Source organism: Streptomyces sp. NPDC027189 (genome assembly GCF_055566975.1).
Genome location: NZ_JBVHRI010000018.1, coordinates 1 through 193,012 on the forward strand (window position 1 = coordinate 1; position 193,012 = coordinate 193,012).

Genomic DNA, 193,012 nt, shown 5'->3' on the forward strand with positions numbered 1-193,012 from the left:
GGGGGTCCGGGGGCGGCAGCCCCCAGGGACGATGGGGGTCCCCCCGCTCGAGCGAAGCCGAGAGTGGGGGAGGGCAGGGGCGGAGGGGGCGAGAAACCCTGCGCCCCTGCCGTCACCGACCGACCCCCGGACGCTTGCGGCGCCGCAGCCCCGCCCCGTACAGCAGCCGCACCACCTCGCGACTGCTGACCTGCACCGCACCCGCCCGCACGGCATCCTCGTACCGGTGCGCGGGAATGTCGTAGTGGTCCCGCTCGAACGCACGCCGCGGCGCACCCAACTCCGCGGCGAACACGTGCAGTTCGTCGTACGAGACATCGCTGATCAGGTGGGACCACATGTGGCCGTGCCCCGGCCAGGTGGGCGGATCGATATAGACGGTCACGAGGACGGGATCCCGCCCGTCGCTGAGCCGAGGGAGCCCACCGAGGCGACCTTCACGCCCACCTTGTGGCACACCCAGTGCGGGTCGGGCCCCAACTCGGGCTCGACGTCGAGGGCATGCGGGTCACCGGAGCCGCAGACGGGGCACAGCGGCCACCGGCCGTACCGCTCCAGCAACGCGTCCTGCACGTCCTGGGCGACCAGCCCGGCGACGTAGTCCGCACCCTCCGGCCACTGCTCGACCCACCAGCGGCGCTGCACCACCGACTCCTCCACCAGCGAGACGACGTCCGCCTCGGCCACCTCACCGGCGACGAGATCGGCGAGGACGAGGGCGCGAGCCGCGTGCAACGCCTGCTCCAGGGGGCTGATGGGGTCCATGCACCCATTGTGCGCACCCTTGACCGTATGCCCCAACGGAAAATATCTTTCAGATGTGACCCATGACGTGAAGGAAATTTTCGCGGGAGAGGCGCCGCCCGCCCCCGCCGCCCTCGCGGCCAAGGTGCGGACGCTCGCCCCGTCGATGACCCGCTCCATGCAGCGGGTCGCCGAGGCCGTCGCCGGCGACCCGGCCGGCTGCGCGGCCCTCACGGTCACCGGCCTCGCCGAGCTCACCGGCACCAGCGAGGCGACGGTCGTCCGTACCGCCCGTCTGCTCGGCTACCCCGGCTACCGGGATCTGCGCCTGGCGCTCGCCGGACTGGCCGCCCAGCAGCAGTCGGGGCGCGCGCCCGCCGTCACCGCCGACATCGCGGTCGACGACCCCATCGCAGACGTCGTCGCGAAACTCGCGTACGACGAGCAGCAGACCCTCGCCGACACCGCCGCCGGGCTCGACACCGTCCAGCTCGGCGCGGCGGTCGCCGCGATCGCCGCGGCCCGCCGCATCGACATCTACGGCGTCGGCGCGTCCGGCCTGGTCGCCCAGGACCTCCTCCAGAAGCTCATGCGCATCGGGCTCATAGCCCACGCGCACAGCGACCCGCACCTCGCCGTCACCAACGCGGTGCAATTGCGCGCCAAGGACGTGGCGATAGCCATCACCCACTCCGGTTCGACCGGCGACGTCATCGAACCGCTCCGGGTCGCCTTCGAGCACGGGGCGACGACGGTGGCGATCACCGGCCGCCCCGGCGGTCCCGTCACGCAGTACGCGGACCACATCCTCACCACGTCGACGGCCCGCGAGAGCGAGCTGCGCCCGGCGGCGATGTCGTCGCGCACGAGCCAGCTGCTGGTGGTGGACTGTCTGTTCGTGGGGGTGGCCCAGCGGACGTACGAGACGGCGGCGCCGGCGCTGTCCGCCTCGTACGAGGCCCTGGCGCACCGCCACACGCCGCGCGGCGGGGGACACCGCTAGCCCGCCGAGCACCCACCGGACCATCTCTTCCCTTCCGCTTCCCCTCTGTTTCTCTTCTCCAACGGGGCCCTGCTTCTCGCAGCACAGGAAAGTCGTCGTACCGCACGGAAAAGAGCCGTCCTCCATGACCTCAACCGCCGACGCCTCCTCCAACTACCGTGGCCTGAGGGCCGAGTTGGAGTCGCTGACCACCGAGGCGTTCCGCCCCGAACTCGCCGAGATCGACCAGCTGGCCACCCTGGAGATCGCGAAGATCATGAACGGCGAGGACGCGACCGTGCCGACGGCCGTCGCGGCGCAGCTCCCGCTCGTCGCCGCCGCCATCGACGACATCGCGGACCGCATGTCCCGCGGCGGCCGCCTCATCTACGCGGGCGCGGGCACCGCGGGCCGCCTCGGCGTCCTGGACGCCTCCGAGTGCCCGCCCACCTTCAACACCGACCCGTCCGAGGTCGTGGGCCTGATCGCGGGCGGCCCGACCGCCATGATCACCTCGATCGAGGGTGCCGAGGACTCCAAGGAGCTGGCCGCGCAGGACCTCTCCGGACTGGGGCTGACCCCCGACGACACGGTCGTCGGCGTCTCCGCCTCCGGCCGCACCCCGTACGCCGTCGGCGCCGTCGAACACGCCCGCGCGCGAGGCGCGTTGACGATCGGTCTGTCCTGCAACGCGGACAGCGCGCTCGCCGCTGCCGCGGACCACGGCATCGAGGTCGTGGTGGGCCCCGAGCTCCTGACCGGCTCCACACGCCTGAAGGCGGGCACGGCCCAGAAACTCGTCCTCAACATGCTCTCGACGATCACCATGATCCGCCTCGGCAAGACGTACGGGAACCTGATGGTCGACGTCCGCGCCTCGAACGAGAAGCTGCGGGCCCGCTCCCGCCGCATCGTCGCCCTCGCCACCGGCGCCTCGGACGAGGAAATCGAACGGGCCCTGGCCGCCACGGACGGCGAGGTGAAGAACGCGATCCTGACCATCCTGGGCGGCGTGGACGGCCCCACGGCGGCCCACCTCCTGGACGAGAGCAAGGGCCACCTGCGAGCGGCACTGGCGGCAGCACGCTGAGGCGCACATGGCTGTAGGCAACGTCCCAGCTGTGGGCAGTCGTTCCGCTGGGGCGGAACGGGTGGGCACAGCGACACCCTGCAAGCGCCGGCAAGCGCACCCAACCCCCGAGCAACCAGGACCAACGCACAGTGAACCCCTCCCCCCACACCACCGCCGCCGCGATCCTCCCCCTGGTCGGCGGCCCCGCGAACGTCACCTCCGTGGCCCACTGCATGACCCGCCTACGCCTGGGCCTCCGGGACCGGACCGAGGTCCAGGAGGACGCCCTCAGAGCACTCCCCGCCGTACTCGGCATTGTCGCCGACGACGACACGTTCCAGATCGTCCTGGGCCCGGGCACGGTCGCCCGAGTGACCCCGGAGTTCGAGGCGTTGCTGGCGACCACCGCCGACCAACTGGCGGCCAAGGGCGCCGAACTGAAGGCAACCCAGCGACAACGCAACACCACCCCCCTCAAACTCCTCCTCCGCCGTATCGCGAACATCTTCGTCCCGCTGATCCCCGCCCTGATCGGCTGCGGCGTCATCGCGGGCCTGAACGGGCTGCTGATCAACCTGGGTTGGCTGGCGACCATCACCCCGGCCCTCGCCGCCATCGCCTCCGGCTTCATGGCCCTGATCGCCGTCTTCGTCGGCTACAACACGGCGAAGGAGTTCGGCGGCACCCCGATCCTGGGCGGCGCGGTGGCGGCGGTGATCGTGTACGCGGGCGTCGCCAAGGTGACGGCGTTCGGCATGACGCTCGCTCCCGGCCAGGGCGGCGTCCTGGGCGCACTGGCGGCCGCGCTCCTGGGGACGTACGTCGAGAAGTGGTGCCGCAGCTGGGTCCCGGAGACGCTGGACGTCCTGGTCACCCCCACCCTCACCGTGCTCCTCACCGGCCTGGTGACGCTCTACGCCCTGATGTACACGGCGGGCGAGCTCTCCACGGGCATCGGCACAGCGGCGAACTGGCTCCTGGAGAACACCGGCGCCTTCGCGGGCCTGATCCTGGGCGGCCTGTTCCTCCCCCTCGTCATGCTCGGCCTGCACCAGGCCCTGATCCCCATCCACACCACCCTCATCGAGCAGCAGGGCTACACCGTCCTCCTCCCCGTCCTGGCGATGGCGGGCGCGGGCCAGGTCGGCGCGGCCGCCGCGGTGTATGTCCGCCTCCGCCACGACCACTCCATCCGTACGACGATCAGGTCGGCACTCCCCGCGGGCCTCCTCGGTGTCGGCGAACCCCTGATCTACGGCGTCTCGCTCCCCCTTGGCCGCCCCTTCATCACGGCGTGCGCGGGAGGAGCGGCGGGCGGCGCCTTCGTGGGCCTCTTCTCGATGCTCGGCGACAAGGTCGGCTCGACAGCCATCGGCCCGTCGGGCTGGGCCCTGTTCCCCCTGCTCTCCGGCAACCGGGGCCTGGCCCTGACGGCCGCGATCTACGCGGGCGGACTGCTCACGGGATACGTGGTCGGCTTCGCGGCGACGTACTTCTTCGGTCTCACCGGCCTCACCGACCGCTCCGGCCCTACCGGCCCTGCCGGGTTGTCAGTGGCGCGTGCAAAGGTGGAGCCATGAACCACGCACAGCTGACCGCCCTGGGGCGAGCCCTGCGTCTGCTCGGTGAGCACGGTGACGCGCTGACCGCCGACACCCCCGACGCAAAGCTGCACGAGGTCAAGGCGGACCTGAAGCGGGCGCTGGACCTGCTCGACGAGACGGTGACGACGGCGGCGCCCACGACCCGCTGCGCCGAGCACCCGAACGGGCCGGTCGACGAGGGCGCCGCCGACCTCTGCCTGCTCTGCGAGACCCGCCGCCGCGCCGCCCGCCGCTCCGAGGTCAACGACGCCTACTCGCACGGCGGCCGCGCCACCGGCCCGGACGAGACCCCCGAGCGCACCATGTCCCGTTACGGCGTCCGCGGCGACCGTCCCCAGCCCCAGCAGCGCTGGCTCCCGGAAGTCTGGAACGGCCAGGCGTGGCAGCTCTGCGGCACCCCCCGCCGCGACCGCCACGAGGCCGAGCGTTACCTCGCCGCCGAGCGCCGCACCCCCCGCCCCGGCATGGCCTACCGCTTGGTCCACGAGTTCACCGACTACGAGGTCCTGCGCATCTGGGGCACCCCGGTGAGGATCGACATCGAACCGATGGGCAATCTGTAGCCGAAGCCCCCAGGTGGGCGGGAAGGATGGATTGGCGGATGTGGGCCACGCTCACGCGCCGAATCCCAGCCTCCGCCGCTCGGGTTGGCCCGCATCCGCCAGTCCGTCCCTCCCCCACCGACCTCACGGGAGCCGGCCCTCCCGGTTGAGGCGCCGCACCCGCCCGCGTAGCACCTCCGCCGGTGGCGCCTCGCCCACCGCCTCCGGTGGACAGTCCCACGCAACGCCCGCCGCCACGGGCCGCAGCTGTACGTAGCCGCCCTCGCGCCCCATGACCTGGCCGACCCGCCCGTCCCGTACGTCGACCACGTACTCCCCGGTCATGACTCGCCGCCGCCCAGCCTTCGCAGCACGGCGGTCAGCTTCTGCGCCGTGCCCACGTTGCAGCGGCCCAGCGCGACCAGGGCGGACATAGCCAGGTACGGACTCGGCAAGGAACGGCCGGGCGGTCGCCGTCGCACCCACGCGCGACGGCGACCGCCCTGAGTCCATCGAGGGTTTACGCCTTCGCCCCGGAGACCTCAGCGGCATCCTCGGTCTGCTCGTCGCCCGGCCCCGCGGGCGCCGCGTCCGCCCCGGCCGCACGCCGGCCCGGCAGGAAGGACGCGAGGACGAAGGCGAGGATCGCCGCACCGGCACCGATGGCCATGACCACCTTGAAGCCGTTCTCGGAGGGCAGGGCGGTGCTGCCGAACGTGGTGGTCATCTGGGCGAGGATGACGCCGGCGAGGGCGCTGGCGAAAGACGTGCCGATGGACCGCATCAGGGTGTTGAGGCTGTTGGCGGCGCCCGTCTCGGAGGCGGGCACCGCACCCATGATCAGGGCGGGCATCGCACCGTAGGCGAAACCGACACCGGCGCCGATGACGCAGGAGACCAGGACGAGGTGCCAGACCTCGGACATCAGCAGGATGTTGAGGCCGTAGCCGGCGGCGACGATGACGGCGCCCAACATGAGGGTGATCTTGGGCCCCTTGGTCTTGGTGATGGCGGCGGAGAGGGGCGCCATGGCCATCATGACCAGACCCTGCGGGGCCATGACCAGACCGACGGTCATCATCGACTTGCCCAGGCCGTACCCGGTGGCCTCGGGCAGCTGGAGCAGCTGCGGCAGAACCAGGGACATGGCGAACATCGAGAAGCCGAAGGCGATCGAGGCGAGGTTGGTGAACAGCACCTGGCGGCGAGCGGTGGTGCGCAGGTCGACCAGCGGCTGGCTGGTGCGCAGCTCGTAGACGCCCCAGGCCAGCAGGACGACGACGGCCACCGCGAACAGGCCGAGGGTGGTGCCGCTGGTCCAGCCCCAGTCGCTGCCCTTGGAGACGGCCAGCAGCAGGGAGACCAGGCCGACCGCCATACCGGCGGAGCCGATCAGGTCGAAGCGGCCGCCGGTGCGCACCGTGGACTCGGGCACGATCGTCAGGACGAGCGCGACCGCGACGACGCCGAGGGCGGCCGAGGTCCAGAACAGGATGTGCCAGTCGAAGTTGTCGGCGATGAAGGCGGCGGCGGGCAGGCCGAGCGCGCCGCCGACACCGAGGGAGGCGCTCATCAGGGCGGTGGACCCTGCGAGGCGTTCGGCGGGCAGGACGTCCCGCATGATGCTGATGCCGAGCGGGACGACGGCGGCGGCCAGGCCCTGGAGGGTGCGGCCGATGATCATCGGGACGAGGGAGTCGCTGAGCGCGCAGACAACCGAGCCGGACACCAGCAGCACGAGGCTGACCAGCAGCAGGCGGCGCTTGCCGAACATGTCGCCGAGGCGCCCGGCGACCGGGGTGGCCACGGCGGCGGCGAGCAGCGTGGCGGTGACCGCCCAGGCGGTGTTCGACGCCGAGGCGTCGAGGTACTTCGGCAGCTCCGGGACGATCGGGATCACCAGGGTCTGCATCAGCGAGACGACGATTCCGGCGAGGGCCAGGACCGCGACCACGGCGTTCGACCTCGGCGGAGCGGAGCTCCCCGCCTCGGGGGATCGGGCGAGTGCGTCGGACATGGCGGGGCCTCCGGGCGACGGCAAGATTGCTTGACTTACTCAAACTTAATCACGATTGATTGACTTAAGCAAGAGAAGTGTTCGAAGCGGGGGGCGCGCCGTGTGTTTTCTCGCCCCCGCCGCCCCTGCCCGTCCCGTACCTGGGAGCTGCGCCCCCAGACCCCCTAAAAGATTGCGCAGTTCCCCGCGCCCCTGACGGGCCGCGGGGAACTGCGCTGCAACCGCCCGCCGGGTAGGGGCGGCGGGGGCTGAGAACTCTTCCAGCTCAGCTGAGGGTCTTCAGAGCCGCCGCGTCGTATGCCGCCAGGTCCGCGAATCGTCCGTCGAGGACCTTCGCCGCCCACTCCGGGTCCTGAAGCAGCGCGCGGCCCACGGCGACGAGGTCGAACTCGTCGCGCTCCAGGCGGTCCAGCAGGTCGTCGATGCCCCTGACCGAGGAGCCCTCTCCCTGGAAGGCCTTGAGGAACTCACCGTCCAGGCCGACCGAGCCGACGGTGATGGCGGGCTTGCCGGTGATCTTCTTCGTCCAGCCGGCCAGGTTCAGGTCGGAGTCGTCGAACTCCGGGAGCCAGTAGCGGCGGGTGGAGGCGTGGAAGGCGTCCACTCCGGCGGCGGCGAGCGGCGTCAGGATCGCCTCCAGCTCCTCCGGGGTCTCGGCGAGCCGGGCGTCGTACGCCTGCTGCTTCCACTGCGAGTAACGGAAGAGGACGGGGAAGTCCGGCGAGACCGCCGCGCGCACTGCGGCCACGATCTCCGCCGCGAACTTCGTACGGGCCACCGAGTCGCCGCCGTACGCGTCCGTGCGGCGGTTGGTGCCCTCCCACAGGAACTGGTCGATGAGGTAGCCGTGGGCGCCGTGCAGCTCTACGCCGTCGAAGCCGATGCGCTCGGCGTCGGCCGCGGCCGACGCGAAGGCGCCGACCACGTCGTCCAGGTCGGTCTGCGTCATGGCCTTGCCGGTGACGTCGGCACCCTCGGAGCCGATGCCGGAGGGGCCGACCGCCGGGGCGTCCGCGAACGGCGGCTCACCCTGATTGCGCACCATGCCGATGTGCCACAGCTGCGGCACGATCGTGCCACCCGCCGCGTGCACGGCGTCGGCGACCTTCGTCCAGCCCGCCAGCTGCTCCTCACCGTGGAAACGCGGGACGCGGTCGCTCTGCCCGGCCGAATCGTGGCCCACGTACGTGCCCTCGGTGACGATGAGACCCACGCCCGCGGCGGCACGGCGGGCGTAGTACCCGACGACGTCCTCCCCCGGTACGCCGCCCGGCGAGAACTGCCGGGTCATCGGGGCCATCACGATGCGGTTCGGGACGGTCAGGCCGTTCAGGGAGACGGGGCGGGACAGGATCTCGGCTGCGCGCGAGGCGGCGGTGGCAGTCACGAAGGGGGCTCCTCGGAGAGGTCGATCAGTGTCGAGCAGTTAAGGGATTCCGGGCGGTATGTGCACATGCATCGACCGCCCGTGAACGACAACTGCCCCACCCGCCACGACATTCCGCCGCCCCACGGCCCATTCCTGTGATCCCGCACACGCGCGACTGGAGCACCCCGGATCCACCCGACGGCAGCACCCCGGAATCGCCTGATGGCAGCACCCCGAAAACGCCCGAGGGCGGCACCCCCTGGGAGTGGGGGTACCGCCCTCGGAACGTAAGGACAGTGATCAACCAGAGGTCGATCAGAAGTCCATGTCACCGCCCGGCATGCCGCCCGGAGCGGCCGCGCCGGCCTTCTCGGGCTTGTCGGCGATGACGGCCTCGGTGGTGAGGAACAGCGCGGCGATGGAGGCGGCGTTCTGCAGGGCAGAGCGCGTGACCTTCGCCGGGTCGATGATGCCCTCGGCGATCATGTCGACGTACTCGCCGGTCGCGGCGTTCAGACCGTGACCGATGGGAAGGTTGCGCACCTTCTCGACGACGACACCACCCTCGAGACCACCGTTGACGGCGATCTGCTTGAGCGGGGCCTCCAGGGCGAGCTTCACGGCGTTGGCGCCGGTCGCCTCGTCACCCTCGAGCTCCAGCTTCTCGAAGACCGCGGAGGCCTGGATGAGGGCCACGCCACCACCGGCGACGATGCCCTCCTCGACGGCCGCCTTCGCGTTGCGAACGGCGTCCTCGATGCGGTGCTTGCGCTCCTTGAGCTCGACCTCGGTGGCGGCACCGGCCTTGATGACGGCCACGCCGCCGGCCAGCTTCGCCAGGCGCTCCTGGAGCTTCTCGCGGTCGTAGTCCGAGTCCGAGTTCTCGATCTCGGCACGGATCTGGTTGACCCGGCCGGCGACCTGGTCGGCGGAGCCGGCGCCGTCGACGATCGTGGTCTCGTCCTTGGTGATGACGACCTTGCGGGCGCGGCCCAGCAGGTCCAGACCCGCGTTCTCCAGCTTGAGGCCGACCTCCTCGGAGATGACCTCGCCGCCCGTGAGGATGGCGATGTCGCCGAGCATGGCCTTGCGGCGGTCACCGAAGCCCGGGGCCTTGACGGCGACGGACTTGAAGGTGCCACGGATCTTGTTGACGACCAGGGTCGACAGGGCCTCGCCCTCGACGTCCTCGGCGATGATCAGCAGCGGCTTGCCGGACTGCATGACCTTCTCGAGGAGCGGCAGCAGGTCCTTGACGTTGCTGATCTTCGAGTTGGCGATCAGGATGTACGGGTCGTCGAGGACGGCCTCCATACGCTCCATGTCGGTGGCGAAGTACGCCGAGATGTAGCCCTTGTCGAAGCGCATACCCTCGGTGAGCTCCAGCTCCAGACCGAAGGTCTGGGACTCCTCGACGGTGATGACGCCTTCCTTGCCGACCTTGTCCATGGCCTCGGCGATGAGCTCGCCGATCTGGGTGTCGGCGGCGGAGATGGAGGCCGTGGAAGCGATCTGCTCCTTGGTCTCGACATCCTTGGCCTGCTCGAGCAGGGCACCGGAGACGGCCTCGACGGCCTTCTCGATACCGCGCTTGAGGGCCATCGGGTTGGCACCGGCGGCCACGTTGCGCAGGCCCTCGCGGACCAGCGCCTGGGCGAGAACGGTCGCCGTGGTCGTACCGTCACCGGCGACGTCGTCCGTCTTCTTGGCGACTTCCTTGACCAGCTCGGCGCCGATCTTCTCGTACGGGTCCTCGAGCTCGATCTCCTTGGCGATGGAAACACCATCGTTGGTGATCGTGGGGGCGCCCCACTTCTTCTCGAGGACGACGTTCCGGCCCTTGGGGCCAAGGGTGACCTTGACGGCGTCGGCGAGCTGGTTCATCCCGCGCTCGAGACCGCGCCGTGCCTCCTCGTCGAACGCGATGATCTTGGCCATGTGAAGTGGTCCTCCCGGACGGGGTGGATTGCTCCGGATCGCGCCCGCGCCCGCGACGGACGGCCTGCAAACCCTGTGGTTCCTTGCCCCACAGGCCTGCGGGCCTCGCCGGCCCGATCCAAGTTCTGTCACTCTCACTCGGAGAGTGCTAACGCCAATGATTAGCACTCGGCCCCTGCGAGTGCAAGCGCCTCTCACTAACGGGAGCGGGCCCGGCGGCGCGAACGGGGGCGGGTCCGGGAACGCACGAGGGGCCCGCGTCCCTGATGGGATGCGGGCCCCTCGGCGTGAGTGCGTCGGTGGCCGTTCGCGCCGGGATCAGACGGCGAGCTTGACCATGTCCGCCTGCGGACCCTTCTGGCCCTGCGAGATCTCGAACTCCACTCGCTGACCCTCTTCAAGGGTGCGGTAGCCGTCCATCTGAATCGCGCTGTAGTGCACGAAGACGTCCGCACCACCGTCGACCGCGATGAAGCCGTACCCCTTCTCCGCGTTGAACCACTTGACGGTGCCCTGAGCCATGCCTAACTCCCCTATTACTGGCCCTTGCACAGATCCACACTTCGCGGATCCGGGTCAGACCTCACCCCCCAACGGTTGGGGGTGTGCGCCGGAACGCGTCGACCGCGGCTGAATGTATCTGTCCAACTGCCGTCTGCAACAGGTCAATCGGACGAGAATTCTGGGCACGGCCGATCGGTAATATGCGGAGAATTCGAGAAGATTCAGGGCAAGTCGGGCCCCGTAAATGCCATAAACGGCTCAAAAAGGCGGGGCACTTTGGCTACTTCTTGTCGGGTCTCGCGCAGATACTCATATGCGTCCGGCATGAAAGGCGAAGCAGGTTCCCCAACTCTACCGCGCTCAACCATGCAGAATTGCCCCCTCCGTTTCTCTCACGGAGGGGGCAATTCGATGAACTCTTAGTGATGAGCGTTACCTACGGTAACAATCTCACCCTGGGTGACGGTTCAGCCGCCCGCGACGGCCGGGATGATCGACACGCCCGCACCGTCCGGCGTCGCCGTCTCCAGACCCTGCTCGAACCGCACGTCGTCGTCGTTGACGTAGACGTTGACGAAGCGGCGCAGCTTGCCCTGGTCGTCCAGAACGCGCGCGGCGATACCCGTGTGGTTCTTCTCCAGGTCGGCGATGACCTCGGCGAGGGTCCCACCCTCGGCCGTCACCTCGGCCTGGCCGCCGGTGTAGGTGCGCAGGATGGTGGGGATGCGGACGTTGACGCTCATGATGCGAGGCCAGCCTCTCGGAAGGAGTCCAGGTTCGGGCGGATGGTCGCGGTCAGGCCTGTGCCGGCCACCGCGTCCAGGGTCTTGAGGCCGTCGCCGGTGTTGAGGACGACCGTGGTCAGGGTCGGGTCGAGGAGGCCGTTCTCGATCAGCTTCTTCGTGACGCCGAGGGTCACACCGCCCGCCGTCTCGGCGAAGATGCCCTCGGTCCGCGCAAGGAGCTTGATCGCATCGACGACCTGCTCGTCGTTGACATCCTCCACCGCACCGCCCGTGCGGCGCGCGATGTCGAGGACGTACGGACCGTCGGCCGGGTTGCCGATGGCGAGCGACTTGGCGATGGTGTTCGGCTTCTGCGGCCGTACGACGTCGTGCCCGGCCTTGTAGGCGACGGACACCGGCGAGCAGCCCTCGGCCTGGGCGCCGAAGATCTTGTACGGCTTGTCCTCGACGAGGCCGAGCTTGATCAGCTCCTGCAGCCCCTTGTCGATCTTCGTGAGCTGGGAGCCGGAGGCGATCGGGACGACCAGCTGGTCGGGCAGTCGCCAGCCGAGCTGCTCACAGATCTCGTACGCCAGGGTCTTGGAGCCCTCCGCGTAGTACGGCCGCAGGTTGACGTTGACGAAGCCCCAGCCCTCGCCGGCCGGGTCGCCGATCAGCTCGGAGCAGAAGCGGTTCACGTCGTCGTAGTTGCCCTCGATGCCGACGAGCTCGCCGCCGTAGATCGCGGCCATCACGACCTTGCCCTGCTCCAGGTCGTGCGGGATGAACACGCAGGAGCGGAAGCCGGCACGGGCGGCGGCGGCGCCGACCGCGCCGGCGAGGTTGCCGGTGGAGGAGCAGGAGAGGGTGGTGAAGTTGAAGGCGCGCGCGGCCTCGATGGCCTGGGCTACGACGCGGTCCTTGAAGGAGTGCGTCGGGTTGCCGGAGTCGTCCTTGACGAAGAGCTTGCCGGCGTCGACACCGAGCTCGCGCGCCAGGTTGTCGGCCTTGACGAGCTTGGTCCAGCCGGGGTTGATGTTCGGCTTCTCGGCGACGTCCGCGGGGACGGGCAGGAGGGGCGCGTAGCGCCAGATGTTCGCGGGGCCCGCTTCGATACGCTTGCGGAGTTCCTCGGTGTCGTAGGCCGAGAAGTCGTACGCGATCTCCAGCGGGCCGAAACACTCCTCGCAGGCGAAGACCGGGCCGAGCGGGACGCGGTGCCCGCACTCGCGGCAGGAAAGCGCGGCGGCGGGGCCGAGATCAACGGCGTCTACGGTGTTGGTGGTGCTTGCAACAGTCTGCGCAGCCATGGAGGCGAGGCCCTTTCTCCTCATCTTCCTCACGACGCACTTCGCCGTGAGACGGATTTGGCACCTTCCCTAGCCGGGAGCCTCGCCACGTCAACGTGACAAGACCGGCTGGAGGGTTGCCGGGGCTTCAACGGGCCGTATCCCTCTGCCCCTCTGGATGAGCGGTATTCGGTTGTTGAACTATTGATCACCATGCGCGCCGACGATCTACGCAATGCGATGGTCATCCGCGTTGTTCAAGACTGTAACCGAAGGCCAGGACAGTTGAGATAGTCGTCCGAACCGCGAGATGGATCACACCGTGAGACAACGGGTGATCAGACAGTGAGGAGCCGCAGACTGTGCTGAAGGAAGTCGAGCGCTGGCTGAGCACACGCTCCTGGTCCGTGACCGATCGCCCGCTCCACCAGCTCATGGCCGCCAAACGCACCACAGGGTCGACGGTCAGTGTCGTGCTGCCCGCGCTCAACGAGGAGGAGACCGTCGGCGAGATCGTCGCGGTCATCCGCCACGATCTGATGGAGCAGGTGCCTCTCGTCGACGAGATCGTCGTCGTCGACTCGGGCTCGACGGACCGCACCTCCGAGGTCGCCGCCGCCGCGGGCGCGCGAGTCGTGCACCGGGACGAGATCCTGCCGCGCATCCCGGCCGTGCCCGGCAAGGGCGAGGTCCTGTGGCGGTCGCTCCTCGTGACGGGCGGGGACATCGTCTGCTTCATCGACGCGGACCTCAAGGAGTTCTCGTCCGACTTCGTCTCCGGGATCGTGGGCCCACTGCTCACCGAACCGGGCGTGGACCTGGTCAAGGCGATGTACGACCGTCCCCTGGGTCAGGCCGCGGGCCAGGGCGGCCGCGTCACCGAGCTGATGGCCCGCCCCCTGCTGAACATGCACTGGCCGCAGCTCGCGGGCTTCGTCCAGCCGCTCGGCGGCGAGTACGCGGCCCGCCGTTCCCTGCTCGAACAGCTGCCGTTCCCCGTCGGATACGGCGTCGAGCTGGGCATGCTCGTCGACGCCCTGCACCTGGTGGGCCTGGACGCCCTCGCCCAGGTCGACGTGGGCGTCCGCAAGCACCGTCACCAGGACGGACAGGCGCTGGGCCGCATGGCCGCGGCGATCTACCGCACGGCCCAGCTGCGCCTGGCCCGCGGCCACATGATCCGCCCGTCGCTCACGCAGTTCGAGCGGGGGGAGGACGGTTTCGAGCCGCGCACCCACTCCGTTGACACGGAGGAACGCCCTCCTATGGTGGAAATCTCCGAGTACCAGAAACGGAAGGCCGCGTAGAGCGCGCCCCCAAGGGGCGCGGGGAACTGCGCGACCAGCCCCCACCGGCCTGCGGATGACGAACGGCACCGCATTGCATACAGCCGAGGGGAACGTTTGAGCGTTTCGGTGCCGGGCTAGGTTTCGAGGCATGGCTTCAACGCGTGGCATGGCTTCAACGCACGGTGCCCACCGGATCCTGGTCGCCTCCAACCGCGGCCCGGTCACCTACGAAGTGCGCGAGGACGGTTCGCTGCACGCCAAGCGCGGTGGCGGCGGGCTGGTCTCGGGCCTGTCCGCGATCGGGCCGGACGCGGGCGCCCTGTGGGTGTGCTCGGCGCTCGGCGACGGGGACCGCGAGGCGGTGCGGCGCGGGGTCGGCGAGGACGGCGTACGCATGCTGGACATCGACGCCGAGGTGCACGCCGCCGCGTACAACGGCATCGCGAACTCCGTGTTGTGGTTCGTCCACCACATGCTGTACCAGACGCCGCTGGAGCCGGTCTTCGACGCGGAGTTCCGGCGCCAGTGGGCGTCGTACGAGGCGTACAACCGCGCGTTCGCCGAGGCGCTGGCCGACGAGGCGGCCCGGGGTGCCGTGGTGGTCGTACAGGACTACCACCTGACCCTCGTGCCCGGGATGCTGCGTGAGCTGCGCCCCGACCTGCGGATCGGGCACTTCTCGCACACACCGTGGGCGCCGGTGGACTACTTCCGGATGCTGCCGGACGACATCGCCGAGCAGGTGCTGCGCGGGATGCTGGGCGCGGACCGGCTCGGCTTCCTCACCAGGCGCTGGGCGGACGCGTTCACCGCGTGCGCCGCCGACCTCGTCGGCGGGCTCGGTGACACCCGGGTCGGTGTGCACGGGCTCGGCGCGGACGCGGACTTCCTGCGGCGACGCTCGCACGAGGCGGACGTCGAGGAGCGGATGGCCACCCTGCGGGAGCAGATCGGCGACGGCCGCAAAACAATCGTGCGGGTCGACCGGACCGAGCTGTCGAAGAACATCGTGCGCGGACTGCTGGCGTACCGCCGGCTCCTCGACGACCACCCGGCGTGGCACGAACGCGTCGTGCACGTCGCCTTCGCGTACCCGTCCCGGCAGGACCTCGCCGTGTACCGCGACTACACGGCGGAGGTGCAGCGTCTCGCCGAGGAGATCAACTCGCAGTACGGGACGGCCGGTTGGACTCCGGTCCTGCTGCACGTCAAGGACGACTTCGCCCGCTCCCTGGCCGCGTACCGGCTCGCCGACGTGGCCCTCGTCAACCCCATCCGGGACGGCATGAACCTCGTCGCCAAGGAGGTGCCGGTCGTCTCCGACGAGGGGTGCGTGCTGGTGCTGTCGCGGGAGGCGGGGGCGTACGAGGAGCTGGGCGAGGATGCGATTTCTGTGAATCCGTACGACGTGATCGGTACCGCCCGCGCGTTGCACGAGGCGTTGTCCATGTCCCTCGGCGAGCGGGCCGAGCGTACGAAGCGGTTGGCTGCCGCGGCCACGGCTTTGCCGCCGGCCCAGTGGTTCCTTGAGCAGTTGCACGAGCTGGACGCCTGATTGCAAGGCTCCCGGCGTTGGTGGCTGTGCCCACCCGCTCCGGCCCCGCGGAACGACTGCCCACAGTGACAACGGCTGCGGCGGTCGCGGAGTCCAACAGTGGGCTCCGTTTGTCCGTGGGCCCCCTATGCGTCCCCTGGCTACCTTCCGCGCATGGCTCTCTGGCGTACGCGCATACTCACGGTGATCGCGGTGGCGGCTCCGCTGCCCACTGGCGTGGCCCTCGCGAAGACCTCTCCGGGCCGACGTACTACCTGGACTGCGGGCGGGGTGACGACGACGGGTCCAAGACCTCGGTGGGCGGGGCCTGGCCATCGCTCGCCAGGGCGAGTGCCCATGTCCCCGTCTCGGACACGGTCAGCACCTACTCCGACAACCTCTGCTGGCACACCTCGCAGGACCGGGACACCGCGGCGGTGCACGCCGATCCGCTGTTCGTGTCCGCGGACCCGGCCGGCCCCTACGGCGTACGGCTGCGGCCCGGTTCGCCGGCGCGCGGTACGGCGTCGGTGACCGGGGGCGGACCGGACTACTTCGGGAACCCGCTCTCCGTCCCCTCCAACATCGGTGCCGATCAGTCCAGTTGAGCCGCGAGCGCGGACAGCAGTCGTACGACGCCGGGCGGGCCGTCCACCACCAGGTCGGCCCGGTCGGCGAGTTCGGCGACCTCGGAGCTGCCACTGCAGACGAGGAGCCCGGGGATGCCGTCGGAGCGGAGCTTGTCGACGGCGGCGAAGGCGGGCAGGTCGCCCAGGTCGTCACCGGCGTACAGCACGGCTTCGGCACCGATCTCGCGGACGTACTCCAGTAGGGCGACGCCCTTGTCCGTGCCCGGCGGGCGCAGCTCCAGGACCATGCGGCCCGGCTCGACGATCAGGCCGTGCCGGGTGGCCAGGTCGGTGAGGGGCTCGCACAGGGCTTCGAAGGCGGCCTGCGGGTCGCTGGCGCGGCGGGTGTGGACGGCGACGGCGCGGCCCTTCTCCTCGATCCACGTGCCCTGCCAGGCCCCGATCCCGTCGAGGACCCCGGGCAGCTCGGCGCGGACGGCGGCGACGCCGGGGTGCGGGGCGGGGGCGTTGACCGTGCCGCTCACGGCGTCCCAGCGTTCCGCGCCGTAGTGGCCGAGGACGACCAGGTGCTCCAGGCCCGGTACGCCCGCGAAGCCGCCGTGCCGGACCGCGACGCCGGCCGGGCGGCCGGTGATCACGGCTACGGAGGCGACCTTCGGGGCGAGGGCTGCGAGGGCGGGGACCGCGTCGGGGTGGGCGCGGGCCTGTTCGGGGTCGGGGACGATCGGTGCGAGGGTTCCGTCGAAGTCGAGCGCGATCACGGCCCGGGTGGGCCGGGCGAGGATGGCGTCGAGGCCGTCGCGTCCGGCGGGGGTCACTGGCGTCGGCAAGGAGTCCGTGGACTCCGGGGATTCCGGATGGCTGCCCATACGCCGACCCTATCCGCGCGGGGCCGGGCGCACCCACGGCTCATCGCGTCACGTGTAGCTGCCCACCAGGATGCGGGTGGGGCGCCCCCACGGCACCCCCGTCACCGCTCCCCCCGACGCCCCTCCCTGACCCGCCGGAGGCGGTTGACCGTGACGGGGTCGTGGGCGAGGGCGCGTGGATCGTCGAGGAGGGCGTTGAGGAGTTGGTAGTAGCGCACCGGGGGCAGGCCCAGCTGCTCCCGTATCGCCCGCTCCTTGGCCCCGGGGCCCGGAAAGCCGCGGCGCTCCATCGCGAGGATGCCCTGTTCCCGCGGCGTGAGGTCCTCCATGGACAGCACGGTATCCCCCGGCACTGACAGCGCTACGCCGCGCTGTCCTCCGTCGTCGCCGTGGTCTGGAGCTTGCTCAGGACCCCGGTCGGGCTCCCGCTCGAACTCACGGCCTGGGCGATCTGATTCTTGACGTCGGCGCTGATCCCGGCCCAGGAGGTCTTGCCGACGGGGTAGAGCACGGAGGAGGGGAGCTGGTCGAGGAACGGGCCGAGGTCCTGGTCGTTCTTGTCGGCGGCCATGGCCTCGGACGCCGACGCGGTGACCGGCAGCAGGTTGTACTCGTGGGAGAAGGCGAGCACGTTCTTGTCGTCGTAGACGAAGTTGAGGAAGTCGCCGATCTGCTTGCCGTGGCCGTTCTTCTTGAAGGCCATCATCCAGTCGGCGACACCCATCGTGGCCTTGGCCCTGCCGTCGATGCCGGGCATCGGCACCATGCCGAACTTCACGCCCTTCTTGGCGGCCATCTGCATCAGCGTGGGGTGCCCGACGAGCATCCCGACCTCGCCGCGGGTGAACGCGGAGAACGCGGCGGCGCGGTTCAGCTTCGCGGGCGCGACGGGCCCGGTGAGCCCCTTGCCGACCAGTTCGTCCTTGAGCCACGTGAACGTCTTGACGTTCTGCGGCGAGTCGATGGAGTACGTGCCGACGTCGTCGGTGTAGCCGCCGCCCCCGCTCAGCAGCCACTGCATCGTCTCGGCCTGCGCCTCCTCCGGCCCGAGCGGCAGCGCGTACGGGAACTTGACGCCCTTGGACCTGAGCGCCTTGGCGTCGGCCGCGAGCTCGCTCCAAGTCTGCGGCGGGGCGATCCCGGCCTGCGAGAACAGCGTCTTGTTGTAGAAGAGCAGCCGCGTGGAGGAGGCGAACGGCATGCCGTACTGCGTCCGGTCCATCTGCCCCGCGTCCGTGAGCTGCGGGACGAAGTTGGCCTGCACGGGTATGGAGAGCAGGTCGTCGACCTTGTAGAGCTCGCCCTTCGCGGCGTGGTCGGCGTACGCGCCGATCTGCGCCATGTCGGGGGCGTCGCCCGCCGCGACCATCTCCTTGACCTTGCGGTCGACGTCGGTCCAGGAGTAGACGCTGACCTCGACCTCGACCCCCGGGTGGTCGGCCTCGTACTCCTTGGCCAGCTTGTCCCAGTACTTCTGGGAGCTGTTGGCCTTGGAGTCGCCGTAGTCGGCGGCCACCAGCTTGAGGGTCACCTCCGAGGAACCGCCCGAACTGCCGCAGCCCGCGAGGGTCGCCGTCATGCCCAAGGCCGAGGCCACCGCGATCAGTCCTGTCCTACGCCGCTGCACTGCGTCTTTCTCCCAACCCCTGGCAAGTCTCCGGCCGGCCTCCGGCCGGGCCCTGGCCCTCTTTGCTTCTGCGTCCGTTGCATCTGTCTCGGAATGCGGATACAAGGTCTACACCACGTGAGTGGACTAGACCTCTCCTGGGGTAAGGGGCGACACTGTCCCACGTGAGACATGTCATCGCCCTCGATGTGGGCGGCACCGGGATGAAAGCCGCCCTCGTGGGGGCAGACGGCGAGCTGCTCCATCAGGCCCGCCGGGCGACCGGCCGGGAACGCGGTCCGGACGCCGTCGTCGAGACGATCCTCGGCTTCGCCGCCGAGCTGCGCGGATACGGCGAGCAGCGCTTCGGCGAGCCCGCGTCCGCCGCCGGAGTCGCCGTCCCCGGCATCGTCGACGCCGCGCAGGGCATCGCCGTGTACTCGGCCAACCTCGGCTGGCGGGACGTCCCGCTGCGCCGGCTGCTCGGCGACCGGCTGGGCGGCGTCCCCGTCGCACTCGGCCACGACGTCCGCACGGGCGGGCTCGCCGAGGGCCGCATCGGCGCGGGGCACGGCGCGGACCGTTTCCTGTTCGTCCCGCTCGGTACCGGTATCGCGGGCGCCATCGGTATCGACGGCGGCGTCGAGGAGGGCGCGCACGGCTTCGCGGGCGAGATCGGCCACATCGTCGTACGCCCCGGAGGGACCCCGTGTCCGTGCGGGCAGCGCGGCTGTCTGGAGCGGTTCGCCTCCGCGGCGGCGGTCAGCCAGGCCTGGGCCGAGGCGTCCGGCGATCCGGAGGCGGACGCGGCGGACTGCGCCAAGGCCGTGGAGTCCGGGGATCCGCGAGCGGCAGCCGTCTGGCAGGAGGCCGTCGACGCGCTCGCCGACGGGCTCGTCACCGCGCTCACCCTGCTGGACCCGCGCACCCTGATCATCGGTGGCGGTCTGGCCGAGGCGGGAGAAACCTTGTTCACACCGCTGCGGGCCGCCGTCGAGCGGCGCGTCACCTTCCAGAAGCTGCCGTCCATCGTCCCGGCGGCCCTCGGAGACACGGCCGGCTGCCTGGGCGCGGGCCTGCTGGCCTGGGATCTACTCGAAACCGACATCACCGACCGCTCGGAGGTAACCACCTGATGGCCCCTAGCAAGGTTCTCGCCGGCGCCCGGGTGGTCCTGCCCACCGGGATCGTGGACGGCGGCCGCGTGATCGTCGACGGCGCGCGGATCGCTGGAAGCGCCCCCATGGAGACGGAGACGGTCGATCTGTCGGGCCACTGGCTGGTGCCCGGCTTCGTCGACATGCACAACCACGGCGGCGGAGGCGCGTCCTTCACCTCCGGGACCGTCGAGGAGGTCCTCCAGGGCGTCCACACGCACCGGCTGCACGGCACCACGACGGTCGTCGCCTCGACCGTCACCGGCGACATGCACGGTCTGGCCGAGCGTGCCGGACTGCTGTCCGAGCTGGCCGAGCAGGGCGACATCGCGGGCATCCACTTCGAGGGCCCGTTCATCTCGCCGTGCCGCAAGGGCGCGCACTCCGAGGAACTGCTGCGCGACCCGGACCCGGCGGAGGTCCGCAAGCTGATCGACGCGGGGCGCGGCCGGGCCAAGATGGTCACCCTCGCCACCGAACTGCCGGGCGGCATCGACTCCGTACGCCTGCTGGCCGAGCACGGGGTGATCGCGGCGATCGGGCACACCGACGCGACGTACGAGCAGACGCAGGAGGCCATCGACGCGGGCGCGACCGTGGCGACGCACCTGTTCAACGCGATGCCCGCGCTCGGCCATCGCACCCCCGGCCCCATCGCCGCCCTCCTGGAGGACGAACGGATCACGGTCGAGCTGATCAACGACGGGACGCATCTGCACCCGGCCTCCCTGAAGCTGGCGTTCCATCACGCGGGCGCGGACCGGGTCGCGTTCATCACGGACGCGATGGACGCGGCGGGCTTCGGTGACGGCCGCTACATGCTCGGCCCGCTGGAGGTCGAGGTCGCGGACGGCGTCGCCCGCCTGGTGGAGGGCGGTTCGATCGCGGGCTCGACGCTCACGCTCGACCGTGCCTTCCAGCGCGCGGTGACGATCGACCGGCTGCCGGTCGAGGGCGTCGTGGCGGCCCTGTCCGCCAACCCCGCGCGGCTGCTCGGCGTGTACGACAAGGTGGGCTCGCTGGAGCCGGGCAAGGACGCCGACCTGGTGGTCCTCGACGCCGGCTTCGGGCTCAAGGGCGTGATGCGCAAGGGCGAATGGGTGGTCGATCCCCAACTGGGGTGATTGGTCCCTCGGCAGCGCACGGCGAATGGCTACCGGCGTACAACAATTGACTGTTCAAGCACGGCGGTTGGTCCGCGGGACTGGGCCGACCGCCGTTGTCTTTGGCATGATCGAGCCTCCGGAACAACCGGTAAGCGCATACGCGGCGTCTACTTCATGATTCTCTTCGGGGGAGGTCGGCCCAGGTGATCCTCACGGTCACGCTGAACACCGCTCTCGACATCACCTACCGCATACGGTCCCTGCGGCCGCACACCTCGCACCGGGTGACCGAGGTGACCGAACGGCCGGGCGGCAAGGGCCTGAACGTGGCCCGGGTGCTCGCCGCCCTCGGCCACGAGGTGACGGTCACGGGCTTCACGGGCGGGGCCACCGGCCGCGCGGTGCAGGAGCAACTCACGTGCGCACCGGGCGTGGTGGACGCGCTGGTCCCGGTGACGGGCTCGACGCGCCGCACGATAGCGGTGGTCGACACCACGACGGGTGACACGACTCAACTCAACGAACCCGGCCCGGAGATCACTCCGGCCGAGTGGGCGGCCTTCCAGGAGGCCTACGAGGTGCTACTGCGCTCCGCCTCGGCCGTGGCCCTGTGCGGCAGCCTGCCGCCGGGGGTGCCGGTGGGCGCGTACGCGGGGCTCGTCCGCACGGCCCGCGCGGCGGCCGTCCCTGTCCTCCTGGACACCAGCGGCGAACCGCTGCGCCGTGGGGTCGCGGCCCGCCCCGACATCGTCAAGCCGAACGCCGACGAGCTCGCCGAACTCACCGGATCCCACGACCCGTTGCAGGCCACCCGGGACGCCCGCAGGCGCGGCGCCCACACCGTCGTGGCCTCCCTGGGCCCCGAGGGCCTCCTCGCCGCCAACGCGGACGGCCGCTGGCGTGCCACCCCGCCACGCCGTGTGCACGGCAACCCGACGGGTGCGGGCGACTCGGCGGTCGCGGGCCTGCTGTCGGGCCTGGTCGAGCACCTGCCGTGGCCGGACCGCCTCGCCAGGGCCGTCGCCCTGTCCACGGCGACCGTACTGACCCCCACAGCAGGCGAGTTCGACCGCTCGGCGTACGAGACCCTGCTGGACCAGATAGCGGTGACGGGGGACGCTACGGCGGCGTGAGAAGAGAAAAGGCCGCGGCGAATCGCACCGTCAGCCCTTCTGGAGCCACACCTGGTCGAGGAAGGCGTTGCACTGGTTTCCCTGGCCGCAGGAGATCTCCAGAACATTGGTGCCCTTGGTCAACGTCACAGGGGCCCAAGTGGACTGCCAGCCCTTCTCCCAGTCGCCCTCAGGCGAGCCGATGAAGTTCTTCATCCCCAGAGGCTGCGTGTTGGCCTTGCCGTTGACCGTCAGCGTCGCGTTGGCATCCACACCGGGGATGTCGTAACGCACGTACAGCCGGTAGGAACCGGCCTTCTCGATGCCATTGACGGTCCACGTGACCTTGGCGCCGACCTGGTTGAGGCCCGTCACATAGATTCCACCGTCGGCCTTCGCGCCCTTGACGTCGGATGCCGTCGTAACGCCGGTGCCCAGGTTCAGCGCCTTCGCGTCGATCTTCGGCAACTCCACGGCGGCACCGGCGCTCTGGGACGCCGACCGGCTCGGCTCCGCGCTCTGCGAGGTGGACGGGGTCGAGCCCGCCTCGTTGCCCGACTTGTTGTCGTCCGAGTCGCCGCCGAGCATCGCCACGCCGATGCCGATCACGACCGCCGCGACCACGGCGATCGCGCCGATGAGGAGGCCCTTGGTGTTGGGGCCGCGGCCGCGCCCGCCGCCGTCGCCGGGCAGCGGCTGTCGGGTGGTGGGTGCGCCGCCCATCGTCTCGGGGGCGGCGTAGTGCGCGTTCGGCTGGCCGTAGCCGGGCTGCTGGCCGTACGCCTGCTGCTGCGGGACCTGGCCGTACTGCGCGGTCGGGGCCTGCTGACCGTACTGCGCGGTCGGGGCCTGCTGGCCGCCGTACTGACGCTCACCGACCGCCCGCACCCGGTTGACCGAGCCGGGGTAGCCGTAGCCGCCGCCTCCACTGGGCGGGGTGGCTCCGTTGGCCTGACCATCGGCGTAGAGATAGCCGAACGGGTCCTCGTCCTCGGGCGTGCTCGCGCCGTTGTTGCCGGGCGTCATCCCTTGGTCTCCTCAACAGGTGCGGTTCAAGTGCGGTACACGGATGAAAGGCGAGCCTACCCGCTCCAGCGGGACCAAACGGGTGGCCTTCACCTCATCAACCCACTGACCTGCTCTTTATCCCGCACGCCTGTGCGCTTTGGGACGAGACCGTTTCTCGACGTACATCCGTTCGTCAGCGGATTTCAACACCTCGTCCGCCGTCATGCCGCAGTGTGCCCATCCGATGCCGAAGCTGGCGCCCACGCGGACCGCCCGTCCGTCGACCCGGATGGGCGGAATGATCGCGTTCCGCAGCCGTACGGCGAGGTCCTGGGCGTCCGCGCGGCCGAGCCCGTCGGCGAGCACCACGAACTCGTCACCGCCGAGCCTGGCCACCGTGTCGCCGTCCCGGACGCCGCTGGTGAGCCGCCTGGCCACCTCGATGAGGACCGCGTCACCCGCGTTGTGCCCGAACCGGTCGTTGATCGACTTGAAGCCGTCGAGGTCGCAGAAGAGCACCGCGAGCCCCTTGGTGCCGTCGTCCGTCTCACCCTCGGGCGCGACCGTGTGCACATGGTGGTCGAAGGCGTCGTACGCCTCGGAGTCGGACCGGAAGTCGAAACCGTGGCCGTTGCCGTCGTACGCGGGATGCGCGTTCCCCTCGTACGCCGCGCCCGGCAGCTCCGCGTACTGCCCGTGCCCGTACGCCGCGTCCAGCGAGGCGACCGCGCCGGGCGGCAGGGACTGCGGGCGCTGACAGAGGCGGGCGCTGAGCCGGGAGCGCAGCTCGGCCGAGTTCGGCAGGCCGGTGAGCGCGTCGTGCGAAGCGCGGTGGGCGAGCTGCAGCTCGCGGCGCTTGCGCTCCTCGATGTCCTCGACGTGGGTGAGCAGGAAGCGGGGGCCGTCGGCGGCGTCCGCGACGACGGAGTTGCGCAGGTGGACCCAGACGTACGTGCCGTCGCGGCGGCCCAGCCGCAGCTCGGCCCGCCCGCCCTCGGCGGACGTTCTCAGCAGGGTGCCGATGTCCTCGGGGTGCACGAGGTCGGAGAAGGAGTAACGGCGCATCGCGGAGGCGGGGCGGCCCAGCAGACGGCACAGGGCGTCGTTCGTCCGCAGGATCCGGCCGTGCTGGTCGCCGCCCATCTCGGCGATCGCCATGCCGGACGGGGCGTACTCGAAGGCCTGGCGGAAGCTCTCCTCGCTGGCGCGAAGGGCCTGCTGCTCGCGCTCCAGGCGGACCAGGGCGCGCTGCATGTTCGCGCGTAGACGCGCGTTGCTGATCGCGATGGCGGCCTGGAAGGCGTACATCTGGAGCGCCTCGCGGCCCCACGCGCCCGGCCGCCGGCCGTTGCGCGGCCGGTCCACGGACAGGACGCCGATCAGCTCACCGCAGGCGGCGCCGGAGACACCCGGGGTGTACATGGGAGCGAAGAGACGGTCGGAGGGGTGCCACTCGTCCTCGAAGCGGGGCGCGGGGCCGTCGGTGTACCACTGCGGAACGTCGTCCTCGTCGAGGACCCAGCCCTCGGTGTGCGGTATGAACCTGAGGTCGCCCCAGGCCTCGCCCATGTTCAGCCGGCGGTCCCAGGAGGTGCGGGAGCCGACGCGGCCGGTGATCAGGGCCTCGGCGGCGGAGTTGCCGGCGAACGCGGCGACCACGAGGTCGCCGTCCGGGCGTACGAGGTTGACACACGCCAGCTCGTAGCCGAGGCCGGTGACCACGCCGTCGGCGACGGTCTGCAGCGTGTCGGCCAGGCTGCGGGCGGTGTTCATGTCCGCCATCACCTGATGCAGCTGCCGCAGGGTCGCAAGACGGACGTAGGGCTCCGACTCGGTCTCCATTCGCCCTCCCCTCGAGACCTCGCAGCAACTCCAGGGTTCTCTCGGCGTACTAGGTGCTCTTCGGTGGGTGCTCTTCGATGCTCTTCCGCGTACTGCTTGGTAGCTTCGTGCTTGGCGCCTCCGCCACTGAATCACAGCGCGCTGCCCACTCGGTACACAGGGTCAACAATTTATGGCCCCTGTGACTCAAGTCACAGATGAACGTGAACAATTGAGTGGGGTTTCTGCATTTTCCTCAGGCGTTAACTGAACGCATAGCGGGGACCTGTGCAGGGGCTGTGACTGATTGTGTCCGTCGTTGGTCCTAGGACCAGGTTCGGGCCGAGGTCCGATGTGACGGCCCGAGGGCGGAGACTAGCGTCTTGGCGTGCTGAAGACTCCCCCTGCCGCTCCGCCCTCCCCATCCGTGCATGCTGAGGGGGTGAGCAACGACGAGTTCCGCGACGCCATGTCCCGGCTGGCCGCGGGTGTGGTCCTGGTGACCGCGCGCGAGGACGCGCTGGACCTGGACGGCCCCGACGGCGAGGACGTCGGCATGACCGCGACGGCGTTCATGTCCGTCTCCCTGGACCCGCCCCTCGTCCTGGTCAGCCTGCGCGAGGGCTCCCGCATGGACGACCTGCTCGCCGAACAGCCCCTGTGGGCCGTCTCCGTGCTCTCCGAGAGCCAGCGCCACATCGCCGGCCGCTTCGCCATGAAGGGCCGCATCAGCGACCGGCTGCTCTTCGAGGACATCCCGTACGTCCGCGGCGAGATCGCCGGGGCGCCTCTGGTGGGCGGCGCCCTGGCGACCCTGGAGTGCCGCACGGAGCAGCGGGTGGCCGCCGGCGACCACACGCTCGTCATCGGCCGCGTGCTGACCGCTCGGGTGCCGAGCGCGGACGGCGGACCGCTGACCTACTTCAAGGGCCGGTACCGGCAGTTGGGATAGCGGCTCCTAACCCTCCAGGAGCGTCAGGTCCAGCCCGGCCAGCCGCTCCGGGTCGTTGAGGATGTCGATCACGGCGATCCTGCCGTGTACGACCGTGAATGCGAGGACGCCTACCGGGCGTCCCTCGGCGACCACCACGACACCCGCGGCGCCGTTGACGAGGGCGGGCCGCGCGACACGCGCGAGGTGGGCGAAGCTGCTCGCCCCCGAGGCCACGGCGATCGCCCCGGCCGTCACGCCGCCCTCAGAGCGCGCCACCACATCCGGATCGAGCACCGCCACGAGCGCGTCGAAGTCGCCCTCGCGGGCCGCCGCCAGGAACGCGTCGACGACCTCCCGCTGCTGGGCGAGGTCGGGATCCGGCGCGGGCGCCCCGCCCTGGACCCGGCGCCGGGCCCGGCTGGCGAGCTGACGGGACGCCGCCGGCGTACGGCCCACGATGGGCGCGATCTCCTCGAACGGCACGGCGAACAGGTCGTGCAGCACGAAGGCGAGCCGCTCGGCGGGCGTCAGCGTCTCCAGTACGACGAGCAGCGCGAGGCCCACCGAGTCGGCGAGCAGCGCCTCCTGCTCCGGGTCGATGCCGTCGGCGGGACTGATGACGGGATCCGGCATCCGGGCGACGACATCACCGGGCTCCGCCACGGGCTCCTCGCCGCGCGTCCTGCGCGAGCGCAGCATGTCCAGGCAGACCCGCCCCACGACGGTCGTCAGCCAGCCGCCGAGGTTGTCGACCCGGCTCGCATCGGTCCGGCTGAGCTTGAGCCAGGCCTCCTGCACGGCATCATCGGCCTCGGTGAGCGATCCGAGCATGCGATAGGCGACGGCGCGCAGATGACTCCGGTGCGACTCGAACCGCTCGGCGAGGAATTCGGCCTCACTCCTGCCGGGCGCACCCGGCATATCCGGCGCGCCCGGGAATTCGCTGTCGCTCATGTCGGTCACATCTCCTCGTCACGATCCGTCCCGTCAGTTCTTTGACGGATCGCGTGGAAGGGATGTGACAGACCCTAGCCCCAGTCGCGCCCGGAGCGGCCGCGCTTGGTGTCGGAGCGCTGCTTCTTCTCGCGCAGTCGGCGTTCGTTGATCCCGCGCGGGATGCGGGTGGGCCGGCGGGGCTTGGGCGGCGGGGCGGTGGCCTCGGCGAGCAGGGAGGCGAGCCGTACGGCCGCGGTCTCCCGGTTGCGCCACTGGGAGCGGTGCTCGGAGGCCTTGACGCTGATGACGCCGTCGACGAGGCGCCCCGCGAGCTTGGCGAGGGCGCGCTCCTTCCAGACGGGCGGCAGCGCCTCGGTCTTCGCGAGGTCGAACCGCAGCTCGACCTGCGAGTCGCTGGTGTTGACGTGCTGTCCGCCGGGCCCGCTGGACCGCGAGAAACGCCACATGAGCTCGGCCTCGGGAAGGGAGACGGAGCCGCGGATGACGTAAGGACCGGACATGGGTCCATGGTCGCGTGCGTGACGGGCCCACGTCACCTCGTTTTCAAGGCCGTACGGGAGTCTCGTCCTTGGTTCCGGCCTCGGACTCGCTGGTTCCGGTCTCGGACTCGCTGGTTCCGGCCTCGGACTCGCTCCCGCTCTCGGTGAAGAAAGTCCGTCGGTAAAGAAAGTAAAGACACCTGGAACCTCGGCACCCCTCTCGGCGTTCATAGGGGTACCGGTAGCTTCGTCCCCAGTACGAAGCCCGTACGCAACGAGGGAAGGACTCCCAATGGCTGTAAGCCTGTCCAAGGGTGGCAACGTCTCGCTCACCAAGGAGGCTCCGGGCCTGACCGCCGTCACCGTGGGCCTCGGCTGGGACGTCCGCTCCACCACGGGCACCGACTTCGACCTCGACGCCTCGGCCATCGCGGTCAACCAGCAGGGCAAGGTCTACTCGGACGCCCACTTCGTCTTCTTCAACAACAAGCAGACCCCGGACCAGACCATCGTCCACACCGGCGACAACCGCACGGGCGAGGGCGCGGGCGACGACGAGGCGATCAACGTCAACCTGGCGGGCCTCCCCGCCGACGTCGACAAGATCGTCTTCCCGGTCTCCATCTACGACGCCGAGACCCGCTCGCAGAACTTCGGCCAGGTCCGCAACGCCTACATCCGCATCGTCAACCAGGCCGGCGGCGCCGAGATCGCCCGCTACGACCTCTCCGAGGACGCGGCGACCGAGACGGCCATGGTCTTCGGCGAGCTCTACCGCAACGGCGCGGAGTGGAAGTTCCGCGCGGTCGGCCAGGGCTACGCCTCGGGCCTGGTCGGCATCGCCCAGGACTTCGGCGTGAGCGTCTGACGTTCACCCGCGGCACGCCGCACACACGACGTCCGCCTGTCCGGGGAAGGTCTCCCGGCCAGGCGGACGTGGCGTTTACGCACTTGGCACTACGGCCGCGGCGCACGTGGCAGCACCGCCGCATCAGGTCCGGCCTGCCTGCCGATCCGGTTCGGGCTCCTGAGCGGGCGAGCGGCGGCTAGCCTGCCCGGCGTGATCCTCGAAGCCCTCACCGCCGACCACGACATCCCGGCACCCCTCCTCGCCGAACTCACCGCGCTCTACGCCTCCCACCGCGACTTCCACGCCCTGAGCGGGGACTTCCCGGACCCCGACGACATCCGTCCGGAGCAGGTCGCGGCCGCACTCGCCGAGGAGTTGGCGAACCCGGACGTGGAAGTGCTGCTCGCACGCAGCGAGGGGCGGCTCGTCGGGACCGTGATCACCCTCGCGCGGCATCCCGACCCTGATGATCCCGACCCGTGGATCGGGTTGCTCCTGGTGGACGCGGGCGAACAACGCAAGGGGTACGGCCGGGAGTTGGTGGCGAGCGTCGAGAGGCGGTTCCGCGGCGCGGGGCGGGACGCCGTCCGGCTCGCCGTACTCGACAACAATCCCCAGGCCCTCGCCTTCTGGACGACCCTCGGATACGAGGCCGTCGACCACCGCAAGGACCGCCGACTCGGCCGACCCTGCGCGGTGTTGCGCAAGGCGCTGCGTACTCCGCGGCGGGCCGCGCGCATCGCCGTGCTCGACCCCGACGGTGCGGTCTTCCTGTTCCGGTACGACAACGAAGAGGTCGGCGCCCACTGGGCCATGCCCGGCGGCGGGCTCGAAGAGGGGGAGAGTCCGCGGGAGGGCGCCCTGCGGGAGCTGCGCGAGGAGACCGGGTGGGACGACCTGGAACCGGGCCCTCTGCTGTGCACCTGGGAGCACGACTTCACGCGGGCCGGAGTTCCCGTGCGCCAGCACGAGCACATCTACGTGGCGTGCGGACCCCGTCGTGAGCCGGCCGGCGACCATCTCGCCGCGGCGCACGCCGAGGACGAGATTCTGAACTGGCGCTGGTGGACCCGGCAGGAGCTGGCCGACACTACGGACGCTCTCTGGCCGCCCAGGCTTCCCCAATTGCTGGCCGGGATGGAGGGTGAGCCGTTGCGTGGATGACCTTGGCGGGCGCCCGGACTCGGGGCGCCCGTCGGGGTCGGTTCGACGGTCGTCGCCGACCGGACGCGACGCGTTCCCCCATATGCGCGGCCATGCCCATGCGCCCGCATACCGAATACTCCACTCCATCTTCCGGACACGAATACGTAAAGGGTTGACTGCCCTCTGTCAAAGAAGGCCTCACAGGTGCCACTCTCTCCCCCGTGCCACCCCCCTCACGGCACGTGACGGTCCGTCACACCCCGACGGGCGTCACACCTCCCCAAGGAGACCGAGTGAGACACCAATCCCGCGCCTCCCGCAAGACCGCCCTCCGCGCCGCCGCCCTCGCCGCGTCGGCCGCGATGGTCGTGCTCGCCGTGCAGAACGGATCCGCCACCGCGGCCGGGAAGCAGGCCACGCAGGGTGCGGCACCCGTCGCCCTCAGCACATCCGCCCGCGCCGAAGCCCTCAAGTCGGCCCAGGCGGACGCCGGTTCGACCGCCGAGAAGCTCGGCCTCGGCGCGAAGGAGCAGCTCGTCGTCCGGGACGTGGTGAAGGACGCGAACGGGACCGTCCACACCCGTTACGAACGGACGTACGCCGGACTTCCCGTCCTGGGCGGCGACCTCGTCACGCACACCACGGAGAGCGGAACGCTCAAGAGCGTCAGCAAGGCCACCAAGGCCCGTATATCCGTGGCGTCCACCGACGCCAAGATATCCGCGGCCACCGCGAAGAAGTCCGCCCTGAGCGCCGCCGCTTCGGAGAAGAGCACCTCCGCTACCACGCGCAAGGTCGTCTGGGCCGTGAGCAGCACGCCGGTCCTCGCGTACGAGTCCGTCGTCAAGGGTCTGCAGCACGACGGCACGCCCAGCGAGCTGCACGTCATCACCGACGCCGCCACCGGCAAGAAGGTGTACGGCTACGAGGCCATCGACACCGGCACGGGCACCAGCGAGTACAGCGGCACCGTCGCCCTCGGCACCACCGCCTCCTCCTCCGGCGGCTACGACCTGATCGACGGCGGCCGCGGCGGCCACAAGACGTACGACCTCAACGGCGGTACGTCCGGCACCGGCACCCTCTTCCACGACGCGGACGACAGCTGGGGCGACGGCACGCCGGCCAACCGCCAGACCGCGGCCGTCGACGCCGCCTACGGTGCCGCCGTGACCTGGGACTTCTACAAGTCCGCGTTCAACCGCAACGGCATCGCCGGTGACGGCAAGGCCGCCTACTCCCGCGTCCACTACGGCAACGCCTACGTCAACGCCTTCTGGTCCGACAGCTGCTTCTGCATGACGTACGGCGATGGGTCCGGCAACACCCACCCGCTCACCTCGCTCGACGTGGCCGGGCACGAGATGAGCCACGGTCTGACCGCTGCCACCGCCGGGCTGAAGTACTCGCGCGAGTCCGGCGGCCTCAACGAGGCGACCTCCGACATCTTCGGCACCTCGGTCGAGTTCTTCGCGGCGAACACCTCCGATGTCGGCGACTACCTCATCGGCGAGAAGATCGACATCAACGGCGACGGCACCCCGCTGCGCTACATGGACAAGCCCAGCAAGGACGGTGGCTCCGCCGACTACTGGTCCCGCACGGTCGGCCGCCTCGACGTGCACTACTCCTCGGGCGTCGCCAACCACTTCTTCTACCTGCTCAGCGAGGGCAGCGGAGCGAAGACCATCAACGGGGTCAGCTACAACTCCCCGACCTACAACGGCTCCACGGTCACCGGCATCGGCCGCACCAAGGCGTACCAGATCTGGTACAAGGCCCTGACCACGTACTTCACGTCCTCGACGGACTACGCCGCCGCACGAATCGGCACCCTCAAGGCGGCCGGCGACCTGTACGGCGCGAGCAGCGCGGAGTACGCGGCGGTGGCCTCGGCCTGGACCGCGGTCAACGTGAACTAGCTGCCGAAGACGACCAGTCGGGCCACCCCGTCCTCCTCAGGGGTGGTCCGGCTTCCCCTCCCCGTACAGCCAGTCCTTCCAGATCTCGCTGAAATCCTTGTCCGGCGCCATCTTCTCGACGTACGCGGTGAAGTCGTCGGTGTCCGCGTTGCCGTGGCGGTGGCCGGCTGCCCAGCCCTGGATGATGTCGTAGAACGTGTCGTCGCCGACGGTCTGGCGGATCTTGTGGAGGACCATCGCGCCGCGGTCGTAGACGGGGTTGTCCAAGACGCTCGCGGGGCCGGAGGGCTTGGCGGGCGGGAAGGCCCAGACGGACTCGCTTTCCTCCGCGTCCTCGTAGTAGTCGCCCTTGTAGAGGGAGTGGAAGATCTCGTCGGCCGTGTCGCCGCCGTGGTCCTCCTGCCACAGCCACGCCGCGTAGGTGGCGAAGCCCTCGTTGAGCCACAAGTCCCGTGTGGTCTTGGGGCTGACGGAATCGCCGTACCACTGGTGGGCCAGTTCGTGGACGAGGAGCTCGGTCCCGGGGGCGCCCGGGAAGACGGGGCGGGTCTGGGTCTCCAGGGCGTAGTCCGCGTCTTCCGGGCGGTCGACGATGGCGCCCGTCGAGGAGAAGGGATACGGACCGAAGTTGTACTCCGCCCACTCCATGATGTCGGGGATGCGCGCGAGCACCTTCTTGCTCGCCTCGACCTGTGTCGGATCGACGGCGACGTACACGGGCAGGCCGTTCTTCGTCGTCGAGCGCGTGATCCTGAACGTGCCGATCGCGACCGTGGCGAGATAGCTCGCCATCGGCTCGGCGGCGTGCCAGGCGAAGGTCGTACGGCCGTTCTTGGTCGTTTTGCTCTTCAACTCACCATTGGAGACGGCCTGCAGGACCTCCGGGACCGTGATCTTGATGTCGTACGACGCCTTGTCGGAGGGATGGTGGTTGCCGGGGAACCACGCCATCGAGCCGGCGGGCTCCCCGAGGGCGAGGGAGCCCTCGGCCGTGTGCAGCCAGCCCTCCCGCGAGCCGTCCGCGTCGGTGATCGTCTCGGGGTCGCCCGAGTAGCGGACCGTCGCACGGAACGTCTCCCCCTTGTCGAGGTCGTCGTGCGGGCGCACGGTCAGCTCCTGTCCGGCGCGATTCCAGCGGGCGACCTTGCCCTCGACGGTGACGCCGTCGACGTCCAGCCCCTTGAGGTCGAGGTTGAACGCGCTGAGGTTCTGGGTGGCCCTGGCCGTGATCTCCGCCGTGCCGACGAGATGCCGCGCCTTGGGGTCGTAGGAGAGCGTCAGTCCGTAGTGGCTGACGTCATAGCCACCGTTGCCCATCTTCGGGAAGTACGGGTCGCGGACACCGGACGCGCCGGGCTTCCCGTGCACTCCGCCTCCACTGCACCCGGTCAGGGCGACGACGAGCGCCAGGGCAAAGGGGGCGGCGACGGGAGATCGGGGCACACTTGTCATCCTATGAGGGACGCCGCCCTCCGGCGCCCTGGCACCGTCGCTCCGTGGCCGGCGGAGCCGCCCAGTCGGCCGTGACACCATCACTTACGTGCTCGACATCGGCTACGCCCTCTCCAACCGCTTCCCCGACCCCCCGCAGACCGACTACCGCCGCGCGGACGTCCACGCACTGCGGCACGACCTGTTCTGCGGAGACGTCTACCTCGCCGACACCAAGGCGGACCGGGAGCTGTCCACAGCCTGGGGATGGGTGCCGGTGCTCGACTTCGCGTGGGCGCTGTGCGACATCGTGGAGCAGCTCGACCAGGACCCGCGCGGCAGCCGGGCCTCCCGGCCGCAGCACGCGGAGCTGGACTTCACCGAGTCGACCGACCGCATGCTCTTCGAGCGCCGCTTCGGATGGGTGGACATCGAGGCCGACTGGATGCCGGGCGACGAGGAACCGCTGACCTTCTCCCACTCCGAACTCCGCCGCGAGGCCCGCGACTTCCTGCACGACCTGATCGCCGACCTCACCGACCTGCACGACGACCTCGCCGAGAACCCGGCGATCTGGACCCTCCAGGCCCGCTTCCCGCGGGTTGGCTGACCCCACCCCGCACGCCGACGCGTCGTCTCGGTCCGGTCCGGTCCGGCCCGCAAGAAAACACCCGGGCTACAGGAAGTTGGCCGCGACCTCCGCGAAGACCCGTCGGCCGGCCGCCGGAAATCGGCCTCGCTGACTCCCCTACGGGGCACGGCCGCCGCACGGACCGCACACCACGAGGAACACGCTACGACCAGCACACCGACCCCGGCTTCTTCAATCCGGACCGATCCATCCGCGAGCTGCTGCCGCGCCGATCGCCCCGGACCGACCAGCGCGGTCGATCACCCCTGACGATCAGCGCGGTCGATCACCCTGGCCGGTCAGTCCTGGTCGACCCCCACCACCCGCACCCCCATCTCCGCCGCCAGCACCGGCGCCAGATCCATCAGCTGGACCGGACTGATCACCGCCCCCGCCAGCCGGCCCACCCCCCGCGCGATGTCCAGCACCGCCGCCGCGCGCAGGTCCACGTCCGTGAGGGTCGCCGAGGTGAGGTCCGCGCCCTTGAGGACGCAGTCCACGAACTCGACGCGCTCCAGCCGGGCGCCCCCGAAGTCCGGCTCGACCAGGACGCATCCCTCGAAGACGACGTCCTTGAGGTGGGCCTTGCGCAGGTTCAGGTAGTCGATCTTGCCGCCGCGGATCAGGACGCGCTCGAGCACGGATCCGTGCAGTTGCACTCCGCCGAGGCGGGCGTCGATCAGTTCCACGTCGCGCAGGGTCGACTCGGCGAGATCGGTGCCCACGCCCCGTATCCCCGTCAGCACCGAGTCCAGCACGCGCGCGTGATGCAGCGACGTCTCGTCCAGCGCGCAGTCCGTCAGCGCGCAGTCCATGAAGCGGGCGCCCCAGCCGTCCTGCCCGACGAAGTCCAGCTCCCGGAACTCCAGCCCGTCGTAGTCCCCGTCCGGCTCCAACTCCCCGCCGCCGTACGGCTCCAGCGCCGGCAGCCGCACCTCAGGCCGCCGTGCCGCCTTCACCCCGGTCCCGGACGCCTTCGCTCCCGAACCGCCGCTCCCACCCGCCGCTCTCCTCGCCATGCCCCCATACTGCACGCCGCCACTGACAATCCCCCCGACCTGCGAAGACGCCGCCCATGTCACATTCCGGGGCCCTCGACCAGTCGTATTCAGCAAGACGCCCGCACAGCAGGGAGAGGCCCACCATGCAGCACATCACCGTCATCGGCGGCGGCTTCGCCGGACTCACCGCAGCCATCACCGCCGCCGAGGCCGGTGCCGAGGTCACCGTGTACGAGGCGCACCACACGCTCGGTGGCCGGGCCCGCACCGCCGAGGGCCCGTACCGGACGAACGAAGGCCCCCACGCCCTCTACCGCGGCGGCCCGCACTGGACCTGGCTCAAGCAGCGGGACCTGATCGGGCCGCTCGCCCCGATCCCGCCCTTGGAAGCCGCCCGGCTGCGGCTGCACCACAAGGGCGCCCTGCGCCGCACCCCGCCCTTCGCGATGCTCAAGCTGCTGCGCCGCTCCTCCCAACAGGCGCCGGTGGACGTCGACTTCATGACGTGGGCGACCAAACAGGCCGGGGAGGAAGGCGCTCGGGCCGCCGCGCACTACTCCGCCGTCGCCCTCTTCCACCACGACCCCGGTGCGCTCTCCGCCGCATTCGTCCAGGAACGGCTGCGCCGGGCCACCAAGCTGCCCCCGGAGGCGCACTACCCGAGGGGCGGCTGGGCGAGCGTCATCGACCGGATGGCCGCCCGGGCATGGAATCTCGGCGTGCGCATGGAGACCCTGGCCCGTGTGGACACCGTGCCCGTGGATCAGGGGCCCGTCATCATCGCCACCTCCCTCGCCTCCGCCCGCCGCCTCCTCAAGGACGACTCGCTGACCTGGACCAGCGGGCGGACCGCCCTCGTCGATCTGGCCGTACGCACCCGCCGCGGTGACGCGTTCGCCGTCTCCGACCTGGACTCGCCCGGCTGGATCGAACGGTTCACGGCCCAGGACCGCACGCTCGCCCCGGCCGGGGAGCAGCTCATCCAGGGCCAGATACCGATCGCCCCGCACGAGTCCGGGAGGGACGGCATCGCCCGTGCCGAGCACCTGCTCGACCTCGCCTTCGCGGGCTGGCGCGAGCGCGTCATCTGGCGGCGGGAGGCCGTCGCCAACGGCCGTACCGGCGCGGTCGACCTGCCCGGCACAAGCTGGCGGGACCGGCCGTCCATCGACCGGGGCGACGGCGTCTACCTGGCGGGAGACCAGGTCGCCGCCCCCGGGGTCCTCTCGGAGGTCTCCTTCAACAGCGCCCTCGAAGCCGTCGCGCTGGCCTTCAGGATCCGGGAACGCCTTGACCTCAAGCATGCTTGAGGTTGAACGCTGGGTTTCTCAGAACGATTGGGGAACCCACCATGCACGCCATCCGCCTGCACGCCTTCGGCCCGGCCGAGAACCTCACCCACGAGAAGGCCGAGGACCCCGAGCCGGGCCCCGGCCAGGTCCGTATCGCCGTGGCCGCGGCGGGCGTCCACCTCCTGGACGCGGCCCTGCGCGAGGGCATGCGGGGCCCGGCCCCCGAGCCCACGCCACTGCCGACGATCCCCGGCCGCGAGGTCGCGGGAACCGTCGAGTCCCTCGGGGAGGGCGTCGCCGGTCTCTGGCTCGGCAAGCGCGTCGTCGCCCACCTCGGCTTCGCACCCGGGGGCTACGCCGAGCTGGCCGTGACCGACGTCGACCGCCTCCACGAGATCCCCGCGAACCTGGACTTCGCCCAGGCCGTCGCCATGATCGGAACAGGTCGTACGGCCATGGGGATCCTGCAGTTCGCCGAGCTCGGCCCCGATTCGGTGGCCGTCGTCCCCGCCGCCGCGGGCGGCATCGGCACCCTCCTCGTGCAGTACGCGAAGCACGCGGGCGCCACCGTGATCGGCCTGGCGGGCGGCCCGGAGAAGGTGGCCCGGGTGCGCGAGAACGGCGCCGACCTTGCCGTCGACTACAAGGACCCCACCTGGCCGGAGCAGGTCCGCGCCCGGCTGGACCCGCGCACGGCGACGGTCGTCTTCGACGGCGTCGGCGGCGAGGTCGCCCGCGCCGCCGTCGGCCTCCTCGGGCCCGGCGGCAAGCACATCGTCTTCGGCTGGTCCGGCGAGGGCATCCAGGGCGGGGAGCCGCTGGTCGTCGAGGGCGTGACGGAACAGGTGCTCGGCCCGGTGATGCTGCGGAAGGCGGGCGGCCCCAACCCCGTACGAACCCTGGAACTGCGCGCCCTCGCCGAGGCGGCCGCCGGTCGCCTCAGCCCCGCCGTGACGCGCTTCCCGCTCGCCGAGGCGGCCGCCGCCCACCGGGCGCTGGAAACCCGGGGCACGATCGGAAAGGTGGTGCTGGAGCCGTGAGCGACGGCCATACGACAAGAGATGCGATACATCCCGTTTCATGGTCTTCTGGCCGAGTGAGCGTCACCCGAACAGGTGAATCCAAGGCTCCCGCAGGCGCCGATCCCCACCGCTGGTGGGGCCTGGTGATCATCGCACTCGCCCAGCTGATGGTCGTCCTGGACGCGACGATCGTGAACATCGCGCTCCCCTCCGCCCAGCATGACCTGGGCATCTCCGACGGCAACCGGCAGTGGGTCATCACGGCGTACACGCTGGCCTTCGGTGGTCTTCTACTGCTCGGCGGGCGGATCGCCGACCTCGTCGGCCGCAAGCGCACCTTCGTCTTCGGGCTCATCGGGTTCGCCGTCGCCTCCGCGATCGGCGGGGCGGCCACCAGCCCCGGCATGCTCTTCGGCGCCCGCGCGCTGCAGGGCGCCTTCGCCGCCGTACTGGCCCCCTCCGCGCTGTCGCTGCTGACCACCACCTTCACCGACCCGAAGGAGCGCGGGAAGGCCTTCGGCGTCTACGGCGCCCTCGCGGGCAGCGGTTCCGCGATCGGCCTCATCGCGGGCGGGCTGCTGACGGAGTACCTGAACTGGCGCTGGTGTCTGTACGTCAACATCCCCATCGCGATCATCGCGGTCTTCGGCGCGTTCGCGCTGCTGCGCGACCGCCCGGGCAACAAGGGCGCCCGGCTCGACATACCCGGTGTGGTGCTGGGCTGCGGCGGCCTGGTCGCGCTCGTCTACGGCTTCAGCGAGGCGGAGCCGCGCGGCTGGACGGACCCGCTGGTGCTGCTCCTGTTCGCGGTCGGCGCCGTCCTGCTGACCGCCTTCGTCCTCTGGCAGAGGAAGGCCCCGAGCCCGCTGCTCCCCCTGCACATCGTCAAGGACCGCAACCGCGCCGGCTGCTTCCTGACGATGGCCCTCGCCGTCATCGGTCTGTTCGGCATGTTCCTGTTCCTGACCTACTACCTGCAGGTCGTCCTCGGCTACTCGCCGGTGAAGACCGGTTTGGCCTTCCTGCCGCTGACGGCCGCGATCATCGTCGGTTCCACGCAGATCTCGGCCCGGCTGCTGCAGCACGTGGCGCCGCGCATGCTGATGGTCCCCGGCATGATCCTCGCGGCCGGCAGCATGCTGATCTTCACCCAGCTGAGGGTCGACTCCGACTACACGGGTCGGCTGCTGCCCGGACTGATCCTGATGGGCCTCGGCATGGGCCTGACATTCATGCCGGTCTTCGCCACCGCGACCGCCGGGGTCGCCCCGCAGGACTCGGGCGTGACCTCGGCGACGGTCAACACCTCCCAGCAGGTGGGCGGTTCGATCGGTACGGCTCTGCTGAACACCATCGCCACCACCAGCGGCGCGGCGTACATCGCCGCCCACCTCCACGACCCCGCCCAGCAGGCCCTGGTCACCAAGGAGGGCATCGTGCACGGCTACACCGTCGCCATCTGGTGGGCCGTCGGCATCATGCTCCTGGCCGCCCTGGTCGCGGGCCTGATGGTCACGGCGAAGCCCCCGAAGCGCGCGCCCGCGGGCGCGCCCGTGCCCGAGTCGGTGGCCTGAACCGGGCTCGCGTACGGCAGCGGGGCGAGGCCCGGTCCGGCCCCGCCCCGCTGTCCTACGCGTCAGGGGATCAGCGCAGTCGCCGTACGTCGATCGCCCAGATACCGCGCCCGTGCGTGGCCGCGTACAGCCGCCCGTCGGGTCCGGTCCGCAGCTGGAGCACGGCCGTCGTGGGCAGGTTGTCCCCGGCGACCTTCCAGCCGGAGGAGCGGGAGGTCCGCACCAGCACGCCGAGGTCCGTACCGACCGCGACGACGCCGCCCTTCAGCAGGGCCACCGAGTTGGCGGGCACGTCGGGCAGGTTCCCGGAGACGTCCTTCCAGGTCACCCCGCCGTCCCTTGTCTCGAACAGATGCCCGACGCCTGCGCCCGGACCCTCGGTCCACTTGCGCGAGAAGCCGTTGACGGCGAGCAGCACGTGGCCGGAGTCGGCCGGATCGATGGCGAGGCCGGAAAGGTAGCGGTTGGGGACCGTGCCGTCGACCGGGAGGGTCAGCTGGTGCCAGCCCGTGCCGTCGGCGTTGCCCACCGCGATGCCCCGGGTGAAGCCCGCGTTGTTGCAGGGGCCGCACCAGGCGGCGTACACCTTGCCCCCGGAGGAGGCGACGGCGGTGGCCGTGTGGCCCTCACCGAGGTCGTACGCGCCGAACCACTCTCCGCCGCTGCGGATCGCGTACCCGTGGGTATTGATCCAGACGTGGCGACCACCCGCGACCCAGGTGTTCTTGTCCTTGATGTCCGCGTTCAGCGGGGCGATGAAGCGGGCCTCACCGGTGGCGTTGTCGGGCGGGGCCACGGAGTACGAGGTCGCCTTCGACGGGTCGGCGACCCAGCTCCCGTCGTTCACCGCGCAGTTGTTGGTGACCGAGACCGCCAGGTAGACGTACTCCGCGGCGATGTTGCACCCGTTGTCCGGGTCGGCGATCGTGTCGCCGCCGTCACCGCCGAAGTTGGAGCCCATCACACGGTCGCCGGGCCGCAGGATCGACTGCCCGTTGTCCTGCAGGCCGCCGGTGACGGCGAGGCCGCGGGAGTCGGTCCCCACGCCCACCGAGTAGTACTGCAGCGTGTCCATCGTGCCGTCGTTCAGGGACTTCCAGTCGGTGGCGTGGCCCGAGGCGTCGGCGCTTCCCTTGACGGGTCGCTTGTAGACACCACCGTCGTCGCCCACGACCACGTAGGGTGCACCCCCATCGCTGCCGATCGCGACCGAGTGCTGGTCGGGATGGGTGGTCGCCGGGCAGTCACCGCTCTGTTTCGCCGGGTCGATGGACCAGCAGGCGAAGCCGAAGTTCCAGTACGGCCCGGGCACGCTCCAGCTCGCCCCGCCGTCCTTGGTCTCGAAGACCTCCTCCAGGCCCGCGTACACATGGTCGGGGTCCTTGGGGTCGACCTGGAGGAACTGGTCGTACCAGGCCTGGATCCCGGGCTGGTATCCGTCACCGGTGAGCGCGGAGCCCGAGTCCCGCAGCTGCTCGTATCCGGCGATCCTCGTCCAGGGCCCGGTCGGTGAACCGGACTTGGAGACGAAGACGCCCTCCAGTCCGCTGTCCGGGTTCTCGGCGGTCATCTCGGGCGACTGGTCGATGGCGTAGTACCGCGACCCGTCCGCGCTGCGCGCGAAGGTCACATTGCCGACGTCCTCGCTGTTGGTCGGCAGATCCCCCAGGCCGGTCAGCCGCTCCCAGCCCCGGCTCCCCTTCGCGTAGAAGCCGTTGTACGTGTCGCCGCCGCGCCAGCCGACGGCCAGCACGACCTTGCTCGGATTCTTCGGGTCGATGGCGATGTCGCTGGTGATGTTCTTGTACGCGGCCGACGGGTCGGACGCCTTCGTGCCACCCGGCAGATAGTCCGGGTTGGGCGCGAACTCCAGCTTCCAGGCGCCCTTCAGGGACTTGGTGGAGTGGCTCCACACCCCGCGCGTGGTGGCGGCCCACACCTTGTCGCCGCCGAACCGCAGCGCGTTGATGGACGTGGACTCCAGTTCGTCCCCGCCGACCCGGTCACGCGGGCCGAAGCTGCCCTTGCGCGGATCGTCGAGGACGTAGACGCCGGTCCCGAGGAAGGAGGTCGCGCTGGTGTTGGCCTCGCCGGTCGCGTACCAGAGACGGCCGCGCGGATCGAGCTGCAGATCGCCGGTGGACAGGGCGGGCAGCCGGTCGGAGATGTTCTTCCAGTGGCCGCCCCCACGGCTCGACCGGAAGACACCGCCGTTGGCGGCACCCGCGTACACATACCCGTGGCTGTCGGCCGCGAGCCCGGTCACCCGTCCGGTGACCTTGCCCGCGCCGCCACTGGAGTTGGAGTTGATGTCGCGGTAGCGCGAGTCGTCGGCGTCGTACGGCAGCCGGGTCACATCGCTCCAACTGCCGCCCGTGTGCGGCAGATCGGAGAGCTCGTCGAACGCCGCTCCGTATGCGCCCGGCGCCACGATCCCCGGCGAGGTCCGCGCCTCCGCGTACTGGTCGGCCTGCTCGGCGATGTTGCCCGACTCGTCCTCGTCCTCGTCCCCCGGGTCCTCCGCGAACGCCGACAGGCCCTTCTGCTGGTTCAGAAGGGCCTGTCGCTGTAGCGCTCGCACACCGAAGGGGTCGGTATCACCGCCCGACGCCGCCTGGGCCTGCGTAACCGTCAGACCCAGAGCGGCGGTCGCGGCGAAGACCGCCCACACCCGTCTCCTTCTTCGGAAGCCGTTGGCTGCCATGAAAGTGCCCTCCCCTGAGGAAGCCGTGGCGTACATGACACAAGCTGCCAAACAGCTTTAGGGGGAAGGGAGTTATGAGAGAGCTGTGGGACGGCAATCAGAGAGCAAAGTTTCCTCAGTGCCGCCCGGCCACCCGGTCCGCCACTTGAGCCAGGCGCGACGACTGGGCGCTGTGCGTGGTCAGTTCGCGGCGGTCGGCCGTGCGGTAGGTGGCGTACATGCCGTGGACGCCGATCCAGCGGAAGGGCTCCGGCTCCCACTTGCGGACCTTGTGGTTGACCCACGGAAGCCCGGTCAGGTCGGTCGCGCCCGCCTGCCCGGAGTCCTGCTGGACGAGGTCCCGCAGCGTGCGCGCGGCGAGGTTGGTGGTGGCGACGCCCGAGCCGACGTAACCGCCCGCCCAGCCGAGGCCCGTCGCGCGGTCCAGGGTCACCGTGGCGCACCAGTCGCGCGGGACGCCGAGGACGCCCGACCAGGCGTGCGCCACCCGTACGCCCGCCAGGGACGGGAAGAAGCGGACGAGAATCTCGTGCAGCGCCTCGATGGTCGCCTGCTGCGTACGGCCGTCGTTGTCGGTGCGCGAACCGAAGCGGTACGGGACGCCGCGGCCGCCGAGCGCGATCCGGTCGTCGGCGGTGCGCTGTGCGTACATGTACGCGTGCGCCATGTCGCCGAGCGTTTCACGGCCCTCCCAGCCGATCGACTCCCACTGCTCCGCCGACAGGGGCTCCGTCGCGATCATCGACGAGTTCATGGGCAGCCAGGTGCGCTTCTGGCCCTTCAGGGAGGCCGTGAAACCTTCCGTGCAGCGCAGCACGTACGGCGCGCGAACCGTGCCGTACGGCGTGACCGCGTGCTTCGGGCGGATCTCCGTGACCGGCGTCTGCTCGTGGATGGTGACGCCGAGCGCCTCGACGGCCGCCGCGAGCCCCTTGACCAGCTTCACCGGGTGCAGCCGCGCGCCGTGCGGCGTCCAGGTCGAGCCCACCGCGTCCGCGACCCGGATCCGCTCGGCGGTCTCCCGGGCGCCGTACAGCTCGCGGTCCTTCTCGCCGAACGACAGCTCGTGCGCGTGGAAGGCCTTGAGCCGGGCCAACTGGGCCGGTGTGTACGCAACTTCGAGGACACCGCCCTGATGGATGTCGGCGTCGATGCCCTCCTCGGCGGCGGCCCTGACGACCTCGTCCACCGTCTCGTTCATCGCCTGCTGAAGGCGCGCGGCCGCCTCGTGGCCGTGCAGCGTCGCGTACCGGTCGCGGCCCGCGATGCCGTTGTAGAGCCAGCCGCCGTTGCGCCCCGAGGCGCCGTAACCGCAGAACTTCTGCTCCAGGACGGTGATGCGGAGGAACGGGGCCGCCTTCTTCAGGTAGTACGCGGTCCACAGTCCCGTGTAGCCGCCGCCCACGACGACGACGTCGGCGGACGTGTCGCCGGGCAGCGGCTCCCGCGTCTCGGGGAGGCCGTCGTCCGCGTACCAGAAGGAGATGCCGCCGTTCACGACATTGCTTGCCGAGCTGCTCATGGCCGGGACGTTAACCCCTGAGAGCGGCCACTGTCTCCTTCGGATTCCGTGCTTTTCCGCGGCCCCTGACCAGCGGATAGCAGGCCAGACCGATCAGCACCGAGATGAAATGTCCGAGATCGGTGAAGGTGCGACCGGTCGCGAGCGGCACCCCGTAGACGACGAGGACGACCACCAGACAGGGATACCGCCAAGGCGAGGCGATCCGGTACGTGAGCACCGCGATCACCCCCGCCAGCGCGTAACTCACCCCGATGTCCAGCGTGTTGACCGCCGAGTGCGGCACCACCCCGTGCCGGATGGCCAGCAACAGCGCCCCCTCACTGATGAGCGAGGCCAGTACGTGCGCGGCCACGCACACCAGCAGCCAGCGCGCGGTGCCCAGCCAGCGCTCCGCCGGGGCGTGGAAGACGATGTACAGGACGGCGTACGGCACCCAGTGCCCGCCGTCGATCCACATGGCGCTGGCGATCAGCACCCGCACCGGGTTGTTCCACAGTCCGTGGATGTTGGTCGAGCGCTGCCGCAGGAACTGCTCCTCGAACTCCGGCGACATCTGGTGCACGGCCACCGTGGTGACGAAGAGGATCGCCAGCCAGACGTAGGTACCGGGGGCGCTGCACACGTACCTCCACACCCTGTGGAGGCCCCCGTCAATTCGCATGAGCCGATTCACCCACGCCGCTAGGGTCCCATATGTGATCGACATTCCGGATGAGTTGGCCGCCTCTCAGCTCACATTCAACGGAGAGGCCGGTCGCGCGTTCATCACCGCGCTCCCGCAGCGGGCAGCGGACTTCCTCGACCGCTGGGAGCTGCGCCCCGACGGCCCCTCCATGCACGGTGTGACGGCCCTGGTCCTTCCCGTGCGCCGCCCCGACGGCACTCCGGCCGTCCTCAAGCTCCAGCTCCTCGACGAGGAGAGCGAGGGCGAGCCGGTCGCCCTGCGCGTCTGGGACGGCGACGGAGCGGTACGGCTCCTCGAACACGACGCGGCCACCGGCACCATGCTCCTGGAACGCCTCGACCCGGCCCGCATGCTGTCGCACGAGCCCGACACGCGCGAGGCCGTCCTGGTCATCGCCCGTCTGCTGGCCCACCTCACCTCCGTACCGGCACCGGCGGGCATGCGGCGGCTCGGCGACATCGCGCGGGCGATGCTGGAGCAGCTGCCGTGGGCGCTGGAGCGGGTTCCGGACCCGGTCGCGCGCCGCCTCCTCACCGACTGCGCGGCCGCCGTACGCGAGGTCGTCGCCGAATCCGGCGACCGGCTGCTGCACTGGGACCTCCACTACGAGAACGTCCTCGCCTCCGACCGCGCCCCGTGGCTCGCCATCGACCCGAAGCCACTGGCCGGCGACCCCGGCTTCGACCTGTGCCCCGCCCTCGACAACCGCTTCGACGCGGACGAGATCCGCTGGCGCTTCGACGCGATGACGGACGTGATGGGACTGGACCGGCAACGGGCCCGGGCCTGGACTCTCGCCCGCGTCCTGCAGAACTCCCTCTGGGAGATCGAGGACGGCCGCCCCCTGGGGGCGCAGCAGCTGGAGATCGCCCGCCGACTCCGCGACGACCGCGGCCGGACACGGAATTCGCCCTGAAGCTAGCCTCGCCCCATGATTCGCACCGCGACCCCCGCCGACATCCCCGTCATCCACGCCCTGGTCCGTGAACTGGCCGAGTACGAGAAGGTCCTGGAGGAGGCGAGGGCGACACCGGAGCAGCTGCGCGAGGCGCTCTTCGGCGAGCGCCCGGCGGCGTACGCGCACATAGCGGTGGACGACACGACGGGCGAGCCGGTCGGCTTCGCCCTGTGGTTCCTGAACTTCTCGACATGGCGCGGTGTCCACGGCATCTACCTGGAAGACCTGTACGTACGCCCCGGGGCCCGCGGAGCCGGCCACGGCAAGGCGCTGCTGACGGAGCTGGCGCGGATCTGCGTGGAGCACGGATACCAGCGCCTGGAGTGGTCCGTCCTGAACTGGAACCGCCCGTCGATCGACTTCTACGAGTCGCTGGGCGCCCGTCCGCAGGACGAGTGGACGGTGTACCGGCTGACGGACGGGGCGCTGCGGGCGCTGGGCGATGACGGGCGCCGTCCGGGTTCGTGAGCAGCTGGAGCCCCGCGCGCTTTCGAGCTGCTGGAGCCCCGGTCCTCTTGAGCTGTTGGAGCCCCCTGTCGGATTCGAACCGACGACCTTCGCTTTACAAGTTCGACCAACTGATCGGCCTGCCTGGGTGCCAAGCCCATGGCATGGCCCGGTGCGTGCCCGGGGAGCCGCTGACGACCGCTCCAATCTGCTGACGTTGCCGTCAGAGTCTGCCGTCAGGACCTCTTCGTCCCGAATTCTCGGCTGGGTGGTCATTGAGGACTGATGGGCTAGTCAGCCGCCATCGACGGCTTTTGAGGGTCGGCTGCGGTTGCGGTGTTCTTGAAGCAGGTCATCCCGGCGATGGAGACGCGTCCGGAGCCCCGGCCTCGTACCCGGACCACTGGCGTCTGGCCGACCCGGCCCCAGGCTTTTGCCCGTGGCGGCCTCAGCGACCGACTGGCCTCGTCCTCGCAGACGATCCAGGCCCCGCGGACCGCCGCGGTGCTTTTACCCGCGGCCGCACCTCCTTCTTCCACAACTCGACCGCCTCATCGTCCCGCTCGATCGCCCTACGGGCCGGCTGCTGCCACGACCAGCCATGACGCTTCAGCAGCCGGGGACCATCGCGGAGGCGAAATCCCCCGTCCCATACATGGAGATCTGGGCCGACCGCAACCATCGGAGGCCGATGCCTGCCTGGACACGCTTGCTTGGCAGCCCCGGGTCTCGGCACCGGGCTGTCCCCGGCTGGGTTGACGACCGGCGACGACCCGAGCCGTGACGACCCGCGCCAGCCGACGTGCACGGCGCCCTCACGGCCACGTTCCGGCGGCGTCGGGGTGCTCGCCTGCGCGGGTCAGAGGGCGTGGAGGGAGGGTTCGGGTGGGCCGGAGAGGCGGTGGAGGCGGGCGTAGGCGGGGCTGCGGGCGAGGAGCTCGTCGTGGGTGCCGGTGTCGGTGACCCGGCCGTCCTCCAGGAGGACGATGCGGGTGGCGCTGCGGACGGTGAGCAGGTTGTGGGAGATGAGGATCGTCGTCCGGCCGGCCATCAGTTGGTGCAGCGGCCCCAGCACCCGGTGGCCGGACTCGGCGTCCAGGCCGGTGGTGGGTTCGTCCAGGATGAGGACGGGCGCGTCCCGGACCATCGCGCGGGCGATCGCCAGTCGCTGCCGCTGCCCGCCGGAGAGCAGTTGCCCGCGTTGGCCGACCACCGTGTCGTAGCCGTTCGGAAGGCCCGTAATGAACTCGTGGGCGTTGGCGGCCCGGGCCGCCGCGACGATCTCCGCCTCGCTGGCCCCCTGCCGGCCGTAGGCGATGTTCTCCCGGACGGTGCCGTGGATGACCAGGGTGTCCTGGAGGAGGACCGCGATGTTCTCGCGCAGCTCGCGCAGCGCCAGGCCCCCCAGGTCGTGCCCGTCCAGGCGGACGGTCCCGTACTCGGGGTCGTAGAAGCGCAGCAGTAGCTTGATGATGGTGGACTTGCCGGCGCCGCTCGCACCGACTAGGGCCACCGTCTCGCCCGGTCCGGCGCGGAAGGTGACACCGGAGAGTGCCCGCCCGGGCGCCCCCGGGTAGCGGAACCACACCTCGTTGAACTCGACGGCGCCACGGGCGTGGGCCAGCCGCCGCGGTGCGGGCGGGTCGGTCACCTGAGGCTGCTGGTCGAATAGTTCGATGATCCGCTCGGCGGCGGCCGAGGCCGAGAAGAAGGCGTTGCTGAGCCCGGACGCGCCGCGGATCGGGCTGTACAGCTGGCCGAGCAGGGTGAGGAAGACCATCAGCCCGCCCAGGGTGAGCCGGCCCTGGGACAGCTCCCAGATGCCCATGCCCAGGACGATCAGTCCGCCGAGCAGTTCCAGCAGGTCGACGATCGGCTCGAACAGCCCGCGGATCCGGGTCGAGGCCAGGACCGCCCGGAACCGTCCCAGGTTCTCCCGGCGGAAGCGCTCCTGTTCCCACTCCTGCCGGTTGTACGCCTGGACCAGCATCACGTTGCCCAGGGTCTCCTCGCTGAGAGCGCTGATCGAGCCGCTGAGCCGCCGCCGCTCCCGCGAGGCCGCCTTGATCGGCCGGGAGAACCGCCGGGCGGTGAACCAGAACAGCGGTGTCACCACCAGGGCGACCAGGGTGAGGTCCCAGCGCAGATAGAACAGGAGGGCGAGGAAGATCGCGAGTCGGGCTAGCTGCGAGACCGCGGTGACGATGCCGGAGAGCAGGAAGGTCTCGACCGCCTCCACGTCACCGGTGAGCCGCGAGAGCACGTCGCCCAGCCGTCTCCGTTCGAAGAAGCCGTGGGACAGGCCCTGGAGATGTCGGAACAGATCGGAGCGCAGATTCAGCAGGAACTGTTCACTGACCCAGGTCGAGGCGTAGTCGTCGGCGAACCCGAGCAGGCCGCTGAAGAGGGTCAGGCCGATATAGGCCAGCGCGATCGGGAAGAACGGCTGGAGTCTGTGCGGGAGCAGCACGTCGTCGATGACGATCTTGAAGAGCCAGACCTCCGCGGCGGAGACCGCCGGGGCGATCACGACGAAGAACAGCAGCAGGATCAGCCAGCGGCGTCGGCCTCGGGTGTAGGGCCAGAACCGCCGGAAGATCTGCCGTAGTGGGACGGGCGGGGCGGCGGCGACCAGCGCCGCGTCCCCGTCGGGGTTCTCATCGACAGTCAGTAGTCGCCGGAGTGCGGACGACACGGTGTGGGCCCTGCCTCATTGTGATGGCCGGGCGATTCGGCCCGGCCCTCAAAGAGTGATGAAGGCAGTCAGCGGCCTTCACGGCCGTAGCCTTCACGGCCTTCACGGCCGTAGTCGTTGCCGTAGCCTTCACGGCCTTCACGGCCGTAGTCGTTGCCGTGGCCTTCACGGCCTTCACGGCCGTTGTCGTTATGGCCGCCGTGGTCGTCCCTACGACGGTTGTGTCCGAACGCGCCTTCCAGGCGCCTGAAGATGTTCATGATTTGACCCTTCTCGTTCCCCTCGTCCCATCCTCCCACCGTTCGTGTATCCCATCTACGTTGTACGGAGTGGAATAGAAGGATTTCTTATCTAATTCCGATATAAAACAAGTACAGAAATGACAAAATACTATTAAAATGTGCCACGCTGCACTCCGAGGCCAGCCACCCATCAGCCGTGTAAACAACCCTGCGGGTCATTACACCTAGCGCGCCGCCGGGCCGGGCCGCCGCTGGCGAAGACAGGGCGGCGACCCCGCCGACAAGCCGGCCCGCGCCCGCCGTGCGCGGGCCTTGATGAGGCGGAGAAAGTTCAGACGGTGCTGAGAGCGACGGCTTTCAAGAGCGTCGTCATATCCGTGTCCCCACCCCATGTGACCTGCTTAAACGCCGTCCTGGTCGTTCTCGGCCGACTTGCTGGCCCACACATGGCCCATGAGGTCGGCCCAACGGGCATGACAGCAGTCACCCGGAGGACATGGACCATGCGTCGGGAGATTTACAGCGGGCTGGCTACACGCCCCCTGCCCAGCCAATCCGCGCGCCGCAGTTCCCTCTGCGGGGAGTACCCGTTTCTCAATGTCCGTCTCATGACCGGTTATTGGGCGGCTCATGGAGCCGGTGCGGGTTCGGAGACGGAGCGAGTGCAGGCGGAGTTGGCCGATGGAGGAGACGCGCCCGAAGGTCGGCTCGGGTGGCTGACGGCGCGTGGACACCAACGGCCACATACTGCCCACGTTTAGCGGGTGTTTACAGGATATCCGTACCTTTCCCGCACGGTGCATGACCACACCGAAAGGGGAAACATGAAGGTAAAGAAGCTGTCTGCAGCCCTCTTGGCCGCAGCTGCGCTGGCCTCCACGACAGCAGCTGCTCCAAGCAACGCGTCAACCCCCGTGGAAACGGAAGAGCAATTTCCGGTTCCCACCGCCGTCGAAGAGTCGGTCGGCAATCTCTCGGAGGGAACCTTGATTCACTGGACGGAGGGCTACGCAAGCGCTCCGTTGGACGCCTCTGTGCCGGAGAACTGGGACCGCGCCCGGTTCATCAACAAGTCCGCAGACGCGTCTGCGGCCGCTGCCGCGGCGGGTTTCTCCTGCACACTCTGGGTGGGAGACACACTCCTGTACGGAGTAAGGGGAAGACTGCAAGCCGGCACCGAGCAGACCTGCGAGGGCGCCTTTGCCAGACAGTGGACCAAGGGGAAATTCCAACGCAGCAGTTGGTCGGGCTGGAGAGACAGATCGGACGAAGCAACCTCGCAGAAGACGGCCAGACCGACACAGGACATCACCTGGACCATCCCCTGTGACGGCAGAGGCACCTACGACTACAGGCTCACCGCCGTGCCCTATGCCACCTCGTCCGAGGACGGGCGCACGGTAAGCGGGCCTCGGCTCTATGGTCACAAGGGGCGGTACGACTGCGGTACATGACGTGCCGTCCGCTTCCCTTGATGGAGCCGAGGAGCGATCGATGCGCATACGCGGTTGGAATGATCTCAGTAACGCCCAAGGCGGCTTCACCTACCGGCCTGAACTCTATCCATGGTGGCTGCGCCTTTGGCTGTGCGTTCCACTCCTCGACCGTTTCGGATTCCCTCTCGTAGTGCGCCTGCACGAGCGCGCGGCAGAGAAGCCCCGAGCGGGTGGCGGAGTCAGCGGTAGCTTCTCCTACCGGCCTGACGAACGAAAAGGCACGTTGGACTGACCGTGCAGGCCCTGCTCACCCGGAGATCGCAAACCCTCAGGGTTGAGCAGGGCTGGCACCACGAAGGCATGTCGAGTGAAGCGGGGTGTGCGTACATCGTGCTCATCCCGGCTGATGAGTGGTACAAGCCGGAGGTCAGGGACGCACTGATACGGGTTTCGCCTCGTCAGCCGCCTGGTCATGAGAGTGATCGCGGCCCAGGTGATCAAGCACTCGGAGTGCTGGACGAGCCGTTCGTAGTCCCGGGCCTTTTAGACGATGTCCTACGTGGTGAGGCGGATGAAGCGCTTGTAGCAGCAGATGGCGGCGGCGAGTCCGAGGAAAGCCAGGTAGTTGCGGGGATGGCGCTCATATCGAGGACTGAGTCGGCGGTAGCCGGACAGCCAGGACATGGTCCGCTCGATCACCCACCTTCGACGCCCTAATCGTTGGCTGGACTCGATGCCTTTGCGGGCGATGCGGACCCCGATGCGCTTGCCACGTAACCATCTGCGCAGGTCGGGCCTGTCGTAGGCCTTATCCGCGTGCAGGCGCTGCGGCTTGAAGTAGCGGCCGTTGTGGGGGTCGTGTCTCGTTTGGTGACCCTCGATCACGGGCTTCAGGCCTTCGCTGTCGTGGACGTTGGCAGCGGAGACGCCGACGAGTAGGGGCAGTCCGTTCGCGTCCGACAGGACGTGCATCTTGGAACCCGGCTTGCCCCGGTCCACGGGGCTCGGACCTGTGTGTTCGCCCCCTTTTTAGCGCGCACATGCGCGGAGTCGAGGACGACGCGGGAGACGTCGATCAGGCCGGCGTCGTCCAACTGGTGCAGGACCGCCTCGTGCAGACGGCCCCACACGCCGGCTCTCGACCAGATCATGAACCGACGGTGCGCGGTGGACTTCGATATCCCGAAGCACGGAGGCAGGGCCCGCCAGGCGCAGCCGCTGACTAGCACGTAGATGATCGCTGCGAACAGCGTCTCGTCAGGCGTATTCGCAGTTCCGCCACCCTGTGGCCGTACCCGGTCCTCCGGAATCAACGGCCGAGCGATCTCCCACAAGCCGTCCGGAACAATCCAACTCCACGTACCCCGCCCCATACACAGCCCAACGAGCGATCACCACGTAGGACATCGTCTTAGACGTCGTTTCTTTTGGTGTGATCGCTCGTTGAGCAGTGCATGACGGACCTGGTTGAGCGGTTGGTGCCGGATGAGTTGTGGGTGCTGTTCCGGAGGGTGGTCCCGCCGACGGAGGTGAAGCGCCCCCAGGGCGGAGGCCGGCGGCGGGCAGGTGACCGCGAGACGCTGGCGGCGATCATCTTCGTGGCCACCTCGGGCTGCACCTGGCGGCAGCTGCCGCCGGTGTTCGGGCCAGCCTGGCCCACGGTCTACCGGCGCTTCGCCCGGTGGAGCCGGGCCAGGGTCTGGGCCCGCCTCCACCGGGTCATCCTCGACGAACTCGGCGCCCGAGGACAGCTGGACTGGTCGCGGTGCGCGATCGACTCCGTCAGTGTCCGGGCGACAAAAGGGGGCCCCTGACCGGACCGAATCCGACCGACCGCGGCAAGAGCGGATCGAAAATCCACCTGATCACGGACCGGAACGGGCTGCCCCTGTCACTGGGCATCTCCGGCGCCAACATGCACGACAGTCTTGGCCTGGAACCGCTCGTACGCGGCATCCCGCCCATCCGCTCCCGACGCGGCCCGCGCCGCCGGCGTCCGGCCAAGCTCCACGCTGACAAGGGATACGACTACGACCACCTGCGCCGATGGCTACGCAAGCGCGGAATCCGCCTGGCGGATCGGATCGCGGTGATCGGCGGCGTGGACACCCACACCGACGTCCACCAGGCCGCAGTGATCGACTGCACGGGCCGGCACCTGGCCACCGCGTCGTTCCCCACGACGCCGGACGGCTACCGCCTGCTGCTGGCGTGGCTGCGTGCGCATGGCGAGCTGCAAGCGGTCGGGGTCGAGGGCACGGGAGCCTTCGGGGCTTCGCTGGCCCGGTTCCTGCGAGACAGCCGCGTCAGCGTGGTCGACGTGGACAGGCCTGACCGCTGCGCCCGCCGAGCCGGAGGCGGACACACGCGTGCGCGGGTCACTCCAGATATCCGAGCTCGTTGTCGGGTCGGCAGTGCGGGCAAGCATCCACGCCCTCGACGAGCGCCCGCACTGCCTGGTCCCGCTTCACTCCCTTGCTGCGTTTGCCTGCCATGTGGCAGCCGCCAACATGCACGTAGACGGCAGCTCGCCCCGTGAGCCCCTGCTCGATGAGCCAGTCCGGCTCGGGTGGGCGTGCATCGATGCCGCGCCGCCGTTCCTGCTCGCGGCGTTCCTCGTCTGCGATCCACCGCCGTGTGCGTTCGAGGTCGCCGTGCTGGACGCGTTCGAGAAAGCGCAGCAGACGAGGCGGGCCGGCAGATCGTCGTTCACGTGTTCGATTCTACGTTGGCAGGCTGGAGCACACCGAGTTTCCTCAGGCCCGCTCCGCCTCTTCCGGCACAAGTCGGCTTGTGAAGCCCGCGTCACGCAACCGCTCGAAGGCCGCCGCTACGTCGTGGGGGATCTGTTGCTCGATCATGAATCCCTGCCGGGGGTATACCAGGAGCCGCTGTTGGGCTCCAACCAGCATGTCAATGACGAGATTGGCGTCCTGGATCGAGTCGACGTAATCCGAAAGCGTCATCGGCGTGGACGCGCTCACCCACTCCACCTCAGGCCAGAGTTTCCGCGCTGTCGCGTAGGCCCGCCGTTCCTCGTACGGCTTGCTGACCAGTAGGACCGACGAGATGGGAACGTGCCGCTCTTCGAGCAAGGCGCGAGAGAAGCGGATGTTCTCGCCCGTATTCCGGGCCTTCGGCTCAACGAGGATGGCGTCCGCGGGGACCCCCAGCTCCACCGCGCGATCCCGATAGTGCTCGGCCTCGCCACGGGGCATCCGCTCACGCGTCGTTCGGCTGGTGGCCCCCGTGAAGACGATGAGTGGCGCCATGCCACGGTGGTACAGGTCTGCGGTGGTGTCAGCCACCCCCAGGTCGTGACTGCCGAGGCCAATCGCCACGGAGCATGGGCGCGGCTCGTGCCCCATCTGCTGGAAGTCCCAGAGCCGCTGAGCGTCGGCCCATGCCTGCGTCGAGATCACTTGCTCTCGCCCTCCGTGTTCGCCGAGTCGGGCACCTTGAAGTCGTAGGCCCACGCGAAGCGCGTAGCCGCATGGACCCCGATGGCGAACTCCACCACAGTGCCGTCCGCCGTATACGTGGTGCGGTGCAGCTCCACTACCCATTCACCTGGTGAGAGCTGGAGGAGCTGAGTCTCTTCCGTGGTGGGAACGCGTGCGAAGAGCTCTTCCTTCATGTGGTCGATTTCGTATCCGGCGTCGTACAGGACACGGAAGCCGCCACCGCGTCCAGCAGGCCCCGGAGTCGGATCGACGATGCGCGTGCCTTCGACGTGCTCGGGCCGGTAGTAGCTGGTCAGCGTATGGGTTGGCTGCGAGCCTTCCTTGACCAGGCGGGCACGTGCGTACACCTCTGCGCCGGCGGGAAGTCCGTGAGCTTCGGCCACGAGTGCCGACGCTTTCACGCGACTGACACTCTGGGTCTGCTCGTTCCTGCGGTACGCGCGACCCGACGCCACGCGGTCCGCGATGAACGCGACTTCGTCACCGTCGCGCCACTTGGCCTTGTCGTACCGCGCGATACCCAGCCGCTTCAGCGGAGCCTGCTGCCGTACGGCGGTGCCGTGGCCACGGGATGAGACCACTAGCCCCTCAGCTTCCAGCGCCTTGTAGGCCGCATGGACCGTGGACTTCGAGCCTTCACCCGCGTCCACCAGGTCCCGAATGTGCGGAAGCTGCTGGCCTGGGACGTACTCGCCGTTCCTGATCCGCTCCGCAAGGCGGTCCGCCAGTTCCCGCCACTTGGGTGCCACGGAGAACTCCTCTCGACGCGTCCCAGTGAAGCACAGTCCCAGGACTGTTGACAGTCCTAGGACTGCGGGTGCATTGTCTTCTCAGGCCGCTCGCAGTCCTAGGACAGCGAGCCGGAAGGGCCTTCTTTGGGCTGCTTCAAGCCGTGCATCACCAGGAGCCCCGCGATGGACGGGGGGAGGGCACCGGACAGTCGTCTGCCTCACGGCAGGCGATCCCTTGGCAGTCCGGATGGCAGACCGAAAGGTCAGGTCTCTGCCTGCAACGGGGCCCTAGCGGGCTGTTCCTTGATCCGGCAGTCGCGTCCCCGAAAGAGACCGCACATCCACCGCAGCTCGCTGCGGCCGGTTGCCTCCCTCGCCCGTCCAGCCCTCGCGGCTGTACGGGCGGGGCTGAGGGGAGCCGGGGCCGGCGCGTCCGGCCAGGCCCGCAACCTACGACGTCAGGGAGTCCGCATGTTCGGCAAGCAGTCGCAGCAGTCGCCCGACTTGACCTCACCCGAAGCCGTCCAGCGCGGCCAGGAGATCTACGACCGCATGGTGGCCGGCGAATGCGCCGACGTGGTGGCGGAGTTGGACGCCGCCTACGGCACCACCAACGAGAGCAACAACTGACTCACACCCACACCAACGGCGCGCCCCCGGAGCGGCTACTCCGGGGGCGCTGTCGGGCCGTCCCAGTTGAAGGAGAAAACGACCCATGAAGTGCATCGTTGCTGGTCATGTGGCTGTTACGCCGACTGAGTTCGCGGAGTTGGCCTTCGGTATCGATCTGGAGTTGTTCACCGGCCCGGGCCGGGAGTCGGACCTTGAGCGGGCGGCGCGGCTGGATGTGGCGCGGGAAGTGCTCGCGGAGCTCCGCGAGAGCGACCCGGAGGCCGCCGCCTACGCCGAGTCTCTACTGCGTTCGAGCCCGCTGAGGCAGCAGCCGGCCGCACGGCGCTCGCGCCGCGCGGCGAAGCGGCAGGGAATGCGCTGCACGGCCCGGACGGCGGTGGCTGCATGAGCGAGGCCCTGGCGTTCGATGAACTGGCGGTGCCGTTGCGGGCGTTGCGCTTGCTGGCCATGGACTTCGGGCATCTGGTGGCGCCGAACGTGCAGGTGTCCACGGTCTACCCGAACCAGCTGGAGCTTTCGTTCCACAACGGCCTGGCCGACTTCGAGGCGTGGCGAGAAGCGCTCGGGGCCAGCCCGGACAACGTGGTCTATCGCGAGCAGAACGGCGGACGCACGGGCGTGCTGAAGACGTCGTCCAACTACGCGGGCGCCGTGCTGAAACTGACCGGCTACGGCGACCTCGGCACTCCTGCTCCCTCGGGGGGTGCGGGATGAGACGCCGGGAGTCACGGCCGGCCGCGCAGATTGCTGCGCTGCAGGCGCTTCAGTCGGGCCTGACCAGGGTTCTGGTCACGGTCGCAGTGGTAGCGCTGGCGTTCACCGCAACGAACGTGACCCTGTTCGCCATCGATCACCACATCTCACCGTGGATCGCATGGCTACTGGACCCCATGGTGGCAGTCGCGTTGGGTGCGGTGCTGATCGTGGACGGGCGGCTGTCCGAGCACGGCGTCCACCCCTCGGGGTGGGCGAGCGCCCTGCGCTGGTTCGCCGGTCTGGGTACCTGGCTGATGAACTGCTGGGCCTCCCTGTGGCCGGACGGAGCCGCGTTCGGCATGCCGCGGCAGGTAGATCCGGCCGGGCTTGTCCTGCACTCGATTCCGCCTGTCCTGCTGATCGTCCTCGCCGAGGCGATCACCCACTACCGGCGCGCGATCCTCGAACGGATCGCCGTTCTACGCGACCAGGTGGACACCCCCCGAACCGAGGTGAACACCCCCGCACCCACCCCCGCGTCCACACCGTCCACCGCGCCGACCACGCCCGTCGTGGAGCGTGCGGTTCCGGCTCGGTCGTCGCTGGTCATCTGTGGTGCACAGCAGGTGTTCACCCTGGCTGTCCCGGCCCGTCCGGTCTCGGCTGGCGAGGGGGAGCGCGTGGCGGAGCGGCTGTCCACTGATCAGGCTCTGAACGTCATCCGCACGTGCTGGGTGATGGGCGAGTCCATCCGGACGGCCGCCCGGAAGTCCACCCGTTCACCCTCCTACGTCCAGACCGTCTATGCCCGGCTCACCGCGAGCGCTCAGGAGCCCGACCGGCTGGCGCTGACTAGCGGGGGCGAGCACTGATGCCGCACTCCTACGGCGCGTGCTTCGACCCGACCGGCGCCCGCTACGGAATCCCTACCTTCCCCTGGCGCTACGCCCCGGACGGCTACGCCACCCGCCGCCAACTCCGCGCCCGCGGCTTACGTCCTGGAGGTCAGCCGGTCGCGGCGCAGATGCTGCTCCCGCGCTACCGGCGCGGCCCGCTGGTCGCCTACCTCTACCTGATCGACCTGGCCAAGCCCGTTAGGCCGATGACGTCCCGCAGGTGCGGAGCGCTCGCGTTGGCGATGCTCGCTCGCCGCACCTGCCCGAAGTGCCGCGTGATCTACAGCTACTGCCTGCCGACCTCGCTCGGCATGTGCGTGCTGTGCGCGCACCCCGACGAACAGCGCGCCGCTTAACCCCTGTTGGCAGGCCCAGCCGGCAACTTCCTACGGCCCCGGCCGGGCCCTACTCCACTGAAGGAGTGCTCACAGCATGACCGAACTCAGCACCGAACCGGTAGCCGCAGAGGCTGCCCCCACCGCACCACCGCCCCCGACGACCGCGCCGCAGACCAGCAAGGCGCAGGACGTGAAGGAGGTCGACCACACGCCCGGTGGCTGGCCGGTCGTGCCGCTCGCCCTGTCCGGTGCGAACGGCACCGTGGGCGCTGTCGCCGCCGCATCCCTGGCGGGCGGACCGATCGCCGCCATGGTGGCCGCGACCGGCGCCGTTGTCCTCGGAACCGTCGCCGCCACCCGCTCCCGCACCCCCAACAAGCGTCGCGACACCCGACGCGCTGCCGCCCGCAGCGCCGGACGTGCCGCAGCCCGCAGCGCGGGGCTGCACCGCGGCGGCGCGAGCAGGACCGGGTCCGGGGGCCGCGGACACGGCTCCCGTTCCAGCCGCGCAAGTGGCACCGGGTCCGGCCGGGTGCCGGGCCAGCACCGCCGTGGCGCCGGCACTGCCGCACGTCACGGCAGCACCGCGAGCGGGACGCTAAACAAGCCCGGCCACGGGGCGCACAAGAGCAACGCGGGGAAGGCTGCGGGCCGCGTCGGGCAGGTCCGAGCGCTGCGCGGTGCCCAGCAGGCCGCGGCCGGCTCCCGGGCCGGGCAGCGGGCGCAGACCACCGCGGCCCGCCGCGCCGTCGCTGACGCTCGCCGCAACGCCAAGTACGCCGGTAGCGGTGCGGGCTTGACCAGCCGTGCCGGGCGTAAGGGCGGTGTGGCGGGGCGGATGCTCGGGGGTGCCGCTCGCAAGGCCCGTGCGGCACGGGATGCAGCGATCGCCAAGAACCGTGCACGTCGCGACCGCAAGGCCAGCGCCACGGTCGACGCCAAGCGCGGCGCCGTCCGTAAGGCACCCGCCCGAAAGGCTGCCCGGCAGGCGTTGCGCAGGTCCGCGGCCCGCTTCCAGGGCCGGCGTCTACTCGCCGCGCTGCTCGCCCTCCCGGTAGGGCTGCTTGGCTTCCTGACCAGCCCGATCGGCCGGAAGTTCAACCTGCCGTGGCTGATCCATCCCGGGCGGCGCCTGTACCGGCGCATCGTCGGGGCCGCCCGCGAGCAGCGCAACCTCCGCGATGACGCGATCCGCGAGGACCTCAGCGAACGGGAGGCCGCCGCGGACGCGGAAGCCGCCACGGACGGCAGCGACGGCATCGCCGACGACGTGCAGCGGCCCCCGCATCAGGTTCCGACCAGCACGAACGTCCCTGTCAGTGAAGGAGAGAACGTGTCCGGCTTCCGGTTCGAAGAGGCCGCTTCCGAGATGGAGCAGGCCGCCAACTCCTACGACCCCGAGAACGCCATGGAGATCCTCGCCATGGTCGAAGGCCTTCCGGCCGCGCTGACCAGCGTGGCGAACGTGATGAAGATCCTCGCCGAGCGCTCCGACTCCGAGTTCCCGCTGGAGAAGGAGGTCGCGGACGGCTTCAACGACATCTTCGGCGCCCTGATGAGCGCCGTCGCGGTCGCCGAGGACATGGGCCCGCTGTTTAGGCAGGTCCACGCGCAGGACATCGCCCGGCACGAGGACCCCCGCAACGGCCCGCAGGCTGAGAAGGGTTGGAACGTCTGAGATGAGCAGCACCGCCACCGCCAAACAGCAGAGCAGTGGCCCGGTGCTGGACTGGAGCGCCGGTCACGGACCCGTGACCGGCGCCCTGTCCGCCACCACCGGAGCCTTCGCCCTCGCCACCACCGGCGCCGCCACCGCCATGCCCCCCGGCTGGGCCCTGGCCGTCGGCGCCGCGGGCGCCCTCGGTCACACCATCGCCGGCATCCGCGTCCGCAACGCCGGCCGCACCCTCGCCACCCGCGCCGCGTCCTGGCTCGTCGGCGCCGGATGGACCACCTGGGCCATGACCCACGGCCCGCTCACCTGGGCCGCCCTCGGCTCGCTCGCCACCATCGGCGTCGGCATCGGCGCCGCCGCCCGCTCCGCCGCCCTCTACGAAGAGGCCTGCGAGGAAGAGGCAATCGCCGCGGAGCAGCGGGAGATTGCCCGGGAGCTCTCCGCGGAGCGGCGGGCGATCGCCGCGGAGTGGATCGAGCGGATCCAACGGATCTGCCACATCACCGTGCGCGTGCTTGGGGTCGAGAAGTGGGAGACCGGCGCCGGCTACTCCCTGGATCTCGAACCCGAGGGCGGGATCACGTACGACCGGATCGCTCAATACTCCGTGGCGCTGTCCGCGGATGCCAAGCTGCCACATGGCTGCACCGCCACCGCGGGCCCTGGCATTCATCAGGGCCGGACGATCCTGGACGTGACCACGGTCAACGTCCTCCAGGACGAGTGCCCCTACCCGAACGACTACGGGCCGCTCTCCGTCCTTACCGGGATTCCGTGGGGGGTGCGGACGAATGGCGAAGTGGTCTCCGCTTACCTGCGCGAGCAGTGCGCGCTGGTCGTCGGGCCGACGGGTTCGGGCAAGACGAACATGCTGCACGACATCCTCGCCGGATTCGCCCGAGCCGAGGACCTCCTCACGTGGGTGATCGACCTCAACGCCGGATCGGCCGGACTCCCTTGGGCGCTGCCCGCGCTGAACGGGGAGCTGGAGCGGGAGGACGGCAAGCCTGTTCGGCCCGGTATCGACTGGCTCGCCGGCACGCATGAGGAAGCCCTCACGATGCTCGACACCGCGCTCGCCGTCGGCCTGCACCGCAAGAAGGCCTACCAGGACGTCCTGGCAAAGGCGAACACGGACCTGCTCCCGGTCAGCGCGAAGATCCCGCAGATCATGCTGGTCATCGATGAGGGTGCGGAGATCCTGGTCAGCACAGACCGGCAGATGAAGGAGCTCGCAAAGAAGATCCTGGAAGTCATCCGCATGCTGCGCGCCATGGGCATCCGCACCGTGCTGACCGCCCTCGGAGCGACCGGCAGCGTGCTCGGCAACCTGATGATCCGCCGCGAGGGAAAGGTGCGCGTCGCCCTCACGGGTGGCGAGACGGAGGGCATGGACCTGGGGAAGATGTTCCCCGGCCGCCGCGGGCTCCGCGTGGACCAAGCCCCGTACCAGGGCGCGGGGTTCATGGGCACCCCAGAGTCGCCGGCCGCGCTGTTCAAGGCGTGGCGCATTCTCCCGAACCAGATCCGGGAGATCACCGCCGCGACCTCCGAGCGGCACCCGCGGCTGGACGACGTGTCCGCCAAGGCTGCCGGACCCGCGTACGCGCGGCGTTGGGACGCCGAGCGCACCGCGTGGATGCGTGACCTCACCCCCGACGCCGGCGCGGGCATCGAGTCGTCCGCAGCAGCCGGGGCGGGGCTGAACCTGTCCGCGCTGCGCAGCGAGACACCCGAGCCGTCATCACACGAGGACGAGATGCTGCGGCGCTTCCGGGCAGAGATTGACGCACAGTTCGGCACCGCACCCGAGCCGGCCGCGACGGATGCGGAGGCCTCGGCGCCGGGCGGGTTGAACCTGTCCGCCCTCAACCGCGAGCAGGAGCAGGACAGCCCGGCGCAGCGGGCCGCGCTCGCCCTGCTCCTCGCTTCCGGGACGGAGGGAACTGGAGCGTCCGCGATCGCCCGAGCGCTCACCGACGAGTACGGCACCACCCGTCAGACGGTCGTTCGGTGGCTTCAGGAATGGTCGAAGGACGGCACCGCGGTCCGCGTCGGGGAGGGCACCAAAGCCCGCTACGTCCACCGCGACAACGCCCCCGGAACTTCCTCCGAGGGCTGACCTTGTCGCTTGTCGCCCCCACTCAAAGAGAGGCCGTGCGCCGGGTCCGTGGGGCCCGGAAACGGCTTGTGACCTGGGAGGCGACAAGCGACAAGACAAGCGACAAGACAAGACAAGCGACAAGCCCCACGACAAGAGAGACGACAAGCAACGCGACAAGCAAACCCACCCACCGCACGGGCCCGCGCCACCTTCGGCGCGGGCCCGCGGCACACCCAAAGGGAGCCCCGCCATGGGCCACAACGACCCGCCCGGAATCATCGCCCCGCACATACCCGCAGACGCCTGGAACCGCGCGCAGGCGACCGGTCAGCCCGTCGTCATCGTCGCCGCGGCGACGAACGAGAACGCCATCACGCTGCGCCGGATCGTCGTCCCGTTCGCGATCGCCGGGGCCGCCGTGCTCGGCGGCTGGGGACTGGTCGCCGCGCTGTGCTTCCTCCTCGACTTCGCCGCGCACACCGCAACCGTCATCGCCGGCGCCGCAGGCCCCATCGGGGTCGGTGGCGTCACCCTCAAGCTCGCCCGCAACAAGGGCGCCTAGCTACGCCAAGGGCGGCCCCCTCGTCTCGCCAAAGTCGCGGGGCCGCCCTTGTCCACCCGATCCCTACAGACCTGTGGAGGTCTTCCAGCATGACCCATCCCACCGACAGCAGGCGAGACTTACTCGCCACTGCCCTGTCGGCCGCTGAGCGCGGCTGGCACGTCTTCCCCCTCCGCCCCGGCACGAAGCGGCCCGCGCTGCACGGAGAAGCCGCCTGCACCCGGGCCAGGGCGTGCGTGGACGGACACCGCAAGTGGGAGCAGCGCGCCACCACCGACCCGGACCGCATCCGCGGCACGTGGGAGCGGGCGCCGTTCAACGTCGGTATCGCCACCGGCCCCTCCGGGCTCCTGGTGGTGGATCTCGACCTGCCGAAGGACAACAGCAATGGGGACGCGCCTAGCGGCACGGCGACCTTTGAAGCGCTCTGCGAGCGCACCGGGCAGCCCGTCCCTACCACCCACCGCGTGCGGACCGCGAGCGGCGGAGGGCACCTGTACTTCGCCGCCCCGGCCGGCATCCGGCTGACCAACACCGCGGGCAGTCTCGCCCCGCTGGTCGACACCCGCGGCTGGGGCGGATACGTCGTCGGCACCGGCAGCACCACACCGGCCGGCCCGTACACCCTCACGGACGACACGGCCCCTGCTGAGCTGCCCGCATGGCTTGTGCGCCTGCTGGAGGAGCCCGCGCCCCGGCCGGTCACACCGTTCGCCTGGCCGACGCTCAGCGGCAGCCGCGCGGCCACCGCCGCTCTGGAGCGGGAATGCCAGGTGGTGGTGGCGGCGCCGGAAGGGGCGGGCAACATCACGCTCAACCGGTGCGCCTTCAAGGTGGGGCGCTTCGTCGCGTGGGGCGACATCGCCCGGCACGTAGTGGAAGAAGCCTTCCAAGGGGCCGGAGAGGCTCGGAGACTCACCGCTGCCGAGTGCCGCGCCACGATCCGCAGCGCCCTGGACAGCTCCATCCGCAAAGCCCGGCCCCGGGATGCGGCATGAGCACCCCACCCCATCCCCCCTTGGAAGGCCAACCGGCAGCCACGACCGACCCGCAGGACGCCGAACAGAGCACGCCTGATCCGGCCGTGGGCGAGCCGAAGGGCGTCGCCGAAGGCGTCCCCACTGCTGTTCGCCCCGACCCGCCAAGCCGCGACGGACGGTATCCGATCGCGTGGTTGCAGATCTGCGCTCCGCGCGGCGCCGTCCCCACCGCCACGTCGAAGTGCCTGTGCGGGCGGGATCGCAGCGCCGTGGGCCGCTCCCGGGTGCTGGCCCTGATCAGCGACCACGAAACCCACCGCGGCACCTGCCCGCTCCGCACTCCCCAGGAAGGGAGGACCGCCGCATGACCAGCAACCAGGTTCCCGGCCCGTCCATCGACGGAGCCGCGGTGCTCAACGAGGTGGAAGCCTTCCACCGCCGCTTCAACGTCTTCCCCCGCGAAGCCGCCTACGTCGCCGTGACCTTGTGGGACGCGCACGCGCACCTGATCGAGTGCTTCGAGACCACGCCGCGGATCGCGTTCCTGTCCCCGGAGCCCGGATCGGGCAAGTCGCGGGCGCTGGAGATTGTGGAACTCCTGACCCCCCGCCCGATGACGACGGTGTCCGCTTCCGCGAATGCCCTGTATCGGCTGGTCGACTCGTCAGCCGGCTTGCCCACGGTTCTGTTCGATGAGGTGGACACCATCTTCGGCCCCAAAGCGGGAGCCGATGAGGCACTGCGCGGCTTCCTGAACGCCGGCTACCGGCGCAGCGGGGGCGCCCTGCGGTGCGTTGGGGACGGCTCGAACCAGAACGCGCAGATCTTCGGTTCCTACTGCGCGGTCGCCATGGCCGGGCTCGGCTCCCTGCCCGACACCGTTCTCACGCGCTCGGTCATCGTCCGCATGCGCAAGCGCGCCCCGAACGAGAAGGTGGAGCCCTACCGGCAGCGCACCCACGAGAAGCAAGGCCACACCCTGCGGGATCGGCTCGCCAAGTGGGCCGACACCGTGCGCGAGCGGGTGGCGAACGCGTGGCCCGAGATGCCCGAGGGCGTCACCGACCGGCCCGCGGACGTGTGGGAGCCCCTGCTCGCCGTCGCGGACGCGGCCGGGGGCGACTGGCCGGCACGGGCCCGGGCCGCCTGTGTGGAACTGATCAGCGCAGCCCACGACAACGACGAATCCTCGATCGGCATCAGGCTGTTGACCGATCTCCGCGACAAGGTGTTCTGCGGCGCGGACCGCATGCCCACCGCCGCGATCATCGAATGCCTGCTCCGCATGGACGACGGACCGTGGGGCGATTTGGACGACAAGCCGATCAACTCCCGTACGTTGGGACGGCTGTTGGGGCAGTACGTCACCCACGCCAACAAGCCCATCAAGTCGCGCGGCATTCGCACCCCCTCCGGGTTCCCCAAGGGCTACTACTCGGAGGACCTCGCGGACGCGTGGGTGCGCTACTGCCCTCCGCCCCCTGGAGAATCCGCCACGTCCGCCACGTCCGCCACACCGCAGGTCAGCGGGGGTGAATCCATGGCGGATAGCGCCACAGCCATCCGCCACACGTCCGCGGAAACCGCCACACAGCCCGTCTTCGCCGGCTGACCAAACCGGCTCTTCCGGTGCCGCCACACCTGCCGGGTGTGGCGGCACCTATCCGCCACAAAACCGCTATCCGCCACATGATCAAGGCTCTGACCTGCGATGTGGCGGCGTGGCGGACGTGGCGGATTACCCAGAAGGAAGCCAACAGCCCCGTTTGGGAGGCCGCAGTGAGTTCCGCCCTGCCCACCACTCACCAAGCGCTCACGGTTCCCGAGGTGATGGAGGCACTGAGTCTCAGTCGCTTCAAGGTCTATGACCTCATCCGCTCTCGCCAGCTCAAGAGCATCAAGATCGGCCGTTGCCGCCGCGTGCCGGCCGACGCACTCCGCGCCTTTATCGATGACCAGTTGGAGGAAGCTGCCTGATGGCACGCAAGAGGAATCCGAACGGCGCCGGCAGCATCTGGCAGCGCAAGGATGGCCGGTACGAAGCCCGTGTGTACGTCCCGCAACCGGACGGCACCCGCAAGCGCAAAACCGTGTATGGCGCCACCTGGGAGGAGTGCGACGAGAAGCGCCAAGAACTGGTCCGACGCGACCGCCAGGGAATCCCCACGCCCTCCAGGTCCGCGAAGCTCTCCGAGTGGCTGCCGTACTGGCTGGAGGAGCACATCAAGCCCCACCGGAAGCGCACCACTTACGTGAAGTACGAGATGCACGTGCGGCTCTACCTCGTGCCCCTACTGGGCAGTCGCCGGCTGGAGTCGCTGACGACCGCGAACGTGCGACAGATGATCTCAAAGGTCACCGCGCAGGCGTCGACAGCAACCGCGAAGGAAGCGCACCGCGTGCTGCGCACGGCTCTCGCGGCCGCCTGTCGTGAGGAGCTCATCAGCCGCAACGTCGTGCAGTTGGTCCCCGCCCCCCGAGTCGAGTCGCGCGAGCTTCAACCCTGGTCGCTGGACGAGACCCTGACGTTCCTGGAAGCCGCGCGGACCGACCCGCTCTATGTGGCGTTCGTCCTGGCGGTCGCACTCGGGTTGCGGCGCGGGGAGATCCTCGGGTTGCAATGGAAGGACGTGGACCTTGACCGGCGCGTCCTCACGGTGCGCACCACACTGAACCGCGGCGGCAAGGAGCTGTACCTCGACACGACGAAGAACCGGCGAGCACGGGTGATCCCGATTCCTCTGATGTGCGTCGCGCCGCTCCGGTGGCAGCGTCTTAGGAAAACGGACCGGCGAGCGGCTGCCGGCGTGGATTGGCACGACAGTGATCACGTGTTCACCACTCGCAGTGGTCGGCCGATCGAGCCGCGGAACCTGTACCGGTCGTTCCTCCGCATCTCGTCGTCCGCGGGGCTGCCTCGGGTCCGCCTGCACGACACCCGCCACGGCTGCGCGTCGCTGCTGTTCGCGGCCGGCGTCGCGCCCCGCACCGTGATGGAGATCCTGGGGCACTCGCAGATCTCGGTGACGATGAACGTCTACACCCACGTGAGCGACAGCGACCGGCGGGAGGCCATGGGCCACATGGATCGTCTGCTCAAACGGCGCCGTTAGGCGGGACTGCCGTCAAGAACTACCGTCAACGCCCCCGTGATCCATGATCGCGGGGGCGTTGTCCCTGGTAGGGATTGAGCCCCCTGTCGGATTCGAACCGACGACCTTCGCTTTACAAGAGCGGCGCTCTGACCAGCTGAGCTAAGGAGGCGTGCACGCGTGCGTGCCTGGCGTGCACGCATGCACGCCCGTGCAGTGTACCCAGGTCCCAGCCGTGTCCTGTCGAAAATTTCCGCGAAGTTCACAGGGCCACAGGTACTGACAGACCGAGTGAACGCCAGGTACCGTCCTGACCCAGTTCACCCTTGTGGACTACACCACCACCTTTACAACGGATCGTCCGGCACGTTCCTGCCGGTGAAGGGGGCCCATCACCATGGCCACTGTCTCGTTCAACAAGGCGACCCGCATCTACCCGGGTGGCGACAAGCCCGCCGTCGATCAGCTCGAGCTCGACGTCGCGGACGGCGAGTTCCTCGTCCTCGTCGGTCCCTCCGGCTGCGGAAAGTCCACCTCCCTGCGCATGCTCGCGGGTCTCGAGGACGTCAACGCCGGCTCGATCCACATCGGTGACCGCGACGTCACGCACCTGCCGCCCAAGGACCGGGACATCGCCATGGTGTTCCAGAACTACGCGCTCTACCCGCACATGACGGTCGCCGACAACATGGGCTTCGCGCTCAAGATCGCCGGTGTCCCGAAGGCCGAGATCCGCCAGAAGGTCGAGGACGCGGCGAAGATCCTCGACCTCACCGAGTACCTCGGCCGCAAGCCGAAGGCCCTCTCCGGCGGTCAGCGCCAGCGTGTCGCCATGGGCCGCGCCATCGTGCGTGAGCCCCAGGTCTTCCTCATGGACGAGCCGCTGTCGAACCTCGACGCCAAGCTCCGCGTCTCGACCCGTACGCAGATCGCCTCGCTGCAGCGCCGCCTCGGCATCACCACCGTGTACGTCACCCACGACCAGGTCGAGGCCATGACCATGGGCGACCGTGTGGCCGTACTCAAGGACGGTCTGCTCCAGCAGGTCGACTCGCCGCGCAACATGTACGACCGCCCGGCGAACCTGTTCGTGGCCGGCTTCATCGGCTCCCCCGCGATGAACCTCGTCGAGGTCCCGATCACCGACGGCGGCGTGAAGTTCGGCAACAGCGTCGTCCCGGTCAACCGTGAGGCACTCAAGGCCGCCGCCGACAAGGGCGACCGCACGGTCACCGTCGGCGTCCGCCCCGAGCACTTCGACATCGTCGAGCACAACGGCGAGGCGGCCAAGTCGCTGTCGAAGGACACCGAGGACGCTCCGGCCGGCCTCGCCGTCTCGGTGAACGTCGTCGAGGAGCTCGGCGCCGACGGCTACGTCTACGGCAGCGCCAAGGTCGGCGACGACCTCAAGGACCTCGTCGTCCGCGTCAGCGGCCGCGCGGTGCCGGAGAAGGGCGCCACGCTGCACGTCGTGCCGCGTCCGGGCGAGACCCACGTGTTCTCGACCTCGACGGGCGAGCGCCTCTCCGACTGACGCGCCTGATACCCCCGCCGCGCCTGACGCGCCTGATCCGACCAAGGCGGCATCAACACCCCGAGGTCGCTCCAACGCCCCGTAGGGGTGGAATTCACCCAAGTTGATGAAGAGGGCCCCGCAGCCAGCTGCAGGGCCCTCTTCGTTGTCGACAAATACCCCGGCAGACCGGTCATTTCGATACGTGTGCGTCAACGCACTACCCAAAAAACGCCGCTTCCTTATCCCCCGAACCGGTGACTAAATGTCGCCAAATCATCACCCCGCGCTACCCTCACTCGCGTGAAGCACTCCACCACTAACCAACGGACCCGGCGTGGCCGTGGCCCCGCCCGCCGGATCGGCCGCACCCTCGCCCTCGTTCTGCCTGTCGTCCTGGTGCTCTCCGGGACCCTCGCGGTCACCCGAGTCAACTGGTCGGGGAATCCCTCGAACTCGGTGCTCACCGCGTCCGAAGCCATGTCGTCAGACGTCTCCACGCGAGCCGTCACCCGCGCCCCGCAGGACGTCCTGCGCGACAAGCTTCTGCTGGAGCTCCAGGAGAAGAACCCGGGCGTCGCGCTCACCCACCTCCAGGAGGCGGTGAACGAGCGCCCGTCGCTCGCGAAGCACTGCATCGCCATCGCCCGCGCCCTGGGCCGCGCCGCGGTCCGCGCGTACGGCCCGACGCGCGCCCAGTCCTTCGCCCGCCCCGTCTGCGACACGTCCTTCGCCTCGGGGGTCGCGGCCACACACTTCTGACCCACGCACTTCCGGGCCGCTTGCCTCCGACCGCCATGAAGCGGCCGATTCGGGACCGCCAGGTAACGGCTGATCAAGGAACGGTTGTCGCCAGAAGCCGCGAGCGGGGCGCCACGTACAGTTCGGTCATGACCGATCCGAACGCCGCGTCGCGCCCCGTTCAAGCCGTTGTCCTGGCCGGCGGCCAGGGCTCCCGGCTGCGCCCCTACACCGACGACCGGCCCAAGCCGATGGTCGAGATCCCCGGCACCGGCACCCCGATCATCGGCCACCAGCTGACCTGGCTCGCCGAAGAGGGCGTGACCGATGTCGTCGTGTCCTGCGGCCACCTCGCCGAGGTCCTCCAGAAGTGGCTGGAGTCGGCCGACCTGCCCGTCAACGTCACGACGGTCGTCGAGTCGGAGCCCCTCGGCCGCGGCGGCGGCCTCAAGTACGCCGCCGCGCACCTCCCCCACCCCGACCAGCCGTGGTACGCGACGAACGGCGACATCTGGACCCGTTTCTCGCTGCGCGACATGGCGGACTTCCACACCGAGCGCGACGCGGCCGCGACCCTCGCCCTCGCCCGCCCCCGCATCCCGTGGGGCGCCGTCAAGACGGACGGCTTCGGCCGCGTGACGGACTTCATCGAGTCCCCGCCCACCACGTACGAGATCAACGCGGGCGTCTACGTCTTCTCGGCCGAGTTCGCGGACATGCTCCCCGAGCGCGGCGACCACGAGCGCACCACGTTCCCCCGGCTGGCCCGCGAACGCCGCCTGGCCGGCTTCCCGATCCCCCAGGGCGCGTACTGGCGCGCCATCGACACGGCCAAGGACCTGCGGGAAGCGGCGAAGGAGCTCGCGGCGCTGAGGCGTTAGACACCCTTCCGGTACGTCGAAAGACACCGTTCCGGTATGTCGAAAGACATCGTTCCGGTACGTCGAAGGGGTCCCGCACGTCGGCCGTGCGGGACCCCTTCGTCGTCTTCGTCGTCGTATCAGCCGGTGGGCTGCTTCAGGATGCCGCCCACCGGCCCGCCTACCCCAACAGGCCACCCACCAGCCCCGGCTGCCCGGAGGAGCCGCCGCTGCCGGAGCCGCCCCCCGTCGAGCCGCCCGTGGAGCCACCGCTCGACGTGCCGCCGCTGGACGTCGGGCCCGCGCTGGTGCTCGGGGCCTGGTTCACCGGTGCGGACTGCTGGGGCGGGGCCTGGCCGCTGCCCGCAGTCTGGCTGGGCCCGCTGCTGACCGAGCCGGTCTCGTGGACCGCGCCCGGCGTGGTGGCCGCGCCCGACGGGGACGAGGAGCTGCCCTGGGTGGGCGCCTCGGAGGCCGACGGGGTGACCTTGTGGTGGCGCTTGCCGGGCGTCTCGGGGAGCGGGGAGCCGGGCAGTTCGTTGCGCGGGGCCTCGCCGGGGCCCGGTACGACGACCCGGTCGGCGTCGCGGACGGCGCCGCCGAGGAGCGAGCCGATGAGCAGCGTGAGGCCCACGACGACGGCCGAGACGAGCGCGCCGCGGCGCAGCACCCGCTGCCGCAGCTCCCAGATGTCGGCACGCGGCCCGAGCCTGCGCCACGCCTCGCCGGCCAGTCGTCCGTCCACGGAGTACACGGGGGCGCCCGCGATGATCAGCGGGGACCAGGCGGCGAGGTAGATGATGTCCGGCGCGTCGTAGGCGGGCACCGTCTTCCAGCTGACGGTGACGATGAGCGCCGCCGACAGCATCGCGCCCACGACGGCGGCGACCCGCTGCCACAGACCGAGCACCGTGAGGACGCCCACGATGACCTGGAAGAAGGCGATGACGAGCCCGGCGCCGACGGGGTGCTGGAGCGCGAACTGCCGCAGCGGCTCGGCGACTTCCCAGGGGTGCAGCGTGTTGAGCCACTTCACCATGGAGCCGCGCTTGCCGCCGTCGAAGTAGACGGGGTCGCAGAGCTTGCCCATGCCGGCGTAGATGGAGATGAACCCGAGGAAGACGCGCAGCGGGAGGAGCACGACCCCGAGGTTCATGCGACGGCCGGGGTAATAGGCATGCCGGACGGGATCCGCGCCGTGGCGCCTGCCGCGCGCCTCGCCGTCCTCGTCCTCGCCCTCCTCGAAGGCCTCCTCCCCGAACGCCTCCTCCTCGAAGGCCTCCTCCCCGAACGCCTCCTCCTCGAACTCCCCTCCCATATAGGTCGGTTCGTCGTAGGCGCTGCCCACCGTGCGCATACGCGGCAGCAGTCGGGGCTCGCCGGTTTCGGGGGAGTGGGTGCGCTGGCTGCCGACGAGGGGCGTCTCGACCGTGTCGACGGTCAGGTCCGCGTCGTAGCCATAGTGCTCGTCGATGCGCGGAATGACCTGGGTCGCGCCGGCGTCGCCCGCCGGGTCGACCGCGCCGTGGCGCAGGCTTGTACTCCGTACGGCCTGCAGCAGCCGGTGGGCGCCCGTGTCGTCCGGCGCGGACTTCCCACTCCAGACGACGGGCGCGCGGCGGCGGGCCCCGGTGGCCGAACCGGCCGCGCCCGCTCTGCCCGCCGTACCGACGGCGGCGATCCGCGCGGTGTCGTCGGTGGAGCTCAAGTGCCGTGCGTGACGCGAGGATTGGTTCCGCGGGGCGGCGCCTAGCTGCACGCGGAAGCTCGCATGATTGACGATGACCTGCGCCGGATCGCTCGGCACCTTCACCATGCTCAGCGCGGGAGCGTCGTCGAATCCCGACGAGCGGTCCCCCGTGGGTGTGCGGGGTGTTCTGGTGTCCACACTCATCTAACCGAGTGACGTGTGTTTAGGACACTGCTTTGACCGCGCCGATCTGTCCGGACCGCGTCAAGGTCATCACGGTCGTCCGGATTGCCCCACGCGGGCGACTTCGCGCACATCCGTTCAGCCGCGCCGAGCCCACCCGGCACGGCTGCTCAGACGCCTCAGGCGCGGCGGCGCGATGCCTCGTACAGCACAACTCCCGCCGCCACACCGGCGTTCAGCGACTCCGCGCCACCCGGCATCGGAATCCGCACGCGGAAGTCACAGGTCTCACCGACGAGCCGCGACAGGCCCTTGCCCTCGCTGCCGACGACGATGACGACGGGGCCACCCAGGGCCTCCAGCTCGCCGAGCTCGACCTCACCGTCCGCGGCGAGGCCGACCACCATGAGGCCCGCCTTCTTGTACGCCTCGAGGGCCCGCGTCAGGTTGGCGGCCCGGGCGACGGGCGTACGGGCCGCGGTGCCGGCGGACGTCTTCCAGGCGCCGGCGGTCATGCCGGCCGCGCGCCGCTCGGGCACGACGACACCGTGCCCGCCGAAGGCGGAGACGGACCGGACCACGGCACCGAGGTTGCGCGGGTCGGTCACACCGTCGAGGGCGACGATCAGCGGGTCCTTGCCCTCGTCGTACGCGGCGGCGGCGAGGTCCTCCGGGTGCGCGTACTCGTACGGCGGGACCTGGAGGACGAGGCCCTGGTGGTTGAGGCCGTTGGTCATACGGTCGAGCTCGGGGCGCGGCGCCTCCATGAGGTGGATGCCACCACGCTCACCGGCGAGCTGAAGGGCTTCCCGTACCCGCTCGTCGTTGTCGATGAACTGCTGGACGTAGAGCGTGACGGCGGGCACGCCCTCGCGCAGCGCCTCGACGACGGGGTTGCGCCCGACGACCATCTCGGACGTGCCCTTGCCACCGCGGCCGCGCGGCGCGGGACGGCGCGCGGTCTGCTTGGCCTTGGCGGTGGCGATGCGGTTCTTCTTGTGCCCCTTGCGCATCTCGGCGGGCGGGGTCGGGCCCTTGCCTTCCAGGCCCCGGCGTCGCTGGCCGCCACTGCCGACCTGCGCGCCCTTCTTGCCGGACATGCGGCGGTTGTTAGCGGCCATGACCTACCTGTCTGTGTGAAGCGTGCGTACGTACGTATTTCGAGTGTCGTATATGAGTGTGCCGCCCGGAGAGCCGGGCGGCACAATCGATCAAGAAACGCTCAGCGCGGCCCGAGCGTCCAGCGCGGCCCCTGCGGGCCGTCCTCGATCACCAGACCGGACTGGTTGAGCTGGTCCCGGATGGCGTCGGCGGTCGCCCAGTCCTTACGGCTGCGCGCCGCCTCACGCTGCTGGAGCACAAGACGTACGAGGGTGTCGACGACGCCGTGCAGATCCTCGCCCCGGTCGCCCTCACCGGCCCAGTGCGGGTCGAGCGGGTCGAGCCCGAGGACGCCGAGCATGGCCCGTACCTCGGCGAGGCGGGCGACGGCGGCTTCCTTGTCGTCGGCGGCGAGGGCGGAGTTCCCCTGCCGCACGGTCGTGTGCACGATGGCGAGCGCCTGCGGCACGCCCAGGTCGTCGTCCATCGCCTCGGCGAAGGCGGGCGGCACCTCGGCGGCGGGCTCGACGGCTCCCCCGGCCTTCTCCACCACCCGCTGCACGAAGCCCTCGATCCGCGCGAACGCCGACTCGGCCTCGCGCAGCGCCTCTTCGCTGTACTCGATCATCGAGCGGTAGTGCGGGGTGCCGAGGTAGTAACGCAGCACGATCGGCCGCCACGTCTTGACCATCTCGCTCACGAGCACGGAGTTGCCCAGGGACTTGGACATCTTCTCGCCGCTCATGGTGACCCAGGCGTTGTGCACCCAGTACTTGGCGAACTCGTCGCCGAAGGCCTTGGCCTGCGCGATCTCGTTCTCGTGGTGCGGGAAGATCAGATCGATTCCGCCGCCGTGGATGTCGAAGGCGGAGCCCAGGTACTTGTGCGCCATGGCGGAGCACTCCAGGTGCCAGCCGGGGCGCCCGCGTCCCCACGGCGTCTCCCAGCTCGGCTCCCCCGGCTTGGCGGCCTTCCACATCGCGAAGTCGCGCGAGTCCCGCTTGCCGGTCTCGCCCTCGCCGGACGGCTGGAGCAGGTTGTCCAGCTCCTGGTTGGACAGCCGGAGGTACTCGGGGAAGGACCGCACGTCGAAGTAGACGTTCCCGTCGGCCTCGTACGCGTGACCGCGCTCGATGAGGCCGCGCATCATCTCGATCATCTCGGTGATGTGCCCGGTGGCGCGCGGCTCGTAGGTCGGCGGGAGGCACCCGAGCGCGTCGTAACCGTCGTTGAACGCCCGCTCGTTCTCGTACCCGATCGCCCACCAAGGGCGGCGCTGGTCGGCCGACTTGGTGATGATCTTGTCGTCGATGTCCGTGACGTTCCTGATGAACGTCACGTCATAGCCGCGGTACTCGAACCAGCGGCGCATGATGTCGAAGTTGAGGCCCGAGCGGATGTGCCCGATGTGCGGTGCGGCCTGCACGGTGGCGCCACACAGGTAGATCGAGACACAACCCGGCACGAGCGGGGTGAAGTCACGGATCTGCCGGGCGCTGGTGTCGTACAGGCGAATAGTCACCACTCCAGGGTAGTGGCCCCTGGGCAGTGCCCTGCGACCCTCCGCCCCAAGGGGCACGTATTCGTGACATACGGGGGCCACGGCTGACGTCGGACGCGTGTTGGGCGGCTGGTGGGGGGCTGCCGCCGCCCGAACCCGCGCTCAGCTCGCCCGTACCACCAGCGCCGTAGCCACCGCCATCAGTCCCTCGTCCCGCCCGGGGAAACCAAGACCGTCCGTCGTGGCGCCGGAGACCGACACCGGCGCCCCCACCGCGTCCGACAGAATCTTCTGCGCCTCGTCCCGCCGCTTCCCGATCTTCGGACGCGGCCCGACGACCTGCACGGCGACATTGCCGATGACGAACCCCGCCGCCCGCACGATCCGCGCGGCCTCCGTCAGCAGCGTGACGCCCGAGGCACCGGACCACTCGGGCCGCCCGGTCCCGAAGTGGGCGCCGAGGTCACCGAGCCCGGCAGCGGAGAACAGCGCGTTGCACGCGGCATGCGCGACGACATCCGCGTCGGAGTGCCCCGCGAGCCCGGGCCCCTCCCCCTCCCACAGCAACCCGGCGCACCACAGCTCCCGCCCGTCCTCGAAGGCGTGAATGTCGGTACCGATGCCGACCTGCGGCAGCGCAGGCGCATCGGGGCGCTCAGAACCCATCGTTCAGCCTCCGCCGCGCCAGAACCGCCTCCGCGAGTACGAGATCAAGCGGCCGCGTCACCTTGAACGCCTCCTCGTGCCCGGGCACCACGACCACCGGCAGCCCCAGCTGCTCGACCATGCTCGCGTCGTCGGTCACGTTGTCGGTGACGGTCTCGTGGGCGCGTACGAGCGTCTCGCGGTCGAACCCCTGCGGCGTCTGCACGGCGCGCAGCCGCGACCGCTCGGGCGTGGCCACGACGCGCTCCGGCGCACCGGCGACGGCCGAGGGCTCGACCTCCTTGACGGTGTCGGCGAGGGGCAGCGCCGGTACGACGGCGGGAGCCCCCTCCCGTACGGCCTCGATGACGGCGTCCACGGTGTCGACGGGCACGAGCGGCCGGGCCGCGTCGTGCACGAGAACGATGTCGATGCCGGGCGGCAGCGCGTCGAGTCCGTACTTCACGGACTCCTGGCGGCTGTCTCCGCCGGGGACGACCAGGAAGTCGGTGCGCTCGGGCAGCGCGTGCGCGTCGAGCAGCGTCTTCACCTCGGCCGCGCCGTCGGGCGGGGCCGCGACGACGACCAGCGAGACCGCGCGGGACGCGGCCATCGCGCGGACCGCGTGAATGAGCATCGGGGTGCCGTTCAGCGAGCGGAGCGCCTTGGGGGCGCCGGGGCCGAGGCGCACGCCCCGGCCGGCGGCCGGAATCACGGCCGCCGTACGCGATCCCGAAAGCGAAGGGCGCGAATCGTCAGACATCGGTTCCTGTCAGGTTTGTGTGCTCGGCCGGGGTGGGTATGGCCTGGGGGTACCCCCTGCTCGGAGAGCTGGGGGAGTGCCGGGCGCGACGCCTTGACCGGGGACCCTTCCGTGACATCCGGTCGAGCCGGCTGCCCGGGCCCGGTACGCCAGGTATCGGATACACCGGTATACGTATACCGAGTGAACATCCGGTATTCCGAGTGGGCGCGAGTACGAAGTGGATACGAACATGCCGCAGCGCCCGGCGACAGCAATTGCGTCATCGGGCACCGCGGCATTTCACTGCGCAGCTGCGCGGGCTTGTGCGTGCGTCAAGACGACTGCCGTCTCGGCGACTGTGTACGCCGGGACGACGACCGCCTCGGCGACTGCCTGCGTCAGGACGCGAGAACCTCGTCGAGCAGGGCCTCGGCCTTGTCCTCGTTCGTGTTCTCCGCGAGGGCGAGCTCGCTCACCAGGATCTGGCGAGCCTTGGCGAGCATGCGCTTCTCACCGGCGGAGAGTCCACGCTCACGCTCACGACGCCACAGGTCACGCACGACTTCCGCGACCTTGATGACATCGCCGGAGGCGAGCTTCTCCAGATTTGCCTTGTAACGACGCGACCAGTTTGTGGGCTCCTCGGCGTACGGCGCGCGCAGCACCTCGAAGACCCGGTCCAGCCCGTCCTGACCGACCACATCACGCACGCCGACGAACTCCGCATTGTCCGCTGGCACACGCACCGTCAGGTCGCCCTGGGCGACCTTCAGCACCAAGTAGGTCTTGTCCACGCCTTTGATCTGGCGAGTTTCGATGGCCTCGATCAGCGCGGCCCCGTGATGGGGATAGACCACGGTGTCGCCAACCTTGAACGTCATGTGACAGGTACCCCTTCCGTGGCTATCCAGGGTAACACGGATACGGCGTCTTCTGAATGGCGTTTTCGCAGGTCAGGGCATATCTCGGGGCTTGACAACCGCAACAGGAACGTGCTGCGAGGGGCGAGCGGAAGAGGGTATTCGCAGGTCGGAGCGGCTGTCCAAGCGAAGTGAAACGCGCACGTTACACACAACGGAAGCCGCCGACCAGGGTCCGAATGTACCGGTTTGTCCGGCTCCAAGAGCGCGACTTCCGCTACTCCGTTCGGTGACCGGAGTCGAGTACGAGACGAATCCGGAATTGATCACGGTCGCCGTTCTCGGACCGAAGATCAATTTTCTGGACCGCCACGCATTCCATACGTGAAATCCGCAAGCGGATGCCGGGGGTACTTATGTGAATGGCGGACCAGTACGTCGCCAAAGTAGTTCATGGGGTGGCGGCGAAGTGCGCGCAGGGTGGGGCGCACACACGGCGCAACGATGCCCGTCGGCGCTTAGGTGGGGGTACCCCCTGGTCGAGCGAAGTCGAGACCTTGGGGGAGGGTCGGGTGCGGTGGCGTGGGAACGGCTCGGTAACCTAAGGCCGCTGACAGACCCTTAGGGCGGCTTTACAACGAAGTCGCCCTGCTTCGCCCACGTTCAAGGAGTTGCCGCCGCCGTGAGCAGCAGCCTTCGACGCGGCACTCTCGCCGCCGCCGCCATCGCGTTCTCGATCGCCTCGCTCGCCGCGTGCAGCGCCGGCAACAACGCACAGACGCTGGAGGTCAAGCCGGACAACGCGGCCACCACCGTCGGCGACATCAAGATCCAGAACGCCGTGGTCATCACCCAGCCCGACCTGCAGTCGACCGGCCCGGCCGTGGTCTCGGCGACCCTCTTCAACAACGGGTCCGCCGACCAGACCGTGGACTCGATCACCCTCACGGACACCAACACGGCCGCCCAGGTCAAGCCGGCCAAGGGAACCGGCAAGCTCGTCGTCCCGGCCGGCGGCTCCGTGGTGATCGGCGGCAAGGGCAACGCCTCCGCCGTGCTGCCCAACGGTCGCGAGGCCGTCCAGGACGGCAGCGTGCGCCAGATCGCCTTCACGTTCAGCAAGACCGGCGACGTGAAGCTGGGCGCCTTCGTGGTCCCGGCCGAGAGCTACTTCTCCAAGTGGGGCCCGAGCAACATCCCGGCGGTGCCGGGGGCCTCCGTGTCGGCGAGCACCAAGCCGTCCGAGTCGGTCTCGGGCTCCCCGTCCGAGTCGACGTCGGGCACGCCCACGGACGCGGCGTCGGCGAGCGCGACGGCCACGGCGACCGCCTCGGAGTCGGCTTCCGGCCACTGAGCGGCATACACCGAGATCATCTTCGTACCACGCACGAAGGGCGGGACCCCTCCAGGGGGTACCGCCCTTCGTCGTGCTTCGGCAGTCGTCCCGCGGTTTACGGCTCGAACTTGTAGCCGAGGCCTCGCACCGTCACCAGGTACCGCGGCGCGCCCGGGTCCGGCTCGATCTTGGCGCGCAGGCGCTTGACGTGGACGTCGAGGGTCTTGGTGTCGCCGACGTAGTCGGCGCCCCAGACCCGGTCGATGAGCTGCATGCGGGTCAGCACACGGCCCGCGTTGCGCAGCAGCATCTCCAGGAGGTCGAACTCCTTCAGGGGGAGGTCGACCTTGGAGCCGGAGACGGTGACCACGTGGCGGTCGACGTCCATGCGGACGGGCCCGGCCTCCAGAGCGGCCGGAGTGACCTCCTCCGGCTCCCCGCGGCGGCGCAGGACGGCCCGGATACGGGCGACCAGCTCGCGGGAGGAGAAAGGCTTGGTGACGTAGTCGTCGGCTCCTATTTCCAGCCCGACGACCTTGTCGATCTCGCTGTCCTTGGCGGTGACCATGATCACCGGGACGTTGGAGCGGCCGCGCAGCTGGCGGCAGACCTCCGTGCCGGGCAGCCCCGGCAGCATCAGGTCGAGGAGGACGAGGTCGGCGCCGTTGCGCTCGAACTCGTCGAGTCCGTCGGGCCCGGTGGTCGCGATGGCGACCTCGAAGCCCTCTTTGCGGAGCATGTACGACAGGGCGTCGGAGAAGGACTCCTCGTCCTCGACGACGAGCACACGGGTCACGGAAGGACCTCCGGGGCAGGGAGCGGTTCGTACGGGGATGAGACGGTGGTCGTCCCGTCGGGCTGCTCGGTCTCGTCCTCTTCGTCGAGGCCGGGCATGTGGTGGTCGGTCACGCGGTCGCGGGCCGCACCCGCCTCCGGCAGCCGCAGGGTGAAGGTGGAGCCCTGACCCTCGGAGCTCCACACCGTGACCTCCCCGCCGTGCGAGGCGGCCACGTGCTTGACGATCGCGAGACCGAGACCCGTACCGCCAGTCTGGCGGGAGCGGGCCGGGTCGACGCGGTAGAAGCGCTCGAAGATGCGCTCCTTGTCCTTGTCCGAGATGCCGATGCCCTGGTCGGTCACGGCGATCTCGACGAGGTCTCCGCCGGGCGCGGTCACCCGGCGCGCGGCTATGCCCACGCGGGTGCGGGCCGGCGAGTAGTTGACGGCGTTCTCGACCAGGTTTCCGAGGGCGGCGGCCAGCTGGCCCCTGTTCCCCCAGATACTCAGGTCGGCGGTGCCGCCCGCTGCCATGGTGATCTGCTTGGTGCCGGCCTGGTGGCGGCAGCGGTCGATCGCCTCGGCGACGAGTTCGTCGACCCGTACGGGCTCGGCGTCCTCAAGGGGGTCGTCGTTCTGGACCCGGGAGAGGTCGATGAGCTCCTGTACGAGGTTGGTGAGGCGGGTGGCCTCTATCTGCATACGTCCGGCGAAGCGCTCGACGGCCTCCGGGTCGTCCGAGGCGTCCATGACGGCCTCGGAGAGCAGGGAGAGCGCGCCGACGGGCGTCTTGAGCTCATGGCTGACGTTCGCGACGAAGTCGCGTCGTACGGCCTCGATGCGCCGGGCTTCCGTCAGGTCCTCCACCAGGAGCAGCACGAGCCGGGAGCCGAGCGGCGCCACGCGCGCGGAGACGGCGAGGGCTTCTCCCCTCCCCGTCCCCCTCCTCGGCAGATCCAGCTCCACCTGACGTATCTCCCCGTCTCTACGGGTGTCACGCGCCATCTGGAGCATCGGCTCGACGGCCAGCTTGCCGCCGCGCACCAGCCCGAGGGCGTACGCGGCCGAGCTGGCCTTGACCACGGCGTCCGCCTCGTCGAGTACGACGGCCGAGGACCGGAGCACGGACAGCACGGTGTCGACTCCGGGCGGAAGCACCGGGTCCGTATGCAGCGAAGTGCGGGTCGGGCGTTTCTGGTCGCGCTCGCTCCAGCGGAACGCCAGCATGGCGATGACACCGGTGAGCACTCCGGCGATCGCTGCCGCTGCGGCGACCGCCGCGTTCACGTCCATGCATCCAGGTTAGGCATGTCGTCACTGCTGGCCACAGCCATCCGGGTGCGACCTCGAACACTCGTCGCCCAGAGTTCACCTAGGAGCTAGGGATGGTTCATTTGGGGTGACGGAAACGGACGCGTACGGGCCGGAACGTGGGAGCGTGGGGTTCACGGGCCTGTCCGGAGCTCATGTCTGGTGGCCATGTCCAATGGGCCATGTCCAATGGTCATGGCGGGACCCGGCCCCCGGAACCCCCGAAGCTGACGTAAGAGAGGGACAACCTGATGCGGGACGCGTACCACGAGGAACTGGACTCGATCGGCGAGAGCCTGGTCGAGATGGCCCGGCTTGTCGGGTCGGCGATCGGACGCGCCACGACGGCCATCCTCGACGGCGACCTGAAGCTGGCCGAGAGCGTCATCGCGGGCGACCAGAAGGTCGATGATCTTCAGCACGAACTCGAGGCCCGGGCGATAGCCCTGCTGGCTCGTCAGCAGCCGGTGGCGACGGACCTCCGTATCGTCGTCACCTCGCTCCGTATGTCCGCCGACCTGGAGCGCTCCGGCGACCTGGCTCAGCACGTCGCGAAGCTGGCCCGGCTGCGCTTCCCCGAGCGCGCGGTCCCGCACGACCTGCACGCCACGATCCTGGAGATGGGCCAGCTCGCCCAGCGCCTGATGGCCAAGGCGGCCGAGGTCGTCATCACCAAGGACGTCGACCTCGCCCTCCAGCTGGAGCAGGACGACGACGAGATGGACCTGCTGCACCGCACGCTCTTCCAGCACCTGCTGGACGACCGCTGGCAGCACGGCATCGAGACGGCCGTCGACGTCACCCTGCTCGGCCGCTACTACGAGCGCTTCGCCGACCACGCGGTGGCCGTCGCCAAGCGTGTCGTGTTCCTGGTGACGGGCGAGCACGCGGACGAGCTGCAGCCGGACATCCAGCCGGTGACGGGGGTGGAGGGGGCCTGACTCCCGCTCCGGGGGCGCGCGGAAGCCTCAGTGCGCCGAGTGTGCGCCGTTGATGCGTCTGCCTCAGTGGGCATCAAATGGGCGACAGGAGCTGTGCGACGCAGTGTGCCTCGCACACCTTCGTGCCTGAAGGAGGGACCCATGGCCGAATCCCCCAGCACGCCCGACCCGACGCAGGACCGCGACACAGAGCAGCCCGCCGACATCAAAAGCCTCCCCTTGTTCGGCGCCTGCGGCTGCGGCTCCGGCTGCGGGTGCGGCTGCCAGTCCGGCAATCCTTGCCAGTGCGGCTGATCGCACAGCGCATGCAGAAGGGCCCCGCCGTGATCACGGCGGGGCCCTTCTGTACCGGCGCGGTGTAAGGGGTGCCCTGGCGATCGGTGTGAGTCAGGGGCGGAGGTGCTTGAGGGTGAACTCGGGCAAGGCGTAGGGGCCGGCCTGGGGTGCGGCGGGGTCGGCCGGGAGGTCTGCTCCGGGGATGTCTCCGGCGTGGAGTTCGGCGTCGTCGACGGGGGCGTAGTCGAGCACGGCCGGTTCGGGGAGCGCCCAGAAGCGGCGGGTGTTGGCGGAGACGGCGTATGCCGTGGCGAAGCGGGTGGACCGCGGAGCGGTCAGCGCGGCGCGGATATGGCCGACGGCGTCGCGCGGGCTCAACCAGGTCGCCAGGTGCCGTGGTTCGGTGGGCGCGTGCTCGAAGCTGCCGATACGCAGGCAGATCACGGACAGCCCGAACTTGTCGGAGTACAGCCGCCCGAGGGCCTCGACGGCCACCTTGCTCACCCCGTAGAGACCGTCGGGTCGTGCCGGCTCCTGCGGACCGGTGAGGTGCGCGGCCGGGTAGAAGCCGGTCACGCGGTTGCTGCTGGCCAGCACCACTCGCTCGATTCCTGTGCGCCGCGCCGCCTCCAGGACGTGGTGGGTGCCGAGCACGTTGGCTTCGAGCAGGTCCGGAAGAGGTGCCTCGTCCGGCACACCGCCCAAATGCAGCACGCTGTCAGCGCCCGCGAGCGCCGCCTCCACGGCGGCCGCGTCCCGCAGGTCCACGGTGTGCACGTCCTCGTTCCCGGCCTCCGGCCGAAGCGGCACACGGTCGAGCAGGATCAACCGCGCCGCCTCGCCCCGCAGCGCCTCCCTCACCACGCCACCGATGTTCCCCGCCGCGCCTGTTATCGCCACCGTCCCCAAACTCAACGCGCCCCCAGATCTTTGACAACCCGTGCATCATCGCTGCCGGTGCTCAACTCATCAAAGGGTTTGGAACTGGGGTGCGGCGCGCGGCCCCGCAGCTCCCCGTGAACACGGGAGCGGTCGCGACCGTCCTCGTCGGCGGAGCCGAGTCCCGTGAGAACGGCGTGGGTCGTTGTGGGCCGCCGCCGGGCGGCCTCGGACGGCCCAGGGACGGCGCCCAGGACAGCGTGTGAATGGGACGCCGGTGACCTGCCGCTCAGGCGTTCGCAAGACACGACGATGGCGCTCTGTCCCTCATGCAGGGAACGGACGGTGTCAGCTCTGCTCCACTCGGGGTTATCGTGCCGCCGTGCCCCACTCAGTGGACCGCCCCATCCTCTTCCTCGACGTCGACGGACCCCTCATCCCGTTTGGGCCGTCGTCCGGTCGGCTTCAGACCCCTGTCTCCGACGCCGACATGTTCCCTGATCAGGGGAACCCACTGCTTGGGCGGCTCGACCACACCGTGGGGCGGCGTCTGCTGGCGCTGGGGTGCGACCTGGTGTGGGCCTCGACATGGATGGATGAGGCCAACGAGTCCGTCGCCCCACGGATCGGGCTGCCCAGGCTGCCCGTAGTGGAGTGGCCCGAAGCCTCCACCAACGACGGCCCGCGCGGACTGCACTGGAAGACCCTCCCCCTCGTCGAGTGGGCCGGCCACCGCCCGTTCATCTGGGTCGACGACGAGATCAGCGCCATGGATCGCCTCTGGGTCGCTGCGCAACACCAAGGACCATCGCTGCTTCACCGTGTCGACCCGACCGAGGGCCTCACCGAGGGCGACTTCTCCGTGCTCGCTGGTTGGCTCCGCACTGCCGTGCCAAGCCTCGCCCCGGAAACAGGCGACTACAGGATGAGGACAGGGCCTGGCGGTTCGACCTGACGGGTTCGAAGCGCGCCGTGGTCGGCTACCCGTGGTCGACTGCCAACGCGGCCGTCGTCCGTCCTGGCTGCCGTCGCCACCGGCGGATCATCGGGCTATTGACTCCTGTGCGGACGATCACGTTGTTCCCTGGGCTGACGGCCACGAAATTCCCCAGGCTGCCTACGGCTTCGACGTCCGCGGCGAGGACGTGGCCCGCTGCGCCTCAGGCTTCGGGGATGTCCCTGCCGTATGTTCCCAGGGTGATGATGTTCCCAGGGTGATGCTGTCCGGTTCGGGGCCGCAGCGTACGCCGGTTTCGAGCGCGTCGATCGCGGCGGGCTGCTCGGTGGTTGAAGTACGCGGCGGCCGTGTCGACGTGGCGGTAGCCGAGGCGGACGGCCTCCTCGACCGCGGCGGTGGTGACGTCGGGCGGGGTCTGGAAGACGCCGAGCCCGATGGCCGGCATCGCCACACCGTTGTTGAGGGTGATCGTGTCGGCTTTACGGTGCCGCGACATGGCCATCAGCCCTCCGGCCGCAGGACCCGGGCCCGGAGTGGGCCCAGTCCGTGAAAACGCCCCCGATCGGCGCCGTAGGCGCAGGTCGGGGGCGTGATCGCAGTTCCTACTTCTTCTTGCCCTGGTTCTTGACCGCCTCGATGGCCGCCGCCGCGGCCTCCGGGTCGAGGTAGGTGCCGCCCGGGTTGAGGGGCTTGAAGTCGGCGTCCAGTTCGTAGGAGAGGGGGATGCCGGTGGGGATGTTCAGGCCCGCGATGTCGGCGTCGGAGATGCCGTCGAGGTGCTTAACCAGGGCGCGCAGCGAGTTGCCGTGGGCCGCGACCAGGACCGTGCGGCCGGCGAGGAGGTCGGGGACGATGCCGTCGTACCAGTACGGGAGCATGCGGACGACGACGTCCTTCAGGCACTCCGTGCGGGGGCGCAGCTCCGGCGGGATGGAGGCGTAGCGCGGGTCGTCCGACTGGGAGAACTCGGAACCGTCCTCGATCGGAGGCGGCGGGGTGTCGTAGGAGCGGCGCCACAGCATGAACTGCTCCTCGCCGAACTCGGCGAGCGTCTGCGCCTTGTCCTTGCCCTGCAGGGCACCGTAGTGCCGCTCGTTCAGGCGCCAGGAGCGGTGGACCGGGATCCAGTGGCGGTCGGCGGCCTCGAGGCCGAGCTGCGCGGTGCGGATCGCGCGCTTCTGGAGCGAGGTGTGGACCACGTCGGGCAGCAGGCCGGCGTCCTTGAGCAGCTCACCGCCGCGGACTGCCTCCTTCTCGCCCTTCTCGTTGAGATTGACGTCCACCCAACCGGTGAACAGGTTCTTCGCGTTCCATTCGCTCTCGCCGTGGCGGAGGAGGATCAGCTTGTACGGTGCGTCGGCCATACGTCCGAGCGTAATGGAAGCCTTCGACCCCCCGCTCGCCTGCCCGCAAGCCGGACACTCGCCCCCCTGGAAGCCCGTCGGTTAACGGCTTCTGTTAATTGAGTGGCTCCCTGACCTTTCCGGCTCGTAAGTTGTGCTCACCGCCTGAGCCGCTTACACCCGTAACGCCCGCAAAACACCCGTGGGGGACCAGCCATGCCACTCGCCGTCATGAGACGCGCCGCCCGAGAGACCGTCTCGGGGCTCCCCCGCGAGTTCTGGTGGCTGTGGACCAGCACCCTGGTCAACCGACTTGGGGCGTTTGTCGCCACTTTCATGGCTTTGTACCTCACGCTCGACCGCGGGTACTCCGCCTCGTACGCAGGCCTGGTGGCGTCCTTGCACGGCCTCGGCGGTGTGGTCTCCTCGCTCGGCGCCGGTGTGATGACCGACCGGCTCGGGCGGCGGCCCACCCTGCTCATCGCGCAGTTGTCGACGGCCGCCTCGGTCGCGCTGCTCGGCTTCATGCACCACCCGGTGGCGATCGCCGCGGTCGCCTTCCTGGTCGGTATGGCTTCGAACGCCTCGCGGCCCGCCGTGCAGGCGATGATGGCCGACATCGTCCGGCCCGAGGACCGTGTCCGCGCCTTCTCCCTCAACTACTGGGCCATCAACCTCGGCTTCGCCGTCTCCTCCATGGCGGCCGGTTTCATCGCCGAGTTCAGCTATCTCGCCGGGTTCCTCATCGAGGCCGGCATGACCCTCGTGTGCGCGCTCGTCGTCTTCGCGAAGCTGCCCGAGTCCAGGCCGTCCCTCACGGCCAAGGCCGCCTCCGAACCCGCCGTCGGCCTCGGCACCGTCCTGCGCGACGGCCGCTTCATGAGCGTCGTCGGGCTGTCCTTCCTCGTCGCTCTCGTCTTCCAGCAAGGCGCGGTCGGACTCCCGGTCGCGATGGGCGAGGCGGGCTTCACCCCGGCCGACTACGGCATGGCGATCGCCGTCAATGGCGTCCTCATCGTCGCGCTCCAGATCCCGGTCACCCGTTTCATCGAGCACCGGGACGAGAGACGCCTGCTGGTCATCTCGTCGCTGCTCGCCGGATACGGCTTCGGGCTCACCGCCTTCGCCGGTTCGGTCGGCGTCTTCGCCCTCACCGTCTGCGTGTGGACCCTGGCCGAGATCGTCAACGCGCCGACCCAGACGGGCCTGGTGGTCCGCCTCTCCCCCGTGCACGGCCGCGGCCGCTACCAGGGCATGTACACCCTGTCCTGGTCACTCGCCGCACTCATCGCGCCTCTGATGTCCGGCCTGGTCATCGACCGGTTCGGCGCGGAGTGGCTGTGGGGGCTGTGCGCGGTGGTCGGTACGGCGGCGGGGCTCGGCTACGGGATGCTGATGCGCCGGCTTCCGGCGGAGGAGCCGACGCCTCCCGCCGCGCCGGCCGCCGCCCCCGTCTCCGCCACCACCTCCGCCTCCGCGCAGACCGAGGTCGGCACCGCCACCCCCTAGGGATGCATCCGCGCCCCCTTCAGCACCTTGTCCACCGCGTTCCGCGGCCCGTACACCGCGAGCCCGACCAGATCCAGCTCACCCGTCGGCACGGCCCGTACGGCCGCCCGGTTGTCACGGTCGTTGCCCGTGGCGAACAGATCGGACGTGAAGACCGCGCGCGGCAGCGCCCGGGACAGCGCCCGGCCGTGCGCGGCGGTCAAGGTCTCCTTCGAGCCCTCGAAGATCAGCACGGGCTGGCGGAACATCGGCAGGTACGGGGTGCCGTCGGCGTCATCGTACGGCTCGCCGATCACCTCCGGGAGGACCGTCCCGAGCCCGCTGACCATAAAAGCGGTCACATTGAGTCGCTGCCAGGGCTCCAGGTCGTCCCGCAGCAGGACGGCGATCTTGGTGTCGAAGCGAATGGGTTCAGGGGTCGAGGTGCTCATGCGTCGAGACTCTCGAACGCCGCAGGACGTCGTCTTGTACGTTCTTTGCATGGCCCCTCAGGCCCCTCAGCGGGAGATCACCGCGTGGCGCCCGCGCGTTCCCGGTGTCGTGGAGGTCTTCCACGCCCACTACACCGAGTACGCGTACCCCATGCACGTACACCAGGCGTGGACGCTGCTGATCGTCGACGACGGCGCCGTGCGGTACGACCTCGACCGGCATGAGCACGGCACTCCGCATGACACGGTGTCGCTGCTGCCGCCCTACGTCCCGCACAACGGTTCGCCGGTCACCGAGCACGGCTTTCGCAAGCGGGTCCTGTATCTCGACCTGAGCCGGCTCGACGAGAGCCTCATCGGGCCCGCGGTGGACGGTCCCGACCTGGTGGATCCCGTACTGCGGCGCCGCGTCGGGCAGTTGCACACGGCGCTCGCGCACCCCGGGGACGAGCTGGAGGCCGAGAGCAGGCTGACGCTGATCGCCGAACGGCTGCGGGGGCGCCTGCGGCCGCGGCTCGTAGAGGAACCGCGGCCCGACCGACCGCTCGCCCACCGCCTGCGCGAACTCCTCGACGAGCGCCTCGTCCAGGGCATCGCCCTCGACGAGGCGGCCGCGCTCGTGCACGCCCATCCCGCCCACCTGGTACGGGCATTCAGCGGCGCGTACGGCATCGCGCCGCACCAGTACCTGATGTCCCGCCGCGTCGACCGCGCCCGCCGGCTCCTCCTGGAGGGCGGAAAACCGGCCGAGGTGGCCACGGCGACAGGCTTCTACGACCAGTCCCATCTGACGCGCCACTTCAGGCGGTTGGTGGGGGTCTCCCCCGGTCGCTACCGCTCCAGCTCGCGCTGAGCGTCGTACAGGTTGCGCGGGCGTACGACGTCCGCGGTCCCGTACAGCTCCAGGCGGGAGTGCAGGTCTCCGGTGAAGTCGGGTACGTCGATCTGGTCGAACTCCGTCACCTCGTTGATGCCGACGGTGGCGGAGTGGGGCGCGAGTCCGTCGATCTTCATCAGGCCCGCGCGGCCGTTGGTCACCCGGATGTTCCAGTGCGTGAAGCGGGCGCCGAAGAGGGGGCCCGCACTGGCGTCTCCGCCGTGACGGCCGTTGTTGTCGACGGTGATGTCCGTGCGGACGTTGGCGAAGGGCATGCCGCGGTGGGAGTCGAACGTGCCCATCCGCATGTCGCCGCGCGACCAGACGTTGTAGGAGGACAGGCCCTCGACGTTGATGCCGTGGAGTTGCGTTCCGGCGGGGGCCGGCACCGTGCGCTGCTCGATCGTGAAGTCCTCGATGAGGTTGTCGTGCGAGCCCTCGCGGCAGAAGTACGGGTGGTGCGAGCCGCGGCCCGCGACCTTCGTACGGCGCAGGGTGCAGGCGGAGGCCGCGACGAGACCGAATCCGTTGTCCACATGGCGTACGACGATGTCGTCGGCCCAGCAGTCGTACGCGCACTGGAACACGACCCCGTTGTAGCCCTTGTCCAGGAGGTGCGGGGACTGGGGCGTCTCGACCGCTTCCAGGGTGAGGCCTTCGACGCCCGAGCCCGTCAACTCCCGTACGTGGGTGGTCAGGCGCGGGTCCCATTCGGGGCGTACGTCGAGCGGGAGAGGGCGTTCGAGGGTGACCTTGCGGCCGTGGACGTGCGCGATGCGGACGGGCCACTCGTAGGGGACGTACGACGTCAGCTTCGTCTTGTCGTCCCAGTAGTACGCCTCGGGGCCCGGACCGCCGCCCGCCATGTGCTCCAGGAGCGTGTGGTCGGTGTCGTCGGCGAGGCGCAGGAGGACGAGCGCGCCGGGCCGCAGCCTCTCGGCGTCCGCGACCGTCACCGTCCAGGAGCCCTGACGCGCGGGCGCGACCGTCGTCAGCGTCTGCCACTCGTCGCGCTTGTTGCCGGTCCAGCCCTCGAAGGGCCACGCCTTGGCCTTGATGGCGGTCGTCAGCGTGGCGAAACGGTCCGCCGGGCAGAGCCAGACGAGCCCGCCCGCCCAGGACCAGGACGACTTGTCGCCGCCGTAACGGGATCCGTAGACGCCGATCAGCTCGGTGAGGTTCTTGGTCGCGTACAGCTTCGTACGGTCGCTGCCGGCGCCGCGCAGGACGACGTTCGAATGCCCGATGCGGATCAGGTCGTCGATGCGGAAGGTGCCGGGCGGGATGAGAACCGTGCCACCGCCGGCCCTCCCGGCAGCGGCGATGGCACGGTTGATCGCGGGGGCGCAGTCCGTCGTGCCGTCGTCGGCCACGGCTCCGTAGTCGCGTACGTCGGCCACGACGGGGCGGCGGGGGAAGCGCGCCGCCCCGCCACCGCGGCCGGACCTGCCGATGTACGGGATCTGCGGATGGGTGAAGGGGGTGCGGGTGAACTCGTGCCAGAGGGCCGGGACCTGCCCCTGTGGTGCGGCTTGTGCGGGTGATGCGGCGGCCGTCGCCGTTCCGCCGGTCACGGCGACGGCCACCACGGCTGTGGCGCTGCCGAGCAGGCGCCGTCTGGTGATGCCCGTATGCCCGTTGCCCATCCCCGTACCCCTGCCCGTGCTCATACCCGTCCGCCTTCCATCGCTCTCCATGGATGTGAACGACGTTCAGATCTGCGTCGGCGGTGAGCATGCCACGGGGGCCGCAGGCAGGGAAGGGGTCGCGCAGCGGCTAATTAGTAGCTGAGGGAGGTCAGTTGGCGGGACGCTGAGTCAGGTGAGTGAACGCGTCCAGATTGCGGGTCGACTCGCCGCGGGACACCCGCCAGGCGTACTCCTTGCGGATCGCGGAGGCGAAGCCGAGCTCGAGGAGGGTGTTGAAAGAGCCGTCGGCGGCTTCGAGGACCGAGCCGAGGAGGCGGTCGATCTCGTCCGGCGCGACGGCGGCCAGCGGCAGCTTGCCGACCAGATACACGTCCCCGAGGGAGTCGACCGCGTAACTGACCCCGTAGAGCTTGAGGTTGCGCTCCAGGAGCCAGCGGTGGACCGCTTCCTGGTTCTCGTCCGGGTGCCGGATCACGAACGCGTTCAGCGACAGCGAGTGCCTGCCGACGATCAACGAGACGGTGGTCGACAGTTTCCGGGTGCCGGGAAGCTTCACCACGTAGTTGCCGGGCTCAGGGCTTTCCCATTCGAGTTCGGCGTCCTTGAGGACCCCCTCGATGACCTGTGCCGCCTGCTGTACGTCAGCCATGGTGGGAGCGTACGCGACGCCGGTGGGCCTGCATCGCCGCCGTGTACACGTCCGCCGTCACCGCGGCCGCGGTGTCCCACCCGAAGTGCTCCGCATGGCACGCCGCGGCGGCGCCCATCCGGGCGGACAGCCGCGCGTCGTCCGCGAAATCACGCAGCACGCGCGCGTAGTCGACGGGATTGTGCCCGGGGACGAGGAAGCCGGTCTCCTGGTGGCGCACCGCCACCGGCAGCCCGCCCACCTCGGCCGCGAGCACCGGCGTACCGGCCGCCTGCGCCTCGATGGCGACCAGCCCGAAGGACTCGCTGTACGAGGGCATGACCAGCACCGATGCCGCCCGGAACCAGTCCGCGAGCTGCTCCTGCCCGACGGGCGGCCGGAAGCACACGACGTCGGCGATGCCGAGCCGCGCGGCGAGCTTCTGCAGCCCCTCGGGCTTGGCGAGACCGCTGCCGCTGGGACCGCCCACTACGGGGACGACGATGTTGCCGCGCAGCTCGGGACGCTCGTCGAGCAGGACGGCGACGGCGCGCAGCAGCACGTCGGGGGCCTTCAGGGGCTGTATGCGGCCCGCGAAGAGGGGGATCAGAGCGTCCTGCGGGAGCCCGAGGCGGGCCCGGGCGGCGGCGCGGCCGTCGGCCGGGCAGAAGCGGTCCAGGTTCACGCCCGGGTGGACGACGGCGACCTTGCCGGGATCGGCCTCGTAGTGGCGTACCAGTTCGTCGGCCTCCTCCGCGGTGTTCGCGATGAGGCGGTCGGCGGCGCGCACGATCTGGGTCTCGCCGATGACGCGGGCGGCGGGCTCGGGGGTGTCGCCCTCGGCGAGCGCGGCGTTCTTGACCTTGGCCATGGTGTGCATCGCGTGCACCAGGGGCGCGCCCCAGCGCTCGGCGGCGAGCCAGCCGACGTGGCCGGAGAGCCAGTAGTGCGAGTGCACGAGGTCGTAGTAGCCGGGGCGGTGGCCGGCCCAGGCCTGCATGACGCCGTGCGTGAAGGCGCACAGCTGGGCGGGCAGGTCTTCCTTGGCGAGGCCCTCGTAGGGGCCCGCGTCGACGTGCCGGACGAGGACACCGGGGGCGAGTTCGACCGTCGGCGGGAGGGCGGCCGTGGTGGCCCGGGTGAAGATCTCGACCTCGATGTTGATCGCGGCGAGGCGCTGGGCGAGTTCCACGATGTAGACGTTCATCCCGCCCGCGTCGCCCGTGCCGGGCTGGTGCAGCGGTGAGGTGTGCACGGAGAGCATCGCCACGCGACGGGGCCTGCGGTGCAGCCTGAGCCGTGCGGACGCTGTCGGGGAGCGTCGCCCGAGCCTGCTGACGTACTGGCTCACGTGGCGTTCCTCCTTGCTGCGGTCATGCCGGTCGGAGGACGCGCTGCGCCCTCCGAGAGGGGGAACGCCGGATGCCGCTGCTCCATTTCCTCTTTGCCGAATCATTGCCGGGGGTCGCTCAACCGTTCGAGGGCGGAGGGCGTGGGGGCTGCGCGGGGCCGAGGTGGGGTTTGCTTCGCCCCCTCCGCCCCCTGCCCGTCCCGACCGGCCTTTCGGCTGCGGGTGCGTGGGGGTTGTTCGCAGCGGGGGTCTCGGGGCGGCAGCCCCCAGCGACGGGCACGGCGGAGGGGGCGAAAACCCTCGGCCTCGGCACCCTCGGCCTGGACGCCGGCGCAGGACTCCCCCAAACGGGCGCATACTCTCGTACGTATGACAGCCCGCGCAGCTTCCCGCCCCGTGGGAACCGTGACACGCGGGACCACCAACCCCAACCGCCTCCGCCGCATGGACCGCTGGATCGCAGCGACGCACGGCGCCGAACTACGCCGCGCCCGCACCCCCGTGGCCGTCGACCTCGGCTACGGCGCGGCCCCCTGGACGGCGGTGGAGCTGCTGACACGGCTGCGCACAGCCGCCCCCCGCACCCACGTGATGGGCGTCGAGATCGACCCGGCCAGGGTCGCCGCCGCCCGCCCGTACGAGCGCGAGGGTCTCGTCTTCCGGCACGGCGGCTTCGAGGTGCCGGTGCAGGGCAGCCCCGCCCTCATCCGCGCGGCCAACGTGCTGCGCCAGTACGACGAGGACCAGGTCGCCGCGGTCTGGCAGCGCCTGTGCGCACGCCTCGCACCGGCGGGCCGGGGCTCCCGGGGCGGCCTGCTCGTCGAGGGCACCTGCGACGAGATCGGCCGCCGGCACGTATGGGTCGCCCTCGGCCCGGAGGGCCCCCGCACGGTCACCTTCGCCACCCGCCTCGGCTCCCTGGACCGCCCGTCCGACCTCGCCGAACGCCTGCCGAAGGCCCTCATCCACCGCAACGTCCCGGGTGAGCCGGTGCACGCCTTCCTGCGCGACTTCGACCGCGCCTGGGCGGCCGCCGCGCCCTACGCCTCGTACAGCGCCCGGCAGCGCTGGATCCGGGCGGTCCGCGACCTGACCGCCGACTGGCCGGTCACGGACGGCGTAACGCGCTGGCGGCAGGGCGAAGTCACGGTGCGCTGGGAGGCGTTGGCGCCGCGCGCGTGATCGCGGATCTGCGAGCACGATCGGCCGAGGTGGCCTGACCTGCGGGGAACGATCTCCGTGACTGGTTCGTCACACAGGCGGGAGATCGTCTTGTGGAATCCGCGCAGCGGGAGGGGAGAGGGCGGGGAGTTGGGCCGAGAGAGGGGAGTTCTTGCCCATCTCTGTCGCATTGCGCGTCGACATGGCACGATCCCCCAGGCGTCCGTAAGTTACTGACGGTAAATCAGTTTGGGGGCTGAGTAATGGGATCCGGCAAGCGGAGCCTGACCACGGCGGCCATGGCCCTGGCCTGCGCATGTGTCTGCACGGTGCTCGCGACACCCACAGTGGCGTACGCGAGCCCGACACCGACACCGACCCGGACCCCCACCACGACACCAACGCCCGCGAGCAGCAAGGACCTTGAAGCGGTCCGCAAGAAGCTGGACAAGCTCTATCACGAGGCGTCGGTGGCCACGGACGCGTACAACGCCGCCGAGGAGAAGGCCCAGGAGCAGTCCGCCGAGATCGTCGATCTGGCCCGCGAGATCGTCAAGGGCCAGGCGAAGCTGGACAACTTGAAGGACCGCGCGGGCGCCGCGGCCCGAGCGCAGTACCGGGGTGGCGGGTTGCCGCCCGAGGCGCAGTTGTGGCTGAGCGACGACCCGCAGGAGTTCCTGGACGGCGCGGGGCGCGTGCGACAGGGCGAGCACGCGACCAAGGGCCTGCTCGCCGAGATGACGCGCACCCAGCAGGACTTGCGGCAGTACGCGAAGGACGCCTCCGCCCAGTGGAAGAAGCTGGAGGCCAACCGCAAGACCAAGGCCCAGGCCAAGAAGAAGATCAAGGGACGGATCGCCGCCGCCGAAAAGCTGGAGTCCCAGCTCGAGAAGGAAGAGAAGGAGCGGCTGGCGAAGCTGGAGGAGGAGGCCGCCTACCAGGCGCAGACGACCTGGCTGAGCTCCGGCATACTCGCGGAGATCAACGGCAAGGCGTCCAAGCAGGGCAAGAAGGCCGTGAAGTACGCGACCGACCAGATCGGCAAGCCCTACGAGTGGGGAGCGGAGGGCCCGCGGTCGTACGACTGCTCGGGGCTGACCTCACAGGCCTGGGCGTCCGCCGGACACGGCATTCCCCGCACCTCGCAGGAGCAGTGGAAGCAGCTCCCCCACGTCGACATCAGGGACATGCGCCCCGGCGACCTGATCATCTACTTCGACGACGCCAGCCATGTCGGGATGTACATGGGCGATGGCGCGATCGTGCACGCGCCCCGGCCCGGGCGCACGGTGACGATCACGGGTGCGGGTTCGATGCCGATTCTGGGGGTCGTACGGCCGGACGCGTGACGCCTCACGTGCGGTCGGCGGCGCACCCCGCGTGACCTGCCCCACGTGACCTATCGCACGGTTGCCCTCCCCGCGCAACCTCAGGGACGTGACCTTCGTCATCCCGGAGGGGACCGCATCCTGTCCAAGTGCGGTACGGGATGCGGCATATGACGGTGGCCGTTTGCCGGACGCCGTGCCGCACACCATTCCGTTGCGGCACCCGCTGGCGCTATGGTCCCCGTCGGTGGGTCGAGGACCTTCGACCCGCCACGCCCTCGGGGGGAGGGAAGGAACCCAGACGATGCCCGTACCCGTACCGCGGCAGAGAGCGATCCCGGCCGTGGAGAGTGGTCCGGCTCAAGCCGCGTTCTCACCCGGCGGCCCATCCGGACACTCGGCCGGCGGCCCCGCCGGGGCAGTACCGGCGCCCCGCGCCACGGCCCCAGTCGACAGCACCACCAACCTGACCCTGCTGGTCATCGAGGACGACCCGGCGGGTTCGCTCAGCGTGCCCGAAATGCTCGACGCCGCCGGCAAGCCGATCCGTATCCGTACCGCCCGCAACCTCACCGAGGCCGAGCGGCTGCTGACCGACGACGTGCACTGCATCCTGCTCGACCTGGCGCTGCCCGCGCCCGGCCGGGCCACGGGCAGCGAGGACGAGCTGGCCACCCTCAAGCACGTGCTGCGGCTCGCGCCCCGGCACGCCGTCCTCGCGCTCACCGCGTCCGGGGACGCCGAGCGCGGCGCGGAGGCGGTGCGCGTCGGCGCCCAGGACTACCTGTTCCGCGACGAGCTGGACGGGCGGCTGCTGAGCCGTGCGATCCGGTACGCGGTGGAGAGGAAACGTTCCGACAAGGCCGAGCGACGGCTCACCGAGTCGAAGCTGCGCGCCCAGGAGAACGCGCGCCTGGAGCGCGGCCTGCTGCCGACCCCGCTCCTGGAGGGCTCCCCGCTGCGCTTCGCCGCGCGCTACCGCCCGGGCCGCTCCCGGGCGCTGCTCGGCGGCGACTTCTACGACACCGTCCGTACCCCGGACGGCACCGTGCACGCGATGATCGGCGACGTCTGCGGGCACGGGCCCGACGAGGCGGCGCTCGGCGTGGAACTGCGCATCGCCTGGCGGGCGCTGACGCTCGCGGGCCTGTGCGGCGACGAACTGCTCTCGACGCTTCAGCAGGTCCTGGAGCACGAGCGCGAGAACGACGAGATCTTCGCGACGGTCTGCACCGTGGACATAGCACCCGACGGCCGCCGCGCCGGGCTCTGCCTGGCCGGCCACCCGTCCCCGCTGATCGCCCGACCGGGCCGGCCCGCGGAACTGCTGCCGTACGACAACAACGGCCCCGCACTCGGCCTGCTGCCGCACGCCCGCTGGCCGCGTATGCAGGTGGAACTGGGCGCCGCCTGGAGCCTGATGCTCTACACCGACGGTCTGATCGAGGGCCACATCGGCGAGGGCAAGGAGCGGCTCGGCCAGGACGGCATGGTGGACATGGTCCGCCGCCAGCTCGCCCAGGGGCTGGAGGGCGAGGAACTGCTGCGCGCGGCGGTGAGCGAGGTGCGCGAGCTCAACGGCGGAGAGCTGGCGGACGACGTGGCGGTGCTGTTGCTGGACAGGACGCCGTAAGCGCCGTACGCGTCAGGGCTTGTTGTCCGCATTGCCCTTATTGACCTTGCTGTCCCTATTGGCCTTGTTGGTCTTACCGTCCGCCGTTGTAGGGACCGTACGGGCCGTCGCTGCTGCTTCCGCCGCGGCGGCCGCGACCGCCGCCGGATACCTGGCGCAGGGCGGGGCGGACGTCGACGAAGAAGACGATCGTGGCGATCAGACCCGCGATCTGCAGGAAGAGCATCGGCACCAGGAGGTTCACCGCCACCGTGATGCCGAGGATGATCAGCCAGAACATCTTGTTCTGCTTGTCGGCCGCGCGGTAGGCGTCCTCGCGGGCCACCGCGGCCATCACCAGTGCCACCACCGCGAGCACCAGCATGGCTGTGAAGATCAGCCACATGAGGCCGCCGAATGCCGTCATCAGCACAATGCACACCGCCCGAGTCGAATCGTCGCTACGGCCACCGTACCCGGAGAACGGGCCGGGAACTCTGAGAGTGCCCGGCCCGTCTCTGTGAGGCGATGTGGTCTTGCCACTTCTTCCCGCTGACGACTTACTTCGCGGGCGGAGTCGTCTTCTTGGCGGTGGTCTTGCGGGCCGGGGCCTTCTTGGCGACGGGCTTCTTCGCCGAGGCGGGCTCGGCGGCGGCCGCGGCCGGCTTCCCCTCGTCCTTGACCTCGACCGGCTCGGCCTTCGGCTCGACGGCCGCGGCCAGCTCCTCGATCTCGTCGGCGGCCTCGCCGCGCCAGGTCTTCACGGTCTGCTCGCCGTGCTCGGCGACCTTCTCGTACGTCTCCCGGGCCTTGACGGCGTACTCGGCCGCGACGCCGACACCGCGCAGGGCGAAGTCCTGAGCGGACTCACCGAGCTTCTTCAGGTCGGTGTCGAGGTTGCTGCCGAGCTTCTTGAGGTCCGCGTCGAGAGTGCTGATGAACTCCGTCACCTTGGCCTGGATGGTCTCCTGCGCCTCCTTGGCGCGGGCGGTGGCCTTCTCCTGGACGGCGTTCGGGTCGATCTTCTTGACGGTCTCGATGCGCGCGGGGGCCTCGGCGCGGATCTGCTCCACGATGCCGGGGACCTTCTTGGCCTGCTGGACGGCCAGGTCGGCGGTGCCGGCGAGGAAGTAGAGCGGGGTCGGGTCCGTGGCGGCCTTGCGGATGTCGTCGGTGATGGCCATGGCGATGGTCCTCCCGTATCGCTTTCAGCTGAGGGTTTTGGTGATCCGCGGTGTGACCGGCCGGTCTGCGGAGGTTCTGGCGGTGCTCGTGTCGTTCTTCAACTGGCGCTCTGCCGCGGATCGGCATCGCTGCCGTCGGCCGTGCGGGGGCCGCGGACGGCGGTGTCCTTCGGGTGCTCGGCATCCGGTATGTCCCGAGCCGTGCGTACGTCGGTGCCGTGCACCTCGGTGTCGTGAACGTCCTCGCTCGCCTGGGTGATCTCGAACCCGTTCTCCTTGCGGAAGGACTCGTAGATCTGGAGCAGCACCTGCTTCTGCCGCTCGTTCAGCGTGGGATCGGCGAGGATGACGGCGCGCGTCTCCACCTCGTCCCGGTCCCGCTCGGCGTCGAGGATGCCGGCCCGCACGTACAGCGTCTCGGCGGAGATCCGCAGCGCCTTGGCGACCTGCTGCAACACCTCCGCGCTCGGCTTGCGCAGCCCGCGCTCGATCTGGCTCAGATACGGATTGGACACCCCGGCGGCGTCGGCGAGCTGCCGCAGTGACAGCTGCGCGTTGCGCCGCTGTTCCCGCAGATACTCACCAAGATTGCCGACGTTGAGCGATGCCATGCCCCTACCTTGCCGCATCCCCGCTAACAATTGCAAGCACCCGCTTGCAAAAGTGCGCCACGCCACGCGGCAGGCGCTGTGAGCCTGAGCACGATAGGTGTCGTATTTGCAGGACAACTGTCGTCGCCCTGACTCCAGCATGTCGCTAGGACCTGTCCGGCGGATCGGATACTGCCGGACAGGCCCCGGGCCGGAAGGACTCAGCGCTTGAGCATGAAGGTGAAGTCGCCCGAGAGCTTGCCGCTCAGGTGGACTGTCGACACGAGGTTCCCCTCGGCGAGCAGTCTCTCGACCTAGGCTCGCGAAGAGCCGAAACCTTCGGCGCTCAGACGCACCGGTCGCACAGGTATCCCCGCCGCAAAGCGGACCGAGACCAGGCCAACCCCGGCACAGGCGCCCACCGGCCGCGGTGCGCCCGGTGCGGCGGCGGACCGTACGGCGACTGCCAGGCCGGCCGCTCGGTTCGACCCGAGCCGCCCACGTCGCGGCGCCGTACGACCGGGTCCTGGAGCAGCTCGGCTGCCAGGCCGGGGTCGTTGTCGTGCAGCAGGTTCAGGAGCTCCGGCCGTACGGAACGCACGTTCATCCGCTCCAGGCCAGTGACCTTGGTGGTGTCCCCGCACCCGGTGCAGAGCGCGAGGAGCCAGGCGTCGAGGAGCTTGTGGTTCGCGTTGACGCGGAATTTGCCGTTCGCCCGGAAGCGCCCGGAGGCGCACGTGTGGCAACGGCGGAGAACTATCGGCAGGCAGGTGGGCACGACCACCCAGTTCTTGGACACAGAAATACACCGGTTCCAGTGAGAAGACCGCAGCGAAAAGGAGCGCGGCGCACATGTGCGCCGCGCGACGGATCAGCGCTCGGGGGGTCTCACTTGGTGTACAACGGCACGTCCTTGACAGGGCGACTGCGGGCGGGAGAACGGTAACGGCACACGAGGGTGCGGTTCCACGGATTTTCGGGCGGGTGGCGATACCTCGTGGTGGGCGCCCGCACCACCCTCGACCCACCGGACATGCCCTAGTAGCGCCCGCCCGCAGCACAACCACGAAGGTCGCCTCGCCCTCCAGGCCGCGAAGAACTGCGGCAGCGCCGACCAGGTCTCCCAGCGGATCAACCTCGATGCCGTCCGCCAGGCCCGCCTGGGGGCCGAAGCAGCCGTCGACCGCGGCCTTCACTTCGTCGCCCCTGAGCCCGAGCACGGTAGTTGTCGTGTTTGCAGGACAGCTGTCGTGCGGGCTCTGATCTGCGCAAACGAGCTGTTCCTGGCGGTGCACGCCAACGCCTGGGGGGTGACGACAAGTACGGTGCGAATCTCCCGACAGATGTCGTGCAACGCCGGAGGGAACTCGCAGGCCCGGAGCCGTGGGGCACGACAAGTAACGTGCTCCGGCACACGCTGCTGTGACTCGTGCCGCGTCGTCCTCGGGCTGCTTCAGGACCGATGAGTGCCGTCCGCCCCGCTCCCGCGCTCAGCGTCGTCGCGACACCGAGCATCGGCTGACCCACGACATCGATGGCTGGGCGGCCGGAGCCTCGGCGGACGGTCGGGCTGCCCGACCGCGAGCTGATGCGCGATGGCCGCTGGTTGGTCCGACGCCTCGGCCGGGCGTCGCGCCATCCCGGCCGGCACCGCCGATCAGGTGGGAAGCGGAGCGTTGCCGCGACCGCGCCCGACGAAGTAGAACCGGACGTACTGTTCGAAGCTGATCGGATCGAGCCAGGCGACGCCGACGGAGAGCGCGAAGGCGACCCCGCCCAACAGATGGAGACACGATGAGCATGGCCACGAGGACGGACACCCAGTCGCCTGCGCTGCACGTTGCCGACAGCCACGACCTGATCCGCGTGCACGGCGCGCGCGAGAACAACCTCAAGGACGTCAGCATCGAGATCCCGAAGCGCCGGCTGACGGTGTTCACCGGCGTCTCCGGCTCGGGCAAGAGCTCGCTGGTGTTCGACACGATCGCCGCGGAGTCGCAGCGGCTGATCAACGAGACCTACAGCGCCTTCGTGCAGGGCTTCATGCCGACGCTGGCGCGGCCCGAGGTCGACGTCCTCGACGGGCTGACCACCGTGATCAGCGTCGACCAGCAGCGGCTGGGCGCCGACCCCCGCTCCACGGTCGGCACCGCCACCGACGCCAACGCGATGCTGCGCATCCTCTTCAGCCGGCTCGGGCAGCCCCACATCGGCTCACCCAAGGCGTTCTCCTTCAACGTCGCCTCGATCAGCGGCGCGGGTGCGGTCACGATGGAGCGCGGCGGGCAGACCGTGAAGGAGCGTCGCAGCTTCAGCATCACCGGCGGCATGTGTCCGCGCTGCGAAGGCCGGGGCGCGGTCTCCGACGTCGACCTCACCCAGCTCTACGACGACTCCAAGTCGCTCGCCGAGGGCGCGATGACCATCCCCGGCTACAAGGCGGGCGGCTGGAACTACCGGCTCTACAGCGAGTCGGGCTTCTTCGACCCGGAGAAGCCGATCCGCAAGTTCACCAAGAAGGAACTGCACGACTTCCTCCACCGCGAGCCGACCAGGATGAAGATCGCGGGCATCAACATGACCTACGAGGGGCTGATCCCGCGGATCCAGAAGTCGATGCTCGCCAAGGACCGGGAGGGCATGCAGCCGCACATCCGGGAGTTCGTGGACCGGGCGGTCACCTTCACCACCTGCCCCGAGTGCGACGGCACGCGGCTCAACGAGGGGGCCCGGTCGTCGAAGATCAAGGGGATCAGCATCGCCGACGCCTGTGCGATGCAGATCAGCGACCTGGCCGAGTGGGTCCGCGGTCTCGACGAGCCGTCGGTGGCGCCGCTGCTCACCGCGCTGCAGCAGACCCTCGACTCGTTCGTGGAGATCGGCCTCGGCTACCTCTCGCTCGACCGGCCGGCGGGCACGCTGTCGGGCGGCGAGGCGCAGCGCGTCAAGATGATCCGCCACCTCGGCTCCTCGCTCACCGACGTCACCTACGTCTTCGACGAGCCCACCATCGGCCTGCACCCGCATGACATCCAGCGGATGAACGATCTGCTGCTGCGGCTGCGGGACAAGGGCAACACGGTGCTCGTCGTGGAGCACAAGCCGGAGGTGATCGCGATCGCCGACCACGTCGTCGACCTCGGCCCCGGCGCCGGTACGGCGGGCGGCACCGTCTGCTTCGAGGGCACCGTCGAGGGGCTGCGGGTCGGCGGCACCATCACCGGCCGCCATTTCGACGACAGGGCGTCCCTCAAGGAGACGGTGCGGAAGTCCACCGGCACGCTGGAAATCCGCGGCGCGACGACGCACAACCTCCAGGGCGTCGACGTCGACATCCCGCTCGGCGTGCTGGCCGTCGTCACCGGCGTCGCCGGCTCCGGCAAGAGCTCGCTCGTGCACGGCTCGATCCCGGCCGGCGAGGGTGTGGTGTCGGTCGACCAGGGCGCCATCCGCGGCTCGCGCCGGAGCAACCCGGCGACGTACACCGGACTGCTCGACCCGATCCGCAAGGCGTTCGCCAAGGCCAACGGCGTGAAGCCGGCCCTGTTCAGCGCCAACTCCGAGGGCGCCTGCCCCACCTGCAACGGCGCCGGCGTCGTCTACACCGACCTGGCGATGATGGCCGGCGTCGCCACCACCTGCGAGGAGTGCGAGGGGAAGCGCTTCCAGGCGTCGGTGCTCGAGTACCACCTCGGCGGCCGCGACATCAGCGAGGTGCTCGCGATGTCGGTGACCGACGCCGAGGAGTTCTTCGGCGCCGGCGAGGCGCGCACACCGGCCGCGCACGCCATCCTCGGCCGGCTCGCCGACGTCGGGCTCGGCTACCTGAGCCTCGGCCAGCCGCTCACCACACTGTCCGGCGGCGAGCGGCAGCGGCTCAAGCTGGCCACCCACATGGGCGAGAAGGGCGGCGTCTACGTCCTCGACGAGCCGACCGCCGGTCTCCACCTCGCCGACGTCGAACACCTGCTCGGCCTGCTCGACCAGCTCGTCGACTCCGGCAAGTCGGTCATCGTCGTCGAGCACCACCAGGCGGTCATGGCGCACGCCGACTGGATCGTCGACCTCGGCCCCGGCGCCGGCCACGACGGTGGCCGGGTCGTCTTCGAGGGCACCCCCGCCGACCTCGTCGCCGCCCGCTCCACCGTCACCGGCGAACACCTCGCGGCCTACGTCGGCACCTGACCGAGGCCCTCGCGGACCCCGCGAGACGAGTGCTCTCATCCGTCACTGTGTGGCCGGCCAATCGGCGCTGATCCGGCCGGCCACCGAGAAATCCGTCGGGCAGTCGGGGCAGGTCGCGTCGCCGAACACGCAGGTGAGGGCGTTGGCCACCTTGTGCCCGCGGGTCGTCGCGCAGCCGGGCCTCGTAGAAGTGGGCCACCGCCTCGCGGGTGACCGGGCCGAAGAGCGGGTCACCGCCGGTCGCCCAGTGCACCACTTCCGGGTCGTTGCGCCAGCGCACATGGGCGTCCAGGTCGTCGGCGCGCAGCGCCCGAAGCCGTACCAACTCGCCTTCGATCATGGGGTGATCACATGAACCCCCGGACGCACCCCGTTGAGTCGCGGCGCTAGCCCACCCGCTCCGCCAGGAAGTCCTCCCACGTCCGCTTGCCGATCTCCGCACCGTCGAGCGTCAGGTTGCCGCCCGCGCGGTAGGCGCGCCCCGCCTTGCCTGGGATGCGGACCGGCATCATCGCGCGGCGCTTGCCGCGGGCCTTGAGGTAGCCGCGGGCCAGGTCGCCGAGGCCGTAGACCTTGGGGCCCGCGAGGTCGGGCACCAGGCCGGCCGGGCTGCCGAGGGTGAGTTCCGCGATGCGGGCCGCGACGTCGCGCGCGTCGACCGGCTGGAGGCGCAGGCCGCCCGGGACCGGGAAGACCGGCATCTTCGCCGTCGTCCGCACCATCTTCAACGTCAGTTCGTGGAATTGGGCGGCCCGCAACGTCGTCCACGGCACCCCCGATTCGGCGATGGCCCGCTCGGCGTCCAGCTTGGACCTGAGCCAGGCCAGCGGGACCCGGTCCGCCCCGATGACCGAGATGTACACGAGGTGCCGTACGCCGGCGGACTTGGCCGCCCGCACCAGGTTCCGCGTCGCAATGTCGTCGCCCTTGGGGCCGCCCGCGAGGTGCAGGACGGTGTCGACCCCGGCCAACGCGGCCTCGAGACCTTCGCCCTTGAGCAGGTCGACCGCTACGTACTCAACGCCGTCGGCGGCCTCGCGGGCGTGCCGGCTCAGCACCCGTACGTCGCGGCCGGCCTCCCGCACCAGCGGGACGACGAGGCTCCCGAGTGTGCCGGTGCCGCCGGTGACCAGGATGGTTGACGGGGTGGACGTCATGACTACTCCCATGGTGGCGGGGACCGGACCTGTGAAATCCCTGTCCCCTCAGCGGGTGCTCGGTGTTCTACTTCTCTGACACCCCGCGAGGAAGGAATGTGACACGGTGGGCGAGAGCGCATGGCCGGCGGAGGGTTTCGAGGAGCACCGGACGCATCTGCGGGCGGTGGCCTACCGGATGCTCGGCTCGGTGAGCGAGGCCGATGACGCGCTCCAGGAAGCCTGGCTGCGGGCCTGCCGAGCCGACACCGACGACGTCGAGAACATCGCCGGGTGGCTGACCACGATCGTGGCGCGGGTGTGCCTGAACATGCTGCGCACCCGCGAGCGGCAGCGCGAGGAACCCCTCGACGTACGCGTCACCGACGCGGCCGTGAGCCCGGAGGACGGCGGCGACCTCGAAGAGGAAGCGGTCCTCGCCGACTCGGTCGGTGTCGCGCTGCTGGTGGTACTGGACACGCTCTCCCCGGCCGAGCGGCTCGCCTTCGTCCTGCACGACATGTTCACCGTGCCCTTCGACGAGATCGGACCGATGCTCGACCGCTCCCCGGCCGCGGTACGTCAGCTCGCGAGCCGCGCCCGGCGCCGCGTCAAGGGCGCCTCCCCCCTGCCCGAGGCCGATCTCACCCGCCGGCGCCGGGTCGTCGAAGCCTTCCTGGCCGCCACCCGGGGCGGAAACTTCGACGCGCTGGTCACCCTCCTCCACCCGGACGTCGTCCTGCACGCCGACAAGTCCGTCATCCCCACCCCCGAACCGGTCGTCGTCAGCGGCGCGATCACCGTCGCCAAGAGCGCGATGGCCGCCACCGGCCGCGCCCGCTTCACCGGCCTCGCCCTCCTCGACGGAACGGTCGGCCTGGTCATGGCCCCGCTCGGCCACCTCCGCGTGGTCCTCACCTTCACCATCGCGGACGACGGCCACATCACCGGGATCGACGTCATCGCCGACCCGGACCGCCTCGGCGAACTGGAAGTCGCCGCCCTCGATTCCTGAAAACATGCCCGAAATTACTCGGGCAAGGATTACCGCATTGCGTTGAAGCCGTACCTGGCATTAGCGTTGCGCCCATGACTGCCGGGTCGGCCTTGTGCCGTGAGCGAGTTGGTTGCCCGGCCTCCGAGTGAGGCCGGGGCGGGGTAGAGACCCGCCTGCACTTTCTTCGTACGACGCCTTCGTACCCCTACTTCGTACGACGCCTTCGTACCCCTACTTCGTAGGACGCCTTCGTACGGCCTCCGTGTACGCCTCCTGCGTACGGCGTCCTCGTACGGCTTCCCTGTGCGCACCCTCTGTTCGGGATACCGCGCGCCCTCACGCACGCACACATTCAGCACCGCGGTGCGCCCTTCGCACCCCATTCGCCCCGCGGTAATTCCCCCTGCCCAAAAACACAAGAAAGCAGCGAATGCCCAACCCTTTCAATCAGCAGGTCATCGAAGAATTCCGTGCCAACAACGGACGCGTCGGCGGTTATTTCGAGGGAGCGCGACTGCTCCTGCTGACGACCACCGGGGCGCGCACAGGGACCCCGCACACGACCCCCGTCGGCTTCTACCCCGACGGGGGCGAGCGGGTGCTCGTCATCGCGTCGGCCGGTGGCGCGCCCCAGCACCCCGACTGGTTCCACAATCTCCTCGCGAACCCCCGGTTGACCGTCGAGGACGGAGTCTTCACCTACCAGGCGGAGGCCGTCGTCCTGGAACGCGCCGAACGCGACGCCGTGTTCGCCCGCGCCGTGGAGGCCGACCCGGGCTGGGCGGAGTACCAGGCGAAGACGGATCGCGTGATCCCGGTCGTCGCCCTCCACCCGATCCCGCAGGACGGCCCGCCGAACATCAACGCCGGCTCCATGGCCGAGGCGCTGAAGGTCATCCACGACGCGTTCCGGCGTGAACTCACCCTGATCCGGCAGGAGTTCACGGTCACCGGCGCCACCGGTACCACCGGCGCCTCCCTCGGCGCCCAGCTCCGCGTCAACTGCCTCACCCTCTGCCAGGGCCTCCACAACCACCACACCGGCGAGGAACTCGGCATCTTCCCGCTCCTCGCCGACCGCCATCCCGCACTCGCCCCGGCCCTGGACCGACTGCGCCAGGAGCACGAGCGGATCGCCGAGCTTCTCGACGAGCTGCGCCGCGTCGTCGCCCAGGATCCGTGGGACACCGACCCCAGCCGCGTACTCTCCCAGGTGGAACGCCTCACCACCGAGCTCGAAGCCCATCTGACCTACGAGGAAGAACGGTTGATCCCCCTCCTGACACCCCAGGGGGCCTCCCCGGGAGCGTCGCGGTGATCGCTCTCGTCACCGGCGCCAACCGCGGCATCGGCCGCGAGGTCGCCCGGCAGCTGGCCGCCGCCGGCCACACCGTGCTCGTGACCGCCCGGTCCGCCGAGGCCGCCGAGGAGACGGCGCGAGATGTCGGCCCGAACGCACGCCCCCTCCGTCTGGACGTCACCTCCGAGGCCGACATCACCACGGCCGCCCGGGACATCGACGCCCTGGACGTCCTGATCAACAACGCGGCGATCACGTACGACACCTGGCAACGCGCGACCACCGCCGACCTGGACGTCGTACGCGAGGCGGCCGAGACCAATCTGTACGGTCCCTGGCGGCTGACCCAGGCGCTGCTCCCCCTGCTGCGCGCGAGCGCGCACCCGCGTGTCGTGAACGTCTCCAGCGAGGCCGCGTCCCTGGCGAGCATGGGCGGCGGCACCCCTGCCTACTCCGTGACAAAGGCCGGTCTCAACGCGCTCACCCGCATGCTCGCCGCCGAGCTGCGCGCCGACGGGGTCCTCGTGAACGCCGTCTGCCCGGGCTGGGTCGCCACCGACATGGGCGGACCCGGCGGCCGCCCGGTCGAGGAGGGTGCCGCGAGCGTCGTGTGGGCGGCCACCCTCCCCGACGACGGTCCCACCGGCGGTTTCTTCCGCGACGGCGCGCCCATCCCCTGGTGACTCACCAAGGGAGAGGGCGCGCGTGCACCACGTCCAGCCGCGACACCGCCCGCGTCAGCACCACGTACAGCCGGTGCAGCCCCCGCGCCTCCGCCTCCGCGACGGCGGCCGGTTCGACGGCGACGACATGGTCGTACTCGAGCCCCTTGGCGAGCCCCGCGGGCACCACCGCGACGCGCGCACCCAGCTCGTCGGGGCCCGCCGGCGCGATTCCCGCGGCGCCGAGCGCCTCCCGCACCCGTACGACATCCGCGTCGGCGGTGATCACCCCGACGGAGCCCTCGTGGGTGAGCGCGCCGCGCACGGCGTCGACGGTCGCGGACAGCACGTCGGACGTCGGCCGGATGCTCACCTCGCCGTCCCCGCGCAGAGATTGAGCGGGCGGCACCGCCACGTCCAGTCGTCCCAGCAGCCGGTTGGCGAGCTCGACGACGACGCCCGGCACCCGGAAACCGGTCGTCAGCGGTACCACCGCGGCGTCCGGTTTCCCCAGGTGCCCGAGCAGCTCGCCCCACTCCCGCGCGGCCCACGGAGTCGTGCCCTGCGCGAGATCGCCGAGCACCGTCAGCGACCCGAACGACGCCCGCCGCGCGATCGCCCGGCACTCCATCGGCGACAGATCCTGCGCCTCGTCGATGACCAAGTGGCCGTATCCCTCAGGGTGTTCGATGAGCCCGGCGACCTCGTCGAGGAGGACGAGATCGGCGGCCGACCACCGCGCCGACTTCCACGACCGCGGCGGCTTGGCCCACAGGATCGCCTTCTGCTCGTCCGCGTCCAGGAGCCCTTCGGCCGCCGTCGCCAGCACATCGGCGTCGGTGAGGAGTTGAGCGACGAGCTCCTCCGGACGCACCCGGGGCCACACCGCGTCGACGTACGCGCCGACCGGCCGGGCCCGGTAGATCTTCTGCACCCAGGCGTTCGTACACGGCCCGGCGCGCCGTTCGGCCTGCTCCTGCATATGGCGCACGACCCGCGTCCGCACGCGCTCGCGCCCGACGGCGTACGGGGGCCTCTCGGCCCGTACGCCGTCCACGATGCGGCGGAGTCCGGCGACCGGCACGCGCCAGCGGTACGAGCCGTCCGGTACGACGAGGGAGTCGGCGGGGCTGCCGATGTTCCCGTACAGAGCCCGGTGCAACACCTCCGCCATACGGGCGTCGTGCTTGACGACGGCGGCGCGCTCGTCGTCCTCCCCCGTCACCGGGTGCCGGGCGATCTCGTCCCCGACGGTCGACTGCCGCACGCCCGTCTCGCCCAGCGCGGGCAGGACCTCCGAGATGTACGAGAGGAATGTGCGGTTGGGGCCGAGGATCAGCAGACCGCCGCGCCGGATGCGCTGCGGGTGCGTGTAGAGGAGGTACGCGGCCCGGTGCAGGCCGACGGCCGTCTTGCCGGTGCCGGGGGCGCCCTGCACACAGACCGAGGCCGCGAGATCACCTCGTACGAGCTCGTCCTGTTCCGGCTGGATGGTGGCGGCGATGTCGCGCATGGGGCCGACGCGGGGACGCTCGATCTCGCTCGTGAGGATGCGACTGTCCGACTCGTGACCTGTGCCGATGTACTCGTCCTCCAGGCCCGTGAGGTCGGTCGAGTCGCCGTGGCTGCCGGGCGCCCAGCCGAAGCGGCGGCGGACGGCGACGCCCTGCGGGTCGCGGGCGCTCGCCTGGTAGAAGGCGCGCGAGACAGGGGCGCGCCAGTCGACGACCAGGGGTGGGGCGGAGGGATGTTCGGTGATCCGCAGCCGCCCGATGTGATAGCTCTGCCCGGCATGACCGCCGGCCGCCCCGGCATCCCGTCCGAATTCCAACTTGCCGAAGAACAACGGGCCTTGGGGCAGCTCACGCAGCTCCTTCGCCTGACTGCGCAGCCGGTATCCGAGCACTTCGGCGTCGGCACCGGAGGCGGAGACGTCTTCGCCGGTGACGACCTGCTCCTCGGCACCGTCGACCATGGCGGCGAGGGCGGCGCGGCAGGTGTCGTGGAAGGTGCGTTCGCGGGTGAGGGAGCGATTGAGGGCAGGGTCGGGTGACGTCATGCCATCAAGGGTAACGGAATAACGTGACCGAGTTACATTTTTAACTCGGTCATGAACAGTGGAGGTACGCGGACCTCGGAAGACGCGTTTACGCGAACCGCGGAAAGCCCCTCTTCGCGTACTGCGGAAGGCCCGTCTACGCGAACCGCGGAAGGCCCGCCCCCAACCGCGCGAACGCCTCCTCGGCCGCGGCGACGGCGTCGGGCCGTACCTGCTCGATCCCTTCTCCCTCCGCGATCCGCCGCCAGTTCTCCAGCGCGAGGACGCGCTGCACGGCGACGATCTGTCCGGCGGCGAGCCGGGCGCCGAGGTCGCCGCCGAGCGCCTCGGCGAGGGCGGCCTCGGACCGCTCCAGATACGCGTACGCGCGGGCCACCAGCGAGGGCGTCCCGTAGAGCAGCCGATGGAAGGCGAGGACCTGCGGGTTGTCGTTGAGCCCGGTGATGGGATCGCACCGCTCCAGCCCGTCGAGGAAGTGCCGTCGCAGCGCCTCCACCGGGGAGGGGCCCCGCACGGCCACGCGCGCGGCTTCGTCCTCATGGTCGGCGAACCGGTACAGGACCAGGTCCTCCTTGGCCGGGAAGTACCGGAAGAGAGTCGGCTTGGAGATCTCGGCGGCGGCGGCGACCTCGGCGACGGACACGGCGTCGAACCCCTTCTCCAGGAAGAGCCCGATCGCGATGTCGGAGACGGCCTGGTACATCCGCTGCTTCTTGCGCTCGCGCAGTCCGATCTCGTCCATGGGGGCGAGCCTACGCACCCCTCCCGGCGATCCTTGACCTCAACCGGGCTTGAGGTCGAAGACTGCGAGCAGTACCCGATGAGGCAACCCGATATTTCGATTTCTCGACATCCCAGGCTCAGGAGTGAGCGATGCGAGCAGTGCACGTGAAGGCGTTCGGCGACCCCGAGGTTCTCGTCCCGATGGAGGTGGCGGACCCGGTCCCGGCGCCCGGCGAGGTCGTGATCGACGTGGCCTACGCGGACACGATCTTCGTGGAGACCCAGGTGAGGGCGGGTTGGGGCCGCGACTTCTTCCCGGTGACACCTCCATACGTCCCCGGCGGCGGCGTATCAGGGGTGGTCGGCGCCGTCGGCCCGGACGTACCCGCCGAGTGGCTGGGCCGCCGGGTCGTCTCCTTTGTGACGGGCAGCTACGCGGAGCGAGCCGTCGCGCCGGCCTCGGCCCTGACGCCCGTACCGGACTCCCTGGACCTCCTCCAGGCCGCGGCCCTGGTCCACGACGGCGTCACCGCCTCCGGGCTGCTCGAACTGACCGACATCCGCCCCACCGACCGCGTCCTCGTCCTCGGCGCCTCCGGAGGCATGGGCACGCTGCTCATCCAGCTGGCCCACGCGCGCGGGGCGCGGGTGGTCGCAGTGGCCCGGGGCGAGGCGAAACTCGCCCTGGTACGGGAGTTGGGCGCGGACGCGGCGATCGACGCCACGGACGCCGACTGGCCGCGGGCCGCCCGCCACGCGCTGGGCGGCTCCGCCGAAGCCGCAGACGTCGTCCTGGACGGCGTGGGCGGCGAACTCGGCGCCACCGCCTTCGCGCTGACGGCCGACGGCGGCCGCTTCTCGGCCCACGGGGCACCGTCGGGCGGCTTCTCCCCCATCGACCCGGACGACGCCGCCCGCAGGGGCATCAAGCTCTTCGGCATCGGGGACGTCCAGTTCAGCCCCGCCGACCTGCGCCGCTACACCTCCGACGCGCTCGCGGAGGCCGCGGCGGGTCGCCTCCGTCCGGTGATCGGCGAGGTGTTTCCGCTGGAGCAGGCGGGGGATGCCCATGCGGCTATTGAGGGGCGGGGGCTGGGGGGGAAGGTGGTGCTGAAGGCATGAGGAGGCGACAGGACTGCAGCCTCGGTCAGATCTCCGGCCCTCGCCGCCAGCCCGGCGGCGGCGACAGGGTCCACAGGTCATCGAAATGCTTGTGCCATGTGGCGACGATGGCCTTGGCGTCGTCACCGTCTCCACGGGACCAGACGCTGAGGTCGGTGCGGTGGCCCTTGGGGTCGTAGAACTCGGGGCCCGCACTGCGCAGCATGGTGCGGGCCGCCACGTTGTAGAGACCGTGCAGCACCTGTTCCCGGTTGAAGATGCAGATCTTGTCCCTCGGTATGCCGGGGTAGACGCGGTACTCGCATTCCGCGCTCACTCGCCCCAAGGCGTTGAGGCGGTCCTCGATCCCCGACAGCGTCTCGTCGTACTCCTGGCACTTCAGTTCCAGGCGTCTACGGAAGTCGGCGTCGTCCACCGGCTTGTCATCCGGACCCACGCGTGACGGAACGGTCATGGGCTGCCCGAAGTCCGGGATGAGCACTCTGACAGAAACGTTTCTGGTCGGCCCGGGATCCTCGAGGAGCTTCTCAAGTCGGTGAAAGAGCTCGTTGCAGAGCGTCTCCCCGGTATAGCCGAGAAAGCGGATCTCCACCTCCCGGGCTCGGAACGCCTCCTTCACGAAGCTGCCCAGCTCCCGGGACTCGACCTGGAAACGTGGCGGCGGCCGAAGCGTCATGGCCAGGTCCTTCACCGAGTCGTACAGCACGTAGCCCACCAGGCTGAGAAGGGCGCCGCCGAGGAAGGCCTTGTCCTGCAAGGCATCTCCCAAGGGCTTCACGAACTGGGCGGTCAGCCCGATGACGAAGATCGCCAGTAGCAGGATCCGCGTGAACAACGGCTCGTAACGCTCCAGGAACCGCTTCAGGTGCCCGCCCACACCACCGTCCGCGGCCCTGCCCCCTCCACCGGACATCGCCGGGCCTCCCCCCATACCGAAGGGTCCAGCGGCACTTCAGACGTCCGCGGAGCCCCCTGCTGTCCGTTGGTCTCCATCGTCCCGGTGCCTCAGCGCACGGGCAAGATGGGCGTTTGCCGGAACCTTCCCCTTTTGGGCCGTCCCAATGCGGCCGAGGCCGCAGCAAGGGTCATCACGTAACTGGTCGGCCCCAGGCAGACGTTGAGGACCTCAGGTATTCCTGTGGCGCAAGCGATGTGGTGGGCAGGCCGGACCAGGTGCGCATGGCCACTACGCTCCGGAGGCATCTCGTGGCGGCTCCAAGGTGGCGCACACCCTAGCCCCCCTACGCCACCGGCAGATCGTGTGCGGCATTCCAGAAGGTGTCGAAGAGTTCGCGGCGCCGGTTGATGATCTCGCGGGCGCGCTCGCTGTCGTCCCTGCTCCAGCGCGTCAGGAGCGAGTCGTATCCCTGGGGGTCGAGGAGCCGGGCGTTCGTCTCGATTCCTTCCCCGGCCGCGTCCGGCGGGCGGTACTGGTCGCGACGGAGCTCGATCTTGTCGTATATCCCCTCGAAGGCCTGGTCGTCGTTGATGAGATAGAGCTTGAGTGAGGGCGACATGTGCATCACGCGGAAACTCACGGTCAGTTTCCCCTGGTCCTTGTCCCGCATCCTGATGATCACCGACTTCAGCAGGGCTTGGTACCCCACGATCTGCCGCACCAGATCGTGACGGAAATCGGGAGCGTCCCCGACCTTGCCGTCCGCTCCCAGCAACCCGGGGACCTCTATCTCCTTGGTGAAGTCCGGAACCAGAACACGTATGTGCACGGCCCGACGGGGGTCGGGCGGAAGCCGCTCCAGAATGCGCTTCAAGGGCGTGGCGAAGGTCTCTCCCGTGAAGCCCAGCGCCGCGAGGTGGACCTCTCCGCCGGCCTGCAGGGCTTCCTTGAACTCGGCTTCCAGATCGGCCGGCGTGACCATCACGCCCGACTGGGGGCGGAGCATCGAATTCAGGCGCTGGACGGTTTCGTGCAGGCTCTCCGTGTGCTCCCGCTGCGCCTGATGTGCCCCGTTCAGCCGCTGCACCTCGGCGTACAGCACGTAGCCCACGAGGCTGAGCAGCGCCCCGCCCAGGTAGGCCTTTCCTTCGAGTGCGTCGCCCACCGGTTTCACGAACTGCGCGATCAGCCCGATGAGAAAGATGACCAGGAGCAGGACCTTGGTCACCACGCTCTCCGCGCGCGCCCATCCCGCGGCCACTCTGCTACTCAGCGACGACCTTGCTTCGGACACCAAATCCCCCTGTTGGCACCTCAGTTGAACCAAGCCTGTTCATGGTGCCTGCCGCAGGGGTCGTCAGGAAAGGGACAACGGAATCATGGCCGACAACAACACAAGCCGGGAGACGACGACTTGGGCGCCGGCGTCCCAGAGCGGGCCGGCTTCCGTCGCATCGCGGGCATAGCCCACAAAGGCCACCTTGGCCTCGCGTGCCGCGTCCAGATCCGTGGGCATGTCCCCGATCATCAGGGCGTCGTACGCCTCGGCCTCCAGGCCCTGGAGCGCTCGGTGCAGAGAGTCGGGGTCGGGTTTCAGCCGTCTCGGATCATCGGTACGTCCGTGGATGTGGCCCGCGAAGCACTCGTGAAGGTTCACCCTCCGCAGGTACGTGGCCACGGCTTCGGGCGAGTTGTTCGTGGCCACCGCGACGCGCACCCCGGCGTCCACCAGCCGGCGGACCAGCAGATCCGCACCGGGTGTGGGCGGCGCGATCGCCGCCGCGGCGGCCTCGCCCTCCGCGAGCCGGTCCTCCAGCTCCGCGACCAGGTCGCTGCGGGGGTGGGCTCGGTCCGCAGCCCGCAGCACCACGTGTGGATCGATGGACTCGCAGACCTCCGGCGTGAGCAACTCTCCGGCGCCGCGCAATGCGACGACACCGCGCAGCTCCTCGGCCAGGGGTGCGGATGACTCGTCCGGGAAGAGTCGGCAGAGCGGGCCGTCGAAGTCGAAGAGCACGCAACGGCCGCTCGTCACGAACTTCGCGACCTCCCGCATGCCGCGGAGATCGTTCAGCCTCCTGCGCCCGACCTGATGTCCCTGATCGGCCTGACCGTGCTCTTGAGGGCGCCCGACCCGATCGTCCTGACCGGCCCGAGTACGCCCGACCTCGTCGTCTCGCGTCACAGCATCCCGTCGTTCCGTCGTACCGTCATTCCGCCGTCATCAGCCGGGCGTCCCGTCGAGCGACCGGCGACGTTTTCCTCGTGCCATCCGCGCAGCGCCTTCACCGTGCGCTCCAGATCCGGCACGTCGATGAGCTGCAGCGGCTCCCGTGCCAGTCCTATCGCCACGCAGATCCTGCGACCCGCCGCCCTGAAGTCCAGTTCGTCCGGCTCTTCCGGGAGACCGAGTGCCGCGCGCATGACGTCCGGAAACACGGACTGCGCGTATTCGAAGGCCACGTACACCGGCAGATCGTCGTCGAGACCGGCCGTCAGCTCGTCATGTCCGGCACGCCGCATGGCCTCGGCCCACAACGCCGTCATACGGTCCCTGTCCTGCTTCCCGTACCCCATGCGCACCATGTGCGTCGCGAGTTCGTGCAGGGGGTCACCGTATATCGCCAACTCCCAGTCGATGACGGCGAGTCGACGGTTGCGCCGTACGACGTTGGCCCGGTGGACATCGGTGTGGAGGAGTCTGAACGGGCGCGAGGTGAGCCCGGTGTGGTTCCGCTTGAAGGTCGCCATCGCGTCCTCGGGAATCAGGATGTCGTCGAAGAGGGCGCCGAAGGTGTCCCGGTTGGCCCGGTGCACCCGCCGCTCCGTGAAATCGACGAGCCAGTGCAGGAATCCTTGGCTGTCGCCGTCGTCCGGCCAGTCGGCGGGGCGGGGCGGCAGTTCGGCGACGGGGATCCGCGCGATCCTGACGAAGAAGTCCGCGAACGCGCGCATCAGGTCGTCGTTCACGTCGGCGTCGTGAATCTCTTCGCTGAGCGCCCGGCCCCTTCGGTAGGCGTGCAGGGAGTGGTCTCCGAAGTCGGCGAGGCAGCGCGGTACTTCATGCAGATGGCGGTTGACGACCCGCAGCACCTCCGCTTCGCTGGGCCAGATGCGCGGCACCACCTCCACCGTGTCCAGCGGGATCCGCAGTTTCGCCCGGGCGAAGGGCACGGTGCCGAGCAGGAGGGCGAGTCCGATGTCGAGCGGCAGGATGTAGTTGATGTTGTGGTGGCCCCTGAGCACCTCACCGTTTCCGCGCAGTCTTCTGGACTCCGCGAGCCGGTGAACGAGCGCCTGATGCGCTCTGCGTGGCAGAGGGGACGGCATGGTCGCAGAATCTAGCGCCTCGTACCGCGAGCACCAGGCACCGGGTCGGACACTGTCAACTCCGCCGCCACGGTTGCCCGCTGTTGGCCGCATCCTGTTCCCGCACGTCCGCGTGGCGGCGCATCCCCTGAACGGCTCATGGTCCCCACTCCTGCACGGCGCTGACGACACGGCCCATTCGGAGCCGTGGGCACGCGGGTTTGCTCCCGTCTCTAGACCGTCAGGTAGTCGGGTTCCAAGGCCTCCCACAACGCGTCGAACCAGCTCTGTGTGTCGTCGACGAACTGCTTGTCCCGGGCGCCGTACTCCTTGTTGAAGGAGAAGAGCGTGGAGCGCGTGCCCGACGCGTCCCGCAGCATCATCCGCTCCCCGTCGACCTCCTCCTCCCGCTTCCCGATCGTGTAGTGCGCGAAGAGGACTTCGGTCTTGTTGAGCAGATACACCTTGCTGTAAGGGGTGTTGTCCACCACGCGGAAGCCGGCGGTGACGGGGATCTCGTACCGGCGCCTGAGACGCCGGAAGTGCTGGCTGAGCACATTGATCTGGAACTCGTGCTGTGTCATGGAGCGGCCGCGCACGGCCGCGTCGACCTCCTCGTCGTGCCCCCAGCCGGCGGCCGGCGCGGGGTAGAGCAGTCGGTGCTCCCTGCTCGGCAGCACGATGCGGGCCGTCACCGACTCGGGGTGCACGCGGCCCTCTTCGATCAGCCGCATGGGGGCGTCCATCGACAGCATCAGCGTCTCCGCGGTGAGACAGACCGCGTCCAGCCGCACATGCGGCACCGCGAACGCGGCCTCCAGGTGCGGTGCCAGGCCGACGAGGGTGGGCTGGGGTTCCGTCTCGACGGCGACCGGCGGTTTGGCCACGGTGGGGGGCCTGCCCTTGGTGACGTTGCTGAGCAGACCTTCCGTACGGAGGCTGGTCAGGGCCTGGCGTACGGCGCCCCGTTCCACCCCGAACTCCTTCGCCAGCGCGGCCTGGGTCGGCAGCTTGGTGCCCGGTTTCAGCTCGCCGCCCTGTATGCGCCTGCGCAGGGTGTCGGCGATCTCCTGGGGCGAGTGCCTTCTGCTGCCGTTCACCGCAACGTTCTCCTGGGTCTCAACCTCGAGCCAACTCAGGACAACTCTAAGTTGGTTGGCAACCAACTCACCCTTGCGTTGCACAACCTCTATGCGCCGGCAGGTTCCATACGGAGTCGAACCAGGACCGCATGCCGCTCACTCACTCACCCCTGGGAGCGCAGCAGATCCAGCACCGTGTTCAGGGACGACACCGTGTGCGTGGCCCCGGAGTTCCGAAGGTCCCGCTCCTTGCGCTCGTTACGCGCGTAGCCCAAGAAGGGCACGCCGGCCGCCTCGGCCGCGCCGAAGTCGGAGGGTGCGTCGCCGATCATCAGTGCCTCGGACGGCGCGGCGCCCATCGCGTTCAGTGCCCGAACCAGGCAATACGGGTTCGGCTTCATGAGGGCCAGGTTCTGGGTGCGGCCGTAGACGTGCGGCGCGAAACACTCCGTGAGCCCACGGCTCTCCAGATACTGGGCCGCCACCAACGGGGAGTTGTTGGTGGTGATGGCCAGTCGGGAACCCACCGCCGCCCACGTCCTGATCAGGGGATCCGCGTAAGGGGTGGGATACGCCGTCGCTGCGGCCTTGAGCTCCAGCAGGGTGAGACGCTCTTCCAGCTCCATCACCAGGTCGATGTCGGGATGTCTGCGATTGACCGCCTGCACGACGACGTGCGGGTCCGGATGCACCCGCTCCTCCTGCGTCAGCAGCTCGCGCAGCCCCAGGTCCTTGAGCCACTGCACCAGCTCGCCGGCCACCCGCTTCGCCGGGAGCCCCGCGAACAGCCGGCAGATCGGCCCGTCGAAGTCGAAGAGCACGAACCGCGCGCTCTTGATCAATTCATAGAGGGATTCAGTCTCTTTCGCCACCGGATCAGTCTGCGTCGCCGTTTCTGAAGTCACTAGGAGAGTGTCAGGTCCGTGGTGATGGTTTCCCAGAGGGCGTTGAACCACTTCTGTGATTCCTCCACGAAGGCGGCGTCCCGTTGGCTGACTCGCTTCTCGAAGGAGAAGAGGAGCGAGGTCAAGCCGAGAGTGTCGTACATCTCCAGGACTTCGCTGCTCACCTCCTCCTCCCGCTTGGTGATCACGTAGTAGGCGATGAGGGCCTCCGACTCGTTGAGCAGGTACAGCTTCACCGGCGGGGTGAACGGCAGGGCGCGGAAGGTCACGTGGACGTCGATACCGTGCGAGGAGCGCAGGGAGTGGAGGTTGTGGCGCAGGACGTGGCCCTGGGCGTTTCGCTGGTCCAGCCAGCGCTTGTGGACGGGGTCATCCGCGCCGCGCGCCTCGACCGGGACCGGGAACGCGAGGTTGATGTCTCGGGATGGCAGCAGGATCCGTACCTCGATCGACTCAGGACGGATCCTGCCCTCATGGATCAGGCGCACCGGTTCACCGAGAGCCAGCATCAGGGTCTCCGCGGTCAGGCACGCAGCGTCGACGCGGACGTGCGTTGCCGCGAATGCATCAGCGAGGCGCGGCGCCAGTCCCACCATCGTCGGCTGGGGCGCATCGTGCGTCGGCGTCGGCTCCGCGATCCGCGGTGGGCTGCCCTTGCTGACGTTGCCGAGGAGGCCGTCCTCCTGGAGAGCGCGCAGGGCTTGCCGGACGGTGCCGCGCTCGACGCCGAATTCTTCCGCCAACTCGGCCTGGGTGGGCAGGCGGTCCCCTGCCTTCAGGTCTCCGCTGCGGATCCGGTCCCGCAGGACGTCGGCGATCTCCTGGGGCGAGAGCCTTCTGTTGCCGTTCACTGCGACGTTCTCCTGGGTCACGACCAAACGCTACAACTCTGCTCCATCTAGCGTGAGTTGTTTGGAAGTTGTTTATGACATAGGACCAAGTGGGGACAACATAACTAGAGTTGGTCACCAACTTGGCCAAGATGGCGGAAGTTTTGCCTCCCCCTCGCCCATCCGTGGCACGTATTACCCCGAGCAGGTCACAGAAGAAGCAGGAAGAAGCAGGAGCCACCATGCCCGCCATCGCCCTCCTGTCCGCCGTCTTCGTCGTCGGCTTCGAGCAGCTCGTCCAATGGCAGTACGGTCCGATGGGCATCGTCGGACTGCTGCTGCTCAGCATCGGGATCAAGGCGAAGAGTCCTACGTGCAGCTCCATCGGGGCGGTCGTGCTCGCCCTGATGGTCGCCGAACCCGCCATGTGACCTGCGAAAACTCCCGACCGGGAACCTCTGGAGCCGTCAGCTCGTGAGCAGCAGCTCCGAGCTGATGGTCTCCCACAGCGCCTTGAACCACAGGTGGGACTGTTCCACGAACGTGGTGTCCCGCAGTCCGGCGCCCTGAGTGAAGGGGAAGAGCATGGACTGCGTGCCCTGGACGTCGTACAGCTCCAGGTGCACATCGTCGATCTCCTCCTCGCGCTTGGTCAGGGTGTAATACGCGAAGAGGGCCTCAGTGCCGTTGAGGAGATACAGCTTCACGGGCGGGGTGAAGGGCAGCGCCCGGAAGGTAACCTTCACATCGATGCCGTGTGTGAGCCTCAGGGCGAGCAGATTGTGGCGCAGTACCTGGCCCTGCGCATTGCGGTTGGCCAGCCAGTTGCGCTGCAGCCGGCCGTCGGCCGACGCGTCCACCGGGGCCGGAAAGGCAAGGTCGATGTCGCCGCTGGGGAGCAGCACGCGGACGTCCACCCTGGCCGGTTTTATTCGCCCGGCGTGTATCTGACGGAGCGCCTCGCCCATGGCGAGAGTGAGCGAGACCGACGTCAGACACAGCGCGTCGATCTCCACGTGAGGGGCCGCGAAGGCCGCGGATATACGCGCGCCGAGTGCCGCCGTGGTGGGCTGCGGCGCTGCTTCGGGCCCGGTCAGGGCTCCTCCGTGGTGTTCAGCGACGGTCGCCGGACTCCCCTTGGACACGTTGACGAGCAAGCGCTCCGACTGCAGGATGCGCAGCGCCTGTCGTACGACCCCTCGCTCCACGCCGAACTCATCGGCCAGTTTGGCCTGTGTGGGCATGCGTTGTCCCGGTCGAAGCACACCGGACCTGATCCGGGCACGCAGCTCGTCGGCCAGCTCGCGGTGCGTCTGCGGCCGTGGCGAACTCTCCCGCCCGTTGACAACGGCGTGTTCCGGGTCCACGACCAAACACTACAACTTCCCGCCATCTTTGGGCAGTTACCTGGTAGGTGGTTATGAGTCGACCCAACGCGGAGATAAGTACCGGTGAGTTGGTCACCAACTTGCACAACATGGTCAAGCTTCCCGAGGGTTGGCCGCCAGAGTCGCACCTGTCAGCCAGGTGGACGAGGTGGACGGTCCTCAGCGGGGTCCGCCTCCCCGTCCCGAAGGAGGGACCGTCATGCCGCTCATCGCCCTCGCCGTCGCCGCCCTCGCCATCGGATTCGAACAGCTCATCCAGTGGCGGTACGGGCCGATGGGCATCATCGCGTTCGTCGCGCTGTCCATCGGCCTCAAGGCCAAGAACTCCGTGATCAGCGGCATCGGAGCGGTGATCCTCGTGATGCTGCTCGCCCAGTCCGGCTGACCGGGCGCCACGTCCGGCAGTCCGGCTGACCGGGCTCCCTTCCGGAGGGGAGCCGGGAGCTCGGTCAGTCCGCACCACCGCACAGCACAGCCGCAACTGAATGCACAGCCACAACTGAATGCGCAGCCACAACTGAATGCGCAGCCACAACTGAATCGCTACGGATAACGGACCAGGAGTCACCACCCGCACGGAAGGAGTACCTCTCAGCCGCCATCAGAAGATGTCCGGGCACCACGGTCGCCTGGACGTGCGGAGCGGGGCGTCGGCCACGAAGGCGGCGCCCGCTCGTTCTTCCCGCACCCGGCCCAGCGCGGCAAGCCGCACCACCGACTCGTCGCCCAGCCACAGCGTCGCCACATCGCCCACGTCCAGGGTGAGTTCGGCGGATCGGGTGGTCAGGGCACAGGACGAACCGTCCGGTCCGGCCTCCAGCAGGTAGCGCCCGGCGGACAGCCCGTCCCGGTCGGTGACCTCCAGCACCAGGGTCCCGGACCCCGCGTAGGTACGCGCCTCCAGGGCCCGTACGACATCCAGGATCCGCACCCACAGCCAGTCCGCCTGCGTGGTGATGTGGGCGGCGCGCGGGTCCGGCAGGAAGTGCGGCAGCAGGTCGTCCGGGGCCCGCCAGCCGGTCTTGACCCTGGTGATCCAGTCGATCGAGCAGAGGTACTGCCACAGGCCGCGTTCGGCCTCCGGCGTCACCGCGATCAGCCGGTTCACCTCCGCCGTGTTCAGGGGCTGCTTGGCGTCGCCCCAGTTGTCGTCCGACTCGTACGAGACCAGGCCTCCGACCTCGCCGGCCGCCGAGCGGTACACCGCGTAGAAAGAGGGCGAAAGACCCTGCACGCCGGTCCCCACCTCCCCCACACTCAGAACGCCGCCCGGACCTCGCCCACCTCTCGGCCCCCGCCCAGCAGCGGCGACCGCCCGATCCGCGACACCACCGGCGCGTCCACGCCCAGCAGGCCCAGCCCACGCGCGAGGACAGGGCCCAGCGCCCGGCCTCCACCGTCGTCGATCTTGAAGGCGAGGGCGCGGCCGTCCGGGAGGGCGATCGCCTGGACAGCCTCCGCGCCCATCTTGGAGAGGGCGCCCGGGATCTCGCGCATGAGCCAGGTGTCGGGGCGGCGGGTGCCGGCGACGTACTCGGGGTGGGTGCGCATGGCGTCGGCGACGCGGCGTTCGGCGGAGCCGGGGGCGGCGAGGACGAAGGAGCGGAAGGCGCGGGCGAGGCCGGTGAGGGTGATGGCCATGAGGGGCGCCCCGCAGCCGTCGGTGCCGACCGCGGCGACGGGCTCCCCGGCCGCCTCCTCGACCACGGAGTGGATCAGCTGCTGGAGAGGGTGTCCGGGGTCGAGGTACGACTCCGTCGGCCAGCCCCGCAGCGCGCACACCGCGAGCATCGCCGCGTGCTTGCCGGAGCAGTTCATGGTGACCCGGTCGCGGACGGCTCCCGCGGCGAGATACGTCTCGGCCTCGGCCGGGTCCAGCGGCAGATCCGGCGGGCACTGCAACTGCCCGGCCGACAGCCCGTGCTCGTCCAGCATCTTGTGGACGAGATCGCGGTGGAAGGTCTCCCCGGAGTGGCTCGCGGCGGCGAGGGCGAGACGCTCTCCGGCCAGGTCGAGGCCCGCGCGCAGCACACCCGCCGCCTGCATGGGCTTGTTCGACGAGCGCGGGAAGACCGGCGCCGTCACCTCGCCGAGCGCCAGCTCGACCGACCCGTCCGCGGCCAGCAGCACCAGGCTGCCGCGATGGCGTCCTTCGACGAAGCCGGAACGTACGACCTCGGCGAGGACAGGCGATATGGCGGGCACGGACATCAGGGGTGGCCTTCCGGGGTGGGGGACCCACCCCGGAAGGGGCCCGGGATCGCCGGGGCCACCACGTCACATGAGCAGGTCGTCTACTTGTGCTTCGCCTTCACGGTACCTGCGGGCGATCTCGGCGCTGCAATCGTCGGCCGTGCGCTGCAGCTGCTGGCGCCGCCGGGAGACCTGCTGCTCGTACCGGACGAGCCGGCCCATCCCGGCGCCCAGCTCCTCGTCCGTACGGGCACCCAGGTCGGACAGCTCCACCTCCGCGAGCATGTTCGCGGCGAGCGCCCGGTATTCCTCGCCGTGCGGTGTGCCCACTGTCACATGGCGGGCCGACGAGCGGTGCCGGGCGGGCGCGTCCGTCAGGATCTCCGAGAGCCGTTCGACGACCGACGGCTGCCCGGGACCGACGACCGACAGCTGCCCCGATGCCGGAAACGGCGCCCGTCGCTCGCCGCGGCGTGCCAGCTCCGCCCGCAGGATGTCGATGCGCCCCTGGAGCAGCCGCCGCACATAACTGAGGTCGGCCTCGTCCCGCTGGGCGTCCCGGCGCAGCGTCCGCAGCTCGGGCAGCCGGAGCACCGCGAGGTCGTGCGGGGGCGGATCGGACGACAGCGGGCTGTCGGTGCGCTGCGCCGGCGGCCGGGCCGTCATCCCGCCCGTCCGTTCCGCCCGTGGGCTCGTACGGGTCAACGACACGGTTCCGGGCGGCTGCCCGCTACTCGGTGTGCTCATGTGCCTCTACCGTCCCCTCGACCGGCGCGGTCCACCCCACGGTTGCACCGCAACACACCGCATCGTGCCACCCCAAGTGGCCGCTATGTGACCGAGTGCCCCCGATCGGCCCCAGATGGGGGGTTAGTGACTCCCGGAAATCACGCGAAGGGCCCGCACGGCGCCCCATCGGCGTCGCACGGCATGATGGTCCGCATGCGTGCGGTGGTGCAGAGGGTGGACGGCGCGAGCGTCGTCGTGGACGGCGAGACGGTCGGCGAGATCAGCGGTGAGGGGTTGTGCGTGCTGGTCGGGGTCACGCACGACGACACCAAGGAGAAGGCGGGTCAACTCGCCCGCAAACTCTGGTCCCTTCGCATGCTCGCCGACGAGAAGTCCTGCTCCGACATCGACGCGCCGCTGCTCGTGATCAGCCAGTTCACCCTGTACGGCGACGCCCGCAAGGGGCGTCGCCCCACCTGGAACGCCGCCGCCCCGGGCGATGTGGCCGAGCCTCTCGTCGACGAGGTCGTCGCCCAACTGCGCGCGCTGGGTGCGACGGTGGCGACGGGGCGGTTCGGGGCGCAGATGCGGGTGTCCTTGACGAACGACGGGCCTTTTACGGTGCTGCTGGAGATGTGAGGCGCCCGGTGCCGGGGCTGGGGCCGCGCACGACGGCCCGCAGCCAGGGCGGCCGGCTACGGCTCGACCACGACCTCCTGTGCCGCCGCCGTCGTGTCGGCCACCAGCGCCGCGTCGACCGGCACATTGCGCTTCACCAGTGCCAGGGCGATCGGGCCCAGCTCGTGGTGGCGTACGGAGGTGGTGATGAAGCCGATCTTCCGGCCGTCGGGGCCTTCGTCCGCGAGCCGGAGTTCGGTGCCGTGCGGCGGCAGATGGACCTCGCTGCCGTCGAGGTGGAGGAAGACCAGACGGCGCGGGGGCTTGCCCAGGTTCTGGACGCGGGCGACGGTCTCCTGGCCGCGGTAGCAGCCCTTCTGGAGGTGCACCGCGCTGCCGATCCAGCCCAGCTCGTGCGGGATGGTGCGGTGATCGGTCTCGAAACCGAGGCGCGGGCGGTGGTGCTCGACACGCAGGGCCTCGTAGGCCAGAAGTCCGGCCGCGGGGCCGTTCTTCTGCGCATACGACTCCAGGTCGGTACGCGGGAGGAAGAGGTCGCGCCCGTACGGCGTCTCGCGTACGACGACGCCCTCCGGCACCTCGGCGATGGAGCCGGCCGGCAGGTACACGATCGCGAAGTCGGCCGTCCGGTCGGCGACTTCGACCCGGTAGAAGAACTTCATCGACTCCAGGTAGGCGATCAGCGCCTCCTGGGTGCCGGGTTCCGCGTGCATCCACACCGTCTCGCCGTCGTCGACGAGATACAGCGCGTGCTCGATGTGGCCGTGTGCGGAGAGGATCAGCGCCTCGGTGGCACGGCCGGCCGGGAGATCCGAGACGTGCTGGGTGAGCAGCAGGTGCAGCCAGCTGAGCCGGTCCTCACCGGTGACAGTGACGACACCGCGGTGGGAGAGGTCCACGAAGCCGGTGCCGTCGGCGAGGGCACGCTGCTCACGGAACAGATCGCCGTAGTGGGCGGCGACGGCTTCGTCCACGCCCTCGGCGGGAACGGCGCCGGGCAGGGACAGCAGGGGGCTCTTCATATCCACACAGCCTACGACCCAGTAGCTGCCGATTTTATTTCTCACGAAGCCCGGCTTCCTGGCCCGACACCACATCTCGGCCACGCAGTCGCTGCCTCCTGGCCGCGCAATCACTGCTTCTTGACCGCGCGGTCCTTACTTCTTGGCCGCGCAGTCCTTGCAGCGGCCGAAGATCGCGAAGTGCTTCATGTCCGTCTCGAAGCCGAACGTCTCACGGAGCTTCGCCGTGAACTCGGCGGCGACCGAGACATCGGCCTCGATGACGTTCGTGCAGTCGCGGCACACCAGGTGGATGTGGTGGTGCCGGTCCGCCAGGTGGTACGTCGGCGCGCCGTGCCCCAGGTGGGCGTGCGAGACCAGGCCGAGCTCCTCCAGGAGCTCCAGGGTCCGGTAGACCGTGGAAATGTTGACCCCCGACGCCGTCTTCCTCACCTCGATGAGGATGTCGTCGGGGGTCGCGTGCTCCAAGGTGTCCACGGCTTCGAGGACAAGCTGGCGCTGCGGCGTCAGCCGGTAGCCGCGCTGCCTCAGGTCGCTCTTCCAGTCGGTGCTCACCACATCTGGAAGTCTAGGACCATTCCAGGTGCTGCCGACCTGATGAACTACTCGAAGACCCGGAAGACCTGCTCGAAGACCCGGAAGACCTACTTGAAGAACGCGATGCCGTCGTCCGGCATGTCGTCGGGGAGGGCCTTGGCCCAGCGCTCGACGTCCTCCGGGGTGACGACCTTCTTCAGGTGCGCGGACATGTAGGGGCGCAGCTCGACCTCGGGGGTCTGCTTCTCGCCGACCCACATGAGGTCGCTTTTCACGTACCCGTACAGGCGCTTGCCGCCGCTGTACGGGCCCGAGGCCGCCGTGCGCGCGACCGCGTCCGTGACCAGGTCGATCTGCGGCTTCTTGTCGGCCAGCTCGCCGTACCAGATCTCGACGACACCGTCGTCACGGGTCATGACGACCTCGACCTTGCGGTTGCCGTCGACGCGCCAGAAGCCGGACTCGGTCTCCAGCGGCCTGACCTTGTTCCCGTCCGCGTCGAGCACCCAGGTGTGCGAGTGGTACTCCAGGAAGTCCCGCCCGTCGTGGGTGAAGGTGACTTCCTGCCCGAAGTTGCACTTCTCGGAGCCGGGGAAGTCGTGGACGCCCGCACCGGCCCAGTTGCCGAGCAGGAAGGCGAGGGGGACCAGGTCCTTGTGGAGGTCGGACGGGATCTCGATCATGAGCTCGGAAATTCCTTGAATGGGGGTCAGCGCTGGCCCTGGTACAGCTTCTTCACGGTCAGCCCGGCGAAGGCGAGCACGCCGACGCAGACCAGGACCAGCAGGGTTTCGAAGAAGATCTCCACGGGTGCTCCTCGGATGAGCGGGGTTTGCGGGGTACACAAGAGCCGGACCCCACTCTAGTCGGGTGGGGCCCGGCCCTCTCTTTCAGGTGCACCCTGGCGGGCTCAGCCGAGCAGCTGGCTCTGCAGGACCACCGTCTGCTGGAACGGGACCGCCTGCGCGGTGCCCTTCCGTGACTGGACGATCAGGGCGAGGGTGTCCCCCGCCGAGAGGTACGCCTCCCGGACCTGCTCGGCGCCGTACGGCTTGCTCTCCACGTACACGAAATGCGTGAGGTCCTCGGCGGCGACGCGTTCCGGGAATTTCTCGTCCCGCTCGGTCAATGGGGCGCCGCGCATCGCGTACTGCGGCGAGTCGTAGTTCGCCAGCTCGGTGGTGATCAGATCGTCCGCGACGGCCGCGGTATCGAACTGCAGCAGGTAGATCCGCGTGTGCGTACCGTCCTCGGTGGTCCAGCCGCGCGCGGCGATGTGCCGCAGACCGGAGTCAGTCAGCAGCTGCCCGACAGTCTCCCGGTCCGACTTCTCGGCGTACTCCGCCAGGAAGGTCTTGCTCGCCAGCCAGCCGTCCTCGCCGCGCAGCACCGCGTCGGCCTTCGCGCCCTTGGGGGCGGGGAGGACCAGCTTGCGCAGGTCGGCGTAGTGGGTGCCGGCCTTGTTCGACTCGGCCATCGGTCCCGGGCTGCCCGAGGGCAGCGGCGGCTTGGTGATCGTCGGGTAGTCCCAGCGCCCGTCCGACTCCGTCGCCAGGCCCGGTACGTCGGTGCGCTCCATCCGCGTGATGCCGTACGCGGCCGAGGCGCCCACCGCGCCGAAGACCACCACGGCAGCGGTCCAGCGCAGCACGGCGCGCAGGACTCGGCGGTCCTTCTTGACGCGCGGCGTCGGCTCGGCGACCAGGACGGACGGAGGCGCGTCGGGCATGGGTGGCACCGGAGGCAGCACGGCCTGCGGCTCCATCGGTGTCGTCTGCTCGGTCATACCGCCTCCCCCGGCTCGACGATGCGGTCGAGCTGCTCGCGCAGGAGCGCCGCGACCCCCTTGGTGTTCAGCGGCTTGGCCGCCTCCGCGGTGACGCTGACCAGCACGTCGCCCTCGTAGGCGGAGCAGACCATCATGTCGAGCTTCTCCTCCTTGTCCTTGGGCGGAAGGAAGCACTTGGCGTTCTTGTGGCCCTCGATCTTCGGCCCGCTGCGGAAGATCGAGAGAGCGTCGAAGAACTCGGTCTGGAACGTCGACATGTTCCGGACCGCCTTCTTGTCCTCCATCTGCATCAGCTCGATGCTCACGATGAAGGCCCTCTCGGCGTAGAGCGGGGAGTCGCTCGCGTTCGCCGTGCTCAGGTAGCTGCGCATCACCATGCCCTTGGTGTGCTGCTTGTCGATCTCCTTCTCCAGCCGCCGTCGCTGGGAGCGGGGCAGATCGCTGATCGACTCCTTGCGCAGGGCGGCGGCCTCGCCCCCGCTGAGCGCGGCGTCGGAGCCGAACTCGGCGATGTCCGGGCCCCGGCTCCAGCCGTCGGCCTCGTACGGCACGAGCATGGCGGCGAGCGCCGAGGCCGCCTTCGCCTTCTTGGCGTCCTCCTTCGCGGCCTTCGGGAACTTCCAGACGGGAGCTCCCGCGTCCCGGTCGGCGTCCTGGACGGTCACGACGGTGTAGCCGGTGCCACTGATGACGGCGACGGCCAGGAGTACGGAACCGGCGATGGCGGCGACACGGCCACGGCGGACGGGCTTCGTCGCAGCGGCCTCCGGCGCGGGCTCCGGTACGGCGGCGTTCACGGGCACCACGGGCACCACGGGCACCACGGGCTGCACGGGCGCCGCGGGCTCAACGGGCTCCGGTGTTGTCGGTTGCTCGGTGGTCACAGCCGCTCCATCTGCCGCTTGGCCAGGTCCATGATCTTCGCCTTGGGGATCGGCTTGGTGTCGTAGACCCAGATCTCCAGGGCGATGTCGCCGCGCCAGGCGTGCACCTCCGCCTCGTACTCGGGCAGATAGCCGGGCTTCGTGTCCGGCCTGGTGTGCACGTACGCCATGCCGTCGCTCGTGCCGGGGACGGGCCAGCTGCGGGTGCCGTCCTCGTCGTTCGCCCAGTAGTGGCCGTCGTCGGCCGACTCGGCGGCGGCGAGGTTCTCCTCCTGGCGGAACTGGACGAGCCGGATCTCGACGCTGTACGTGCTGCCCACGCGCCAACCGGTGGCGACCGAGCGCCGGAACTCGTCGCTCACCAGCTCGCGGAAGGCTCCGGCCGGCTTCTTGAACGACTCCGCGTAGTCGCCGATGTCCTTCCAGCCGTCGTCGCTCACCCAGTCCACCTCCTGCGCTCCCTTCGGCCGCTTGATCAGCAGCTTGCGCAGATCGCCGTCGGTCTTCACCCGGCGGTCCTGGGCGGCGGACAGCGGCTCGGGGCCCTCGCCCTTGGCCTGCGGGACCACCGGCTGGGACAGCGACGGCAGCTTGGTGGGTTCGCGGTCGGCCTGGATCAGATAGCCGCCGCAGGTACCGGCGACGAGCCCGAGCACGGCGGCCGTGGCGATCAGCAGGGTCGTACGCCCGCGTCGACGGACGCGCACTTCAGGCGCTTCCGGTGCTTCAGGTACTTCCGCTGCTTCAGGTACTTCAGTTGCTTCCGGTCCTTCGGGCACTCCGGGTACTTCCGGCACTCGAGGTACTTCAGGTTCCTCGGGTCTTTCAGGCCTTTCAGCTGCTTCGGGTGTTTCCGAGACTTCCAAGACGTCCCCCCACAGAACGTGAAGCGCGGATTCCGTATCCGCGCGCACAGGAGACCCATGGCCACCGCATGGAGTTGTACGAGAGTTCATTACGATTCGGACTACCATTCGGGCATGGCGAAGAAGCTCGTGATCAAGGTGACGGCGGGGGCCGATGCCCCGGAGCGCTGCTCACAGGCGTTCACCGTCGCGGCCGTGGCCGTGGCCAGTGGCGTCGACGTCTCCCTCTGGCTGACCGGCGAGTCCTCGTGGTTCGCGCTGCCGGGCCGCGCCGCCGAGTTCGAGCTTCCGCACGCGGCGCCGCTGCCCGACCTGATCGACTCGATCCTGGCGGCCGGGCGCATCACCCTGTGCACGCAGTGCGCGGCCCGGCGCGAGATCACGGAGAAGGACGTCCTGGAGGGCGTACGCATCGCGGGCGCGCAGGTGTTCGTGCAGGAGGCGATGGGGGACGAGACGCAGGCGCTCGTCTACTGAGCCGCCCGGCCGCTCGCCTCCTGAGTCGCCTGACGCGTGTGACGCCGCAGGCGCTTGGGATGTTTCTCATGCACGTGCACCCAGAGGCAGAACGGGTGCCCCGCCGGGTCGAGGAAGACCCGTACGTGCTCCTGGGGCTGGTACTCGGCGAGCCTGGCTCCCTCGGAGAGGGCACGCGCAGTCTCGTCGGCCAGGTTGTCGACCTCGATGTCGAGGTGCAGCATCATCCGCTGCTCGCCGGGGCCCGCGGGCCACACGGGCGGCGTGTAGAGCCGCTCGGTCTCGAAGGCGAGCGCGGTGCCGCCGTACGGCGGGCCGATGAGCACCCAGTCCCGTTCCTCCGCGCGCACCACATACCCGAGCAACCGCATGTAGAAGTCGGCCAGCGCATGCGCGTCGGGCGCGTCGAACACCACGGTGGACAATCTCGTACGCGACATATGCGCCTTTCTCCAGCCGCCCCCATGCCGTCTGCCGGCCCGCCGCCCTCTACTGCCGCCGTTTCTTGCCGTCCAGCTCGTCCCACCACTCGTCGGACTTGGGGTCACCGGACGGGTCGTCCCACCACCGGTCCTCCGGCCCGCGCCGATTGGCCACCATCGCGGCCAGCGGCGGAATCACCATGGCGACCACACACATCCCGACGGCCACGGGGATCGACCAGAGCCGCACCACTCCCCAGGCCAGGACGAAGAGCCCGATGCACGTCCCCATCATGGCGAAGTACACGTGACGCCGTCGTGCGTACATACACCCAGCGTAGGCCCGCGAAAGCCGTACGACGCAGCCCGCGAAGTCCAAAAGGGGGCACCCCCGCAGGCACACCGGGCCCCCCGCCCGACGGAGTCCGGCGGGGGGGCCCGAAGGCTGCGAAGCAGTGCGCCGCCGGCGCACGGGCGGGAAAGTGCGTCGGCACAGGCGCGGGCAAGCCGAAGGGCCGCACCCCGATCCGGTAAGCGTCCAACCCCCGGGGGTGCGGCCCTTCAGCCGTTCAGGTGACTGCCGTCAGGGACGGCGGTCCGCCTCTCAGACGGCGATCGCGACCTCGGCGAGGCCGCCCGTCTGGGCGACGACCGTGCGGTCGGCGGTGCCGCCGGGCACCAGGGCCCGCACGGTCCACGTGCCCTCGGCCGCGTAGAAGCGGAACTGTCCGGTGGCCGAGGTCGGGACCTCGGCGGTGAACTCGCCGGTCGAGTCCAGGAGGCGGACGTAACCCGTGACCGGCTCGCCGTCGCGGGTCACCTGCCCCTGGATCGTGGTCTCACCGGGCTTGATCGTCGAGGCGTCGGGGCCGCCGGCCTTCGCTCCACACATATTTCGATTCCGTCCTTCAGGCCTTGAGGGTTACTTGTTGGCGCCGAGCTCGATCGGGACGCCGACCAGGGAGCCGTACTCGGTCCAGGAGCCGTCGTAGTTCTTGACGTTCTCCACACCGAGCAGCTCGTGCAGCACGAACCAGGTGAGCGCGGAACGCTCACCGATACGGCAGTACGCGATGGTGTCCTTGGCGAGGTCGACCTGCTCCTCGGCGTAGAGCTCCTTGAGCTCGTCGTCCGACTTGAAGGTGCCGTCGTCGTTGGCGTTCTTCGACCACGGGATGTTGCGGGCGGTCGGGACGTGGCCCGGACGCTGCGACTGCTCCTGCGGCAGGTGGGCCGGGGCGAGCAGCTTGCCGCTGAACTCGTCGGGCGAACGCACGTCGACCAGGTTCTGCGAGCCGATCGCGGCGACGACGTCGTCACGGAAGGCGCGGATCGCGGTGTTCTGGGCCTTGGCCTTGTACTCGGTGGCGGCGCGGTCGGGCAGCTGCGAGCCGTCGACCAGGTCGCGGGAGTCGAGCTCCCACTTCTTGCGGCCGCCGTCGAGGAGCTTCACGTTCTCGTGGCCGTAGAGCTTGAAGTACCAGTAGGCGTACGAGGCGAACCAGTTGTTGTTGCCGCCGTAGAGGACGACGAGGGTGTCGTTGCCGATGCCCTTCGACGAGAGGAGCTTCTCGAAGCCCTCCTGGTCGATGAAGTCACGGCGGACCGGGTCCTGGAGGTCCTTGGTCCAGTCGATCCGGATGGCGTTCTTGATGTGGTTCTTCTCGTACGCGGACGTGTCCTCGTCGACCTCGACGATGGCCACGCTCGGGTCGTCCAGGTGGTCCTGGACCCAGTCGGCGTCTACCAGGACGTCGCTGCGGCTCATGCTCGTTCTCCTCCGGGGCAGTTGCGGCGGGGCGGTGCGTTAGAGAGGGGTGCGCGGTCATGCCGGAAAGGGCTGCGTGGCGCAAGGGTGGCCCGGACAAGAGAGGTCCAGGGGCCCGGCTCGCGGAAGTACGAACGCTTCCGCTCAGAAGGTGCGACAGAGCATGGCGGCGACGCGGCACAGGTCTACTGCCCGCCGCTTCGTGAGATCCGCCTGTCGCTTCATGGGTCCGATCGTAGGGACGGACAGGCAGGCATGTCACCGGTGTGTCGGATATTGAGACGCGATCGTCCGTGATGTGGGATGCGATCAGCGCCGAGGCCGTGCCCGCCCGGTTCCCTCGCCGCTTTTTCCGTCGTCACACCGACAGCGCATCTGCGGTACGGACGAGGCCGTCTCGCTCTTCGGACAACCGGCCCTGCGCGGGCCCCACCGGCCCGTGCCGAGGCCTACCCGACCAGCTTGACGTCCGAACCCTTCACCGAGATGTCGACGCCGCTCTTCGCCGCCTCGACCTTGTCGAGCTGGATGCCGCCGGGCAGTTCGTCGATCTTCTGCTGGAAGTCGGTGATCGCCCGGATCCGGCCCTCGGCGAGTTCGACGCCCAGCTTGGGCAGGGAGTCGGCATGCACCTTCACCGTGTCGCCCGAGACGCTGACGGAGCTGAGCACGGAGACCGGCTGAGGCAGCTTGTGGCCGAGGACGGTGGCCTCGACCGTGACCTTGATCTTGCCGTTGCCCCCGTCGGAGAGGCCGATCACCCGCGCGGTGACACCGGAGGCGACCTGGGTGGGCTCGGCCCTGGCGGCCTTCAGCAGCTCGTCGTACGAGATGGAGGCGGTGCCGGTGGCGCTGTTCGCGGTGGCGGAGCTGTAGTCGCCGTTGAAGACGACGCCGTGCATCTCGGCGCTGAGGTCGTCGATGCGGATCGTGGAGGCTGCGGAGCTCGTGCCGCCCGTCGAGGCCTCGTAGTTCTTGATGCCGATCTTCACGTCGTCGAGCTCGCCGCCGGCGACCTGGGTGAGGAAGGGGAATCCCTCGATGGACACGTCGGGGGTGCTGGCCAGCCCCTCGGTGTTCTTGATCCGGTCAGCCGCCTTGTCCTCCGCGAACCCGACCGCCACCCGGTCCGCGATGACGAACAGGCCGCCCAGGATGACGGCGACGATCAGGATTATTCGCAGTGCGCGCATGCTCGGTGTTTCCCCCACCTCGGCAGACCCGGTCTCAACGACCGAGTGGCCGTCGATCGCGAGCCTAACCCCGAAGGGCCCCCGTGCTGGGCGCCCTTCGGGCTGCTTGTCGATCAGCTGTGACGAACCGCGCCGCTACCCGAGCGCGCGGCCCAGCAGGTAGACCGCCGGGGCCGCGGCGGCCAGCGGAAGGGCCACGCCCGCGGTGAAGTGGACGAAACGGGAAGGGTAGTCGTAGCTCGCGACCCGGTGGCCGATCAGCGCGCAGACGCCCGCGCCGAGGCCCAGGAAGGCGCCCTGCGAGCCCAGGTCGGTCATCCCGCCGACGGCGACACCGGCGCCCGCGGCGGCCAGCAGCGCGACCACCACGGAGGCCGCCGTGGGCAGCGGCAGCGCACGGGCGAGGATCGCCACGGCGACGGCGGCCGCGCCCACCGTGACGGCGTCCGGCTCCGCCGCGAGGTGCCCGGCCGCGACGATGGCCAGCGCCGCCGAGGCGACGGTCGCCATCAGGCCGTACATCCGGGTGTCCGGGTCGGCGTGGCTGCGCAGTTGCAGGACGAGGGTGAGCAGGACCCATACGCCGAGGGTGCCGAGGATCGCGGCGGGCGCGTTCGCCCGGCCGGTCGCGAGCAGCGCCACGTCCGCGGTCACGGCGCCCAGGAACGCCAGCGCGATGCCCTGCCGTGCGGGCCACATCCCGTTCAGCCGGAACCATCCCGCCGCCGTGACGGCCTGCAGCAGCACGAGGGGTACGACGAGCGCGTACTCCCCGATCGCCGCCGCACCGGACAGCAGCAGCCCCAGCCCCGCCGTGAGCACGGCCGGCTGCATCCCGGGCTCGATGATCGGCGACCGCCCTTCGGCACGGGCACGCTGGGCGTCGGTGATGCGGGGGTTGCCGGTGATGGTCGGGGGCCCGTAGTCAGTAACGGCTTCCTGGTTCTGGCTCTGAGCCGTCGTCCCTCCCCCAGTGGCTGAGGGACCTGGGGGGACCCCCAGGCCGGACGGGTGGGCAAAGCCACCAGCGCCGGCCGCCGTGTAGGCAGAGGGATCGTACGGGGGCGTCCATTCGGGGGACGGCGCCTCCGGCGGCAGGGGCTGGGCGTAGGTGCCGTAGGCAGGCGGCTCGTTGTACCCCTGCTGAGGCAGATACGCCGTGTCCGCCGCCGACACCGGGGTCTGCGCCTGGGTCTCCCAGGTCTGGCCCTCCCACTGCTGGGTGTACTGCTGCCACTCGGGCTGCGGCTGCTGGTAAGGGTCGTACCCCTCGTAGGGGCCTTGGCCCTGGCCCTGGCCCTCGTACGGCTGGTTGCTCATCGTCTCGCTCACCCTCCTGCGAACGGCGGGAGCACCTCGACCGTGCCGCCCTCGGCCAGCCGTACCGTCTCATGCCCGCGAGTCCCCACGGGGTCACCGTCGATGAGGAACGAGCATCGCCGCAGGACGCGGACGAGTTCGCCGGGGTGTCGCTCGCGGGCCGTGTCGAGTGCCTCGGCGAGCGTGCTCGCGTCGTACGGCTCCTCGGCGACGCCTGCCGCGGCCTTGGCGGCGGCCCAGTAACGCACCGTGCCCTTTGCCATCTCGTTCCTCAATCAGCGATCTGAAAGTCTGCGGTTTCCGTGAACACCGTCAGGCTAGCCCGCGTGTGCGACCGCCCAGCCCCCGATACGGGCGAGCAGTTCGTCGTCGGCGGCGTTCTCGGCGTGGCCCATGCCCTGCTCCAGCCACAGTTCGGCGTGGCCGCCGGACGCCTCGGCCAGCATCCGCGGATGGTCGACGGGGAAGTAGCCGTCCTGGTCGCCGTGGACGATGAGGAGCGGGGCGGGCGCGATACGCGGGACGCACTCGACCGGCGACTCCGGGACCGGGTCCCACTCGCGGTGGTGGATACGGGTGCGCAGGCCGACCCGGCCCACGAACCGGCCCTCCGGGCGGGTTACCAGCCAGTGGACCCGCCGCATAGGGGCCGTGCCCCGGTAGTACCAGCGAGACGGTGCGCTCACCGAAACCACCGCGTCCGTTCGCGCCTCCGTGCGCCCCTCGTGCTCCCGGACGGGCGCCTGGCCCTCCGTCCCGTACAGCGCCGCGTGCCGCAGCACCACCGAGCCGCCCATCGAGAACCCGACGGTGGCGACCCGCGGGTGCCCCAGCTCCCGCGCCCACGCCACCGCGGCCGCCAGGTCGTGCACCTCCCGGTCGCCGACCGTCGAGCGGCCGCCGGAAGCCCCGTGACCACGGAAGGAGAAGGTGACCACCGCCGCGTTCCGCCTCAGGACACCCGCCGCGCGGCGCACGTGCGGGCGGTCCAGGTCGCCCGTGAAACCGTGCGCGACAACGATCGCGAGGTCACCAGAAGGCCGCGTTCCAGGGGCGTACGCCGCATCGATCGTCACCCCGTCGACCGTGCGCAGAAACCTCCGCAACGGGGTGTGCAGTGCTGTCTCAAGGTGTGGACTATTGGAAGATCGCGTCACATGACCTGCCGTGCCTGAGCTCATGTGGGCTATTCTGCTGGGAAGAGGACTCGGGCAGCGAAGCCCCCGGGTCCTTTTGTGCTTTCGGAAGCGTTGTATACGAAGCGGGAAACCGCAGGTGTACAGGGCCTTGAAAGCACAGCGGATCCCAGGGGCGCGGGAGCCGCACGTACAGAGCAGTGCCGCAAACGTCCTCGCAGGGACCGAGGAGGAACCAGACGTTATGGGCGAGCGAACCGTGCACGAACGTAGGACGACCCAGGCAGGTGGGGCGCGATGAGTTCTCTGCTGCTCCTGACCAATGCCCTTCAGCCGTCGACGGAGGTGCTTCCCGCTCTCGGCCTGCTCCTGCACAACGTGCGAGTGGCTCCGGCGGAAGGCCCCGCCCTGGTCGACACCCCGGGTGCCGACGTCATCCTGATCGACGGGCGCCGTGATCTCCCGCAGGTCCGCAGCCTGTGCCAGCTGCTGCGCTCCACGGGCCCCGGCTGTCCCCTCATCCTCGTCGTCACCGAGGGCGGCCTCGCGGCCGTCACCGCCGACTGGGGCATCGACGACGTACTCCTGGACACGGCCGGTCCGGCCGAGGTCGAGGCCCGCCTCCGGCTCGCCATGGGCCGCCAGCAGATCGTCAACGACGACTCCCCGATGGAGATCCGCAACGGCGATCTCTCCGTGGACGAGGCGACGTACAGCGCCAAGCTCAAGGGCCGGGTCCTCGACCTGACCTTCAAGGAGTTCGAGCTCCTCAAATACCTCGCGCAGCACCCGGGCCGCGTCTTCACCCGCGCCCAGCTGCTCCAGGAGGTCTGGGGCTACGACTACTTCGGTGGCACGCGGACGGTCGACGTCCACGTACGACGACTGCGCGCGAAGCTCGGACCGGAGCACGAGTCGCTCATCGGAACCGTACGGAACGTCGGTTATCGATTCGTTACTCCCGAGAAGGTGGACCGCGCCGCGGACGGGGCGAGGGCCAAGGCGGCCCAGCCAAAGCCGGATGATGCGGACGAGACGGCGCACCTGGACGCGGTCGACGCGGTGGAGGCCGCAGCGGAGGAGCAGGAAGCCGCCGTACGCCCTGCCCAGAGGTAGGTCCATCCGCGTAGACTCCGCGCGTGGCCAAGGTGACTAGGGATGATGTGGCGCGGCTGGCGGGTACTTCCACCGCCGTCGTCAGCTATGTCATCAACAACGGACCGAGGCCGGTTGCCCCGGCCACGCGCGAGCGCGTTCTCGCCGCGATCAAGGAGCTGGGGTACCGGCCCGACCGGGTCGCCCAGGCCATGGCGTCGCGGCGGACCGAGCTCATAGGCCTGATCATCCCGGATGCGCGCCAGCCGTTCTTCGGCGAGATGGCTCACGCGGTCGAGCAGGCCGCCGCCGAGCGCGGGAAAATGGTGCTCGTCGGCAACACCGACTACATCGCCGAGCGCGAGGTCCACTATCTGCGGGCCTTCCTCGGCATGCGGGTCTCCGGGCTGATCCTGGTCAGCCACGCGCTGAACGACCACGCGGCCGCCGAGATCGACGCCTGGGACGCACGCGTCGTGCTGCTGCACGAGCGGCCCGAGGCGATCGACGATGTCGCGGTCGTCACGGACGACCTCGGTGGCGCCCAGCTCGCCGTCCGCCACCTCCTGGAGCACGGCTACGAGTACGTCGCCTGTCTCGGCGGTACCGCGGAGACGCCCGCCGTCGGCGACCCGGTCTCCGATCACGTCGAGGGCTGGCGGCGCGCGATGCAGGAGGCCGGGATCTCCACGGAGGGGCGCCTTTTCGAGGCGCCGTACAACCGCTACGACGCGTATCAGGTCGCCCTGGGGCTGCTGGCCGGGCCGGATCGGCCGCCGGCCATTTTCTGCTCCACGGACGACCAGGCGATCGGTCTGCTGCGGGCCGCGCGCGAGCTGCGCATCGACGTGCCCGGGGAGCTGGCCGTCGCCGGCTTCGACGACGTCAAGGAAGCCGCGCTGACGGACCCGCCTTTGACAACGATTGCCTCGGACCGGTCCGCCATGGCCCGCGCCGCGGTCGACCTCGTGCTCGATGACGGGTTGCGGGTCGCCGGGTCCCGGCGGGAGCGGTTGAAGCTGTTTCCGTCCCGGTTGGTTGTGCGGCGGTCTTGCGGTTGTGAGTAGCCACGGGCCCGATGTGATTGCTCGCGCCCACGCGGCGGAGCCGCGTTTGTCACAGCCCCGCGCCCCTGAAAGGGGGCGCCCCGGCCCCACAGGATTGCGGGGCCGGGGCGTTTTGGAATGGCCTAGAACAGCAGGTTGTACTGGTTGAAGCCGGTGCCCAGGCTCTTCCGTGAGCCGAAGAGGCTGCTGGACGCCTTGTTCGTGCCCGGGTAGAGCCAGAGCGTGCCGCCGGAGTCGCGGGTGATGACGTCGGCGATGCCGTCGCCCGTCACGTCGCCGTTGGAGACGTACGAGGTGAAGTTCCAGCCCGTACGCGCCTGGATCCGTGCCGACCAGGGGGTGTGCTCCTGCTGGGTGCCCCGGTAGAGGTACAGGACGCCGGAGCTGTTGCGGACCAGCAGGTCGGCGCGGCCGTCACCGGACAGGTCGCCGTGGCCGAAGATCTTGACGTTCTTCCAGGCCCTGTCGACGACCTTGACGCGGCCGTAGAACTGGCCGTTGCCCTTGCCCGGGTAGAGGTAGACCGAACCGTCGGAGTCCACCGCGACGAGGTCGGGGCGGGCGTCACCGGTCATGTCACCGGGGATGGCGTACGACTTGTAGCCGCCCCACACCGAGCTGATCTGCATCCACTCGAACTCACCGCTGGAGTGGTTCAGGTAGCTGCGGTACAGCTTGCCGTCGCCCTTGTCGCGGACGATCAGGTCCTGGTAGAAGTCCCGGTCCAGGTCGGCCTGCAGGCCCCAGCTCATGCCCTGCCAGCCGGTGCCCTGGAAGGCGCGCTGGGCGAGCGAGGTGCCCTTGCTGTCCTGCTCGAAGAGGCCGCCGGAGGGCGTACGGGCCAGAATGTCGGCCTTGCCGTCGAAGGACAGGTCGGTGTCGTCGATGCGCGGCTGGGCCGCCCAGGTGTACGAGGACACCTTGGTGAAGACCGGGTAGGCGCCCTTGGCCGTGCAGCCCGAGACACCCCACGAAACGATGCCGACGACCTTGCCGCCGACGATCACCGGACCGCCGGAGTCACCGTTGCAGGGGCTCTTGGTGCCCTCGTCGGTGCCGGTGGCCGGGGTGCCCGCGCAGAACATCGAGCCCTCGATGAAGTCGTCCTCACCGAGGACCGTCTGCATCGCGGAGTTGCAGGTGGCGTCGGACTGCACCGGCAGGTCGACCTTGCGCAGCGTGGCCGACAGGTCGGCGCCCTCGGCACCGGAGGTCAGGCCCCAGCCGTAGACGGTGGCGGTCTTGCCCGCGGCGTACGACGCGGAGTCGCCCGCGGCCACCAGGCGCGTCCACTGCTGCTCCAGCGGGCGGTCCAGGGTGAGGACCGCGATGTCGTTCTGGATGGTCGTGGAGTTGTAGTGCGGGTGGTTCCACTGGCGCCAGACGCCCGCGACGGTGCCGTTGGTGTCGTCCAACAGGCCGGCGGTGCCGGCCACGACGGCGCCGTTCTTCACCCAGTCCAGGCCCGCGACGCAGTGGGCCGCCGTCAGGACCTTGTTCGGGGCGACGAGGGTGCCGCCGCAGAAGTAGCCCGCGCCGGTCGTGTCGTCGTAGTAGGAGAGCTGGACCATCCACGGGGCGGAGGAGATCGTCGTCTCGCTGCCGCCGATGATGAAGGGGGTCTTCTTGGGGGTCGTCTCCGGGGTCGCCTGGTCCTTGGCGGCCTCGATGACCCGGTCGCGCAGTTCCTTGTCGGACGCGGTCGGCGCGGGGTTCGCCGACTGGGCGACGCTCGCGTCGGGAAGTCCGGACGGGTCGTCCGCCGCGGCCGCGGGCTGCGCCGCGAGGGCGCCGGCGCAGGTCAGCGCCAGCGCGAGGGCGGCCGTCGGCAACGCCGTGACGGGGCGTCTCAGGCGGCCGCGCAGGGCACGTATCACTCAGGGCTCCTGGGGTGCGTGTGGTGTCGTTCCGTGTCGTAAGAGGCCCGAGAAGGGCGTACGACGCACCCGCCCGATCGACGACAGCAATCGCTTGCACACGCGTGTGCATGCTCGCCATCGTTTGCATCGATTCAGGCGTAACCGCGGAGCCCCCCTCCGGCGCGGAGATCGTAGGCCTCACGCGCCCCCGTACACACGGGCTTCACAGCAGGCAGACAAGTGTTCGCCCGCCGCGTTCCCCGCCATCACCCCACCGCAACCCTCTGTTTCCCCGGGCCCGAGCGCCTTTATATCGGGCATACGAGGTTCTGTCGGGCTTCTCAGCGGGCACTCAGGGAGCTCTCATGATCGGGGGACAAGCTGTTTTCCATGACCGAGAGCTTCCGCCGCAGCGGCGAGTACGAGCACCCCCAGCAGGGCGGCCAGTCCGGGTACGTCCAGGGCGACGGCCAGCAGCCCGCGTACCCCCAGCAGCAGCACGCCTCCTCTCCCGTGAATCCCGAGTGGCCTCCCCCTCCGGCGTACCAGCCGGTCGCGCCGGTCGCCGTCCAGCCGGGTACCACCGTGTGGCCGGGCTCCGGTCAGGGTGGCAACGGCGGCGAGGGCCATGACGGCGGTGGCCACGGGGGTTACCCCGAGCCGGACGCCGGCTCGACCGCGGTGCTCGCCGCGGCCCCAGTCCAGGGGGAGGCACCCGCCCACGCTCCCGCCAAGAAGCGCGCGAAGGGCCCGCTGGCCCTCCTCGCCGCCGTGGCGATAGTCGCCGCGGCCATCGGAGGCGGTACGGCGTACGGCATCCAGGAGCTGACCGGCAAGCACACCACGTCGAGCAGCACCAGCACGAACGTGGTGCCGGCGGCGAAGAAGGGCACCGTCGCCGGGGTCGCCCAGGCGGCCAGCCCGAGCATCGTCGAGATCAGCGCGACCTCGAACGCGGGCTCGTCCACCGGCTCGGGCGTGATCATCTCGTCGAGCGGCGAGATCATCACCAACAACCACGTCGTCTCGGGCGCCTCCGAGATCAAGGTGCAGCTGAGCAACGGCAAGTCGTACACCGCGAAGGTCGTCGGCACCGACAGCAAGAAGGACCTCGCCCTGATCAAGCTGGAGAACGCGCCCTCCGGCCTGAAGGTCGCCACGCTCGGCAACTCCGACGGCGTGCAGGTCGGCGACGACGTCGTCGCGATCGGCTCCCCCGAGGGTCTGACCGGCACCGTCACCAGTGGCATCGTCTCGGCCCTGAACCGTGACGTGACCGTCTCGACGGACGAGAGCCAGGGCCGGCAGCAACAGCAGGGCGGCGACGGCCGGTGGCCGTTCTCCTTCGGCGGCCAGCAGTTCAACGGCGACACCGGTTCGTCCACCACGACGTACAAGGCCATCCAGACCGACGCCTCGCTGAACCCGGGCAACTCCGGCGGCGCGCTGATCGACATGAACGGCAACATCATCGGCATCAACTCCGCGATGTACTCGGCCGCTTCAGACTCGTCCTCGTCCTCGTCGAGCGCCGGCAGCGTCGGCCTCGGCTTCGCCATCCCGATCAACACCGTGAAGTCCGACCTGGCCTCTCTGCGGGCCGGCGGCTCCGACAGCTGACACCTGGAGGTTCACATGATCACGCGCGTCTCCCACATCATCGCCGACAGCGACCCGGCCGGTTTCATCCTGGCCCTGGAAGTGGCACACGAACTGCACGCCCCTACGGCACGGGCGCCCGAGGTGGCGGTCCCGCAGCTGATGGGACTGCGTATGTCCGCCGAGCGCCCCCACCGCCGCAAGATCCCGCTGCGCCGGCTCACCACGCTGAGCACGCTGTCGGCCTGAGCCGGTCCATCCCCGGCCGAGCCGATCACTCTCCGGCTGAGCCTCTCCGCCCCCGCCCTCGAACGTGCGAGGCTGAAAGGCGTCAGCCCCACCGTCCCACCGCACCCGAGGAACCCCCGCCCATGAGCCCCGCCGATGGCGACCGTGAACCCCAGCGCATCCTGATCGTCGACGACGAGCCGGCCGTGCGCGAAGCACTCCAACGCAGCCTCGCCTTCGAGGGGTACGACACCGAGGTCGCGGTCGACGGCGCGGACGCGCTGGAGAAGGCCACGGCCTACCAGCCCGACCTGGTCGTCCTGGACATCCAGATGCCCCGCATGGACGGCCTGACGGCGGCCCGCCGGATGCGCGGCGCGGGCACGACCACGCCGATCCTGATGCTCACCGCCCGCGACACCGTGGGCGACCGCGTCACCGGCCTGGACGCCGGCGCCGACGACTACCTCGTCAAGCCCTTCGAACTCGACGAGCTCTTCGCCCGCGTCCGGGCCCTGCTGCGGCGCAGTTCCTACGCCGCCGCGGCGGTCGGCACGCAGGAGGACGACGCGCTCATCTTCGGCGACCTCCGCATGGACCTGGCGACCCGCGAGGTCACGCGGGCCGGACGCCCCGTGGAGCTGACCCGCACGGAATTCACCCTCCTGGAGATGTTCCTGGCCCACCCGCGCCAGGTCCTCACCCGCGAGCAGATCCTCAAGGCGGTCTGGGGCTTCGACTTCGAGCCCTCCTCCAACTCCCTCGACGTGTACGTCATGTACCTGCGCCGCAAGACCGAGGCGGGCGGCGAGCCGCGCCTCGTCCACACGGTGCGGGGCGTGGGGTACGTGCTGCGCTCGGGCGGCGCGGAGTGATCCGCAGGTTCAGGTCACTGCCGCTGCGGTCGCGACTGGCGTTGCTCGTCGCCGCGGCGGTGGCGTTCGCGGTGGCGGCCGTTTCGGTGACGTGCTGGTTCATCGTGCAGAAGAAGTTGTACGGCGAGGTCGACAACCAGTTGCAGTCACAGGCGGCCCACCCGCAGGGCGGCAAACTCCTCGACACCATCAACAATTGCGGCCAGTCGTCCGACCAGTCCGACGAATCGTCGACGGATCAGGGCGGCTTCCGTGCGGGGACCGAGTACTACCTGCAGGTCGTCAGGGCGAACGGCGAGTCCTGCGTCGCCTCGATGTCACCCGGCACGGTCGAGATCACCAGCAGTGACACCGACCTGGCCAAGCACCCGGACCACGGCTTTTTCCGCAATGGCACGGACACCGAGGGCAACCCCGTGCGGGTGCTGACGGTACCCCTGTTGATCAACGAACCCGGCGGCGGCTCCCCGACGGTGTTCCCCGATGCCGTGATCCAGTTCGCCCTTCCTCTCAAGGGCACCGACTCCACCCTCAACGACCTGGCCCTGCTCCTCCTCCTCGTCGGCGGCATCGGAGTAGTGGGCGCCGGAGCCGCGGGCCTCGCCGTGGCCCGCGCGGGCCTGCGGCCCGTGGACGAGCTCACCGAGGCCGTGGAACATGTGGCCCGCACCGAGGACCTCACCGTCCGTATCCCGGTGGAGGGCGACGACGAGATCGCACGCCTGTCCCAGTCCTTCAACTCGATGACCTCCGCGCTCGCGAACTCCCGTGACCTGCAGCAGCAGCTCATCGCCGACGCCGGTCATGAACTCCGTACGCCCCTCACCTCCCTCCGTACGAACATCGAACTCCTCAGCCGCAGCGAGGAAATGGGCCGCCCGATCCCCCCGGCCGACCGCAAGGCGCTGCTCGCCTCGGTCACCGCCCAGATGACCGAACTGGCCGCCCTGATCGGCGATCTGCAGACGCTGTCGCGGTCGGACGCGGGTCAGCCGGCGGACCGTGCCGAGGTGGTCGCGTTGCAGGACACCGTCGAGGCCGCCCTGCACCGGGCGCGGCTGCGCGGGCCGGAGCTGACGATCACGGCGGACGTGCAGCCCTGGTTCGTACGGGCGGAGCCGTCGGCCCTGGAGCGGGCGATCGTGAACATCCTGGACAACGCGGTGAAGTTCAGCCCCGAGGGCGGCACGGTCGACGTCGTGCTCAAGGACGGCGAACTCACCGTCCGCGACCGCGGCCCCGGCATCCCCAGCGAGGAACTCCCCCACGTCTTCGACCGCTTCTGGCGGTCGCCGAGCGCCCGCGCCCTGCCCGGCTCCGGCCTCGGCCTGTCCATCGTCGCGCGCACGGTGCAGCAGTCGGGCGGCGAGGTGTCCCTGACCCCCGCCGCGGGCGGCGGCACGGTGGTGACGCTCCGCCTGCCTGGCGCGCCGACCCCGCCGCCCGAGACGCCGTAGCGGACCCCTTCCCGGCCCCGGTCGGCGTCAGCCCGCCTGGGACCGTGACGGCGTCTGCTTGATGTCGTCGACCACGGCACGGTTCAGTATGGCGCTGGTGAAGGTCACCGTGCCGGGCTCGATCAGGGCGTCCGTTCCGGTGTTCTGCTTCACCTGGACCACGCGCTCGCCGAGGAAGACGTGGGTCTTCTTGTCGAAGATCCACTCCTCGCGCTCTCCGCTGGTCTCGTCAAGCCGGGCCACCGCCACCCCGTGCCGGCCCACCGCGTCCACCGCGTCCTCGACGACGACCACGCCGGGGATCTTCTCGGCCGCCTTGAACAGCGCCGAATACAGCTCCGCCGGCGGGTAGCTCTCGCCGAGCAGGTCGCCGATGGTCGTGAACGCCTCCTGGTCGGGGGAGTTCCCGTGGCCCTTGGTCTCCTTGTAGATCTTGGCCAGCAGTGCGTCGGGGTCGGTGGTCAGCTTGGCCAGATAGTCGTACGACGGACCGTTGAGGAACGCCTTCGGGGTGTTGCCCTGCTCGTCGGGGAGGCTCAGGGTCTCGCCCTCGGAACTGTCGTTGACCGCGGGATCGATCAGCCAGCCCTTGGTGCCGTCGGGGGACTTCCAGATCTGGCGGCGGTGCAGCTCGTGGCCGGCCAGGGTGGTCTTGTCGTCGACGGTCTTCAGGAAGCTGTCGGCCGTCTTGGACTCGATGTAGACGTACTGGCCGGGCTTGACCGTCGGGTGGTCCCCTTCGGCCGCCGCCAACGAGATCTGGTCGAGGAGCTGCGGCACACCCTTGGTGGTAGCGGCGCCGACCTGGGTGGTCAGGGCGGGTCCGGTGGCGACACCGCCGTCCCTGACTCCGCCACCGCCGGACATCGCGCTTCCGGCGACGACCGCCCCCGCCACGGCCACCGCCATGGCGGGCAGCACGATCGCCGCATGCGGCAGACGGAACCGCCGTGCCTTCGCGGGGGCTGCCGCCGCCGTGCGCTCTTCCTGCTGAAGTTCGTGAATCTGGGCCATCATGCGCTCCTTGTGGAACTGGTGACGGCCCGTCGGCAGGTCGCGCGTCGTCCGGTCGAAGAGCTGTGCGCCCTCTTCCCACTCGGCAGGGCTCTGCCGTGGCGTGTTCGCGTTCATCGGTTTCCTTCCTGTGCGGGCCGGATCGCGTGTGCGTGATCGCCTCTTATCTGTCGACCGGGGCGGCCGCCTTCCCGATTTCCACGAACTTTTTCGAGCGCCAACTCCCGTGGCGGGCTGGTCAGTTCGATTTCCGCGAGCGCTCGCAGCTTCTTGCGGGCACGGGAGAGCCGGGAGGCGACCGTGCCCACCGGAATCCCGAGCGCCTCCGCCGCGGCCTCGTAGTCCAGGCCCTCCCCCAGGCAGAGCGCGATGATCTCGCGCTCGGGTCTGCGCAGCGCCGCGAGCGCGGTGAGCGCTGTCGCGAGGCGCCGCCGGTCGTCGACCCGGTCGGCCACCTCGTCGGCGTGGTCGGGCACCGACAGCTCGGCCGCCGCGGCGGCACCGGCCGCCGCCCGGTACCGCCGGTTGCTCCGGTACTGGTTGCGCGCGGTGTTGGTGGCGATGCCCAGCAGCCAGGGCCGCAGCGAGCCGCCCTCGGGGTCGACCTTGTCGCGCAGCCGCCACGCCTCCATGAAGGTCGTGGCCATCACGTCCTCGGCCGTCGACCAGTCGGCGGTCAGCCGGAAGGCATGGTTGTAGACCGCGCGGGCGTAGCTGTCGTAGAGCTCCGCGAACGCGCTCGATTCCCCGGCCCGTACCCGGGTTCGCATATGAGTGCTCACCTTCATGAGCTGTCCGGCACCCCACACGGCCTTCCCGTGACCTGCGTCACACGCCGTCTCCGCCGCGTCCCCACGCCCCACGGCAACCAATCAGCCCACCCGCGGCGACTGCCCCATGACCCTCCCCTCCACAGACTGAACGGACCCCAGACGTGAGTGACATCCGCAAGGCACGCCACCGCAGACGGAAGACCGCGCTGTACGTCGGCGTCCCCCTGGCTCTGACCGCCGCCGGAGTCATGGCGTACGGCGCCGTCTTCGGCATCTTCGGCGAGGACGCGAAGCCCAAGGCGTCCGCGGCGACCGCAACCCCCGCCTGGGCCGCGGCCACGGCCGACGGCTTCGCGTCGGTCGACGCGCTGGGGCAGAACGGCACCTACGGCGGCCGGGACGGCAAGACCGTCACCGTGCGGACGCTCGCCGACCTGGAGAAGTACGCGACGGCGTCCGACCCGTACGTCATCGTCGTGGCCGCCGCCATCACCATGGATCCGGTCGGGAAAGAGATCAAGGTCGGCAGCAACAAGACGATCATCGGGTCCGGGACCGCCGGCCAGATCGTCGGCGGCGGCTTCTTCCTCGGCCAGGGCGTGCACAACGTCATCATCCGCAACCTGACGATCCGGGACGCGTACCAGGGCGTCTGGAACGACAAGGAGCACGACTACGACGGCATCCAGATGGACGGTGCCCACCACGTGGGCTCGGCCGGCTGCTCAGGTTCGAGGGCTACGAGACCGTCCTCGCCGGGGACGGCCGCGAGGCCCTCGACCTGGTGGCCGTGGCCGACGAGTGCCCGGACCTGGTGCTGATGGACGTCACCATGCCCGGGCTCGACGGGCTGGCCACCACCCGGCGGATACGGGTCTCCGGCTCCGCCGTCCCCATCCTCATGGTCACTGGCCGGGACGCCGTCGGCGACCGCATCGTCGCGCTCGACAACGGCGCCGACGACTACCTGATGAAACCGTTCGCGAGCGAGGAACTCCTCGCGCGGGTCAGGGCGCTGCTGCGCCGCAGCCCGCGGCGCAAGCCCGCGGAGCCGGGCCCGGCCCCCGATGAGCGGCTCTCCTTCGAGGACGTCGCCATGGACCCGCGCACCCGCATGGTCACCCGCGACGACCGCCCCCTCGACCTCACCAGGACCGAGTACGCCCTGCTGGAGTACCTGCTGCGGCACCCGGCCAGGGTCCTCGGCCGGGCCCAGATCCTCAAGGAGGTCTGGGGCTTCGGCTTCGAGCCGACCTCCAACACGCCGGACGTGTACGTGATGTATCTGCGCCGGAAGCTGGAGAGCCGCGGCGGACCGCGGCTCATCCACAAGTTGCGGGGCCTCGGCTACACGCTGCGGGCGAAATAGCCGGTCAGGAGTCCAGCAGGGCCCCCGGCAGGTCGAACCGCCTGGCCTTGCCCGTGGTGAGGTCCACGCGGGTCACCGTGTTCTCGGCGTAGACGAGCCAGCCCGCCCTGGTGTGGGTGAGGTCCAGGGAGCCGGTGAGGCCCTTGACGCGGGCGCGGTGCATTTCCCTGCCGGTGGTGGCGTCGATCTCCACCAGTTCGGTGTCGCCGCCCGAGGCCGCGGCGACCACGATCGACGAGTCCGTCGCCGCCACGGCGTCGGCCCGGCCGCCGTCCACCGAGACCACGGTCGCGTCGGCATCGCGCTTGAGGGCGACCTTGACGGCACCCGACTTGCCCGAGGCTCCCGAGGCCGGCGACCCGACGACGACCGGGTGTCCGGACGGGCAGGCGAGGTCCTGGACGTCCAGGGCGCTCGGGACGCGTACGGAAGTGATCCTGCCGTCGGTCAGCCGCGCGGCGGAGATCTTCGTGCCGGTGCCCGAACCACTGCCCAGGCAGACCGTGTCCGAGGCCAAGTCGGAGGCCGCGAGAGTGACCGTGCCGGGGACCTTCAGCTCACGCTTGGTGGTCCAGTCGGCCGGGTTCCGGATCAGCACACTGGAGGCGGCCGTGCCGCTCGCCGCCTTGGAGTCGGGCAGCCCCGCGACCTCGGCGACCAGCGTCTTGCCGGGCAGGATCCGGCGCAGCCGCTCGTCGCCCGTCATGCCGTCGAGGGTGTGATCCTTGCGGTCGATCTCGTAGCGCCGGTCCGGCTTGTCGCCCTTACGGGGAACCGTCAACAGCCAACGCCCGTCGGCGAGTTGGACGATGTGCGGGCTGATCGAATCGTCGTCGTCGGCCTGTTGGGGCACGACAGCCAGGCTCTCCGCCCTGGACTTGTCCGGGTTGATCCCGACCACCGTCACCAAGCCGTTGACCTTGGCGAGTGCGAAGGTCGAGGAGCCCTTCCAGTCCGTGCCCAGGTCCACCCCGCCCGGCCCGGAACAGGCCGTCGTCAGGGCGGCCGTCGTGCCGAGCGCGACCAACAGGAGGACCGCTCGCGCCGGACCGGTCAGCCGTCCGTGGCGCTCAGGTGTCGTGGGGGGGTACGGCATGGGGTGGCTCACCAGTCCTTCATCGCATCTGTGGGGGACATCCTCGCGGCCCGGCGCGCCGGGGCCAGCGAACCCATCGCCACCACCAGCACCGTCAGAGCGAGGAGCAGAAGCAGGGTGCTCGCCGACGGCAGCGGCACCCAGCCCTTGACGTACGGCGCCAGGTCCGCGCTGCCGCGCAGCAGGGCCGCGGCGGCGCCGCCGAGCAGCGCGCCGAGCACGGTGCCGATCAGCGCGGCCACGGCTCCGACCAGCGCCATCTCCGTGACGAGCATCGTCAGCACCGACCTGGTACGGAATCCCACCGCCTTGAGGATGCCGATCTCCTGCGCCCGCTGCCGCGACAGCGCGCCGGTCACGGTGACCGCGCCGACGAACGCCAGCACACCGAGCACACCGAGCAGTACCCGGCCGACCACCTTGATCATCTCCAGGACACCGGGAAGCGCGCTGAGCTGCTGCTGGAGGGTTACCGCCGGATAGCCCAGCTGCTGCACGGACTTCATCACAGCGGGCACATCCGCCGAGGTCTTCGCGACCACGGTCAGCTGGTCGTAGCCGATGGTGGAGAGGTAGCTCTTCTCCGGCTCACCGGACCGCTGCGCCGCCCACTCGACCACGGTGGAGTCGGCGGCGTACGCGGCATCCGGGTTGTCCAGCTGCCAGGTCGGGTCGTACACCCCGACAAGTCGGGCGTGGCCGCTGACTCCGGTCCCCTCGCCCTGCCGTACGAAGCGGGTGGTCTCGATCTCGATGTCCTTGCCCACCAGCTTGCTCAGGTCCACGCCCTGGGACGCGGCCGGGGCCACGATCTCGCCCGGGCGCAGCGGGAAGAGCTGCTTGCGTACGGACTTGGTGACCGGCGGGGTCAGCGCGGGCCGGTAGGTCGTGGCGTACAGCAGGACGGTGTCGCCCGCCTTGGTCAGGACCCCGAAGGAGACCTGTGCCCGGTGCTGCACCGACTCGACGTGCGGCAACTTCGCGAGCCGGGCGGCCGTCCGGTCCGTCAACTGCGGGGTGTCGGGACGGGAGTCGGGGCGGTCGACGGTGATGCTGCGGTTGGCGCTGCTCTCCTTGACACCCGAGTCGGTGGCGCCCTGCGCCCGGTCGGCGATGCCCAGCGCGCCGAGACAGACGGCGGCGGCGACCGAGACCAGTGCGACGAGGCCGAACAGGCGGCGGCGCAGGGCGCGGACGTTGGCCAGCGCCAGACTGAAGACGTTCATTCGGCGCTCTCCGTCTGCGTGTTGGCCCTGGCCCGCTCGGCCACGGGCTTCTCCACCGTCGCGGGCTTCTCCGCCGCGACCTGTGTGAACGTGCCCTTCTCCAGGCGGTGCACCACATCCGCGAACTCCGACACCGCCGGGTTGTGGGTGACCAGGAGCACCGCCCGGCCCTCGTCCGCCAGTTCGCGGAACAGCCCGAGCAACACCTCCTCGCTCTCCGAGTCGAGGTTTCCGGTCGGCTCGTCGGCCAGCACCGCGGGCGGATCGTTGATCAGTGCCCGCGCCAGCGCCACCCGCTGCTGCTCGCCGCCGGACAGTTCGCCGGGCAGATGGTCGGCGCGCTCCGCGAGCCCGACCCGCTCCAGCAGGGTACGGGCGCGTGCCTCGCCCTCGGCGCGGCGGCCGGCGTACGGCAGCACGACGTTGCGCAGCGCCGAGTGCTGCGGCAGCAGGTTGTACGACTGGAACACGAACCCGAGCCGGCTGCGGCGCAGATCCGCCAGCGCACCGTCGCCCAGCCCGGAGACATCCGTGCCCTCGACGAACACCCGGCCGCTGTCCGGCGGGGTCAGCAGCCCGAGGATGTGCAGGAGGGTTGTCTTCCCGGAGCCCGAGTGGCCGACCAAGGCCGTGACCTCGCCGCCTCTCACGGCGAGGTCGACGCCGCGCAGGACGTCGACCCTCTTTCCACGCAGGGTGTAGGACTTGCCCACACCCTCGGCACGCAGCAGTGCGTTCACCGAACTCTCGCTCACTTTCCGTTCTTCGGGGTCGGCAACCAACCCATGGCGCCGTGCAGTTGCCGGTCCAGCGTCCACACGGCCCAGGTGGTCTTCAGGTCGCAGGCGGAGTCCCCGCCGCCGACCTGGTAGAGGCCGGGCAGCCCGGGACAACCCTTGTACGGCGTGATGCCGCGCCCGAGGGCCTCGCGCAGCGACGCGTCCAGTGCGCCGCCGACCAGCGAGTAGGCCCGTACCACCAGGGCGTAGGTGTAGACGGAGGTGAACCGACCCGGGTTCTGCGCCCAGTGTTCCAGGGCCTCGGGGGTGATCCACGACGGGATGCTGTCGCGCTGTCCGCTGTCGGCAAGTCCGACGGCGACCGTGGCCGCAGCGACGACCCGCTCCGGGGTGTCCGGGCTCCAGGTGGCGATCTCGGGTACGGCGGTCGGGGCCCCGGCGTCGGCGCAGTTGAGGAGGGTGCGCTGCCACTGGGTGGCGTTCTGCTGGTTCACGGTGGCGGGCAGCACCTGCGGGTCGGCGCACAACTGCCGTGCCGGCTCGCTCGTACCGCCGCCCGCGGTGACCTTGAGCAGGGCGGCCCGGCTCAGTCGTTCGGCGCCTTCCTGGCTGACGTCGTCGGACTTCTCCTCGCGCTCCAGCGCCGCGAGCAGCCCGGGGTCCTTCCTCGACCAGCCGGCCAGCGCCCGCAGGCGTTGCACGAAGAGGGAGGCGTCCGGGTTGCCGATGTAGGCATCAGGGTCGCGTACCGTCCCGTCGTCGAGCCGTTCGCCGTCGAGCCGCCTCAGCACCGGCGCGAACACGGTCCGGGGCGAACCGGCCGCCTTCAGCACGTGGACCAGTGCGTAGAGCTGCTCGTACGGGAGTGTCGCCGCGCCGTCCCGGAGCACCGGCTCCCACACCTGGCGGTTCACCGCGGGCCGCTTCCCCGCCGCCTCCTGGATCAGCGTGTAGCTGTAGGTGTCGTCGAGCCGGGTCGCCCGGGCGTCGGGCGTGAGGTCGTCGAAGTCGTCCGTACGCGGCGCGGCGATCCGGGTGAGGGCGGCGGGGACGGGCTCGTTCAGCAGATGCAGCGAGCCGGCCAGGGCGCTGCCCGCGTCGAGTGACCGGGTTTTCTTCGTGAGCTTCGTCAGCGAGCGCAGCCAGGAGACGGTGGTGGCCCGGTCCGCCGCCGGGAGGTCGTCCAGGCGCCCGAGTGCGTCGAGCACTTCGAGGGCCGCCCAGGTGGCGCCGAGGCGTGCCGCGTCGCTGTCGTCACCGAGGGCGGAGTCGACGTACCAACCGCCCTTGGTCCGGAGCGTGTTCACGGCCGCCGCGTCACTCGCGCCCAGCGCGGTACCGGCACCGGCCCGCCGCAACGGGATCATCCAGTCGCGGCCCCAGAGCGGTGAACTCTCCAGCGCTTCCCGGCGCAACGACTCGACCTGCGCCGAAGCGACGCTCGTCTTCGGATCACGGCCCAGCTCGGAAAGCGTCCGCAGCGCATAGGACTGCGCCTGCGGGCCCGCGGGCTGCTCACGCAGGAACGGGTGGTAGTAGTAGCCGTTCTGCTTGCTGACCAGAAGGCCGAATTGCCGGGCAGCGGCGGATTCACGCCGCGCGGACTCACCGTCTGAGTCAGACATGGATGTACATGAAGTGACGAGAGCGGCACATATGACCGCCCCGGCCAACCGGGACGCGAGCTTTCCGCCGCGCGCCACCGAACCGAATTTCACCGAACGCCCCCGTGCGTCGTCCTGCATTTTTCACCGCAGCGAAAGGTGCCACACCGCCGGGCCCTGACGGTGTGACACCTTTACTCACTCAGTTCACGCGTCGCGCCGGCTCAGTGGCAGCGGATCAGGCGGCGCCCGCGTAGGCGCACTTCTCGCTGACCCTGATCGAGCTGGTCACCTGGGCCGAGCCGCAGCTCTTGGTCGAGACGTACGTGGTGGTGCCGCCCGGCTTCATCTGCCCGTAGGTGTCGGAGATGTTGGCGTTGGTGTTCTTCCAGCGCACCTCACCCAGGGACCGGCTCTTCATCGTGAGCGTGGCCTCGGGGTTCTTGGAGATGGTGATGGAGACGCTGATGCCGTGGGCCGCCAGTTCCGTGCGGTTCTGGATCCACTTCGCCTTGCGGGGGTTGGTCCCCGACATCTTCGTGGACGCTTTCCAGTCACAAGCGGTGACGTAGAAGCCGCAGTGCCAGGCGTTGATCGTGATCTTGTTGCCACCCGGGATGCCCACCGAAGTGGAGGACGAGGTGGCGTGGGCCGGCGCCGCCGTCAGCACGAGGGCACCGGCCGCGAAAGCGGTGGCAGCCCCGGACATCAGGCGCATGCGTATGGCCTTGTTCATTCGATTGTCTCCCCGTGAGATACCGAAAGCGGTTCCTGGGTCAAGGAACCGCAAACGCACCGGACTTGAGTTTCAAGATCCAGTTTGCGTTCCACATGGAAGCACGGGATCGATCCAGGAGCACAATCCAGCCAGCCGATACCGGGGATGTCCTGCGTCACACCGGGGAAATGGAACCCCGGCCCGGAAAATGACATCAGGGGCCTCCCCTCCCGAAGAGGGGACCCAGGGGTTCCAAAAAACAACCGTCCCCCGCACCGCCTTCACGCCCCAATGGTGATTCCCTTACCCGGAGAAGTCAGCTGCGCGTACACCCCGTCCCGCACCAACAGCTCCATATGCGTACCGACCTCCACCAAACACCCCCCGTCGACGACCAGGATCCGGTCCGCGTCGGGCGCCAGGCTCAGGTCGTGGGTGATCATGATCGTCGTACGTCCTGCCATCAGGCGGCGCAGTGGCTCGACCACCCGGTGCGCGGCGAGGGCGTCGAGCCCGGCGGTCGGTTCGTCGAGCACGAGGACGGGGGCGGCGCGGAGCATGGCGCGGGCGATGGCCACTCGTTGGAGCTGGCCGCCGGAGAGGGCCGCGGTGCCGGGGGCGATCGGGGTCTCGTAGCCCCGCGGCAGCGCGCTGATGAACTCGTGCGCGTCCGCGTACCGCGCGGCCCGCTCGATCTCGGTATCCGTCGCTCCCGGCCGTCCGCACTCGATGTTCTCGCGGATCGTGCCGTGCAGGACCAGGGTCTCCTGGGGCAGCAGCGCGACGTTCTCGCGCAGGAACTCCAGGGGTACGTCGGTCAGCGGGACGCCGTCGAGACAGATCACGCCGGCCGTGGGGTCGTAGAAGCGGGTGAGGAGTTTGGAGAGGGTGGACTTTCCGGCGCCGCTGGGGCCGGTGACGATGACGAGTTCGCCGGGTCCGGCCGTGAAGGTCACGTCGCGCAGGGAGTCGCGCTCGGCGCCCGGGTAGCGGAACGAGGTGCCGTGGAAGCTGACCCAGCCGTGTACGGGCCATTCCCGCACCGGGTCGGCGGGGTCGCCGACGGCGGGCTCGGCGTCCAGGATCTCCTGGAGCCGCTCCGCGCCGGCGGTGGCGGCGGTGAGCGTGAGGCCGAGCTGCCCGAGGTTGCGGATCGGCGGGTAGAGATAGCCGAGGAAGGCGGCGAAGGCAAGCAACTGGCCCAGTGACATCCGCCCTTGGGAGATCTCCCAGGCGCCAAGGCCGATCACCGCGAGCACGCACACCGTCTCGACGACCTCGACGAACTGCTCGTACATCTCGCTCGCCCGCGCCCCGCCCACGGACGCCCGCATCCAGGCGCGCGCCTCCCGGTCGAGCCGCTTCTCCTCGGCGCGGCGGCGGTTGTACGCCTGCGTCAGCACCACATTGCCGAGCGACTCCTCGACGACGGAGGTGATCGCGCCGTCGGCGGCCCGCTCCTCCTGGGACGCGGTCTTGATCCGCCCGGAGAAGCGGCGGGCGGCGACGAGGAAGAGGGGAGCGAGGACGAAGGTGGCGAGCGCGAGGTCCCACCGCAGCCAGAGGGCCGCGGCGGCGTAGAAGACCGTGGAGAAGGCGGCCGAGACCGTCCCGACAACCCCCGACACGACCATCTGCTCGATGGCCTCGACATCACCGGTGAGACGTTCGACCAGATCGCCCTGGCGGTGCTTCTGGAAGAAGTGCGGAGGCAGATCCTGGACGTGCCGGAACACGCCCGCGCGAAGCCGCAGTACGAATCTCTCGGCAGTCCACACGGCGAGCGAGTTGCCGAGATACCCGACGAGCGCGCCGAGCACGGCGACACCGAGCCAGGCCCCGGCGGGCCCCCAGAACGCCGCGAGCGAACCGGCCTTCAGGGCGTGGTCGGTGAGCTGTGCGAAGAGCAGGATCGAGGCCGTTTCGGCGAGCGCGGCCACGACCACACAGCCGATGATCACCACGAGCCACTTGCGGTCCCCGCGAGTCAGCGGCCAAAAGCGAGCGAAGGCCTCTCGGACTTCTCGCATGTCAACTCCCCTCTTGCAGTTCGGAACATGGCCGAGGCAGGGCCACCGGAACAATTCCGGGGCCCCGCCTCGTAGCGGCTGCTAGCGGCCCTGACGGCTCACCGGGCGCGGCTTCGGAGCGGCGGCCTTCTTGGCGGCGGGCTTCGGCGCGGGCTTGGGGGCGTGCCTGGGGGCGGCCTTGTGCTGCTTCTTGACCGGGGCGATCTTGTGGAAGCTCATGGGGGTTCTCCTTCTTCCCAGCGGGTGAATTCCCTTTGTCGTTTGCGCTGTTCGCTTTCGACATGGAAAACACTACGGGACATCGAACCCGGAAATCGCCAATTCGGCTTAGACCTCGATGAATTACAGCTGAAAGAAATTCTTAGCGAGGCGGCGGAACCGACCTGCCACTCACACAGAATTTATGACGAACCTCACCTGGAACTCACCGAGGTAATTCAGAGACTCATTCACCTGGTCGGTGTTCTGTCAACGGCCGATCGTCAGAGCCGACCCCGTCATCCGCACCCGGATCCCGTCCTTCTCCACGCGGACGTCGCGCAGCCGCAGGTCGCCGTCCTTCGGATGCGGCAGGCGGAATCCCAGGGACAGCTGGTCCACGAGGACGGGACGGGTGAGCCGGGAGAGGCCGTCGAGGAGGGCCGGGTCCAGGCCGAAGCGCTTCAGGAGCGCCGGGTGGGCGGTCGCCAGGTCGAGGAGGTTCACGCGCATCGCCCGGCGGGCGAACGTCGCCGAACCCGTCAGCGAGGCGAGCTCGGTGTCGTCGCGCAGCGCCTTCCGCACCACCGCGTCCGGCACCCCGAGGCGGCGCACGATCGACGGGACGGAGAGCAGGGCCCGCGCCTTGCCGGTCTCCTTGCCGAGGCGCGCCACCGAGCGCGCGGTGAGGTGCAGGCCCTGTGAGGCGCGGACGCCCGGCCGGTACGTCGCCAAGTCGCCGATGTCCAGGCGCATTCCGTCGATCCGCGTCGAGATGCCGCGCTCACCGTCGCGGCCGATGCGGGCGTCGGCCCGGAGTCTCAGATCGTGTCCGGCGACGGGCAGCGTGCCGCGCGCCCGCACCCGGTCGCGGCCATGTCCCGTGAACGTCACCTGGGACGCGCCGAGTTCACGGTTCAGGTCGTCGAAGGAGAGCAGCACCTCGCCGTGCAGCTCGGGGATACGGGCACCGCGTAAGGCGGTGGGGCCGTCGCCGCCGTCGAGCCGTACATGTGTCGCCGTCGCCGACACCTCCGCCAGCGAGACCCGGTCGGCGGCCACGTCCGGCACGGTCACCTTCACGGAGTCCAGCCGGTGGTCGGCGAGTTGGGTGAGGAAGGGGAAGCCCCCGATCTCGACCTCGGGCGCGGCGGCCAGGTGCAGCTGGTCCTTGAGTTTGCCGGCCGCCTTGTGCTCGGCGTACAGCAGCGCCCAGCGGTCGGCGAGCGTGAGGAACGCGGCGAGGGACACGACGAGGACGGCGGCTTTCATCGCGAACGGCAGTCCGGCGAAGCGTTTCCGGCGGCGTCGGCTGCCCCGGCGGTGGTTGGGCGGGGCCCAGTCCTCCTCCGGCGCCTCCTCCGGCTCGTCCTCGTGGAGGAACTCCTCCAGCGGGCCGTCGTCCAGAGCGGCGAGCTCTTCGTAGGGGTTTGTATAGGGATGCGTTGTTATGCGGTGGGGGGTACGCATCGTCTCATCCGACCATGCGTACCGCCCCTGTCCGCAACCGCAATCGCCCGTATGCGATCTACTTCACGATCTCCACGTCACGATCGCTACTTCACGATCGCTACTTCACGATCGTGATCCGGTCGGCCGCGGGCACCGGATACGGCGTCGCTGCCGAGGAGCTGGCCGTCAGGTAGGACTCGAAGGCCGCCAGGTCGTCGCCGCCGACCACCATGTTCGTGCCCTTGCCGAGTTCGGCGAAGCCGTCGCCGCCGCCCGCGAGGAAGGAGTTCATCGCGACCCGGTAGGTGGCGGTCGGATCGATCGCGGTTCCGTTGAGCCTGACGGAGTCCGCGACCACTCGGGCGGCGCCCGTCTTCGTCAGGTCCAGGGTGTAGGTGAGGCCCGAGGAGATCTGGAGGATCTTCGGCGCCGCCTCATTCGTGCCGCTGACCTGCTGCTGGAGTGCGGTGATCAGCTGGGCGCCGGTGAGGTTCACCAGGTTGACCGTGTTGGAGAAGGGCTGGACCGTGTACGCCTCCCCGTACGTCACCACGCCGTCGCCCTCGCTGCCGCTGGCGGTGTAGGTGAGCCCGGCGCGGATGCCGCCCGGGTTCATCACCGCGAGGTCGGCCTCCGGGTCGACGGACTTGGCGTACGCGAGCTGCGCGTCGGCGATCAGGTCGCCGAGCGGGGACTCGGTGCCGGTGTTGCCGATCTCGCCCGCGATATAGCCGATGGGGCGCGAGGCGATCGGGGCGGAGAGCGTCTTCCACTTGCTGATCAGGGACGTCATGTCGGCGGCCTTGGCCACATCACGGGTGACGACGTGGTTCGCGGACTTAACCGCCGTACGGGCGATGTCGCCGGTCCAGCGGTCGTACGTCAGCGTCGTGTCCGTGTAGAGCCGGCCGAAGGACGAGGCCGAGGTGACCATGCGCGGGTTGCCCGCCGGGTCAGGGATGGTGCAGGCGTACGCCTGGTGGGTGTGGCCGGTGACCAGCGCGTCGACGGCCGGGGTGACGTTCTTGGCGATGTCGACGATCGGGCCGGAGATGCCGTCACCGGCGCCGGGGCTGTCGCAGTCGTAGTTGTACGCCGACGACGCGGGCGCCCCGCCCTCGTGGATCAGCGCGACGATCGACTTCACGCCCTGGCGCTGGAGCACCTTGGCGTACTTGTTGATCGTCTCGACCTCGTCGCCGAACTTGAGGCCCTTGACGCCCTCGGCGGAGACGATGTTCGGGGTGCCCTCCAGGGTCACGCCGATGAAGCCGACCTTGACGCCGTTCTTCTTCCACACCCAGTAGGGCTTGAGGATCGGCTTGCCGGTCTTCTCGTCGGTGACGTTCGCCGCGAGGTAGGGGAAGTTGGCGCCGGTGAACTCCTCGCTGTCGTCGTAACAGCCGTCCTTCGGGTGGCAGCCGCCGTTCTGCAGGCGGGCCAGCTCCTTGGCGCCCTCGTCGAACTCGTGGTTGCCGACGCTCGTCACGTCCAGGTCGAGCTTGTTCAGCGCGTCGATCGTCGGCTCGTCGTGGAAGAGACCCGAGATCAGTGGGGAGGCGCCGACCATGTCACCGGCGGCGGCCGTGATCGAGTACGTGTTGTTCTTGCGGGCCTGGCGCAGATGCGTGGCGAGGTATTCGACACCGCCCGCGTCGATGGTCTTCGTCGTGCCGTCCGCCTGCCGCTCCGTGACACGGCCCGAGGAGCCGGACGGCGGCTCCAGGTTGCCGTGCAGGTCGTTGAAGGACAGCAGCTGTACGTCCTGGTAGCGGCCGCTGCCCTGGTGGTGCAGCGGCGTCGCCTGGTCCTGGCCCGCGCTCGCGGGCATCGCCGCGGCCAGCGCGCCGACGGTGGCAAGGCCGGCGGCGGCCGCGAGGATGCGATGGGTACGTCTGTGCCGTGGCGTCGGCGGCATGGGTTCCCCCCTGTGGGATCCGTGGGAGCTGGAAGAGCCGGAAGAACTGGAAGAGCCGGAAGAGCTGGCAGAACTGGAAGAGGCTGTGGCAGCCGTAGGAGCCGTGTGGCGACCGCGGCCCACTGCGACTTACCGCTTTGCGCGCACTTTAGATTCAACGCGCGTAGCGCAACAGGGGGTTGAGGGTTACCAACAGGTTGCGGTCGAGGGCACTTCGCCATGAAACGGGCAGGCCTTACCCTCGTAGCCATGACCAGCGACGACAGCGCACTGCCCGCCCTCTCCCGCTCCATCGAGACCTACTCCGCGCTCTCCCCGGGCCAGGCCGAGGACGTGCTCCAGCTGCTCGCCGAGGCCGCCCGGGCCGACGGGCAGCAGGCGGTGTCCGAGCAGGGGCGGCTGCAGCTCAAGGGCGGGGCCCGTGAGGGCGTACGGCATCTGCTGCTGACCGTCGGCGACCAGCTCATCGGATACGCGCAGCTGGAGGACACCGACCCGGTGGAGGCCCCGGCCGCCGAGCTGGTCGTGCACCCGGCGCACCGCGGGCACGGGCACGGGCGGGCGCTGGGCTCGGCACTGCTCGCCGAGTCCGGGAAGCGGCTGCGGGTGTGGGCGCACGGCGGGCACTCGGCCGCCCGGCACCTCGCGCAGGTCCTCGGGCTCACCCTCTTCCGCGAACTGCGCCAGATGCGACGGCCGTTGGCGGACCTCGACCTGCCCGAGCCGAAGCTCCCGGACGGGGTGCACGTCCGCGCCTTCGTGCCCGGCCGGGACGACGCCGCCTGGCTCGCGGTGAACGCCGAGGCCTTCGCCCACCACCCCGAGCAGGGCTCCCTCACCCAGCGCGACCTGGACGACCGGATGGCCGAGCCGTGGTTCGACCCGTCCGGGTTCTTCCTCGCCTTCCGCGAGGGCCGGCTCGCGGGCTTCCACTGGACCAAGGTCCACGCCGAGGAGCGGCTGGGCGAGGTCTACGTCCTGGGGGTGCGTCCCGGCGCCCAGGGCGGCGGCCTGGGCAAGGCGCTCACCACGATCGGGCTCCGCCACCTCGCCGCGCAGGGCCTGCCCACCGCGATGCTCTACGTCGACGCCGACAACAAGGCGGCGGTGACCGTGTACGAGCGGCTCGGCTTCGTCACCCACGAGACGGACCTGATGTACCGGACGGAGTCGTAACCGCTCCGCCGGTACCGGTTCAGCGCCTCACGTCGGGTCAGCGGTGGGCGAGGGAGGTGATCCGCCGCCGCTGCCTGGGTTCCGCGACGGAGCACGCTCCCACCACCGCCGCCACGACCAGGAGCCCCGCCCAGCGTTCGTGGGCGCCGTCCCAGCGCGGGTCGGCCACCGCCACGAACAGCTCCCACCGTTCCGGGAGCAGCAGGACACAGGCGAGCACGGCGACCGGCAGTCCGGCCGACACCGCGACCCCCGGCTCGGCCACGTCGGAGCACCGCACGGCCAGGGCCGCGGCTGCCAGAGCGAGGACGGCGACGGCCGCCGCCTCCAGGGTGACCGCGCCCACCGGTGGCCGGGTCTCCTCCGGTACGAGGAGCAGCGCGGCCGTCCACCACAGCACCGCGAACGGAGCGACGAGCGCCACCCGCAGCCCGACGCGCACCGGGCGCCGGGTCGGCACCGCGGCGGTGGTGTGCCGGGCCGGGTCGTCCAGCAGGAAGGCCAGGCCCAGGCCGAAGGCGAGCGCGGCGGCCCGCAGGAGGCTGAGGCAGAGCCACGGATCGGGCGGGGAGGACAGCAGCCGTGGGCTCCCGGCGAGCAGCAGCCCCAGGGCACTGCCCGCCGCGAGGGCCCGCCGGGGCAGGGTCCGGGACACCGGGCGCAGCAGGGCTCGGATCACGCGTGCGGTCACTGCTCGCACCTCTTCGCTTCCCCGGCGCCCGCACCCGCCGCCGGCACCCCCAGCAGCTGGGCCACCCGAGCCGTCGACGTCTTCGCAGAGGTGAGTTCCGCCCAGTGGGCCCGCACCTTGGGGACCACGCTGTAGCGGGGCTTGTGCAGCAACTCCCGTACGATCCTGGTCTGTTCGGCGCTCAGATAGACCGGGTTCGTGGGCGCGAGCGAGACTCCGGAGCCCTTGACGCTGTCGTCGAGGCGGATGTGGCGGAACACGGTCATCGGGTCGGACTCCGCGGCCAGCGCCAGCCACATGATGGTCACCGCGCGGGCGTCGCACCCTTCGCCGCTGGACTCCTCGTCGCCGGCCACCAGGACCGAGGCGACGCCGACCGCGAACTCCGGGATCCGGTTGCCGCCCCACCGCGTGCCGACGGTCACCACGCCCGGCGTGCTGGACGGCTCGACCGCGGCGTCGCCCTCCAGTCCGTAGCGGGCGTCGACCCGCTGCCGCACGGTCAGCTTCTCGCCCCGGGCCGAGCCACCCGCGAGGGACTGGACGCGGTCCACGACCTCGGCCCACTCGGCGGTGCGGCCGGTCCACTCGGGGTAGGCGCAGTACGTCGACCTGCCGTGCGCGACGCACGACTGCACCTTCTCCGGCGTGACGGACGCCTTGGCGCGAGCCGCGATCAGCCCGGCCGAGTCGCCCGGGGACTGCCCGGCGACACCGGCGGCCGTGGCGACGAGGGCGAGGGCGGTCACGGCCTTGACGACACGCGTACGACCGCCGCCGACCAGGACGGCGAGGCACAGCAGCGACACCGTGAGCCCCGCCAGATACAGCGCGTGCCAGGCGGCCGGGCGGCCCAGCAGCTCGGAGGGGAACGGGTCGGCCCCCTGCTCCGAGACGGCCGGGGACAGCCAGCGCGCCCAGTGCGCACTGCCCGTGGCGCTGGTCACGAGGATGGTGACGACATAGGCGCCGACCACGAAGAGCGGTGCTCCGAAGGTGGAGGGGATCAGCCGTGCGAGCAGGACGCCGAAGGCGCCGGACAGGAGGATCGCCAGCGGACCCACGGCCAGTTCGGCGAGCGAGCCGTGGCCGACCGCGCCCGGCTTCAGTGCCGCCCAGGTGAATTCGAAGGCGACGACCAGCGCCGTGCCGGCGGCGAAGGGCACGACGGACAGCGCGTGCGCCACCGTGCGCCGCCACGGCTCCATGACCAGTACGTCGAAGTGCCGGTCGGTGCCCTGTCTGCGGGAGCGCAGCACGGCGCGGTTGACGCAGACGAACAGCGCGATGCCGAGGAGCAACGGGCCGGTCTGGGTGGACCGGTCGACGTCCTGGAGGACCGGGTAGTCGTCCATGCCCTCGCGGCCGTTGAACATCGTCCAGCCGGTGTAGCCGACGTACAACGTGAGGAAGACGAACACCGGTATCTGCAGGAGCAGTTCGCGTGCCTCGAAGCGGGCGAGGGCGAGCACGGCGGCCGTCCTGGATCCCTGTCCCCGAGCAGGCGGCTGCACCCCCGTGGGAGCCGCCTGCTCGGCCGTGCCGGTGGTGGTGCTGGTCATGCCGCCCTACCTTCTTGAGTGCGTCCCATCAGTTCGCGACTCTGGGACTGCGCGAGCGCCGGCCCTACCAGGCCCGGCCGCCTCTTCGTCTCGTGGCTCGACACAGTCATCAGGCAGCCACCTCCGCGGGCTCGCCGTCGAGAGTGAGCAAGTAGCCGTCCTCCAGGGTCGGTTCGAGGAGATCGGCGCCCTCGGGCGGGTCGCCGACGTTGCGGAAGGAGCCCGTGCCCGTACGCCATCCGGCTCGCGCGCCCGGGTCGCGTTCCGTGCTGCTCCACACCCGGCCCGCCGCCCGCGCGGTCAGCTCGGCGGGCGTGCCCTCGAAGCGGACGCTTCCGCGGGCCATGACGATCACGCGATGGCAGAGCATCGCGACGTCCTCGGTCTGGTGGGTGGAGAGCAGAACCGTCCGCCCTTCACCCGCCTGGGCGATCAGCTCCCGAAACCGCATGCGCTGTTCGGGGTCGAGACCGACGGTCGGCTCGTCGAGGACGAGGAAACCGGGGTCGCCGACGAGCGCCGCGGCCAGCGCGACCCGCTGGCGCATACCGCCGGACAGCCTCTTGATGCGCTTGCTCCGTACGTCGGACAGGTCGACGGCGTCGAGCACGCGCCGCACCTCCTTGTGCCGGGCGCCGCGGTCCGTCAGCTCCTTCAGGATCGCCACGTAGTCGACGAACTCGAAGGCCGAGAAGTCCTGGTGGAACCCGGGCGTCTGCGGCAGATAGCCCAGCGCGCGCCGCACGTCCAGGCGGCCGGCCGTCGTGCCCGGGTCGTGCCCGAGCACCGTGAAGGCCCCCCGGTCGGCGGGCACGGCGGTGGCGAGCACCCGCAACAGGGTGGTCTTTCCGGCCCCGTTGGGCCCAAGCAGCCCGGTGACACCCTGGCTCAGCCGCAACGAGACGTCGTCGAGGGCGACGGTCCCGCCGTAGCGGAGGGTCAGACCGGATGCGGAGACGGTGGGGGTCATACGTGGGGCACTCCTGTCGGAGAGATCGAAGAGGTCGGAGCCATTGGCGGAGGCGGCGGTCACGCGGCACCCCCGTGGGAGGCGGGGGCGATCACGCGGCACCCCGGTGGGAGGCGGGGGCGATCACGCGGCACCCCCGTCGGAGAAGTGGGCGAAGGACATACGCGACGCGTCGAAGCGGTCCCGCAGGAGATAGAGCAGCCCGGTGGCGAGCGCCGCGACCGCCCCGGCGACGCCTTGTCCGGCCGCCGTGAACGGAGCGAGCGTGCGGCCCGCCTCGGTCGTCGACTGCGCCGCCACCAGCAGGCCGATCCACGCGCCGCCGACCAGTGAGGGCGCGAGCACCGGACCCAGCCGGGGGGTCAGCGCGAGCCCGGTCCCGGTGAGGGCGAGCGCGGGCAGCAGCCAGGCCAGTGCGCGCAGCCCGTACGACGGCAGCGCCAGGGTCGCCAGGCCGTTCAGGCCCAGACCGACGGCCAGCACGGCGACCGTGCGGATCATCAGCAGCCGGAACCCGTGCATCGGTGACACAACGGCCATCTCGTACGTCGGGTCGAGCACGGGCCCATACGACAGCGCGACCCCGGCGAGCGGAAGCAGCGGCGCGAGGGCCAGGAACAGCGAGGGCGAGGCCGCGGACTGCACCGCGTTGGCCGCCACCACGGTCATGACCAGCACAGCGGCGACCGCGCCCAGCCAGGAGCGGCGCAGCACGGGGGTGGCCGCGAGCAGCCGCGCGATGTGATCGGCGACGCCGACCCGCACGAGCAGCGACTCGAACAGCCCCGGCCGCGGCACGTCCAGCTCGGCGTCGAGCCGCTCCCACCCGGCGTCCAGCGCGACAGGGTCGCTCACGGCGGCCAGCACCTCCCGGCACCGCGCGCACGAGGCGAGGTGGGTGTCGGCGGACCAGAGCCGGGGAGGGGCCAACTCGCCCTGTGCGTAGGCCCGGAGGTCGGCCTCGTCCACGTGCCACCCGCCGTCGGGGGTGGCCGGGCCGGCGATTTTCGCCCCCTCCGCCCCTACCCGTCCCGTCCTTGGGGGCTCCGCCCCCAAACCCCCGCTCCTCAAACCCCCGCTCCTCAAACGCCGGAGGGGCTGAAATTTGCCGCTCATGCCAGTGCCTCCCGCAGCTGCTTGCGTGCACGCAGTGCCCGCGTCTTGACCGTGCCCGGCGGAATGCCGAGCAGGACGGCCGCTTCCCGGGTACTGAGCCCGTCGATCACCGTGGCCTGGAGGACCGCGCGCAGTTCCGGCGAGAGCCGGGTCAACGCGCCGGCCAGGTCGCCGTGTTCGACCCCGGCCAGCACCCGCTCCTCGGCGGAGTCCTCGTCGCGGTGCCGGAGACGTGCGAGCGCCTGCCGGAGCCGGCCGCGCGCGCCGTCGCCGCGCAGCGCGTCGATCAGTCGTCGCGAGCCGATGCGCCACAGCCAGCCGGCCACGTCACCCTCCTCCCGGTAGCGGGCGGTGCCGCGCCACACGGCGAGGAACGTCTCCTGCACGACGTCGTCGACGACTCCGGCGTCGGCGCACCGGCCGCGCAGCCGCGCGGTCAGCCACGGCGCGTACCGCCGGTACAGCTCCTCGAAGGCGCGACGGTCCCCGTCCGCCGCGATGGCCCGCAGCAGCTCCCCGTCGCTTCTCGTTTCCCTCACAACCCCTCATCGGACGAGCCCCGCCGATCGGTTCACGCGCCGGCCCACAAAATCTCGGTCCTGCTCGGTCTTGACCGCGGACACCATCTTGCACCACCCTTTCACTACTCAATTAGTGAAAGGGTGGTTGTCCGAGTGGTCGAGTACCGCATCGACCGGCGCAGCGGCGTCGCCACCTACGTCCAGATCGTCCAGCAGACCAAGCAGGCCCTGCGCCTCGGCCTGCTGGAACCGGGCGACAAGCTCCCCACGGCCCGCGAGGTCGTGGAAGCCACCGCCATCAATCCGAACACCGTCCTCAAGGCCTACCGCGAGCTGGAGCGGGAGGGCCTGGTCGAGGCCAGACGCGGCCTCGGCACCTTCGTACGAAAGTCGCTGGGCACCGCCCCGGCCGACTCGCCCCTGCGCGCCGAACTGGACGCATGGGCGGCCAGGGCCCGCGAGGCCGGGCTCCAGCGCGACGACGTGGCGGCACTCTTCAGCGCCGTACTCGATGAACATTTCAGCAAGGGAGACCAGGAATGACCGAGACCGCCATGGCGGCGGCCGCGCTGGGCAAGCGGTTCGGGCGGCGCGGGGGCTGGGCCCTGCGCGAGTGCACCTTCCGGCTTCCGGTGGGGCGCGTCTGCGCCGTCGTCGGACCCAACGGCGCGGGCAAGTCGACCCTGCTGGCCCACGCGGCCGCGCTGCTCGCCCCCACCGAGGGCTCCCTGACCGTGCTCGGCACGCACCCGGTCGCCGCCCGCGAGCGCATCGCCTACGTCGCGCAGGGCAAGCCGCTGTACCCGCAGCTCAGCGTCGCCGACACGCTGCTCCTGGGCCGGGAGCTCAACCCCGCGCGCTGGGACGCCTCCGTCGCCGAGCGGATCGTGGCGGCCGGCGGCCTCGACCCGAAGGCCAGGGTCCGCTCCCTCTCCGGCGGCCAGCGCACCCGTGTCGCCCTCGCCCTCGCGCTCGGCAAACGGCCCGAACTCCTGCTCCTGGACGAGCCGATGGCCGACCTCGACCCGCTCGCCCGCCACGAACTGATGGGCCTGCTGATGGCCGAGGCCGCGCAGTACGGCACCACGGTCGTGATGTCCTCGCACGTCGTCGCCGAACTGGAGGGCTCCTGCGACTACCTGCTGCTGATCGGCGGCGGCCGGGTGCGCCTGGCGGGCGACCTGGACGACCTGCTGGCCGCGCACACCCTCCTCAGCGGCCCCGCGCAGTCCCCCGTCAACGGGGCCGCACGGGACCTCACCCCGCACACCGTGGTCGAGTCCCGCACCACCGGACGGCAGCTCACCGCGCTGGTACGGCCGCGGGGTCCACTCGCGGACGGCTGGCACACCGCCGCGCCCTCCCTGGAGGAGCTGGTCCTCGCCCATCTGCGCAACCCCGAAGCGCCCGCGCTGTCGCTCCAATCCGGCGCCACCCGGGCCGCGTCCCAGGAGCCCGCCGCATGACCACCCTCACGGCCTCCCCCTCCGCCGCCCCGGCGCCCGTGCCGTTCGCCACCACACGCGTGATGCTGCGGCTGCACCGCCCGGCCCTGTACGCCTGGGCCGGTCTGTTCACCGCCCTCGCGGCCCTGCTGCTGTGGCTCTACGGCCCGCTCACCGACGCGGCGATCACGGCCTGGCGGCAGTACGACCGCTGCGGGACGGCCACCTGCGCGTACGACCAGGACGCGATCACCACGTACAAGTCGGTCTACCTGTACGCCACCCTCGCGGTGACGTTCGTGCCGTTCCTCGTCGCCGCCTGGGCGGGCGCCTCGCTGATCGGCCGCGAGTTGGAGAGCGGCACCGCGCAGCTCGCCTGGACCCAGTCCATCTCCCCGGCCCGCTGGCTGGCCGCCAAGCTCGCCGCCCCGGCCGCGCTCGTCAGCGCCGGGACGACCGTGCTGGTCGTGCTGCACCGCATGGTGTGGTTCAAGGGGCGCGGAAAGATCGACACCGCCAAGCCCTGGACCGACTCCCTCACCTTCCACACCAACGGCACCACCACGATCGCCATCGCCCTGTTCGGCCTGGCCGCCGGCGCCCTCGCGGGCCTGGCACTGCGCCGCTCGCTGGCCGCGCTCGTCCTCTCGGTGCTGTGGACGGCAGCCGCCTGGTCCGGCGTCGCCCTGGCGCTGCCCCACCTGTGGCCGACGGTGCACACCGTCACCGGCCTCACCCACGACGGCCCCAAGAGCCTCGGCCTCACCGTCGACGAAGGTCTGCTCACCTCCACAGGTGACCGCCTGTCCAACCCGTACTGCGGCAGCAGCCACGTCCCGACGTGCCGCGCCGCCTACGACAAGCTCGACGCCGTCAGCTACTACACCGACTCCCACCCCTTCTCCCACTACTGGCCGCTCCAGCTCACGGCGACCGCCCTGGTGCTCGCTCTCACCGCACTCGCGGCCCTCGTCTCCTTCCGGGTACTCAAGCGCCGCACCGGCACCATCGCGAAGGGAACCGCCGTATGAGCGCCCTCACCGCCCGAGGCACGGTCGCCCGCGAGAACGACGGCGGCGCGTTCGGCGGCCTCCCCTGGACCGTCCTGCGCCTGCACCGCACGGCCCTGCTGCTCTGGGGTGCCGTACTGCTGGCCGCCGTGGGGGTCCTGATCTGGATGTACGCCATCGGCGCCGATGCCCGCGCGGGCATCGGCGCCTGCGCCACACCGGCCACCGACAGCCTGCCGAGCTGCTCGGACGTCGAGGCGATCAACACCGACGAGACCTACGGAATCGGCATCGGCCTCGTCGGCACCGCCCTGTCGTACCTGATGTTCCCGGTCGCCGCGTGGGCAGGGGCCGCGCTGATCGGGCGCGAGCTGGAGAGCGGGACCGCGGAACTGGCCTGGACCCAGTCCGTCACTCCGATGCGCTGGCTCACCGCCAAGCTCGCCGTCCCGGCGGCCCTGCTCGCCGCCGGCACCACCCTGATCGTCCTCCTCAACGTCTGGGCCCGCCGGGACGACAACCCGGACCTCGTCGGCGACTGGTACAACCCCGACGTCTTCATCTCCACCGGCCCGGCCGCCGTCGCCTACATCCTCGCGGGCCTCACCGTCGGTGCACTCGCGGGCCTGGTCACCAGGAAGGCGCTGCCCGCGGCGGGCGTGGCCTTCGCGGCGACTCTGGTCCTGTACAACGTGGTCGACTGGTTCCGGACGAGCCTGTGGCCCGCCGACACGGTCACCGGACGGGCCGCGCTGCACCTCCCGCGCAGTTCCCAGGTCCTCGAACACGGCGCCGTCACCACCTCCGGCGAGCACATCGGCAACAACCTGGCCTGCGTCGGCTACGAGAACGCCCCGGACATCAAGGACTGCATGGCCCGCTCCGGCCTGACCGACTTCTGGGCCACGCGCCACCCCGAGTCCCATTTCTGGCCCCTCCAGTTCATGGAGAGCGGCGTGCTCCTCGCCGTCGTGGCCCTCGCCACCGCAGCGGCGTTCCGGCTGCTGCGCCGCCGTACCCCTTAGAGCGGCTGTACGGCTGAGAAAACGTACGCACCTCACGGGGGTGGGCGCGTACGCGGCTCCCGGACATGTAGACGTCCGGGAGCCGCCCCCCGCTATCCCGCACGTCATGTCGCCGTAACCATCGATTCAGGTGACCTTGCGACGCTCAACCAATGAAGCCCGCCGCGCCCGAGCCGTCGCCTCCACCGGAGAACGGGACCTCGCCGACGACGGGGAGTGAGCGTACGCCGGTGATGCGGAACGGGAACATCCGCCTCGCTCCGCTGCAGCCCGCCCTCTCCGACGCGCCGGTCTCGCCCCTGGCGCGGAAGAATGGGTCCATGAACCAGCCCAGCGCCCAGGCACCGGTACAGCACCCCCAGCCGTCCGTCGGCTCCATAGCCGCTCACCGCCCGCACACCGTGTCGGCGGCGGTCTCCGATCTCGAGCCCGACCTCGACGCCGACCTCGACGCGTACGAGGACACGGTGCAGGACGGCATCACGCTGCCGCAGGGCCGCTTCCTGGACCGGGAGCGCAGCTGGCTGGGGTTCAACGAGAGGGTTCTGGAGCTCGCGGAAGACCCGAACACGCCTCTCCTGGAGCGCGCCAACTTCCTGGCGATCTTCGCCAGCAACCTGGACGAGTTCTTCATGGTCCGGGTGGCGGGTCTGAAGCGCCGTATCGCGACCGGTGTGGCGACGAAGTCCGCCTCCGGTCTGCAGCCCCGCGAGGTCCTGGAGATGATCTGGGCCCGTTCGCGCGAGCTCATGGCCCGGCACGCGGCCTGCTACCAGGAGGACGTCGCCCCCGCGCTCGCGGAGGAGGGCATCCACCTCGTCCGCTGGAGCGAGCTGACCGAGAAGGAGCAGGCCCGCCTCTTCACGCTCTTCCGGCACCAGATCTTCCCGGTCCTGACCCCGCTGGCGGTCGACCCCGCGCACCCCTTCCCGTACATCTCCGGCCTGTCCCTGAACCTGGCCGTCGTCGTACGGAACCCGGTCAGCGGCCACCGCCACTTCGCGCGCGTCAAGGTCCCGCCGCTGCTCTCCCGCTTCCTGGAGGCCTCGCCGAACCGCTACGTCCCCATCGAGGACGTCATCGCGGCCCACCTGGAGGAGCTGTTCCCGGGCATGGAGGTGCTTGAGCACCACACCTTCCGCCTCACCCGGAACGAGGACCTGGAGGTCGAGGAGGACGACGCCGAGAACCTGCTCCAGGCCCTGGAGAAGGAGCTCATGCGGCGCCGCTTCGGTCCGCCGGTGCGCCTGGAGGTCGAGGAGTCCATCGACCGGTACGTCCTCGATCTGCTCGTCCGGGAGCTGAAGATCTCCGAGGCCGAGGTGTACCCGCTGCCGGGTCCCCTGGACCTCACCGGCCTCTTCGGGATCGCCGCACTCGACCGGCCCGAGCTGAAGTACCCGAAGTTCATCGCGGGCACCCACCGCGATCTCGCGGAGGTCGAGTCGGCGTCCGCGCCCGACATCTTCGCCGCCCTGCGCGAACGCGATGTCCTGCTGCACCACCCGTACGACTCCTTCTCCACCTCCGTGCAGGCCTTCCTGGAGCAGGCCGCGTCCGACCCGGACGTGCTCGCCATCAAGCAGACCCTGTACCGGACGTCCGGCGACTCGCCGATAGTCGACGCGCTCATCGACGCCGCCGAGTCCGGCAAGCAGGTCCTCGTCCTCGTCGAGATCAAGGCCCGCTTCGACGAGCAGGCCAACATCAAGTGGGCCCGCAAGCTGGAGGAGGCAGGCTGCCATGTCGTGTACGGCCTGGTCGGTCTGAAGACGCACTGCAAGCTGTCGCTCGTCGTACGGCAGGAGGGCGACACCCTGCGCCGCTACTCCCACGTCGGCACGGGCAACTACCACCCGAAGACCGCCCGGCTGTACGAGGACCTCGGACTGCTCACCGCCGACCCGCAGGTCGGCGCGGACCTCTCCGACCTCTTCAACCGGCTCTCCGGCTACTCGCGCCGCGAGACCTACCGCCGTCTGCTCGTCGCCCCCAAGTCCCTGCGCGACGGCCTGATCTCGCGGATCAACAAGGAAGTACAGCACCACCTCGCCGGCCGCCCCGCGTTCGTCCGCATCAAGGTCAACTCGATGGTGGACGAGGCGATCATCGACGCGCTGTACCGCGCGTCGCAGGCCGGAGTACCGGTCGACATATGGGTGCGCGGCATCTGCGCGGTCCGGCCGGGCGTCACCGGCCTGTCCGAAAACATCCGGGTCCGCTCCATCCTCGGCCGCTTCCTCGAACACTCCCGGGTCTTCGGCTTCGGCAACGGCGGCGAGCCCGAGGTGTGGATCGGCAGCGCCGACATGATGCACCGCAACCTCGACCGGCGGATCGAAGCCCTGGTCAGAGTCACCGACCCGGCCCACCGGGCAGCCCTCAACCGGCTGTTGGAAACCGGCATGTCCGACACCACTTCCTCCTGGCACCTGGGCCCCGACGGCGAGTGGACGCGGCACGCGACCGACGCGGATGGCCAGCCCCTGCGAAACGTCCAGGAGATGCTCATAGACGCCCGGAGGCGCCGGCGTGGCACAGCAGCACCTTGATCCCCCCACCGACCCCACGGGCGGGCCTGTGTCCGGGGACGCCCTCGCGAACTATCTGCGGGCCCAGGCCACGGAGTTTCTCCGTTCGCTGCGCCAGCACCGGGAGACCGGCGGCGATGGGGGTCCCCCCGGTCGAGCGAAGTCGAGACTGGGGGAGAACGGTTCGGAGGAGTCTGTCGACGCGGCGCGGGCACTGCGCCGCTCGGCCCGCCGCATCAGCGGCAGCCTCCACACCTTCCGGCCTCTGCTCGACCCGGACTGGTCGGAGGGCATGCGCCCCGAACTGGCCTGGCTGTCCGGCACGTTGGCCCGGGAGCACGCGTACGCGGCCCGCCTGGAACGGCTGTTGGGCGCCCTGAACCGCCTGTCGGGTTCGTCGGCACTCCCGGCACAGCCACCCGGCAAGGCTGTGGGCCAGTCGGCCGCCTCCGCTTCCGCTGGGAGCAATCGTTCCGCCGGGGCGGAGCCCGTCCCGCAGAGAGCGGAACCGGCCGGCCCCGGCCCGCGCACCCAACCCACCGGCAACCTGACGGTCGGTGCCGCGAAAGCGGGCGCCCTCCTGGACCGCCAGCTGACCCTGGCCCGCACCAGGGCCCACTCGGCGGCCCTGCAGGCGCTGGGCTCAGGCCGCTTCCACGCGGTCGCCGACAGCGTGGCGGTCCTGGCCAGCGAGGTCCCGCTGACCCTCGCGGCCACCACCACCGACCTGCGCCCGCTGGCCGCCGCCGCGGCGGACCGTCTGACCGACGCGATCGCCGCGCTGCCGCTGGTCACCGCGGGCCACCCCTACAACGCGGAGGCCCTCGTCCACGGGCTCTCCGCCGACACCGCGCCCCAGCCGCAGGACGCCCCCTGGCACCAGGTCCGCCTGCTGCTGCGGCTGCACCGCTACGCCCGTGAGGTCCTGTACGGCGAGGAGTGCCCCACCGACGTACGACTTCTCGCCGCGGGCCAGGCCCTCAACCGGCACCGGGACGCGGCGGAGGCGGCATCGGCCGCGGCGTCGGCGGCCCGCACCCCGCGCATCGCCCCGGCGACGGCGTACGCGCTCGGCGTGCTCCACGCCGACCAGCGGCACGAGGTGGAGGCGGCACGGTTCGCGTTCCAGCAGGCATGGCAGATGGAAGCGGTACGCACCCCCTGAGGGAGGGTCCATGGCGCACGACGAGGGAGGCCCCATGGCAGACGACACCATCCAGGCGGCGGGCTGCGTCCTGTGGCGCCATTCCCCGGTCGACGGCGAGCTGCAGATCTGCCTCGTCCACCGACCGAAGTACGACGACTGGTCGCACCCGAAGGGCAAGTTGAAGCGGGGCGAGGACCCCCTCGCCGGCGCGCTGCGCGAAGTGGCGGAGGAGACGGGGTACACCGCCGTGCTGGGCGCTCCCCTGCCGACGCTCCGCTACGTCGTCGCCGGCCGCCCCAAGGAGGTCCGGTACTGGGCGGCCGAGGCGACGGACGGCCATTTCATCCCGAACCGCGAGGTGGACCGCGTCCTGTGGCTCTCCCCCGCCGAGGCTCGCGACCGCCTGACGATGCCCAGGGACCGCGACCTGGTCGACGCCCTGCTCGCCGCGCTGCACCTGACGTAGTGACGCGCTGTCACCGCCGTACGAGTCCGCCGCCGCGTCCGACGACCCTGTGCGGATACGGCGTCTCCGCAAAGGCGTTGAAACCTGTGCGATTACGTCCGGTTGCCTAGAGTTATCAATTGGACCCGAGTTGTCGGAAACCGCCCCGTGTCCGAGACGTAAGCGTTCCGTGACCTCACCGCACCGTCCGCAGGGGTTCACCCCCCGTTCACTTACGGCCTTCAGCGCCGTCACCTGATCTGCCTAATTTCGGCCTTACCCGGTGCGGAGCGCTTACTGGATGTGGCCTCCGCATTACACCGAACCTCGCACGCCGCCACCTCGACGGCGGCTCCTGGAAGGAACTCCCGAAAGTGAAGCTTCAGCGCAAGAACCGGCTTCGCGCCCTCTCGCTCGGTGCCGTCGCCGTCTCCGGCGCCCTGGCCCTCACGGCGTGCGGCTCGGACGACACCGGCAAGAGCAACGGTGGCGACAGCTCGGCCCCGGCCAGCAACAACAGCGCCATCAAGTGCGACGACGCCAAGGGCCAGCTGCAGGCCTCCGGCTCTTCCGCGCAGAAGAACGCGATCGACGCGTGGGTGGCGCAGTACAAGGCGTCGTGCAAGAGCGTGCAGATCAACTACAACCCGACGGGTTCGGGCGCGGGCATCACCGCGTTCACCCAGGGCCAGACCGCGTTCGCCGGTTCGGACTCGCCGCTCAAGCCCGAAGAGGCCACGGCCGCCAAGAAGGCCTGCGGCGGCAACGCCGCCATCGACCTTCCGATGGTCGGCGGCCCGATCGCGATCGGATACAACCTGGACGGCGTGGACAACCTCACGCTGGACGCCTCCACGCTCGCCAAGATCTTCGACGGCAAGATCACGACGTGGAACGACAAGGCCATCGCGAAGCTGAACCCCGACGCGAAGCTTCCCAGCACCAAGATCCAGGCCTTCCACCGCTCGGACGAGTCCGGCACCACGGACAACTTCACCAAGTACCTGAAGGCCGTCGCCCCGTCCGACTGGAACTACTCGGGCGGCAAGGCCTGGCAGGCCAAGGGCGGCCAGTCCGCGCAGGGCTCCTCCGGTCTCGCCCAGCAGGTGAAGCAGGTCTCGGGCGCGATCTCGTACTTCGAGCTCTCCTACGCCGCTGACGGCATCAACACCGTCGACCTGAAGACGGACGCCAAGACCCCGGTCAAGGCCACCGTCGAGAACGCCACCAAGGCCATCGCCACCGCCAAGGTCGCCGGCACGGGCAACGACCTGGCGCTGTCCCTGAACTACAAGCCGACCGAGGAAGGCGCCTACCCGCTTACCCTGGTTACCTACGAGATCGTCTGCGAGAAGGGGAACAAGGCCGACACCCTGGCCGCCACCAAGTCCTTCCTCACCTACATCGCGAGCGAGGACGGTCAGAAGCTGCTGACCGACGCCAAGTACGCGCCGATCCCCGACGAGATCATCACCAAGGTCCGTTCCACCATCTCGAGCCTGAGCTGACCTGAGTGTGCGGCCCGCCTCGCCGAGGCGGGCCGCACCGTCCGGTGCACCGCCGCCTGGAGCCGCCACCCCTTACGGTTCCGCAGACCGGAGAATCCCGATGGACATATCAACACAGAACACTGAAGCCCCTCCCCCCACCCCACAGCCTTCCGCGGCCGCCCTGAAGAGTGCGAGCCGCGGCGCCACCCGCCCCGGAGACCGGATCTTCCTCGGTCTCTCGCGCGGGTCCGGCATTTTCCTCCTGGTGATCATGGCCGCCATCGCAGCCTTCCTCACCTACCGTGCCGCCATTGCGATCGGCAAGGACCACGGGAACTTCCTGACCACGTTCGAGTGGAACACCAGCCTCGAACCGGCGACCTTCGGTATCGCGGTCCTCGCCTTCGGCACCGTGGTCTCCGCGCTCATCGCCATGGTCCTCGCGGTCCCGGTCGCGGTCGGCATCGCCCTGTTCATCACGCACTACGCGCCGCGCAAGCTCGGCGGCACCATCGCGTACGTGATCGACCTGCTGGCCGCCGTCCCGTCCATCGTGTACGGCCTCTGGGGCGCCCTCGTCCTCGTACCGCACATGGACGGACTCTTCGGCTGGCTCGACCACTACTTCGGCTGGACCGGCATCTTCGAGTGGCAGGGCGGCGCGCCCCGCTCGATGCTCACCGTCGGCATCCTGCTCGCGATCATGATCCTGCCGATCATCACGAACGTGAGCCGTGAGGTCTTCCGCCAGGTCCCGCAGATGCACGAGGAGGCCGCGCTGGCCCTCGGCGCCACGCGCTGGGAGGTCATCCGCATGTCGGTGCTGCCCTTCGGCCGCTCCGGCGTGATCTCCGCCTCGATGCTCGGCCTCGGCCGCGCGCTCGGCGAGACGATGGCCGTCGCCACGGTCCTCTCCCCGACCTTCGATATCGACGCCAGCCTGCTCGACCCGGGCGGCGGCACGTTCGCCCAGAACATCGCGAGCAAGTTCAGCGAGGCCACCCCGCTCGGCCAGGACGCGCTGATCGCCTCCGGTCTCGTCCTGTTCGTCATCACTCTGCTGGTCAACGGCGCGGCGCGCATGATCATCAACCGCCGCAAGGAGTACTCGGGGGCCAACGCATGAGCACCGCACCCGTCAGCCACAAGCGCCCCAGCACGCTGCGCGGCGCCAGCCTCCCGAAGTGGTCCTCGTGGGCCATCGCCGTGGGCTCCGTCGCCGTCGCCGCGGGCATCGGCCTGGGCGCCGGCCTCGACAGCAAGGTCCAGTGGGGCCTGATCGCCGCGATCCTCTTCGTCCTCGGTACGTACGTCATCGCCGCACAGGTCGAGGGCCGCCGCCAGGCCAAGGACCGGGTCGCGACCAGCCTCGTCTGGGTCTGCTTCATCGTCGCCGTCATCCCGCTGGCCTCCCTGATCTGGGAGACCGTCAAGCGCGGCGTGAAGGTCTTCGACGTCTACTTCCTGACCCACTCCATGGGTGTAGTCGCCGACACCCAGCCCGGTGGCGGCATCTACCACGCGATCATCGGCACCCTGGAGCAGGTCGCCATCGCCACCCTGATCGCCGTGCCGATCGGTGTGCTCACCGCGATCTACCTCGTCGAGTACGGGCGCGGCAAGCTCGCCAAGGCCGTCACCTTCTTCGTCGACGTCATGACGGGCATCCCGTCGATCGTCGCCGGCCTCTTCATTCTCAGCTTCTGGATCCTCATCCTGGACATGGGTTACTCCGGCTTCGCCGGTTCGCTCGCCCTGTCGATCCTGATGATGCCCGTGGTGGTCCGCTCCACGGAGGAGATGCTCAAGCTCGTACCGAACGAGCTGCGCGAGGCCTCCCTCGCGCTGGGCATCCCGAAGTGGCGCACCATCATCAAGGTGGTTCTGCCGACCTCCATCGGCGGTATCACCACCGGTGTGATGCTCGCGGTGGCGCGCATCACCGGTGAGACCGCTCCCGTGCTGCTGCTGGTGTGGGGTACCAGCTTCATCAACACCAACCCGTTCTCGGACCCGCAGGCCTCGCTGCCGCTGTACATCTACCAGCAGTACGCGAACAGCGCCGGTTCCGGCGCAGCCTACGACCGGGCATGGGCGGCGGCACTCGCGCTCATCGCCTTCGTCATGATCCTCAACCTGGCAGCGCGTGGCATCGCGCGCTGGAAGGCGCCCAAGACGGGCCGCTGACGCGGCCAATCAGCGACCCGAACCTTTGCGAAAGAAGCAGTGATTGAAATGGCCAAGCGAATCGACGTAAGCGGTCTCACCGCCTACTACAGCGCCCACAAGGCGATCGAAGACATCTCCATGACGGTCGAGCCCCGCTCGGTGACGGCCTTCATCGGCCCCTCCGGCTGCGGCAAGTCGACCTTCCTGCGCACCCTCAACCGCATGCACGAGGTCACCCCCGGTGGCCGCGTCGAGGGCAAGGTGCTCCTGGACGACGAGGACCTGTACGGGAGCGGGGTCGACCCCGTCGCCGTGCGCCGCACGATCGGCATGGTCTTCCAGCGCCCCAACCCCTTCCCCACCATGTCGATCTTCGACAACGTGGCGGCGGGCCTGAAGCTCAACGGCTCCTACAGGAAGTCCGAGCTCAGCGACATCGTCGAGAAGTCCCTCAAGGGCGCGAACCTCTGGAACGAGGTCAAGGACCGTCTGAACAAGCCGGGTTCCGGCCTCTCCGGCGGTCAGCAGCAGCGCCTGTGCATCGCGCGAGCGATAGCCGTGGAGCCCCAGGTCCTCCTCATGGACGAGCCCTGCTCGGCCCTGGACCCCATCTCCACCCTCGCCATCGAGGACCTCATCGGTGAGCTCAAGGAGCGCTTCACGATCGTCATCGTGACGCACAACATGCAGCAGGCCGCCCGCGTCTCCGACCGCACCGCGTTCTTCAACCTGGCCGCGGTCGGCCAGCCCGGCAAGCTCATCGAGATCGACGACACGGAGCGCATCTTCTCCAACCCGTCGGTCCAGGCCACGGAGGACTACATCTCCGGCCGCTTCGGCTGAGCCGACGCCCCCATACCCCTCGCGGTGCTGCATGGCGGTGCCACCGCGAGGACGAGAAGGGCCCGCCCCTGGCTCCCGGGGGCGGGCCCGCTCGTTTCCGCACGCCTGCGACTCGGCCCACCCCTGGGGGCTGCACCCCCAGCCCCCCTAAAAAAGACCGCGCAGTTCCCCGCGCCCCTTTGAGGGGCGCGGGGAACTGCGCGACAAGCCCCCACCCACCCGCAGCCGAAAGGCTGGTACGGGAGGGTAGGGGCGGAGGGGGCGAGAAACCCACCCCCGGCTACACCCGAACTACAGAAACGCCAGGTTCACAATCCAGAAGCCGGCCGCAGCCACCAACGCGGCCGCCGGCATCGTAATGAACCACCCCAGGACGATGTTCTTGGCGACACCCCACCGCACCGCGTTCACACGCTTCGTCGCCCCGACGCCCATGATGGCGGAGGTGATGACATGCGTCGTGGAGATCGGCGCCTTGAAGAGGAACGCCGTGGCGAACATGATCGACGCCCCCGTCGTCTCCGCGGCGAAACCCTGAGGCGGATCAAGCTCGATGATCTTCCGCCCGAGCGTCCGCATGATGCGCCACCCACCCGCGTACGTCCCCAGCGACAGCATCACCGCACAGATGATCTTCACCCAGACCGGAATCGGATCGTCCGCCCCCTGGACGCCACCGATGACCAGCGCCATCACCACGACACCCATCGTCTTCTGGGCGTCCTGAAGACCGTGCCCGAGCGCCATCCCGGCCGCCGACACGGTCTGAGCGATGCGGAATCCGCGCTTGGCCTTGGACGGATTGGCCCTGCGGAAGATCCACATGATGGCGCACATCACCAGATAGCCGCCGATCAGACCGACCACCGGCGACAGGAACATCGGAATGATGATCTTGTCCAGGACGCCGGACCAGAGAACGGTCGTACCGCCCGCGAGCGCCGCCCCCACCAGCCCGCCGAACAACGCGTGCGACGAGGACGACGGAAGCCCGAAGTACCAGGTGACGAGGTTCCAGACGATGGCGCCGATGAGTGCCGCGAAGAGGATTCCCATCCCCTTGCTGCCCTCGGGCGTCTCGATCAGCCCGCTGCTGACGGTGTGCGCGACACCGCTGCCGAGGAACGCACCGGCGAGGTTCATCACCGCTGCCATGGCGAGCGCCGCCCGCGGGGTCAGCGCCCGCGTGGACACCGACGTGGCGATGGCGTTCGCCGAGTCGTGGAAGCCGTTCGTATACGTGAATCCGAGCGCGACGCCAATGGTCACGATCAAAGCAAAGGTGTCCATGACCGGGTCAGGACTCCTTGACGGCGATGGTCTCCACCGTGTTCGCCACGTGCTCGAACGCGTCGGCCGCTTCCTCCAGCACATCCACGATCTGCTTGAGCTTCAGCACCTCGATGGCGTCGTACTTGCCGTTGAAGAGGTGGGCCAGCAGCTTGCGGTGGATCTGGTCGGCCTGGTTCTCCAGCCGGTTGACCTCGATCCAGTACTCGGTGAGGTTTTCCATGGTCCGCAGGTTCGGCATGGCCTCGGCGGTCAGCTCGGCCGCGCGGGCCAGTACCTCGATCTGCTGCTCGACGCCCTTCGGCAATTCCTCGACGTTGTAGAGGACGACCAGGTCGACGGCCTCCTCCATGAAGTCCATGATGTCGTCGAGGGACGAGGCCAGGTTGTAGATGTCCTCACGGTCGAACGGCGTGATGAACGAGGAGTTCAACTGGTGGAAGATCGCGTGCGTGGCGTCGTCACCGGCGTGTTCCGCTGCCCGCATACGCTCTGCGATCTCGGCCCGGGCGGAGGCGTCCGCCCCAAGCAGTTCCATCAGGAGTTTCGAGCCCGTGACGATGTTGTCCGCGGACGCGGAAAACATGTCATAGAAGCTCGTCTCCCTGGGGGTCAGACGAAAGCGCACGTGGGGTCCTCGGGGTGCTTCGGTTCGGTCAGGCTGATGCTAGGCGCATCATCCGGCCACGGCTAATGGGCCGTCCCCCAGTGTCGCCCATCGGGCACAGTGATCAGCACAGGGTCCGGTTCCGGCATCGGGCAAGGGCCCCATACCCAGCAAAGTCCGATACCATATACCTACCAGGGGTATATGTAAGTGGCGTTTCAGACAGGATCGTCCACCGCACCGGACCAATGCAGCAGATTCAGCAGGAGGACGCGATGACGACCACCGAGGCCGGCGCGACGGCACCCTCCGGCGAGGCCGAAAAGGTCCAGGAGCCCCAGGAGATCGTGACCGACCACGACCGCGGGATCCACGGGTACCACAAGCAGAAGGACGAGCACCTCAAGCGCCTGCGCCGCATCGAGGGCCAGATCCGCGGTCTGCAGCGGATGGTCGACGAGGACGTCTACTGCATCGACATACTCACCCAGGTCTCCGCCTCCACGAAGGCCCTGCAGTCCTTCGCCCTCCAGCTCCTGGAGGAACACCTGCGCCACTGCGTCGCGGACGCGGCCCTCAAGGGCGGCGACGAGATCGACGCGAAGGTCGAAGAGGCGACGAAGGCGATCGGCCGACTGCTCCGCACCTGAGGTACGGCGTGACGCGAATCATGGTGTTCGAGTCATGGGTGACGTGGGGTAGGCGTGGCGGGGACCGGGCCACGCCCGGGTACCGGAGGGAGGCCGGGAGGCCTACTCCTCAGCACCCCGCTCAGGGACGTCATGGGTACGCTCTTCAGCCACTTTCAGCACCTCGTCGATGCTCTCAAGACTGAGCCGGTCCTCATGGGCGGCCGAGGCCGCGATGATCAGGTCGCCGCACAGCTCGATCTCGGCGAGGGCCACGTGGTCCTGAACTGCCGTACCGCCGACCGGAGCCACGTGCATCACCTCTTCCTGCCGTCATCGACTTCCTAGAGTAGGGAGCGGCCTACACACCGCGCATGGCACGGAAGGGCCATTTCCAGCCCCTCCCGGGAAGCTACCGCTCCGCTCCCGGGAATCTACTGCGCCGCGATCTTCCCGGCGAAGATGTCCTCGGCTTCCGGCAGCCGTACGTCGGCGGGGACCCCGAAGTCGAACAGCAGCGTCGTCGAGGCGACGGCGACAGTGCCCTTCTGCTGTCCGTTGACGAAGCTGAACCGGTGGCGGACCTTGCGCAGCCGCCCCTGGTCGTCGAGGTAGGCGTCGAACGGCACCTCGGCGGTGGCGAACCCTGTCGCCGCCGCCTTCAGAGCCTTCCGCTGCCCCTTCGACGCACTCTTCGCGGCGATGTCCAGGTCGGCGGTCCCGCGATAGTGCCGCACCGGCGTCCCGGCCACCTCGGTCTTCCCCACATACGTCGCCGCCCGCGCCCCGCGCAGCAGCTCGGCCGCCGCGTACGGGTCGGTGACGCCGCCCGTCACCAGGTTCCCGTCGGTGAGGCCGGCCGTTTCGACGCGGACCCACTTGTCGGCGGGCACGCCGGCGCCGCGGTTCTTCATGAACAGGGCCCCCGGTGCGAGGAGTTCGGTGATCGGCCGGTGCTCGTCGGTGCCGGCCGGGTCCTGCGGCAGCAGCACCTTGAGCTGCCCCATCTGAGCCTTGAAGTCGTACACGCCCTCGCCCCGGATGGTGACCCGGGTCCCGCCGGTGGCCATCTCCATGGACGTACGGGCCTTCGCACTGCCGGCCCGCTCCAGCGCGTCGGCGGCCCGGTGCAGCACCTCGACGGGGTCGGCACCGGAGCGGGCGTCCTCGGCAGCGGCCCCGCCGCCCGAACATCCCGTGACACACACCATCAGCCCCGCCGCGACGGCTGCGACAACCGCCCAGCCGGCCCGCCCTTCCTCCAGCGCCACCATCTCCTGCCGACCCCCAGCCGGTCCGTCCCGGGCCCTCCCTGTCGTTCCGGTTAACGACGAGTAGGGGCGCCCGTCACGCGACGGCGCTCCGTTCACTTGCCTTGGGTAACGTTGTCGGGGTGGCGCAGCAGGACGAGACCAACTCCTCCCCGGAACACCGGACAACGACGGTCGAACAGGGCCGCTTCTGCGTAGCCCGCTGCATCTGCGGCTGGAGAGGCCCTGCCCGCAGAGCCCGCAGCCTGGCCCGCGCGGACGCGCAGACCCACACCGGGAACCTGCTGACGTAGCCTTTCAGCCGCGGGCGGTCGTACCGCTGGACCTGCGCTGTAGCGATTCCGTGGCATTCGCCGGTGGAACCCTGGGGCCCGGGGACCCGTCTCGTTCCACGGAACCCACGGGAGGCGCACATGCAACGGCGTACGTTCATCGGCGGAGCCACCGCCGCACTCGCGGCGGCGACGACGTCCGCGTGCAACGGCAGCGACAGCAGCGGCCCCAAGGCCTCCGGTGCTTCGGAGACCACCGGCACCTCCATACGCACGGCCACCACCAGCACCCGCGCCGCCGCGAACTGGGCCGCCCTGTCGAGGGAGCTGGACGGCGCGCTGGTCCGCCCCGGAGACCGCAGCTGGCCGGCCGCGCACCAGCTCTACAACACGCGCTTCGACAGCCTGAAGCCCGCCGCCGTCGCCTACGTCGCCCACGCGGACGACATCCGCACCACCATGGACTACGCCCGCGCCCACGGCATCAAGGTGTCGATACGCAACGGCGGCCACTCGTACGCCGGTTGGTCCTCCGGCAACGGCCGCCTGGTCGTCGACGTCTCCAAGCTGAACAAGATACGGGCGTCCGCGAACGAGGCGGTCGTGGGAGCGGGATCGAAACTGATCGACGTCTACCGCGCCCTCGCCGCGAAGGGCGTGACCATACCGGCCGGTTCCTGCCCCACCGTCGGCGTCTCCGGACTGACGCTCGGGGGCGGCCACGGGGTCGTGTCACGGGCGTACGGGCTGACCTGCGACAGCCTCACCCAGGCGACGCTGATCACCGCCGACGGCAAGCAGCTCGTCGCGAACGCCTCCGAGAACAAGGACCTCTTCTGGGCCCTGCGCGGCGCCGGCAACGGCAACTTCGGCGTCGTCACCGAGCTGCGCTTCAGGACCCACCCCGCCCCACAGGCCGTCTCGGCGTACATGACCTGGCCCTGGGCCAAGGCCGCCGCCGTCATGAAGGCCTGGCAGGAGTGGGGGCCGGACCAGCCGGACGAGATCTGGTCCTCGTGCCATCTCGCGAACGCGGCCGGGGGCACACCCACGGTCTCCATCGCGGCGTTCTCCCTCGGCACCTACAGCGAACTCCAGAACGCCGTGGACCGCCTGGCCGACAAGATCGGCTCCCCCGCGCGCAGCGTCTCCCTCAAGAAGCGCTCGTACGAGGACTCGATGGAGGTGTACGCGGGCTGCTCCTCCTTCCCGACCGACGCCATGTGCCACCTCCCGGGTTCGACCCCGGGCCGCAGCGCCCAGGGCGCCCTCGGCCGCGAGACCTACGCGGCCCGCTCGGACTTCTTCGACCGCTCGATCTCGACGGCCGGCATCCAGACGCTCCTCAACCAGATCTCGTCGGTCCGAGGCGGCGCGGGCAGCATCGCCCTCACGGCACTGGGCGGCGCGGTCAACCGCGTCTCGCCCACCGCGACGGCCTTCGTGCACCGCCGCTCCCGCATGCTCGCCCAGTACATCGCCTCCTGGCAGGCGGGCACTTCGGGCACCACCGCCCAGTCCTGGCTGACCACCGCGCACAACGCGATGGCCCGGCACGCCTCGGGCGCCGCCTACCAGAACTACACGGACTCCACCCTCACCGACTGGCGCAAGGCGTACTACGGCGACGCGGCCGCCCGCCTCACAACCCTGAAGAGGCAGTACGACCCCAACCGCTTCTTCACGTTCCCGCAGGCGCTGTAGGCATACGTCATAGCTGTGGGATGCGTGCCGCTAGGGGCGGCACGGGTGGGCACAGCGGCACCCGCAAGCGCCGGGTTGCGCAGCCCACCCCCACGTCAACCCCGACGCCGGATTCCCGGCCGCTAGGCGGCGAGGTCCCGCTCCTCGGGCAGCTCCGCCCGAGCCCCGGGAATGAGCGCATCCTGCCCCGCGGGAGCCACCCCCCGCGCCCGGATCAGCCACCCGGCGCGCGGGGCCCGCTCCGCCGCCTTCATGACAGGCGTCAGCAACGCCATCGCCAGCGGCGACAGCAGCAGAGCGACCGCCGTACCGAGAGCGAACCCGCCGATGACGTCCGTCGGGTAGTGCACGCCCATGTACACCCGGCAGAAGCCTTCGAGCAGCGCGAGCCCTATCCCGGCCAGCCCGAACCTCCGGTTCGCCACGAACAACCCGACCCCCATCGCCATGGTGAGCGTCGCGTGATCGCTGACGAAGGAGAAATCGGTCTTGCCGGAGACCAGGACGTCCAGCCCCTGGTGGTCGACGAAGGGGCGGGGTCTTTCGACGAAGCCCCGTATCGGCACGTTCACCAGCACCGCGATGCCGGCGGCCAGCGGCGCCCACACCAAGGCGGCCACGGACGACGCGGCATCGCCACCACCGCGCCGCCGCACGGTCCACCAGCACCACAGCACCAGCAGGACCATGGCGAGCAGCATTCCGTACTCGCCCACGAACTCCACGCCCCGGTCGAACCAGTGCGGCGCGTCCTTGGCCAGGCCATTGATGTCGTAGAGCAGGTCGACGTCGGGGTTCGAACCGGATTCGGCGAGTCCAGCCATGGTGCTGCGGCCCCTTCGTCGTCTTTCCCGCGCGCGCACCCTTTCGTGCGCGGCTCGATCCACCCCCGTGGTCGTAGAACCGCTAGAACCGCGTCATAGATCAGCGCTACGTCAAAAGGAACGCACAGTCCCCTGTAATACGTTCCACCCTCCACGGAATGATCACGCAGACGTTATCGAAGAGAGACACATCTCCGCAGCTCAGGGGGCGCGTTCCCACAGGTTCACACAGAGGTGGGCAATGCTTTCGCGCCATCTTCGGTCACCCGGGTGGCCCCGAAGTAATCGGGGGTGTCGACGGGGTCGAAGCGAATCACGGCGCCCGGCCTCGGAGCGTCGATCATGTACCCGCCGCCCACATAGATCCCCACGTGCCGGATGGCCCGGGAGTCGGCGAGGTCGTCCGAGAAGAAGACCAGATCCCCGGGCAGCAGCTCCTCCCTCTTCGGGTGCGGCCCGGCGTTGTACTGATCGTTGGCGACCCGCGGCAGCTCGACTCCCACACTGTCGTACGCGGCCTTCGTCAGTCCCGAGCAGTCGAAGCGTCCGCCCTGGTCAGCGGTACCGTTGCCGCCCCACAGATAGGGCGTGCCGAGCTTCTTCTGCGCGTAGGTGATCGCCGCCGCGGCCTGCTTCGAGGGATCCACCCGGGTCACCGGCGCGGCGAAGCTCTTCGACAGCGTCGTGATCGTCTTCACATAGTTCTGGGTCTCCTTGTACGGCGGCACGCCTCCGTACTTGATGACCGCGTAGGCCCCCGCGTTGTAGGCGGCGAGCATGTTCTCGGTGACGTTCCCCGGCGCGTTCTTCACGTATGAGGCGAGCTGGCAGTCGTACGAAGCGGCTGACGGAATCGCGTCATTCGGATCCCATACGTCGCGGTCGCCGTCCCCGTCGCCGTCGACTCCATGAGTGGCCCAGGTCCCCGGGATGAATTGCGCTATCCCTTCCGCTTTCGCCGGACTCCTGGCATTCGGGTTGAACCCGCTCTCCTGATACAGCTGGGCGGCCAGCAGCGCGGGATTGATGGCACCGCACAGATTCCCCCACTTCTGTACGAGCGCCTGGTACGCGGCGGGTACGGCTCCCTTGGCGAGCGCGACCGCGCCTGAGCCCATCCCGTTGGCGAGGTTGCCTGCGATCATGTAGACGCCGACGACGAGCAGCATCACGAAGCTGATCCCCGCCCCGACGGCAGCGGTCGCTACGATCCATGCCTTACGCACCGTCAACCGCCCCTCGCCGCCCAGGAGTCCGCCGACCGTCAGTCTAGAGGCGGGCCCCGCGCCGCGGGACGATCACGCACAAGGAGAAACCGCACGTGGCGACCCCGCCCCCGCACTCGAACCCGCCCCAGGGCAACCCCTTTGCCCCACAAGGCGGTTACGCGCCAAACGGGGCCCAGGCGTATGGCCAGAACCCGTACGCGCAGAACACGGCAGCGCCGCACCAGAACCCGGCGTACGCCCAGACCGCCCCCGCAGCCCCCGCATACGGCCAGAATCCGTACGCCCCCGCGGGCGGCCCCGCCTACGCCGCCGCCCCGCCGCCCCTCACCCCCGGCTGCCGCATATGTGCCTCGCAGCCGGCCGGGGACATGACCATCCGTCAGCACACGGGCCTGCTGGTCGCGATGCGGTTCTCCAAGATGGAGGGCCCGTTCTGCCGTTCCTGTGCGACGGCGATCCACCGTGAGATGACGACGAAGACTCTGGCGGGCGGCTGGTGGAGCCCGGTGTCGCTGCTCCTGTTCACCCCCCTCACCCTCCTGTGGAACCTCTACGTCCGCACGAAGATCGGCAAGCTCCCGCACCCGGCGATGCCGTCCCCGACCGGGGTGGTCATGGACCAGGGCAAGCCGGTCCTCCAGCGCCCGCTGGCCTACGTGGTCCTGCTCCTGCCGCTGCTCTGGCTCGCCGTGTACATCTCCAACGAGGTCACGGGCTAGTCATGACGGCCTCGCGATAGAGCGCCGCGACCTCGTTCCCGAAGACGACGCTGTACGAGACGTCGTCGGTGTCGCCGCCCTGCTGGTGCCCGCCGATGACACCGACGACCTCCCCGTCGCCGTTCACCCAGGGACTGCCGCTCGTCCCTCCGGCGAACTCGGGGCACTCGATGCGCTGCTGCGTACGGCTGTGGACGGTGGGTTTGTTGGTGCAGATGATGGGCGTGCCGAGAGTGCTGGGGTACCCGGTGACGGTGACAGCGGTCGACCCGGTGGCACGCCCGGCCGCGAAGACGTTCCCACCCCCGACAACGTCCTCAACCCCCTTCCCGTCCTTCTCGGCGAGAACGGCGAAGGCGACATCGGTGTCCTCGTCCTGCTCGTTCGTCCACCCCTCGGGGACGACGGTCCCGGCGACCTCCCAATACCCGTACGGCGCCTGGCCGTCCCGGTACCCGGGCGCGAAGCGCAGGGTCCCTCCGCCGTCCACACAGTGCGCGGCGGTCACGATCAGATCCCGGCCGGCGCTGTGCACGACGGACGCGGTACAGAAGTGCCCGCCGCTCCCGTGGAACAGCGCGCCCACGCGCGCGCTCTGCGCGGTCGCGGCGGCGTGCACGGTCACCCCGAGTGGCCCGGGACCGGCGTCCGCGGCCGCCACGGAGGAGGACGTCACGGCCGCCACCAGCACGACTGCACCGAGCAGGGCGTGCCGACGGGTGCCGGGGGGACGGGTGGTGCGCTTCATCGCCCCTCACCTTGCCGCAGCCACGTGAGAGAAACGCCGAGCGCACACTAAAAGTCTCCTGTGAACCGCCCCCGCGGCGTCAGCCCCCGTACACCGGGAATCCGTCCGTCGCGACGTCGAACCTATGACACTCCGTCCACAGGAGCTTTCCACCCCTCGACGCCCCCAGCTCGCGCAGCACGGACACGCCCCACGCATCCGCGCAGGCCCGCACGAGATGCAGGCCAGTCGATCTACTACTCCAAGGGCCCGGTGCCTCCCCTCGATACCGTGAACCTGGACCAGTCCCACGGCCCGGTGTTCCTCGACTCCGAGGCCCAGCTCGACAAGTACCGCGTCCTGCTCGACCGTATGGAAGCCACGGCGCTGTCGCCCGCCCAGTCACGGGACTTCATCCACAAAGTCATCCAGGACCTGTGAAGGAAACCAAGATGCCCAAGCTCACCCGGCAGAAATCGTCCTACTGCGCCCAGGGCAACTCCTGCGTGCACGTAGCCACCGACAACGCAGCCGGAACGATCCATCTCACCGAAAGCAGCGACCCCACCGAAGCGATACTCACGGCCACCCCCATCGCCTTCCGTTCCCTCCTCCACACCCTCAAGAGCAAGGAACCGCACCGTGGCTGAAGTCCCCCCCAACCTCACCTGGGAACGCGCCGCCCCGCCCGACGCCACGGGCCCCGGCCCCTGGATCGAACTCGCCTTCGGCGACAACGACTTGGTCTACATCCGCGAGACCGGCGACCCCGAGAACGTCGTCACCACCACCCAGAAGAAGTGGGACGCGTTCGTCCTGGGCGTACAGGCAGGCGAGTTCGACCACTTCGTGGAGGGGCTGGACGACGGTGAAGGACAGGGAGTCCACTGAACCTCGCCCGTGAAGTGACCGTCGGGACCGCCCGCTTCTTGGCCAGTGTCGTACTTCCACGACCCGAGTAAAGGGCGGCCTACGGCCGTCGGCTGCGCCGATTCCGCTGCGCTCCACCCTTGACTCGGCCCGCTCCAGCACGGAGGAGAAGCGAGCGGGCGGCCCAGGGGTGAAGCCTCCCCGGGTAGGCCTGCGGCACCCGGGGGTGCGCAGTCACCCTCGGCTGCTGGAGCGCGGTCGCGCCTGGCCAGCACGCCGGGTGGGCTTAGCGACTGCGGGTGGTGGGTGGTTGTGGTGCGCCCTCGCTCCGCAGGGGCACGCCGGGTGGGCTTAGCGACTGACGGTCCGGGGGGCGGCTGGTAACTGGCGGTCGATGGGTGGGCGGCGGGGTGAGGGGTGACCTTTTGGCAGATTTGTGCCAGGCGTGGGCCCGTTGAGCAGGAGATATCGCCTCCCTCGCTGGCACAAATCTGCCAATCGTGCCCCCCGACAGGGGGAAGGACTACGGCTGGGCTGGGGCATCGACCAGCGCACACCCCTCCCCTCCCGCCGTCCGCAGACGACGAGGCCGCCCGGCGTGCTCCCACGAAGCGGACGCGCTCCCGGACTTCTGCACCGCGAAGTCGGGCTACGACGGCCCGACCGGCTGGGGCACCCCGGAGGGCGTCGCGGCCTTCACCGGCTGACCTCCGGGGAGCGGGGGGGGCCGCCGGCGGAACGTGGGGACCCCCCGGCGGCACCTGATGAACGGGTCGCGGCAACCAGCCGCGGCCCGTTTCGCCATGCCGAGAGGCGAGGGATAGCCTTTGGATCACCGGGCCGCCGGTCGGCGTCCACATCCCGCAGACGCGACGACCCGGAGAACATCGGCTCGACGGCCCGTCAGAAACGGGACGCGCGCTGGGCGTACATACGAGACGGGCGGGGCGTGCGCTTCGTAGAAGGGGTTAACGACGGAACCACACGACAGGTTCCGCTCCGACTTCATTGCCCGGCGTAACCTGCCGTGATACACAGAGTGACCATACGACCCCTCGCATACCGTCGCACGCCTCCCGCAGGGGTTCCGTGCACGCCGGTGACAAGGGTTCGTACGAAACCCGCCAATCAATGACGCCAAGTCGACATACGACAGCGCCATTGTCGGCGAGAATGGGCCCGACCTCTGCGCGCAGTGGCAGGGGGTGCAGAACTACCCACTAGGGGCGGTGACTTACATGCTTTTCGCAGCCGATAAGGGCGACATCACCACGATCATCGGCGGGATCGCTCCGGACTGGGGTCCCTTCGGCAGCCTGGGCAACGAAGCGAAGGTGATGATCGAGGTCGTGATGGCGGTCGCCATCCTGCTCTGCCTCGGCATCGCGATCTGGGGCGCGGCCAAGCAGCGCATCGGCGCGACCGCCCTCCGCGACACCTTCAGTGCCGAACAGGGCAAGGGCCTCATCATCGCGGGCCTCACCGGAGTCTTCATCATCGGATCGCTCGGCACACTCTTCACCATCGTGTACGGCATGGCTGTCTAGGCCCGGCCACGCCTGGCGCACCGTCAGTCCCCGGCCGGGCGCGCCCAGATCCTCTCCCTCCGACCCACCCGTCCGTCGTGCCCACCGGCTGAGGTTGCGTTTCCCTGATGTCGAGTCACCACACCGCGCCCGCGCGGGAACCAGCACGGCTACCGTCGTACTACTTGGTTCAGCGAGAGGTTGAGGGGGCGTACGCGACATGAGTCTCGGTGACGAACCCGGCTACGGCGACGCCTCGCGCGGCGAGGACGGGGGGTACGGCGGCTCCGGCCAGACCCGGACCCGCCTTCCCGACCGCCCCGGCGACGTCTACGGCGGCGCCCGTCGCGGGCGGTCCTCCTCCCGGAGCCTGGTCACGGTCGTCGGCGTCGTCGTCCTCCTGATCGCCGCGATCGCCTTCGCGAACCGTGGAGGGGACGATTCCTCTTCGGGCAACGGAGGCAGCGACAAGGCGAAGACCTCACCTACGGCGGCGTCGGGGACGCGTCCGGTGGAGTCGAAGACGGCGGGCATCCCGTCGGGGTTCGCGCAGAGCGAGCAGGGGGCGCAGAGCGCGGCGACCAACTATGGGGTGGCGCTCGGCTCGACCGGCATGTTCAACACGGCCCAGCGTCACGCGATCGTCGACGCCGTGTACGCACCCGATGTCGCCGCCGCGCGACAGCCGGACCTCGACAAGGCGTACTCCAGCGAGAAGTTCCTGACCAACATCGGGCTGAACAAGGACGGCTCGGCGCCCGCCGGGCAGACCTTCATCTCGCGGATCATCCCCGTGGGCACCAAGGTCACGGCCTCCAGCGCCGACAGCGCCACGGTCGAGCTCTGGTACACGTCGCTCTTCGGCCTCTCCGGCGAGGGGTCCACGAACCCCGTATCCGAGAGCTGGTACACGACGACTTACCAGATGAAGTGGATCAACGAGGACTGGAAGGTCACCGACTTCACTCAGAAGGACGGGCCGGTGCCGGTCGGCCGCGACCAGAAGGCCTCCACCGCCGACGACATGACCAAGGCTGTCGAGGAGTACGGAGGGTTCACCTATGCCCGCTAACCATCGCGTACTCAAGCTGATCGGCGCCGTGGCAGTGGTGCAGTCGGCTGCCGTCCTGCTCGCCACCAAGGCTCTCGCGGCCCCCAGCCCCACTCCGAGCAGCGACCCGTGCGCACTGGTCCGTGGTCCCGCCAAGAAGTACTGCGAAGGCGACAGCGGCAGCAAGGGCACCGGAGGCAGCCTCGATCCCACCTCCACCCTCGACCCCCTCTCCTCCCTCGCCAAGGGTTGTGCCGACGCCGCCTCCTGGACCATCGACAAGCTCTCCGCCGCCGTCAACGACACGGCGAACGTCGACTTCACGAACCCCAAGTTCCTGCAGCAGTACGCCGTCGTCTTCGCGGCGTCGACGATCCTGACCCTGCTCCTGTGGCTGCTGGCGGTGGCGAAGAGGGCGGTGCGGGGCGTCCCGCTCACCACCGCGCTGTCGGAGGCGATCGGGTTCCTGTGGCTCACGGTGCTGGCGTCGGCCTTCACCCCGCTGATCCTCTACACCGTCGTCTCGGCGACGGACGGTGTCACCGAGGTCCTCGCCAAGACCACCGGCAACCAGACGGACACCTTCTTCGGGACGTTCTCCGGCGCGCTGGGCAAGGGCGAGAACATCGGCGGCGGCCCGATCATGCTGATCGTCGTGTCGCTGGTGTCGATCCTCGCGGCGGGTGTGCTGTGGCTGGAGCTGGTGATCCGGGCCGCGCTGCTCTACGTCGGAGCGCTGCTCGGGACCGTCGTCTACGCGGGTCTGGTCGACAAGAACCTGTGGGGCCATGTCCGCCGCTGGGCGGGCATCATGATCGCGGTGATCCTGGTGAAGCCGGTGATCGTGATCGTGCTGGGGCTCGCCGGGGCGCTGTCCACCGACAGCGGCCCGGACGCCTTCTCCGCCGTCGTCTCCGGCCTCGCCATCATCCTGCTGGCCATCTTCGCCAGCGCGATGATCTACCGCTTCGTACCGGGCTTCGGCGACGAGATCGCCAACTCCCGCAACAACCGCATCATGCAGGGCGCCGAGAGCAAGGCCGCGGCCGTGATCAGCTCCCCGGCCACCCTGGTCGCGCAGGGCATCAAGACCCACAGCTCCCGCGCCGACAACAACGGCGGCGGAGGCGGAGGCAACCAGCCCCGCCCCGCCAACCCCGCGTCCGGCGGTGTGGCCGCGCACAGTACCCGTACGGCGAACGGAGGCGGCGGATCTGTCCCCTCCGCCGCACCGCCACCGCGGACCAGCCCGGCCGACACCCCGCACGCGAGCAACGCCCGCAACAGCAGTACCAACCGCAGGGGAGGTGAAGGGCGTTGACGACCGAGTCCCACGTGTCCCATCCGGTCACGCCCCGCCGTACATATCTGATCGGCCGCGCCCGGCCGAACGCGATCGTCGGCCGGAATCGTGAATCCGGCGAGATCGCGCTGATCATCGCGGGCGCGTTCCTCGGCATGATGTGCGGTCTGCTCGTCCCCGTCCTGTCCCTGCGGATCGTCTTGCTCATGGGCTTCCCGCTCCTTGCGCTGGCCGCGGTGTACGTCCCGTACAAGCGCCGTACGTTCTACAAGTGGTTCGAGATCAACCGCAGTTACAAGCGGACCCTGCGCCAGGGGACGGCGTACCGGTCGCACGTCATGGAGGCGGGTACACGCCTCGACGGCCGTGAGGTCGAGATCGGACCGCCACCCGGTATCGGCCGCATCTCGTGGCTCGCGGCGCCCTTCGGCCCGGACGAGATCGCCGTGCTCCTGCACGCCGACCGCCGCACGGTCACCGCGGCGATCGAGATCGAAGGCCCCGGCGTCGGCCTGCGTGACAGTGAGGACCAGGAAGCTCTCGTCGACCGCTTCGGGACCCTCCTCAAGCACGTCGCGAACGGCGACGGTTTCGTCACCCGGCTGCAAATGCTCGCGCGCACCCTGCCCGCCGACCCGGACGCACACGCCAAGGACGTCGCCGTACGAGGGGACGATCGGGCCCCCGGCTGGCTGCAGCAGTCGTACGACCAACTCCAGTCCATGGTCTCCACGAGCAGCGAGCAGCACCGGGCGTATCTCGTCGCGTGCATGCAGTACTCGCGCGAACTCGCCGCCGAGGCACAGGCGATGGCGCGGGCGGCGCGGCCCCAGGGCGGCAAGAAGCTCGACCGGGACGCGGGCCTCGCCGTCGTCATGGCGCGCGAGCTCACCGACATCTGCTCCCGGCTCCAGGAAGCCGACATCCGCGTACGGCAGCCGCTCGGTCAGGGGCGGCTCGCCTCCCTCGTGCACTCGATGTACGACCCGGACCACCCGATCGACCACATCCAGGCGATGACGAAACGCAACGCCTGGCCCGCCGAGCTGGACGCCATGGAGCCCACGTACCTCCAGGCGAAGACCCGCGAGTCCTCCACCCGCGCCCCCTGGTGCCACGCCACGGCCTGGGTGAAGGAGTGGCCGATGACCCCGGTGGGCGTCAACTTCCTCGCCCCGCTGCTCGTCCACACCCCGGACGTGATCCGGACCGTGGCCGTCACGATGGACCTCGAACCCACCGAGGTCGCCATCGAGCGCATGCTGACGGAGAAGACGAACGACGAGGCCGAGGCCAGCCGCGCCGCCAAGATGAACCGCACCGTGGACCCGCGCGACGTCGCCTCGCACAACCGCCTGGATCAGCGGGGTGAGGATCTCGCCAGCGGCGCCGCCGGCGTGAACCTCGTCGGCTACATCACGGTCTCCGCCCGCTCGCCGGAAGCCCTCGCGCGCGACAAGCGGACGATCCGCGCCTCGGCCGGCAAGTCGTATCTGAAGCTGGAGTGGTGCGACCGCGAGCACCACCGCGCCTTCGTCAACACACTGCCGTTCGCCACCGGAATCCGCAGGTAGGGGCTGATGTTCTGATGCGGGATCCGCTGTCCGCCGCCACGGACGCCTTCACGTCCTTCCTCTTCGGCAAGGTCGAGACGACCCGCCTCCCCGTGCGCACCTCCACGGGCCAGGCCCAGGCGGTCTACCTGCCGACCGCTGCGCCCGGCCTCGGCGACTCCGGCGTCATCATCGGACGCGAGGTGTACTCCGGGAAGGGGTACATCTACGACCCCTTCCAGCTGTACGGGCAGCAGCTGCCGGCCCCGCACTGGCTGGTCCTCGGCGAGTCCGGCAACGGCAAGTCGGCCCTGGAGAAGACGTACGTCCTCCGTCAGTTGCGCTTCCGCGACCGCCAGGTCGTCGTCCTCGACGCACAGGGCGAGGACGGCGTCGGCGAATGGAACCTGATCGCGGAGGAGCTGGGAATAACTCCCATCCGGCTCGACCCGACCGCGGCACTCGACATGGGCATCCGCCTCAACCCGCTCGACCCGGCGATCACGACGACGGGCCAGCTGGCGCTGCTCCGGACGATCATCGAGGTCGCGATGGGCCATGGCCTCGACGAGCGCTCGGGCTTCGCCCTGAAGGTCGCGCACGCGTACGTGAACGAGACGATCGTCGAGCGCCAGCCGGTGCTGATGGACATCGTCGAGCAGCTACGGCACCCCGAACCGGAGTCGGCCGAGGCGATGAACGTCGCCGTAGACGACGTACGGGCGTGGGGCCTGGACGTGGCGCTGGTCCTGGACCGCCTGGTCGACGGTGACTTGAGGGGCATGTTCGACGGTCCGACGACGGTCGGCATCGACCTCGACGCGCCCCTCATCGTCTTCGACCTGTCGCACATCGACCGCAACTCGATCGCCATGCCGATCCTGATGGCGATCGTGGGCGTGTGGCTGGAGCACACATGGATCCGCCCCGACCGGAAGAAGCGCATCTTCCTGGTCGAGGAGGCATGGCACATCATCAACAGCCCCTTCGTGGCCCAACTCTTCCAGCGCCTGCTGAAGTTCGGCCGCCGGCTGGGCCTGTCCTTCGTGGCGGTGGTCCACCACTTGTCCGACGTGGTCGACGGCGCGGCGGCGAAGGAGGCCGCGGCGATCCTGAAGATGGCGTCGACAAGGACGATCTACGCCCAGAAGGCGGACGAGGCGCGGTCGACGGGCCGGGTGCTGGGCCTGCCCAGGTGGGCGGTCGAGATCATCCCGACGCTGACCCCCGGCATCGCGGTCTGGGACGTCAACGGCAATGTCCAGGTGGTGAAACACCTCATCACCGAGACCGAGCGCCCCCTCGTCTTCACCGACCGCGCCATGACCGAGTCCTCCGCGGACCTCCTCTCCGACGACGCGCTGCGCGCCGCGGAGTTGGAGGCGGAGGAGCGGGCTGCGGCCTTCGTGGAACAGCACCTCAGCGATCTCGACGACTCCTCCGAGTCCACGGTGGCCTGAGAGGTGGCGTGAGATGAGACAGGACCAGCGTGACGGGCGTCGCGAAGGGGAAGGCGGCATCCCCGACGGGCTGTTGGTCGGGGTACTGGCCTTCCTCCTCGGCATGACGCTGATGGTGTGGACGGCCACGGGGCTCGCGGCTTGGTTCGCCCGGGGCGCCTGGCCCGACGCGGTCACCTTCTCGCACACCCCCCTGGCCATGCGCCACCTGATCGGCCGGCCGCACGACATCACGGGAGCCTGGCCCGACACCCCCGCGACCCAGTTGTCCGGCTACGGGCTCTTCTGGGGCCTGTTCATCGGCCAGTTGATGCTGCTGCTGGTCCTGACGGTGTTCGTGATGGGGACGGTGGCGCGGTGGAGAGCGGGAAGGACGAGACGGCGGGCGGAGGCCGGCAAGGCGATAGGTGCACCGCGGCAAGGGAGAGAGCCGCAGTCGCCGGCGACCTCCCAGCCGACGACTGCCATTTCGACGGCTTCCTCGGCACCTGAAGGTGAACGGGTGGGTGGGTGGGAAACCGCTCGCGCCGCAGGCGCGGCGCCGCAACCGACAACGGCGCCGCAGCCGACGGCTCCTTCGGCAACTGACGGTGAACGGGCGGACGGGTGGGAAAACACCCGTGTCGAAGGCGCGGTCCTGCCGACGGTGGCGGCGCGGCCCCTGGAACAAAGCGAACGCGCGGCCGGGTGGGCATCACGCGCCGCGGGGACCGTCATCCTCGCCCCCGCCGAAGCCCGCCACACCACCGCCACCCAAGCCGTCCGAGACGCCGAGGGCCCAGTCCTGGTCATCACCTCGAACCCCAGAACCTGGTCGGAGACGAAGGACGCCAGAGCCAAGCTGGGCCCAGTCCTCCTCTACGACCCCTCGCACCTGTGCGACACCCCGGCCCGCCTCCACTGGTCCCCGGCAACGGGCTGTGAGGACAAGGCAACGGCGGCGGCAAGAGCGGCCGCGATCCTGGCTCCCGTACGCCCCACCGCCAAGGTCGACCAGGCCATGGCAGACGCTGCGGAAACGCTCCTGCGCAGCTATCTCCACGCCGCCGCCGTGGAGGGCAAGCCCTTCCGCCACGTCCACCGCTGGGCCCAGGGCACCCAGGTACAGGACGCCGTACGAGCCCTCCGTACGCACCCCAAGGCCGCATCCGGCGCTGCGGGCGAGCTCGAGGCCGCCCTCACCTCGCATCCCGAACGCCGCGACATCGCCCAGGAGTTGACGGCCCGCGCCCTCTCCTCGCTCTTCACCGTAAATGTCCGCGAAGCCTGCACTCCGAACCGAAATGACAGCCTCGCCTTGGATTCCTTCGTCTACGAAGGGGGCACGCTTTATGTGGTCGGTGAACCCATCGAGGACCCCAAGGCGAACCCCGGCGCGATGCCGCTCCTGACGGCCCTCGCCTCAAGCGTGGTCGAGCGCGGCCGGCGCATGGCCGAACGGTCATCCTCCGGTCGCCTCGACCCACCACTCACCCTTGTCCTGGACGACGTGGCGGCCGTGGCCCCGCTCCCCCAGCTCCCGGACCTCCTGACCAGCGGAGCGAACCGGGGTCTCCCGACCCTCGCCCTGCTCCGCTCCCAGGAGCAGGCCAGGTCCCGCTGGCCCCAGTACGAACTCCCGGTCTGACCGAGGACAAGGGCGAGGACAAGGGCGAGGGCCAGGCAGGACCAGGCAGGACCAGGCAGGACCAGCTCCAGGCGAGGCTCACGCGAGAGCTAGACGCCCCGCGAGCTCCCCCGAGTGATCACGAACTCCAGCTCCAGCTCCCCCGGCGCCCCCGGCACCTCCACGGTCTCCCCGGTCGGCACGAACCCCGCCTTGCGGTAGAACGCCTCGGCGCGACCGTTCTTCTCGTGCACGAACAGCCGTACGCGATCGAGCCCGATCCCCCAGGACCACTCAAGGGCGGCGTCGAACAGCGCCCGGGTCACCCCGGCCCCGCTCCCCCGGTGCTCGGGCCGTACGAAAACCCCCACCAGATGCCCCTGGCTCCGCTGGATCACGGTCCCGAAGGGGTCCTGCGACCCGGCCTCCTCGACCAGCACGGTCACGGACCCGACCCACTCCCCGTCCTCACCCACGGCGACGAACTGCTGCCGCTCGGTCGTCCCCACCGCGGCCCCCGCGGCACGCTCCCGCCAGAACGCGTCGGGCTTGGCGGCGGCCTCCTCGTACGTCTCCAGGAACGCGAGATGAGCGACGGGGTCCCGCAGGGCGACGAGCCGGAGCTCCTTCACCTTGGCCCACTCGTCGGAACATATGGAACGGATCACATGCTTCATGGGGGTCACCGTAATACGCGCGTACGACATCACCCACCGGTTATCCACCCTGCCTACGCCCGCCGTCCGGGCCCCCGTCATGCTCTTCCCTGAACGCACATTGATCCAGGGGAGAAAGCCGCATGACCAAGGTCCAACTAGAGGAACTCCGCGAGGTCATCCACCCTGCGGGCAAACTGGACAGCAGGGCGGAGCACTGGGCCGGCCGCCTCTACATGCGTGCGCTCTCGCTGCGGGTGACCCGCCTGATGCTGGGCACGCGCTTCTCGCCGAACCAGATCACGACGGTGATGGTCTTCGCGGGCGTACTCTCCGGAGTCGCCCTGGTCCTGCCGGGCCTCGGCGGCGCCGTACTCTCCGTCGTCTTCATGCAGCTGTACCTGCTGCTGGACTGTGTGGACGGCGAAGTGGCCCGCTGGCGCAAGCAGTTCAGCCCGCTCGGGGTCTACCTGGACCGCCTCGGCGCCTACCTCGCCGACGCCGCCGTCATGGTCGGCATGGGCATCCGAGCGTCCGAACTCGGCCTGGACCCCTACCTGGTGGCCGGCCTCGCGGCGGCCATCGGCGTACTGCTCCTGAAGTCGTCCTCCGACCTCGTCCACGTGGCCCGCTCCGACAGCGGCATGGAGAAGGCCACCGACCAGTCCGTCGTTCCGCGCTCCAGCGGCCTCGCCCGGGTCCGCCGCCTCGCCTCGGCCGTCGGCCTCCACCGCCTGGTCAACGGCATCGAGTGCACCCTGTTGCTGCTCGTCACCGCGATCGTCGACCTGGCGCTCGGCGACCTGACGGCGACGAAGATCGCGACCGTGGCCGTAACGGCGATCGTGTGGCTCCTCGTCCCGGCCCACATCGTCTCGATCGTCGCGTCGTCCCGCCTGAAGTAGCCCTCCCCAAGGGAATGGCCCCCACTCCCGATAGGAGTGGGGGCCGACGTACGTCACTCAGTCGTCGTCATCCAGGTCTGCCGCCTGATCATTGGGCACAGCCCCGTACAGATCATGCCGAGGCTCCGGCATCACGGAGTCCTTGCCCCGCACGCTTTTCCAGATCGCCTCGTTGAAGGTCCGCTCGTCGATCTGGTCCTCCTTGGTGAGGTCCTGTTTCGCGGACACCTTCGCCATCGGCGAATTGACGGTGTTCACAGCGGCCAAATCGGTGGACGGCTTCACGGCGTCGTATGCATCCGCATTCGGCCTCGCTGTGAACGAGTTCACCATCGGTGTCGCGTACGCGTCGAACTGCGTCATCGGCGACAGCCCGAGCAGCAGCTCGATCGTGCGCACCATGGACGCGGTGCTGTAGAAGGTCGAGTCGACCCGCCCGGTCTGTGTGTACGGGCTGATGACCTGCGAAATCGTCCGGTGGGCGTCCACATGGTCGGGCCCGTTCTGCGCGTCGTCCTCGGTCACGAAGATCGCGGTCGACTTCCAGAACTTCGAGTGCGAGACCTCGTCGACCAGCTGCCCGAGCGCCCAGTCGTTGTCGGCGACATACGCCTGCGGCGTCGGCAGGCCGGCCTTGGTCCCAGAGGTGTGATCGTTCGGCAGCCGCACCATCTCGAAGGCGGGCAGCTCCCCGCTCGCCTCGTACCCCTGGAACTCCTTCTTCCACTCTTCGATCCGCGGGCTGCCACAGGTCGTGCCGCGGGCGGGGAAGGTGTTCGCCGAGTCGGGGCAGCTGAGGTTGTACGGCCCGAAGTCATGGTCGGTGCCGGTGTTCAGCACCGGATCCTGGGCCGAAGCCTTCCCTGCCGCGTCGGCATTCACGTAGAACCCGTAGTTGCGGAAGCTGACGCCCTTGTCCGCGAGTCGCTGCCAGATGTAGGCGTGCTCCGGGTCCTTGTTGGGCGCGATGGCGGGGTCGCCGTTCTCGGACGGATACGAGTGATTGCGCCCGGAGTAGTTGGCGGGCCATCCCTGCTCGCTGTACGGGTTGGAGTTGGCGGCAACGGTCCAGTTCCACCCCTGCGCGCTCACCTCCGCGTCCGCGTAGAAGTTGTCCAGTGTCACGAACCGCTTCTGCAGCGCACGGGCGTTGGGCGCGGAGTCGTCCCCGAAGAGATTGAGCGAAGCGTCTCCATTGCCCCGCCCCAGCGAGCCGAACTCCTGGTCGTATGTCCGGTTCTCCTTGACCACGTAAATGACGTGCTTGATCGGCGACTTCTCGCCGACCCGCCGGGGCACGACCGCCCCGCTCGCCCGTGGACTGTCCTGCTGCTCGAACCCGTTGTTGGCGACGACGGTCCGCGTCCACCGCCGCAACTGCTTCTGCCCGCCGTCGAGTCCGATGGTCGACAGCGTGCCCTGCATCATCGATCCCGAGTACTGGTCGGGCGAAGTAGGTGCGGTGGAGGTGGGATTGGGGTACCCAGGCCCATTGTTCGGCCCGGCGCCCAGCCCTTTCGCGTTCGTGACGTACAGCTTCCCGTCGTGCGCGATGACCGCCGTCGGGTACCAGGCGGTCGGGATGAGCCCCTCCGTCTTCCCGTCCCGCAGATCCACAACAGCGATGTCGTTGTTCCCGGAGTTGGCGACGTAGAGCCGCCGCCCGTCCTCGGACAGCGCGAGCGCGTCGGGATTGCTGCCGACGGGCGCGTGCCGGTAGGGAGCGAGCCCGATGGTCCGAGCGACCCTGCGCGTCCTGGCGTCGATGACGCTGGCCTGGTCGCTGTCCCCATTGGCTACGTAGAGGGTGTCCCCTTCGGCGTCGGCGATGACGGCGTTGGGATGCGTCCCCACCTTGATGGAGTCCGTCTGCACGGGAGCCGATCCGCCGACATCCAGCACGCTGACGGTGTTCCCGCCCTGGTTGCTGACATACGCGGTCTTCCCGCCATCGATGAGAGCGACGGCGTACGGATCGTGCCCCACGGCGGTGGTGGCCATGGTGCCCTCACCGAGATTCACCACGGTCACCGCGTCCGCGAGACGGTCGGCCACGACGAGCCGCTTTCCGTCGGGCGTCACGGCGATCCCGGCCGGATACATGTTCACGGCCTGCCCGTCGGGGTTCTTCGTCGGCAGCTTGATGGGGTCCTTCTCCGTCAGCCGCCCGTCCACCACGTCGTAGGTGTGGATGATCTCGCGGCCGCCCCCACTGGCGTACGCACGCTTGCCGTCGGGACTGAAGGCGAGCCCGGTGAAGATCGCCGCGGGGCTCTTGTACGAGATGGTCTGCACGACCTCCGAGTCGTCGGGGTCGACCACCTGGAGGGACTGGGTGCCCTGACCGGCGTTGCTCACCAGGAGCATGCTTTTGTCGGGCGACAGCACAGCGTTGAGTGGGAGGTTTCCGAGCCGGGCCTGGTGGCCGGCGGGGGTGACTTTGTATCCGACGGGGGTGATGGCCGTTCCATTGTCCTTCGGGCCTGCGGTGCCCTGCCCGCCCGCGGCCGCGAGAGCGACGGCGGCCCCGGTGGCGAGAACGGCGGTACCTGCCAGCACAGTGACAACTCGACGTCTGTTTCTGCGTCTCAGGACCATGACTCACGACGGTGGCGCGAGGGCATGACGAGAAAGGGCACTGTGGTTGACGTGCACATGACTGCACGGTGAACGCGAAAAAGCCCCAACTCCGGGTGCATACCCAAGAGTTGAGGCTTCTTCTCAAAATTAGTTCGGCGGCGTCCTACTCTCCCACAGGGTCCCCCCTGCAGTACCATCGGCGCTGTAAGGCTTAGCTTCCGGGTTCGGAATGTAACCGGG

At 69.8% G+C, this 193,012-nt stretch carries 189 protein-coding genes, 1 tRNA gene, 1 rRNA gene, 7 pseudogenes and 1 riboswitch; of the genes and pseudogenes, 92 read left to right on the forward strand and 106 right to left on the reverse strand.

Going from position 1 to position 193,012, the window contains the following annotated elements; genetic code table 11:
• Positions 1 to 112 precede the first annotated feature (112 nt).
• Entirely contained in the window at positions 113 to 385 is a 273-nt protein-coding gene (locus ACZ4RZ_RS33700) for a DUF4031 domain-containing protein (RefSeq protein ID WP_467750466.1), read from the reverse strand.
• Positions 382 to 765 (reverse strand): hypothetical protein, encoded by a 384-nt coding sequence (locus ACZ4RZ_RS33705; RefSeq protein ID WP_467750468.1) that lies wholly within the window; start codon positions 763 to 765, stop codon positions 382 to 384. Before ACZ4RZ_RS33705 ends, ACZ4RZ_RS33700 begins: the two co-directional genes overlap by 4 nt.
• Positions 766 to 820: 55 nt before the next feature.
• Here ACZ4RZ_RS33705 and ACZ4RZ_RS33710 point away from each other — a divergent pair, with 55 nt between their 5' ends.
• The 4 genes from ACZ4RZ_RS33710 (at position 821) to ACZ4RZ_RS33725 (ending at position 4,965) form a co-directional block, all read left to right on the forward strand.
• Entirely contained in the window at positions 821 to 1,747 is a 927-nt protein-coding gene (locus ACZ4RZ_RS33710) for a MurR/RpiR family transcriptional regulator (RefSeq protein ID WP_467750470.1), read from the forward strand.
• 124 nt (positions 1,748 to 1,871) lie between these two features.
• Positions 1,872 to 2,816 (forward strand): N-acetylmuramic acid 6-phosphate etherase, encoded by a 945-nt coding sequence (murQ, locus tag ACZ4RZ_RS33715; RefSeq protein ID WP_467750472.1) that lies wholly within the window; start codon positions 1,872 to 1,874, stop codon positions 2,814 to 2,816.
• Between the two features lie 131 nt (positions 2,817 to 2,947).
• Complete coding sequence (locus ACZ4RZ_RS33720) at positions 2,948 to 4,378, forward strand: PTS transporter subunit EIIC (RefSeq protein ID WP_467750474.1); 1,431 nt, start codon at positions 2,948 to 2,950, stop codon at positions 4,376 to 4,378.
• Positions 4,375 to 4,965, forward strand: a complete 591-nt coding sequence (locus tag ACZ4RZ_RS33725; RefSeq protein ID WP_467750476.1) for a hypothetical protein — start codon at positions 4,375 to 4,377, stop codon at positions 4,963 to 4,965. The genes ACZ4RZ_RS33720 and ACZ4RZ_RS33725 overlap by 4 nt, the downstream gene beginning before the upstream one ends.
• 123 nt (positions 4,966 to 5,088) lie before the next feature.
• Here the strand turns inward: ACZ4RZ_RS33725 and ACZ4RZ_RS33730 are convergent, their stop codons facing one another.
• The 7 genes from ACZ4RZ_RS33730 to thrC all read right to left on the reverse strand — a co-directional run bounded on the left by ACZ4RZ_RS33730 (position 5,089) and on the right by thrC (position 12,807).
• Positions 5,089 to 5,289, reverse strand: coding sequence for a hypothetical protein (locus ACZ4RZ_RS33730; RefSeq protein ID WP_467750478.1), 201 nt, complete (start codon positions 5,287 to 5,289; stop codon positions 5,089 to 5,091).
• Positions 5,290 to 5,464: 175 nt separating this feature from the next.
• The gene (locus tag ACZ4RZ_RS33735; protein WP_467750479.1) at positions 5,465 to 6,961 is read right to left on the reverse strand and encodes an MFS transporter; all 1,497 of its coding nucleotides are present in this window, start codon (positions 6,959 to 6,961) and stop codon (positions 5,465 to 5,467) included.
• A gap of 265 nt (positions 6,962 to 7,226) precedes the next feature.
• On the reverse strand, positions 7,227 to 8,348 hold the full coding sequence (locus tag ACZ4RZ_RS33740) for an NADH:flavin oxidoreductase (RefSeq protein WP_467750481.1): 1,122 nt from the start codon (positions 8,346 to 8,348) through the stop codon (positions 7,227 to 7,229).
• Between the two features lie 297 nt (positions 8,349 to 8,645).
• Positions 8,646 to 10,268 (reverse strand): chaperonin GroEL, encoded by a 1,623-nt coding sequence (gene groL / locus ACZ4RZ_RS33745; RefSeq protein ID WP_467750483.1) that lies wholly within the window; start codon positions 10,266 to 10,268, stop codon positions 8,646 to 8,648.
• A gap of 318 nt (positions 10,269 to 10,586) precedes the next feature.
• Positions 10,587 to 10,790, reverse strand: a complete 204-nt coding sequence (locus ACZ4RZ_RS33750; RefSeq protein WP_005315736.1) for a cold-shock protein — start codon at positions 10,788 to 10,790, stop codon at positions 10,587 to 10,589.
• Between the two features lie 449 nt (positions 10,791 to 11,239).
• Positions 11,240 to 11,515 (reverse strand): MoaD/ThiS family protein, encoded by a 276-nt coding sequence (locus ACZ4RZ_RS33755; RefSeq protein ID WP_189186171.1) that lies wholly within the window; start codon positions 11,513 to 11,515, stop codon positions 11,240 to 11,242.
• Positions 11,512 to 12,807 carry a threonine synthase gene (thrC, locus tag ACZ4RZ_RS33760; RefSeq protein WP_467750485.1) on the reverse strand — a complete coding sequence of 432 codons (1,296 nt, stop codon included), beginning with the start codon at positions 12,805 to 12,807 and terminating at the stop codon, positions 11,512 to 11,514. The genes ACZ4RZ_RS33755 and thrC overlap by 4 nt, the downstream gene beginning before the upstream one ends.
• A gap of 17 nt (positions 12,808 to 12,824) precedes the next feature.
• A riboswitch (SAM riboswitch) is annotated at positions 12,825 to 12,971 on the reverse strand.
• Between the two features lie 177 nt (positions 12,972 to 13,148).
• On the opposite strand from thrC, the gene ACZ4RZ_RS33765 reads away from it, so the two are divergent.
• From ACZ4RZ_RS33765 to ACZ4RZ_RS33775, 3 genes are all read left to right on the forward strand, one after another.
• Positions 13,149 to 14,093: a glucosyl-3-phosphoglycerate synthase gene (locus ACZ4RZ_RS33765; protein ID WP_467750487.1), complete on the forward strand. Its 945-nt coding sequence runs from the start codon at positions 13,149 to 13,151 to the stop codon at positions 14,091 to 14,093.
• 148 nt (positions 14,094 to 14,241) lie between these two features.
• On the forward strand, positions 14,242 to 15,630 hold the full coding sequence (locus ACZ4RZ_RS33770; protein ID WP_467750489.1) for an alpha,alpha-trehalose-phosphate synthase (UDP-forming): 1,389 nt from the start codon (positions 14,242 to 14,244) through the stop codon (positions 15,628 to 15,630).
• A gap of 296 nt (positions 15,631 to 15,926) precedes the next feature.
• The gene (locus ACZ4RZ_RS33775; RefSeq protein ID WP_467750491.1) at positions 15,927 to 16,217 is read left to right on the forward strand and encodes a hypothetical protein; all 291 of its coding nucleotides are present in this window, start codon (positions 15,927 to 15,929) and stop codon (positions 16,215 to 16,217) included.
• On the opposite strand, the gene otsB is transcribed toward ACZ4RZ_RS33775, so the two are convergent.
• The 3 genes from otsB to ACZ4RZ_RS33790 all read right to left on the reverse strand — a co-directional run bounded on the left by otsB (position 16,205) and on the right by ACZ4RZ_RS33790 (position 18,695).
• Positions 16,205 to 17,068 carry a trehalose-phosphatase gene (otsB, locus tag ACZ4RZ_RS33780; RefSeq protein WP_467750493.1) on the reverse strand — a complete coding sequence of 288 codons (864 nt, stop codon included), beginning with the start codon at positions 17,066 to 17,068 and terminating at the stop codon, positions 16,205 to 16,207. The genes ACZ4RZ_RS33775 and otsB overlap by 13 nt on opposite strands.
• A 101-nt stretch (positions 17,069 to 17,169) precedes the next feature.
• Positions 17,170 to 17,397 (reverse strand): DUF3263 domain-containing protein, encoded by a 228-nt coding sequence (locus ACZ4RZ_RS33785; RefSeq protein WP_467750495.1) that lies wholly within the window; start codon positions 17,395 to 17,397, stop codon positions 17,170 to 17,172.
• Positions 17,398 to 17,429: 32 nt separating this feature from the next.
• On the reverse strand, positions 17,430 to 18,695 hold the full coding sequence (locus ACZ4RZ_RS33790) for an ABC transporter substrate-binding protein (protein WP_467750497.1): 1,266 nt from the start codon (positions 18,693 to 18,695) through the stop codon (positions 17,430 to 17,432).
• A gap of 164 nt (positions 18,696 to 18,859) precedes the next feature.
• Between ACZ4RZ_RS33790 and ACZ4RZ_RS33795 the strand changes: the two genes are divergently transcribed.
• The 3 genes from ACZ4RZ_RS33795 (at position 18,860) to ACZ4RZ_RS33805 (ending at position 22,070) form a co-directional block, all read left to right on the forward strand.
• Complete coding sequence (locus ACZ4RZ_RS33795) at positions 18,860 to 19,810, forward strand: ROK family protein (protein ID WP_467750499.1); 951 nt, start codon at positions 18,860 to 18,862, stop codon at positions 19,808 to 19,810.
• Positions 19,810 to 20,955 (forward strand): N-acetylglucosamine-6-phosphate deacetylase, encoded by a 1,146-nt coding sequence (gene nagA, locus ACZ4RZ_RS33800; protein WP_467750501.1) that lies wholly within the window; start codon positions 19,810 to 19,812, stop codon positions 20,953 to 20,955. The genes ACZ4RZ_RS33795 and nagA overlap by 1 nt, the downstream gene beginning before the upstream one ends.
• Positions 20,956 to 21,140: 185 nt before the next feature.
• The gene (locus tag ACZ4RZ_RS33805) at positions 21,141 to 22,070 is read left to right on the forward strand and encodes a 1-phosphofructokinase family hexose kinase (RefSeq protein WP_467750503.1); all 930 of its coding nucleotides are present in this window, start codon (positions 21,141 to 21,143) and stop codon (positions 22,068 to 22,070) included.
• A gap of 30 nt (positions 22,071 to 22,100) precedes the next feature.
• On the opposite strand, the gene ACZ4RZ_RS33810 is transcribed toward ACZ4RZ_RS33805, so the two are convergent.
• Both ACZ4RZ_RS33810 and cdgB read right to left on the reverse strand, forming a co-directional pair.
• Complete coding sequence (locus ACZ4RZ_RS33810) at positions 22,101 to 23,075, reverse strand: carbohydrate-binding protein (RefSeq protein ID WP_467750505.1); 975 nt, start codon at positions 23,073 to 23,075, stop codon at positions 22,101 to 22,103.
• A gap of 117 nt (positions 23,076 to 23,192) precedes the next feature.
• Positions 23,193 to 24,899, reverse strand: a complete 1,707-nt coding sequence (gene cdgB / locus ACZ4RZ_RS33815; RefSeq protein WP_467750507.1) for a diguanylate cyclase CdgB — start codon at positions 24,897 to 24,899, stop codon at positions 23,193 to 23,195.
• A 448-nt stretch (positions 24,900 to 25,347) separates the two neighbouring features.
• Between cdgB and ACZ4RZ_RS33820 the strand changes: the two genes are divergently transcribed.
• Entirely contained in the window at positions 25,348 to 25,830 is a 483-nt protein-coding gene (locus tag ACZ4RZ_RS33820) for a flavin reductase family protein (RefSeq protein ID WP_467750754.1), read from the forward strand.
• 6 nt (positions 25,831 to 25,836) lie between these two features.
• Here ACZ4RZ_RS33820 and ACZ4RZ_RS33825 read toward each other — a convergent pair whose 3' ends face one another.
• Together ACZ4RZ_RS33825 and arfB are read right to left on the reverse strand one after the other, a co-directional pair.
• Positions 25,837 to 26,766: a sigma-70 family RNA polymerase sigma factor gene (locus ACZ4RZ_RS33825; RefSeq protein ID WP_467750509.1), complete on the reverse strand. Its 930-nt coding sequence runs from the start codon at positions 26,764 to 26,766 to the stop codon at positions 25,837 to 25,839.
• Positions 26,767 to 26,840: 74 nt separating this feature from the next.
• A complete protein-coding gene (gene arfB, locus ACZ4RZ_RS33830) occupies positions 26,841 to 27,269 on the reverse strand; it encodes an alternative ribosome rescue aminoacyl-tRNA hydrolase ArfB (RefSeq protein ID WP_467750511.1) in 429 nt (142 codons plus the stop codon).
• A gap of 271 nt (positions 27,270 to 27,540) precedes the next feature.
• Between arfB and ACZ4RZ_RS33835 the strand changes: the two genes are divergently transcribed.
• The 3 genes from ACZ4RZ_RS33835 (at position 27,541) to ACZ4RZ_RS33845 (ending at position 31,166) form a co-directional block, all read left to right on the forward strand.
• Positions 27,541 to 28,116 carry a TerD family protein gene (locus ACZ4RZ_RS33835; RefSeq protein WP_467750513.1) on the forward strand — a complete coding sequence of 192 codons (576 nt, stop codon included), beginning with the start codon at positions 27,541 to 27,543 and terminating at the stop codon, positions 28,114 to 28,116.
• A gap of 192 nt (positions 28,117 to 28,308) precedes the next feature.
• Complete coding sequence (locus ACZ4RZ_RS33840) at positions 28,309 to 29,262, forward strand: GNAT family N-acetyltransferase (RefSeq protein WP_467750515.1); 954 nt, start codon at positions 28,309 to 28,311, stop codon at positions 29,260 to 29,262.
• Between the two features lie 344 nt (positions 29,263 to 29,606).
• Positions 29,607 to 31,166, forward strand: coding sequence for a M4 family metallopeptidase (locus ACZ4RZ_RS33845; protein ID WP_467750755.1), 1,560 nt, complete (start codon positions 29,607 to 29,609; stop codon positions 31,164 to 31,166).
• 36 nt (positions 31,167 to 31,202) lie between these two features.
• Here the strand turns inward: ACZ4RZ_RS33845 and ACZ4RZ_RS33850 are convergent, their stop codons facing one another.
• Entirely contained in the window at positions 31,203 to 32,618 is a 1,416-nt protein-coding gene (locus ACZ4RZ_RS33850; RefSeq protein WP_467750517.1) for a M1 family metallopeptidase, read from the reverse strand.
• An 88-nt stretch (positions 32,619 to 32,706) separates the two neighbouring features.
• Between ACZ4RZ_RS33850 and ACZ4RZ_RS33855 the strand changes: the two genes are divergently transcribed.
• Positions 32,707 to 33,207, forward strand: coding sequence for a hypothetical protein (locus ACZ4RZ_RS33855; RefSeq protein WP_467750519.1), 501 nt, complete (start codon positions 32,707 to 32,709; stop codon positions 33,205 to 33,207).
• A 320-nt stretch (positions 33,208 to 33,527) separates the two neighbouring features.
• On the opposite strand, the gene ACZ4RZ_RS33860 is transcribed toward ACZ4RZ_RS33855, so the two are convergent.
• On the reverse strand, positions 33,528 to 34,247 hold the full coding sequence (locus tag ACZ4RZ_RS33860; RefSeq protein ID WP_467750521.1) for a pentapeptide repeat-containing protein: 720 nt from the start codon (positions 34,245 to 34,247) through the stop codon (positions 33,528 to 33,530).
• Positions 34,248 to 34,303: 56 nt separating this feature from the next.
• Between ACZ4RZ_RS33860 and ACZ4RZ_RS33865 the strand changes: the two genes are divergently transcribed.
• Genes ACZ4RZ_RS33865 through ACZ4RZ_RS33875 form a run of 3 tightly spaced genes read left to right on the forward strand, consistent with a single transcriptional unit; the run spans position 34,304 to position 38,117 of the window.
• Positions 34,304 to 35,539, forward strand: a complete 1,236-nt coding sequence (locus ACZ4RZ_RS33865) for an FAD-dependent oxidoreductase (RefSeq protein WP_467750523.1) — start codon at positions 34,304 to 34,306, stop codon at positions 35,537 to 35,539.
• A gap of 41 nt (positions 35,540 to 35,580) precedes the next feature.
• Positions 35,581 to 36,561, forward strand: a complete 981-nt coding sequence (locus ACZ4RZ_RS33870; RefSeq protein ID WP_467750525.1) for a zinc-binding dehydrogenase — start codon at positions 35,581 to 35,583, stop codon at positions 36,559 to 36,561.
• A gap of 56 nt (positions 36,562 to 36,617) precedes the next feature.
• A complete protein-coding gene (locus ACZ4RZ_RS33875; RefSeq protein ID WP_467750527.1) occupies positions 36,618 to 38,117 on the forward strand; it encodes an MFS transporter in 1,500 nt (499 codons plus the stop codon).
• A gap of 70 nt (positions 38,118 to 38,187) precedes the next feature.
• Here the strand turns inward: ACZ4RZ_RS33875 and ACZ4RZ_RS33880 are convergent, their stop codons facing one another.
• The 3 genes from ACZ4RZ_RS33880 to ACZ4RZ_RS33890 form a co-directional block, all read right to left on the reverse strand.
• Positions 38,188 to 40,821, reverse strand: a complete 2,634-nt coding sequence (locus ACZ4RZ_RS33880) for a beta propeller repeat protein (RefSeq protein ID WP_467750529.1) — start codon at positions 40,819 to 40,821, stop codon at positions 38,188 to 38,190.
• 115 nt (positions 40,822 to 40,936) lie between these two features.
• Complete coding sequence (locus tag ACZ4RZ_RS33885) at positions 40,937 to 42,343, reverse strand: NAD(P)/FAD-dependent oxidoreductase (protein ID WP_467750531.1); 1,407 nt, start codon at positions 42,341 to 42,343, stop codon at positions 40,937 to 40,939.
• A 10-nt stretch (positions 42,344 to 42,353) separates the two neighbouring features.
• The gene (locus tag ACZ4RZ_RS33890) at positions 42,354 to 43,007 is read right to left on the reverse strand and encodes a rhomboid-like protein (protein WP_467750533.1); all 654 of its coding nucleotides are present in this window, start codon (positions 43,005 to 43,007) and stop codon (positions 42,354 to 42,356) included.
• Here ACZ4RZ_RS33890 and ACZ4RZ_RS33895 point away from each other — a divergent pair.
• Both ACZ4RZ_RS33895 and ACZ4RZ_RS33900 read left to right on the forward strand, forming a co-directional pair.
• Positions 43,006 to 43,947: an aminoglycoside phosphotransferase family protein gene (locus ACZ4RZ_RS33895; protein WP_467750535.1), complete on the forward strand. Its 942-nt coding sequence runs from the start codon at positions 43,006 to 43,008 to the stop codon at positions 43,945 to 43,947. The genes ACZ4RZ_RS33890 and ACZ4RZ_RS33895 overlap by 2 nt on opposite strands.
• Before the next feature lie 15 nt (positions 43,948 to 43,962).
• Complete coding sequence (locus tag ACZ4RZ_RS33900) at positions 43,963 to 44,457, forward strand: GNAT family N-acetyltransferase (protein ID WP_467750537.1); 495 nt, start codon at positions 43,963 to 43,965, stop codon at positions 44,455 to 44,457.
• Positions 44,458 to 44,777: 320 nt separating this feature from the next.
• Here the strand turns inward: ACZ4RZ_RS33900 and ACZ4RZ_RS33905 are convergent.
• From ACZ4RZ_RS33905 to ACZ4RZ_RS33915, 3 genes and pseudogenes are all read right to left on the reverse strand, one after another.
• Positions 44,778 to 45,055, reverse strand: a pseudogene (locus ACZ4RZ_RS33905) (winged helix-turn-helix domain-containing protein); the annotation flags it as partial.
• A 240-nt stretch (positions 45,056 to 45,295) separates the two neighbouring features.
• On the reverse strand, positions 45,296 to 47,131 hold the full coding sequence (locus ACZ4RZ_RS33910; RefSeq protein ID WP_467750539.1) for an ABC transporter ATP-binding protein: 1,836 nt from the start codon (positions 47,129 to 47,131) through the stop codon (positions 45,296 to 45,298).
• Between the two features lie 68 nt (positions 47,132 to 47,199).
• Positions 47,200 to 47,391: a hypothetical protein gene (locus tag ACZ4RZ_RS33915; protein WP_467750541.1), complete on the reverse strand. Its 192-nt coding sequence runs from the start codon at positions 47,389 to 47,391 to the stop codon at positions 47,200 to 47,202.
• Positions 47,392 to 48,197: 806 nt separating this feature from the next.
• Between ACZ4RZ_RS33915 and ACZ4RZ_RS33920 the strand changes: the two genes are divergently transcribed.
• On the forward strand, positions 48,198 to 48,827 hold the full coding sequence (locus ACZ4RZ_RS33920) for a hypothetical protein (RefSeq protein WP_467750543.1): 630 nt from the start codon (positions 48,198 to 48,200) through the stop codon (positions 48,825 to 48,827).
• 426 nt (positions 48,828 to 49,253) lie between these two features.
• Here the strand turns inward: ACZ4RZ_RS33920 and ACZ4RZ_RS33925 are convergent.
• Together ACZ4RZ_RS33925 and ACZ4RZ_RS33930 are read right to left on the reverse strand one after the other, a co-directional pair.
• Positions 49,254 to 49,349 (reverse strand): annotated as a pseudogene (locus tag ACZ4RZ_RS33925) (IS5-like element IS4811 family transposase); the annotation flags it as partial.
• Positions 49,350 to 49,364: 15 nt separating this feature from the next.
• Positions 49,365 to 50,182, reverse strand: a protein-coding gene (locus ACZ4RZ_RS33930; RefSeq protein ID WP_467750544.1) for an IS5 family transposase whose coding sequence is annotated in 2 segments (ribosomal slippage) — positions 49,365 to 49,840 and positions 49,840 to 50,182 — 819 coding nt in all. Because the reading frame shifts where the segments join, the coding sequence is not laid out codon by codon here.
• A gap of 81 nt (positions 50,183 to 50,263) precedes the next feature.
• On the opposite strand from ACZ4RZ_RS33930, the pseudogene ACZ4RZ_RS33935 reads away from it, so the two are divergent.
• Both ACZ4RZ_RS33935 and ACZ4RZ_RS33940 read left to right on the forward strand, forming a co-directional pair.
• Positions 50,264 to 50,898 (forward strand): annotated as a pseudogene (locus ACZ4RZ_RS33935) (IS5 family transposase); the annotation flags it as partial.
• 21 nt (positions 50,899 to 50,919) lie between these two features.
• Positions 50,920 to 51,117, forward strand: a pseudogene (locus ACZ4RZ_RS33940) (IS110 family transposase); the annotation flags it as partial.
• 70 nt (positions 51,118 to 51,187) lie between these two features.
• Here the strand turns inward: ACZ4RZ_RS33940 and ACZ4RZ_RS33945 are convergent.
• The 3 genes from ACZ4RZ_RS33945 to ACZ4RZ_RS33955 all read right to left on the reverse strand — a co-directional run bounded on the left by ACZ4RZ_RS33945 (position 51,188) and on the right by ACZ4RZ_RS33955 (position 53,022).
• A complete protein-coding gene (locus ACZ4RZ_RS33945; RefSeq protein ID WP_467750756.1) occupies positions 51,188 to 51,493 on the reverse strand; it encodes a DUF6233 domain-containing protein in 306 nt (101 codons plus the stop codon).
• Between the two features lie 72 nt (positions 51,494 to 51,565).
• A complete protein-coding gene (locus ACZ4RZ_RS33950; protein WP_467750546.1) occupies positions 51,566 to 52,231 on the reverse strand; it encodes a YdcF family protein in 666 nt (221 codons plus the stop codon).
• Positions 52,228 to 53,022: a GntR family transcriptional regulator gene (locus tag ACZ4RZ_RS33955; protein ID WP_467750547.1), complete on the reverse strand. Its 795-nt coding sequence runs from the start codon at positions 53,020 to 53,022 to the stop codon at positions 52,228 to 52,230. The genes ACZ4RZ_RS33950 and ACZ4RZ_RS33955 overlap by 4 nt, the downstream gene beginning before the upstream one ends.
• A 453-nt stretch (positions 53,023 to 53,475) precedes the next feature.
• Here ACZ4RZ_RS33955 and ACZ4RZ_RS33960 point away from each other — a divergent pair, with 453 nt between their 5' ends.
• The 13 genes from ACZ4RZ_RS33960 to ACZ4RZ_RS34020 all read left to right on the forward strand — a co-directional run bounded on the left by ACZ4RZ_RS33960 (position 53,476) and on the right by ACZ4RZ_RS34020 (position 64,001).
• Complete coding sequence (locus ACZ4RZ_RS33960) at positions 53,476 to 53,634, forward strand: hypothetical protein (protein ID WP_467750549.1); 159 nt, start codon at positions 53,476 to 53,478, stop codon at positions 53,632 to 53,634.
• 85 nt (positions 53,635 to 53,719) lie between these two features.
• On the forward strand, positions 53,720 to 54,025 hold the full coding sequence (locus ACZ4RZ_RS33965; protein ID WP_467750551.1) for a hypothetical protein: 306 nt from the start codon (positions 53,720 to 53,722) through the stop codon (positions 54,023 to 54,025).
• Positions 54,022 to 54,351 (forward strand): hypothetical protein, encoded by a 330-nt coding sequence (locus tag ACZ4RZ_RS33970; protein ID WP_467750553.1) that lies wholly within the window; start codon positions 54,022 to 54,024, stop codon positions 54,349 to 54,351. Before ACZ4RZ_RS33965 ends, ACZ4RZ_RS33970 begins: the two co-directional genes overlap by 4 nt.
• Entirely contained in the window at positions 54,348 to 55,205 is an 858-nt protein-coding gene (locus tag ACZ4RZ_RS33975) for a hypothetical protein (RefSeq protein WP_467750555.1), read from the forward strand. Before ACZ4RZ_RS33970 ends, ACZ4RZ_RS33975 begins: the two co-directional genes overlap by 4 nt.
• Entirely contained in the window at positions 55,205 to 55,585 is a 381-nt protein-coding gene (locus ACZ4RZ_RS33980; protein WP_467750557.1) for an RRQRL motif-containing zinc-binding protein, read from the forward strand. The genes ACZ4RZ_RS33975 and ACZ4RZ_RS33980 overlap by 1 nt, the downstream gene beginning before the upstream one ends.
• Before the next feature lie 76 nt (positions 55,586 to 55,661).
• On the forward strand, positions 55,662 to 57,245 hold the full coding sequence (locus ACZ4RZ_RS33985; RefSeq protein ID WP_467750559.1) for a hypothetical protein: 1,584 nt from the start codon (positions 55,662 to 55,664) through the stop codon (positions 57,243 to 57,245).
• A 1-nt stretch (position 57,246) separates the two neighbouring features.
• Positions 57,247 to 59,364, forward strand: a complete 2,118-nt coding sequence (locus ACZ4RZ_RS33990) for a hypothetical protein (protein ID WP_467750561.1) — start codon at positions 57,247 to 57,249, stop codon at positions 59,362 to 59,364.
• A gap of 232 nt (positions 59,365 to 59,596) precedes the next feature.
• Entirely contained in the window at positions 59,597 to 59,908 is a 312-nt protein-coding gene (locus ACZ4RZ_RS33995; RefSeq protein WP_467750563.1) for a hypothetical protein, read from the forward strand.
• An 89-nt stretch (positions 59,909 to 59,997) separates the two neighbouring features.
• Positions 59,998 to 60,906, forward strand: coding sequence for a bifunctional DNA primase/polymerase (locus ACZ4RZ_RS34000; protein WP_467750565.1), 909 nt, complete (start codon positions 59,998 to 60,000; stop codon positions 60,904 to 60,906).
• A complete protein-coding gene (locus ACZ4RZ_RS34005; RefSeq protein ID WP_467750567.1) occupies positions 60,903 to 61,256 on the forward strand; it encodes a hypothetical protein in 354 nt (117 codons plus the stop codon). Before ACZ4RZ_RS34000 ends, ACZ4RZ_RS34005 begins: the two co-directional genes overlap by 4 nt.
• Positions 61,253 to 62,500: a DUF3631 domain-containing protein gene (locus ACZ4RZ_RS34010; protein WP_467750569.1), complete on the forward strand. Its 1,248-nt coding sequence runs from the start codon at positions 61,253 to 61,255 to the stop codon at positions 62,498 to 62,500. Before ACZ4RZ_RS34005 ends, ACZ4RZ_RS34010 begins: the two co-directional genes overlap by 4 nt.
• A gap of 167 nt (positions 62,501 to 62,667) precedes the next feature.
• Positions 62,668 to 62,865, forward strand: a complete 198-nt coding sequence (locus ACZ4RZ_RS34015; RefSeq protein ID WP_467750757.1) for a helix-turn-helix domain-containing protein — start codon at positions 62,668 to 62,670, stop codon at positions 62,863 to 62,865.
• Positions 62,865 to 64,001: a tyrosine-type recombinase/integrase gene (locus ACZ4RZ_RS34020; protein WP_467750571.1), complete on the forward strand. Its 1,137-nt coding sequence runs from the start codon at positions 62,865 to 62,867 to the stop codon at positions 63,999 to 64,001. Before ACZ4RZ_RS34015 ends, ACZ4RZ_RS34020 begins: the two co-directional genes overlap by 1 nt.
• A 77-nt stretch (positions 64,002 to 64,078) precedes the next feature.
• Here the strand turns inward: ACZ4RZ_RS34020 and ACZ4RZ_RS34025 are convergent.
• Positions 64,079 to 64,152 (reverse strand) — tRNA-Thr (locus tag ACZ4RZ_RS34025).
• 225 nt (positions 64,153 to 64,377) lie between these two features.
• On the opposite strand from ACZ4RZ_RS34025, the gene ACZ4RZ_RS34030 reads away from it, so the two are divergent.
• The 3 genes from ACZ4RZ_RS34030 to ACZ4RZ_RS34040 all read left to right on the forward strand — a co-directional run bounded on the left by ACZ4RZ_RS34030 (position 64,378) and on the right by ACZ4RZ_RS34040 (position 67,115).
• A complete protein-coding gene (locus ACZ4RZ_RS34030; RefSeq protein ID WP_467750573.1) occupies positions 64,378 to 65,514 on the forward strand; it encodes an ABC transporter ATP-binding protein in 1,137 nt (378 codons plus the stop codon).
• 282 nt (positions 65,515 to 65,796) lie between these two features.
• On the forward strand, positions 65,797 to 66,255 hold the full coding sequence (locus ACZ4RZ_RS34035) for a hypothetical protein (RefSeq protein WP_467750575.1): 459 nt from the start codon (positions 65,797 to 65,799) through the stop codon (positions 66,253 to 66,255).
• Between the two features lie 128 nt (positions 66,256 to 66,383).
• Positions 66,384 to 67,115, forward strand: a complete 732-nt coding sequence (locus tag ACZ4RZ_RS34040) for a nucleotidyltransferase family protein (protein ID WP_467750576.1) — start codon at positions 66,384 to 66,386, stop codon at positions 67,113 to 67,115.
• 160 nt (positions 67,116 to 67,275) lie between these two features.
• Here the strand turns inward: ACZ4RZ_RS34040 and ACZ4RZ_RS34045 are convergent, their stop codons facing one another.
• The 6 genes from ACZ4RZ_RS34045 to ACZ4RZ_RS34070 form a co-directional block, all read right to left on the reverse strand.
• Entirely contained in the window at positions 67,276 to 68,988 is a 1,713-nt protein-coding gene (locus tag ACZ4RZ_RS34045; RefSeq protein ID WP_467750578.1) for a DoxX family protein, read from the reverse strand.
• A gap of 158 nt (positions 68,989 to 69,146) precedes the next feature.
• Positions 69,147 to 70,088, reverse strand: coding sequence for a 23S rRNA (guanosine(2251)-2'-O)-methyltransferase RlmB (gene rlmB / locus ACZ4RZ_RS34050; RefSeq protein WP_467750580.1), 942 nt, complete (start codon positions 70,086 to 70,088; stop codon positions 69,147 to 69,149).
• A 101-nt stretch (positions 70,089 to 70,189) separates the two neighbouring features.
• Positions 70,190 to 71,590 carry a cysteine--tRNA ligase gene (gene cysS / locus ACZ4RZ_RS34055; RefSeq protein ID WP_467750582.1) on the reverse strand — a complete coding sequence of 467 codons (1,401 nt, stop codon included), beginning with the start codon at positions 71,588 to 71,590 and terminating at the stop codon, positions 70,190 to 70,192.
• A gap of 141 nt (positions 71,591 to 71,731) precedes the next feature.
• On the reverse strand, positions 71,732 to 72,235 hold the full coding sequence (gene ispF, locus ACZ4RZ_RS34060) for a 2-C-methyl-D-erythritol 2,4-cyclodiphosphate synthase (RefSeq protein ID WP_467750583.1): 504 nt from the start codon (positions 72,233 to 72,235) through the stop codon (positions 71,732 to 71,734).
• Positions 72,225 to 72,977, reverse strand: coding sequence for a 2-C-methyl-D-erythritol 4-phosphate cytidylyltransferase (gene ispD / locus ACZ4RZ_RS34065; protein WP_467750585.1), 753 nt, complete (start codon positions 72,975 to 72,977; stop codon positions 72,225 to 72,227). The genes ispF and ispD overlap by 11 nt, the downstream gene beginning before the upstream one ends.
• A 380-nt stretch (positions 72,978 to 73,357) precedes the next feature.
• Entirely contained in the window at positions 73,358 to 73,840 is a 483-nt protein-coding gene (locus ACZ4RZ_RS34070) for a CarD family transcriptional regulator (protein WP_003953493.1), read from the reverse strand.
• Between the two features lie 661 nt (positions 73,841 to 74,501).
• Between ACZ4RZ_RS34070 and ACZ4RZ_RS34075 the strand changes: the two genes are divergently transcribed.
• Positions 74,502 to 75,173 (forward strand): DUF461 domain-containing protein, encoded by a 672-nt coding sequence (locus ACZ4RZ_RS34075; RefSeq protein ID WP_467750587.1) that lies wholly within the window; start codon positions 74,502 to 74,504, stop codon positions 75,171 to 75,173.
• Positions 75,174 to 75,270: 97 nt separating this feature from the next.
• Here ACZ4RZ_RS34075 and phoP read toward each other — a convergent pair whose 3' ends face one another.
• Positions 75,271 to 75,942, reverse strand: a complete 672-nt coding sequence (phoP, locus tag ACZ4RZ_RS34080; RefSeq protein WP_010985401.1) for a two-component system response regulator PhoP — start codon at positions 75,940 to 75,942, stop codon at positions 75,271 to 75,273.
• A gap of 5 nt (positions 75,943 to 75,947) precedes the next feature.
• Positions 75,948 to 77,225: a two-component system sensor histidine kinase PhoR gene (gene phoR, locus ACZ4RZ_RS34085; protein ID WP_467750588.1), complete on the reverse strand. Its 1,278-nt coding sequence runs from the start codon at positions 77,223 to 77,225 to the stop codon at positions 75,948 to 75,950.
• Positions 77,226 to 77,494: 269 nt separating this feature from the next.
• Between phoR and phoU the strand changes: the two genes are divergently transcribed.
• Entirely contained in the window at positions 77,495 to 78,184 is a 690-nt protein-coding gene (phoU, locus tag ACZ4RZ_RS34090; RefSeq protein ID WP_467750590.1) for a phosphate signaling complex protein PhoU, read from the forward strand.
• A 387-nt stretch (positions 78,185 to 78,571) separates the two neighbouring features.
• On the opposite strand, the gene ACZ4RZ_RS34095 is transcribed toward phoU, so the two are convergent.
• On the reverse strand, positions 78,572 to 79,360 hold the full coding sequence (locus tag ACZ4RZ_RS34095) for an NAD-dependent epimerase/dehydratase family protein (RefSeq protein ID WP_467750591.1): 789 nt from the start codon (positions 79,358 to 79,360) through the stop codon (positions 78,572 to 78,574).
• Positions 79,361 to 79,721: 361 nt separating this feature from the next.
• Here ACZ4RZ_RS34095 and ACZ4RZ_RS34100 point away from each other — a divergent pair, with 361 nt between their 5' ends.
• Positions 79,722 to 80,294, forward strand: coding sequence for an HAD domain-containing protein (locus tag ACZ4RZ_RS34100; RefSeq protein ID WP_467750593.1), 573 nt, complete (start codon positions 79,722 to 79,724; stop codon positions 80,292 to 80,294).
• A gap of 205 nt (positions 80,295 to 80,499) precedes the next feature.
• On the opposite strand, the gene ACZ4RZ_RS34105 is transcribed toward ACZ4RZ_RS34100, so the two are convergent.
• Positions 80,500 to 80,799 carry a hypothetical protein gene (locus ACZ4RZ_RS34105; protein WP_467750595.1) on the reverse strand — a complete coding sequence of 100 codons (300 nt, stop codon included), beginning with the start codon at positions 80,797 to 80,799 and terminating at the stop codon, positions 80,500 to 80,502.
• A 100-nt stretch (positions 80,800 to 80,899) separates the two neighbouring features.
• A complete protein-coding gene (locus tag ACZ4RZ_RS34110) occupies positions 80,900 to 81,661 on the reverse strand; it encodes a phosphoglyceromutase (protein ID WP_467750597.1) in 762 nt (253 codons plus the stop codon).
• Between the two features lie 195 nt (positions 81,662 to 81,856).
• Between ACZ4RZ_RS34110 and ACZ4RZ_RS34115 the strand changes: the two genes are divergently transcribed.
• Entirely contained in the window at positions 81,857 to 83,149 is a 1,293-nt protein-coding gene (locus tag ACZ4RZ_RS34115) for an MDR family MFS transporter (protein WP_467750599.1), read from the forward strand.
• Here ACZ4RZ_RS34115 and ACZ4RZ_RS34120 read toward each other — a convergent pair.
• Positions 83,146 to 83,580, reverse strand: a complete 435-nt coding sequence (locus tag ACZ4RZ_RS34120) for a DUF2000 family protein (protein WP_467750601.1) — start codon at positions 83,578 to 83,580, stop codon at positions 83,146 to 83,148. The two genes, ACZ4RZ_RS34115 and ACZ4RZ_RS34120, sit on opposite strands and share 4 nt — an antisense overlap.
• A gap of 49 nt (positions 83,581 to 83,629) precedes the next feature.
• On the opposite strand from ACZ4RZ_RS34120, the gene ACZ4RZ_RS34125 reads away from it, so the two are divergent.
• The gene (locus tag ACZ4RZ_RS34125) at positions 83,630 to 84,433 is read left to right on the forward strand and encodes a helix-turn-helix transcriptional regulator (protein ID WP_467750603.1); all 804 of its coding nucleotides are present in this window, start codon (positions 83,630 to 83,632) and stop codon (positions 84,431 to 84,433) included.
• Here the strand turns inward: ACZ4RZ_RS34125 and ACZ4RZ_RS34130 are convergent.
• The 3 genes from ACZ4RZ_RS34130 to mshA form a co-directional block, all read right to left on the reverse strand.
• A complete protein-coding gene (locus ACZ4RZ_RS34130; RefSeq protein ID WP_467750604.1) occupies positions 84,412 to 86,127 on the reverse strand; it encodes a glycosyl hydrolase family 28-related protein in 1,716 nt (571 codons plus the stop codon). The genes ACZ4RZ_RS34125 and ACZ4RZ_RS34130 overlap by 22 nt on opposite strands.
• A 127-nt stretch (positions 86,128 to 86,254) precedes the next feature.
• A complete protein-coding gene (locus ACZ4RZ_RS34135; RefSeq protein ID WP_467750606.1) occupies positions 86,255 to 86,755 on the reverse strand; it encodes a type III secretion system chaperone family protein in 501 nt (166 codons plus the stop codon).
• Positions 86,748 to 88,085 (reverse strand): D-inositol-3-phosphate glycosyltransferase, encoded by a 1,338-nt coding sequence (mshA, locus tag ACZ4RZ_RS34140; protein ID WP_467750608.1) that lies wholly within the window; start codon positions 88,083 to 88,085, stop codon positions 86,748 to 86,750. The genes ACZ4RZ_RS34135 and mshA overlap by 8 nt, the downstream gene beginning before the upstream one ends.
• Before the next feature lie 369 nt (positions 88,086 to 88,454).
• On the opposite strand from mshA, the gene ACZ4RZ_RS34145 reads away from it, so the two are divergent.
• From ACZ4RZ_RS34145 to ACZ4RZ_RS34155, 3 genes are all read left to right on the forward strand, one after another.
• Positions 88,455 to 89,267: a class I SAM-dependent methyltransferase gene (locus tag ACZ4RZ_RS34145; protein WP_467750610.1), complete on the forward strand. Its 813-nt coding sequence runs from the start codon at positions 88,455 to 88,457 to the stop codon at positions 89,265 to 89,267.
• 242 nt (positions 89,268 to 89,509) lie between these two features.
• Positions 89,510 to 90,595 carry a C40 family peptidase gene (locus ACZ4RZ_RS34150; protein WP_467750612.1) on the forward strand — a complete coding sequence of 362 codons (1,086 nt, stop codon included), beginning with the start codon at positions 89,510 to 89,512 and terminating at the stop codon, positions 90,593 to 90,595.
• A 283-nt stretch (positions 90,596 to 90,878) separates the two neighbouring features.
• A complete protein-coding gene (locus ACZ4RZ_RS34155) occupies positions 90,879 to 92,207 on the forward strand; it encodes a PP2C family protein-serine/threonine phosphatase (protein ID WP_467750614.1) in 1,329 nt (442 codons plus the stop codon).
• Between the two features lie 73 nt (positions 92,208 to 92,280).
• Here ACZ4RZ_RS34155 and ACZ4RZ_RS34160 read toward each other — a convergent pair whose 3' ends face one another.
• The 5 genes and pseudogenes from ACZ4RZ_RS34160 to ACZ4RZ_RS34180 form a co-directional block, all read right to left on the reverse strand.
• Positions 92,281 to 92,619, reverse strand: a complete 339-nt coding sequence (locus tag ACZ4RZ_RS34160; RefSeq protein WP_189186484.1) for a DUF2516 family protein — start codon at positions 92,617 to 92,619, stop codon at positions 92,281 to 92,283.
• A 127-nt stretch (positions 92,620 to 92,746) separates the two neighbouring features.
• Positions 92,747 to 93,370 carry a hypothetical protein gene (locus ACZ4RZ_RS34165; RefSeq protein ID WP_467750616.1) on the reverse strand — a complete coding sequence of 208 codons (624 nt, stop codon included), beginning with the start codon at positions 93,368 to 93,370 and terminating at the stop codon, positions 92,747 to 92,749.
• Between the two features lie 98 nt (positions 93,371 to 93,468).
• Complete coding sequence (locus ACZ4RZ_RS34170; protein WP_467750618.1) at positions 93,469 to 93,981, reverse strand: helix-turn-helix domain-containing protein; 513 nt, start codon at positions 93,979 to 93,981, stop codon at positions 93,469 to 93,471.
• Between the two features lie 200 nt (positions 93,982 to 94,181).
• A pseudogene (locus ACZ4RZ_RS34175) lies at positions 94,182 to 94,355 on the reverse strand (DUF1062 domain-containing protein); the annotation flags it as partial.
• Complete coding sequence (locus ACZ4RZ_RS34180) at positions 94,307 to 94,759, reverse strand: DUF1062 domain-containing protein (RefSeq protein WP_467750620.1); 453 nt, start codon at positions 94,757 to 94,759, stop codon at positions 94,307 to 94,309. The pseudogene ACZ4RZ_RS34175 and the gene ACZ4RZ_RS34180, both read right to left, overlap by 49 nt.
• A 995-nt stretch (positions 94,760 to 95,754) precedes the next feature.
• On the opposite strand from ACZ4RZ_RS34180, the gene ACZ4RZ_RS34185 reads away from it, so the two are divergent.
• Both ACZ4RZ_RS34185 and ACZ4RZ_RS34190 read left to right on the forward strand, forming a co-directional pair.
• Entirely contained in the window at positions 95,755 to 98,145 is a 2,391-nt protein-coding gene (locus ACZ4RZ_RS34185; RefSeq protein WP_467750622.1) for an ATP-binding cassette domain-containing protein, read from the forward strand.
• 49 nt (positions 98,146 to 98,194) lie between these two features.
• Positions 98,195 to 98,500 (forward strand): hypothetical protein, encoded by a 306-nt coding sequence (locus ACZ4RZ_RS34190; protein WP_467750624.1) that lies wholly within the window; start codon positions 98,195 to 98,197, stop codon positions 98,498 to 98,500.
• A 31-nt stretch (positions 98,501 to 98,531) separates the two neighbouring features.
• Here ACZ4RZ_RS34190 and ACZ4RZ_RS34195 read toward each other — a convergent pair whose 3' ends face one another.
• On the reverse strand, positions 98,532 to 99,302 hold the full coding sequence (locus tag ACZ4RZ_RS34195; protein ID WP_467750626.1) for an SDR family oxidoreductase: 771 nt from the start codon (positions 99,300 to 99,302) through the stop codon (positions 98,532 to 98,534).
• 106 nt (positions 99,303 to 99,408) lie between these two features.
• Between ACZ4RZ_RS34195 and ACZ4RZ_RS34200 the strand changes: the two genes are divergently transcribed.
• The 3 genes from ACZ4RZ_RS34200 (at position 99,409) to ACZ4RZ_RS34210 (ending at position 102,261) form a co-directional block, all read left to right on the forward strand.
• The gene (locus tag ACZ4RZ_RS34200) at positions 99,409 to 100,296 is read left to right on the forward strand and encodes a sigma-70 family RNA polymerase sigma factor (protein WP_467750628.1); all 888 of its coding nucleotides are present in this window, start codon (positions 99,409 to 99,411) and stop codon (positions 100,294 to 100,296) included.
• Positions 100,297 to 100,708: 412 nt separating this feature from the next.
• On the forward strand, positions 100,709 to 101,596 hold the full coding sequence (locus ACZ4RZ_RS34205) for a nitroreductase/quinone reductase family protein (protein ID WP_467750630.1): 888 nt from the start codon (positions 100,709 to 100,711) through the stop codon (positions 101,594 to 101,596).
• Entirely contained in the window at positions 101,593 to 102,261 is a 669-nt protein-coding gene (locus ACZ4RZ_RS34210; RefSeq protein WP_467750632.1) for an SDR family oxidoreductase, read from the forward strand. The genes ACZ4RZ_RS34205 and ACZ4RZ_RS34210 overlap by 4 nt, the downstream gene beginning before the upstream one ends.
• A gap of 1 nt (position 102,262) precedes the next feature.
• Here ACZ4RZ_RS34210 and ACZ4RZ_RS34215 read toward each other — a convergent pair whose 3' ends face one another.
• Positions 102,263 to 104,299, reverse strand: a complete 2,037-nt coding sequence (locus ACZ4RZ_RS34215; RefSeq protein ID WP_467750634.1) for a HelD family protein — start codon at positions 104,297 to 104,299, stop codon at positions 102,263 to 102,265.
• A 136-nt stretch (positions 104,300 to 104,435) separates the two neighbouring features.
• Positions 104,436 to 105,041 carry a TetR family transcriptional regulator gene (locus ACZ4RZ_RS34220; protein WP_467750635.1) on the reverse strand — a complete coding sequence of 202 codons (606 nt, stop codon included), beginning with the start codon at positions 105,039 to 105,041 and terminating at the stop codon, positions 104,436 to 104,438.
• Positions 105,042 to 105,172: 131 nt separating this feature from the next.
• Here ACZ4RZ_RS34220 and ACZ4RZ_RS34225 point away from each other — a divergent pair, with 131 nt between their 5' ends.
• Positions 105,173 to 106,144, forward strand: a complete 972-nt coding sequence (locus ACZ4RZ_RS34225) for a zinc-binding dehydrogenase (RefSeq protein ID WP_467750636.1) — start codon at positions 105,173 to 105,175, stop codon at positions 106,142 to 106,144.
• 25 nt (positions 106,145 to 106,169) lie between these two features.
• Here ACZ4RZ_RS34225 and ACZ4RZ_RS34230 read toward each other — a convergent pair whose 3' ends face one another.
• From ACZ4RZ_RS34230 to ACZ4RZ_RS34260, 7 genes are all read right to left on the reverse strand, one after another.
• The gene (locus ACZ4RZ_RS34230; RefSeq protein ID WP_467750638.1) at positions 106,170 to 107,057 is read right to left on the reverse strand and encodes a hypothetical protein; all 888 of its coding nucleotides are present in this window, start codon (positions 107,055 to 107,057) and stop codon (positions 106,170 to 106,172) included.
• A gap of 328 nt (positions 107,058 to 107,385) precedes the next feature.
• Positions 107,386 to 108,270 (reverse strand): ATP/GTP-binding protein, encoded by an 885-nt coding sequence (locus ACZ4RZ_RS34235; RefSeq protein ID WP_467750640.1) that lies wholly within the window; start codon positions 108,268 to 108,270, stop codon positions 107,386 to 107,388.
• A gap of 129 nt (positions 108,271 to 108,399) precedes the next feature.
• Complete coding sequence (locus ACZ4RZ_RS34240; RefSeq protein ID WP_467750642.1) at positions 108,400 to 109,098, reverse strand: HAD family hydrolase; 699 nt, start codon at positions 109,096 to 109,098, stop codon at positions 108,400 to 108,402.
• A 125-nt stretch (positions 109,099 to 109,223) separates the two neighbouring features.
• Positions 109,224 to 110,372 carry a phosphotransferase family protein gene (locus tag ACZ4RZ_RS34245; protein WP_467750643.1) on the reverse strand — a complete coding sequence of 383 codons (1,149 nt, stop codon included), beginning with the start codon at positions 110,370 to 110,372 and terminating at the stop codon, positions 109,224 to 109,226.
• Between the two features lie 212 nt (positions 110,373 to 110,584).
• On the reverse strand, positions 110,585 to 111,451 hold the full coding sequence (locus ACZ4RZ_RS34250; RefSeq protein ID WP_467750644.1) for a GntR family transcriptional regulator: 867 nt from the start codon (positions 111,449 to 111,451) through the stop codon (positions 110,585 to 110,587).
• 146 nt (positions 111,452 to 111,597) lie between these two features.
• Positions 111,598 to 112,389 carry an HAD family hydrolase gene (locus tag ACZ4RZ_RS34255; protein WP_467750645.1) on the reverse strand — a complete coding sequence of 264 codons (792 nt, stop codon included), beginning with the start codon at positions 112,387 to 112,389 and terminating at the stop codon, positions 111,598 to 111,600.
• Entirely contained in the window at positions 112,338 to 113,216 is an 879-nt protein-coding gene (locus ACZ4RZ_RS34260) for a GntR family transcriptional regulator (protein WP_467750647.1), read from the reverse strand. Before ACZ4RZ_RS34260 ends, ACZ4RZ_RS34255 begins: the two co-directional genes overlap by 52 nt.
• Positions 113,217 to 113,410: 194 nt before the next feature.
• On the opposite strand from ACZ4RZ_RS34260, the gene ACZ4RZ_RS34265 reads away from it, so the two are divergent.
• On the forward strand, positions 113,411 to 113,599 hold the full coding sequence (locus ACZ4RZ_RS34265) for a hypothetical protein (RefSeq protein ID WP_467750648.1): 189 nt from the start codon (positions 113,411 to 113,413) through the stop codon (positions 113,597 to 113,599).
• A 36-nt stretch (positions 113,600 to 113,635) separates the two neighbouring features.
• Here the strand turns inward: ACZ4RZ_RS34265 and ACZ4RZ_RS34270 are convergent, their stop codons facing one another.
• The gene (locus tag ACZ4RZ_RS34270; RefSeq protein ID WP_467750649.1) at positions 113,636 to 114,541 is read right to left on the reverse strand and encodes a winged helix-turn-helix domain-containing protein; all 906 of its coding nucleotides are present in this window, start codon (positions 114,539 to 114,541) and stop codon (positions 113,636 to 113,638) included.
• A gap of 214 nt (positions 114,542 to 114,755) precedes the next feature.
• On the opposite strand from ACZ4RZ_RS34270, the gene ACZ4RZ_RS34275 reads away from it, so the two are divergent.
• The gene (locus ACZ4RZ_RS34275) at positions 114,756 to 114,941 is read left to right on the forward strand and encodes a hypothetical protein (protein ID WP_467750651.1); all 186 of its coding nucleotides are present in this window, start codon (positions 114,756 to 114,758) and stop codon (positions 114,939 to 114,941) included.
• A gap of 216 nt (positions 114,942 to 115,157) precedes the next feature.
• Here the strand turns inward: ACZ4RZ_RS34275 and ACZ4RZ_RS34280 are convergent.
• The 3 genes and pseudogenes from ACZ4RZ_RS34280 to ACZ4RZ_RS34290 all read right to left on the reverse strand — a co-directional run.
• Positions 115,158 to 115,769 (reverse strand): annotated as a pseudogene (locus ACZ4RZ_RS34280) (sterol carrier protein domain-containing protein); the annotation flags it as partial.
• Between the two features lie 44 nt (positions 115,770 to 115,813).
• Positions 115,814 to 116,767, reverse strand: coding sequence for an asparaginase (locus tag ACZ4RZ_RS34285; protein ID WP_467750652.1), 954 nt, complete (start codon positions 116,765 to 116,767; stop codon positions 115,814 to 115,816).
• A gap of 66 nt (positions 116,768 to 116,833) precedes the next feature.
• Positions 116,834 to 117,496 (reverse strand): RsiG family protein, encoded by a 663-nt coding sequence (locus ACZ4RZ_RS34290; protein ID WP_467750654.1) that lies wholly within the window; start codon positions 117,494 to 117,496, stop codon positions 116,834 to 116,836.
• A 195-nt stretch (positions 117,497 to 117,691) separates the two neighbouring features.
• Between ACZ4RZ_RS34290 and dtd the strand changes: the two genes are divergently transcribed.
• Positions 117,692 to 118,117 carry a D-aminoacyl-tRNA deacylase gene (gene dtd, locus ACZ4RZ_RS34295; protein WP_467750655.1) on the forward strand — a complete coding sequence of 142 codons (426 nt, stop codon included), beginning with the start codon at positions 117,692 to 117,694 and terminating at the stop codon, positions 118,115 to 118,117.
• 56 nt (positions 118,118 to 118,173) lie between these two features.
• On the opposite strand, the gene ygfZ is transcribed toward dtd, so the two are convergent.
• The 6 genes from ygfZ to ACZ4RZ_RS34325 all read right to left on the reverse strand — a co-directional run bounded on the left by ygfZ (position 118,174) and on the right by ACZ4RZ_RS34325 (position 123,056).
• Complete coding sequence (gene ygfZ, locus ACZ4RZ_RS34300) at positions 118,174 to 119,139, reverse strand: CAF17-like 4Fe-4S cluster assembly/insertion protein YgfZ (RefSeq protein ID WP_467750656.1); 966 nt, start codon at positions 119,137 to 119,139, stop codon at positions 118,174 to 118,176.
• Positions 119,140 to 119,274: 135 nt separating this feature from the next.
• Positions 119,275 to 119,697, reverse strand: a complete 423-nt coding sequence (locus tag ACZ4RZ_RS34305; protein ID WP_369247531.1) for a Fur family transcriptional regulator — start codon at positions 119,695 to 119,697, stop codon at positions 119,275 to 119,277.
• A gap of 86 nt (positions 119,698 to 119,783) precedes the next feature.
• The gene (locus ACZ4RZ_RS34310) at positions 119,784 to 120,359 is read right to left on the reverse strand and encodes a heme-binding beta-barrel domain-containing protein (RefSeq protein ID WP_467750658.1); all 576 of its coding nucleotides are present in this window, start codon (positions 120,357 to 120,359) and stop codon (positions 119,784 to 119,786) included.
• Positions 120,360 to 120,586: 227 nt separating this feature from the next.
• Positions 120,587 to 121,462, reverse strand: a complete 876-nt coding sequence (locus tag ACZ4RZ_RS34315; protein ID WP_467750659.1) for a hypothetical protein — start codon at positions 121,460 to 121,462, stop codon at positions 120,587 to 120,589.
• Positions 121,459 to 122,349: a hypothetical protein gene (locus ACZ4RZ_RS34320; RefSeq protein WP_467750660.1), complete on the reverse strand. Its 891-nt coding sequence runs from the start codon at positions 122,347 to 122,349 to the stop codon at positions 121,459 to 121,461. Before ACZ4RZ_RS34320 ends, ACZ4RZ_RS34315 begins: the two co-directional genes overlap by 4 nt.
• Positions 122,346 to 123,056, reverse strand: coding sequence for a hypothetical protein (locus tag ACZ4RZ_RS34325; RefSeq protein WP_467750662.1), 711 nt, complete (start codon positions 123,054 to 123,056; stop codon positions 122,346 to 122,348). Before ACZ4RZ_RS34325 ends, ACZ4RZ_RS34320 begins: the two co-directional genes overlap by 4 nt.
• Before the next feature lie 273 nt (positions 123,057 to 123,329).
• On the opposite strand from ACZ4RZ_RS34325, the gene ACZ4RZ_RS34330 reads away from it, so the two are divergent.
• A complete protein-coding gene (locus ACZ4RZ_RS34330) occupies positions 123,330 to 123,692 on the forward strand; it encodes a DsrE family protein (RefSeq protein ID WP_369247536.1) in 363 nt (120 codons plus the stop codon).
• On the opposite strand, the gene ACZ4RZ_RS34335 is transcribed toward ACZ4RZ_RS34330, so the two are convergent.
• From ACZ4RZ_RS34335 to ACZ4RZ_RS34375, 9 genes are all read right to left on the reverse strand, one after another.
• A complete protein-coding gene (locus tag ACZ4RZ_RS34335; protein WP_467750664.1) occupies positions 123,686 to 124,132 on the reverse strand; it encodes a VOC family protein in 447 nt (148 codons plus the stop codon). The genes ACZ4RZ_RS34330 and ACZ4RZ_RS34335 overlap by 7 nt on opposite strands.
• Before the next feature lie 49 nt (positions 124,133 to 124,181).
• Positions 124,182 to 124,442, reverse strand: coding sequence for a DUF3099 domain-containing protein (locus ACZ4RZ_RS34340; RefSeq protein WP_369247538.1), 261 nt, complete (start codon positions 124,440 to 124,442; stop codon positions 124,182 to 124,184).
• A gap of 276 nt (positions 124,443 to 124,718) precedes the next feature.
• On the reverse strand, positions 124,719 to 125,006 hold the full coding sequence (locus ACZ4RZ_RS34345) for a DUF1416 domain-containing protein (RefSeq protein ID WP_054232391.1): 288 nt from the start codon (positions 125,004 to 125,006) through the stop codon (positions 124,719 to 124,721).
• Positions 125,007 to 125,036: 30 nt separating this feature from the next.
• Positions 125,037 to 125,882: a sulfurtransferase gene (locus ACZ4RZ_RS34350; protein WP_467750666.1), complete on the reverse strand. Its 846-nt coding sequence runs from the start codon at positions 125,880 to 125,882 to the stop codon at positions 125,037 to 125,039.
• Between the two features lie 144 nt (positions 125,883 to 126,026).
• Positions 126,027 to 126,107 (reverse strand): putative leader peptide, encoded by an 81-nt coding sequence (locus tag ACZ4RZ_RS34355; protein ID WP_350310325.1) that lies wholly within the window; start codon positions 126,105 to 126,107, stop codon positions 126,027 to 126,029.
• Between the two features lie 224 nt (positions 126,108 to 126,331).
• Positions 126,332 to 127,075 (reverse strand): LmeA family phospholipid-binding protein, encoded by a 744-nt coding sequence (locus tag ACZ4RZ_RS34360; protein ID WP_467750667.1) that lies wholly within the window; start codon positions 127,073 to 127,075, stop codon positions 126,332 to 126,334.
• 135 nt (positions 127,076 to 127,210) lie between these two features.
• Positions 127,211 to 128,395 carry a hypothetical protein gene (locus tag ACZ4RZ_RS34365; RefSeq protein ID WP_467750668.1) on the reverse strand — a complete coding sequence of 395 codons (1,185 nt, stop codon included), beginning with the start codon at positions 128,393 to 128,395 and terminating at the stop codon, positions 127,211 to 127,213.
• 8 nt (positions 128,396 to 128,403) lie between these two features.
• Positions 128,404 to 128,658 (reverse strand): MoaD/ThiS family protein, encoded by a 255-nt coding sequence (locus ACZ4RZ_RS34370; RefSeq protein ID WP_467750669.1) that lies wholly within the window; start codon positions 128,656 to 128,658, stop codon positions 128,404 to 128,406.
• Between the two features lie 54 nt (positions 128,659 to 128,712).
• Positions 128,713 to 129,576 (reverse strand): alpha/beta hydrolase, encoded by an 864-nt coding sequence (locus ACZ4RZ_RS34375; RefSeq protein WP_467750671.1) that lies wholly within the window; start codon positions 129,574 to 129,576, stop codon positions 128,713 to 128,715.
• Positions 129,577 to 129,828: 252 nt separating this feature from the next.
• On the opposite strand from ACZ4RZ_RS34375, the gene ACZ4RZ_RS34380 reads away from it, so the two are divergent.
• Together ACZ4RZ_RS34380 and ACZ4RZ_RS34385 are read left to right on the forward strand one after the other, a co-directional pair.
• The gene (locus ACZ4RZ_RS34380) at positions 129,829 to 130,647 is read left to right on the forward strand and encodes a response regulator transcription factor (protein WP_467750673.1); all 819 of its coding nucleotides are present in this window, start codon (positions 129,829 to 129,831) and stop codon (positions 130,645 to 130,647) included.
• 23 nt (positions 130,648 to 130,670) lie between these two features.
• On the forward strand, positions 130,671 to 131,693 hold the full coding sequence (locus ACZ4RZ_RS34385; RefSeq protein WP_369247544.1) for a LacI family DNA-binding transcriptional regulator: 1,023 nt from the start codon (positions 130,671 to 130,673) through the stop codon (positions 131,691 to 131,693).
• Positions 131,694 to 131,815: 122 nt separating this feature from the next.
• On the opposite strand, the gene ACZ4RZ_RS34390 is transcribed toward ACZ4RZ_RS34385, so the two are convergent.
• Positions 131,816 to 133,570, reverse strand: a complete 1,755-nt coding sequence (locus ACZ4RZ_RS34390) for a trypsin-like serine protease (RefSeq protein ID WP_467750675.1) — start codon at positions 133,568 to 133,570, stop codon at positions 131,816 to 131,818.
• Positions 133,571 to 133,942: 372 nt separating this feature from the next.
• On the opposite strand from ACZ4RZ_RS34390, the gene ACZ4RZ_RS34395 reads away from it, so the two are divergent.
• From ACZ4RZ_RS34395 to ACZ4RZ_RS34410, 4 genes are all read left to right on the forward strand, one after another.
• Positions 133,943 to 135,172, forward strand: a complete 1,230-nt coding sequence (locus ACZ4RZ_RS34395) for a S1C family serine protease (protein WP_467750677.1) — start codon at positions 133,943 to 133,945, stop codon at positions 135,170 to 135,172.
• Between the two features lie 15 nt (positions 135,173 to 135,187).
• Positions 135,188 to 135,400 (forward strand): hypothetical protein, encoded by a 213-nt coding sequence (locus ACZ4RZ_RS34400; RefSeq protein ID WP_467750679.1) that lies wholly within the window; start codon positions 135,188 to 135,190, stop codon positions 135,398 to 135,400.
• A gap of 122 nt (positions 135,401 to 135,522) precedes the next feature.
• Entirely contained in the window at positions 135,523 to 136,254 is a 732-nt protein-coding gene (locus tag ACZ4RZ_RS34405; protein WP_467750681.1) for a response regulator transcription factor, read from the forward strand.
• Positions 136,251 to 137,711 carry a HAMP domain-containing sensor histidine kinase gene (locus tag ACZ4RZ_RS34410; RefSeq protein WP_467750683.1) on the forward strand — a complete coding sequence of 487 codons (1,461 nt, stop codon included), beginning with the start codon at positions 136,251 to 136,253 and terminating at the stop codon, positions 137,709 to 137,711. Before ACZ4RZ_RS34405 ends, ACZ4RZ_RS34410 begins: the two co-directional genes overlap by 4 nt.
• Positions 137,712 to 137,738: 27 nt before the next feature.
• On the opposite strand, the gene ACZ4RZ_RS34415 is transcribed toward ACZ4RZ_RS34410, so the two are convergent.
• Positions 137,739 to 138,842 carry a CU044_5270 family protein gene (locus ACZ4RZ_RS34415; protein WP_467750685.1) on the reverse strand — a complete coding sequence of 368 codons (1,104 nt, stop codon included), beginning with the start codon at positions 138,840 to 138,842 and terminating at the stop codon, positions 137,739 to 137,741.
• On the reverse strand, positions 138,839 to 139,495 hold the full coding sequence (locus tag ACZ4RZ_RS34420; protein WP_467750687.1) for an RNA polymerase sigma factor: 657 nt from the start codon (positions 139,493 to 139,495) through the stop codon (positions 138,839 to 138,841). The genes ACZ4RZ_RS34415 and ACZ4RZ_RS34420 overlap by 4 nt, the downstream gene beginning before the upstream one ends.
• Positions 139,496 to 139,659: 164 nt before the next feature.
• Between ACZ4RZ_RS34420 and ACZ4RZ_RS34425 the strand changes: the two are divergent.
• Positions 139,660 to 140,208 (forward strand): annotated as a pseudogene (locus ACZ4RZ_RS34425) (pectate lyase family protein); the annotation flags it as partial.
• Entirely contained in the window at positions 140,151 to 140,867 is a 717-nt protein-coding gene (locus ACZ4RZ_RS34430; RefSeq protein ID WP_467750759.1) for a response regulator transcription factor, read from the forward strand. The pseudogene ACZ4RZ_RS34425 and the gene ACZ4RZ_RS34430, both read left to right, overlap by 58 nt.
• Before the next feature lie 4 nt (positions 140,868 to 140,871).
• On the opposite strand, the gene ACZ4RZ_RS34435 is transcribed toward ACZ4RZ_RS34430, so the two are convergent.
• The 9 genes from ACZ4RZ_RS34435 to ACZ4RZ_RS34475 all read right to left on the reverse strand — a co-directional run bounded on the left by ACZ4RZ_RS34435 (position 140,872) and on the right by ACZ4RZ_RS34475 (position 151,849).
• The gene (locus tag ACZ4RZ_RS34435) at positions 140,872 to 141,963 is read right to left on the reverse strand and encodes a hypothetical protein (RefSeq protein WP_467750689.1); all 1,092 of its coding nucleotides are present in this window, start codon (positions 141,961 to 141,963) and stop codon (positions 140,872 to 140,874) included.
• Positions 141,964 to 141,971: 8 nt separating this feature from the next.
• Positions 141,972 to 143,189, reverse strand: coding sequence for an ABC transporter permease (locus tag ACZ4RZ_RS34440; RefSeq protein ID WP_467750691.1), 1,218 nt, complete (start codon positions 143,187 to 143,189; stop codon positions 141,972 to 141,974).
• A complete protein-coding gene (locus ACZ4RZ_RS34445) occupies positions 143,186 to 143,929 on the reverse strand; it encodes an ABC transporter ATP-binding protein (RefSeq protein ID WP_467750761.1) in 744 nt (247 codons plus the stop codon). The genes ACZ4RZ_RS34440 and ACZ4RZ_RS34445 overlap by 4 nt, the downstream gene beginning before the upstream one ends.
• Positions 143,930 to 143,940: 11 nt before the next feature.
• Positions 143,941 to 145,554 carry a hypothetical protein gene (locus tag ACZ4RZ_RS34450; RefSeq protein WP_467750692.1) on the reverse strand — a complete coding sequence of 538 codons (1,614 nt, stop codon included), beginning with the start codon at positions 145,552 to 145,554 and terminating at the stop codon, positions 143,941 to 143,943.
• 217 nt (positions 145,555 to 145,771) lie between these two features.
• Positions 145,772 to 146,269 (reverse strand): hypothetical protein, encoded by a 498-nt coding sequence (locus ACZ4RZ_RS34455; protein WP_467750693.1) that lies wholly within the window; start codon positions 146,267 to 146,269, stop codon positions 145,772 to 145,774.
• A gap of 263 nt (positions 146,270 to 146,532) precedes the next feature.
• On the reverse strand, positions 146,533 to 148,281 hold the full coding sequence (locus tag ACZ4RZ_RS34460) for an ABC transporter ATP-binding protein (protein ID WP_467750695.1): 1,749 nt from the start codon (positions 148,279 to 148,281) through the stop codon (positions 146,533 to 146,535).
• 81 nt (positions 148,282 to 148,362) lie between these two features.
• Positions 148,363 to 148,500, reverse strand: coding sequence for a hypothetical protein (locus ACZ4RZ_RS34465; protein ID WP_467750696.1), 138 nt, complete (start codon positions 148,498 to 148,500; stop codon positions 148,363 to 148,365).
• A gap of 249 nt (positions 148,501 to 148,749) precedes the next feature.
• Positions 148,750 to 149,949 carry an LmeA family phospholipid-binding protein gene (locus tag ACZ4RZ_RS34470; RefSeq protein WP_467750698.1) on the reverse strand — a complete coding sequence of 400 codons (1,200 nt, stop codon included), beginning with the start codon at positions 149,947 to 149,949 and terminating at the stop codon, positions 148,750 to 148,752.
• 100 nt (positions 149,950 to 150,049) lie between these two features.
• Positions 150,050 to 151,849 carry a bifunctional metallophosphatase/5'-nucleotidase gene (locus tag ACZ4RZ_RS34475; RefSeq protein ID WP_467750699.1) on the reverse strand — a complete coding sequence of 600 codons (1,800 nt, stop codon included), beginning with the start codon at positions 151,847 to 151,849 and terminating at the stop codon, positions 150,050 to 150,052.
• Between the two features lie 249 nt (positions 151,850 to 152,098).
• Between ACZ4RZ_RS34475 and mshD the strand changes: the two genes are divergently transcribed.
• Positions 152,099 to 153,025 carry a mycothiol synthase gene (gene mshD / locus ACZ4RZ_RS34480; protein ID WP_467750700.1) on the forward strand — a complete coding sequence of 309 codons (927 nt, stop codon included), beginning with the start codon at positions 152,099 to 152,101 and terminating at the stop codon, positions 153,023 to 153,025.
• A 37-nt stretch (positions 153,026 to 153,062) separates the two neighbouring features.
• On the opposite strand, the gene ACZ4RZ_RS34485 is transcribed toward mshD, so the two are convergent.
• The 5 genes from ACZ4RZ_RS34485 to ACZ4RZ_RS34505 all read right to left on the reverse strand — a co-directional run bounded on the left by ACZ4RZ_RS34485 (position 153,063) and on the right by ACZ4RZ_RS34505 (position 157,903).
• Positions 153,063 to 153,716, reverse strand: a complete 654-nt coding sequence (locus ACZ4RZ_RS34485) for an ABC transporter (RefSeq protein ID WP_467750702.1) — start codon at positions 153,714 to 153,716, stop codon at positions 153,063 to 153,065.
• On the reverse strand, positions 153,713 to 155,278 hold the full coding sequence (locus ACZ4RZ_RS34490; RefSeq protein ID WP_467750703.1) for an ABC transporter permease: 1,566 nt from the start codon (positions 155,276 to 155,278) through the stop codon (positions 153,713 to 153,715). The genes ACZ4RZ_RS34485 and ACZ4RZ_RS34490 overlap by 4 nt, the downstream gene beginning before the upstream one ends.
• Positions 155,279 to 155,387: 109 nt before the next feature.
• Complete coding sequence (locus ACZ4RZ_RS34495) at positions 155,388 to 156,248, reverse strand: ABC transporter ATP-binding protein (RefSeq protein WP_467750705.1); 861 nt, start codon at positions 156,246 to 156,248, stop codon at positions 155,388 to 155,390.
• A gap of 123 nt (positions 156,249 to 156,371) precedes the next feature.
• Positions 156,372 to 157,217 carry an anti-sigma factor gene (locus ACZ4RZ_RS34500; RefSeq protein WP_467750707.1) on the reverse strand — a complete coding sequence of 282 codons (846 nt, stop codon included), beginning with the start codon at positions 157,215 to 157,217 and terminating at the stop codon, positions 156,372 to 156,374.
• 143 nt (positions 157,218 to 157,360) lie between these two features.
• On the reverse strand, positions 157,361 to 157,903 hold the full coding sequence (locus ACZ4RZ_RS34505; RefSeq protein ID WP_467750709.1) for an RNA polymerase sigma factor: 543 nt from the start codon (positions 157,901 to 157,903) through the stop codon (positions 157,361 to 157,363).
• Between the two features lie 135 nt (positions 157,904 to 158,038).
• Between ACZ4RZ_RS34505 and ACZ4RZ_RS34510 the strand changes: the two genes are divergently transcribed.
• The 11 genes from ACZ4RZ_RS34510 to pstB all read left to right on the forward strand — a co-directional run bounded on the left by ACZ4RZ_RS34510 (position 158,039) and on the right by pstB (position 169,990).
• Positions 158,039 to 158,428 carry a GntR family transcriptional regulator gene (locus ACZ4RZ_RS34510; protein ID WP_467750763.1) on the forward strand — a complete coding sequence of 130 codons (390 nt, stop codon included), beginning with the start codon at positions 158,039 to 158,041 and terminating at the stop codon, positions 158,426 to 158,428.
• Positions 158,425 to 159,351, forward strand: coding sequence for an ABC transporter ATP-binding protein (locus tag ACZ4RZ_RS34515; RefSeq protein ID WP_467750710.1), 927 nt, complete (start codon positions 158,425 to 158,427; stop codon positions 159,349 to 159,351). The genes ACZ4RZ_RS34510 and ACZ4RZ_RS34515 overlap by 4 nt, the downstream gene beginning before the upstream one ends.
• Positions 159,348 to 160,361, forward strand: a complete 1,014-nt coding sequence (locus tag ACZ4RZ_RS34520) for an ABC transporter permease (RefSeq protein ID WP_467750711.1) — start codon at positions 159,348 to 159,350, stop codon at positions 160,359 to 160,361. The genes ACZ4RZ_RS34515 and ACZ4RZ_RS34520 overlap by 4 nt, the downstream gene beginning before the upstream one ends.
• Positions 160,358 to 161,365 carry a hypothetical protein gene (locus ACZ4RZ_RS34525; protein WP_467750712.1) on the forward strand — a complete coding sequence of 336 codons (1,008 nt, stop codon included), beginning with the start codon at positions 160,358 to 160,360 and terminating at the stop codon, positions 161,363 to 161,365. Before ACZ4RZ_RS34520 ends, ACZ4RZ_RS34525 begins: the two co-directional genes overlap by 4 nt.
• 320 nt (positions 161,366 to 161,685) lie before the next feature.
• On the forward strand, positions 161,686 to 163,917 hold the full coding sequence (locus tag ACZ4RZ_RS34530; RefSeq protein ID WP_467750713.1) for an RNA degradosome polyphosphate kinase: 2,232 nt from the start codon (positions 161,686 to 161,688) through the stop codon (positions 163,915 to 163,917).
• Entirely contained in the window at positions 163,898 to 165,061 is a 1,164-nt protein-coding gene (locus tag ACZ4RZ_RS34535) for a CHAD domain-containing protein (protein ID WP_467750714.1), read from the forward strand. Before ACZ4RZ_RS34530 ends, ACZ4RZ_RS34535 begins: the two co-directional genes overlap by 20 nt.
• Positions 165,062 to 165,095: 34 nt before the next feature.
• A complete protein-coding gene (locus tag ACZ4RZ_RS34540; RefSeq protein ID WP_467750716.1) occupies positions 165,096 to 165,509 on the forward strand; it encodes an NUDIX hydrolase in 414 nt (137 codons plus the stop codon).
• A 353-nt stretch (positions 165,510 to 165,862) separates the two neighbouring features.
• Positions 165,863 to 166,996 (forward strand): phosphate ABC transporter substrate-binding protein PstS, encoded by a 1,134-nt coding sequence (gene pstS, locus ACZ4RZ_RS34545; protein WP_467750717.1) that lies wholly within the window; start codon positions 165,863 to 165,865, stop codon positions 166,994 to 166,996.
• A 100-nt stretch (positions 166,997 to 167,096) separates the two neighbouring features.
• On the forward strand, positions 167,097 to 168,104 hold the full coding sequence (pstC, locus tag ACZ4RZ_RS34550) for a phosphate ABC transporter permease subunit PstC (protein WP_467750719.1): 1,008 nt from the start codon (positions 167,097 to 167,099) through the stop codon (positions 168,102 to 168,104).
• A complete protein-coding gene (gene pstA / locus ACZ4RZ_RS34555) occupies positions 168,101 to 169,165 on the forward strand; it encodes a phosphate ABC transporter permease PstA (protein WP_467750720.1) in 1,065 nt (354 codons plus the stop codon). The genes pstC and pstA overlap by 4 nt, the downstream gene beginning before the upstream one ends.
• Before the next feature lie 48 nt (positions 169,166 to 169,213).
• Positions 169,214 to 169,990 (forward strand): phosphate ABC transporter ATP-binding protein PstB, encoded by a 777-nt coding sequence (gene pstB, locus ACZ4RZ_RS34560; protein WP_467750721.1) that lies wholly within the window; start codon positions 169,214 to 169,216, stop codon positions 169,988 to 169,990.
• A 291-nt stretch (positions 169,991 to 170,281) separates the two neighbouring features.
• Here the strand turns inward: pstB and ACZ4RZ_RS34565 are convergent, their stop codons facing one another.
• A complete protein-coding gene (locus ACZ4RZ_RS34565) occupies positions 170,282 to 171,280 on the reverse strand; it encodes an inorganic phosphate transporter (RefSeq protein ID WP_467750722.1) in 999 nt (332 codons plus the stop codon).
• A 7-nt stretch (positions 171,281 to 171,287) separates the two neighbouring features.
• Positions 171,288 to 171,908 carry a DUF47 domain-containing protein gene (locus ACZ4RZ_RS34570; protein ID WP_467750724.1) on the reverse strand — a complete coding sequence of 207 codons (621 nt, stop codon included), beginning with the start codon at positions 171,906 to 171,908 and terminating at the stop codon, positions 171,288 to 171,290.
• Between the two features lie 254 nt (positions 171,909 to 172,162).
• On the opposite strand from ACZ4RZ_RS34570, the gene ACZ4RZ_RS34575 reads away from it, so the two are divergent.
• Positions 172,163 to 172,537, forward strand: coding sequence for a metal-sensitive transcriptional regulator (locus tag ACZ4RZ_RS34575; protein WP_369247578.1), 375 nt, complete (start codon positions 172,163 to 172,165; stop codon positions 172,535 to 172,537).
• A gap of 102 nt (positions 172,538 to 172,639) precedes the next feature.
• Here the strand turns inward: ACZ4RZ_RS34575 and ACZ4RZ_RS34580 are convergent, their stop codons facing one another.
• Both ACZ4RZ_RS34580 and ACZ4RZ_RS34585 read right to left on the reverse strand, forming a co-directional pair.
• Positions 172,640 to 172,834 (reverse strand): hypothetical protein, encoded by a 195-nt coding sequence (locus tag ACZ4RZ_RS34580; protein ID WP_467750725.1) that lies wholly within the window; start codon positions 172,832 to 172,834, stop codon positions 172,640 to 172,642.
• Positions 172,835 to 172,950: 116 nt separating this feature from the next.
• Positions 172,951 to 173,790: an SCO4651 family lipoprotein gene (locus ACZ4RZ_RS34585; RefSeq protein ID WP_467750727.1), complete on the reverse strand. Its 840-nt coding sequence runs from the start codon at positions 173,788 to 173,790 to the stop codon at positions 172,951 to 172,953.
• A 119-nt stretch (positions 173,791 to 173,909) separates the two neighbouring features.
• Between ACZ4RZ_RS34585 and ACZ4RZ_RS34590 the strand changes: the two genes are divergently transcribed.
• A complete protein-coding gene (locus ACZ4RZ_RS34590) occupies positions 173,910 to 174,080 on the forward strand; it encodes a hypothetical protein (RefSeq protein WP_467750728.1) in 171 nt (56 codons plus the stop codon).
• Positions 174,081 to 174,200: 120 nt separating this feature from the next.
• Positions 174,201 to 175,763 (forward strand): FAD-binding oxidoreductase, encoded by a 1,563-nt coding sequence (locus ACZ4RZ_RS34595; protein ID WP_467750730.1) that lies wholly within the window; start codon positions 174,201 to 174,203, stop codon positions 175,761 to 175,763.
• 122 nt (positions 175,764 to 175,885) lie between these two features.
• Here the strand turns inward: ACZ4RZ_RS34595 and ACZ4RZ_RS34600 are convergent, their stop codons facing one another.
• Both ACZ4RZ_RS34600 and ACZ4RZ_RS34605 read right to left on the reverse strand, forming a co-directional pair.
• Positions 175,886 to 176,587: a phosphatase PAP2 family protein gene (locus tag ACZ4RZ_RS34600; RefSeq protein WP_467750731.1), complete on the reverse strand. Its 702-nt coding sequence runs from the start codon at positions 176,585 to 176,587 to the stop codon at positions 175,886 to 175,888.
• Between the two features lie 224 nt (positions 176,588 to 176,811).
• Positions 176,812 to 177,819 (reverse strand): C40 family peptidase, encoded by a 1,008-nt coding sequence (locus ACZ4RZ_RS34605; protein WP_467750733.1) that lies wholly within the window; start codon positions 177,817 to 177,819, stop codon positions 176,812 to 176,814.
• Positions 177,820 to 177,908: 89 nt separating this feature from the next.
• On the opposite strand from ACZ4RZ_RS34605, the gene ACZ4RZ_RS34610 reads away from it, so the two are divergent.
• Positions 177,909 to 178,535, forward strand: a complete 627-nt coding sequence (locus ACZ4RZ_RS34610; RefSeq protein ID WP_467750734.1) for a hypothetical protein — start codon at positions 177,909 to 177,911, stop codon at positions 178,533 to 178,535.
• Here ACZ4RZ_RS34610 and ACZ4RZ_RS34615 read toward each other — a convergent pair.
• Positions 178,525 to 179,283: a trypsin-like serine peptidase gene (locus ACZ4RZ_RS34615; protein ID WP_467750736.1), complete on the reverse strand. Its 759-nt coding sequence runs from the start codon at positions 179,281 to 179,283 to the stop codon at positions 178,525 to 178,527. The genes ACZ4RZ_RS34610 and ACZ4RZ_RS34615 overlap by 11 nt on opposite strands.
• A 270-nt stretch (positions 179,284 to 179,553) precedes the next feature.
• Between ACZ4RZ_RS34615 and ACZ4RZ_RS34620 the strand changes: the two genes are divergently transcribed.
• From ACZ4RZ_RS34620 to ACZ4RZ_RS34665, 10 genes are all read left to right on the forward strand, one after another.
• A complete protein-coding gene (locus ACZ4RZ_RS34620) occupies positions 179,554 to 179,703 on the forward strand; it encodes a Scr1 family TA system antitoxin-like transcriptional regulator (RefSeq protein ID WP_467750737.1) in 150 nt (49 codons plus the stop codon).
• 11 nt (positions 179,704 to 179,714) lie between these two features.
• Positions 179,715 to 179,912 (forward strand): DUF397 domain-containing protein, encoded by a 198-nt coding sequence (locus tag ACZ4RZ_RS34625; protein ID WP_467750739.1) that lies wholly within the window; start codon positions 179,715 to 179,717, stop codon positions 179,910 to 179,912.
• Positions 179,905 to 180,153 carry a DUF397 domain-containing protein gene (locus ACZ4RZ_RS34630; RefSeq protein WP_467750740.1) on the forward strand — a complete coding sequence of 83 codons (249 nt, stop codon included), beginning with the start codon at positions 179,905 to 179,907 and terminating at the stop codon, positions 180,151 to 180,153. Before ACZ4RZ_RS34625 ends, ACZ4RZ_RS34630 begins: the two co-directional genes overlap by 8 nt.
• Positions 180,154 to 180,632: 479 nt before the next feature.
• Positions 180,633 to 180,839 (forward strand): hypothetical protein, encoded by a 207-nt coding sequence (locus ACZ4RZ_RS34635; RefSeq protein ID WP_467750764.1) that lies wholly within the window; start codon positions 180,633 to 180,635, stop codon positions 180,837 to 180,839.
• Between the two features lie 531 nt (positions 180,840 to 181,370).
• On the forward strand, positions 181,371 to 181,679 hold the full coding sequence (locus ACZ4RZ_RS34640; protein ID WP_028804304.1) for a hypothetical protein: 309 nt from the start codon (positions 181,371 to 181,373) through the stop codon (positions 181,677 to 181,679).
• A 199-nt stretch (positions 181,680 to 181,878) separates the two neighbouring features.
• Positions 181,879 to 182,730: a hypothetical protein gene (locus ACZ4RZ_RS34645; RefSeq protein ID WP_467750741.1), complete on the forward strand. Its 852-nt coding sequence runs from the start codon at positions 181,879 to 181,881 to the stop codon at positions 182,728 to 182,730.
• Positions 182,720 to 184,030 (forward strand): hypothetical protein, encoded by a 1,311-nt coding sequence (locus ACZ4RZ_RS34650; protein ID WP_467750742.1) that lies wholly within the window; start codon positions 182,720 to 182,722, stop codon positions 184,028 to 184,030. The genes ACZ4RZ_RS34645 and ACZ4RZ_RS34650 overlap by 11 nt, the downstream gene beginning before the upstream one ends.
• Positions 184,027 to 185,586 carry an SCO6880 family protein gene (locus tag ACZ4RZ_RS34655; protein WP_467750744.1) on the forward strand — a complete coding sequence of 520 codons (1,560 nt, stop codon included), beginning with the start codon at positions 184,027 to 184,029 and terminating at the stop codon, positions 185,584 to 185,586. The genes ACZ4RZ_RS34650 and ACZ4RZ_RS34655 overlap by 4 nt, the downstream gene beginning before the upstream one ends.
• A gap of 14 nt (positions 185,587 to 185,600) precedes the next feature.
• Complete coding sequence (locus tag ACZ4RZ_RS34660) at positions 185,601 to 187,025, forward strand: ATP-binding protein (RefSeq protein WP_467750746.1); 1,425 nt, start codon at positions 185,601 to 185,603, stop codon at positions 187,023 to 187,025.
• A gap of 13 nt (positions 187,026 to 187,038) precedes the next feature.
• A complete protein-coding gene (locus ACZ4RZ_RS34665) occupies positions 187,039 to 188,652 on the forward strand; it encodes a type IV secretory system conjugative DNA transfer family protein (protein ID WP_467750747.1) in 1,614 nt (537 codons plus the stop codon).
• An 89-nt stretch (positions 188,653 to 188,741) separates the two neighbouring features.
• Here the strand turns inward: ACZ4RZ_RS34665 and ACZ4RZ_RS34670 are convergent, their stop codons facing one another.
• Positions 188,742 to 189,308, reverse strand: a complete 567-nt coding sequence (locus tag ACZ4RZ_RS34670; protein ID WP_467750749.1) for a GNAT family N-acetyltransferase — start codon at positions 189,306 to 189,308, stop codon at positions 188,742 to 188,744.
• Positions 189,309 to 189,430: 122 nt separating this feature from the next.
• Here ACZ4RZ_RS34670 and ACZ4RZ_RS34675 point away from each other — a divergent pair, with 122 nt between their 5' ends.
• A complete protein-coding gene (locus ACZ4RZ_RS34675; protein ID WP_467750750.1) occupies positions 189,431 to 190,192 on the forward strand; it encodes a CDP-alcohol phosphatidyltransferase family protein in 762 nt (253 codons plus the stop codon).
• Between the two features lie 57 nt (positions 190,193 to 190,249).
• On the opposite strand, the gene ACZ4RZ_RS34680 is transcribed toward ACZ4RZ_RS34675, so the two are convergent.
• Complete coding sequence (locus ACZ4RZ_RS34680) at positions 190,250 to 192,751, reverse strand: beta-propeller fold lactonase family protein (RefSeq protein WP_467750752.1); 2,502 nt, start codon at positions 192,749 to 192,751, stop codon at positions 190,250 to 190,252.
• A 171-nt stretch (positions 192,752 to 192,922) separates the two neighbouring features.
• Positions 192,923 to 193,012 (reverse strand): 5S ribosomal RNA (rrf, locus tag ACZ4RZ_RS34685); the annotation flags it as partial.

Excerpts from the sequence above, each read along its gene's own strand:
- ACZ4RZ_RS33705 (WP_467750468.1), bottom strand. The coding sequence starts at position 765 with ATGGACCCCATCAGCCCCCTGGAGCAGGCGTTGCACGCGGCTCGCGCC.
- murQ (WP_467750472.1), top strand. The coding sequence starts at position 1,872 with ATGACCTCAACCGCCGACGCCTCCTCCAACTACCGTGGCCTGAGGGCC.
- ACZ4RZ_RS33725 (WP_467750476.1), top strand. The coding sequence starts at position 4,375 with ATGAACCACGCACAGCTGACCGCCCTGGGGCGAGCCCTGCGTCTGCTC.
- ACZ4RZ_RS33730 (WP_467750478.1), bottom strand. The coding sequence starts at position 5,289 with ATGACCGGGGAGTACGTGGTCGACGTACGGGACGGGCGGGTCGGCCAG.
- ACZ4RZ_RS33735 (WP_467750479.1), bottom strand. The coding sequence starts at position 6,961 with ATGTCCGACGCACTCGCCCGATCCCCCGAGGCGGGGAGCTCCGCTCCG.
- groL (WP_467750483.1), bottom strand. The coding sequence starts at position 10,268 with ATGGCCAAGATCATCGCGTTCGACGAGGAGGCACGGCGCGGTCTCGAG.
- ACZ4RZ_RS33750 (WP_005315736.1), bottom strand. The coding sequence starts at position 10,790 with ATGGCTCAGGGCACCGTCAAGTGGTTCAACGCGGAGAAGGGGTACGGC.
- ACZ4RZ_RS33755 (WP_189186171.1), bottom strand. The coding sequence starts at position 11,515 with ATGAGCGTCAACGTCCGCATCCCCACCATCCTGCGCACCTACACCGGC.
- thrC (WP_467750485.1), bottom strand. The coding sequence starts at position 12,807 with ATGGCTGCGCAGACTGTTGCAAGCACCACCAACACCGTAGACGCCGTT.
- ACZ4RZ_RS33770 (WP_467750489.1), top strand. The coding sequence starts at position 14,242 with ATGGCTTCAACGCACGGTGCCCACCGGATCCTGGTCGCCTCCAACCGC.
- otsB (WP_467750493.1), bottom strand. The coding sequence starts at position 17,068 with ATGGGCAGCCATCCGGAATCCCCGGAGTCCACGGACTCCTTGCCGACG.
- ACZ4RZ_RS33785 (WP_467750495.1), bottom strand. The coding sequence starts at position 17,397 with ATGGAGGACCTCACGCCGCGGGAACAGGGCATCCTCGCGATGGAGCGC.
- nagA (WP_467750501.1), top strand. The coding sequence starts at position 19,810 with ATGGCCCCTAGCAAGGTTCTCGCCGGCGCCCGGGTGGTCCTGCCCACC.
- ACZ4RZ_RS33810 (WP_467750505.1), bottom strand. The coding sequence starts at position 23,075 with ATGACGCCCGGCAACAACGGCGCGAGCACGCCCGAGGACGAGGACCCG.
- cdgB (WP_467750507.1), bottom strand. The coding sequence starts at position 24,899 with ATGGAGACCGAGTCGGAGCCCTACGTCCGTCTTGCGACCCTGCGGCAG.
- ACZ4RZ_RS33820 (WP_467750754.1), top strand. The coding sequence starts at position 25,348 with ATGTCCCGGCTGGCCGCGGGTGTGGTCCTGGTGACCGCGCGCGAGGAC.
- ACZ4RZ_RS33825 (WP_467750509.1), bottom strand. The coding sequence starts at position 26,766 with ATGAGCGACAGCGAATTCCCGGGCGCGCCGGATATGCCGGGTGCGCCC.
- arfB (WP_467750511.1), bottom strand. The coding sequence starts at position 27,269 with ATGTCCGGTCCTTACGTCATCCGCGGCTCCGTCTCCCTTCCCGAGGCC.
- ACZ4RZ_RS33835 (WP_467750513.1), top strand. The coding sequence starts at position 27,541 with ATGGCTGTAAGCCTGTCCAAGGGTGGCAACGTCTCGCTCACCAAGGAG.
- ACZ4RZ_RS33845 (WP_467750755.1), top strand. The coding sequence starts at position 29,607 with ATGGTCGTGCTCGCCGTGCAGAACGGATCCGCCACCGCGGCCGGGAAG.
- ACZ4RZ_RS33850 (WP_467750517.1), bottom strand. The coding sequence starts at position 32,618 with ATGACAAGTGTGCCCCGATCTCCCGTCGCCGCCCCCTTTGCCCTGGCG.
- ACZ4RZ_RS33860 (WP_467750521.1), bottom strand. The coding sequence starts at position 34,247 with ATGGCGAGGAGAGCGGCGGGTGGGAGCGGCGGTTCGGGAGCGAAGGCG.
- ACZ4RZ_RS33865 (WP_467750523.1), top strand. The coding sequence starts at position 34,304 with ATGTCACATTCCGGGGCCCTCGACCAGTCGTATTCAGCAAGACGCCCG.
- ACZ4RZ_RS33870 (WP_467750525.1), top strand. The coding sequence starts at position 35,581 with ATGCACGCCATCCGCCTGCACGCCTTCGGCCCGGCCGAGAACCTCACC.
- ACZ4RZ_RS33880 (WP_467750529.1), bottom strand. The coding sequence starts at position 40,821 with ATGGCAGCCAACGGCTTCCGAAGAAGGAGACGGGTGTGGGCGGTCTTC.
- ACZ4RZ_RS33885 (WP_467750531.1), bottom strand. The coding sequence starts at position 42,343 with ATGAGCAGCTCGGCAAGCAATGTCGTGAACGGCGGCATCTCCTTCTGG.
- ACZ4RZ_RS33895 (WP_467750535.1), top strand. The coding sequence starts at position 43,006 with ATGAGCCGATTCACCCACGCCGCTAGGGTCCCATATGTGATCGACATT.
- ACZ4RZ_RS33890 (WP_467750533.1), bottom strand. The coding sequence starts at position 43,007 with ATGCGAATTGACGGGGGCCTCCACAGGGTGTGGAGGTACGTGTGCAGC.
- ACZ4RZ_RS33900 (WP_467750537.1), top strand. The coding sequence starts at position 43,963 with ATGATTCGCACCGCGACCCCCGCCGACATCCCCGTCATCCACGCCCTG.
- ACZ4RZ_RS33915 (WP_467750541.1), bottom strand. The coding sequence starts at position 47,391 with ATGAACATCTTCAGGCGCCTGGAAGGCGCGTTCGGACACAACCGTCGT.
- ACZ4RZ_RS33920 (WP_467750543.1), top strand. The coding sequence starts at position 48,198 with ATGAAGGTAAAGAAGCTGTCTGCAGCCCTCTTGGCCGCAGCTGCGCTG.
- ACZ4RZ_RS33960 (WP_467750549.1), top strand. The coding sequence starts at position 53,476 with ATGTTCGGCAAGCAGTCGCAGCAGTCGCCCGACTTGACCTCACCCGAA.
- ACZ4RZ_RS33965 (WP_467750551.1), top strand. The coding sequence starts at position 53,720 with ATGAAGTGCATCGTTGCTGGTCATGTGGCTGTTACGCCGACTGAGTTC.
- ACZ4RZ_RS33970 (WP_467750553.1), top strand. The coding sequence starts at position 54,022 with ATGAGCGAGGCCCTGGCGTTCGATGAACTGGCGGTGCCGTTGCGGGCG.
- ACZ4RZ_RS33975 (WP_467750555.1), top strand. The coding sequence starts at position 54,348 with ATGAGACGCCGGGAGTCACGGCCGGCCGCGCAGATTGCTGCGCTGCAG.
- ACZ4RZ_RS33980 (WP_467750557.1), top strand. The coding sequence starts at position 55,205 with ATGCCGCACTCCTACGGCGCGTGCTTCGACCCGACCGGCGCCCGCTAC.
- ACZ4RZ_RS33985 (WP_467750559.1), top strand. The coding sequence starts at position 55,662 with ATGACCGAACTCAGCACCGAACCGGTAGCCGCAGAGGCTGCCCCCACC.
- ACZ4RZ_RS33990 (WP_467750561.1), top strand. The coding sequence starts at position 57,247 with ATGAGCAGCACCGCCACCGCCAAACAGCAGAGCAGTGGCCCGGTGCTG.
- ACZ4RZ_RS33995 (WP_467750563.1), top strand. The coding sequence starts at position 59,597 with ATGGGCCACAACGACCCGCCCGGAATCATCGCCCCGCACATACCCGCA.
- ACZ4RZ_RS34000 (WP_467750565.1), top strand. The coding sequence starts at position 59,998 with ATGACCCATCCCACCGACAGCAGGCGAGACTTACTCGCCACTGCCCTG.
- ACZ4RZ_RS34005 (WP_467750567.1), top strand. The coding sequence starts at position 60,903 with ATGAGCACCCCACCCCATCCCCCCTTGGAAGGCCAACCGGCAGCCACG.
- ACZ4RZ_RS34010 (WP_467750569.1), top strand. The coding sequence starts at position 61,253 with ATGACCAGCAACCAGGTTCCCGGCCCGTCCATCGACGGAGCCGCGGTG.
- ACZ4RZ_RS34020 (WP_467750571.1), top strand. The coding sequence starts at position 62,865 with ATGGCACGCAAGAGGAATCCGAACGGCGCCGGCAGCATCTGGCAGCGC.
- ACZ4RZ_RS34030 (WP_467750573.1), top strand. The coding sequence starts at position 64,378 with ATGGCCACTGTCTCGTTCAACAAGGCGACCCGCATCTACCCGGGTGGC.
- ACZ4RZ_RS34040 (WP_467750576.1), top strand. The coding sequence starts at position 66,384 with ATGACCGATCCGAACGCCGCGTCGCGCCCCGTTCAAGCCGTTGTCCTG.
- ACZ4RZ_RS34045 (WP_467750578.1), bottom strand. The coding sequence starts at position 68,988 with ATGAGTGTGGACACCAGAACACCCCGCACACCCACGGGGGACCGCTCG.
- rlmB (WP_467750580.1), bottom strand. The coding sequence starts at position 70,088 with ATGGCCGCTAACAACCGCCGCATGTCCGGCAAGAAGGGCGCGCAGGTC.
- ispF (WP_467750583.1), bottom strand. The coding sequence starts at position 72,235 with ATGGGTTCTGAGCGCCCCGATGCGCCTGCGCTGCCGCAGGTCGGCATC.
- ispD (WP_467750585.1), bottom strand. The coding sequence starts at position 72,977 with ATGTCTGACGATTCGCGCCCTTCGCTTTCGGGATCGCGTACGGCGGCC.
- ACZ4RZ_RS34070 (WP_003953493.1), bottom strand. The coding sequence starts at position 73,840 with ATGACGTTCAAGGTTGGCGACACCGTGGTCTATCCCCATCACGGGGCC.
- phoR (WP_467750588.1), bottom strand. The coding sequence starts at position 77,225 with ATGGACGTGAACGCGGCGGTCGCCGCAGCGGCAGCGATCGCCGGAGTG.
- phoU (WP_467750590.1), top strand. The coding sequence starts at position 77,495 with ATGCGGGACGCGTACCACGAGGAACTGGACTCGATCGGCGAGAGCCTG.
- ACZ4RZ_RS34105 (WP_467750595.1), bottom strand. The coding sequence starts at position 80,799 with ATGGCCATGTCGCGGCACCGTAAAGCCGACACGATCACCCTCAACAAC.
- ACZ4RZ_RS34110 (WP_467750597.1), bottom strand. The coding sequence starts at position 81,661 with ATGGCCGACGCACCGTACAAGCTGATCCTCCTCCGCCACGGCGAGAGC.
- ACZ4RZ_RS34115 (WP_467750599.1), top strand. The coding sequence starts at position 81,857 with ATGCCACTCGCCGTCATGAGACGCGCCGCCCGAGAGACCGTCTCGGGG.
- ACZ4RZ_RS34120 (WP_467750601.1), bottom strand. The coding sequence starts at position 83,580 with ATGAGCACCTCGACCCCTGAACCCATTCGCTTCGACACCAAGATCGCC.
- ACZ4RZ_RS34125 (WP_467750603.1), top strand. The coding sequence starts at position 83,630 with ATGGCCCCTCAGGCCCCTCAGCGGGAGATCACCGCGTGGCGCCCGCGC.
- ACZ4RZ_RS34130 (WP_467750604.1), bottom strand. The coding sequence starts at position 86,127 with ATGAGCACGGGCAGGGGTACGGGGATGGGCAACGGGCATACGGGCATC.
- ACZ4RZ_RS34135 (WP_467750606.1), bottom strand. The coding sequence starts at position 86,755 with ATGGCTGACGTACAGCAGGCGGCACAGGTCATCGAGGGGGTCCTCAAG.
- ACZ4RZ_RS34145 (WP_467750610.1), top strand. The coding sequence starts at position 88,455 with ATGACAGCCCGCGCAGCTTCCCGCCCCGTGGGAACCGTGACACGCGGG.
- ACZ4RZ_RS34150 (WP_467750612.1), top strand. The coding sequence starts at position 89,510 with ATGGGATCCGGCAAGCGGAGCCTGACCACGGCGGCCATGGCCCTGGCC.
- ACZ4RZ_RS34155 (WP_467750614.1), top strand. The coding sequence starts at position 90,879 with ATGCCCGTACCCGTACCGCGGCAGAGAGCGATCCCGGCCGTGGAGAGT.
- ACZ4RZ_RS34165 (WP_467750616.1), bottom strand. The coding sequence starts at position 93,370 with ATGGCCATCACCGACGACATCCGCAAGGCCGCCACGGACCCGACCCCG.
- ACZ4RZ_RS34170 (WP_467750618.1), bottom strand. The coding sequence starts at position 93,981 with ATGGCATCGCTCAACGTCGGCAATCTTGGTGAGTATCTGCGGGAACAG.
- ACZ4RZ_RS34185 (WP_467750622.1), top strand. The coding sequence starts at position 95,755 with ATGAGCATGGCCACGAGGACGGACACCCAGTCGCCTGCGCTGCACGTT.
- ACZ4RZ_RS34195 (WP_467750626.1), bottom strand. The coding sequence starts at position 99,302 with ATGACGTCCACCCCGTCAACCATCCTGGTCACCGGCGGCACCGGCACA.
- ACZ4RZ_RS34205 (WP_467750630.1), top strand. The coding sequence starts at position 100,709 with ATGCCCAACCCTTTCAATCAGCAGGTCATCGAAGAATTCCGTGCCAAC.
- ACZ4RZ_RS34215 (WP_467750634.1), bottom strand. The coding sequence starts at position 104,299 with ATGACGTCACCCGACCCTGCCCTCAATCGCTCCCTCACCCGCGAACGC.
- ACZ4RZ_RS34220 (WP_467750635.1), bottom strand. The coding sequence starts at position 105,041 with ATGGACGAGATCGGACTGCGCGAGCGCAAGAAGCAGCGGATGTACCAG.
- ACZ4RZ_RS34225 (WP_467750636.1), top strand. The coding sequence starts at position 105,173 with ATGCGAGCAGTGCACGTGAAGGCGTTCGGCGACCCCGAGGTTCTCGTC.
- ACZ4RZ_RS34230 (WP_467750638.1), bottom strand. The coding sequence starts at position 107,057 with ATGTCCGGTGGAGGGGGCAGGGCCGCGGACGGTGGTGTGGGCGGGCAC.
- ACZ4RZ_RS34240 (WP_467750642.1), bottom strand. The coding sequence starts at position 109,098 with ATGCGGGAGGTCGCGAAGTTCGTGACGAGCGGCCGTTGCGTGCTCTTC.
- ACZ4RZ_RS34245 (WP_467750643.1), bottom strand. The coding sequence starts at position 110,372 with ATGCCGTCCCCTCTGCCACGCAGAGCGCATCAGGCGCTCGTTCACCGG.
- ACZ4RZ_RS34265 (WP_467750648.1), top strand. The coding sequence starts at position 113,411 with ATGCCCGCCATCGCCCTCCTGTCCGCCGTCTTCGTCGTCGGCTTCGAG.
- ACZ4RZ_RS34275 (WP_467750651.1), top strand. The coding sequence starts at position 114,756 with ATGCCGCTCATCGCCCTCGCCGTCGCCGCCCTCGCCATCGGATTCGAA.
- ACZ4RZ_RS34285 (WP_467750652.1), bottom strand. The coding sequence starts at position 116,767 with ATGTCCGTGCCCGCCATATCGCCTGTCCTCGCCGAGGTCGTACGTTCC.
- ACZ4RZ_RS34290 (WP_467750654.1), bottom strand. The coding sequence starts at position 117,496 with ATGAGCACACCGAGTAGCGGGCAGCCGCCCGGAACCGTGTCGTTGACC.
- dtd (WP_467750655.1), top strand. The coding sequence starts at position 117,692 with ATGCGTGCGGTGGTGCAGAGGGTGGACGGCGCGAGCGTCGTCGTGGAC.
- ygfZ (WP_467750656.1), bottom strand. The coding sequence starts at position 119,139 with ATGAAGAGCCCCCTGCTGTCCCTGCCCGGCGCCGTTCCCGCCGAGGGC.
- ACZ4RZ_RS34310 (WP_467750658.1), bottom strand. The coding sequence starts at position 120,359 with ATGATCGAGATCCCGTCCGACCTCCACAAGGACCTGGTCCCCCTCGCC.
- ACZ4RZ_RS34315 (WP_467750659.1), bottom strand. The coding sequence starts at position 121,462 with ATGACCGAGCAGACGACACCGATGGAGCCGCAGGCCGTGCTGCCTCCG.
- ACZ4RZ_RS34330 (WP_369247536.1), top strand. The coding sequence starts at position 123,330 with ATGGCGAAGAAGCTCGTGATCAAGGTGACGGCGGGGGCCGATGCCCCG.
- ACZ4RZ_RS34335 (WP_467750664.1), bottom strand. The coding sequence starts at position 124,132 with ATGTCGCGTACGAGATTGTCCACCGTGGTGTTCGACGCGCCCGACGCG.
- ACZ4RZ_RS34340 (WP_369247538.1), bottom strand. The coding sequence starts at position 124,442 with ATGTACGCACGACGGCGTCACGTGTACTTCGCCATGATGGGGACGTGC.
- ACZ4RZ_RS34345 (WP_054232391.1), bottom strand. The coding sequence starts at position 125,006 with ATGTGTGGAGCGAAGGCCGGCGGCCCCGACGCCTCGACGATCAAGCCC.
- ACZ4RZ_RS34350 (WP_467750666.1), bottom strand. The coding sequence starts at position 125,882 with ATGAGCCGCAGCGACGTCCTGGTAGACGCCGACTGGGTCCAGGACCAC.
- ACZ4RZ_RS34355 (WP_350310325.1), bottom strand. The coding sequence starts at position 126,107 with ATGAAGCGACAGGCGGATCTCACGAAGCGGCGGGCAGTAGACCTGTGC.
- ACZ4RZ_RS34360 (WP_467750667.1), bottom strand. The coding sequence starts at position 127,075 with ATGCGCGCACTGCGAATAATCCTGATCGTCGCCGTCATCCTGGGCGGC.
- ACZ4RZ_RS34365 (WP_467750668.1), bottom strand. The coding sequence starts at position 128,395 with ATGAGCAACCAGCCGTACGAGGGCCAGGGCCAGGGCCAAGGCCCCTAC.
- ACZ4RZ_RS34370 (WP_467750669.1), bottom strand. The coding sequence starts at position 128,658 with ATGGCAAAGGGCACGGTGCGTTACTGGGCCGCCGCCAAGGCCGCGGCA.
- ACZ4RZ_RS34375 (WP_467750671.1), bottom strand. The coding sequence starts at position 129,576 with ATGAGCTCAGGCACGGCAGGTCATGTGACGCGATCTTCCAATAGTCCA.
- ACZ4RZ_RS34380 (WP_467750673.1), top strand. The coding sequence starts at position 129,829 with ATGAGTTCTCTGCTGCTCCTGACCAATGCCCTTCAGCCGTCGACGGAG.
- ACZ4RZ_RS34395 (WP_467750677.1), top strand. The coding sequence starts at position 133,943 with ATGACCGAGAGCTTCCGCCGCAGCGGCGAGTACGAGCACCCCCAGCAG.
- ACZ4RZ_RS34400 (WP_467750679.1), top strand. The coding sequence starts at position 135,188 with ATGATCACGCGCGTCTCCCACATCATCGCCGACAGCGACCCGGCCGGT.
- ACZ4RZ_RS34405 (WP_467750681.1), top strand. The coding sequence starts at position 135,523 with ATGAGCCCCGCCGATGGCGACCGTGAACCCCAGCGCATCCTGATCGTC.
- ACZ4RZ_RS34415 (WP_467750685.1), bottom strand. The coding sequence starts at position 138,842 with ATGAACGCGAACACGCCACGGCAGAGCCCTGCCGAGTGGGAAGAGGGC.
- ACZ4RZ_RS34420 (WP_467750687.1), bottom strand. The coding sequence starts at position 139,495 with ATGCGAACCCGGGTACGGGCCGGGGAATCGAGCGCGTTCGCGGAGCTC.
- ACZ4RZ_RS34435 (WP_467750689.1), bottom strand. The coding sequence starts at position 141,963 with ATGCCGTACCCCCCCACGACACCTGAGCGCCACGGACGGCTGACCGGT.
- ACZ4RZ_RS34440 (WP_467750691.1), bottom strand. The coding sequence starts at position 143,189 with ATGAACGTCTTCAGTCTGGCGCTGGCCAACGTCCGCGCCCTGCGCCGC.
- ACZ4RZ_RS34450 (WP_467750692.1), bottom strand. The coding sequence starts at position 145,554 with ATGTCTGACTCAGACGGTGAGTCCGCGCGGCGTGAATCCGCCGCTGCC.
- ACZ4RZ_RS34455 (WP_467750693.1), bottom strand. The coding sequence starts at position 146,269 with ATGAACAAGGCCATACGCATGCGCCTGATGTCCGGGGCTGCCACCGCT.
- ACZ4RZ_RS34460 (WP_467750695.1), bottom strand. The coding sequence starts at position 148,281 with ATGCGAGAAGTCCGAGAGGCCTTCGCTCGCTTTTGGCCGCTGACTCGC.
- ACZ4RZ_RS34465 (WP_467750696.1), bottom strand. The coding sequence starts at position 148,500 with ATGAGCTTCCACAAGATCGCCCCGGTCAAGAAGCAGCACAAGGCCGCC.
- ACZ4RZ_RS34470 (WP_467750698.1), bottom strand. The coding sequence starts at position 149,949 with ATGCGTACCCCCCACCGCATAACAACGCATCCCTATACAAACCCCTAC.
- ACZ4RZ_RS34475 (WP_467750699.1), bottom strand. The coding sequence starts at position 151,849 with ATGCCGCCGACGCCACGGCACAGACGTACCCATCGCATCCTCGCGGCC.
- mshD (WP_467750700.1), top strand. The coding sequence starts at position 152,099 with ATGACCAGCGACGACAGCGCACTGCCCGCCCTCTCCCGCTCCATCGAG.
- ACZ4RZ_RS34490 (WP_467750703.1), bottom strand. The coding sequence starts at position 155,278 with ATGACCAGCACCACCACCGGCACGGCCGAGCAGGCGGCTCCCACGGGG.
- ACZ4RZ_RS34495 (WP_467750705.1), bottom strand. The coding sequence starts at position 156,248 with ATGACCCCCACCGTCTCCGCATCCGGTCTGACCCTCCGCTACGGCGGG.
- ACZ4RZ_RS34515 (WP_467750710.1), top strand. The coding sequence starts at position 158,425 with ATGACCGAGACCGCCATGGCGGCGGCCGCGCTGGGCAAGCGGTTCGGG.
- ACZ4RZ_RS34520 (WP_467750711.1), top strand. The coding sequence starts at position 159,348 with ATGACCACCCTCACGGCCTCCCCCTCCGCCGCCCCGGCGCCCGTGCCG.
- ACZ4RZ_RS34525 (WP_467750712.1), top strand. The coding sequence starts at position 160,358 with ATGAGCGCCCTCACCGCCCGAGGCACGGTCGCCCGCGAGAACGACGGC.
- ACZ4RZ_RS34530 (WP_467750713.1), top strand. The coding sequence starts at position 161,686 with ATGAACCAGCCCAGCGCCCAGGCACCGGTACAGCACCCCCAGCCGTCC.
- ACZ4RZ_RS34540 (WP_467750716.1), top strand. The coding sequence starts at position 165,096 with ATGGCAGACGACACCATCCAGGCGGCGGGCTGCGTCCTGTGGCGCCAT.
- pstC (WP_467750719.1), top strand. The coding sequence starts at position 167,097 with ATGGACATATCAACACAGAACACTGAAGCCCCTCCCCCCACCCCACAG.
- pstA (WP_467750720.1), top strand. The coding sequence starts at position 168,101 with ATGAGCACCGCACCCGTCAGCCACAAGCGCCCCAGCACGCTGCGCGGC.
- pstB (WP_467750721.1), top strand. The coding sequence starts at position 169,214 with ATGGCCAAGCGAATCGACGTAAGCGGTCTCACCGCCTACTACAGCGCC.
- ACZ4RZ_RS34565 (WP_467750722.1), bottom strand. The coding sequence starts at position 171,280 with ATGGACACCTTTGCTTTGATCGTGACCATTGGCGTCGCGCTCGGATTC.
- ACZ4RZ_RS34575 (WP_369247578.1), top strand. The coding sequence starts at position 172,163 with ATGACGACCACCGAGGCCGGCGCGACGGCACCCTCCGGCGAGGCCGAA.
- ACZ4RZ_RS34580 (WP_467750725.1), bottom strand. The coding sequence starts at position 172,834 with ATGCACGTGGCTCCGGTCGGCGGTACGGCAGTTCAGGACCACGTGGCC.
- ACZ4RZ_RS34585 (WP_467750727.1), bottom strand. The coding sequence starts at position 173,790 with ATGGTGGCGCTGGAGGAAGGGCGGGCCGGCTGGGCGGTTGTCGCAGCC.
- ACZ4RZ_RS34595 (WP_467750730.1), top strand. The coding sequence starts at position 174,201 with ATGCAACGGCGTACGTTCATCGGCGGAGCCACCGCCGCACTCGCGGCG.
- ACZ4RZ_RS34600 (WP_467750731.1), bottom strand. The coding sequence starts at position 176,587 with ATGGCTGGACTCGCCGAATCCGGTTCGAACCCCGACGTCGACCTGCTC.
- ACZ4RZ_RS34615 (WP_467750736.1), bottom strand. The coding sequence starts at position 179,283 with ATGAAGCGCACCACCCGTCCCCCCGGCACCCGTCGGCACGCCCTGCTC.
- ACZ4RZ_RS34625 (WP_467750739.1), top strand. The coding sequence starts at position 179,715 with ATGCCCAAGCTCACCCGGCAGAAATCGTCCTACTGCGCCCAGGGCAAC.
- ACZ4RZ_RS34640 (WP_028804304.1), top strand. The coding sequence starts at position 181,371 with ATGCTTTTCGCAGCCGATAAGGGCGACATCACCACGATCATCGGCGGG.
- ACZ4RZ_RS34645 (WP_467750741.1), top strand. The coding sequence starts at position 181,879 with ATGAGTCTCGGTGACGAACCCGGCTACGGCGACGCCTCGCGCGGCGAG.
- ACZ4RZ_RS34650 (WP_467750742.1), top strand. The coding sequence starts at position 182,720 with ATGCCCGCTAACCATCGCGTACTCAAGCTGATCGGCGCCGTGGCAGTG.
- ACZ4RZ_RS34660 (WP_467750746.1), top strand. The coding sequence starts at position 185,601 with ATGCGGGATCCGCTGTCCGCCGCCACGGACGCCTTCACGTCCTTCCTC.
- ACZ4RZ_RS34665 (WP_467750747.1), top strand. The coding sequence starts at position 187,039 with ATGAGACAGGACCAGCGTGACGGGCGTCGCGAAGGGGAAGGCGGCATC.
- ACZ4RZ_RS34670 (WP_467750749.1), bottom strand. The coding sequence starts at position 189,308 with ATGAAGCATGTGATCCGTTCCATATGTTCCGACGAGTGGGCCAAGGTG.
- ACZ4RZ_RS34675 (WP_467750750.1), top strand. The coding sequence starts at position 189,431 with ATGACCAAGGTCCAACTAGAGGAACTCCGCGAGGTCATCCACCCTGCG.